Source organism: Xenorhabdus griffiniae (genome assembly GCF_037265215.1).
Taxonomy (GTDB): domain Bacteria; phylum Pseudomonadota; class Gammaproteobacteria; order Enterobacterales; family Enterobacteriaceae; genus Xenorhabdus; species Xenorhabdus griffiniae.
Genome location: NZ_CP147737.1, coordinates 1,750,686 through 1,981,371 on the forward strand (window position 1 = coordinate 1,750,686; position 230,686 = coordinate 1,981,371).

Consider the following 230,686-nt stretch of genomic DNA (forward strand, 5'->3'; position numbering starts at 1 on the left):
TATAATCTTGTTGCGTCGGCAACTGAAGGACCAATGCGTTTGATTTCGGTGGTATTGGGTGCGCCTAGTGATCGCGTACGTTTTTCTGACAGTGAAAAACTTTTGTCATGGGGATTTCGTTTTTATGAATCGGCAACACCGTTGAAGGCCAGTGATACCTTGGTGACGGAGAAAGTCTGGTATGGAACTCGTCCAGAAGTCGCATTGGGCGTGGAAAAAGATGCTTCCGTGGTAGTTCCTCGTGGACAAATAGGGAATTTGAAAGCGAGCTTTACTCTGGATAATGCTTCTCTTGAGGCGCCATTAGCACAGAACCAAGTAGTGGGTACGGTGAATTTCCTGCTGAATGATAAAATTATTGACCAGCGCCCTCTGGTCGTTAAAGAAGCCGTGGCAGAAAGTGGCTTCTTCGGACGTATGTGGGATCTCGTTGTAAAAACAGTTAGTGGCTGGTTTAACTCAATCTTTGGTTAACCTGTACCGATTAATATCTAAATGAAAAAATGCCAGTCGATCTTTTGATGACTGGCATTTTTTTAGGTGCTGCTGTTGAAAAAATCAGCGCATGGATTTTGATTACATGACGGAGTAAATCGCCGCTGAGATAGCAATTGAACCGGTCACAATAACAAAAATATTGCTTGGTTTACCTGCATATTTGCGCATAGCTGGAACTTTTTTGATTGCGTACATTGGCATGATAAACAGGATCATCGCAATAACTGGCCCACCCAGCGATTCAATAATGTTCAGGATACTTGGATTAAGTGTCGCGACGAGCCAGGCACTCACGAGCATAAAGAGGCTAGTGATTCGATTCAGCGTTTTATGCTGAACAGTCTTACCACGCGTGTTCATCATTGCTTTGTTCACAATACCGTTAAAGCCTTCACGAGCGCCCAGATAGTGGCCGAGGAAAGACTTGGTTATAGCAATAAAAGCGATAAATGGCGCAATATACTCAATAGTTGGTACACGGAAGTGGTTAGCCAGGTAGGACAGAATAGTAATGTTCTGTGCTTTTGCTTCTGCCAGATTTTCTGGTGACAAGCTCAGTACGCAACTGAAAACAAAGAACATGACTGTCAGTACCATCATGATGTGGGCATAGGCCAGAATGCGGGAACATTTTTTCTCTGCGTGCTCACCATATTCTTCACGTTTTGCCACTGCGAATGCTGAGATGATTGGGGAATGGTTAAAAGAGAAAACCATAACAGGGATTGCCAGCCACAGGGTAAACAGCAGACCATTATTGCTTGTCGCAGACAGGGTACTGTCTTGCAACAGGTTATCAAAAATGGCAGTGTTCCAGTGAGGAATTAAGTACAAGGCTAACAGCATCAAAACGGTGACGAATGGGAATACTAAGACACTCATGGCCTTAACGATGGCTTTTTCGCCGAAACGGATGATGCTCATCACTCCCAGGAGCAATACTAGTGCCAGCAATGCACGTGGCGGAGCATCTATCTGTAGCTGATGCACAAGAAAGCTCTCTACCGTATTGGTTAGTGCAACACTGTACACGAGCAGAATAGGATAAATAGCAAAAAAATAGAGGACAGTGATCAGAAAGCCTGCAACTTTACCAAAATGTTCTTCTACCACGCCGGTGATATCATCACCACTGCTTTTACCAGATAAAACAAAACGGCACATTCCACGATGCGCAAAAAATGTCATGGGAAGAGCAAGAATTGCCATGATAATGAGTGGAATTAAACCACCAATACCTGCATTGATGGGAAGAAATAAAACACCGGCACCGATCGCTGTGCCATATAATCCCAGCATCCATACTGTGTCTGATTTACGCCAGGTAGTGTGATTGCTTTTGCTGGAAGCAGAGGATGCTATCGAACCTGCTTGAGATGTGTCCATAAGTATCTCCGAAATAACGCGGTAAAGTAAAATTTAAAAACTACTAAACCCGTACATTAATTAAATGCACGAGTTGGATTTTTATATGAATAATAAGTTGCCTAAAATATGTTCATTTAAAACAAAGGATCTTCAACTCATCAGCTTTGTCTATACGCATTAAACTTCAAGCTGCAATTTATAACATGATATGAAACCTGATTTTTCCCCGCTTCGCGGGGAGAAATTACATGCATCTTGAAGTGAGATTGGTATAAATCTAAAAAAACTTAACCCCTGACTTTTGGTAGGGGAAATATAGTTATTTTCAGTGAAATGTACCGTGATCACTCTCGCAATTGCAAGATTTATATAAAAAAGGAAAATTGTTACAGATATTTATCTAAATGTTGAATAAATATTAAATAAAATAAAATGCGATTTTTGTTAAAGAATATATCATTATTTTTATTTTAAATTCTAATACCTATCTGACTTATTGCTTAATAATATTTACATATTAATGAAGTTTTCTTTTTTGGTGTTTGAATAGCCTGTAATTGAATTATAAATGCCAATATTTCTATCTTGATATACCTCTATTTATAGCCTAATTTACATTAACTTTTTGATAAATAATGTGAATTTTTGTGCATGAAATATGGCATTCATTTGTTGAATGAAAATGTGTTGAGTATTGATTATGCCTTAATAAGCGTTTTAAGGGTAATCAATTGTTGTGTGTGAAATGTGTTCTTTAACTCTGTGTTTATGAAGAAACAGTAATCATTTTATGGTTATATATTGTTAAATATAACGAAGGATTTTATCCTGATATTTAAAGCTACGATAAAGCGTAGAATAAATGTTAAAAAATTTCTTGAGCAAAATAATACCACGCTTTTTTTATGGATATCAGTTACACCAACTATCATATACGAATTAAACTTCTGGTTGCAATTTACAACATGATATGAAACCTGATTTCTCCCCGCTTTGCGGAGAGAAATCACACGCATCTTGAAGTTAGATTGGTATAGAGATATATGGCTGGTGCATATTTACATTGGATTAATTTTTTACCCAGCCTTTTTTGATAAAAAATGCGCAGCAAAATTGGTAGAGTCGGGTAAGTTTGTTTTGTAAATGAGCTCCGCATTGGTTCCAAAATATTTGGGAGAAAGCGCACCCCAACAGGCTGACCAAAAGTGCTCCAATCATATCGATTGGCCAGTGAACGCCCACATAGACACGAGACCAGGCAATGGCACAGGCGATGATCATCAGAGATAAACCTAACCAAATGCGGTGCCAAAATATAAATGCCAGAGCAAAAGTAAAGACTGCTGTGCCGTGGTTACTGGGAAAGGATTCTGTAGGAGCATGATAGAGAAAATTATAGCCAAAACCTTCAACAAATGGCCGGGCATGTGGAACGATTATTCCGATGATATAGGAGGTCGCCATGCCAAAAGCAAAAGCAATGCAAGATTTACTGACAACAATGCGTTGAGATGTGATGGCTCTTTCTTTTCCCCAAAGCCAGCAAATGGCCAATGTGATAGGGTAAATAAATACGCAATATTTCGCTATAAAGATGGCAAGCGAGATCATTGCTGGTGGTGAATCTGGGGTTGCATTGATAAAAGTAAACAAATTGTGGTTAAGTTGTTCTAGCAAAGTCAGCCTCACAAGCGAGATATTTACGTAAACAGGGTGATTTTATTTTATCAACTCATTGTTAACAATTATAATTTCACATAAAAAAGCGAATTACATTGATTCATAACTTTATTTAATGTTTGTTGATGTTGCATGAGTAAATAATATAGGGATTGCAATAATAATGAAAGATAACCACTATCTTGCAAGTCATTCGTGACTAACAAAAAACCCGATAGCCTTTAACCAAAGTGGGTGACTATCGGGCTCCTCAATATGGGGACATCAAAGAAAAGCAGTGGCAATAATTAAGACTGCATTATGATGTGAAAGTTCTCATCCTTGAGAAAAAAATCGCGAAATTTTTTCAAGAAGGTGGCATTTTTCGAAGGGCAAATATGGTTAAGGCTCCCGCTATCCAGGAGGGAGACAGTTTCTGGCTGGATAGCGGTTTTTTTGTCAACTGATTTTACAGCTAATTATTGGTACAGTTCCAGATTGTCTTTAGCATAAGCTTCAAAATCTGTATAGCCACCGATATGTTTCTCGTCAATGAAGATCTGGGGAACAGTCTCAACAGGTTTACCCACCGTTTTTGATAAGTCGTCTTTGGTGATGTTTTCAGCCCAGATATCGACATAGCGATAATCAAAGTCGTCGCGTACTTTTTTTAGTTTTTCAGCGAGTTCTTTGGCACGAACGCAATAAGGACAACCAGGGCGGCCAAAAATGACAGTGTACATACAAACTCCTTAGTGGTAATGATCATGAACTTCATAGAATGTCATCTGAAGTTACTATGCTTGTAAATGTTAACAAAAAAAAGCAGGAATTACCTTTTGTTGTAATTAGCCCTGCCGATAAACGGAATTTAGATATGATAGACTTACTCAGTAACAGAAATCTATTGAGTAACGGAAATTCTATTTTTAAGCTGGAACAGGTTAAAGAATGAAAATGAACCCATCAAAAGAGATGCGCTCATTGGCTGACATGCCTAAGTTAGTCATTTTATTGGAAATATTTGGCGTGGGGCTGTTGATTCTGGCTTACTTGTCAATAACTGATAGCATAATTCTATCGCCTTTACTAATGACGACAGAAGCACACATTGCTATGATTTTATTGGGTATCGGTTGCTTGATTCCAGCAGCTATCCATATTATCTGTCGTGCAGTCTATAATCTTTCCTTTTTGGGAATTGATCATAAGAAAGCAGATAAAAGCCATCAGATTGTCACTGATGATGAAAAAACAAAATAGATTAATTATTGTACATGCGGCTGCTTGCTGGGAAGTTCCCTTAGGTAGCATGTGTAACTTCTCGGTCATATGAGGTTAATTCGATGGATTCTATGGTTACTCCCGATTTGTCAATTTTGCGCACGTGGCTTGAACAGCTCAAGATCTCTTATTTTGAGAATGATTCAGGCACAGTCTTGCATTTGCCTCATATGCAGAATATTGATGGCTTGTTTGATGCCAAGATCGATCTGTTGGGTGATGTTGTATTGCTTTCTGCTTTGGCCGAAGTCAGGCCAACTGCGATAATTCCATTGGTTGCTAATTTGAGTCAGATTAATGCGTGTTCTCTGACTGTGAAGGCATTTATCGATGTTCAGGATGAAAATTTGCCTAAATTGATTGTTTGTCAGGCTTTCCCTATTGCTGCTGGCATGACATTCAGACAATTCTCCAATTTCATGCAGCAGGGTGAAGAGCAAATTGCGAATGTAATTTTTGAAATTCACAGCAATAATCTTCTCTATGTCAATAGTGATATGGAAAGTGAGGTGGAAGTTGAAGATGAAGAATCCTTAACTTCAACGAAAACATCAACATTTACTTTGCACTAATATTTTTTTTGATATGGTTTTTTACGATGCAATGTGCGCAGTATACCGCGGGGCATTGTCACTCTTGCCAGTGGCTCGATAAGTCCTATTCACAGCAATTATATGATAAACAACAACATTTAAAGCAACTTTTACAGGAAGGATCAGTATTACATTGGTTGCCACCAGTAAGTAGCAAAACAAGTGAGTTCCGTAATAAAGCCAAGATGGTGGTCAGTGGCAGTGTTGAACGTCCATTGCTTGGTATGTTGCATCGTGATGGCAGAACGGTGGATCTCTGTGACTGTCCGTTGTATCCAAAATACTTTCAGACGGTATTTGCAGTCATAAAAACATTTATCGCCAAAGCTGGTTTGGTTCCGTACAACGTTGAACGTCGGAAAGGGGAATTAAAATATATTCTTCTGACGGAAAGCCGCGCTAATGGCGAAATAATGCTGCGCTTTGTCTTGCGTTCGGAAACAAAGCTGGCTCAATTAGCGCAGGTTTTGCCTTGGCTGAAGGAACAATTGCCACAAGCAACAGTGATCTCCGCTAATATTCAGCCAACCCATATGGCAATTCTGGAAGGTGAGAAGGAAATCATTTTTACCGAACGTAAGATGCTACAGGAAACTTTTAACGGTATTCCGCTGTACATCCGCCCGCGTAGTTTTTTCCAGACAAATCCAGATATTGCTTCAGCGCTGTATGCCACAGCGGGGCGCTGGGTTAGGGAACTAAACATTAGCAGTATGTGGGATCTGTTTTGTGGTGCTGGCGGTTTTGGTTTGCATTGTGCAGACCAAAAAACCCGATTGACAGGGATTGAGATCAGTGCTGAAGCAATTAGTTGTGCTAGAAGTTCTGCCAAAAGCCTGGGGTTGGAGCAGGTGGATTTTCAGGCATTAGATTCCACTCATTTTGCCCTTGATAAATCACAATTACCTGAGTTAGTGCTGGTAAACCCTCCGAGAAGAGGAATTGGTAAAGAGCTATGTGAATACCTTAGCCGGATGGCACCTAAATTTGTTCTCTATTCGAGCTGTAATGCTCAGACGATGGCGAAAGATATCACGATGCTTAAACAATATCGAATAGAAAAAGTACAGTTATTCGATATGTTTCCTCATACTGAACATTATGAAGCACTGGCACTGTTAGTTCTTAATGTAAGCTAACAATCTGATATCTTGGTTACTCCGTGATAATGGTAAGTTATCACGGGTAAGAATGGTGAAATCAGATAATTAAGTGTGAATGCTGATTAATTGCGATGTTCAAATGATAAAGCACGCTGTTCAATTAAACGCATCAGCAGTGTCAAAAGACCATTTATGCAAAGGTAAATAATGCCTGCGGCAATAAATATTGTTGCATCGTAACTACGCCCAAATTGAAGCTGGCTGTATCCCATGATGTCTAATAAGGTGATTGTACTGGCTAGTGAAGTGCTCTTGAAAATCAACACGACTTCATTGGAATAGGAAGAGAGTGCTCGCTTAAGAGCATAAGGTAGCAAGATGCGCATAGAATGCATTTTGGACATACCAAGAGCCTGACAAGATTGCCATTGTCCGGCAGGAATTGCTTTAACAGCGCCGTAAAATAGCAGGGTTGAGTAGGCTGCACTGTTCAATGTAAGTGTGACCATTGCACAGAGCCACGGCTCTGATATAAGTTGCCAGAACCACGGATATTCCTTGAGTGATGGAAATTGCCCCGGCCCATAGTAAATTAAGAAGAACTGAACGAGGAGCGGGGTCCCGGTAAATAGTGTGATATAGCCTCTGACCAATTGAGAAAGTGCAGGCAGTTTCATTGTCAGAATCATGGTCAAGACAATGGATAGCATGAATGCGGCCAGCAATGCTGAGAAAGTCAAACTGAGGCTGGTTTGTAAGCCAGGTAAAATTTCTTTGATATATTCAAACATCATGAAGCACTCCGTTCAAAATGGGTGGCGCGTATTTCAAGCTGTTTGAGAATAAATTGGCTTACCAGGGTGATGATCAGATAGATAGCAGCAACAATCATATACCATGTGAACGGCTCCTGAGTTCGGGTAGCGATACTTTTGGTTTGTAACATTAGATCATTAACGCTGATTAACGAAACCAGGGCAGTATCTTTTAATAAAACCAGCCATTGATTACCAAGCCCTGGCAAGGCGTGGCGCCACATTTGAGGCATAATCAAGCGAAAAAAGATACGGCGTTGGCTTAATCCCAGAGCTTGACCCGCTTCCCATTGCCCTGTCGGAACAGCTTTTAATGCTCCCCGCAGCGTTTGTGAAGCATAAGCAGAATAGAGCAGAGACAGCGCAATAACACCGCACAGAAAAGGGCTGACATCAAAGTTGTCAATTTCCATCTGTATTCTAAAGTGCCAAACAATGAGATTGATATCAAAACCATCCGACAGCGTAATGAGGAGTTGGGAACTGCCAAAATAGATGAAGAGAACAACTAAAATTTCAGGCAATCCTCTGATCAAGGTAACCCAACAGGAGCCTAAAAAAGCAATCGGTTTCCAGCGAATGGATTCCCATGCAGCAAAAAACATTGCCAGAACCAAACCGACGACAAGCGAGGAAATAGCGAGGCCGACGGTGACTCCGGCGGCACTGATTAAAGAGAGAAGTTCATTCATTAGAATTGAGTTTATTGTTTAAACCATTTTTTGTAGATGGTATCGTAAGTACCGTCTTGTTTAACTTCCGTTAATGCTTTGTTCAGTTTATCCAGCAACTCAGTATTGCCTTTGCGAACCGCAATACCTAAACCGATACCAAAGTAGTTTTTGTCTGTCACTTTTTCGCCAACCGTACTTAATTCTTTATTCTTTTTCAGCCATTCATTGACGACAGCTGTATCACCGAACAACGCATCAATACGACCATTTTTTAAATCAAGGATTGCATTTTGGTAGCTATCATAAGGTACGGTTTTCAGCTCTTTATGTTGCTCCATCAAATACTTCTGGTGTGTAGTACCATTCTGAGTACCGACTTGTTTACCTTTGAGATCGGCAACTTGAGCAAACTTCCCTTTGATAGCAACGAAAATGGCAGAGTTATCATAATAAGTTTGGGTGAAATCAACTTGTTTTTTCCGATCCGGTGTGATGTCGATACCCGCCATCAAAACATCAACTCGACGGAATTTTAAGCTGGGAATGAGGCTATCAAAAGCCTGGTTGGTGAATGTACATTCTGCGTTGAGCTTTGCACATATGGCATTCGCCAAATCGACATCGAATCCTTGAATCTGATTATTTGCATCAATAAATTCAAATGGAGGGTAGGTTGCTTCCGTCGCAAAACGGAGCGTTACTTTCTCTGCTGCGGTTGCTGACAAGGTCACTACACTCAATAAAGCGGCAAACAATAATTTCTTCATAGCAATATCCTGTTGTTTATGAATGTCACGGTTGATAACTGCTTTAATGTTTTTTTGTAATCAACTATCGATATCTCTGCGTCATCTTTCAACCTGCTCCCTTATAGGGAAGTAGTAGATTGAAATTTATCGAATATATACCCATCTCACTTCAAGATGCTCATTGTTGTCTTATAATGAGCAACTTGAAAGGTAACGCGTATGTAGATCCAATATGGTATTTCAGTGTGATAAATAGTGAGCAAAGGCTTCTGTTTGAGGATGCATAAAATGAGTTGCATCACCTTTTTCGACAATGTGCCCTTGTTCCATATATACAACCTGACTTGCTGTTTTGCGAGCAAATTCTACTTCATGAGTCACGATAACCTGAGTGATACCGGTTTCTGCTAGCTCTTTAATAATGTCAATGACTTGGGAAGTGATTGCAGGATCGAGTGCAGCAGTGGGTTCATCAAACAATAGAACCTGAGGTTCCATCATTAATGCGCGTGCAATGGCAACACGCTGTTGTTGTCCACCAGAAAGGTGCAGTGGAAAACGGTTGGCGAATTCACCCAAATGAAGTCGGGAAAGGAGTTTGGCCGCTTTTTCCCGTGCTTGTTGCTTAGATTGCTTTAATACTCGGCAAGGTGCTTCAATCAAATTATCCATCACGGTCAAGTGTGTCCATAAATTATATTGCTGGAAAACCATGCCAACTTTTTGCCGCAATGCGAGAATTTCTTTGTGGTTAGGTTGCTGTTTGAAATCAAACTGGTGCGTTGCCACATTGAGTAATCCAGAACGAGGCAGTTCCAGTAAATTTAAGACACGCAGCAAAGAACTTTTTCCTGCTCCACTGGGACCTAGCAACACGACAGTTTCTCCCGATGTACATTCAAAATTGATATCGAATAGAGCCTGTTGTGAGCCATAGAAACAATTTATGTTTTTTAATTGAATGCTCATGCGAAAAATGTGAATAGTTAATTGACTGGTCGATATTAATCCCACAAGAATAACTATGCAATGATATTTGCATAAAATTGTTGTTTTAATCGAATTTGTTAGTTAACTAATCAATTTTTCGGCATTTTTTAGATCTTTTTTTGTTTTTTATATTAGTTTGGTAGATTGATTTTTATATCGAAAAATCTTTTTTATTCAGTTTATGCATTAAACCAGGATAGCTTTTATTGTATATACCAATCTAACTGTAAGATGCGTGTGATTTCTCCCCCGCTTTACGGGGAGAAATCACGTTTCATATCGTGTTGTAAATTGCAACTTGAAGTTTAATGCGTATAAATAATTTACCGGGTAAACAATGCGATGAATAAAGGGGTTAATAAACTCAATATAAAACCATGAACGATAGCTGCGGGTACGATACTGATACCACCACAGCGTTGTAAGATCGGTAAGGTAAAGTCAATTGAAGCCGCTCCGGTCAAACCCAATGCGGTTGAACGATAACGATTTATTAGCATGGGAATAAGCATGATGGATGCCAATTCACGAGCTAAGTCATTGAAAAAGGCGGTACTGCCAAGCACAGGTCCGTAAGCATCGGAAATTAAAATGCCGGAAAGGGAATACCAACCGTATCCTGATGCAATGGCAAGACCCGTTTTGGTCGGTAATTCCAACAAAAATGCAGCCAGTACGCCACCTAGCAGGGAACTGATGGCAACCACGATGGCAATAATCATACCACGGCGATTCAGCAGGGTTTGCTTTAGGCTCATGCCGTTATTGCGCAGTTGAATACCCACTAGAAATAGTAAAAAAATCAAGGCAATTTCGCTGGCTCGGCTAGAAAGATGAAACCCTGACCAGCCTATTAATCCAATAAGAAACCCCAATACTAATGCACCACATAATTTGACGGAATCCAGAGCCATATGTAATCGGGAAGGCGGTTTTTCCTGTTTGTGTGCACTAATAATCCACGGATTTCGCTTATCTAAAAGGAAAAGCGCTAGCATATTAATTATAAAGGTGCATAGGAAAAATGTTGTTGCATACAGCAAGATAGAAAGTAAGTGACTACCCAAGTTTTCCAGCATCGCAAGGCTTATCCCCATCAAAATGAGAATGATATAGACCATGACATTGAGTAGCTGATGCACGAAGGTTAGCATCGATTTATCACTCAGATGAATAAGGTAGCCCAAGGCCAAAGGCAGGAGAATAATGATTAATCCTGAATACATGATCCACATCCTTATCCAATAAAAAAACGTTTTTTTATCTTAATCTTAATAACGAAAACTATACCAATCTAACTTCAAGATACATGTGATTCCTCCCCCGCGAAGCGGGCAGAAATCGCGTTTCATAGAGTGCTGTAAATTGCAACTTGAAGTTTAATGGGTATAGACACAAAAACCAGCGAACATAAAGAAACAAAAAAGTTACATTGAAATAACAAGTAGGATAAAGGGAAACATACTGAAATTCAACGCATTTTTAAATCTCTGATAGGACGGATGTTATAAATAAAATTAAGTAAATTTGTATGGAAAAGAGAGGAAATGTATGTGATTACCATTCGTACTTGACGAAAATACGATTCTGATTGGTGAAAATGCGCAGGACAAATCCAGCCTCTTAGCCAGCTTTACTAATCCCCTGTCATTTTATAAGCTGAGTTTTTAATCGCTCGGTTTGTGCAATCCGTTTTGCGTATAACAAGGCGCTGCATATTAATCCCATATATACCAATCTCACTTCAAGATGCATGTAATTTCTCCCCGCGAAGCGGGGAGAAATCAGGTTTCATATCGTGTTGTAAATTGCAGCTTGAAGTTTAATGGGTATATACCGCAAGCATAATGTCACGTTAAATCTTAAAAAAGGAATTAAGGCTCTGCTTGCCTTACCTGTATTGGACATGGAAAGTTTTTTAAAAGAATACATATCAGAAATATCCCGTTGATAGGGTTTGTTTATGTTTTATACAGTAAAGTTCAAGTTAAGTCATTAGATTGCATATTTTAATGGTAGGTATTTGTTGATGAAACTTCTTTTTGCCAAGTATCGCTGGATTGGAGCAGGGCTTGTTCTCATAGCTATTGCTTCTGTGTGGTCCTATTTTTTCTATCTGCCGAAGCCTGTCTCGTATCAGACGAGTGCAGTGATAAAGGGCGATTTCCAAAGAAATGTCCTGGCGGTGGGTAAATTGGATGCGGTCAGTAAAGTTGACGTCGGGGCTCAGGTTAGCGGTCAGTTGAAAGAGCTTTATGTGAAACTGGGGGATAAGGTTAAGCAAGGCCAATTATTGGCTTTGATTGATCCACAGACAGCAAAAAACACAGTGGCTGAAATTCAGGAAACAGCAAAATCATTGGAGGCTAATCTCCGTGGAGCGCGGGCTGAACTAAAACTTGCACAGCTTAAAGTCAATCGTTTGAGGCATTTGTTTAAATTACATGTTATTTCTCAGCAAGAATTGGATTCAAGCGTAACAGATATGCAGTCTAAGGCCGCCAGAATTGACGACTTGGTGGCGCAAATTAAGCAAAATAAGGCTAAACTTGATACGGCAAAAACGAACTTACAATATACCAGAATTACTGCCCCAATTGAGGGCATAGTGACAGATATTAAAACATTCCAGGGACAAACCGTGATTGCTGCACAGCAAGCACCGACTATTTTGACACTCGCAAACCTTGATACCATGATTGTTAATGCAGAAGTATCGGAAGCCGATGTCATCAATTTAGCACCTGGACAGAAAGTTTCATTTACCATCTTAGGCGCACCAGGAAGGCAATTTCACAGCGTCCTGAAAGATACCCTGCCAACACCCCAAGCTGAGAATAACGCGATTTTCTACTATGCACGCTTTGAAGTACCTAATCCCGAACATATTTTGCGTTTGCAGATGACTGCGCAAGTAAAAATAGCACTTCAGACTTTGCATAATGTATTGATGATCCCCATTTCAGCTTTGGAAATAGCTTCTCGTCAATATACGTCTTCAACTCAGCATGTACTTTCTACGCAATATGAAGTGAGTGTTTTACATAATGGTAAAGCAGAAAAACGTAAAATCACAATCGGGGCCTTTGATAACGCGAATGTTCAGGTGCTCTCTGGATTGAAGGAAAACGAACGTGTGATCACCAGTCGCAGTGATAGTAGCGTAGAGGAGTAATAATGGGTACCTTACTGGAACTAAAAGGCGTTAGTCGTAATTATCCCGCTGGAGATGGACAAGTCACCGTTTTGGATGATATTTCGTTATCTATACAGGCAGGGGAAATGGTGGCTATTGTTGGCGCTTCCGGTTCAGGTAAATCTACTTTAATGAATATACTTGGCTGTTTGGATAAACCCAGCAGTGGAGAATATTGGGTTGCGGGAAGAAATATTGCTGATTTGGATAGTGACCAATTGGCTGAGTTACGCAGGGAATATTTTGGCTTCATTTTTCAGCGCTACCATTTATTGGCTCATTTAACCGCCGAGCAAAATGTTGAAATTCCGGCAATTTATTCCGGTGTTTCCAAAATACAACGTCGTGAGCGGGCTATTGAATTGCTAAAAAGCCTTGGATTGGGAAACCGGATTGATTATCGACCAACCCAGCTTTCAGGTGGACAGCAACAACGGGTTAGTATTGCCAGGGCTCTGATGAATGGTGGTCAGGTCATCCTGGCTGACGAACCCACCGGCGCATTGGATAGCACTTCCGGCCAGGAAATGATGGATATCTTGAAGAAACTCTGTCAACGAGGACATACGGTTGTTATTGTTACCCACGATCCTAACATTGCTGCACAGGCTCAACGGGTGATCGAAATCAAAGATGGACGTATCATGAGAGAGGTGCGTTCTTCTGAACATCAAAAATTACCTCATATCTCTTCGTCTGTAGATACAAAAACTGTCAATGTAAAAACCTCCTCAGTGCAAAAAATCTGGGGACGTTTTAATGAAGCTTTATTGATGGCATGGCGTGCCATGAATGTGAATAAGCTACGGACTCTGCTGACAATGCTTGGAATTATAATCGGCATTGCTTCTGTCGTCACGATCGTAGTGATTGGCGATGCGGCAAAATCGATGGTGTTATCACATATTAAATCGATTGCCACTAACTCTATATCAATCTATCCAGGAAAAGATTTTGGCAGTGATAATGCTTTGGATATGCAGGCACTGAAACTTACTGATATTACAGCAATAAAATCTCAGCCTTATGTTTTGGCTGCTTCTCCCGAATTTATAAATAGCGGGCGTTTGCGTCAGGGCAATATGGATGCTAAAGCACAAATATTGGGGGTAGGAAATGACTTTTTTCAGGTATATGCAATGAAGTTTTCCCAAGGCATTCCTTTTACTGCAGACATGATTGAACGTCAGTCGCAAGTGGTTATCATTGATGATAATACACGTAAGAAATTCTTTCCTTACCAGGACAATGTGGTAGGCAAAGAGTTACTGTTAGCAAATATGCCCTTGACGGTGATTGGTGTAATTGCTAGTGGGCAAACGCTTTATAGCAGTGATACGTTACAAGTTTGGGTGCCTTACAGTACGATGAATAGCCGTTTGATGAATCAAAATTACTTGAATTCGATTGTTATTAGGTTGAAAGATGGCTATGTATCCAACGAAGCAGAAGAAAAACTTAATCAATTGTTGATATTTCGTCACGGCAAAAAAGATTTTCACACTTATAACGTGAATAAGACCATTAAAATAATGGATAAAACAACCCGGACGATGCAAATATTTTTAACGTTAATTGCAGTAATATCCTTGGTTGTCGGGGGGATTGGTGTCATGAATATCATGTTGGTATCTGTCACCGAACGTACAAGGGAAATTGGTATTCGTATGGCAGTAGGGGCCAGAACCAGTGACATTATGCAGCAATTCCTTATTGAAGCTGTTTTGGTTTGTTTAATTGGGGGGATATTGGGGATTATTCTGTCATACAGCATTTCTTTTATGGTGCAATTGATGTTACCGAACTGGAATTTCGTTTATAGCTTCATTGCATTTATCATTGCATTTGGCTGTTCAACGGCAATAGGGATAATTTTCGGTTTCCTACCGGCAAGAAATGCAGCTCACCTCGATCCTATAGAAGCATTGGCAAGGGAATAAATAGCACGCCACAAATAAGCTTATTGTCTATTTGTGGCGTGGAAATTACGAATTTATCGGGCCACTATTTTTTTGATTTTGAACCATCTTCCAGAGGTACAATAAGACTGGCGTGGTTACCTTTGGGGCCTTGATGAACGTTAAAGTTCACTTTTTGCCCCGCTTTCAGCGTCCTATAACCATCCATCTGAATGGTTGAATAGTGAGCGAATATATCCTCGCCCCCGCTGGCTGGGCAAATAAATCCAAAGCCCTTTGCATTATTGAACCATTTAACAGTACCTGTTTCCATACTTCTCTATCCCTCGTATCACGATTTCGGGTTTAGGAGTCACTAAAAATTTCAAAATATGAACAAACGCCCAGACAGAAAGCGGTGTTCATAAAATATACTGTAGTGAAATTCATTACGTCGTCAAGCATATAAGCAACGTCAGGCTGTCTCAAATGACTAAAGTTTGATATAGATAACGGTATCCGATTTTTAGGCAAGATCCTGATCTGCTAATCAAGGAAGGGGTAAGCAGAGTGCTTTATGAAGTGATAAAATATATAGCAGTAGAATGAATTAGTTCATACTAAAATCCTGCGGACAGTGAATACCCAGCGGAAGAATAATGACTGAGTTTTATAACGATTTGAAAGTTGAAGAATTTATTGAGGATGATGTAAAACAAAAACTACAACCACCATCAATGTATAAGGTTATTCTTAACAATGACGATTATACCCCTATGGAGTTTGTGGTTGACGTATTGCAAAAGTTCTTTTCTTATGATGTTGAACGAGCAACGCAACTAATGCTGGATGTCCATTACAAAGGGAAAGCAGTTTGCGGAATTTATACGGCAGAGGTCGCAGAAACTAAAGCTGCGCAAGTGAACATGTATGCTAAGGAGCACGAGCATCCGTTACTTTGCACGCTGGAAAAAGTCTGATCTGGCTTACTGAAATTTAGGAGGAGGTGCTTATGCTCAATCAAGAACTGGAGCTTAGTCTCAATATTGCTTTTGCCAAAGCAAGGGATAACAGACATGAATTTATGACTGTGGAGCACCTGTTGCTGGCGTTGTTAAGTAACACATCAGCGCGAGAAGCACTGGAGGCTTGTAAAGTCGATTTGGCGATGTTACGCCAAGAATTAGAAAGTTTTATAGCACAAACCACCCCCTTGTTATCTGAAAATGATGACAGGGATACACAACCTACATTAAGTTTTCAGCGTGTTTTGCAACGTGCGGTATTTCATGTTCAATCTTCGGGGCGTTCGGAAGTCTCGGGAGCGAATGTCTTGGTTGCCATTTTTAGTGAACAGGAATCGCAGGCTGCTTATTTATTGCGTAAGTATGACGTCAGTCGTTTGGATGTTGTGAACTTCATCTCTCATGGAACGCGCAAAGATGAATCAGACCATGATGCTCACCACAGTATCAATCCAGTTCAGGAAGAACCGGTAATTAGTGAAGATCGATTGGAAAATTTCACGACCAATCTGAATCAATTGGCACAGAAAGGACAAATTGATCCGCTTGTCGGCCGTCAGAATGAATTGGAGAGAACGATTCAGGTACTCTGCCGTCGCCGTAAAAATAATCCTCTGTTTGTTGGCGAATCGGGTGTAGGTAAGACGGCCATTGCTGAGGGGCTTGCATGGTGTATCGTGCAAAAGAATGTCCCTGAAGTGATGAAGGATTGTACCATCTATTCTCTTGATATTGGCTCATTGTTAGCGGGAACAAAGTATCGCGGTGATTTTGAGAAGCGCTTCAAGTCTTTGTTAAAAACATTAGAGCAGGACAGTAAAAGCATTCTCTTCATTGACGAAATCCATACTATTATTGGTGCAGGCGCCGCATCAGGTGGCCAGGTGGACGCAGCTAATCTCATCAAACCGTTGTTGTCCAGTGGGCGTATACGGGTAATTGGCTCAACGACTTACCACGAGTTTAGCAATATTTTTGAAAAAGATCGGGCTTTGGCTCGTCGATTCCAAAAAATTGATATTCTTGAGCCTTCTTCTGAAGAAACGGTACAAATTATCAATGGACTACGTGCTAAATATGAAGCACACCATGATGTTCGTTATACAGCGAAGGCCATTCGAGCGGCGGTTGAGTTATCTGTGAAGTATATTACCGATCGTCATTTACCGGATAAAGCCATTGATGTTATTGATGAGGCTGGAGCAAGGACCAGATTAGTGCCTGCTAGCCGCCGTAAGAAGACGATCAATGTTGCCGATATTGAAACTGTTGTTGCTCGCATAGCCCGTATTCCAGAAAAAACGGTGTCAGCCAGCGATAAAGATGTATTGAAGTCACTGGATGAACGTTTGAAAATGTTGGTTTTTGGTCAGGAAAAAGCGATTGCTGCTTTGACGGAAGCCATCAGGATGAGCCGTGCTGGATTGGGACAAGATCATAAACCTGTGGGATCTTTCTTGTTTGCAGGGCCAACGGGAGTGGGGAAAACCGAAGTCACGGTCCAACTTGCTAAGGTCTTGAATGTCAAATTATTGCGATTTGATATGTCAGAGTATATGGAACGTCATACTGTCAGTCGTTTAATCGGTGCTCCTCCGGGGTATGTTGGATATGATCAGGGAGGATTATTGACCGATGCAATCATCAAACATCCTCATTCTGTACTGTTACTGGATGAGATTGAAAAAGCCCATCCTGATGTTTTTAACCTGCTGTTACAGGTTATGGATAATGGTACATTGACTGACAATAATGGCCGCAAGGCGGATTTCCGCAATGTTATTTTGGTGATGACAACCAATGCAGGAGTGCGTGAAATACAGCGTAAATCCATTGGATTCACTGAACAGGATAACAGCCCGGATGGTATGGAAGAGATAAAGCGGCTTTTCACACCTGAATTCCGCAATCGTCTTGATAGCATCATCTGGTTTGATGCACTCTCTCTTGAAGTTATTCAGCAAGTTGTTGATAAATTTATCGTTGAGTTACAAGCCCAACTAGATGAAAAAGGCGTTTCTTTGGAAGTCAGTGCAGCTGCACGTCAATGGTTATGTGACAAAGGTTATGATAAGGCGATGGGAGCACGACCTATGGCCCGTGTCATTCAGGACAACCTCAAAAAACCACTGGCGAATGAATTGTTATTTGGCTCTTTGGTGCATGGAGGCTCAGTCAAGATTGAACTTGATAAAGCTAAACAGATATTGGTATATGATTTCAAGAGTGCCCAAAAATCGAATAATAAGAAATCAGAAGATGCTGTATTGTAACCATTAACAGCTACACCACAGGTGACTTTTGAAAAATATGATCACCTGTGGTGCTAAGGTATCTTAATCAGCGGCTACGGAAAGTAATGCGTCCTTTTTCCGGATCATATGTAGTTAGCTCAACTGTAACCTTGTCTCCTGTCAGGATGCGGATATAGTTCTTGCGCATTTTTCCTGAGATATGAGCAGTGACAATGTGTCCGTTGTCTAATTCAACGCGAAACACAGTATTTGGCAGTGTTTCTAAAACAGTACCTTGCATTTCAAAATTAGTGTCTTCTTTGGCCATCTAATCCTCTAAATGTAACAACCATAGTTTTTAACCGGCAAGATAATGCCGAAAAACCATCACTATGTAAAGGAATGTCGTATTTTAAGCCATCATTTTACATACGGTAATATGATGGCTAATGACATTCCCACCATGAACAGCATTTATTTCTAAGAGACGATTATAAATCCAGCTTTTGTACAGACCAGCAGCCTGATTGCAATGACTGCTTTCTCAATTGATAAAGATGCTGGAGAAACTTTTCTCTCGGAATATTTTTAGCACCCAATGATTCTGTATGGTGATTTAATACCTGACAGTCAAATAGTTGGCCACCGTGACGTAAAAAATGGTGATAGAATGCGACAAAAGCACATTTGGAAGCATTCTCCATTTTGCTAAACATCGATTCACCACAAAATAGTGTACCGACACAAACGCCGTATAAACCACCTACAAGTTGATGGTCATGCCAGACTTCAATTGAATGAGCTAATCCTTCTTTATGTAAGGTTTGATAACCTTTTTGAACGTCTGGTCCAATCCAGGTACCTTCTTGTCGTTGAGCGCAATGATATATCACTTCATCAAAAGCATAGTTTACCGTAATTTGGTAAGCATGTTTGTGAATAAATCGACGTAGCGTTCGGCCAATATGCAATTCTCCTGGGATCAGCACGGCCCTTGGATCGGGAGACCACCATAAAGGCGGTTCATCAGGCGAATACCACGGAAAAATTCCCTCATGATACGCTACTCGCAAACGTTCTGCACTTAGATCTCCGCCAAATGCCAATAAACCATTGGGTTCAACCAGCGCATTAGTGGGATGGGGGAATTCATATGAGTTACCCAATTGAGCTATCGACATAAGTTGAATCACCTTTGCTCAGGATAGCTCTGTAGCTGATAAAATTGTTGCCGCTGGTAAAATTGATAGTAACGCCCTTGTTGAGCCAGTAGCGCATTATGCTGACCTTGCTCGATAATACGTCCTCCATCCATAACGCAGATTTGATCCATGAATTGCAAGCCAGTGAGGCGATGGGTAACGATAATCAAAGTCTTATGCTGACAACTATGGTGTAGCAGCGACAGAATTTGCTGTTCTGTATCTGCATCGAGTCCTTCAGTTGGCTCATCCAGCAGCATTAAAGGGGCATTGTGCAATAATGCTCTGGCAATACCCAAACGACGCTGTTCTCCACCGGAAAGCTGACGCCCGCCTTCACCCATCCAACAGTTTAGCTTTTTATCAGTGTCTAGCAAGTGCCCTAAACCTACTTGTTGCAGTACGGTTGTTATTTCATCGTCACCAGCATCTGGTTTTGCCAATAAGAGATTTTCACGCAAAGTATGGCTAAAGACATGTATCCGCTGGGGAACGATAGACATCATTGAACGTAATGTTGACTCATCATAATGGGAGATAGAGTGCTGATTAAGTTGAATTTCACCGCTATTGACATCCCAGGCACGCGTCAATAATTGCAAAAGCGTGGATTTACCACATCCTGTTTTTCCCAGTAAAGCAATATGTTCACCTGATGTCAGGGACAGAGAGATATTTTTCAATACTGGCTGTGGCTGGCCTGGATAGGTGAAATCAACATTTTTTATTTCAAGGCTTATCTCGCTATTTGCTTGCGGTCCATGAGAAGGGAAGGTGACTTCCGGTTTTTGGTGCATCAACTGAGAAACCCGAGTTGCAGATGCAATGACTTGCCCCATGTGCTGGAATGCCATGCTGACTGGTCCAAGTGCTTCAAACGCAGCAAGAGTGCAGAATGTAAACAGTGCGATCAATGCACCTGCCTGACTATTTTCTCCCACACCTGCCGCCGCTAGCCACAGTATCAGCGTCACTGTCATACCGGTGGAAAAAATCATGATAGCTTGTGAAAGGCCGGTCAAACTGGCTTGTTTTTGCTGGCTTTTCAACCAGTCATTTTCAATCTCTGCCATGGATTGACGAAAGCGTTTGAGTGCGCCAAACACGCTTAATTCAGCTTGCCCCTGTAAGGCGCTGGTAAGTAATGTACGATATTGGCCGCGTTGTTGAGTAATGTTTCTGCCATAAGGTTTTCCTGCGTGATAAAACACATAAGGTAATATCAGCAACATCCCTAACATAATACCGCCAATAGTATAGGCGAGGGGGGTATCAAGGAAGCTCAGGCCAAAGGTTAGAGTGAGAATGACGACGAATGCGGCGAGGACAGGGGAAATAACCCGCAGATACAAGTGATCCAATGTTTCGACATCCGCAACAAGCCTATTTAACAACTCACCTTGACGAAAACGAGCAATACCGCCAGGAGAAAGAGGGAGTATTTTTTGAAACGCAAAAACACGTAAATGTGCTAATACCCGGAATGTAGCATCATGGCTGACCAGCCGTTCACCATAACGACCAGCAGTACGAAAAATGGCCGCCCCGCGAACACCGGCGGCAGGCAGCATATAGTTGAATGTATATAACCCCGCGAACCCAGCCAGGGCTGTGCCAGCAAGGAACCAACCAGAGAGTGTTAGCAATCCAATACTGGCTAGCAGCGTCACAATCGCCAATACCATACCTAAGCTGATGAGAAACCAATGGCGGCGGTAGAGTGCGAGAAATGGGAGTAATACACGCATGATTAAAGCTCCACACTACGGTGAGATAACAGACGAGAAAATACACCTTGAGACTGGCTTAAAGTTTGATAATCACCTTGTTCGATAAGCAATCCATTTTCCATTACCCAAATCTGGTCATATGATAGTGTTTCTTCTAGCAAGTGAGTGACCAATAATGTGGTTTGTTGATGCGAGGCCTGATTTAAAGCCATCATCACACGCTGTTCGCTATGGGCATCAAGACTGGCGGCGGGTTCGTCTAAGAGCAATAATTGGCAAGGATTTAACAATGCTCGTGCTACCGCAATCCGCTGGGCTTGTCCGACAGACAGACGAGCAGCGTTGTCACCTATCACCGTATTGATGCCATCTGGAAGGTCGTTAATAAACTCACTGACATAAGCCCGTTCCATCACATCACGGAGTTGTGCTTGCGTTGCGTCATATTGGCCAAGACGAATATTGTCGAGCAGAGTCTGTTCTGGCAGGTATGGGTTTTGTCCAACCCAACTTAAGCGTTCACGCCATTTAGCGAGACTGAGTTCACGCAACTCAATGCCATTGATTTTCAAGGAGCCATGATAAGGCAAGAATCCCAGCAATACATTGATCAACGAACTTTTGCCCGCCCCACTTTTTCCAACCAGAGCAATCCGCTGACGCTTATCAATGGTAAAATGCAAAGGACCAGCAAGACGATGTCCATCGTGAGACATAATTTCCAGTTCTCTGGCCTCAATGGTAACGGGTTCATTATCTGATAATGTTTTCTCACCGCTACTTGCTGCCTGTTCTCCATCGCTGCTAAGTAAGGTGAAGAGCGATTCTGCCGCGCCGACTGCCTGGGCTTTGGCGTGATAAAACGTACCTAAATCGCGCAGTGGTTGAAAAAACTCAGGTGCCAGGATTAACGCAAGGAAACCGGCAAACAACGTAACCCCCACACCATAGCTACCAAAGTGCAATTCTCCCAAATAGGAAAAACCAAAATAAACAGCAACAACGGCAATGGAGATTGCGGCAAAAAATTCTAAAACCGCCGAAGATAAAAATGCCATGCGCAGAACTTCCATCGTTCTGCGGCGAAAACTTTCTGTTGACTCGGTGATTTGTTCAACTTCCGCTTCTCCTCGATGGAACAGGCGTAAAGTTTCCAAACCCCGTAAACGATCGAGAAAATTACCGCTTAAACGGCTGAGGGCAACAAAATTGCGCCGATTGGCATCTGCGGCGCCTAACCCCACCAATGCCATAAATAGCGGAATCAATGGCGCGGTTACAAATAAAATCAATCCTGCGGCCCAATTAATTGGAAATACAGTAACCAGGATTAAGATAGGGATCATGGTAGCAAGAGCAATTTGCGGTAGATAGCGAGAATAGAAATCCTGCATGTCTTCTATCTGCTCCAGGATAATGGTTGCCCAACTGCCGGCGGGTTTCCCCTTAACCCACATAGGGCCTAGTTGTTCAAGTTTATCCAATACCATATTGCGAATTTGTTGGCGTACAACTTTGCCACAAATAAATCCGACACGTTCCCGAACGGCATTGACAATCGCCCGTAATGTAAAAGTTGCAGCCAACATGAGAAATTGGTCAATAAGGTTTTCACGGGGAACATTGTCCATAATCAGGGCTTGCAGAATTGTCGCCAAGAGCCAGGCTTGGGAAATAATCAGCAATCCACTGATTAAGCCAAGCAGCATTGATAAACGAAGCCACCGACGGGCAGGTGCAGTTTGCTGTTTTAGCCATCGAACAAGTTCAGATTGTCTTGTTTTGTCCATAAGAAAAATTTCTGATTAGCGGGTGATGATACGGAATATCAAAACAAGCTGTATGTTACCTGTTAAAAAGCGCTACCGGAATAGCGCTTTAGGGAAAGATAGATTATTTGGTTGCCAGCCCGTCAAGGAAACGTTCGGCATCCAGTGCCGCCATACAGCCTGTACCTGCTGAGGTGATGGCCTGGCGATACACATGATCCATAACATCTCCAGCGGCAAAGATACCTGGAATAGAAGTCTGGGTGGCATTACCATGCAAGCCAGATTGGACTTTGATATAGCCGTTTTCCAGTTCCAGTTGACCGTCAAAGATACCCGTGTTTGGACTATGGCCGATGGCAATGAAAACGCCGGTAACATCCAGTTCTTCGGTATTATCACTTTTCGTATCACGAATGCGGATGCCTGTCACACCCATATCATCACCCAGAACTTCATCCAACGTACGATCAGTATGCAGAATAATGTTGCCGTTCTTCACTTTTTCCATCATACGGTCAATCAGGATTTTCTCTGAACGGAAAGTATCACGGCGGTGAATCAAATGTACTTCAGAGGCAATGTTTGCCAAATACAGTGCTTCTTCAACGGCAGTATTGCCTCCACCGACTACGGCAACCTTTTGTTTGCGATAGAAAAATCCATCACATGTTGCACAAGCTGATACACCACGGCCTTTGAAAGCTTCTTCCGAAGGCAATCCGAGATAACGGGCTGAAGCACCTGTCGCGATGATTAAAGCATCGCAGGTATATTCTTGATCATCACCAAATAAGCGGAATGGTCTATTTGAGAAATCAACTTTCTGAATATGATCAGAAATAATTTCTGTTTGAAATTTTTCGGCGTGTTGGAACATGCGCTCCATCAAGCCAGGGCCAGTCAGCCCTTCAGGATCGCCGGGCCAGTTTTCAACCTCAGTCGTGGTGGTCAATTGGCCGCCTTTTTCAACCCCAGTAATGAGGACGGGATTTAGGTTAGCGCGGGCTGCATACACAGCAGCGGTATAACCAGCAGGACCTGAGCCAAGAATGATAAGTTTACTGTGTTTGGCTGTGCTCATGAATACCTCATTTCCATTATCGCATATTGCAGATTTGGGGGATTGTAGGAGAAATAATAAGTTAAAAAAAGCGATTATCAGATAAAATATTCATGTTATTAACGATTTTACCGATAGATAGTAACTATGATGTAATCGTATTGTAAGAAATGATTGTTTAACTTTCTGAATTGAACGCCATTTATACATATGAGACATAAAACAAGCTATCGAAACGATTTACTGAAAATTTATTTGGTAGGTTGTTCTGATTTTTGTTCATTTACTTTGACAATCGGCTGTGCATTTGCGAAAACATCTGTGTAAGAGATAATTATCTCTCTTGCTAATCAATTGTTTCTATAAAATAGACAAACTAGTGTGGGTGATTTTCTCATAGAATATAAAAATTGCCGTTAAGCTGTTTCTGAAAAACCTAGTGTTTTAGGAGCTAGTATCTTGAGAGATAGTGTTCTGGGAAATGATGTTTCTGAGAGACAAAGTTCTGGTAATCGTGTCGTATTCCTAATGGATTTCAAGTTGTAGTGCGGCGGCAAGGGAACAAAACCTCAAGCGCATAGAAACTAATATAAGTGATGAGTGGCTGATATATGAGTAACTGAGTGATTGGGGTGAGTGAGCACAGCTAACATAGCAGCAACTTGGAAAGCAAAAGGGATAATTAATCGAATTCTGGGAGATAATGGTCTGGGAAATTGTATTCTGGAAGATTGTTTCTAGAGTTGTAGTAGTCCTTAAACCTTGGTTACAGATTAAGCGTTAACCTTTGAAGACATCTTTTCCAGCTCAACTGGTTGAAAGAGATAGGGAAAATGTTTTAGGTGTAGGAATATTAAAGAGAGAGCAATAAGATGATAGATAATAAAAAGCGTCCAGGAAAAGATCTTGATCGTATAGATCGTAATATCCTTAACGAGTTGCAAAAAGATGGCCGTATTTCTAACGTGGAATTATCCAAGAGAGTTGGTTTGTCACCAACCCCTTGCCTGGAGCGTGTGCGTCGTTTAGAGCGTCAGGGTTTTATCTCTGGCTATACGGCTTTGCTGAATCCTCATTATTTGGATGCATCATTGCTGGTATTTGTTGAAATTACGCTGAACCGCGGTGCAGCAGATGTATTTGAACAATTCAATACTGCTGTTCAGAAACTAGAAGAAATCCAAGAATGTCATTTAGTTTCTGGTGATTTTGACTACTTGCTGAAAACACGCGTGCCAGATATGTCTGCATATCGTAAATTGCTCGGAGAAACTCTGTTACGTCTTCCTGGTGTTAATGACACCCGTACTTATGTTGTAATGGAAGAAGTGAAGCAGAGTAATCGTTTAGTGATTAAGACTCGTTAAGCTTTCATCTAAAATGTACAGATGCAAAACAGGAAAAACTTAGGTACACTCCTGTTTATGCATACAGTTTCAACGCTGAGCTCCCCTCAGCGTTGTTCCGTTTAATCAACAGAAAAACCTGGAGAGCCTTTCTTGAACCAGGAATATACAGAAGACAAACGTGTTAAGTTAAAGAAGATAAGCAGTGGCCGCCGGCTTCTGGAAGCCGTTCTGTTGGTTATTGCTATCTGTGCTGTGTACTTGATGGTAGTGCTTATCAGCTTTAATCCATCTGATCCCAGTTGGTCACAGACATCATGGCATGAACCCGTCCACAATTGGGGTGGCAGTGTTGGTGCTTGGTTATCTGACACGCTATTCTCGGCATTTGGTATTCTTGCCTATGCAGTCCCGCCGTTTATGTTGTTAGGTTGTTGGAATGCTTTCCGTCAGAAAGATAGGCAAGAGTACATTGATTTCTTCACACTTGCATTACGTGTCATTGGTGCTTTGGCCCTGATACTGACATCATGTGGTTTGGCTGCTCTCAATATTGATGATTTAAATGATTTTGCTGCTGGTGGCGTCATTGGCAATTTGTTCGGCAATGCGATTCTGCCTTGGTTTAACATCCTGGGAGCAACTTTGGCTCTGCTTGGTATGTGGGGCGTTGGGTTCACATTGTTTACCGGATGGTCATGGCTTACGATTGCAGAAAAAATTGGTGCAGTGATTCTGGATTCGCTGAGTTTTGTCGTCAATCGTGGTCGCAATAATGCTGAATATGATGAAAATGATTTAGAAAATACGTTAGCTTCCGAACGCTCAGCCAGTGAACAAAAACATGCGGAGCAGGCAGATAAACATGAAATGGTTATATCTACTGAAACGCTAGATGAAGATGATGTATTACTGACAGCTCCAACGTTAGCCGAATTAGCTGATACAGATTCAGCGTTACAGCCTGCATCAACCTCGCCAGCATTGGATCAACTTCAGGAACAAGAACCTGTTCACTATTCTTTTGAATTGCCAGATGATGACCAATCAGATACAAATCCACAATCCGATGACTTTTCTCAGGCTATTTCAAATCTATCCACAAACAGTTCTGCTGGCACGAATACGCATTTACAAGATGATAATGTAACAGATACGTTTACTCTTCCTGCAAAGGATAATGTCAATTTAAAAGATGCGGCAACGGATATCGCGACCTCTGCGGTTGTGACGAAAAATCCACAGATTAAACAAGGTATTGGGCCTGAAATGCCACGCCCTAATCCTGTAAGGATCCCAACCCGTCGCGAATTGTATGGTATTAAAGTGCCTTCTCACCGTTTGGCAGAGCACATGCAACGGAAAGAAAAAGAGAGGCAGAATGAGCAGGTTGCAGAAGCTAATGAACAGCGAATGGATGCCCAACAGCAAGACATGTTGCGTCAGCAATTCCTCAAGCAGCAACGTGAGCGCTATGGTGCTGATTTTGAGGAAGGAAACAGAGAGTCAGAGTCTCGTGAAGCAAGTACGCTGATACATAAGCAACCAGTGGTAGCTGATGAGCCTACAAAAAATAGCGTAGATAAGCAGACCATAGACGAACAAATAGTAAACGAACAGCCCATAATCGATGAACAAAAAGCGCAGGAAGAAGCGTTGCGGATAGCATTTGAGCAACAGCAACGTGAACGTTACCAACTAAATCAACCTGAGCCTGCTGAATTTGTATTTATGCCAACAGAGCCACTGAATCAACAAGTTCAGGAAAAAAATATAGCGACTCCTCTTGATTCTCATGAATCGAGAGATCAGCATATTTTTGCGCAGCAACCGCAGCAACCGCAGCAACCGCAGCAACCGCAGCAACCGCAGCAACCGCAGCAACCGCAGCAACCGCAGCAACCGCAGCAACCGCAGCAACCGCAGCAACCGCAGCAACCGCAGCAACCGCAGCAACCGCAGCAACCGCAGCAACCGCAGCAACCGCAGCAACCGCAGCAACCGCAGCAACCGCAGCAACCGCAGCAACCGCAGCAACCGCAGCAACCGCAGCAACCGCAGCAACCGCAGCAAGATAGCTTGTTCCATCCATTTTTGATACGCAATGATCAGCCATTGCCAAAACCAACGACGCCGATGCCTTCTTTGGATCTTTTGGCCGAACCACCGGCGGAAGAAGAACCGGTTGATATGTTTGCGCTTGAGCAAACCTCGCGTCTAATTGAAGCGCGTTTGAATGATTATCGCGTTAAAGCGGATGTTGTTGGATTCTCTCCAGGGCCTGTCATTACACGATTTGAATTAGATTTAGCGCCTGGGGTCAAAGCTTCGCGTATTTCTAACTTAGCACGTGATCTTGCTCGTTCACTTTCAGCGGTAGCGGTTCGTATTGTGGAAGTTATTCCGGGCAGACCTTATGTTGGTTTGGAATTACCCAATAAAAAACGCCAAACAGTTTATCTGCGGGAAGTTTTGGACTGTGAGAAATTCCGTGATAACCCTTCACCGTTAACTATCGTCTTAGGAAAAGACATTGCAGGACAGCCAGTTGTGGCTGACTTGGGTAAGATGCCTCACTTACTGGTAGCAGGAACGACAGGTTCGGGTAAATCGGTAGGGGTCAATGCGATGATCCTCAGTATTCTGTATAAAGCGAAACCAGAGGATGTTCGCTTTATTATGATTGATCCGAAAATGCTTGAGTTATCGGTTTACGAGGGCATTCCACATTTATTGACCGAAGTTGTCACTGATATGAAAGATGCAGCCAATGCATTGCGTTGGTGCGTAAATGAAATGGAGCGACGTTATAAGCTGATGTCAGCTTTAGGAGTGCGCAACATTGCGGGCTATAACGACAAGATTAAGCAAGCCGAAAATATGGGGCGACCGATCCCTGATCCGTTCTGGAAACCAGGTGACAGTATGGATGTAACGCATCCTATGCTGAAAAAAGAGCCTTATATCGTTGTTATGGTTGATGAATTTGCTGATTTAATGATGACGGTTGGGAAAAAGGTGGAAGAATTAATTGCACGTTTGGCTCAGAAAGCACGGGCGGCAGGTATCCACTTAGTATTGGCAACTCAGCGTCCTTCTGTTGATATTATCACCGGACTGATTAAGGCCAATATTCCGACACGCATTGCATTTACAGTATCCAGTAAAATAGATTCCCGTACCATTCTTGATCAAGGTGGTGCAGAATCATTGCTTGGTATGGGGGACATGCTTTATTTGGCACCAAACTCTTCCATTCCTGTACGTGTTCATGGAGCATTTGTGCGCGATCAAGAAGTGCATGAAGTTGTGAATGACTGGAAAGCTCGTGGCCGCCCTCAATATATAGACAGCATTGTCAAAGGGGGAGAAGAGAATGAAGGCAGTATGGGCTTTGATAGCGATGAAGAGCTCGATCCCCTGTTTGATCAAGCGGTTGAATTTGTGGTCGAAAAGCGTCGTGTCTCTATTTCGGGCGTGCAACGTCAATTTCGGATTGGATATAACCGCGCAGCCCGGATTGTCGAACAAATGGAAGCACAACAGATAGTGAGTGCTCCTGGGCATAATGGCAATCGTGAAGTTTTGGCACCTCCGCCCCATGAACATTAATTATCGCTGTGAAATGTAAACCGTATCGGCAATTGATGGCTGATAATAAAACGAATTGAAGGTATCTCGCACATGAAAAAACTGATGTTGATTGGTTGTCTGATGATGGGTGTGAGCATAGGTTCTGCTTGGGCTGATGCGACGCAGGATCTGCAAGGGCGTTTGGGAAAAGTGAATAGTTTTCATGCCAGTTTTACTCAAACAGTGACTAGCAATGAGGGTTCAACGATCCAAAAAGGGGAAGGGGAGCTTTGGATCAAACGCCCTAATTTGTTTAACTGGCATATGACGTCACCTGATGAGAGTGTTTTGGTTTCTGACGGTAAGACACTGTGGTTTTATAATCCTTTTGTTGAACAGGTGACAGCGAACTGGTTAAAAGAAGCAACGGGAAATACGCCATTTATGCTGATTGCGCGTAATGATCCTGCTGACTGGAAACAGTACAAGGTTATGCAAAACGGTAATAGCTTTGAGCTGACGCCTCGTAATGCCAATGGCAATTTAAAACATTTTTCAATTACCGTGACACCGGATGGAACAATCCAAAAATTTACTGCTGTTGAACAGGATGGGCAAAAAAGTGCTTACCAATTGAAAGGGCAGCAAAATGTCAACGTGGGTGCGGAAAAATTCAAATTCACCGTACCGGAAGGTGTCACGCTGGATGATCAACGCCAGTGAGGTTTAAGTGAACACTCTTTCTCTCGATTTTTCACAAAATGAATTTCAGCCACTGGCCGCAAGAATGCGGCCAGTCACATTAGATCAGTATATCGGCCAGCAACACTTACTGGCAGAAGGAAAACCTTTGCCGCGCGCAATCCAGGCAGGTCATCTTCATTCTATGATTTTATGGGGACCGCCCGGAACAGGAAAAACAACACTGGCTGAAATTATTGGTTATTACGCACAAGCTGATATTGAACGTATTTCGGCAGTCACTTCTGGCATAAAAGAAATTCGTGAATCCATAGAAAGAGCACGACAAAATCGCAACGCAGGGCGCAGAACGATTTTATTTGTTGATGAAGTTCATCGATTTAATAAAAGTCAGCAGGATGCGTTTTTACCACATATTGAAGACGGTACTATCACATTTATTGGTGCAACCACTGAAAATCCTTCCTTCGAATTAAATTCAGCTTTGTTGTCACGGGCTCGTGTCTATTTATTGAAATCACTTTCGACGGCAGAAATTGAACAAGTGCTTATTCAGGCCATTAATGATACTGAGCGTGGCGTTGGCGGGCAACATATTGTATTACCAGATAATACTCGCCAAATGATAGCAGAGCTTGTGGCGGGAGACGCACGCCGTTCACTGAATTTGCTGGAAATGATGGCGGACATGGCAGAAACCAATGCGCAAGGGCAGCGGGTTTTGACGCCGGAATTACTGAAAGAAGTGAGCGGGGAAAGGAGTGCCAGGTTTGATAATAAAGGTGACCGATATTACGATTTAATTTCTGCTTTGCATAAATCAATCCGTGGTTCAGCACCTGATGCAGCGCTTTATTGGTACGCCCGAATTATTACCGCAGGCGGTGATCCCCTTTATGTTGCCCGTCGGTTATTGGCTATCGCTTCTGAAGATGTGGGTAATGCTGATCCACGTGCAATGCAGATCGCTATTGCTGCATGGGATTGTTTTACGCGTGTAGGAGCGGCTGAAGGCGAAAGAGCGATCGCACAGGCAATTGTTTATCTTGCTTGTGCACCGAAAAGTAATGCTGTTTATACCGCATTCAAGGCAGCTATGGCGGATGCGCAAAACAAACCAGATTATGATGTTCCTGCTCATTTGCGTAATGCCCCGACTAAGCTGATGAAGGAAATTGGGTTTGGTGACGAGTATCGCTATGCCCATGATGAAGCGAATGCATATGCCGCCGGTGAAGTCTATTTTCCACCAGAAATGCAACAAACACGTTATTATTACCCGAGTGCCAGAGGGCTGGAAGGTAAGATAGGTGAAAAGTTAAACTGGCTTCTGGAACAGGATCAAAATAGCCCAATAAAACGCTATCGTTAATTTTCCTGATACGGTAAGGTTTATACGCATTAAACTTCAAGTTGCAATTTACAACACGATATGAAATTTGATGCCTCCCTGCTTTGCAGGGAGGCATCACACGCATCTTGAAGTTAGATTGGTTTATATCCAACAATGCTAAATTACAGCGAAAAGCTGTAGTTTTTGACAATTTTTCAATAACCATTTTTCAATAACAACAAGCACAGGACTAGCATGCTCGATCCAAATATACTGCGTAATGAGCTAGACGCAGTCGCCGAAAAACTGGCTCGCAGGGGTTATACCCTTGATGTGGAGATGCTGCGCAAATTAGAAGAGCGCCGCAAAGTTTTACAAGTTGAAACTGAAACCCTGCAAGCAGAACGTAATTCCCGATCGAAGGCTATTGGTGCAGCGAAAGCGCGTGGTGAAGATATTGAACCACTGCGTCAGGAAGTGAATCAATTGGGAGAAAAATTGGATTCAGCAAAAGCTGAACTGGACACTTTACAAGCTGAGATCCGTAGTATCGCATTAAGTATGCCGAACATTCCTGATGATTCTTCTCCTGACGGAAAAGATGACAGTGATAACCTGGAAGTGAGTCGTTGGGGTGAACCACGCCAATATGACTTTGAAATCAAAGACCATGTATCGCTGGGTGAACTGACGGGTGGCCTTGATTTTGCGGCTGCAGTTAAATTGACTGGCTCACGTTTTGTTGTAATGAAAGGGCAGATTGCTCGTCTGCACCGTGCCATCACCCAGTTCATGCTAGATCTGCATACAGAGCAGCATGGCTATCTGGAAACTTACGTCCCTTATCTGGTTAACCATGATTCTTTATATGGTACAGGTCAGTTACCTAAGTTTGGTGAAGATCTGTTCCATACCAGACCATTGGAAGAAGAATCTGGCAGCCATTATGCTTTGATTCCAACCGCGGAAGTTCCGGTCACTAACTTAGTGCGTGATGAAATTTTGGATGAAAGCGTATTGCCATTGAAGATGACAGCGCATACACCTTGCTTCCGTTCTGAAGCAGGTTCTTATGGCCGTGATACCCGTGGCCTTATCCGTATGCACCAGTTTGATAAAGTTGAGTTGATTCAGGTTGTTCATCCAGAAAAATCCATGGAAGCCCTGGAAGAATTGACAGGACACGCTGAGAAAGTATTACAGTTACTGAATCTTCCTTACCGTAAGATGCTGCTGTGCACGGGTGATATGGGGGCAAGCGCAAGAAAAACTTACGATTTGGAAGTTTGGCTACCAGCGCAAAATACTTACCGTGAAATTTCCTCTTGTTCTAACACGTGGGATTTTCAGGCTCGTCGTATGCAAGCGCGTTTCCGTGGTAAAGATGACAAGAAAACTCAGTTGGTACATACACTGAATGGTTCTGGTCTTGCGGTGGGCCGTACTCTGGTTGCTGTGATGGAAAACTATCAGCAAGCGGATGGCCGTATTGAAATTCCAGAAGTATTGCGTCCTTACATGAATGGATTGGAATACATTGGCTAATACCATTTATTCTTAATAAAAAAGCGCCAAATGTGGCGCTTTTTGCATATATACCAATCTAACTTCAAGATGCGCGTGATTTCTTCCCGCAAAACGGGGGGAGAAATCACGTTTCATATCGTGTTGTAAATTGCAACTTGAAGTTTAATGCGTATATATTTAACTGATTAAGTGAGATTTTGTCTCTTGGGTTTCCGGTGCATAAAAAATACTGCGATAAGTGGTATAATAAGTTGCCATATACATAGGTAAAGTAACAAGCAAACCTAAACCAAGTGGAATTGCCGAAATAAACGTCAGAATGCTCATCAGTAAGAAGAACAGGAAACCACCAAGCAGGTTTTTCTTTACTGCATTCAAGCTCATTGATATTGCTTCGCCGAATTTTAAACCATTAATGATAATCAGGGCTGGAGCAAACCAACTAAATGCAAGAGAAACGATGCTAAAGAACAGAACCACCAAGAATGCCAGCATTAAACTAGAAAAACTACCCACGAATAGCATCGGATCTGGATCTTGTCCTGCCAAAAGTATTTGAAATAGGCTTGCTCCTCCAAGTATAAACGCAGCAATGATACCAAGTACATTTATGCCGAGGGCAAGCGCACCAACAGCAACTAATGAGCCAAGCTTATTTTTAAACCCATAGAAAAGTAATTCTATATCAGAATCACCCGTTGTTCGTTGTTTTTCACTGACAACAATAAATCCAGCAATAAATACTGGACCAAACAGCGCTGCGGCAATACTGATGATAGGCATGAATTGCAAGGCTAGTATTATAGCAAAATAGATTAAGGTTAGTAGTATCCATTTCATTGGCTTTGCTTTAAACATTTCCCAGGCATTACCAATCCATTCTGTTGCTGTCCCAGCTTTTACAGCACGCCCACTTGGAATGAATGTATCTTTTTCCTTGCTCAGAGAGACGCTATTCTCTCCTGAATTGAGATTCATATCTTGAGTATCCATATTTTTCCGATTTATTTTACTGAATAGCAATTACTGAATTGATTTTTCTCTATTTCTATTTCATTAACATAATTAGTCATAGAAAGCGGAAGGATTATCATATAAAAATTATTAATCAACAAGTATTGATTTTAAGTCTTATGGGTGGAGAAAGAGATGCTTCTATCGGTAATAATGAATATGTGCGGTTTGTTTTGTTAATTATACTGATGTGATTTTGGCTTAATTTCCTAATTTATCTTTACATAAAGTAAATGATTTTATTTTTGGTATCAGATATTGTGTGTTTTTAGAATAAAATATTTCACTCATTATGAGTATACCAATCTAACTTCAAGAGGCGTGTGATTTCTCCCCGTGTTGTAAATTACAACTTGAAGTTTAAATAGCGTTTCAAAATAATAGGAGTATTCCTTACCCCGCGCGGGGTAAGTAACTCCAACATCTGATACTCTCAGTATTATGAAAACCTATTTAATGCGTATAACTTGTTCTGATTTAAAGTTATGTTGATCATATCAGGTATATCCAGTCTGATATGATCAAAGTTTGCAATAATTAATAGAGGGAACAAGCAATGTAAGAGGGAATGAATCTAATAGATCACGTGGTGCCCATAACTTCTTAAAATATCTTTTATCCTCTCCATTGTTTCTTTTGGAGGAGGTTTAACACCTTCCAGTTTATAGTCCTCACCCATGGCAATCCATTTATGCTTACCCAGTTCGTGATAAGGTAATAACTCTATTTTTTCAATATTTTTCATATCCTTGGTGAATTCACCAAGTAAACGAACGGATTGATCGTCATCAGACCAACCGGGAACAACAACATAACGGATCCAGGTTTTTTGGTTACGTTTTGCCAGATAACGTGCAAATTCGAGAGTCCGATGATTGGACACACCAATTAATTTTTGGTGAATATCATCATTAAGCTGTTTTAAATCCAGCATAACCAAATCGGTAGCATCCAATAATTCATCGATCACCGGATCATAACGGCGAACAAAGCCATTAGTATCCAGGCAGGTATGGATGCCCTCTTCATGACAAGCCCTGAACCAGTCACGAACAAATTCAGCCTGAAGAATGGCTTCACCACCGGAAGCGGTGACTCCACCCCCTGAAGCATTCATAAAATGGCGATAGGTCGTTGCTTCTTTTATTAATTCTTCAACGGTTACGGTTTTTCCGCCATGGGTATCCCAAGTATCGCGGTTATGGCAATAGAGGCAGCGCATCAGGCAACCCTGGAAAAACGCGATAAAGCGAATACCGGGACCATCTACGGTTCCGCAAGATTCAAAAGAATGGATACGGCCAAGTACGGACATGAAAGGACTTCTCCAAAACTAGCAAGCTAATAAAGGCCCCAAGATTAAAGGAGCCTTTATTATCTGTCATTTTTAATAATTACATGGTTTGGGTAAATGTACGGGTGATAACGTCCCGTTGCTGTTCTTTAGTCAAAGAATTAAACCGCACAGCATAACCCGATACGCGAATAGTCAATTGCGGATATTTCTCAGGGTTCTCCATAGCATCCAACAGCATTTCGCGGTTCATCACGTTAATGTTCAGATGCTGACCACCTTCGATATCTGCTTCGTGATGGAAATAACCATCCATCAGGCCCGCCAGATTTGCTTTACGGACTTCATCATCTTTACCCAGCGCATTCGGTACGATAGAGAAAGTGTATGAAATACCATCTTTGGCATAGGCAAATGGTAGTTTCGCCACCGAAGTTAATGAAGCAACCGCCCCTTTTTGATCACGGCCGTGCATTGGATTAGCACCTGGTCCGAATGGCGCGCCAGCCCGACGTCCATCAGGAGTATTCCCCGTTTTTTTGCCATAAACCACGTTTGAGGTAATGGTCAATACAGACTGGGTTGGAACTGCATTGCGGTATGTTTGCAGCTTCTGAATTTTCTTCATAAAGCGTTCAACCAGATCACACGCGATATCATCGACCCGCGGATCGTTGTTACCGAATTGTGGGTATTCACCTTCAATGTTGAAATCAATCGCCAGGCCATCTTCATCGCGGATTGGGGAAACTTTCGCATATTTAATGGCAGATAATGAGTCAGCGGCAACGGACAGACCGGCGATACCACACGCCATGGTACGGTATACATCACGATCGTGCAGTGCCATTAATGAAGCTTCATAGCTGTATTTGTCATGCATGTAGTGGATAATATTCAGGGCAGTGACATACTGTTTTGCCAGCCAATCCATGAAGTGATCCATACGCGCCATAACCTTGTCATAATCCAGCACCGCGTCTTTCATTGGTTCTTCTTTCGGGCCAACTTGCATTTTCATTTTTTCATCTACACCGCCGTTGATGGCATATAGCATGGTTTTTGCAAGGTTTGCGCGGGCACCGAAGAACTGCATTTGTTTACCAACCACCATTGGGCTGACACAGCACGCGATAGCGTAATCATCGCTGTCGAAGTCAGGACGCATCAGATCGTCATTTTCATATTGCAGGGAAGAAGTATCGATCGAGACTTTTGCTGCGAACTTTTTAAAGTTAATAGGCAGTTTTTCAGACCACAGAATGGTCATGTTAGGCTCTGGGGATGGTCCCATGGTGTATAGCGTATGCAGGAAACGGAAACTGTTCTTGGTGACCAGAGTACGGCCATCCAAACCCATACCCGCCAGCGATTCAGTTGCCCAAATGGGGTCACCAGAGAACAGCTCATCATATTCTGGAGTACGCAGGAAACGCACCATACGCAGTTTCATGACCAAATGGTCTATCAGTTCTTGGGCTTGTTGTTCAGTCAACTTACCCGCTTGAATATCACGTTCAATGTAGATATCCAGGAAGGTAGAAACACGCCCAAAGGACATTGCAGCACCGTTTTGGGATTTCACGGCTGCCAGATAAGCAAAATAAGTCCATTGTACGGCTTCTTTGGCATTGGTAGCGGGGCTAGCAATATCATAGCCATATTTAGCCGCCATCTCTTTGATTTGACCAAGAGCACGATGCTGTTCGGCAAGTTCTTCGCGCAGGCGAATGGTTGCTTCCAAATCTTCGCCATTTTCCAGGTTTTCCTGTAGGGAAGTGAATTGAGCAAATTTCTCATCACGCAGGAAATCAATACCATACAAGGCAACGCGACGGTAATCGCCGATGATGCGTCCACGGCCATAGGCATCAGGCAAGCCAGTTAATACACCAGATTTACGGCATTTCAGGATATCGGGGGTGTAAACATCAAATACCCCTTGATTATGAGTCTTACGATACTCAGTGAAAATTTGTTTCAGTTTTGGGTCTAGTTCGCGGTTATAGGCTTTACAAGAACCTTCAACCATTTTAATGCCACCAAATGGAATAATGGCACGTTTCAGTGGCGCTTCGGTTTGTAGACCAACAATTTGTTCCAGATCTTTTTCAATATAACCTGCATCATGAGAGGTAATTGTAGACGCAATGTCAGTATCAAAATCTAGCGGTGCATGGGTGCGGTTTTCGATTTTGATACCTTCCATGACTTTTTCCCACAAAGCGTCTGTTGCTTTTGTGGCACCCGCAAGGAATGATTCATCTCCTTCATATGGGGTGTAGTTTTTTTGGATGAAATCACGGACGTTGACTTCATTCTGCCAGCTACCCTCGTTAAAGCCTTGCCATGCTACTGAGAATTTTTCGTTTAACTCGGACATGATACTTCTACCTTTTAACAGTGGAACTTTTAAGAAACTTGACTTGGCGGCGAATTAATGTTTTTTGCTGCCACGTAAATAAATCAACCAATAAGTCAACCCAACCAATATCGCACCACCAATAACGTTACCTATCGTGACAGGGATCAGGTTATCGGTAATAAAGCTTGAAACATTAAGTTGTGGAAATCGTTCAGGGGTTGTCCCTGTTTTCAGCCAAAATTCATCTGGTGCGAAGTTTTTGATAATGATCCCGAATGGAATTAAAAACATGTTAGCGATACTGTGTTCAAAACCGCTGGCGACAAACATGCCAATTGGCAGGATCAACGCGAATAACTTATCTATCAAACTGCGTCCGGCATAGCTCATCCAGACAGCAAGACATACCATCAGATTGGCTAAAATGCCCAGACATACCGCCTCAATAAAGGAGTGGTGCATTTTATGATCGGCTGTCTGCAATACATTTAGTCCCCAAGTACCATTGGCGACAGCATATTGGCCGGAATACCAAACCAAAGCGACGAAAAACAGAGCGCCAATCAGATTACCGATATAAACGTTAATCCAATTTTTGAACATTTGAGACCAGGTAATACGTCCTGTCGCTTTTGCAATGATCGTCAACACGGTGGAAGTAAAGAGATCGACGCCACAAATAACGACCAACATCAAACCAAGGGAAAAACAGATCCCACCCGTTAATTTAGCTAGCCCATAAGGAATGGAAGAGGTCCCTGTTGTTGCCGTAATATAAAAAACAAAAGCAATGGAAATAAATACACCTGCCATGATTGCCGATAAATAAGTCACTGCGGGATGTTTATTGACTTTATATACACCAATGTCATCAGCGATTTGTGCCATTACAGCAGGTGAAAATAAATTGAAAGGGTTGTCAGTTTTCATCCTAACACTCTCTTTATCCTTAATTAATCATAGCACGCATTGATAGTAACAAACGGGGATTGACCTGAATTTGATATGGATCATATTAGACCGAAAGTCTAATGAGATATAGCCGCTTAAATGAGGTGATACGGTATTAATGATATGATTTATAAAGAAAAATATTTTTTAAAATTTATAAGAATATTTTATATAAGCAGTTTTAGCCTTTTAGATCTTAAAAGTAAAATAACAGGCTAAATTGTCATTTATTTGTTATTTCAAAATAAATTATATTTAACCTGTATTTTACTTTTTACGGTTAATAAACAATATACCAACCTAACTTCAAGATGCGTATGATTTCTCCCCCGTGAAGCGGGGAGAAATCAGGTTTCGTATCGTGTTGTAAATTGCAACTTGAAGTTTAATGCATATACAACAGCTTATTTATTGCTCCAAAATTCACGCTTGGCTTTTTGCAATTTTTCATAAGCAGTTAATAATGCTTGATGGGCTGGTAATGCTTTTAATTCTGAATCAACAGACCATAGACCATAGAAGCCGTTTTCTCCGGCAATGGCTGCTGAAGCAGCATCGACAGTGTCTTGACCGTACATTTTTACAAACGCCTGATAATATTGCTCTGGTTGGCGATCTTCTTCTTGAGTTAACAGTAACAGCGTTTGCAGGCAGCGGTAATAGTTCGCTCGCTCAGTGGTGAAAACGGAAGCGTTGAAATCCTGTGTCCATTCCACCCAAATCAAGGCTTGTTCCAAATCTTTGCCTGCCAGTGCCAGCATCGATTTCAATTCACCGATCCGCAGATTGCTCCAACCGTTATCTTTACCCACAGCAATGCCCAATAACTCACGGACACGGGTAAAGTCATCCAAACCTTCATCATCTAACTGTTCGAGAAGAGCCAGATAATCTTCTGGCTGCCATTGACTCTCCGGCAATGCCAGAATGGTATCACGCAGATGAGTTCCCATTATGTTATTGGCAATGTGCAGATCTTCGACAGGATAAATATCTGACATACCAGGAACCAGAATGCGGCAGGCGTAAACACCAAGGTGCTCATAATCAGCGATATAAACTTCAGCATCCAGTTTATTGAAGATCCCCATCAAGGTGGAGAACTCTTCTTCTGTTGTTCCACTGAAATTCCAGTCAGCAAATGCATAGTCCGCATCCTGCTTGAAGAGATCCCAACTGATTACACCGCTCGAATCAATAAAGTGAGTTTCCAGATTGGTATGTTCAGAAACTTCTTCATTATCAAAGCTTGGTGGCGTGAAGACATCCAGATCTTTCAGGCTCCGGCCTTGCAACAGTTCTGTGACTGTGCGCTCCAATGCAACACCAAAATCAGGATGGGCACCAAAGGAGGCAAAACAGGTGCCATTATTAGGATTGAACAGTACAACGCAAATGACCGGGAACTGTCCACCCAGTGAGGCATCGTAACAATAGAGCGGGAAACCTTCCTCCTGCAACTTATTGACTGATTCAACGACGCTTGGGTAGCGATCCATAATATCTTGTGGAATTTCAGGCAGACTGATGCACTCTGCGATAATGCGGTTTTTCACATAGCGCTCAAATACTTCAGATAATCCCTGCACACGTGCTTCGTTCATGGTATTGCCGGCTGACATGCCGTTTGAAACATACAAATTTCCGACAATATTCATTGGAATATAAATCGTTTGATTATCTGACTGGCGAGTAAATGGCAGGGCGCAGATCCCCCGCGCTTCATTGCCAGATTGTAAATCCACTAACTGGCTAGCACAGAGCGCGTTATCTGGATTGTAAAAACGATGCAGACGTTCGTCTAAGATCCCTTCTGGCAGAGAGTCATCTTCTGGCAACGGGAACCATTTTTCATCTGGATAATGAACAAAGTCGCCATTGGCAACGGTATTACCCAGATAAAAATCAGCAAAGAAATAGTTTGTCGATAGACGCTCAAAATACTCACCCAAAGCAGAAGCCAATGCCGCTTTCTTGCTGGCCCCCTTGCCATTGGTAAAGCACAGTGGGCAGTCACGATCGCGAATATGTACTGACCAAACATTCGGAACAGGATTTAGCCATGAGGCTTCTTCAATATTAAAACCAAGAGACTTCAATTTGTGCTGAAAGCGATTAATGGAGTCCTCTAACGCGGCGTCTTTGCCTGGGATATAGGTTTGCGTCATCGTGATTCACTTCAATTTATGTTAAAGGCGCATATCATACGGCGTTTTTTTTATCCGCTCTATCAATTCCCAAAAATTATTGTTAATTAGAGTTTATTTATTCTTGGTTTACATAATAAAATGGCTTTTTTTACAAGAGGTTGAATAATGAAAAAGACTAAAATAACAGCAATAGCTGGTTTTCTGGCTTTAGTTAGCGGTTCTGCTTTCGCTTTGCCAAATGTTACTGTTTTGGCTACAGGGGGCACAATTGCTGGGGGTGGTGAATCTGCAACGCAATCTAGTTATACCGCGGGTAAAGTAGGTATCGATGCTCTGCTGAATGCTGTACCGGCAATTAAAAATATTGCTGATTTGAAAGGTGAGCAGGTCGTCAGCATCGGTTCTCAGGACATGAACGATCAGGTGTGGTTGGCTCTGGCGAAGAAAATCAATGCAGAATGTGACAAAACCGACGGGTTTGTGATCACCCACGGTACTGATACCATGGAAGAAACTGCTTATTTCCTCGATCTGACCACTCAATGCCAGAAGCCTATTGTGATGGTTGGCGCAATGCGTCCATCTACAGCGCTGGGTGCTGACGGTCCGTTGAACCTGTACAACGCCGTGGTTGTTGCTGCGGATAAAAACTCGGCAAACCGTGGTGTCCTGCTTGCCATGAATGATTCCGTTATTCATGGCCGTGATATCAGTAAACTGAGCACAACGGCAGTTCAGGCATTTCAGGCTGTGAATGCTGGTGCACAGGGCTTCGTTCACAATGGCAAAGTGCGTTACTATTCTGCGGCACCAGTAAAAGCGAATAAAGAAGTTTTTGATGTGAGCACACTGGATAAATTGCCAAAAGTTGGCATCGTTTATAACTACTCCAATGCGTCTGACTTGCCAGCAAAAGCTTTCGTTGAAAATGGCTATCAAGGCATTGTCAGCGCCGGTGTAGGTAACGGTAACATCTATAAGTCCATTTTTGACACATTAGCTAAAGCGGCCAAAGAAGGTGTTGTTGTTGTTCGTTCCAGCCGTATTCCTTTCGGCTACACTACCCAAAATGCAGAAGTTAACGACAGCAAATATGGCTTTGTGGCTTCAGAGCGTTTGAACCCGCAGAAAGCGCGCGTTCTTCTGCAATTAGCTCTGACGCAAACTTCTGATGTAGAAAAAATTCAGGAAATGTTTAGTAAGTATTAATTCCTGATTGAAATATAAAAAGGCGCATTAAATGCGCCTTTTTATATTCTTTTTTTATCCGTGATTTTTGGATAAATTATCTGTTAAGTGACTTTTTATTCTTTGGCTTTATATCGAAATTAATTTATTTTTAACTTTACGGGGTTTTGTAAGGTAATTATTTTCAGATGTATACTTTTTCCCCATTATTAACATCCTAATCGCCTTTCTTACCTTTGGTATTAAATAAAATTGATATTATCCAGGTTACCTTTCCTGACTTTTCGCTATTTTGATTATATGCATTAAACTTCAAGTTGCAATTTACAACACTATATGAAACGTGATTTTACCCCGCGGAACGGGGGAGAAATCACACGTATCTTGAAGTTAGATTGGTATATAATTCATTGCGTTATTTATAATAAGAAGGTCTATCAGAAAGTGATACTGTCGTTTGTAACAAATGTTTAATAATTATTGCAGTGGCAGGGCGAGAATGATAAAACCAATGCGTCCGATTTTATTGTATCCATTGATAGGGTGAAGTTAATGAGTCAGGTATATAATTTCAGCGCTGGCCCAGCTATGTTGCCAGCGGAAGTGTTACGACGTGCAGAGCAGGAACTTTGCAACTGGCACGGCTTGGGGACATCTGTGATGGAAATTAGTCACCGCAGCAAAGAATTTGTGGCTGTTGCGGCAGAAGCAGAAAAAGACCTCCGAGATTTATTAGCCATACCTGAGAATTACAAGGTGCTGTTTTGTCACGGCGGTGCTCGTGGGCAATTTTCGGCGTTACCACTGAACTTACTGGGTGATAAATCGACAGCAGATTATATCGTCAGTGGTTACTGGTCTGAATGTGCAGCGAAAGAAGCAGAAAAATATTGCACGCCAAACATCATTGATATCAGAACAGAAACAAACGACGTCAAAAGCGTGAAGCCGATGAGTGAATGGGCTTTGAGCAGTGATGCTGCCTATGTCCATTATTGTCCTAATGAAACGATTGAAGGCGTTGCCATTTTTGAAGAGCCTGATTTCGGCGATGATAAAATTGTCATTGCCGATTACTCTTCAACCATTCTCTCTGCACCCATTGATGTTAGCCGTTATGGTGTTATTTATGCTGGGGCACAAAAAAATATCGGGCCAGCAGGGATTACCGTCGTCATTATCCGTGAAGATCTGCTGGGTAAAGCACACCCACATACACCATCTATTTGGGATTATACTGTGCAGGTTCAATACGACTCTATGTATAACACGCCACCGACATTTGCATGGTATCTGTCTGGCATGGTATTCAAGTGGTTGAAAGAGCAGGGAGGGTTACAAGAGATCAGTAAACGTAATCATGCTAAAGCCAAACACCTTTATCATGCCGTTGATAACAGTAAGTTGTATATCAACCGTGTCGCTCCTCAAAACCGTTCTATCATGAATGTTCCTTTCCAACTGGCTAACCCCGCATTAGATGGTCAGTTTTTGGAAGAAGCCTATGCACACGGGCTACATGCATTGAAAGGGCACAAAGTTGCGGGTGGCGCTCGTGCTTCGATTTATAATGCTATGCCTTATGAAGGCGTAAACGCATTGGTTGAATTTATGGCTGATTTTGAACGCCGCAACGCATAATTTTTACCGTCGGGAGGGATAACGCCTCCCGATCTCAAAATCCTCGATCTATCCTAAAAACTAAAATCATATCTGGAGATTCCTCTCTTTATGCAATCCCTGACGTTACAACCTATTTCCCATATTAATGGGACAATTAATTTGCCTGGTTCTAAGAGCGTTTCTAACCGCGCTTTGTTACTCGCTGCACTTGCTAAGGGAACAACCCGATTAACCAATTTATTGGACAGCGATGATATCCGGTACATGCTTAACGCTCTGGCTGCATTGGGTATTTCCTATCGTCTCTCTGACAATCGGACTGTCTGTGAAGTAGATGGTATTGGAGGCCGTATCACGGGCAAAAGTGATATTGAACTGTTTTTGGGCAATGCCGGTACAGCAATGCGCCCATTGGCCGCGGCTCTATGTTTAGGGGACAGCAGTTTAGGAGACAGCGGCATAAATGTAGTGTTGACCGGCGAACCGCGGATGAAAGAACGTCCAATTGGTCATTTGGTCGATGCATTGCGTCAAGGTGGGGCAGAAATTGATTATCTTGAACAGGAAAATTACCCGCCTTTGCATATCAAAGGGGGATTTCTAGGCGGAAAAGTCACCGTTGATGGCACTGTTTCCAGCCAGTTTCTGACCGCTTTGTTGATGGCAGCACCATTGGCAAAAAATGATACGGAAATCCACATACAGGGTGATTTGGTCTCTAAACCTTATATTGATATTACATTGGCACTGATGAAAAGTTTTGGTGTAACAGTAGACAATGAACAATATCAGGTTTTTCACATTAAAGGTCAGCAACAATACTTGTCTCCGGGGCAGTATCTGGTAGAAGGCGATGCTTCATCGGCATCTTATTTTCTGGCAGCAGCGGCAATTAAAGGCGGAACCGTTCGTGTCACGGGCATTGGCAGAAATAGCCTGCAAGGGGATACCCAATTTGCCAATGTATTGGAACAGATGGGAGCAACGATTCGGTGGGGGGACGATTTTGTTGAATGCGAGCGTGGTACATTGACGGGCATTGATATGGATATGAATGCTATTCCTGACGCAGCAATGACAATTGCGACAACGGCGTTATTTGCACAGGGAGAAACCGTTATCCGCAATATCTACAATTGGCGGGTAAAAGAAACCGATCGACTAAATGCGATGGCAACCGAATTGAGAAAAATAGGCGCCGAAGTGGAAGAGGGACATGATTATATTCGAATTTCTCCGCCAGAAAAGCTCAATCATGCTGAAATTGCGACCTATAATGATCACCGCATTGCGATGTGTTTCTCGTTGGTAGCCCTGTCGGATACTCCAGTTACTATCCTTGATCCAGGCTGTACAGCAAAGACATTCCCAGACTATTTCAATCAGCTCGAAAAGCTCAGCCAATACGTAAAGTAGAGAGAGACGCAAAAGTCGGTAGGGATAGAAATAAAAATGGGCTTTGCCTGTTTCTCTCATCTGCTGAGCGCGTATAATAGGACCGGTTTTTATTGCTTGCTAATTAAGCAATTTTTTGCATTCGGTAAATGACCTGTCTGTTATACGAATGTTATGCGAAAAGGAGGATAATGATGGCGGCGATAGCCCCAGTAATAACCGTTGATGGGCCAAGTGGTGCTGGCAAGGGAACACTATGTCAGGCATTGGCTGAAGCGTTAGATTGGCAGTTGCTTGATTCAGGCGCCATTTATCGTGTATTGGCACTGGCTGCCATCCATCATCAGGTGGGTATCCAGTCTGAAGACGCACTGGTTCCTCTGGCTGCAAATCTGGATGTTCGTTTTTTGCCTGCAAATGGCAAACTCCGCGTCATTCTGGAAGGCGAAGATGTCAGCAATGAAATTCGTACCGAAACTGTTGGAAATACGGCTTCGCAAGCGGCAACATTCCCACGTGTCCGTGAAGCACTTTTACGTCGGCAGCGGGCTTTCCGCATTGCGCCTGGGCTGATAGCTGATGGCCGTGATATGGGAACAGTTGTCTTTCCTGACGCGCCAGTGAAAATATTTCTTGATGCAAGTGCGGAAGAACGCGCCCGCAGACGTATGTTGCAGTTGCAGGAGAGAGGTTTTAGTGTTAACTTTGAAAATCTTTTGTCCGAGATACAAGAACGGGACTTCCGCGATCGCAATCGGGCTGTTGCGCCCTTAGTGCCTGCACAAGATGCATTGATCCTGGATTCGACCAGTATGTCTATCGAAGAAGTGATTGATAAAGCACTGGTTTATGTGAAAAACGCGCTGGAAATACCCGCATAATCGTTAATTTTCGCAAATAGACTATTGCAGTCGCGTATCAAGAAGATGTATATAGAATTCTAGTGTATTGGTAGTGAAATATTCTGGTACACTAAAACACCTTGTAACAGGGAAAAGTTGCGAGGTATGTAAAACAACCCCATTCGGCTGGAAGCTTAATGGACGTTAATTAAAAATCTTGAAGATCATAAACATGACAGAATCCTTTGCTCAACTCTTTGAAGAATCCCTACAGGCTATCGAAACTCGTCCAGGCGCCATCGTTCGTGGTGTCGTGGTTGCTATCGATAAAGACGTTGTATTGGTTGACGCAGGCCTGAAATCAGAATCTGCAATTCCTGTAGAACAATTCAAAAATGCTCAAGGTGAGCTGGAAATCCAGGTTGGCGATGAAATCGACGTAGCTTTGGATGCGGTAGAAGATGGTTTCGGTGAAACTGTCTTGTCTCGTGAGAAAGCGAAACGTCACGAAGCATGGCTGATGCTGGAAAAAGCATACGAAGAAGCTGAAACTGTCACTGGTATTATCAATGGCAAAGTAAAAGGTGGCTTCACTGTAGAACTGAACGGCATCCGTGCGTTCCTGCCAGGTTCACTGGTTGACGTTCGTCCAGTTCGTGACACTGCTCACCTTGAAGGCAAAGAGCTTGAGTTCAAAGTCATCAAGCTGGATCAGAAACGCAACAACGTAGTTGTTTCTCGTCGTGCAGTTATCGAATCTGAAAACAGCGCAGAACGTGATCAGCTGCTGGAAAACCTGCAAGAAGGCATGGAAGTCAAAGGTATCGTTAAGAACCTGACTGACTACGGTGCATTCGTTGATCTGGGCGGCGTTGATGGCTTGCTGCACATTACTGATATGGCTTGGAAACGTGTTAAACACCCAAGCGAAATTGTCAATGTGGGCGATGAAATCACAGTTAAGGTACTGAAATTCGACCGTGAGCGTACTCGCGTATCTCTGGGTCTGAAACAACTGGGTGAAGATCCATGGGTAGCAATCGCTAAACGTTATCCAGAAAGTACTAAACTGACTGGTCGCGTAACTAACCTGACTGATTACGGCTGCTTCGTTGAAATCGAAGAAGGTGTTGAAGGTCTGGTACACGTTTCAGAAATGGATTGGACCAACAAGAACATCCACCCATCCAAAGTTGTTAACGTTGGTGACGTTGTGGAAGTTATGGTTCTGGATATCGATGAAGAACGTCGTCGTATCTCCCTGGGCCTGAAACAGTGCAAAGCTAACCCTTGGCAGCAATTTGCTGAGACTCACAACAAGAACGATCGCGTTGAAGGTAAAATCAAGTCTATCACTGACTTCGGTATCTTCATTGGTCTGGAAGGCGGCATCGACGGCCTGGTTCACCTGTCTGACATCTCCTGGAACGTTGCAGGTGAAGAAGCAGTTCGTGAATACAAAAAAGGCGACGAAATCGCTGCTGTAGTTCTGCAAGTAGATGCAGAGCGTGAGCGTATCTCTCTGGGCATCAAGCAACTGGCAGAAGATCCATTCAACAATTACCTGTCTGTAAACAAGAAAGGTGTCATTGTTACTGGTAAAGTCACTGCAGTTGACGCAAAAGGTGCTACAGTTGAATTAGCTGACGGTGTTGAAGGTTACCTGCGTGCATCAGAAGCTTCTCGTGACCGCGTTGAAGATGCAACTCAAGTTCTGAACGTTGGCGATGAAGTTGAAGCTAAATATGTTGGCGTTGATCGCAAAAACCGCGTAATCAACCTGTCTGTTCGTGCAAAAGACGAAGCTGATGAAAAAGACGCTATCGCTTCTGTGAACAAACAAGAAGACACAAACTTTGCTAACAACGCAATGGCTGAAGCTTTCAAAGCAGCTAAAGGCGAATAATCTAAGTCAATAACGGCGGGTAATGTTCTCTATAATGAGAATGTTACCCGAATACGGTAGTTTAGGGAGGTACCATGACCAAGTCTGAATTAATCGAAAGACTTGCAGAGCAGCAATCTCACATGCCGGCCAAAGCCGTTGAAGATGCAGTGAAAGAAATGCTTGATCATATGGCAGAAACACTAGCCGCAGGTGAACGTATTGAAGTTCGCGGATTCGGCAGCTTTTCTCTTCACTACCGGGCTCCGCGTGTGGGTCGTAACCCTAAAACGGGTGAAAAAGTGGAATTGGACGGTAAATATGTTCCCCACTTTAAACCCGGTAAAGAGTTACGTGACCGCGTGAATATCTATAGCGATAGCTAAGATATCAGTTATTACTTAATTAAACTAACGGCACCTTACGGTGCCGTTTTTTGTATATACTAATCGCCTTTCAAGATGCGTCTTATATCTCCCAGCGTAGCGGGGATAAACAATATGCATCTTGAAGTGAGATAGGTATATATCTAATTTAATGTATCTCTGGTTTTTGTGAGAATAGACGTATTTTTTTGAGATCGTTTCTTTTGTTTAAAAGTTAATTTGCGAAGCGATTCCACGAAAACATTTCTCTAACTGGCAGTAAGATTTACTATGTCATAAGCTCTCTTGCGTGAATGGAATGTCAGCACAGAGGCATAATGGATGCAGCCGATAATATTTTCTCTTTTTACCTGTTTATTTGCCATTTGGCGAAAACCAACGCCATTTATCAGTCTAAATTGGGCGGCATTAGCCATTATATTGGGAGTTTTTCCCTTATTATTCCTTGCAGAGCTTCCTCAACAAAAAGTCATTCAATACCTGGTTATCCTTGCGTTTTGCTTATTATTTTTTCCTTATAAGATTATACGACTAGTATCATTAGCATTATGGGCATTTATTTTCGGATGTTGGCATGGCCAGCATATATTGGCTCAAGTCACCTATTTCAGCGAAACATCCCGCACTGCAATCGTTATGATTGATAGTGTATCGTTGGAAAATAATACGAAGAAGGAAGATAAGAAGGCGCGTTATCGTATTAAGCTGATTGAGAGTGATGGGAAATATATTATTCCTGCCTTATATGCGTCAGTATCATGGAACTCTCAAGAGTTGCTATGTGCCGGTCAGAAGTGGCAGATGACAATGAAACTCAGACCTGTTCATGCTCAATTAAACCATGGTAGTTTCGATAGCCAGCGATATTCACTTTCTATTCGCCAGCCATTGAATGGAAAAATTATTGAGGCAAAACCTCTCGATAAAAATTGTAATCTCCGACAAAGTCTCATTAATAAGCTGTTACCAGAAATTCAACCATTAAAACAGGCGGGTATTGTCTTAGCACTCTCGTTTGGTGAAAGGACGTGGTTGGATAAATCCACTCGCTTGCTATTACAGCAGACAGGTATTGCGCATTTGATGGCAATTTCAGGGCTGCATATTGCAATGGCCAGCTTATTTGGCTGGAGTTTTGCAAGAATGACGCAGTTTTTCTTTCCTGCAAAATGGATTGGATTTCGCTTTCCATTGATCATGGGCTGGTTAACCGCAATGCTGTATGGGTGGTTGTCTGGTTGGGGAATTCCAGCCGTTCGGGCAATATTAGGGCTAACTTTATGGATTTATTTACGGTGCAAAAGCCGGCTGTGTTTTTCATGGCAATGGGCTTTATGGAGTGCCGCCTTGATTTTATTTTTCGATCCTTTGGCAATACTTTCTGACAGTTTCTGGCTCTCATTTACTGCGGTAATGGCACTGTTATTTTGGTTTTATTGGATGCCTTTGCCAGAAAAGATACGTCAGGGGTGGCAGTGGTCATGGCTGCGCGCACTGCATATGCAGTTGGGCATGTTGCTAATGTTGTTACCGTTACAGCTTTTGTTATTTCAGAGCGTTAATATTGCATCATTGGTGGCTAACCTGTGGGCTATTCCAATTATCTCTTTTTTATCTGTTCCGTTGGTTATGTTGGGGATGGTTTGTCTCTTTCTTCCGGTGATCCAACCCTTTTTATGGCAGCTTGTTGATTACAGTATTTTATTTGCTTTGGCACCTTTACCTATTTTGACATATTCATGGTTTGAAACAGGGTACTATCCGATAGTTATTACGTTAATCGGCTGGTTTTTTGTTGTGATTTGGCGCTTAGATTGGTGGCGATCCTATAAATGGTTGTTGGGCGTTTGCATTGGAATTATTGCGTGTTATTCCAAACGTTCTAATGATTATCAATGGCGTTTTTCCATGCTGGATGTGGGGCATGGATTAGCTGTGGTCATCGATAAGGGAGGGGAAGCGATTGTATTTGATACAGGAAATCGTTGGGAAACGGGCAGCATGGCAGAAAAAGTTATTGAACCTTATTTGCGTTGGCATCGGTTAACACCAGGGCAAATAATCCTGAGTCATGATCATCTGGATCATACGGGAGGAATAGAATATCTAACTGAAAAGTATCCCGATATCCAAATTAGAAGCCCTTCTCTAAATCAGGCCCATTTACCTTGTGTCCGTGGTGAAAAGTGGACATGGCAGGGATTAAATTTTGCCGTTCTTTGGCCTCCAGAAAAGTCAGTTATAGTTGGCAATGATCAATCTTGCGTGATCCGTATTGATGATGGTAAGTACAGTCTATTATTAACAGGAGATTTAGAAAAACCGGGCGAATACCGCTTATTGGAGCTTGAGAAGGATCATCTGCGTGCAACAATACTACAAGTACCTCATCATGGGAGTAACACCTCTTCTACTTCGGTATTTATGCGCAGAGTTATGCCTCGATATGCTTTGGCTTCAGTTGCACGCTATAGCCCGTGGCGATTGCCTTCAGTAAAGGTGAAACAACGCTACAAAAATGCTGGCATTGAATGGCATAGCACAGCGGTTTCTGGTCAGATAACCGGCTATGTTTATCGCGATGACATTAAATTAAAAGGTTATCGACAACAAATAGTGTCACGATGGTATCATCAGTGGTTTGGTATTCATGGCGATCATGAGTAGAATGATTCGCTATTTCTTTTGGTTTTGGTAACTCAATAATGAATGATAAAGACCTTTCTACCTGGCAGACCTTTCGCCGATTGTGGCCGATCATTACCCCTTTTAAAATCGGTCTGATCGTCTCGGCGGTTGCGCTAGTCATTAATGCTGCCGGTGATACATTGATGCTTTCCTTGTTGAAGCCTTTGCTTGATGAGGGTTTTGGTAAGGCAGACATTGGCGTATTGAAGTGGATGCCACTGGTTGTTATCGGATTGATGTTGTTGCGTGGCATATCTGGTTTTATATCGAGTTATTGTCTCTCTTGGGTATCAGGCAAAGTGGTCATGCAGATGCGTCGCCGCCTGTTCAATCATATGATGGGAATGCCTGTTTCCTTCTTTGACCAGCAATCCACGGGGACTTTGCTTTCCCGTATTACATACGATTCAGAACAGGTTGCCTCATCTTCCTCCGGTGCATTAGTGACGGTTGTCAGGGAAGGCGCATCAATTATTGGCCTGTTTATACTGATGTTTTATTACAGTTGGGAACTCTCGCTTATTTTGATCGTCATTGCGCCGATAGTTGCGGGAGTTATTCGTCTTGTTTCCGTGCGTTTTCGTAATATTAGTAAAAATATGCAAAGCAGCATGGGGATGGTAACAACCAGTGCTGAACAGATGCTGAAAGGGCACAAAGAAGTTTTAATTTTTGGTGGTCAAAAAGTTGAAACTGAACGCTTTAACAAAGTCAGCAACCATATGCGCCAGCAGGGTATGAAAATGGTCACTGCTGATTCCATTTCAGATCCGATTATCCAGCTTATTGCTTCTTTTGCACTGGCATTTATCCTGTATGCAGCCAGTTTTCCTGAAATTATGGGGGCTTTAACCGCAGGGAAAATCACTGTTGTATTTTCATCTATGATTGCCCTGATGCGCCCATTGAAGTCCTTAACTAACGTTAATGCTCAATTCCAACGTGGTATGGCTGCATGTCAGACCTTATTTACTATCCTGGATATGGAGCAGGAAAAAGACGAAGGTAAATTGGAAATCAAAAAGGCAAAAGGCAATCTTGAATTCCGACATGTTACTTTCTGTTATCCAACCAAGGATCATCCTGCATTGAAAAATATTTCAATGACGATCCCAGCGGGAAAGACGATTGCATTGGTGGGCCGTTCAGGATCAGGTAAATCGACAATTGCTAATCTCATGACGCGTTTTTATGACGTGAATGAAGGTGAAATAGTATTAGACGGTCATGACCTGCGTGAATATACCCTGGCTTCACTGCGTAACCAAATCGCGTTGGTATCGCAAAATGTCCACCTATTCAATGATACGGTTGCCAATAATATTGCTTACGCTAGCGAAGGATGCTTTAGTCGCGAAGAGATAGAGCGGGCGGCAGAAATGGCTTATGCAATGGACTTTATCAAAAAACTGGATAATGGCCTTGATACCATGATCGGTGAAAATGGTGTTTTGCTTTCTGGGGGCCAGCGTCAGCGTATTGCGATTGCCCGTGCTTTATTGCGTGATTCTCCGATTTTAATTTTGGATGAAGCCACTTCTGCATTGGATACAGAATCTGAACGGGCAATTCAGGCTGCATTAGATGAATTACAGAAAAACAGAACTTCATTGGTCATTGCTCACCGCCTTTCTACTATTGAAAATGCCGATGAAATTATCGTCATTGAAGATGGGAATATCATAGAAAGGGGCAATCATGCGACTTTGTTGCAACATGATGGGGCATATGCTCAGTTACATAGGATGCAATTTGGCCAATGATTGAACGCATATGGTCAGGTCGCTCGCGGCTTTACATCGTATTATTGCCATTATCAGCCCTTTATGGGCTGATAAGCGGCTTGCGGCGTTTAAGCTATAAACTAGGGTTGAGCCGCTCCTGGAAAGCACCAGTGCCTGTTGTGGTTGTCGGTAATTTGACGGCAGGAGGAAATGGCAAAACTCCGGTTGTTATTTGGCTGGTTGAACAATTGCAGCAAAAAGGTTATCGGGTTGGCGTTGTTTCGCGTGGTTATGGTGGGAAATCGGCACATTACCCGTTATTGGTTACCGATGAAGTAACAACGGCACAAGCAGGGGATGAACCTGTTTTAATTCGTCGTCGTACTGGTGTACCTGTTGCAGTGGCACCAAAGCGAGCAGAAGCCATTCAGGCATTATTATCACATGCTCCGGTTGATATCGTCATTACCGATGATGGTCTTCAGCATTATGCCTTGCAGCGTGATTATGAGATTGTCGTCATTGATGGCGTTCGTCGTTTTGGCAATGGTTGCTGGTTGCCTGCTGGCCCTATGCGAGAATTGGCGGGACGCTTGAATAGTGTCAATGCCATCATTGTTAATGGTGGAACACCCGAATCGGGTGAATTACCAATGACTCTAAAGGGCGATTTGGCGGTTAATTTGCTGACTGGGGAAACGCGAAAGGTGACTGATCTTTCCAATGGTGTTGCGATGGCAGGAATTGGTCATCCACCACGTTTTTTTGCAACATTGCAGCAATTAGGAGCGAAATTACAGAAAACATACGCTTTTGCTGATCATCAGGCGTACGAAAAATCTCAACTATTGGCCCTGGCAAATAGTGATCAAAATTTATTGATGACAGAAAAAGATGCGGTTAAATGTTTCCAATTTGCCCAACCTAACTGGTGGTATTTGCCTGTACACGCTGAATTACCTGAGGAAAAAGGGCAAAAGGTGTTGAATGATATCTGTGCCTTACTGCCAACATTAAATACTCGCTAATAATGCCAGGCTATTCTCACCTCACCATACTAAGCAAAATAAGGGAAATTAAACAAAGCAACAAAGTTAACGGTGATACATTGCTTATGGTATTCTGAGCCACATTAAATTTGATGGGGGATATATGGATCACCGTTTACTCGAAATCATTGCTTGTCCGCTATGTCATGGCAAGCTCAGTTATGATAAAGAAAACTTTGAACTGATTTGTAAGTTTGATCGTCTCGCTTTTCCCTTCCGTGATGGCATTCCTGTGTTACTAGAGAATGAAGCACGTGTCTTGCCTACAGAGGAAAATCAATAACCCATGTTTACCGTTATCATTCCGGCACGTTTTTCCTCAACCCGTTTACCTGGAAAACCATTGGCTGATATTCATGGTAAGCCAATGGTTGTGCGTGTGATGGAACGGGCTGTCCGTTCTGGTGCTGATCGGGTTATTGTGGCAACGGATCATCAAGAAGTGTTTGATGCAGTGATTGCCGCAGGCGGTGAGGCTTGCATGACACGTGAAAATCACCATTCAGGTACAGAGCGTTTGGCTGAGGTTATCGATAAATACCAATTTGCTGATGATGAAATTATTGTGAATGTTCAGGGTGATGAACCCCTTATCCCAGAACAGATCATCAAACAAGTGGCTGATAATTTAGCTGACAGTAATGCAGGAATGGCAACGCTTGCCGTGCAGATCCAGAATGCAGAAGAAGCATTTAATCCCAATGCTGTTAAAGTTGTGATGGATTCGCAAGGTTATGCCCTCTATTTTTCTCGTGCTACGATCCCATGGGAACGTGATCGCTTTATGCAATCAACAGAGTCTATTGGAGAGCATTTCCTGCGCCATATTGGAATTTATGCGTATCGGGCGGGGTTTATTCGACGTTATATCCAGTGGTCGCCAAGCCCCTTGGAAAGTATCGAAATGCTCGAACAATTAAGGGTGCTTTGGTACGGTGAAAAGATCCATGTAGCAAAAGCCCTGCAAGCGCCTGGTACAGGGGTTGATACACCGGAAGATCTACAAGCCGTCAGAAAAGTTTTTGCCACACTCTGATCTTCTTGTTTGAAATCGGGTGAAATTTAAAAGAGAATGCCGTAACGTTTATACAGCATTCTCTTTTTTCGTCACACTTCACTGCTCATTCTGATGTTATTTCTCACCCTCTTTTGGTTGAAGGTCTTTTGATTGTTCAATACGTATATCCTGACTTACCGGTTTAATAGCCTGCCAGATGCGGCCTAATGTCTCATACCAGGCACGCTCGGTGTGTGATAAATAGTAGGAAGAAGGAAGATATTTTTCCCACGAATATAGAGGCGTTGTGACGGCCAATTGATTGGCAGGACCCGCAATGGGATGCAGACCTCGTTGTACAAAAAACTTGAGGGCTCGTTCCATATGATTGGCCGAAGTGACAAGAATGAAAGGTTGTTGCCCAACGATTTTTTCAACTTCAGCAGCTTCTTCTTCTGTATCTAAGGGTTTTTTTAATGCTATCGTGTCTTCTACAGGAATTCCCAGAGATTGTGCTACCATAGCAGCAACTTCGGCACTGCTAATGGCATTAACGCCTTTACCGCCAGTAAAAATCATTTTGGCGCCAGGATTGAGACGATATAACCGAATCCCCTCCGTCACTCTGGGCAAGCTGTTACTGATAAGGTTGGCGCTGGGAGCCCATTGGGGGTTATAAGTAAAAGCGCCTCCAAGAACCACAATATATTTTATGGGAGTGATAGGAGTTGTGTCTGGTTCATAGCGTTGAACATATTTTCCCTCGACAGGGAGTAAGAGTTTATCCGCGACAGGCTGTAAACTAAATAAAAGTAATGCCAGCCAACTGAGTGATAAAATGGCTTTCCCTGTTTTTTGCCAACGGGTAACCCACAATAATAACAGGGCGGCAAAAGAGACGATAATAATCAACGGTAAAGGCATTAATAGTGAGCCGATATATTTTTTTAGCAGAAATAACATTGATTGGCCTTGGGTTGGTTAAATTATAATCGCGCAATGGCAAATTTAAGGCTAAAAGTAGTTAATTAAAAGATTACTGTGCCAAAATACATAGTAGTAAAAATAACGGTAGTAAAAATAGCAGTAGATAGCATCATTACTCAATAGATAAATTAAATTTAGCTTATAAGTGGGGCGGTTTTTCATGCGGGATCGCAATTTCGATGATATTGCAGACAAATTTTCGCGTAATATTTACGGCACAACCAAAGGTAAAATCAGGCAGGCCGTTGTCTGGCAGGATATTAACGAATTGCTGAATCATTTGCCTCAACGTCCTTTGCTCATTTTGGATGCGGGGGGCGGTGAAGGTAATATGGCCTGCCAGTTAGCTGAATTGGGACATCAGGTCATACTTTGTGATTTATCAAAAGAGATGATCCAGAGAGCGGAACATAACGCCGAAGAACGGGGTGTTCTCGCTCAGATGCAATTTATTCAAAGCCCGGTACAGGAAATTCACCAGCATATTGAACAGCCCGTTGATCTGATTTTATTTCATGCTGTCTTGGAATGGATCACCGACCAAAAAAATGTAATAGAAACATTGGAAGATATGATAACGCCCGGTGGTGCACTTTCATTAATGTTTTATAATGCGAATGGGCTGGTCATGCGTAATGCTATCTTGGGTAACTTTCATTTGGCGACGCCTAATATTCAGCGTCGTCGAAAACGCTCTCTATCGCCACAAAATCCATTAATACCAGAACAGGTATATCAATGGCTAACTGAACTTAAGATGGAAATAACAGGTAAAACAGGCGTGAGAGTTTTTCACGATTATTTGCAAAGTCGTCAATTACAAGACACAAATTTTCCGGCGTTGCTTGAACTTGAACAGCGTTATTGCAGACAGGAGCCCTATATCAGCCTGGGGCGTTACATTCATGTGATGGCACGCAAGCCTACCTTAAAGAGCGAATTATGAGTGAATATTCCCAGACGGTTCCTGAACTTGTGTCCTGGGCCAGAAAAAATGATTTTTCAATTTCGTTGCCACCAGAACGCTTGGCTTTTTTGCTGGCTATTGCCGTATTAAACAGTGAACGGCTTGATGGTGAAATGAGTGAAGGGGAGCTGGTGGATGCCTTTCGTGAAGTCTGTAAAGGTTTTGAGCAGACTTCGGAAGCGGTATCCGTCAGGGCAAATAATGCCATTAATGATATGGTGCGCCAGAAGTTACTTAACCGTTTTACCAGTGAATTGGCGGATGGCAATGCCATTTATCGCCTGACTCCACTGGGAATTGGCATCAGTGATTATTACATCCGCCAGCGTGAATTCTCCACGTTGCGTCTTTCTATGCAGTTATCTATCGTTGCTAACGAATTGCACAGGGCAGCGGAGGCAGCCGAAGAAGGGGGCGATGAATTGCATTGGCACCGCAATGTTTTTGCTCCTCTTAAATATTCTGTCGCTGAAATTTTTGACAGCATCGATATGTCCCAGCGCTTGATGGATGAACAGCAAAACAGTGTAAAAACTGATATCGCCGCACTACTCAATCAGGATTGGCAGGCGGCCATCGCTAATTGTGAACAACTGTTGTCTGAAACCTCCGGCACGTTGCGGGAACTTCAGGATACTTTGGAAGCGGCGGGCGATAAATTGCAGGCGAATCTATTACGTATCCAAGCCGCAAATATGGACAGCGGCGGTTCTGAGTTGGTCGATAAACTGGTTTTTGATTTGCAAAGCAAACTGGATCGCATTATCAGTTGGGGGCAACAAGCTATTGATTTGTGGATAGGTTATGATCGCCATGTTCACAAATTTATCCGAACTGCCATTGATATGGATAAAAACCGCATTTTTGCCCAGCGCCTTCGTCAATCTATTCAACACTATTTTGACAGTCCGTGGACCTTGACAGTCGCTAACGCAGAACGTTTTCTGGATATGCGTGATGAAGAGCTGACTCTGCGTAATGAAGAGGTAATGGGAGAGTTACCGCCAGAAATGGAATACGAAGAGTTTAGTGAAATCAATGAACAATTAGCTGAAATGATAGAGCAGGCGCTGGCGGTTTACCAGCAGGCAAAACTTCCTCTGGATTTGGGGGCTGTACTGCGCGACTACCTTGTCCAGTATCCACGTAAACGCCATTTTGATGTGGCACGTATCTTGGTGGATCAAGCGGTCAGGTTGGGGGTTGCAGAAGCGGATTTCTCTGGTTTACCGGCGGAATGGTTAGCGATTAATGATTACGGAGCCAAGGTACAGGCACATGTCATCGACACATATTGAACAACTTATGCCAGTGAAACTGGCTCAGGCATTATCCAATACACTTTTCCCTGAATTAGACAGTCAACTGCGTGCAGGGCGCCATATTAGTCTGGATGATCTTGATAATCATGCTTTTCTGATGGATTTTCAGGAAGAGTTGGAAATGTTTTATGCGCGTTATAACGTCGAGTTAATCCGTGCACCAGAAGGTTTTTTCTACCTGCGTCCCCGTTCGACGACGCTGATCCCGCGCTCTGTGTTGTCTGAATTGGATATGATGGTAGGTAAAATCCTGTGCTACCTTTACCTTAGCCCAGAGCGCCTGTCTAATCAGGGGATATTTACCTTTCAGGAACTGTACGAAGAATTATTGTCATTGGCAGACGAAAATAAGTTGGTGAAATTAGTGAACCAACGTTCGACTGGTTCAGATCTGGACAAACAGAAATTGCAGGAAAAATCGCGTACAGCTTTAAACCGCTTACGCCGTCTGGGTATGGTTTATTTCCTGCAAAACGACAGTAATAAATTTACGATTACTGAAGCGGTATTTCGCTTCGGTGCAGATGTACGCAGCGGTGATGACCCACGCGAGGCACAATTACGGATGATCCGTGATGGTGAAGCCATGCCAATAGAAAGGGAAACATCGCAGGAAGATAATGAACATGAAGAAGCATCAGGGCATTCAGCAGAAGGTACGGAGGATGAGCAGTCATGATTGAACGCGGTAAATTTCGCTCACTGACGTTAGTTAATTGGAATGGTTTTTTTGCCAGAACGTTTGATCTTGACGAACTTGTGACAACGTTATCCGGCGGTAATGGTGCTGGTAAATCAACCACAATGGCAGCCTTTGTCACTGCATTGATCCCTGATTTAACATTGCTCCATTTCCGCAATACGACAGAAGCGGGGGCAACTTCAGGTTCACGTGATAAAGGGTTGCACGGTAAGTTACGGGCAGGTGTTTGCTACTCCACGCTGGACGTGGTTAATTCACGCCATCAACGGATCATCACCGGAGTCCGTTTACAGCAAGTCGCAGGACGTGATCGAAAAGTTGATATTAAACCCTTTATGATTCAGGGCGTTCCTGCGTCGATTCAGCCAACGCAGTTATTGACTGACAATATCAACGAACGTCAGGCGCGGGTGCTGCCGTTAAATGAACTAAAGGAACGCCTTGATAAGATGGAAGGCGTTCAGTTCAAACAATTTAACTCGATTACCGATTACCACGCCCTGATGTTTGATTTGGGTGTGATCCCAAAACGTTTGCGTTCAGCGAGTGACCGCAGCAAGTTTTATCGTCTGATAGAAGCATCATTATATGGCGGAATTTCCAGTGCGATTACCCGCTCATTGCGTGATTACTTGTTACCGGAAAACAGCGGTGTCAGAAAAGCATTTCAGGATATGGAAGCCGCATTGCGTGAAAATCGCATTACGTTGGAAGCTATCCGTGTCACCCAATCCGACCGTGATCTTTTCAAGCACCTTATCACAGAAGCTACGGCTTATGTGTCTGCTGACTATATGCGTCATGCCAACGAACGCCGCGTTCATCTGGATGAGGCATTGGCTTTGCGCAGTGAATTATTTGGCAGCCGCCGCCAACTGGTCGCTGAACGATATCGCCATGTTGAAATGGCGCGGGAACTGGGGGAACAAAGCGGAGCCTCTTCTGATTTAGAAATGGATTATCAGGCGGCCAGTGATCACCTGAATCTGGTTCAAACGGCGATGCGTCAGCAGGAAAAAATCGATCGCTACCAATCTGATATTGAAGAGCTGATCTACCGACTGGAAGAGCAGAGCGAAGTTGTAGAAGAGGCGAGAGATCTTCAGGCGGAATATGAAGCCACATGTGAAGCGGCAGAACAAGAAGTTGATGAACTGAAAAGCCAGCTTGCTGACTACCAACAAGCGTTGGATGTACAGCAAACTCGCGCTATTCAATACCAGCAAGCATTGCAAGCATTAGAGCGTGCCCGTGAACTTTGCCAGCTTCCCGAACTGTCGATAGAAAATGCCGACGAATGGCAGGAAACCTATCAGGCCAAAGCGCAGCAAGCGACAGAGACGTTGCTGGCGTTGGAACAGAAATTGAGCGTTGCTGACGCAGCGCATAGTCAGTTTGAGCAGGCTTACCAACTGGTAAAAAGTATTATTGGTGAAGTGAGCCGTAGTGAAGCCTGGCAAGCTGCTCGTGAAGCATTGCGTGAATGGCCATCCCAGCGTCATCTGGCTGAGCGCGTCCAACCTTTGCGTATCCAATTGACCGAACTGGAACAACGCCTGAACAGTCAGCAAAATGCAGAACGTTTGTTGGAAGAGTTTTGTAAGCGTCATAATCAGCAACATCAGGCAGAAGACCTGGAGGCGTTACGGGGTGAACTGGAAGCTCAGTTGGAAGAATTGAGCCTGGGCGCCAATGAAAGTGGTGAACGTCGTATTCAAATACGTCAGGAATTTGAACAGCTCAAGCAAAAAATTCAAGGGCTGACCGCACGGGCACCGGTGTGGTTGGCGGCACAGGAAGCCTTGCAGCAGCTGAGTGAACAATGCAATGAAACATTCGAAAATAGTCACGATGTGACTGAATATATGCAGCAATTGCTTGAGCAAGAGCGTGAAATTACAGTCGAACGTGATGATATTGCGGCACAGAAACGCGAACTGGAAAAACAGATTGAACGTTTGAGCCAACCAAGTGGTGCCGAAGATAGCCGATTGCTCGCATTGGCAGAGCGTTTTGGTGGTGTTTTGTTGTCTGAAATTTATGACGACATTACCATTGATGACGCGCCTTATTTCTCCGCATTGTATGGTCCTGCACGTCACGCAATTGTCGTGCCTGATCTCTCACTACTTCGTCCACATCTGGAAACATTGGAAGATTGCCCGGAAGATCTCTATTTAATTGAGGGCGATCCACAGTCTTTTGATGACAGCGTCTTCCATTTTGAAGAGCAGGAAAACGCGGTTCTGGTGAAATCATCCGATCGCCAGTGGCGTTATTCCCGTTATCCTGAAGTTCCATTATTTGGGCGGGCAGCAAGAGAAAGTCGTCTGGAAGCACTTAGCCTTGAGCGTGATACGCTGGCAGAGCGCTACGCGACACTTTCGTTTGATGTGCAAAAAGTTCAGCGTGCGCATCAGGCTTTCAGTCGTTTTGTCGGTAAACACCTTTCTGTTGTGTTTGATGATGATCCAGAAGCAGAAATTCGTCGTCTGAGTCAGCGTCGTACTGAATTGGAGCGTGAGTTATCGCAATTTGAAACCCAGGCTCAGCAACATCAGCAGAAGCTGGTTCAGGTGAAAGAGAGCCTGTCACTATTAAATCGCCTGATTCCACAAATGACGATTTTGTTGGATGAAACCCTGTTTGAGCGCGTGGAAACCGTCCGTGAAGAAATGAGTGAGGCTCAGGAAGCCGCGCGTTTCCTGCAACAACACGGTAATGCGTTGGCTAAACTTGAACCGTTGGTTTCGGTCTTGCAAAGTGATCCACAGCAACATGAGCAGTTGCAGAAGGATTATGAGGCCGTGAAACAGAGCCAGAATCAGGCTAAACAACAAACCTTTGCCTTGACGGAAGTAGTGCAACGCCGTGCGCATTTCAGCTATAGCGACTCTGCCGGTATGCTTAACGAAAATGCCGACTTGAACGACAAATTGCGCCAACGCCTTGAACACGCAGAATCTGATCGTAGCCGTGCGCGTGAAAAATTGCGTCAGCAGCAAGCACAATGTGCGCAATTTAACCAAGTCTTGGCATCACTGAAAAGTTCTTATGACACCAAGCAAGACATGTTAAAAGAACTTGAGCAGGAGCTGAAAGATATTGGTGTCCAGGCAGATGCTAATGCCGAAAGCCGTGCCCGTGAACGCCGTGATCAGCTTCACGCCGCTGTGAATGCTAACCGTTCCCGCATTAACCAGCTTGAGAAACAGATCGCGTTCTGTGAAGCGGAAATGGAAAACCTCCAGAAAAAATTGCGTAAATCTGAACGTGATTATTACCAGAAATGTGAGCAGGTGGTTTCTTCCAAGGCGGGCTGGTGTGCCGTTATGCGTATGGTGAAAGACAATGGCGTTGAACGTCGCTTACATCGTCGCGAACTGGCTTATATGGATGGTGATGAGCTGCGTTCAATGTCGGATAAAGCGCTGGGGGCATTGCGTCTGGCTGTGGCCGATAATGAACATCTGCGCGATGCGTTGCGTTTATCCGAAGATCCAAAGCGTCCTGAGCGTAAGATCCAATTCTTTGTGGCGGTTTACCAGCATCTGCGTGAACGTATCCGGCAGGATATTATTCGAACGGATGATCCAGTCGATGCCATTGAACAGATGGAAATTGAATTGGCACGTTTGACGGAAGAATTAACCGCCCGTGAGCAGAAACTGGCAATCAGTTCCAAGAGCGTGGCAAATATCATTCGCAAAACCATTCAACGTGAACAGAATCGCATTCGTATGCTGAACCAAGGGTTACAGGCGGTTTCTTTTGGACAGGTTGGTGGTGTGCGCCTGAATGTGAATGTGCGTGAAAGTCATTCCCTGTTGTTGGATGTGCTTTCTGAACAGCAGGAACAGCATCAAGATCTGTTCAACAGCCAGCGTCTGACTTTCTCAGAAGCGATGGCAAAACTTTATCAGCGCCTGAACCCGCAAATCGATATAGGACAGCGTTTGCCTCAGACTATTGGTGAAGAATTACTGGATTACCGCAATTACCTTGAGCTGGAAGTTGAAGTCAACCGAGGTTCGGATGGCTGGCTAAAAGCGGAAAGTGGGGCACTTTCTACCGGAGAAGCGATTGGTACGGGGATGTCCATTCTGGTCATGGTTGTACAGAGCTGGGAAGAAGAATCACGTCGTCTGCGTGGTAAAGATATTTCTCCGTGCCGACTGCTGTTCCTTGATGAAGCTGCCCGATTAGATGCGAAATCCATTGCAACGCTGTTTGAGTTATGTGAACGTTTGCATATGCAGTTAATTATCGCTGCACCGGAAAATATCAGTCCAGAAAAAGGGACAACTTATAAACTGGTACGTAAGATTTTCAATAACCAGGAACATGTACATGTTGTTGGGTTGCGTGGTTTTGGGCAAGATATTCCGGTTACTGAGCAATCACAAATACAGGCACAACCTGTGTTACAAGAATAACTTTATCATTGAATGATATTTCTTCTAAGAAGGGGGGCGTATTATGCCCCTTTCTTAATTGGGATAGAACTTGTTTGAATATTTGTCTCCTTGTGCGGTATGTCTCGTTTTGATGTGGTGATAAAGTTTACTATTTCGCACCGTTACTACTAATGTGAAAAAGGAATAACGATGCGTAAAGTTACCCTGCTATTTAGTACAATTGTGCTTGCTTTTGGTTTGAACAGCATGGCACAAGCAAAAGTATTTATGCCTGAGCAAGTTGCTTCAGGTGTTTCTGTGGCAGATTTAGCTCAACGTCATGCGGTACATTGGGTATCTGTAGAGCAGATTAAGCGCAGCCTACAAAACCAGCCAGCAATGGCAGTAGGTTTTGATATCGACGATACCGTACTGTTTTCAAGTCCAGGTTTTTATCGTGGTAAATCGGAGTACTCACCTAATGACAATAGTTATCTGAAAAATCCGGCATTTTGGGAAAAAATGAATAATGAATGGGATAAATTCAGTATACCCAAGAAGATCGGCATTGAACTGGTTCAGATGCACTTAAAGCGGGGGGATGATATTTATTTCATTACAGCGCGTACAAAAACTAAGACAGAGGCAGTGACCAAATACTTACAGGAAGACTTACATATTCCAGCCGATAAAATGAATGCCGTTATTTTTACGGGTGATGAACCAGGTAAAAATAACAAAATTCGTTGGATGAAAGAGCATAATTTGAAGATTTATTATGGCGATGCAGATACTGATATTGCTGCCGCTCGTGCATTGAATATTCGTGGGATCCGTATTCTGAGAGCATCAAACTCGTCTTATCAGCCCCTGCCTAAAGCTGGCCGCTTTGGAGAAGAAGTCGTTATTAATTCTGAGTATTAATCTTAAAATTCAATGCAATATACTCTGATTAAAGGCACTAAAGGTGCCTTTTTCTTTTTTTATACGCGTTACCTTTCAAGTTACTCATTATAAGACAACAATATGTATCTTGAGGTGAGATGGGTATAAGCCATTATAATTTAAATTTTATTTTCTTATACGCATTAAACTTCAAGTTGTAATTTACAACACGATATGAAACCTGATTTTTTCCCGCTTCGCGGGGAGAAATTACACGCATCTTGAAGTTAGGTTGGTATAGATTTTATTTCAGCTGGTGAAATAAAATTTGATTAGCGAGTCATCCTATCTTAAGCAGTAATTAGGTATATAATTACCAGTATTCTTTCTGATAAAATGAGTCTGCGGATAATTATAATAAGTCATTGGATAGCTGCATATATAATAAGGTGAGGTGAGCTCTTATGGTGAAGAACACGGTCAGGTTACTGAAAGTTTCTTTTATCTGTAGCACATTGGCGGTATCAGAAGGTACTTTTGCAAATCAACAAAATGGACTGTCATCAGGTGGTATACAACCACTACCCACAGAGCCAAAAAAAGCAGGTTCTGTTATTTCGACGGATAAAGTAGTTCCTATTTCTCCGGTGAATTCTATTGATGAAAATCGAAAACAGTTACAGAATTGGTTGCCACAACAAGTAAAACCGATATTTCCTGAACGTTTGGCAAATTTATATGCTAACAATAAAATGCAACCATTATGGTCAGATAAAAAAGCCATTAAGCAATTTGAAGATCAATTAGTTGAAATGTCGCTAGCGGGTTTTCAACCTCAATTTGAAAAATGGCTGATACAACTTCATTCTCCTGAATTAAGTGAAATGGGGCGTGATGTTATCTTATCTGATGCTATGTTAGGTTATCTCCATTTTATTAGTAATGTTGATAAGAAAGGGAGTTCGTGGTTATATAGTCAAACGCCTTATAAGATTGAATTACCCCCGTCCCATTTAATTAATACATGGCAGCAGCATATCAATAACAATAATACTTTTTCTTATATTACGAGTTTATCACCGAATCATCCTTTGTATGAAAATATGCGTAATGAGATGTTGGCACAATTATCTGCTCAACAGCCATGGACTGATTTTTCATTTCAAGGAACTCTAAGGCCAGGACAAAGTAGTGAAAGTGTTATTGCATTAAGGAATATATTGTCTCGTTTAGGGGTATTGGATTTATCTGCTACCAAATCCGATAATAGAGTTTATGGAAAAGAATTAACAGCGGCTGTAAAATATTTTCAAGCCCAGCACGGATTGTCAGCCGATGGGGTTATTGGTAAATCCACTAAAACATGGTTAAATACGACACCACAAACCCGTGCTCGTATTATGGCATTGAATATCCAACGATTACGAATTATTCCTGGAGATGTTCCCACCGGTATTTTAGTGAATATTCCTAATTACTCACTTTTCTATTACTTAGACGGTAAAGAAGTATTGAGTTCTAAAGTTGTTGTTGGGCGTCCCAGCCGAAAAACACCTATCATGAGTAGTGAACTAAATAATGTGGTGATCAATCCTCCGTGGAATGTACCCACCAGCATGACTCGCAAAGATATTGCACCAAGGGCGATGCGTGACTCCAGTTATTTTCGTACACGTGGTTATACGGTATTTTCCAGCTGGAGTAATGATGCAAAAGTTATCGATCCTTCATCGATTAACTGGAGCGTAATAACACCAAATAATTTTCCTTATCGTATTAGGCAGGCACCAGGCCCAACTAATTCATTGGGACGTTTTAAATTTAACATGCCAAATTCAGAAGCCATTTATTTGCATGATACACCTAATCAAGCTTCTTTCAGCCGAGAAATGAGGGCCATTAGTTCTGGTTGCGTACGTGTCAATAAGGCACCTGAATTGGCGAATATGCTGTTGAGCGATGCAGGTTGGGATAAAACTAAAGTTAATAGTTCATTGAAAACCTGGTCAACAAAATATGTTAATATTCCCAAAAAAATTCCGGTGTTCCTCTATTATCAAACAGCGTGGGTTGATAAGGGAGGGAAAGCACAATATCGAGATGATATCTATGATTACGATATGAATGCAAGGCGATATTCAGAGTCACTTTCCAGGCTCTTGGTAGCCAGAAATGATTTATAATTTCTTCCGTTACTAATAAGACGCAAAGAAATCAAATTGGCATTAATATATATTGTATACCAATCTAACTTCAAGATGCGTGTGATTTCTCCCCGAGAAGCGGGGAGAAATCAGGTTTTATATCGTGTTGTAAATTGTAACTTGAAGTTTAATGCGTATACATAGAGAAGGAAATAATGTTTTATTCTCTGTTATCTTTTGTTACCCATTATTTTAAAAGTGTTTTTTCACTATGGTTTTTTTAATGAGCTGTTTTGTTATTGATTATAACTTTAATTATGTTAAGTAGATCACAATAATAAGCCGATAAATTTACAGTAAAATACAAAATCATTTGAAACTATTTTTTATTTTCTGATGTCTTATTAGTCGATTAAGTTGAGTTATAAAAGCATTTATACCAATATAACTTCAAGATGCGTGTGATTTCTCCCCGCGAAGCGGGGAAAAATCAGGTTTCATAGAATGCTGTAAATGGCAACTTGAAGTTTAATGTGTATAGGCAATATTAATACATTAAAGAATAGCAGGGCATATTATCCATGAATAACATTGACCACGATCGCCGAAAGTGGCTCGGTATAAGTGTGGCCGCATTGGGATTAGGTTTATTACCTCAATCGGTTTTAGCTGCATTGACAACGCCACGTCCTCGAATTTTACGTTTTGATAACTTGCATACCGGAGAAACACTCAAAGCCGAATTCTTTGATGGTCATCGGTATAATAAATCAGAACTAGCCCGCCTGAATTATTTATTCCGCGATTTTCGGCAAAATAAGGTTAAAACCATTGATCCGAAATTATTTGATCAAATTTATTTATTGCAAATGCTGATGGGAATAAATAAACATGTTCAATTAGTTTCGGGTTATCGTTCCTTGGCAACAAATAATATGTTGCGTCACACCAGTGGTGGCGTGGCAAAACACAGTTACCATACCCGTGGACAAGCCATGGATTTTCACATTGATGGTGTTCAGCTTACGCATATTCGTAAGGCTGCATTGAAAATGCGGGCAGGGGGAGTAGGGTTTTATCCAAAGAGTAATTTTATTCATATTGATACAGGCCCGGTCAGGACGTGGTAATCTTATTACCAACAATGAGTCTTGATTGTGGAGTGAAACAGTATAATGAAATACCACATTATCCCCGTTACGATGGCGATGCAAAATTGCACATTGATTTGGTGTGAAGCAACTCAGGAGGCGGCGATTGTTGATCCTGGTGGTAATGCTGAACAACTTATCGCTGAAATAGAGCGACGTGGGCTGAAAATCACCCAAATTTTGCTGACACATGGTCACTATGATCATGTTGGTGCTACTGTCGAAGTCGCGCAGCATTTTGGTGTGCCTGTTTACGGGCCACATAAGGGAGATGCTTTTTGGATAGAAAGTTTGGAAATTCAATGCCAAATGTTTGGCGTTGAACCATGCCCCTCTTTTACGCCTGATCGTTGGCTCGATGAAGGGGATACACTAAAAATTGGCAGTATTGAGTTATCCGTTTTGCACTGTCCGGGGCATACACCGGGGCATATTATCCTTGCTAACCACACCGATAAAGTCATCTCAATGGGAGATGTATTGTTTAAGGGCAGTATTGGCCGTACGGATTTTCCGGGCGGAAACTATGATGAGTTGATCCAATCTATTAAGGAAAAAGTATTGCCATTGGGGGACGAGTATCAATTCATTCCCGGTCACGGTCCAATGTCAACATTAGGGCATGAGCGGAAGACCAATCCATTTTTACAGGATTAATCGCAAACGTCTTTCTTGCCAGATAATGTAAGAAGATAAAAGCCGCTTTGTCAGCGGCTTTTGAGAAACTCAGAGTATTGCAACGATAGCTTCACACAGAGGAACCATATTCTCCAGTGTCAGACCCGCTACGTTGATACGGCCAGAGCTAACCGCGTAAATCCCATATTCTTCACGCAGGCGATCAACTTGATCTTTAGTTAATCCACTGAATGAGAACATACCATTTTGTGTGCTAATAAAGCTAAAGTCTTGCTTCGCGCCTTTTTCTTGCAAGGTATTCACAAACAGTTGGCGCATACGCTGAATGCGTTCACGCATGGTTGCCAATTCCTGAATCCATTCGGCTTTCAGGTCATCATTGGACAGAATGGTTGTCACAACAGAAGCACCGTGCGCCGGTGGGTTAGAGTAATTGGTACGCACAATGGATTTTGCCTGGCTGAATGCCTTTTCTGCGGTATCGCTGTCTGCTGCAACGATGGTGCAGGCACCAACACGCTCATTGTACAACCCAAAGTTTTTGGAATAAGAACTGGCAACGATTAGCTCATTGTGGTTTCTGGTAAAAATACGCAGACCTTCTGCATCTTCATCCAATCCTTTGGCAAAGCCTTGGTACGCAAAGTCGAATACGGGCAGCCAGCCATTTGCAGCAGATAAATCTGCCAGTTTCTGCCATTGTTCAGCGGTTGGATCAATACCCGTTGGGTTATGGCAGCAGCCATGCAGCAGAACAACATCACCTGCTTGTGCTTCAGACAAACTTGCCAACATGCCTTCGAAATCTAAGGCATGACTTTCTGCATCGTAATAGTTGTATTCGCGGATCTCCAAGCCAGCACTGGAGAAAACGCCTTTGTGGTTTGGCCAGGTTGGGTTGCTGATCCAGACACGTTTTGCATTGGTCTGTTTAGCAATAAAGTCAGCGGCAATACGTAGTGCGCCAGTTCCGCCTGGGCTTTGTACAGTACGGGCGCGTTTGTCAGTGACGATAGGGCTGTTTTTGCCGAAAAGCAGTTCTTGAGTGACGCGGCCAAATTCAGGTAATCCACTAATTGCCAGATAATTTTTAGTCGTTTCGTTTTCCAGCAGGAACTTCTCTGCTTTTTTAACAGTAGTCAGAACAGGGGTTTTACCCGTTTCGTCTTTGTAGACGCCGATACCTAAGTTAATTTTATTTTCACGGGGATCTGCTTTAAAGCTATCTGCTAAACCAAGAATCGGGTCGGCAGGCGCTGCTGTGATTTTTTCAAACATTTTTTTGATTCCAAGACTCGGAGAGTTAAGCCCAAAATAAGTGATACGCTGCTCAGGGTAACCTTAAGAAATCTATTTGCCAACTACTTGTAGCAAAAAGAATAAAATCTTGTGAAGTAGTTTACGGAGTGAAAAAAAGAGCCTGAAAAAACAGAGAGGTAAAATGTAAAAAGCAGCGCCGGAGCGCTGCTTTTTTGAGATAGACTGATTAGCTTTTCGCTAAACAGTGTATCAACAGTAATTAGAACTGATAAGTCAGACCAACACCGAATACGTTGCGAGCGTTTGCGTCTGTACCTTCATTTTTGTCCAACAGGTTGATTTTGTAATCAACATAGGTAGACAGGTTTTTGTTAAAGTAGTAGTAAGTACCTACAGAAACATATTTAACCAGATCAGCGCTGTGGCGTTTTTCGCCTTCACCCAAGTCTTTGCCTTTAGACTGAACGTAAGCCAGAGATGGTTTCAGACCGAAATCAGAGAACAGGTATTGTGCAACCAATTCGATATTCTGAGTTTTATTAGCGATACCTTTCGCTTTAACACCATCAATCACTGCTGAACCAGAAGTCATGTTACGGGTTTCGCCGTACATTGCTGCTAGGTATACGTTGTTAGCATCGTATTTAGCACCGATGTTCCATGCTTCAGCGCGTTCACCTTTAGCATAGATATCATTCCACTGACCATTTGCACGAGTAGAATTAGCGTAAGAACCACCAACAGTGATACCGTAACCTACGTTATAGGTGGTAGCCAAACCGTAGCCATCGCCATTTGCTGTATCGCCGCTACGACCATTTTTGGTGCGCTCGCTGTTTTGACCTTGGTATTGCAGGGCAAAGTTCAGACCGTCAACCAGACCGAAGAAATCAGTGTTACGGTAAGTTAACAGACCAGTAGCACGGCCAGTCATGTAGTTATCAGTGTGAGACATGGAGTCGCCACCGAAGATTGGCAGTACGTCAGTCCATGCGTTAACGTCATAGTTTACGCCGTAGTTGCGGCCGTAATCCAATGAACCGTAGTTAGCGAATTTCAAACCAGCGAAAGCTAAACGAGTAGCAGTTTCTGCACCATCAGCTTCTGCGCCCTTAGCCTTCAGATTGTATTCCCAACGACCAAAACCAGTCAGTTGGTCAGAGATCTGAGTTTCACCTTTGATGCCGATACGAGCATAAGAGTCGTCGCCATCTTGGCCGCTTCTTTTATCAGCGATTTGGTGACGAACGTCTACTTTACCGTACAGATCCAGTTTGTTGCCGTCTTTATTAAAAATTTCAGCTGCGTTTGCTGTACCAGCAACCAGCAGAGCTGGAATTACCACTGCAAGAATATTGAGTTTCATTATTATTACCCTCATTGGTGTTATCTAGACACCTGCCACTGCCAGAAATAGAACACTAAAAAATTTTGGAACTATTTGTGGGTATCGAGTGTCTTATTAGTCGGCGATCAGTGTTCCATTGGTAATGAATTTTATCTACCCTCAAAATGCTACAAAAGCACAGAATCAGTAACAAAATGAAAATAGATGTTTCGAAATGTAAATTTTAGGGAACTTTTTTAGTGTGCTTTTCGCCATAAAATAAAAAAAGCCAACTTTCGTTGGCTTTTCATCGGATTGATTGTTAGCTTATTTATTAAGCTTATTCATTAGAAACTTGCGTTTCTTGGTGTCCGCGGGAATGGAATAACATCACGAACGTTGGATACGCCCGTAACATAAGCTACCAGACGTTCGAAGCCCAAACCGAAACCAGCATGAGGAACGGTGCCGTAACGGCGCAGATCACGATACCACCAATAATCTTCTTTATTCAGCCCCATTTCTTCCATACGCTGATCCAACCTATCCAGACGCTCTTCACGCTGGGAACCACCAATGATTTCACCAATGCCTGGCGCTAACACATCCATTGCGGCAACGGTTTTACCATCGTCATTCATGCGCATATAGAAGGCTTTAATGTCTTTTGGATAGTTTTTCATGATCACTGGCGCGTTGAAATGTTTTTCTGCCAGATAACGCTCATGCTCTGATGCCAAATCCACACCCCAGAAAACAGGGTTTTCAAATTCCTGACCACAATTTTCCAGAATTTCTATCGCATCGGTGTAGTCCAATTGAACGAAATCTGAATCAACAAATTTTTCCAGACGAGTGATAACTTCGCTGTCAACTCGTTCTGCAAAGAAAGCCAGATCATCTGCACGCTCTTCTAATGCAGCCTTGAAAACATATTTCAGCATGTCTTCAGAGAGTCTGGCGATATCATTCAGATCGGCAAAAGCCACTTCTGGTTCAACCATCCAAAATTCTGCCAAATGACGGCTGGTATTGGAGTTTTCTGCACGGAAAGTGGGCCCGAAGGTATAGATTTTGCTCAATGCACAAGCATAAGCTTCGCCATTTAACTGACCGGATACAGTAAGGAAAGCTTCACGGCCGAAGAAATCCTGGCTGAAATCCACTTCGCCTTTATCTGTGCGTGGCAAGTTTTGCAAATCCAAAGTGGAAACGCGGAACATTTCGCCAGCACCTTCTGTATCTGATGCGGTGATAAGCGGCGAGGATACCCAGAAGAAGCCTTTTTCATGGAAGAAACGATGCAGGGCTTGGGCCAGTGTATGGCGAACACGGGCAACGGCGCCGATCAAATTGGTGCGTGGGCGAAGATGAGCTACTTCACGCAGGTATTCAATGCTGTGGCGTTTAGCTGCCATTGGGTAAGTATCTGGATCATCAACCATGCCAACAACAACAACTTTAGTGGCCTGCAATTCAAAATCCTGTCCTTTACCTTGCGATTCCACCACTGTACCGGTGACTTCAACAGAACAGCCCGTGGTTAAATGTAATATTTCATCCTGATAATTAGGTAAATTATTATTAACGACGGCCTGTAATGGATTAAAGCAGGAACCGTCATAGACGGCGAGGAACGAGATACCAGCTTTAGAATCTCTCCTTGTACGTATCCAACCGCGAACGGTGACTTCGTTGCCAACCGGAACCCGGCCTTGCAGTACATCGACTACAGGCGCTACGCTCATAAATTTCTCTCTTTTGTATATAGTGGATTAATAACTAGATAGATTTACCAAATACTCCCTTAATCAGGGAGCAGATCGTCTATCTTACTTGTCATCTCTCAGGAAACAAGAGGAAATTGCGCGTCTTAATGGAGAAACAGAGGGAAAAGTTGTTTTTTATTTGCGTAACCCGCATGAAGCCGGTTACGCAAAAGATAATCAGACGAGTTATGCCGTTTTTCTAGACCACTTTCTCTATATAGGGAATGTCGAAGGCCCGACGTAACCTGTTGACAAACTCATCATCTTCACAGATGGTTTTTCCGGGGCTATCCGAAAGTTTTGCCACGGGTTTACCATTGCATTCGACCAATTTGATAACGATATTCAGTGGCTTTATGCCTGGAATATTACAGGTCAGTCGTGTGCCAATGCCGAAAACAACATTAATTCTCTTGTGGAAATGGTGATACAGCGCCAGTGCTTTTTGCAGATCCAAGCTGTCAGAGAACACCAATGTTTTCGTCATTGGCTCGATACCCAGTGATTGGTAATGTGCTATGGCTTTTTCACCCCATTCAATAGGATCACCGGAGTCATGACGCAGACCTTGGTAGGCAGTTGCTAATGGTTTGTCAAAGTCTCGCAAAAAAGCATCCATAGTAATACAGTCAGTCAGGGCGATACCTAACTGGTTTGGATATTCATTCAGCCAGGTTTGCAGCGCTGCTCTCTGGCTATTGGCAAGTTCTGGACTAATTTGCTGGTGAGCCTGGAACCATTCATGGGCTTGTGTACCGAGAGGCGGAAGATCAAGCTGTTCTGCCAGTTGATAATTACTACTTCCAATCAAATAAGGGAAACTATTTTTCAGCTCATTGATAATGGCATATTGCACTGCGTATGAAAAACGACGGCGAGTACCAAAATCCATTAATTTAAAACCGGATAGATCGATATTTTTTTCCGCAGCCTCTTTGTAAAACAGTTCAATCAATTTTCTCAGCTGAATAACGGCATCTTCCGGCGTGATTTCAGGTGAGTGATGACGATGAACCAATTCGCTGATCAGAGCAAGCAAAGGCACTTCCCACAAGATAACTTCGTGCCATAAACCGGAAATGCGGATGGCTAATTGCCCTTCATAGGTAACAGAAACGTCGACTTGTTTAGGATTAAAGCGGAATGTTTTGCACCAGTTCAGGTAATCCTCTTTGAAGAACGGCAGGCGAGAAAGATAATCGACTTCGTGTTCTGTCAATGCTAAGTCTGCCATCATGTCGATTTGATGACGTAATGGCTCGGCGTATTCTCCGAGCAGTTCATCACCACGGCAACGAAATTCTGCAACAACAGGAATATTGTTGTAATGGTGGTACACTGCTTGCTGCATGTGAAACTTATAAGCATCAGTATCAAGCAGTGATTTGATAATCGGGGTAGCGTCTAAAGTCATGGCGCGTCAGGCATCCTCGCGGAGCATATTCGTGTCAGCTAAATCGATAAAGTCGGGAGAGTATACCGTGATTATTGGGTTATTGAAGCCATATAGCTACATATATTTTCCCGAATCTAAAGATTAAGGTTAATTTGTTTATAGATAATATCATGTTAAATGAGATATGAGATGACAATTAGCACGAAAGTACTAATATGCTGACTACATCATTTATACTTTTACTTAATAAGTTATTAACATCTAAAAAAAGAGACTTATTGATTGAAAGGAAGATTTCTCTATGGCAGCGTTTATGTTTTTAAAAATAATGGAAAAGGTTCCCTATGACACAACAGCGACTCGTTAAACACCGTCTGGATTATAAAGCGCCAGATTACACAATTACTAACATTGATCTTGATTTTGATCTGGATGCTGAAAAAACAACGGTGACGGCAATCAGTCAGGTAAAACGTCAGGTTAATGACATTACTCCACTGGTTTTGGATGGCGAAAATCTCACATTAAAAAGCATTTATATCGATGATAAAGCGTGGAAGCATTATCAGGAACAGGATGGAAAGTTGCTGATTGAACAACTTCCAGCCCAGTTTACTCTGAAAATTGTGAATGAAATTCACCCGGTAGCAAATACAGCCCTGGAAGGACTGTATGTGTCTGGCGATGCCTTGTGTACCCAGTGTGAGGCAGAGGGATTCCGTCACATCACATATTATTTGGATCGCCCAGATGTTCTGGCTTGTTTTACTACTCGCATTACTGCGGATAAAACCAAATACCCATTTCTGCTTTCCAATGGTAACCGTATTGAGCAAGGAGAGCTGGAGGATGGGCGTCATTGGGTAAAATGGCAGGACCCGTTCCCGAAACCGGCTTACTTGTTCGCATTGGTTGCGGGGGATTTTGATGTCCTGCGTGACACGTTTGTGACCCGCAGTGGCCGTGAGGTGGCACTGGAGCTGTTTGTTGATCGGGGTAACCTGGATCGTGCTGACTGGGCCATGACATCGTTGAAAAACTCAATGAAATGGGATGAAACCCGCTTTGGTCTGGAGTATGACCTTGATATCTATATGATTGTCGCCGTTGATTTTTTCAATATGGGGGCGATGGAAAACAAGGGATTAAACATCTTCAATTCCAAATATGTTCTGGCAAAAACGGAAACGGCGACTGACGAAGACTATCTTGCCATTGAAGCCGTGATTGGACATGAATATTTCCATAACTGGACCGGAAACCGTATTACATGTCGTGACTGGTTCCAGTTAAGCCTGAAAGAAGGGCTGACAGTATTCCGTGATCAGGAATTCAGTTCGGATCTGGGTTCACGTTCGGTTAACCGTATTAAGAATGTGCGTGTTATGCGTTCTGCACAATTTGCCGAAGATGCTGGCCCTATGGCTCACCCTATCCGTCCTGATCAGGTGATGGAAATGAATAACTTCTATACGTTGACCGTCTATGAAAAAGGCGCAGAAGTGATTCGGATGATCCACACCTTATTGGGGGAAGAACAATTTCAGGCGGGTATGCAGCTTTATATCCATCGCCATGATGGTAGCGCGGCTACCTGTGATGATTTTGTGCAGGCGATGGAAGACGCATCAAATGTCGATTTGACCCTCTTCCGCCGTTGGTATAGCCAATCCGGGACGCCTGTGCTGACTGTCCGCGACGAATACGATGCAGAAAAGCAACAATATATTTTGCATGTCAGTCAAATGACATCACCAACAGCAGATCAGAAAGAGAAACAACCGCTGCACATTCCTCTGGATATTGAACTTTATGATGAACAGGGAAGGGTTATCCCGCTGCGTCGTCATGGTCAGCCTGTACATCATGTTTTGAATGTTATTAATGCAGAGCAATCATTTGTTTTCGATAACGTTCCATCACGGCCTGTCCCTTCTTTACTGCGTGAGTTTTCTGCACCAGTGAAATTGGATTATCCATACAGTGATGAGCAACTTTCATTTTTAATGAAACATGCGCGTAATGAGTTCTCCCGTTGGGATGCAGCGCAAGCTCTGCTAACCAACTATGTGAAGCTGAATGTTGTCCGTCACCAAAAATCCCTGCCACTGGAATTGCCAATGCATGTCATTGATGCTTTCCGTGCTGTATTGTTGGATAAAGATATCGATCCGGCTCTGGCTGCATTGATCCTGACTCTGCCGTCTGAAAATGAAGTGGCAGAATTGTTTACGGTGGTAGATCCCAAAGCTATCCATGATGTCATTCGTGCTATGACAAAGGCACTGGCCAATGAAATGGTGGATGAATTCTCTGCGGTTTATCACAGCCTCCAGACAGGCGTATACCGTGTAGAGCATAAGGATATTGCAAAACGTGATTTGCGTAATACCTGCCTCTACTATCTGGCCTTTATTGATACCAAAGAGTTGGCAGATAAATTAGTGGCGGCACAATATTATCACGCTGATAACATGACTGACAGCATCGCTGCCTTATCTGCGGCTGTATTTGCTGAATTGCCTTGCAGTTATCAATTAATGGATGAATTTGATAAGCAATGGCATCAGAATGGTTTGGTCATGGATAAATGGTTCAGGCTGCAAGCCACCAATCCAGCCTTCGATGTACTAGAGAAAGTGCGTGGCTTGATGAAACATCGTTCTTTCAGCTTGAGCAACCCAAACCGTGTTTATTCACTGTTGAGAATATTCTTTAGCAGAAATGCCGTGGCCTTCCATGCTGAAGATGGTAGTGGTTATCAATTCCTGGTGGAAGTGCTAACCGAGCTGAATAACCTAAATCCGCAAGTAGCATCACATTTGATTGATCCATTGATTCGTTTGAAACGTTACGATGAAAAACGTCAGGCTTTGATGCGTGCGGCATTGGAACAATTGAAAGGAATAGAGAACTTATCTGGCGACCTGTTTGAAAAGATTACCAAGGCACTTGAAAGTTAATATGTAACATATTCTTTAGTGATTGTCGGAGAAAACCCCGTTGTTGTTTTAAACGGGGTTTGTTTTTACCTGCATATATATTAATCTAACTTTAAGATGCGTGTGATTTCATATCGTGTTGTCAATTGCAACTTGAAGTTTAGTACATATAGAGAGGACTTTTTTGTTTACTCATATAATGGTAAATTAACGCTCTCTTCCAGCTATCACAATGCAGCAATTATATATGTATGAGATTGCGTATAACTCAAAATGTATCACTGACAATTCTCACGTAAAAACAATCATAAAGAACAATAGGTTAATTTAAATGTATTATTCTCTAGTACGGAAGGCATTGTTCCAGCTTGATCCTGAACAGGCACATGAGCTAACTTTCCGCCAACTCAAACGTGTTGCCGGTACTCCTTTCGAATTTCTTATCCGCCAATCAGTTGCCACTAAGCCCGTGACTTGCATGGGACTGTCTTTCAAAAATCCACTGGGTTTAGCCGCAGGTCTTGATAAAAACGGTGATTGCATTGATGCATTTGGGGCAATGGGCTTTGGGTTTGTTGAAGTTGGTACAGTAACACCGCGCCCGCAAGCTGGAAATGATAAGCCAAGATTATTCCGGGTGGTTGAAGCGGAGGGGATCATCAACCGGATGGGATTTAATAACCTTGGGGTAGATAATCTGGTTGAGAATGTTAAGCGCGCAAAATATGACGGGATTATCGGGATCAATATCGGTAAAAATAAAGATACTCCGGTTGAAAATGGAAAAGATGATTATTTAATTTGCATGGATAAAGTTTATCCTCATGCGGGTTATATCACTATCAATATTTCTTCTCCTAATACGCCTGGCTTGAGGACATTACAGTATGGAGAAGCTTTGGATGATCTTTTGTCTGCGATTAAAAATAAGCAAAGTGAACTTCAGCAAAAGTTCCAAAAATATGTTCCTGTTGCTGTTAAAATCTCTCCCGATCTTTCAGAAGAAGAATTAATAAAAATTGCTGATAGTTTAATGCGTCATCATATTGATGGGGTTATTGCAACAAATACCACATTGGATAGAAAGATTATCGAAGGTTTGAATCACTGTCAGCAGGCAGGAGGGTTGAGTGGACGCCCTGTGCAATTGCGCAGTACAGAGATTATCCGCCGCCTTTCGCAAGAATTAAAAGGTGAAATACCGATTATTGGTGTCGGTGGAATTGATTCACTGGTGGCAGCCAGGGAAAAAATAGAAGCAGGTGCTTCATTAATTCAGATATATTCCGGCTTTATCTATAAAGGACCGAAAATCATCAAAGATATTGTTAATCATATCTGAATATTTGCGATAATTTGGGGGCAGGGGTTTATTTCTGTCCTCAACTCGTCTATATTTTGTTTTATAGATTAAATTTTATCATTTATTTTTAACTTCTTATTTCGCTGGCAAAGCTTATTTTAACTAAAAAAGCTATTTTGAGCATAAAAGGGTAAGCAATGAAAATTAGACCTGATGATCAGTGGCGCTGGTATTTTGATCCTGAGCATAACCGTGTCATGCTCGATCTCGCTAATGGCATGATTTTTCGTTCCCGTTTCCCTGTCAGGCTGTTGACTGATTACGCCGTTACAATGGAAGAAATGTCATTTTCAGTCGATGATGCCGCGCTTTTTTACACTTTTGAAGAACATTTACGTCGCATCAATATGGCTCCTGCGTTTAGCGCTGAATTAGCTTTGAACGGAGTGGTTGCGTTACGTTTTATGAAACCACAAATGCCTAAGAGTTGGTATTTTTCTCATTTTTCTTTGATAGAGAAACCAGAACACGGTGAAATTATTCAGCTTAAGTTACAGAATAGCGGTACTGAAGCACTGTTTATGGTTGCAGAAGTGGGTGACAATGCCAGCTTGTGTTTATTGGCGCAGCAAAAGCTAGAGATGCACGATCGTGTTATGAATTTTTGTGATCCTATTAAGGTCATGAATGATCGTATCATGCCTTATATTGAGCCAACTCAGTCATCGATATATCATAGGGCAATTTAGTGTCATCAGGTTGTTGTGTGCAGAGATATTTATAGTATCACTCCGTGGATTTTGTTTTCCTTCACTTCTCTGTAAAGTCACGGTTATCCGCATCTTATTTCACATAAGCTATTATCTTGATCTCAAAACAGTTTATCTTCAACATATTAGGTAATACTAAAAATCTATTTTCCCTTTAAAGGGATGCGTTGTTTCTATCCATGGAAATTTATGCCGGACTAGCCAAAAATGGGCTATAACCAGTGAAGAAAGAAGGCTGACTCGGAAGGGCAGAATAGTCACAAAATAATGGATATAAAGCTGCTCAAGATATTCTTATGCAGGTATTATCGAATGATTGATATGTTTTATATTTTATTCTCAGGAATGCTATGGTTTGATTTACTTGAAGTTTAATAAATATAGAAAATCAGGCATTATCAATGAAATATTTATTGATTACTGTTTTATTAATGTATTTATTGAAAGTAATACAGTGTCTTATTAGATCTTGTTTTAAACGAGGATATTATAATTTTATTGTAAAATACTTATACCAATCCAACTTCAAGATACATGTAATTTCTCCCCGCGAAGCGGGGAGAAATCAGGTTTCATATCGTGTAGTAAATTGCAACTTGAAGTTTAATGCGTATAGATAAAAACTCAAAAAAAAGCACATAAATTCTAACAATGACATCATTTAAAAATGAAAATACAGAAAAACGTTGAGTATTCATTTTTTATTATTCTATATTTATGTCCTTTAGTTATAAATAGGCTTTCATAATACTGAGAGTATCAGATGTTGGCGTTCCTTACCCCGCGCGGAGCGCGGGGTAAGGAATACTCCTATCATTTTGAAACACTATTTATACCTATCTCACTTCAAGATGCGTGTGATTTCTCCCCGCTTCGCGGTCAGGTTTCATATGATGCGTCTTATATCTCCCCACGTAGTGGAGAGATATAAACAATCACATTGATTTGCAAGCTGCAACTTGAGGTTGGATTGGTAATATATTATTAATGTTTATCTTAGTTCGATGACTAAATCATTTTGAGGAATACAGCTACATGCCAGAATTTTTCCATTATCCTTAATGGATGTCGATTTCAGTGGCAATACGTCCCCTTTAACCAAGGATATCTTACAGGAACCACAAATTCCGGCACGACATGAATAGGGAATTTGAATACCTTGATCTTCGAGTTGTTCTAAAATAATTTGCTGATTATTGCCAATAAAACGTTGTCCATTGAATTCAATAGCAACGGACTGTTGAGCATCTTCCTTTATAGGTAAATCGGTTGCTTGTTCACCACTACCATATTCACGTGGTGTTCTCTTTTCTAAAATGGTAACTCGATCCCCAACTCGAATAATGCCGCTGTTACGGGCAATGGCATTCTGTCCAAAATCAACCGCACCATTTTCTTTGGCTGTTCTGAAAGATTGCAGGGTAGCCAGTGGCTCACTTTGCGGATTTTTGCGGCCTTTTTCGGGGCTGACTGTGGTCAAAATACAGCGACTGCACGGTTTTGGCAGATCAAAAACAATATCGCCAATTTGGATAGTTTGCCAGCTATCTTCTTCAAAAGGAGCGGCACCTGTGACAATGATATTGGCACGGAATTGTTCTATTTTAATACTGGCAGGACAGCGTTGTTGCAAGGCATGAAAAGAGGCTTCATTGATAATTAAATAGGGAAAACCATCTGCGAATGATAAAGAAATATCGGGGAATTTCTTGACCCGTCGAGTTAGTTCTTCACTGAGCCAGCGTAGTTGTACCGGCTTATCAAAAAAGCCACTGAGCCAATTATTCACCCTCTCAGGAGCAACTAACGCGGTAAAATGATTTCCCCAAACTTCAGTGGGGAGGCGCTCTTCTTTAAAATCATTGTAAAGTACAGTAGCGCTTTCTCCGTTTGGTGCCTGCAAATACAGACCGTTATGCAGCATAGTTGGAGTAAATAGCAACATCTGCGGATATTGGCGGGCAGTAATAAACGTGCCGTTTGTTGTGGTGATCATAAAATTGCGATCAAACATCAGGCCACTTTCATTAACGAGAGAATGAGAAAGTTGTGATCCACGCATGGATTTGACGGGGTAGGTATAGAGGCGCGACAGCGTTAACATCCATTATCTCCCAAATATTTTTGTCTTTGCTAAAGCATTTTTATCTTTATTGTGTCAGCAACTTTAGGACATGTCGAAGGTATTGGCTATAATGTGCCACAATTTTTTTGGTGGTGAACTTTTGTGATGATTAATAAGATGAACTCTCTCTTTGCCAGCACAGCACGTGGACTGGAAGAACTATTAAAGAACGAACTGGAAATCCTGGGAGCGCAATCTTGCAAGATTGCCCAAGGTGGGGTTCATTTTCAAGGCGATGATCGGGTGATGTATAAAAGTTTGCTGTGGAGCAGACTGGCATCCCGTATCCTGATGCCGCTTAACGAATTTAACGTTTATAGTGATTTGGATCTGTATCTTGGTGTCCAGTCCATTGACTGGAGCGAGATTTTCTCAGTTGATAGTACGTTCTCTGTTCATTTCAGCGGCACGAATGAGGAGATCAGAAATACACAATATGGCGCATTGAAAGTGAAAGACGCTATTGTCGATAGTTTTATGCGCAAAATCAAACAACGTCCTGATGTTGCGAAACAACAGCCAGATGTCCGTATCCATGTTTTCCTAAATAAAGAGAAGGCCATCGTATCACTCGATTTGAGTGGAGATAGCCTGCATATCCGTGGTTACCGTGATCTGGCTGGACAGGCACCACTGAAAGAAAACCTTGCCGCAGCGATTATTTTACGTTCTGGCTGGCAGGCAGGAACACCAATGGTTGATCCCATGTGTGGCTCAGGAACGTTGCTAATCGAAGCGGCCATGATGGCAGCAGATTGCGCTCCTGGCTTGTATCGCCAGCATTGGGGCTTCACATCATGGTTACAATTCAATGAAACAATCTGGCGTGAAGTCACTACAGAGGCACAGGTCCGTTTCCGTAAGGGGTTACAGGAAACGACTTCCCGTTTTTTTGGAACGGATATTGATCGCCGAGTCATGGATATGGCACGTTCAAATGCACGTAGGGCAGGGGTATCCCAATTGATCCAGTTCCAACAAGGAGATGCCAGCAAACTGGAAAATCCCTTGCTGGAAGGACCAGAGGGAACGGTATTAAGCAACCCGCCTTATGGAGAGCGTCTTGAAAGTGAACCTGCACTGATCGCGTTGCATAGTGTATTTGGTCGCGTGATGAAAGCTCGCTTCCCTGGCTGGCGTTTATCACTGTTCAGTGCTTCGCCGGAATTGTTGGGTTGTTTACAATTACGCGCAGAGCGTGAATTTAAAGCTAAAAATGGTCCTCTGGATTGTATCCAAAAGAATTATGTCATCCAGAAAAGTGAACAGCTAGCGGATAAACCGCAGTCATTGGATACAGGTATCGCGGAGGATTATGCTAACCGTTTGCGTAAAAATGAGAAAAAAATCAGCAAATGGGCCAAGCAGCAAGGTATTGATTGTTACCGTTTATATGATGCAGATTTACCTGAATACAATGTTGCTGTTGATCGCTATGCCGATAAAATCGTTGTGCAAGAATATGCCCCGCCGAAATCTGTGGATGCCAATAAAGCCCGTCAGCGCCTGTTTGATGTGATCAGTGCAACAATGAATGTGCTCAACTTATCATCCAACCAACTGATTTTGAAAACTCGCCAACGTCAGAAAGGCAAAAGCCAGTATGAAAAAATGGCTGAGAAGCAAGAATTCCTTTTGGTTAACGAATATGGTGCAAAATTCTGGGTTAACCTGACCGATTATCTGGATACAGGATTATTCCTTGATCACCGTATTGCCCGCAAAAAATTGGGTGAAATGAGCCGAGGCAAGGATTTTCTTAACTTATTTGCCTATACCGGTTCAGCGACAGTTCATGCAGGATTGGGGGGGGCGCGTTCGACAACCACGGTAGATATGTCCCGCACTTATCTTGAATGGGCAGAGAAAAATTTACAGGCGAATGGCTTAACGGGACGTCAGCATCGTTTGATTCAGGCCGATTGTCTGGGATGGTTAGCGCAGACCCGTGAACAATTCGATGTTATCTTTATTGATCCGCCAACATTTTCTAACTCCAAGCGAATGGAAAATACTTTTGACGTTCAGCGTGATCACATCGAATTAATGAAACAATTAAAACGTCTGTTACGTCCGGGTGGAACCTTAATGTTCTCCAACAATAAACGGGGTTTTAAAATGGATTTTGCTGAATTAAATAAGTTAGGTCTGGTTGCAAACGAAATAACAGAAAAAACGTTATCTCAGGATTTTGCCCGTAACCGTCAGATCCATAACTGCTGGTTGCTGCATCACGCTGGCGAGGAAAAATAACATTATGTCATTGATTAGTTTATCCGGTGCTTGCTTATCATTCAGTGATGCACCGCTGTTGGATAATGCTGAACTGCATATCGAAGAAAACGAAAGAGTCTGTTTGGTTGGGCGCAATGGTGCGGGAAAATCCACATTGTTGCGTGTATTGGCAAAAGAACAACCACTGGATGATGGCTTGGTTATTTATGAACAAGATCTGATTGTTGCGCGCTTACAGCAAGATCCTCCCCGTGACGTAGAAGGTACGGTGTTTGATTTTGTTGCGGAAGGGGTAAAAGAGCAGGCTGAATATATCAAAGCGTTCCACCATGTTTCGCGTTTGGTAGAAACCGATCCTAGCGAGAAAAATCTCAACCATTTGGCAGAGCTACAGGAAGTGCTGGATATCCGTGGCTTATGGTCATTGGATAGCCGGATTAGTGATGTATTAAAACAACTCTCCTTGCCAGCAGAAGCGAAACTCTCTTCATTGTCTGGTGGTTGGCTGCGTAAGGCAGCACTGGGCAGGGCGCTGGTTTGTTCTCCAAAAGTGTTGTTTCTTGATGAACCAACTAACCATCTTGATATTGATACTATCGAATGGTTGGAGAATTTCCTGAAAGACTTCAACGGCAGTCTTGTGTTCATTTCTCATGACCGTTCATTCATTCGCAACATGGCGACACGTATTGTTGATCTGGATCGCGGAAAGCTGACCTCATGGCCGGGCAATTACGATAAGTATCTTGAGGGAAAAGAAGAAGCACTGCGGGTTGAAGAGCTGCAGAATGCCGAATTTGACAAAAAACTGGCGCAGGAAGAAGTTTGGATCCGCCAGGGAATTAAAGCACGGCGTACTCGTAATGAAGGTCGGGTAAGGGCATTGAAAGCATTACGTATGGAACGTGCTGAACGCCGCAATGTTATGGGAACAGCGAAAATGCAGGTCGAAGAAGCGACTCGTTCCGGTAAGATTGTATTTGAAATGGAAAATGTGAATTACCAGATTGGTGATAAAACATTGGTCAAAAATTTTTCGGCTCAAGTTCAACGTGGCGACAAAATTGCATTAGTGGGGCCAAATGGCTGTGGTAAGACAACATTATTAAAATTAATGCTGGGCGATCTGTCAGCAGACAGTGGTCGCATTCATTGTGGTACAAAACTTGAAGTGGCTTACTTTGATCAGCACCGTGCCGCACTGGATCCTGATAAGACGGTTATGGATAACCTCGCTGAAGGTAAGCAGGAAGTGATGGTCAATGGACGTTCCCGTCATGTATTGGGTTATTTGCAGGATTTCCTTTTCCATCCCAAACGGGCGATGACCCCTGTACGCGCGTTGTCTGGTGGTGAGCGCAATCGCCTGTTGCTAGCTCGTCTATTCTTGAAACCAAGCAACTTGCTTATTCTTGATGAACCGACCAATGACCTTGATGTTGAAACCTTGGAGTTACTTGAAGAACTCGTTGATAGCTATACCGGAACGGTGATTTTGGTCAGCCATGACCGTCAATTTGTTGATAATTCAGTCACTGAATGCTGGATTTTTGAAGGCAATGGTGAAATCAACCATTATACGGGAGGATATTACGATGCCCAGCAGCAACAGGCACAAACCGTTTCCTTGCGTCAAGCTTCAGAGAAAAAGGTGAGTGTTGAAAACAAGGCAGTGAAGCCGAAACAATCACCTAAACGAACAAACAATAAGATAAGTTACCATTTACTGCGTGAATTGGAACAACTACCATTATTGTTAGAGAAATTAGAAGAAGAGATCAATACATTGCAATCTCAGGTCAGTGACCCGGAATTCTTCAATCAATCACATGAAATTACGCAGCATGTTCTAAATGAACTGGCAAATAAAGAACAAGAATTGGAAAAAGCGTTTGATCGCTGGCAGGAATTGGAAATGATGAAAAATGGATAATAGCTGCCGCATAAAAGAAACTTGTGGGTTTTGCTAAAGGAGAAACACTTTGTGTTCCAATAACCACCAGCATGACAAGCTGGTTCTTTGTCCCCAGTGTGACATGCTGGTGGCTGTGCCTGATTTGGAACAAGGAAAAAAGGCGGTTTGTCCACGGTGTAATACGTTATTGACAGCAAGGTGGAGAGAGCCGCGTAATCAACCAACAGGCTATGCATTAAGCGCATTAATTATGCTTTTTCTCGCTTGCCTGTTTCCTTTTGTTAGCATGAGTGTGGCGGGGATGGTGAGTGAGATAAAGTTGACTCAGATCCCCAGCGTCATGTTCAACGAAGACTATTCCAGCATGGCTGCGATTTTTTTGATCTTCGTTCAGCTTGTGCCGACATTTTGCATGGTTGCCATCATCATCTTATGTCAGAACGTCAAAATGGCGCGTCGCTTAAAAATAGAGTTGGCGCACATTTTGTTTAAAATGAAAACATGGTGCATGGCAGAAATCTTCCTTGCGGGCGTGTTGGTCAGCTTTGTTAAGCTTATGGCACATGGTGAAATCAGCATTGGCCTGAGTTTTTTTCCTTACTGTCTGTTTTGTCTGTTTCAGGTCAGAGCATTTCAGTGTCTTGACCGGCATTGGTTTTGGAATGAAATTGCGCCGGCACCTAAAGTTTGCCATACCTTGCAGGCCGGAAAACCTGGCCTGGTGCAAGGTGTCCGGCTTTGCCAGAGTTGTACCGCTATCTTGCCCGCCCAACAATTTCGGTGCCCCCGATGCCATACCAAGGGGGACGCCCGCCGCCGCAATAGTCTTCAGTGCACAATGGCACTACTGATAACATCAGTCATACTTTATATTCCAGCGAATGTTTTACCTATCATGGTGACCCAGGCACTGGGACAGCAAATTAATTCCACCATTCTGGAAGGGATTATTTTGCTTTGGGGCGCTGGCTCATATCCGGTTGCAATGGTTATTTTTATTGCCAGTATCATGATACCGTTATTGAAAATGTTAGCTATTGGTTGGTTATGCTGGGATGCAAAAAGTCAAACGAGCCATGATTCCGAAAAGATGCATTTTATTTATGAAATGGTGGAGTTTGTTGGGCGTTGGTCAATGATTGATGTCTTCGTTATTGCCGTCCTGTCCGCGTTGGTTTGCATGGGACAACTGATGAGTATTTATCCTGCTCTGGGGGCAGTTCTGTTTGCTCTGGTTGTTATTTTGACGATGTTTGCATCAATCATGTTCGATCCGCGTTTAACTTGGGACAAAGCCAATCGTAAATTTGAGCGACATAAGAATGAGGAGTTGTAAGGTGACGGATAAAGAAGAAGATCTGACTCAGGCCAGAATTCGTAAACTGAAGAATTGGTCACCTGTATGGATCGTACCAATTATCACTGTGCTGATTGGGGCTTGGATACTGTTTTATCATTTCAGTCATCAGGGGCCAGAAGTCACATTGATTACTTCCAATGCTGAAGGTATTGAGGCCGGTAAAACTAAAATTAAAAGCCGCAGTGTTGACGTTGGTGTTGTCGAAAGTGTCTCTTTGAGCGAAAACTTGGGGCAAGTTATCATTAAAGCCCGCCTAAACGATGGGATGAGTCGCTTGCTACGCACAGATACAGCTTTCTGGGTTGTGAAACCCCAGATTGGGCGTGAAGGCGTTTCTGGTCTGAGTACATTGCTGTCTGGTGTTTTCATCGAACTACAGCCCGGCACACAAGGCGAAGAAGAAAACCGCTTTTCATTGCTTGATGCCCCACCGCTGGCTTCCCCTGATGCAAAAGGTATTCGTCTGATTCTGACCAGTGAAGCCGCCGGGCGATTAACTCCCGGAGATCCCGTGCTATTTAGGGGATACCGAGTGGGATCAGTTGAGGCCGGTACTTTTGATCCGACATCCCGATTGGTTCGTTACCAAATTTTCGTTAAATCACCTTATGACGCTTTACTGACTACAAATGTCAGATTCTGGAAAGACAGCGGCGTCACATTTGATATGTCATCACAAGGTATACGGGTTGAAATGGCTTCATTATCAACCTTGTTTGGGGGCGGTGTTAGTTTTGATGTACCCAAAGGTTGGGAGCTGGGCGATCCAGTAAAGGAAAAGGAGATCTTTAAACTCTACGATAGCGAGAAAAGTATCCAAAACGCACTGTATACAGAACATACAGACTTTTTGTTGTTTTTCTCTGATTCTGTGCGTGGTTTACAACCAGGAGCGCCTGTCGAATTCCGTGGTATCCGGGTAGGAACGGTAGCAAGAGTGCCTTTTTATAGTGAAGATATTAAGCAGCGCATCGACAATGACTTCCGTATTCCTGTATTAATCCATATCGAGCCTGGTCGATTTGTGAAAGAGTTAGGTAATGGATTCAACACAGATAAAGAATTGAAGGACACTATCGGCAGGGGATTGAGAGCGACCTTGAAACCGGGCAATTTACTCACAGGTGCGTTGTTTATTGATCTGGACTTTTTCACTAATGAGGAACCCTGGAAAGGCCCCTATGAAATCGCGGGTTATAAGACCTTGCCTACAGTAAGTAGTGGTTTGGCGCAAATTCAACAAAAAGTCATGGCGGTGCTGGATAAGATCAACAATATGCCGATTGAACCGACGCTTGTTCAGGCAACACAGACGCTTAAAGAAAGTCAAAAAGCAATCAAAACAGCGCAGAAAACAATGGATGAATTAAATCGTATTCTTGCGAGTAAGGAAGCACAGGGACTCCCTAAAGATATACAAAATACATTGCATGAGTTGAACCGCAGTATGCAGGAGCTTCAGCCAGGCTCACCCGCTTATAGTAAGCTGATGGATAATATGCAACAGTTGGAACTGGTATTACGTGAATTGCAACCTGTTTTGAAGACGCTCAATAACAAGAGTAATGCATTGGTATTTGAAGCCGAAGCGATAAAAGATCCTGAACCCAAAAAGGCGCCTAACTGATGAAAAAATTGATTTCAAAATTGGCATTTTTTATTTCCGCCAGTGTGATTATTGTTGGAAGTGGGCTTATTGCGGGATGCAGCGGTAGCCAGCCACTAAAAACATATTATCAGTTACCGGTTCTGGCTAACCAGGTATCGCAGGAAGGCAAATTGGGAGCCAAACATGAACGGCAGTTATGGATAAAAAAAGTTAGCCTTTCTGACTACCTTGCTGCTCCAGGCATTGTATATCAGACAGGAGAGGTGAGCTATATCAATGCATCGAACCATTTATGGGCCAGCCCGTTGCAGCAACAGTTACAACAAATATTAATTTCAGAACTGAGTGCCGCATTTCCACATCGTTTGGTTTCTCAGCAGGAATTAGAAAAAGACGCAGATGCTCTGGATATCACAATAACTGCTTTTCACGGGCGCTATGATGGTCAGGTATTAATTGAAGGCTATTGGCTATTATCTAACCCAGACCGAGTAATTAGGCGGCCATTCAGCCTTAAGTTGAAACAGGAAAAAGATGGCTATGCTGAATTAGTGCTTACATTAGCTAAGGGTTATAGCCAGTTAGTCAAATCCATAGCCAGGCAACTCTCTTTGCAACATTAACCGAATATGCATAGCTTTGTGTGATATACATTTATGAGGGGAAATCACTAAATAGGTTTTCATAATACTCCTATCATTTTGAAACGCTATTTGGAGAAAACCGGATAAAAACGATCATTGTTTTATCTTCATAGTAACAAGTGAGGAAGTAAGGCATGAAAAGACAGAAAAGAGACCGTTTAGCAAGAGCACTTTCCAGAGGCTATCATGCGGGCATTTTGGGACGGCCACGGGAACATTGTCCTTATCATTCATTGGATGCCCGTTCGTATTGGTTAGGGGGATGGCGTCAAGCGCAAGAAGATCGTGTGTGAGTTAAGCAAAAGAACAAAACACCTCCGCTACTGCGGAGGTGAAACTATAATAACCGTTGATTAAAAGGCACTAGTATCCTTAAACAAGCCGACTTTCAAATCAGTCGCCGTATAAATCAGTTTGCCATCTACCAGAACTTCACCGTCAGCCAGGCCCATAATTAATTTGCGATTAATGACCCGCTTAAGATTAATGCGATAGGTCACTTTTTTGGCTGTTGGTAATACCTGGCCCGTAAATTTGACTTCCCCAACACCAAGTGCACGGCCTTTGCCTTCTCCACCGATCCAGCCCAGGAAGAAACCGACAAGCTGCCACATGGCATCCAGGCCAAGACAGCCGGGCATGACAGGATCATTAACAAAATGACAATCGAAAAACCACAACTCAGGGTTGATATCGAGTTCAGCCTCGATATACCCCTTATCGTAAATACCGCCGGTCTCTGTCATTTTTGTGACACGATCCATCATCAGCATATTACCAGAAGGCAGCGGTGGCCCATTTTCACCAAACAATTTACCTTGCCCAGAGGCTTGAAGTTCTTCTTTCGTGTAGGACTCTTGTTTTTTAAACATATTCTCAGATAGCCTTATAATCATGTAGGGCTAGAGAATAGCGTACACTTGTACGCCCAACAACTCCGATCAGATAACAATGGAGTCAATCTAGCCAGCGGAGAAACCAAGGAAGCCGAGGTCGTTCTTGAATATTAGCTTGTGTAATGCGTTCACGTATTATAGCTAACAAGTGTTCTTTTTGTGGATCATAATACGGAATACCCGTCAACAATGATATCGTTTCAGAAACATGCTCGACTGCCCAAATATGAAATTGCTCATTCTTTACCGCATCAATAACATCTTGATTTAAGCACAAATGTTGAACATTTGCGGTTGGAATAATGACACCCTGATGACCGGTTAGCCCTCGGTAGTGACATATACGGAAGAAACCCTCAATTTTTTCATTGACGCCACCAATAGGTTGGACATAACCAAATTGATCGACAGCACCAGTAACGGCAATTTGTTGATCGATAGGTTGTTGTGACAACGCGCTGATGAGAGCACATAATTCGGCGAGTGAAGCACTGTCTCCGTCTACTTCACCATAGGATTGTTCAAATACAATCGAAGCGGAGAACGGTTGTGGTTGCTCTAATTTCAATTCAGAAATTAAATAAGCCTGCATGATCATCATACCCTTTGCATGAATATTGCCGCCTAATTCAACCTTGCGTTCTACATCGGTAAATTCTCCATCCCCTAAATGGGCAACACAACTGATACGGGAAGGTTCACCTATTGGATCAGGATGGCCAGGATACTCGAGTACGGATAACCCATTGATTTGGCCGATAACTGAACCTTGCGTGTGAATCAAGATCTGGCCTTTTAGCATTTCATCTATGCTGCGTTCAGCCAAATAACTATGACGCCAGATGCGATTATCTTCCGCTTGTTGCAGAGAATGTTTGGAGATCTGCTTTTCCTGCTGATAATTGGCTGCGGCTGCCAATTTTTGCTGTATCCATTGAAGATCCAGAGGTAACCGGAATTGATCTTCTGTGTAACGGGTAGCAAGTTTAATCAACTCAGGCCAGGCATCGCTACTTAATGGCGGCAAGTTTTGTTGCTGAATGATGCCATTAACGTACTGGCACCATCTTGTCAGGTCATCTTCTGCATGGAAGGGCATATCCAGTTCAAATTCGCCATACAATGCGCTGCTTGCGAGTTCAGGTTCAATGGCCTGTAACTCTTCAAGACTGAGCCTGTCACCAACTAAAATCAGACGCAGATCCAATTCCATGGACGGTATCGGCAATGGCAGGGAACGATTTTCATCATGTGACAGCCAGTCAAAACGGCGCTGAATAATCATCTGCTTGAGACGAACCCACATCAATGGCTGAGAAAGCAGGGTGCGCAGAGGCAAAATCAAAATACCACCATTGACTTGATGGATAAGGCCTGGTTGCAGTTGAAGTATTCCTTGGTGTGTATAGACATTGCCAAATAATTGCTCTGGTTCAATCCATTCGCGGTAAGCCACGCGTTCAGTTGGTGCAAAAATCCCTTCCCCGGAAGCGTGCCAAGTGATGGTTTGATGCTCTATCTGGTAATAACCACCGATATTGGCACGGCTTTCCGGCAGCAAAGAAGAAACAGTATTGGATAAAAGAGACAGATAAACATCACTCTCTTCTGCTTTCAGCAGCATAAAAGGTTGACGCAGGGAGGCTTGACAGAAAAGGGATAACCCACTATGCAACCTGGGTTGAACCACATCCACTGTGATGGGGATCAATTCAGCGATAGAATTAAAGAGTGCCTGATAAGGCGCATTGTTTGGCTGTAATGCCTGCCAGTCTAGTTTTATATTCGTCAAAGTGATAGCTACATCATATAGTGAAAAGGGAAACGTTTATTATACAAGATTAGACAATGAACCAACATGCCAGAATTTTGTAATAAACGACATTTGAGCCAGTGCTTTCATTGCTTGTAAACTATGTCAATATTCTCTGTTGTTATATACACATTAAACTTCAAGTTGCAATTTACAACACGCTATGAAACCCGATTTTTTCCCGCTTCGCGGGAAGAAATCACACGCATCTTGAAGTTAGATTGGTATAGGCAATTTAAAGAAATAGTTGCTATGCTTGATCTAAGTTACGCTGTCACTGAGAGATGAAATGAAATATCAACAATTGGAAAATCTGGAATGTGGCTGGAAATGGGCTTATTTAGCAAAAAAACACCGTGAAGGTGAGCCGATTACTAAATACATTGAAAAAAGTGCTGCGCAAGATGCGATCAATGAATTGATGAATTTAGAACGTGAGCCAGTCAAGGTACTGAAATGGATTGCTCTGCATATGAATCCGGATTTGTCCAACCGAATGAAACAAACGATTCGGGCACGGCGTAAACGTCATTTTAATGCTGAACACCAACACTCGCGTAAGAAATCTATTGATCTGGATTTTCGTGTTTGGCAGCGGCTTTCAGCACTATCCCGACGTCGTGGCAATACCCTGTCAGAAACAATCATACAGCTATTGGAAGATGCTGAATATCGGGAAAAGTATACTCACCAAATGTCGAGTTTAAAGCAAGATCTGGAAGCAATATTAGGGAAATAAGTCTACCGATAAAAAACCCCATTAAAAATGGGGTTTTTTAATAACTTGATTAGAATAGCATTATTGAGCCGCTTTTGGCTGAGTCACAACTTCAGTAGTGCCCTGAATGTTGATGACTACGCGACGATCTGGAGCCAGGCAGTCGATAAGTTTAGAACGAACTTTAATTTTGTCACAGGTAGAGCCAGTGACAGGGTTTTCTTTACCGCGGCCTTCTGCCTGGATACTATCTGCCGGGATACCTTTAGCAACCAGATAATTTACCACAGACTGAGCACGTTTCTGAGACAGTGGCAGGTTGTAATTTTGGCTGCCGATACGGTCAGTGTGACCGACTACCAGAACCTTGCCCTGGGTTGGATCGATTTTAGCCAGGTGGTTATAAAGGTTGTCCAGTTCGTGCTGACCTTCTGCTTTCAGTGTTGATTTGTTGAAATTGAACAGAACATCAGAGCGCAGGGTAAAGCTCTTGCTTTCAACGACAGGCGCTGGTGCTGGCACAACTGGAGGTGCGGCTGGGGTAACGACTGGCGCAGCTTCATCTTGTCCGAAACGGTAGGAAACACCCACACTCAGCAGGCCGTTATCTGGGCGGGCACCAACGGTAGTAGCATCACCGATGTTGTTAACCCACTGATAGTCCAGACGGGTTGCCAGATTTTTGGTCAATGCGTATTCGACACCAATCGCGGCCAGAGGAGAAACACCTTTGTCATCGTTTTTCAGTCTACGTTGATCTTTTGGACCGGTTCCAGCTAATGCATTGGAATTGTAGGTCGCTGAGGAATCTGCACGCCATAACATACCACCAAGGCGGGTATAAATATCCAGATTGTCCAGCACTGGGTAGCTCAGTTTAGTCGTCAGTTGAATGCCCTGGGCACGGAAAGCACCATTATCAGTGCTACCTTTATAAGCGATGCGCCCTAACCAATCGTAACCTAATTCAAAGCCCAAGTATGGGGTTGCTTGATAGCCGACATAAGCACCCGCACCTAACTGGTTTTTATGGGGAGAACCATTGCCAATTCGGTTATCATAACCATTACCGTAGAAATTTACGTCATGGTATTGAGACCAACCCAGCTTAGCGCCGGTATACCAAGTGTTGTCCTTTGGAGCTGCTTGAGCAACAGTTGCGAAAGCTGCTACTGCCACTGCGATAGCTGTCTTTTTCATTTTACGCCTCGTTATCATCCAAATAGGCAATTGGCTTTAAAAGCCTTATTGTTAGCCACTGGTTAAAATGTTCTGTTAGGTTACCATGCTTTAATCAGAAGATGTGTTCTGAAATATAAGAGCGGTAAGCACAATGCCCTAAACTGTGTAAAGTCTACAACGAAGTTAAAAAGTTACAAGTACACTGTGACTCATGACACAAAAAATTTAATTAACGACTGACAAAACATAAGTTTTTTTGACGAATATTTACAATGCTTACCGTATTAATATATTGATTTTCATTACAAACAATAATCATTGTCAATGAGTAGCTTATTTTTCGTAAAAAATATTGAGATTAATCCTAATTTAAGTCAATGATAATAGTATGAGTAAATTTGTAGCTTATTCGCTTGTGCCATAAACGGATGTGATAATTTTTGTGGTCGCATAATAAAACCGAGAGTAATACCCCTTTGTGCGGCTATTTGTAGCGTATTTAATTGATATTCTGATAATTCCGGTAACCAACCTAATACAATACTATAATTGCCGCTTGCCAACGCTTTTTCCATGGCACTAATTGAAGCAACAGGACGGATTTGGTTTAGCTGGACAACTTTATTTAAGGGAAGTCCGGTATCTATTAACCATTGGCGGCTTAACTTCTTATTAGGATTTAGCCAAAGTAACCAACGATTTTCCTTTCCTGACTGGTGCAATAAAGGAAGAAGAATGTGATTAATGACTGGCTGGTGTTCATTGTAAACCAGTTCACTGACTATGCCCTTTATCGTGTGTGAGGTGTATTGATGTGGTTGTGCAAAAGACACGCTTTTCATGGTCATCCCAACCATTTTTTTGTCTGTTTTATGTTCGTTCACTGTTGTGCTGGCTGCTGCTGTTTTTTTCTCAGTGAGAGATCTCCATGCTGATCGGGTGTTCATAATGTTCCTCGCCACAATAAACTGTATATTTATACAGTATAACGCTATTTGATTAAAAGCAAGCCTCTTTTTTTCAAAGCGCTTCGCAAAAATTTACAGAAATTAGGATTTTTCGGGCTTAACGATTGGCAGTTGAAAATAGATTGCGTATGGTTTTAATTAATTGTTCTGGTTATCTATTTTATTAATAGAAGGCATGATTAAACATTACTTTGGAATGTGATTCATGGAGTGATAAAAATGTTTTTATCTGGAGCTCGTTTTGTTCAATTGCAACATGGTGTATCTTCACTGGGAAAACTTAAGAAGAAATCTCAATTTGGCGGTATTGGGTTATTAATTGATGATGTTTTATTTGCCATCAGTTCTGATGGAGAGCTTTATTTACGAGGAAATAGTCACGCTGAGATATTATTTAAAGCCAAGGGAATGGAAAAATTTATTTATTCAAAAAGAGGAATACCTGTAACATTGCGGTATTACCGTGTTAATGAATCAATTTGGCAGGATCAAACAAAATTATTTGAATATGTAAATTTAGCCTACCAATACACAATGAAAGAAATGATTAATAGACAAAAAATACCGCTTAGACTTAAAGATCTCCCTAATTTAGGGATCGTTTTAGAGAGGCAGTTATGGAAAGTAGGTATTTCTAAAGTCGAAGAATTAAGAATATTAGGGGCAAAAGCGACTTACCTTAAACTCCAGCAGAACCGAAAAAAAACAAATATCAGTTTGTTGCTTGCATTAGCAGGTGCAATAGAAGGCTGCCATGTTGCGGTATTACCAGAAAAATTACGTGATGAATTAATTAGCTGGCACAGCGAGCTGCTTCACTATAATTCAGATAATCATCCATAATGAGTGGATAGGGGCGTTAGCCCCTCAAACTTCAAGTTGCAATTTACAACACGCTATGAAGCCCGATATCTCCCCGCTTCGCGGGGAGCTATCACACGCATTTTGAAGTGAGATTGGTATATATCTTGGTTTCATGCGACGGCTGAAGATTTTGGGGTAATTTCCTTTTCCAGAATAGATTGAATCGTATGGCTTAATATAGCCGGATCATATACAAAATCATTCAGGGAAATATGATGAACTTGAGCAATAGCAGACAAACCTTTTAATAGATGGCTGGCCGAATTATCAAAGGGTTTTTCGGTGACTAAGATGATTGGACGTCTTAAGGCGGAAGCCCAACCCAATTCAATATGGGTACCATCTGTTCTCATTAACTGTTTCTGTTGGGGGCAAACGGGTAAAATGGCAACAAAAATGTCACATTGTTCCATCCATTGGCGGTCCCGCTGGGAAACTTCCTCTGGCGTAAATAAGTGTGTTGTTCCGCCAAATTGTTCTGTACGATGGGCTGAAAAAACGTCTGCACCAAGTGACTCCAGATGGTGAATAGCAGATTTAATGTGAACTTGTAAGTTATTGTCTAGTACCCTGAATTTCAATGCGTGTTGGATAGGGCCACCAACAAATACTTTAATATCAGAAAATATTATGGACATAGGTACGCCTCTTATGGAAATAAGCTTTAATATAGTATGAATAAATGATAATAATTTATTTCTTTATGCAAACATAAAAATTATTATTGGGATAAATGATGTTTTCATTATTGTGTTATACCTAAAGCATGGTTCTCTATTACAATTTTTGATTGGATATTCTATTTTCAATGTAATCAGCGATGATATCATCTGAGTTGTTTGGAGAAATAGTATGACAAGAAATAGTGTTGTTTTCTTCTTTTTTAAGAAATTGACTTATCTTATTGATGGCACGTTTTCTTTCTATAGGATTATTAATAAATAATTCATTGCATTTTTTAATTAATGCTAACCCCTCTTTCTCTGGCAGATATGGGGGTATATCAGGATAACCATATTCCGGTTGCCATAAGAAACCGTATTCATGACTATAATAATTTTGGAGATATACATCTAATTGTAATTGTTGACTATAGTTTTGCGGTGGTAAGAAAAAAACGTCTTTATGAAGAGTGACACATTCATAAAATGTTGTCAGGCCCGGATTGGCTAATACCTTACGGGCACGGTGTAATTTTTGCAGAAAATCATGCCTTGAGAAACAGCCAATATGAATATGAGGATGTGTTTTGGCAAATATTTCTGCCAGATTTACGATAGTTTTGCCTCCACCTGCAATAGTAATGTTGTTTTCATTTTGTAGTTGGGGAATAGACAACAACTCGTTGAGGAAATGATAATAAAAATCGGTTGTATCGGCGTAGACTGTATCAATGCCACCAAGAGTAATTAATATACCTTCTGGAGGATGGTCATCCATCATGCATCGTTGCAGAGAATTGTGAAGAATAGGGGGGATAACTTGATAATTACCAAGCTTATCATGGAATCTTTCAATATTGCGTTCTATTCCATGAAAGTCTTGAATAAATGTCTTTTCAGTTTTGTGCAGATCAACATGAAGATTATTCCACATCCAAAATAGCGTATCAATATAGATAATTGGTGTATTAAACGTTGAAACGAAATCAATCGAGTTAAGGTTAGTATTAATGATATACAAACTGGCACCAGAAATAAGCTCAGAATAGCGTGAAAGTTCTGTCGCCGAAGTGGTATCACATTCATAAATTTCATCAAATAAGCCGGATTTTTGACCTAATTGAGAAGAAGTCAGTGTACCTAATAAAATAAATTTAGTATCCGGTGTTAATTTATTTCGGCGCTTTAATTTCTCCACCACATTTAACGTGGTGGATATTGGGCCAAAACAGAATGGCTCTGCGTCAAAAATAATATATGGAATATTTTTTAACATATTGCTCTCTCATAAAGGAATATATGCATTAAACTTCAAGTCGTAATTTACAACATGAAACCTGATTTCTCCCCGCTTCGCGGGGAGAAATCACACGCATCTTGAAGTTAGATTGGTATATTTACATTTTCTATATCAAATTGTTTAGTATAAGGACAATATAAAAACGTACTGCCATGGAGGTTATTAAGATGCAATCGTCCAGAAAGATTGAGATCATCTGTCATTAAATGAGCTAAGAAAATATTGTGCAAATTTTGATGGGAAATAATAATCCGCATAGAAGACATTGAAAGCTCATCGCCAATTTGCATCATAAAACGATGGATCCTATCAGCCGCGTTTGTTACCTGTTCTGAATCTTTGAAAGGGGAATCAAGGGGAGTATGCAGTAACCGATAAGCATAATCTTCACCATAGCGATGCGGAATATCTGCCAGTTTCATGCCAATAAGCTCTTCTGGAAAGAATTCACAAAGTGCATCAGTTACTTGTATTGAACAAGACTGATATGCCGAGCTGAGTGCTTTGGCAGTTTCAAGTGCCCGGCGTTGAGATGAGGTATAAATATTTTGCCACGGAAGTTTCCCTAATATTCGTCTACCAATTTCTCCAGCTTGTTTGATTGAAGAGGCATCAAGGGCAATCACATCATCTTCAGGGCAGTAATCTAACTGGTCAAGCGGGATAATTTTCCCATGTCTGATCCATAGTATCTTTAAGGGGGGGATGGGGCCATTGTAGTGTATGCGTCCATCTACTTGGTGGCTTGAAAGCTCATGAGATTGCCAAAAGAAGTTGGCATTTTTTCCCACATCTGTCTCCAAATGAACATATGTGGCACCGTGGCGACGTCCCCATTGCAACATAGCATGCCATAATCCATAACCCAGCTTCTGACGCTGGTATTCATCCCTGATATAAAATTCAGCAATATTCAGGGTTACTTTTTCTTCCCGTTCAAGATACACATTCGCTAATCCCGCTAATTGTCCGGCAGTTAGCAACAAAAACAGTCCCCTGTCACCTTGCAGGATGCGTTGTTCAAGGATAGTATGATTTTCCCGTGCAATAGCCTCTTCTGACTGATCGCCAAAGACTTCTGGCCAATGACGTTGAAAATATTCTCCATAAAGATGAAGAAATGAGTTCCACAAGGGAGATTGAGGGGTAACTTGTTTGAGTTCTAACATTTTATTGACTCCATTCAACTCTTGGTGAATTAAACATCAACATAACTTTCTCACACCATTGATGATAATTTAAGCTGGAATGCGCTTTTTTTTGTCGAGGTTTGGCAAGTAACGGCTGAACTAGTCCCTGATGTTTAAGTAATGTTTGCAGGGAGGGAGAACACTTCTCCCAATTTAATGCAGTACGATAGGGACTTGATTGGTAAGACGCATACAGTGAGACATTGTGAATGTCATCTTCAATAAAGTGAGATTGCAGATATTCTCTCAATGCCGCGAATTTTTTCTCGGCAGTGATATAAAAAGTAGTAAAAATATCTCTGACAGAAGAGGATATGTACTTTCTGTTTGTTAAGCGAAGGCGTAATGCTCCACCGGTATGGATAAGTTTATTGCCGTTGAAAGAATAATAAGCGGCATGAACATGCAGGAGTTCCTGTAAACAATCTTTCCTTCCATAACCCTGAGAAAGATCCAGAAATACATGAATATTGGGGCTGCTTTGAATTTCTCGCAAAAATTCTATACATCCTGGATCGATATATCCCAAAGGATGGGCAAGAAGTATGGCACAGGGTTGTGGCAGAGAGCTTAACATTGCCATCATAGCCTGGATATCTGCTTGCAAAATCATGCTGGCTTGCTCTGGTGGTAAAACAGGGTAGAAGAGTGGTTGCCAATTGGCAGCGTAAACAGAGTCAACCATGCTTTGACATATCCACTCTGGCATCAGGCAATAGCCCTGATTCGCCACGGCTTGTAGATCTGCGCGAAAAAAGCCTCGTACTGAACAGCCATAGTTCACTATAGTGTCCAAGGAAGAGCCCCCTTGCAAAGAAAGCAGATTGCGATGAGATATCATGGTGTGATCCTGAGATGAAGACGCTCAATGTATTCATTGGCTAACTGGTTATAGAATTCATTCTCTCTGCCCCATAAATCAAGTTGAAGGCCAGAATAGGGGCAATAGATCGTTTCCAGATGACTCATCAGGCAATTGATTCCCATCAATTTTTCTCTCCCCTGATAGCTACAACCCCATTTAGCGGCATACCATTGACCTGCACCGTTATTTATCATCAGTGACCAGGCACCAGGAGTACCATTATCGTCATAGGTGACTGCCAGATGATATTGGTTACTTTTGGCTAACAGACCAGGGAGATATTGGAGATCTTCACGATTCAGGCTGCGCATATCACTCTGTTGAAGGGGTTTCCAGCCTCTTGCATCCACATATAACGCATCTTGCCATAATTGCTCAATTTGACTCGAAGCACTGTAACGTGTGACGGTATGGTGGCTGCGAGCTTTCTTAAGACTGCGTTTTAATCGTGTTGAGTGCTGGATCAAAAAGTCAGCGACTATTGTTTTAGGCGGTATGTTGACAATCGGGGCTGACCATTTGCTCTCTTCATGACATTGCAAACCCTGCTGTTGCGCTAAATCATGTAGGCAGAAATAGGCGCGGGATTGTGCGTTCAGATATTTAAATAAGACCGGTTGCCGCTTTAAAAAAGAGAGTAATTCTTTTTCTTCTTGGGCCGTAAAAGTGAAATCGAAGAAAGTATTGCTTTGCCACTGCTGCTGGCTTTCTTGCCAAACCAGATCAACATGCTCAAAACGCCTGAATTCAGGATAACGCAATGCTGTACCTAAACGCCATAAATGAGAAGTGGTTGGATTGTTAAAAAGGGCTATTGGTGCAGATTGTTGCATAATTGCCTGGCTGATTAGTGCCACAATACTGTCTGGAGAATATTTTGTGCTATCAAGCAAAGTTTCATGAGGTACATTGTAATCCCACAAACTATCTTGGGCGACTTCTCTGATACGGGAAGCTGGCAAACGATCTTCTATCGCTCGCGCCTGATTACGGGTAATCAGCGTTGGTTCCTGCGCAACGAGCCGATAATGCAGAATCCGAACACCTTTTCGCGTCAATAGGGAATGAATAGCGTCAATTTCTTCAGGATAAATGAATACGCCATCCAAAATGACCAAATCACTACCCGTATCAAGGCAATCCTCAGCAACCTTTAGCAACCGCAAGGTATCTTCCATGATAATTTTTGGCGTAAGGCACGTTCTTGGTTCAACAAAATGATGAAAAGTATCCCAGGGTAAATAGGAGACGGTGAACCCCTGCGCCAGCATGACATCTTTCAGGCGGTTGCACGTTGTGGATTTACCACTTGCCGGTGTTCCTCTAATGACAACAACAGTTTTATGCTTCATTGCCTAATACCTTTAATTGCCAGCCTCGCATGATATCTACAATAGAATGCTGATTAAAGACGGTTTGATAATACTCGTCATGACCAATTTTAGCGGCACGGTGCATAATCTGTTTTTCGGTGAGGCGTAACTCGATCTTATGATTGCTATTACCCAAACACATTTCCTTTCCTTGCGTATTTGGTGGTGGAGGGTAGAGCAATACATTGCAATTCTGGCCAGTGGCATGATAGTAAATCTGGATTGCTTTTTGTTGCGTGGTATTTTCCACAAATAACGTTTGCTCTGGAGAAATCTCTAGCGCTGTGCTGAGAAATTCGGGGGTATAAAGAGTAATGTTGCGGTAATACACATCCAACATCATCTGTTCTTCATCTGTCCCCTGTGGATAAGTGGCATCCGGTTTTTTGGCGTAAAGACCATATAGCATTGAAGTTGGCAACACCGTCTTGATGTGGGGGATCCATTGATCAATATGCTGGCGGATCTTATCTTCGGAGGTATCTACCCAATAAATTGGAGGTAAAGGAATGTTAAGCTGCGCCAAAGTATAAACAATGCCGGCTTCTAACCATTCCCTCATTGTGTTGTGGTTAGCTTGTTGAGGATCAAAATGCAACAAGTCGGCCATCATGATTGCTTCGTAGGATTGAAAATAGAGATAAACAGGGGCATTGTGCTGTGAAGCGATAATTGCTGGCAACACAGAATCGATCAAATCTTGTAGTGAAAGTCGGGCTGGTACACCTTTTGCGTAACAGATACAAGAACCTCCTAACACATATTGGACAGGCTGATGATCCCCGTTGAGCTGAGTAAAAAAGTTATTGCCTAATATCATGATAAATTTCCTTCCCTGGCCCACTGTAAAACATTTTCGTAAGTCGCATTATCAATAGGCACAGGCAGGCAAATACGGTCACTCACAATTGTTTTATGTTTCTCTAATGCTGATACAGGGGGCGGACTTGCTTGTAGAACCCAAGGAAAATGGTCAGAGTAGGGAGAAAGCTGATTTTTTATAATCGGATGGTTAGCCAGATCCCAGGCTTGCCAATCATATAGCAGCGTTGAATTGAAGCGACCTTTGGGTAATTTGCCGCGTTTTAACCAGACAGAAACGGGTATCGTACCCTCCGGACGTGGGGTGATCCAATCTATGGGCAAATGTTGCAGGATCGCTTGATAACGTTCGGTTAATAAGGCACGAAACTGTTCAATATCTTCCAGTTGGTTAATCAATAATGCCGCTTGTATTTCATTGAATTTATTATTGTCACCAAAACCAATACTATTGCTCCAATCTGGATAACCTTCTGCTGTACGTTCAGCACCGTGGTCAGTCATCATGCAGGCATTGATGAACAGAGCATTATTTTTGGCAACCAGTAAACCCCCTTCACCACTACTGATTAATTTATTGGCCTGAAAACTGAAACAGCCATATTCGCCAAATGTACCTACAGGCTGGTGTTGATATTTCACTCCCATTGCTTGTGCGCAGTCTTCAATCAGGTACACATTATGTTGTTGGCAAATTTGGGCGATTTCAGCAATTGAAGCAGCAGTACCTTCCAAATGAACGGCAATGACTGCCAGAGGTTTGGTATCCATTTGATTTAACGTCTTGTTTAATGCCTCTGGACACATCATGCCATTGTCATCGACATCGACGAGAATCGGGATTAATCCGCAACTGAGCGCGGCATTGGCAGTAGCGATAAATGAAATGGAAGGAATGAGCACCCATTGCCCGATTTTGGGCCTAAGTCCAAGTAAAGCCGCTTTGAGCGCGACAGTGCCATTTGTCAGTAGGATGGCATATTGGGTATGCAAAATATTTTGTAACAGCCTTTCTGCCTGACGGCAATATTGGCTCTCTGTGGCATATCTAAACACCGCTTTATTATCAAGAACGGTTTGCAAGCGGTATTGTATATTATCAGCAATCTTGGTATTACCGAGATAAGGTCTAAGATATGACATAGTATAATCCTAATAATCAATATTTTTATTAATATTACCTGTGCCAATGGTGAACCGGAGCAGGTATTTTATTCATTTGAATGATTAAATAAACAGCTATTGCAATCAGTGACAGTATGGAGAAACCGGCCACCGGTAAAAAAGAGTGTGTAGAGCCAGGAGCAATGGATACGGTGATGGCAGCTATTGGGAATGAAAAATTCATTGTGATCTGAAATAAAGAAAACAGACGACCTTGTTGCATTTCCAATCCCTTTTGATAAATGGTCTTGGTAATTAAGACATTGAAATAAATTATTGCGATGTTATAGAGCAAATAGAAAAGGGATTTCGCATAAAAAATGTGTAGCTGAAAGAACAGAATGCCAAATATAAACAGGCCAATAAATATTGAAATGGGATAACGTTGGATACGATTATCAACGCGGGTTTTACTGAGTAATGTTGTACAGAAAACAGGTATCAAAGCACTGAGCAAATAGAACAGGGTGACCAATCCATAACTTTCATTCGCCAAACTTTCCATAACAACAACAGGGAGTGCCACCATCAAAAACGCATTGGCAAAAATTGCGAAAACAATAGCAATGGCAAATGTCTTATAATAATGCTGTTGAAATACAGAACGTAACCCAACGGATAACTGGGATTTTTGCCCTGTTGTACGTTTTATCTGCATTTTTATCATAAGATAACAGACATAAAAATAAGGCAACAGAGAGAATAATTTGATAGTTACAATCGTATCTATTCCTTGAGTAATACCCAGTAAAGCACCAAATCCAGGGCCAAGGGCTGAAATAAGCGATGTAGCAATAACAATATAGAGAGAGACATTCAACGTCTTACCACCTTGTTGCGCTGTCCAGTCATTAAGTTCATGCCAGGCAACACGTGACCATGGAATTTCATAGGCAAAAAGAAATTCTAATAATGAAATAAATAAAAGCAACACAATGGGAGAAAATGTGATTTTGCTCAGTAATAATATTAATAATGACAATGTGCTAAAGATTTCAATCAACAATATAACAATACGGAATCTCCAAATATCTGTTGAGTAATCAATTTTATAACCCCATAACAAAGCACCAATGGATGTGAATAAAAATATGATACCCATATTGGCATAATAATATGTCGTGGGTGTGTTCTCAGATAATAATATATAGGGATATCCGACGGCAAGAATACTTGAGCCAACACCATTAATCAATAAAGAAATCAGGAACAGATATCTTATCATCGTCTTAATCTTTTTTTATGGTTGTATAATGGAATTTATTATTGTAATTGTTTAAATATTTCAAAGTTTCATGTTCATTTTTGGCAGAGCAAATAATATATCCCATTTTTTCCGTGTAATGGGTATTGGAAAAATAACTGCCCGTTTCGGCATATTGCTGCCATTCAATCACATGCTCATCTATAATTTCTTTTATCGGTGTTATGGACTTTACTTCTCCAATCGGCGGATTAAAAATGATCATCCCAATGCAATTGAGATCAGCGTTCTCTATGGAGGAAGAAAGTTCTTTGCCACCCGAAGCTGGGGAAATTAATGCGTTGATAAAGACATCAAAGGCATGCTTACTATAGGCTTGCGCATGAAGGTCGAATAATCTGAGTCCTGGTGGACGTGATGCGGTTTCGCAAAGTATGAGATTGTCGGTATTTTCTTCAATGAAAATTTCAGTATGAGTAAAACCGTATTCGAGATCGAATGCCTGCAATACCCGCCGATTAAATTCAAACAGCCTGTAGCTATCAGGCGAGTCTGGCAGCATGGTATGCCACATAAAATGGCTGGGTTTGGGGTGATCGGAAGCGAGTAATGAACAGGCGTAAACGCCGATGCCTTGATAGATAATCTTATGCTGAAATACTGCTGTATCAACATGCAGTAACTTACCCTGGATTTTTTCTTCCACCAGATACTCTTCAGGTGCATCAAGTTGCTGTAAGGCATAAAACAAGGAAGTGCGGTCTGGATATTCGGCCACTCCCATTGATCCCCAAAATGAGCGTGGCTTTACAATAAAACCAACCTGGTTGCCTTTGTGTGTGGCAGAATTTTCAACGGACTCAGTAAAGACCTCAAAATGTTCAGGTGAGGTTAACATTTCTGAAGCCAGTGTGAATTTGGGACAACATAGCCCACGTTCATTGGCAGTCTTCCGCATTATCCATTTATCTCTAAATGATCGGGCTACATTAATGATGTGGGTATCTTGGTTAATATGGGCTGCGATGATTGCCATCAATTCAACATGAAGCTCGGAAAAAGCGATAAAGTAATCGATGTGAATTGGAGCAGTGGTAATTGATAGTGTCTCTTTGGCTTGTTTTAGTGCATCTATTATTTTTTCACAAGCGTGGTTAGCCAACGGCTCATCAACGATTAAATAGGCCAATGCCAAAGAACAATCCGTTGAGTCCAGCCATTTTTTCTTGATCAACAGAATAAGATTTAAATTATGTTGATAACAGAGTTGAACAAAACGTTCACTATCTTTGATATCTGGCATACAGAAGATAGTTGGCTTCCCGCGATGAAAACCAGCCTGATTGTTGATGTGTATTTCTAGAGACATCGTCTTACCTTAACCTATTAGCAGGATCACAGCCTTTAATGCAGTTACAAGTGATTACGGGATACATTTTTTTACGAAATAGTGAGAATCTATCACCATGCCAAATATCGTGTAGTGAGTTTTCCAAGACATTCCCCATAATATATTGCTCAGGATTTGGCCGATACATCGTGGTATCGCAAGGGTAGACATTTCCTGTTACGGCATCAATGAATAGTGTTGTCAATGGAATAGCACATGCTTTTTTGCCGGAAGCGTTATAATGTCCCATTTCAGCGCGGCAATAATCCTCTTCATTGCGGCCGAAAATTTCATAATTGGCATCCATAAATAAATGGCGTGAAATCTGTTTGCTTTCCAGTAAGGTATTTATTTTCTGCATAAATACTTTAATTTGAGCCATATTTAAAAATAGCAGGGGATAATCTTTAATTGGGATAAGGTTAACACCATCAACGCTCAGTTCGGCCATTTTAAGCAGGAACTTATCGATAGTGTCGTAATTTAATGAAGTCACAACATGATTGACAACAATAACAGAACCTGGTATTTCCTGCTTAATATATTTCATGGCATCATAAAGATTGTTTGTTAACCAACGAATGCCTCGTGATTCGCCATTTTTTTCGGGTTCTACATGATCAATGGAGATATAAAATTTTCTGACAAGGTGACTCTTGTTTTGTACACGATTGAAAATCTTTTTTGATAAAGCCGTTCCATTGGTTGTAATGGAAATAGGTGTGTTTTTATTACAATCCAGAATAGCCAGAAAGTCTTTTGATAAAAAAGCTTCTCCTCCATGAATATTCACTTCTTGTGGTGAGAGAGCTTCTAACTCTTGCCAAAGTCTAATCATGTCTATTTGTTTGTGTGCATCAATCTGAGCGGTTTGCCACACATCGCAAAATTCGCAACGTGCATTACAAATATTATTTATGCGTATAAATGCATAATTAAGTTTAGGCATGGCAAAAAGCCCTTCCGGATCCAGACCAATAGGGTATTTAGCAATGGCAATTGTCTCTTCCATATTATTTTCCATTTGTTTATAAATTCAAAGGTGATAATTATTGCTATTGATAAAAAGTAAAATGAATATAATTGATTGTTGTTTTTTATAGATTTGCGACTTTACAGAAGTTTCACATATAATCAATATCAAAAACGAATGATTATGATATTAATATTTGTAAATATCGATTTTATTAAAAATTGATGGGTGTTTATTTATATAACACTCCAACTTCAATATGCGTGTAATTTCTTCCCTCAAAGCGGGAAGAAATCAGGTTTCATAGAGTGTTGTAACTTGAAGTTTAATGCCTATAGTCAGGGGCAGTATCGCCCCTGGAGACAAATGATTAGTGTGGTTCTTGATCACTAATTTGCTTTTTTAAATAAACAAATTCCGGTAATAGCTCAATGAGTAATCTTATTTGTTGTAGTATAAGCTGGACTTTATTGTTACTTTCAGAAGGTATCAGATTAATTTTTTCTAACAAACTATTCACCGCAGCTTGCAATATCGCATCATTCATCTGGTCTTGCTCTAATGTGGATTCAACATAACAGATTGCATCATTAAGAATATTTAAGATTGCTGGATCGTTAAGTTTATCTCGATGAGCGCCTAATGCAGAAATATAACTTAGCATAGTGTGGTTGAGGCATAGTAGACGAAAAGCGGCCTCTTGGGAGATACGATAATTTTTGGGTTCCGAGGCCATATTTGAGATCACTGATGCCAGTTCAGCATCACAATTGTGCGCATCACGACGGGCGATCCGATAATTCAGGCTATTACTTTTGCCCTGGTGGTATTGGGTTAAAATTGCACTAAGATAGCGGCAATTCGCTCCCATTGTGCGGGTAATTACTTGAGGTAATTGACGGAACTGCCAATCTGGCCAGATGAAACTCACGGCAAGTAAAGCAATACCACAACCTACGAATGTATCAATGATTCTTGGCAGCGCTACTTCAAATCCTTCACCCAATAAATTGAAACTCAGTAATACCAGCAGCGTGATAAAGAGCGTTGCATGTGCATATTGACTATTACGGAAGGCAAAGAACAGCATACCAGAAATAACAATCAATACTAATTGGCCTTCAATGGAAGGGACAAAATAGAGAATGGGCAGGCCAATTAAAATTCCCGCCAGTGTACCCATCACACGTAAGGCCAGACGGCGGCGAGTGGCGCTATAGTTCGGTTGGCAGACAAATAAACTGGTGAGCAAGATCCAATACCCACGCTGTAAATCAAATAGCTGAATAATGGCATAGCCAGTACACAACAAAATGGACATACGAATAGCATGGCGGAATAGTGCAGATTGTGGTGTCAGGTGGCTTCTGATCCTAAACCCTATATCACGCCAGCCAGTTAAATCTTCTTCAGATAACTGCGTTTCTTCTTGTTTATCTTTTGGGGCGTCGGTTTGGGAAAGCAGATATTGATCTGAACCCAGCCCGGCTAATTGGGCGTCAATGGCACGTAAATTTTTCAACAAATTATCAAATGCCATAATCTTAGTGTCAGTGCCTTGCTGATTTCTTAAACGCTCAATCGAACTTTCAAGGTAGCTGAACGCACTTTCAAACCGCGGGTTATGTTGATATTGCTTACGCAGGATAATAGATTGTGCAACCTGTTCACATGCCCGCGCTTGCATGGAAAGCAATCTCTGGACGCGGAACATAACATCACTGTGGCGAAATACTTCTCTTATTTTTTGATATTGAACATGGGATGAACTGGCACGTTCATGGATATCCTGGGCTACAAAATAATAGTGCAATGTATGGCGAGTACCTCGTTGTCCCCGATCTCCCTTCAAACGACTAAGCAAAGAACTTTTAGCCTGATTGAGCGTTGCGACTAACGCACTGTTCGCCATGGCGACATCAAACACAGATTGTTTATATTCCCCAGCTTCAGAATCGGGATCAAACAGGCTGGTTTTAGCATAGAGATACACTGAAAGTTGCTGGTAACAGCGTGCTAAATTTTCTTGCAAAGGGCGAATAGGGAATAATAAATGGCCTGTTAACGTCAGCAAGTTATACCAGATAGCGCCAGTAAGCAGTAACAAAGGCTGTTGATACCAGACAGGGAAGATTGACGAACCGAGCATGGTATAAATGGCTATCAGTAAAGCACCAAAAGCGATGGTGGCGTAACGTTGTCCCAGAGCACCAAGCAGAATAAAGCCACAAGTGGATATTGCTAAACCAGGCATGAAAAGCCATGGATAGGGAAACAGCAGTGTAATAGCAGTTGAAGCAACAAAGAAAGAAATCAAGGTAATAGTGAGATTACGTAATCGTCCAACCAGGCGGTCATCCAGGTCGGTTAATGCCGCTGCAACGACACCTAACAGCAGTGGAATTGTTATTTTGAGTTCTTTCCCCAATAGCCAGGGGATGAGAGTGGTTCCTGTCAGAGCAATAAATATACGGATATAATAGAGAGTGTGACTGTTATACAGAAAATGGCGGGAGCGGGACAAGACCGTTAGCACAAAATACTCCTAACAACATTTACGTGATGAAATCGTTCAACAATTTTCAGATACGGTGCCACGACAATGGAACTAAAATCAACGCAAATCGGCCAACGCCTTGCTCAGCACCCTTATAATCGGGTACGTCTACTGAATGCTGGCATTGAAGTTAGCGGTGACAAGCACCAGTACCTTATTCCATTTAATCAATTAATTGGTATTCAGTGTAAGCGAGGGATTGTTTGGGGGGAATTGGAATTTGAACTGCCAGAAGGAAAAGTCGTTCGCTTGCATGGTACTGAATGGCAGCAAACACAACGTTTTTACCATTATCTATTAAAAGAATGGCAAAAATGGAGTCTCGATATGAGCGATGTCAGTGCTGATGTTTTGGCTGTTCAAGTAAATGAAATAGCTAAAATCAAACAACAAAATCGTTGGCTAAAAGCCGCTGATTTAGTTTCCATACAACAACAAATCAAGGAAACATTTCAGGCTTTACCTTTGCCATTACAACGAGTCACGCAATTTGAAAATTGTCGGGACAATTATGAGATTTGTCTGGATTGGTTAGAGTCTGGTGAAAAAATAATTCAAACGCTGAACCGACAATGGGTTGATCATATGCTGGTGGAATATGGACAATTTTTCCAGACAATAGAAACGTCACCACTTGATTACGCTCAATGTCAGGCGGTGATTAATGGTGAACAAAATATTCTGGTATTAGCAGGGGCGGGCAGTGGAAAAACCGCTGTTTTAATTGCGCGCGCAGGGTGGTTATTGTTACGTCAATCCGCACTTCCTGAGCAAATTTTGTTGTTGGCTTTCGATAGTCGGGCTGCTGATAAAATGAATGAACGTATTCAGGCTCGTTTGAGAACCCAGGAAATAAAAGCAAAAACATTTCATGCTCTGGCATTGCATATTATTCAGCAAGGCAGTAATAAGTCGCCAAAAATTAGCGAGCTGGAAATTAATCTGCAAAAGCGCCGTGATTTTCTCGTTCAAGAATGGCAAAAACAGTGCGGAGAAAAAAAAGCACAGGCTAAAGGTTGGCGAGAATGGTTGAATGAAGAATTGGGCTGGCAATTGCCGGAAGGTGAATATTGGCGTGATAAGTCATTGGCGATTCGTTTATCGGTCCGTTTAGAACGTTGGCTGGAATTAATGCGTATGCAAGGTGGCAGTCAAAAAGAGATGGTTGAACAAACACCTACTGCTTATATTGATGCATTTCAAAAACGTCTACGGCTGATGGCACCTTTACTGAAAGCCTGGAAATCGGCACTGAAATCTGAGGAGGCCGTCGACTTTCCAGGTTTGATCCATCAGGCGGTGAATATTTTACAGAAAGGTCGATTTATCAGCCCGTGGAAACATATTCTGGTGGACGAATTTCAAGATATTTCTCCCTTGGCGCTCAGATTACTAACGGCATTGAAGGCACAAAATAAGCAAAGTCATTTATTTGTGGCGGGAGATGATTGGCAGGCAATTTATCGCTTTAGTGGCGCTGAATTACCGTTAACGACAGCATTTTCAACCTATTTTGGTAAAGGCGTTGAGTGTACATTGGATACGACGTATCGTCTTAATGACCGTATTGGGGAAATTGCCAACCAATTTGTGCAACAAAATCCTTATCAATTTAAAAAGCCTCTTAATAGCCTGACGAAAGGCAGTAAAAAATCGGTTGTTATTTTACCGGAAGAGCAGTTAGAGGCATTACTTAATAAAATGAGTGGTTATGTGACCAGGCAGGAAACTATCTTATTATTGGCACGTTATCACTATCTCAAACCTGAATTATTGAAAAAAGCACCGACTCGTTGGCCAAATTTGAAGATTGAATTTATGACAATTCATGCAGCTAAAGGGCAGCAAGCGGATTATGTCATTATACTGGAATTGCAACAGGGCCAAGACGGTTTTCCGGCACCAGCACGAGAATCTGTGATAGAGCAAGTTTTATTACCACAACCTGAAAATTTCCCTGATGCAGAAGAGCGTCGTCTGTTATACGTTGCATTAACGCGAGCAAAAAAGCAGGTTTGGTTAATGCAGGAACCGAAAAAACCATCTATTTTCATTCATCAACTGGCACAATTGGGCGTACCGATTCAGCGTAAGCCCTAAATTTCTCCCTGATGAGTGTTGAAATCACCGCAATCTTTCATTGAGATAGCACTGATAATCTGGCACGCTAATATCAACACATTGAGAGAAAAGTGCTGAGTTGATAAGAAAATCGGCGGTTGAACAGTTGGTTGCAACAGGAATATTCCAAACCGTTGCCACGCGCAGCAGAGCTTTAACATCAGGATCATGAGGAACCGCGTTCAAAGGATCCCAAAAGAAGATTAAAACATCAATTTTGCCTGCCGAAATCAGCGCACCGATTTGTTGATCACCTCCCATTGGCCCACTTAACATACTCGTTACAGGCAATCCTGTTTTCTGCTGAATTAAATGCCCCGTCGTTCCTGTAGCATATAAAGTATGTTTTTCTAACAAAGCATGGTGGTTATTAACCCAGGCCAGCAAGGAGTTTTTACAATGATCGTGTGCGACAAGCGCAATTTTTTTCGATTCAGGTAAGGTGCGAACAGTTGATTCCATAGAGATGCCTTTATATAAATGAATTATTTATCATAAACACTGTAGCAGATAAACCAGATGAAAAATGCTGTGGAGAATATGGGAGGACAAAATGAATGATCAATATATAGTGGATATTTTGGGAAAAGTAAAAACCATCGCGTTAGTTGGAGCGAGTGAGAAAACAGATCGCCCCAGTTATAAGGTCATGGAATACTTACTAAAGCAGGGATATCAAGTTATTCCTGTCAGTCCTAAACTGGCAGGACGGACTTTATTGAACCAGCCAGTTGTGAGCCAATTATCTGATATTAAACAACCCGTCGATATGGTTGATGTATTTCGCAACGCAGAAGCTGTTTATGGTGTTGCGGAGGAAGCCATCGCCATTGGTGCAAAAGTCCTTTGGTTACAAAGTGGCATTATCAATGAAGAAGCAAAATTATTGGCAGAAAATGAAGGGTTAGATGTTGTGATGGATCGTTGTCCGAAAATTGAAATCCCGCGGTTGGGGATGGAAAAGTGAATAAGGTAGCGATTGGTTTATTATTCACCACCTTAGAGTTATTGGTTAACGGTAATAAAAGTATTTAATTTCGTAGCCGTGGCGCTTGTAATTGACTGCGGATAGATTCGGCTAACTCATCCAGAGAGGATTGTTCTGGATGTTCATCTGATGTTTCGTAAGTCAATTGGGCTTCTGCCAAATAAGTATGAATAGGTTGACCATTGTCATCTTCCATCACAACGTGATACCACGGCGCTGAACGTAAGGTAGCATTAGATGCAATATCATTTTCCTGCGGTTGTTCTAAAGAATATTCAGCATCAATATCTACAATAACACCCAAGTAACCCAGCAACCTATGTCGTACTTGCTGGCCGATACCGAATTTGCTGGCGATCATCATAGCCACCTCCAAAGAAACCTTGCAATGACTCTTATATAAGGGCGGTAAGGTAAATTTCAAGCGCGCACCCGGTGACGGTAGCCGGAATTTTGCATGATTTTTGAAATCAGGATGGCATGTGACCGCCATCTCATAATTTCAGATTAGCTGTTGCGTATATAAAATACAATAACAAAAGTGGGTTTAACGTTTCAAAGTTCTTACCATCTTATCTGGGAGGAATATAACGATGACTAAATGCAGCATGACTATTTATGTTTACGGTAGGGTACAGGGAGTTGGATTCCGTTATCACACTTACCGTTGGGCAAAGAAAAATAAGCTGGCGGGATATGTTCGTAATATGAATGATGGAAGTGTGAAGATTGTCGCTTGTGGCAATGATGCACAAATCAAAATGTTAACACATTGGCTGGAGCAGGGTGGGCCTCCGGGCGCCAAAATAGAACATTTTCAATCTCAGTTTTGTGAAGTAGAAGAGATGAGTGATTTTAGCATCCGTCATTAGTGACGGATGAATAAATCAAATACATTTGACTGGTTTGGGAAGGCCGGCAATTTTTGTTGCTTGTTTTGCCGGCCCTTTGGGAAACAGGCGATAGAGATAACGGCTATTTCCTTTCTCTTCACCATATTTTTGGGCGATCGCTTTGACTAGCATACGAATAGCGGGTGAAGTATTAAATTCTTCATAAAACTCACGGACAAAACGGATAACTTCCCAGTGCTGTTCGGTTAGAGCGATTGCATCCTGTTCGGCAATGACAGGAGCCATAGCTTCTTGCCAATCACGATAGTTTTTTAGATAACCTTGTGCATCAGTTTCGATCTCACGACCTTCAAATACCAACATAACTTTTTACCATCCAATAACGATGGCCGCAATTTAGCAAAAATCACCACTATCCCCAAGAAAGATTACTCAACATGCCGAATAAATAGACCAACAGACAGTATTGTGAGTAAATTAACCGCAGTTGAACAGATAAATACTTTACATTGGTAACTGTGATGTTTATAGTGCTCGACATCGCGGAGGGGTGGCCGAGCGGCTGAAGGCAGCGGTCTTGAAAACCGCCGATGGGAAACCATCCGAGAGTTCGAATCTCTCCTCCTCCGCCATCTACACTTCTAGCAGCATCTCTTAAAGTCTACTTTTCTCAGTAAAATCAAACAAAAAACCAATATCTCATTATATCAAGGTCTACTGTCGTCTTCCTAAATCTCTACAATTTGTTGTATAATTTTTTGTATAGAAATTCCCTATACATTTTTTCTATACAATATTGGGTGGTTTATGAGGCTAACAGACTTGGCAATCAAACGAGCCAAACCAAAGGAAAAAGCCTATACGCTGGCGGATGGTAATGGTCTATCTTTGTTAATCGATACCAAGGGTTCTAAAGGTTGGCGATACCGTTATCAATTTGCAGGTAAAACCAAAATGATCTCATTAGGTGTTTATCCAGTAGTAACACTCACCGAAGCCAGAAACAAACGCGATGAGGCAAGAAAGCTGGTTGCTAATGGAATTAATCCGAGTGAAGCCCGAAAAGCAGAAAAAACGGCAGCCATTAATCAAACGGAACACACATTTAAGAATATTGCGCTTGAATGGTACAACAGCCGCAAGGATAGGTGGTCGGTTGGTTACCGTGAAGATATGATGTCCGCATTTGAAAATGATGTATTTCCTTATATAGGCGATCGCCCGATTGCAGAAATAAAGCCACTCGAACTATTGGAAGTCCTTTCTATTATGGAAAAGAGAGGAGCGACAGAAAAGTTGAAGAAAGTTCGGCAACGCTGCGGTGAGGTGTGGAAATATGCAATCATTACTGGCAGGGCAGAATATAACCCAGCGCCAGATTTAGCGAGTGCTTTTATCCCTCATCAACGCGAACACTACGCTTACCTTTCAGTAGATGAATTACCTGAATTTCTGTGTTCTATTGATAAATATATGGGTAGTCAAATTGTCAGAACGGCTTTGCGTATTCTTATATTAACAGGCGCTCGCCCTGGTGAATTACGCAAAGCTGAATGGTCAGAGATTGATTTAGATAAGGCTGTTTGGGAAATATCGGCTGAAAAAATGAAAATGCACCGCCCTCATATAGTGCCATTGTCTGAACAGGTTATTGAGTTACTGAAGCAAATACACCCAATCAGCGGTAGTTATCAATATATTTTTCCTAGCCGTACTGATTATAGAAAGCATATATCTGATATGGCATTAAATACGATGATTAGGCGTATGGGTTATAGCGGTAGAGCCACAGGTCACGGCTTTAGGCACACCATGAGCACTATATTGCACGAACAAGGCTATAACTCTGCTTGGATTGAAACTCAGCTTGCCCATGTTGATAAGAACAGCATTCGAGGAACCTACAATCACGCTCAATATCTGGATGGGCGCAGGGAAATGCTTCAATGGTATGCCGACTATATGGAAGCATTAGAACAAGGCGGAAATGTGGTGCATGGCAAGTTTAGACGTGCTTGATAGTCATGGGATCTGACTGACTATTTCAATGTGAATAGAAATAATCAGTCAAGCCCTTTAATTCTGCGAATAATGAAAAATATACTCACTAGTTATCCACAAAACTACCCGATTTTGTACACTTGCACCTGCATGATTAAGTTGTAGAATTTACCCCAGTAGACACCAAAATAACAACATGGAAACCATGGAGGCGAGCAGTTGGATATACTGGGGAAAAGAAAATGGTTAAATCTGAATGAATGTGCAAAATATTTACGGAAAACACTTAATGATGATATCAGTGTTTCTGACGTAGCTCGCCTGATTGCTGACGGTGAGTTAAAACCATCAATCTTTTTTCACTCTTGCTGCTTTGTACGTGAAGTGCAAATCACGAGCAAGCCATTATCCCATGTGCTTAGTGAACCAGAGACAGCTATCACATCAAATATTCATCTTCTTAGCCAAGAAGCTCTATTGCCTGATACTCCTATAATTCACGCAACCCCAATTGGTGATAAAATAATCTTTACCGAGGGTATCTGGTCTGCTCTGCACATTGGAATCATTAAATACGAAGCAGAAAAAAAATACAGTGAAGAGCAGGGGCTACCAAAAACCAAGAGATCTTTATATGAGACGAAAGGGATAATATTGGCAGATGGTGAAAAAAGATTTCAAGTTGTTCAAAAAATAGACTTTGAACGTGAATTGATCGCATTAGTGAAATTATCTCAGTCTCAAAGAGAGGAAGAGAATGGATTTTTTAAGGCACATATAGAGCGATTTAAGCAAATAAAGAACGCTGAAATTACAGGTGATATCTATGACAGTTTTGTGCCATGTGTTGGATTGCCGGAAAATTCATACTTTGCAATTAAAAAAGAAGACATAGACGTATTTGTATCTATGTGTATGCCAGCTAGCAAAAAAACATCATCCAAGACGGCTAATAAGCAAGCAGAGTTTATATATGCACTAATAGCGGCTCATTATGGGCAAGATATAGCCAATAATCCACGCTCTCATATTGATAATGGTGATATAAGGATTGATCTTGAAAGTAAAGGTTTTGATGTGCCATCAGGAAACACAGTATCAGGCTGGTTAAAAAACATCAGCGTGTAATATTACATTTGAGTTTGTAATATTACAAAAAGCGCCAAATAAGTTTTGTATATTCCCCCTGTCATCAACAAACGTCCACTAAAGAAAATCAAGGACTCGATAACAGGAGGGCTACATGCCAGCAATCACAATATCTAAAGAAAACCTCATACGCTTACCCGAAGTTCAACGCAGAACTGGCTACGGTAAAGCGTGGATCTACAAACTCATTGCAGATAATAAATTTCCTAAGCAAGTCAAGATTGGTACTCGCTCAGTCGCTTTTGTTGAGTCAGAAATTGATGACTGGATATCACAACGTATAGCTGAATCTCGCAGCGAGGCAATGTAATGACAAAATTTATATTACCTACCGACGAACAGCGGAAATATATTCTTTCTGCCTATGGCGAAATTGAAAGGCGAATAAGAGAAAGGGAACGAGAAAGAATATCCGGTATATCTCGTAGTCATTGCCATAAATTAGAGGGATTAGGTCTATTTCCTCCTCGCTGCCATTTTGGGCGTAATTCTTGTGCATGGTTATTAAGTGATGTTTTATGGTGGGTGCGTAACCCGCCAACAGTAGAGAACGTAAATAACCCCTACAGCCGAAAATCAAATTAATTAAGGCAGGGTAAAACGATGACATCTAAAAATATGGCCTTAAATGGTCAGGGACCCGCTCACACTGAAAACAGCCAAGAACCTATTTTAGTTCAGCACAGAACTGAATCAAGAATTGATTCACGTATGTTTTCTAAGCGCATCGGAATTCAGCATAAAAGCCTTTATGAGTTAATTAAAAAGAATGCCAAAAGTTTACGGCAGTTTGGAATCCTTCCGTTTCAAACGGAGCGATTAAATACCGAGCAACTTGGTGAACGCAAACATAAGTATGCCCTGCTCAATGAAAACCAGTTCGATTTTATGTGCCGCCTTGTTCGAGGGCGCAATCATGATCTGATGGTTCAGTTCAAATTAGACGTAACAAAGGCATTTGCTAAGAAACGAGCCGCTGAACCTATTCGCCGTGAATATTTGCCGAACTACCATGAGTCACGTGATGCGTTAAGGGATTTAGGCGCAGAGCGTCACCACTATATCAACCTTGCCCGTACTGAGAATCGTTTTGCGGGTTTAATGGATGGTGAACGCCAGAACGCAGACGAGCAACAGTTGGGGTTACTTGTCTGTATTCAGAAAATTGAACAGGCTGCTTTTCAGGATGCAAGGAACGCGGGTCAATCACCAACACAAGCACTGAGGGAAGTAAGTCGCCGTATTGAGCTGTTCGCAACACTAATGAACCCTACAGGGCGCATTGGAGGATAATTTGATGAGCGGTCATAAAACATTCTCTGTTCCCCCGAAACGGGGGAATCAAAGACCAAATATGGAACAATTAACCTCAAGTCGGGGAAAAATTAACTATAGGAATTCCTTGAGGTTAAGGAGTCCTATTGCCGTAGTTCTCACTTTAGCTGGTCACTCAGAGAAACTTTTCGCTCAGTTCCAATCGGAGAAATATTTCGCTGATGGGTATGCGAATATTTTCGGACACCTCAGTAACTCATTGATTTCATCGCTGACCGTCAGATTGGCGTTTGGTCGTAATTTGGGAGGCTCCCCGATTATTTCGGGGTGGTTACTTAACTCATTGATATTTAATCACACTGCAAATATGCAGTCTGGTCATAATCTGCACGGAGCTTTTAGCGACGCACAAACTTTGCGACCGTCATTTAGTCAGTCACAAAAAGAAAAGGATAGCACGGCGAATGCTACCCTTTGGCGCAACTCAGATTTGAGTTACATGCTAAATCAATTAGTTAGTTATTACTCAGATGATGCTTTGGTTTTGCGCTTTTCTGATTTGAGTTTCCGTTCGCAGGCATCAATAACCCATGCAGAAAAATTAGCACTTGAGTTAGAAGGCTTACTCGCCTCCACACTATCGTTTATTTCCTCGATTAATTCATGGGGGAAACGAATTCCTTTGTATCCTGATTTGTTGTTCTTATGCCCTGTTGCCATACGCCTCATCTCAAAAAAGTGTTTTAACACTTATAAAGATACACCATTGAACAAAATTCCGAAAGTGTTTAAACAAATTCCTCTTGACGTGTTTAAACATTATGACGTAATGTATTTAAACACCTTCATCGATATGAGGGTAAAAATAGCAACGCCCCGAAGTGCGGCAAACACTATCGAGGCGTCTAACCAACAACCGTTAACTGGAGTAACGATTATGGCTATACAACAGCATAACCAAACTCGCCTTAAATTTACATTCCTAATTGCATCAGGCACTCAACGGCTGGTGGATCTTCACCCTGTACGCCTTATCACTGTGCTGGCGGATAGTGAAGGAGAAGCCCGTCTACTGGCTGGCATCTCTTCCCTGATATTCGTTTCCCGTAAAGCATGGGATATCGGTATCGATACCCCTTTTAACTGTAGCGATATGTCTACGGTTCAGGGGGCGAACCATGCGTAACCCCGAACCTCATGACTATTACACCCACAAGAACGGGGAAGCCGTACAAGTGCTATCAGTGGCCTTTAATCGCGTGACCTTTGTCCGTGATGGTTATCACACCCCGTGCATCATGCCATTAAGTCGATTCACTAAAGAATACACCTACGCAGGGAGAGCCTGATCATGTCTGATATCTATAACCACTTGGTACGCACCAGCTTTAACGATCTGAGCACCAAAGAACTCAAAGATCTGCGCAAAAACTCCGAAGGGGCATTGAGTAGCGTGATGGCGGCAATGTCTGCAATGGGGGAAATGGCTTTCTGGTCAGTTGATAACGAAAACTATGACAATCGTCAGGCAAGAGAGGATTTACGCCGTATCGGTGAAGCCCTGATGTACCTACCCCGAATTGCCGAAGCGCTGAACGACACGGAACAAAACGCTCAGTTTGAAATCCATCACCGCGAGGGATTCCCAAAATGGTAAGTCATATTGATATTCGGTCGGTGAAAGCGGCAGCGCAAAATCAGTGGCAAGGTTTATTGTCTGCCTGTGGGGTGGATGTTCCGGCAAAGGGTAAGCATGGCGCTTGCCCCATCTGTGGCGGGAATGACCGTTTTCACTTCATAGACGACCACGGTAACGGTGACTGGCATTGCCGCCAGTGTGAACACCCGAATCACGGCGATGGCTTTGATTTACTGGTAAGAAGCAAAGGGATAACGATCACTGAGGCCGCAAAGATGGTTTCTGAGGCGCTGTTGCTTCCTTTACCAGAACCCAAGCCCGCCAGAAAGGAGGCTCCAAAATCGGAGGCTCCTCCGATAGCCGAGAAAGTGAACAAGCTGGTGGCTCAGGCTACTACCGGACAATCCGACTATCTGACCAAAAAGGGGCTGCCATGCCCCGATCAGCGATTATTGAAAAATGGCTCTTTAGTGCTGGTCACTCAGGCACTGGACAGCACAATCACCGGTGCTCAAGTCATCAAGCCGAATGGTGAAAAGCGCTTTGTGCCCGGCTCGAAGAAAAAGGGGAGTTTTATCCCTTTATCGCCCATCACCGGAACGCCGGACACAATCATTATTGCTGAGGGTTATGCTACGGCCTTAACGGTCAATCAATTGCATGAAGGCTTGGTGCTGGCTGCGCTGGATGAGGGCAATTTATCGACGGTTGCCGGACTGGTGAGAGAGCGGTGGCCGACAGCAAAAATCATTCTGGCGGCTGACAATGATTGGCATGAATTGGGTGAATTAGACGACAAGGGCAAACCCAAGAAGAACGTGGGCAAGATTACAGCAGAGAAGACAGCCAAAGCTATCGACGGGTGGATCACATTACCGCCGACAGAACACAAGGCTGATTGGGATGATTATCGCCAGAGTCACGGCATTGAGGCAGCAAAGCAGGCATTCAGTGAAGGGTTGTATCAGGAGGGGGAGAAGAAAGTGGAAATAGCTAACGTTATTTCGATTAATCCAGAGAAGCAGAAGAAAAAACGTACCGGTAACAACCTTGCGCAACTGGCGGATAATGAAAAGGCTTTATTGCTAACAGAGCGGTATGAAGGGATTGCTATTCACTCAGAAAGCGAGGGATTCTATACCTATCAATCGGGGGTCTGGAAGAAAACATCATTTCTGGATTTAAGCCGGGAAATGGGGAAAGTGTATACCTTGCATGGCACTAATTTTAGTAAGCGCGCACTCAATAATGTGGTGGAAGCATTAAAGATTGTTGCGCCTGTTATGGGTGAGCCATGTCAGAGCATGATCCCCTTTGCGAATGGTGTCTTTGATATTGAAACAAAAGTCTTCTCACCTCACCGACCTGAAAATTGGTTATTAAATCACAATGGCATTGAGTATACCCCGGCAAAACCGGATGAGAATTTGCGGGATGGTGCGCCTAATTTCCATAAATGGATAAGCCACGCCGCTGACCGAGATCCGTACAAGATGAAGCGGATATTTGCAGCGTTATATATGGTGCTGGCTAACCGTTATGACTGGCAGCTATTTTTAGAAATTACGGGTGAAGGGGGTAGCGGTAAAAGCGTCTTCACCCAGATAGCAACGTTATTAGCAGGTCAGCACAATACAGCCAGCGGAAATATGGTGGCTTTGGACACGGCACGAGGCCGGGCGCAATTTGTGGGTAAGAGCATGATAACGCTACCCGATCAACCCAAATACACCGGGGAAGGTACGGGTATAAAAGCGATTACGGGCGGTGATGCCATAGAGATTGATCCCAAGCATGAACAGCAATACACAACAATCATACGGGCAGTGGTTGTCGCTACTAACAATACCCCGATGATATTTACTGAACGTGCGGGTGGCGTGGCTCGTCGGCGTGTCATTTATCAATTTAACAATAAAGTGAAAGAAGAAGATAAAGACCCGCACTTGTCAGAGAAAATAGCCCATGAAATTCCGGTTATTGTCAGGCGATTGCTGGCGACATTTGACGACCCAGAACAAGCCAAAGTGCTATTACTTGAGCAGCGTGATAGTGATGAAGCATTGGAGGTTAAACGGGCATCTAACCCTGTTTTAGATTTGTGTGCGGCACTGGCTTTTATGGGAGAACCGCGAGGGTTAGAAATGGGCGGTGGACGTAAAACAGAAGAAGAGCGCCAGCCAAAAAGATACCTTTATCACCTTTATCTTTCATTCATGGAATATCAAGGGCTAGGCCGTCCTCTGAGTGTAACCGAGTTCGGGAAAGCGGTTAAAGAAGCAGCTAAGGAATATAAGGCTGAATATCTGACACGAACCATCAAGGGCAGACGACAAACTAATGTGCAATTGACCGATAAAGCGGACGAGTTTATCTAAAAATAGCGTTTGGTTATCTACCTTGTCTACCTAATGGTTATTTATATATATTAATCATATGGTTAATTAGGTAGATAACTATTTGAAGATTATCTACCTATTATCTACCTTATCTACCCAAAGGAAAGAAAAAAGTAGGTAGATGAGGTCGAAATGGGTAGACAATGGGTAGATAGCGAAAAGTTAGTCATCTACCCACTCAACGCCTTGCGCCACATGGGATAGTGTGAGTGGGTAGATAAGGTAGATAACCCCGGCACATTTTTTTATAAACGTTAAAGCACAAAAGTAGTTACCCTCAATTTGGAGATTAAAATGAACCGAGTTCAAGAGTTAAAAGAAAAAGTCAGTGAATTGAATGAATTATTAGATTCAGGGTATCCAAGATACCGTTTTGATAAAGAAACCAGTGAAGAGATCAGCCAGAAAATTACAGCATTGAAAGATTCAGCTTCACAGCTTTCTAATCAATTAAGAAAACAGTACGCCAATGGAGAATTATCAAAATTTGAAATAGCTTTTATTGAACCCGCGATCACAGATGCCTATATGAAAGGAGTCGATAAGATACGCAGAGGCGCTAAACCTAGCCAAACTATTCATAATCACATAGTTGATACATTATCGACATTAGAATATTGGATAGGCAGTATCGAAGAATATCAGAGTAAAGATTTGTAAATATTCCGTCCTCATGTTTCCCCTTGTTGAGACCTCTTGTTTAGAGGTCTTTTTATTCTATTTTTCATGTATATAGTAACAAATGGCACTCAGACGTGAGCCGCCATCAGGCCGTTTAATCAAGCTGCGCGAAGCAGCCTGTGAGACGCAGAAAAAGGTTATTCGGCCTGTCCCTCAATGTTGGTTTCACGTCTTAACATTATTTGTTATGGAAACCATTTCATGAAAAAACTTCTCGAATTACGCCAACAGAAAGCCGATTTAACGACCCAAATGCGTTCACTGCTCACCAAAGCCGAAAACGAAAAACGCTCACTCAATGCGGATGAAGCCAAACAGTTCGACGAGCTGCGCACGCAGTCCGAGGCACTCAATACAGAAATCGCCCGTTATGAGGCGCTGTCTGATGAAGAACGCAATCAGGCCAAGAATCAGCCCGCCAATAAAACACTCAGCAATGACGAACTGCGTCACTATATTGTGACCGGGGAAACGCGCACCTTGTCTACGGGCGTACCCTCAGAAGGTGGCTATACCGTTATCCCGGAGCTGAACAGGCAGATCATGCAGCAACTGGCTGATGAGTCGGTTATGCGCCGAATTTGTACGATTAAGACCACACGCAGCAATGAGTATAAACAGCTTGTTTCGGTCGGGGGTGCAGAGGTCGCCCACGGGGAAGAAGGCAAGGCACGTAGTGAGACAGCCACACCGACGATGGAAGAAGTCAGCATCAAGCTGTTTCCGATTTATGCCTACCCGAAGACCACCCAAGAAATCATCGATTTTAGCGATGTCGATATTTTAGGCTGGTTAACCTCAGAAATTGCAGATACGTTTGTGGATACCGAAGAAACGGATCTCGTGAGTGGTGACGGCAGCAAGAGAGCGAAAGGTTTTCTGTCTTATCCCCGTGATACCCAAACTGACAAGGTACGTGCGTTCGGTACACTGCAAAAGCTGGAAGTTGCCAAACTGGAAGCCGATAGCCTGATTGACCTGAAATTCTTGCTCAGGAACAAATACCGTAAAAATGCGGTGTGGGTGATGAACTCCACGACCGCCGCCAAAGTGCAGAAGCTGAAAAACGGCAATGGCGATTACATCTGGCGCGAACGTCTGCAAGCGGGTGATCCTGATATGTTGCTGGGCTTGCCTGTCCATTATCTCGAATTTATGCCGGATGATGCTATCGGTCTGGGTGACTTCAAACGCGGTTACTTCATCGTTGACCATGATACCGGCACCCGCACCCGTCCTGACAATATCACCGAACCGGGGTACTACAAAGTACACACGGATAAATATTTGGGTGGTGGTCTGGTCGATTCCAACGCCATCAAAGTGCTGGAAATCAAAGGCACGAAAGCGGGTTAACGATAAGGGGCACTGCGCCCCTTTGTAGTCTGGAGTCTACCAATGAAAAATGAGTTTGAAATCCGCACCGCTTCCCTGTCTGCCAGTGATAAGAAACTGACCGGTTATGTCATTAAGTGGAACAGCCGATCACAAGTGTTGTGGGATGAGTTTGTCGAGCAATTCGCCCCGAATGCCTTTAGCGCCAGTTTAATGGCGGGTGCAGATGTCAGGGCTTTGTATGAACATGATCACATGAACCTGTTAGGCCGTACTGCGTCGGGTACATTGCAGCTTGCCGAAGATGCCACCGGATTACGCTTCGAGTTAACCCCGCCGGATACCCAATTAGGGCGTGATGTACTGGCACTGGTTGAACGGGGTGATATTTCCGGTGTGTCCTTTGGCTTTCGAGCGATAAAAGATCAGTGGGATATTGGTCAAGAACCTTATATCAGAACCGTCTTAGAGGCTGAATTACGGGAAATCACCATTACCAGTTTACCCGCCTACCCTGAAAGCGGTGTTGAGATTGCCAAACGCTCATTAAACGCAGCCAAGCCCTGCAATGTGGATTTGCGCCATTACTGGCTACAACTGTCTGAGGTGTGATGATGTGGCCTTTTAAGCGAAAAGCTGCTGAGACTCGCAGTATGAGTATTGATGAGTTTCTTTCTCTGGCGGGTATATCTAATACCAAATCCGGCGAGCATGTTTCACCGTCTACAGCGGAAGGTTTACCCGCAGTCATGAATGCTGTCACGGTGATCAGTGAAGCCGTAGCCACCATGCCCTGTTATCTCTATCGGGTTCAGCACCAGCACGGCAAAGAATCCCGCGAATGGTTGAGCGATCACCCGGTCGATTATCTGCTCAATGAATACCCGAACGACTGCCAGACGCCCTTTCAGTTTAAGCGAACCTTAATGCGCCATTGTTTACTGAATGGTAATGCGTATGCGGTCATCGTCTGGGGAAAAGACGGGCAGCCACAATCTTTGCACCCTTACCCGCCGTCAGCCGTGGTCGCGCAACGATTATCCGATCACCGATTTGCCTACACCATCACCGAACCTTATAGCGGTAAGGTGAAAACCTACTTACAGGAAGAAATCCTGCATTTACGCTATGCCACCGAAGATGGCTTTTTAGGCCGCTCACCTGTCACTATTTGCCGTGAAACATTGGGCTTAGGTCTGGCACAACAGCGCCACGGCGCTAGCATCATGAAAGAAGGCATGATGGCGGCAGGCGTGATTAAATCCGCTGAGTGGTTAGATGGTGTCAAAGGCAATAAGGCACTGGAAGCCCTCGAACGTTACAAAGGTGCTCGCAATGCAGGGAAAACGCCTATTCTTGAGGGAGGGATGGAATACCAGCAATTAGGCATGAGTAACCAAGATGCGGAATGGCTGGCCTCCCGCCGTTTCACCATTGACGATATCGCCCGGATGTTCAACGTCAGTCCTATCTTCCTGCAAGAATATTCAAACAGTACCTACAGCAACTTTAGCGAGGCATCACGCGCTTTTCTGACAATCACCATGCGCCCGTGGCTGGCTAACTTTGAGCAGCAAATCAAATCGGCTTTATTGCTGAATTCACCCACAAAAGGCATTCGCTACCAAGTTGAATTTGATACCGCTGACCTGCTGCGCGCCAATCCGAAAGAACGCTTCCAGAGCTACGAGACAGCGATTAAATCCGGTGTGATGTGCCCGAATGAAGCCCGTGAACGTGAGGGATTATCCCCCCGTGACGGTGGAGACGAGTTTAGCCAGGCATGGAAACAAGAGGTCAATATTAAAAAAACAGAGGTGAAAGATGAGTGACCCCCTCATGACATTGGATGAAATCAAGCAGCATTGCCGGATAGATGAAAGTGATACGTTAGAAGATACCTTGCTTCAAGGTTATACCGAGGCTGCATTGGAAGTCTGCCAGCAACATATCGGTAAGCGGTTTGATGAAGGCTTGGTATTCAGCCCGGCGATGAAAGTCGGCTGTTTGCTCTATATCGGCTTGCTGTATGAAACTCGTTCGATGGCGGTAGATGCAGAACTGAAAGAAGTGCCTTTTACCATCAAATCATTATGGTCTGTCTATCGTGATGTGGGAGTCTACTGATGCCATGGCAACCGTTAAAGCGTTGTACTTATCCGAGCTGTCGTGAGCGGGTAACGTCTGGTCGATGTGAGCAGCACAAACGGGAAGCCAGACGACAGCAGGACAGTAAGCGAGGAACCCGAACAGCACGCGGTTATAGCAATCAATGGGGTAAGTATCGGTTGATGTACCTTAAAGCGAACCCCTTATGTGTGATTTGCCTGAAAGCCAGTATCTACACTCCTGCTACCATTGTTGACCACATTATCCCGATAGACGGTGACAGTGATGTGTTGTTCTGGCCTGACTTCAATCACCAGTCAATATGTCATAGCTGCCATAACACCAAGACGTTTAAACAAGACCCGATAACCAAGCAGAAGCGCAAGCGCGGTGAGTATCGGGAACAGGAAGAAAGAGCGGCAAAGTATCGAGGCTGGTTAGTTGCAAATTGAAACAGTCACATCATGATTTGATATTAATTACAAGAAAAACAGTTTCAAATGAAATGATCGGGGTGGGGGAGTAAAAAATGACAAACGCCCCGCTCATAGGAACCGCCGCCCCCTCGAATTTTTACGCACGGCACTTTTTTCAATAGCAGTAATTTCATAGGAAACAATAGATTATGGCAAGAGCACCCAAACCCCCCGTGTATTTAAACGACATCGCCGCCGAGCAATGGAAATCCAAAGCCAAAATTCTCAATGAGCGGGAAGACCTCAGTCCGGCTGACTGGAACAACTTAGAACTGTATTGCGTCAACTATGCGATTTACCGCAAAGCCGTTGAAGACATTGAGGTACGTGGGTTCGCGGTGGAAGGTTCACGCGGTGCGGCGACCAGTAACCCCTCACTGAAAGCGAAAGCCGATGCGGAAAAAATCATGATAAAAATGTCGTCATTGCTGGGCTTTGATCCGGTTTCCCGCCGCCGGAATCCGATAGAAAGTGATGAACCCGATGATTTAGATGTGCTGATAGCCTGAGTAGTTCAATGATGAACGCATGGGAACAGTACGCTTTTGATGTCGAAAACGGCACAATTCCGGCCTGTAAACGGGTAAAACAGGCCGTAAAACGCTATTATAACGACCTGAACAACCCGCTTTATATGTTCGATACCGAAGTTGTAGAACGTTTTGTGGGCTTTTCCCGCCTCTGTCCGCACGTCAAAGGCCACTTGCGCGGTAAGCCCATCATGCTTGAGCCGTGGCAACAGTTCGCTTTTGCCAATCTGTTCGGCTTCAAAGTCAAAGCAACCGGACGGCGGAAATACCGCAGTGCTTATATTCAAGTGCCGCGCAAAAATGCCAAATCTACGGTAGCCGCGATACTGGCTAACTGGTTTTTGGTAATGGAGAACGGGCAGCAGGACATTTACACCGCCGCCGTGAGTCGGGATCAGGCGCGTATCGTGTTTGATGATGCCCGGCAGATGTGCCTGTTATCAAAACCGTTCAAGAAACGAGTGACTATCCAGCAACACAAAGTCACTTACACCAAGAGCAACAGCCTGTTAAAGCCACTGGCAGCCAAAGCCGCCACGATTGAGGGTACTAACCCCAGTCTTGCTATCGTCGATGAATACCATTTGCACCCGGATAACGCCGTCTACTCCGCGCTTGAGCTGGGCATGGGCGCACGTCCCGAAGGTATCCTGTTTGCCATTACCACGGCAGGCAGTAATGTGATCTCAGCCTGTAAGCAGCATTATGATTATTGCTGTCAGATATTGAACGGCGAAGAACAAAACGAATCACTGTTTGCCCTGATCTACGAGCTGGACGACGAGCACGAGATTGATGATGAAAGCCTTTGGATTAAGGCTAATCCGAATCTGGATGTCTCCGTAGACAGTAATGCTTTGCATGACACGATACAGAAAGCGCGGGGTATTCCGTCACAATGGACAGAGATGCTGACCAAACGCTTTAATATCTGGTGTCAGGGCGAAACGCCGTGGATGGGGGAAGGTGCTTGGAAAAACTGCCAACTCGACTATGACGAAAACGACCTCAAAGGCTTGGAGTGCTACGCTGGGCTGGATTTATCCTCCACAGGCGATATCACCAGTATCTGCTACACGTTCCCCGTGGATAACGAACTGTTATTGCTGACCCGCCATTACCTGCCCGAAGCCCAGCTACAGAATCCTGCCAATAAGAACCGGGCTGTTTATCGTCAATGGGTACAGGCGGGTTGGATACGTACCACGGTAGGCGATTGCATTGATTACGACCGTATCCGTGATGATATTCTCAAAGAGAGCCAGCACTTTGATATCAAACTGGTGGGTTTTGATACATGGAACGCGACCCACTTACGCACCCAACTACAGGGCGCTGGGCTGGATGTTGAGCCGTTCCCGCAAACCTACATGCGCTTTAGCCCGGTGTCCAAGTCGGCTGAGGTATTTGTGAATCGCAAGGTCATTCGTCACAACGGCGATCCGGTGCTTGCTTGGGCGATGTCCAATGTGGTGATGGAAACGGACGCGAACGCCAATATCAAGCCGAACAAGAAGAAATCCGCGAACAAAATCGACCCTGCGATTGCGTTCCTGATGAGCTTCGGCACATGGCAGGCGGAGCATGAAGATTTTGCGTTCAGCCTCAATGAGGAACAGAAGCAGAGATTGGCTAACTTTGATGGAATTTAGCTAACCCGTTGATTTAACTCATATCCCGCATGTAGCAGGAATTATTAATAATCAATGAGTTACGTAGAGTAATTTTGTAACCTATTGATTTTACTTATTTCCGGCATGGTGACAGAAATTAAGGAAATCAAGGAGTTAGCTAACTATAGAGCAAATCCCTATAGTTGCCGTAGATGGTCAAAATCGTGACCATCTCAAAGTGTGAGATTCCATTTAAGGTATTGGGGAAATCACCACACCTTTTAGCAGAGCTAAGCGTAGGGTATAGAGGAAATCTCAATACCTTTTGCTTTTGTACATGCGGAATTTCCCCGTATGTAACTGACCCAATTATTTTGGGTTACCTGTCTCATTGCCCGGAACAAGAACTGCACCTCTTTAAGAGGTTTAGTTATAGATCACCCAATAGGTTGAACTGACCCTCTTTAAGTGGGTTAGTTTGTGCCGACGAAATTCGTCGATGCAAAATCCAATATCCGATAATCGGACTTTGGGTGTCACTGACAGTTAGTCAGTCGCAAATGGTTTTGAGCGTAACCGATAGTTACTCACAAAATTTGAGCGTCAGTCTGGCTGACTCACAGAATTTGCTCAACTCATTAAGGGTTGCACAAACTTTGCACGTATCATTTAGCGACGCACAGACTTTGTACACCTTTTTAAGAGGTGTGCCCAAAAGAATTATGTAAAAACAGATGGTTAAGTCGTTTTGTCCAGCCCCTTGCGCTCAAGCAACATATTGAAATATAGTGAATTTATTGCGTTTGTCCAGCACATAAATCAACCATCACGGAAATCGTGATAGGGTGGTCAAACTGACCCCCTCGGAAAAATCAAAGGGTTAGCCAACTATGGTTACTACTTTTCCTCAAAGTGAGGATGAACGCGAATATCAATGAGTTACCTAACTATGGTGAAGATCACCACAGTTGCTACTGGTTACAACTTCCGTGAGCGGTGGTACAGATATGGACAGTTATTGACAGTTATTTTTCGTATCTGTACCACCTTAATTAATTGATATTTAATTGAAATATTGCAAGTGGTACAGATGGTACAGTTATTTCGCGTTTTTTTCGTTAAAGCGTGATTTTCGAATAAATTAGCTAAACCTCCATTGTGGTAATCACAACGCAGAGGCTTGAGTTTAAGTCGTCCAGCACAAGGTTACTGAATGTAACTCAGTACGTATTACGTTCGCAGTGATTTAACTTATTGATTATTATCATGGTTGAAAAACCAGTTCATCTATAGGCGGTGGAACATGGCACGAAGACAGAAGAAGAATGCACCCTCGATAGTCGCTACGATCACAGGCAAGATTACCGCTTCCCCCAAGCGTATCAAGTGCCAGACGGGGAAAGTGATGGCAGTCGCTACCCTACAGGCACAGAGCGATAAGCGCAGTGATTACCCGCTGCGAGTCGTGGGCTTTGATGAAATGGCGCTATCGGTGATGCTGTTACAGAAAGGCCAGGTGATCACAGTGACGGGAAAGGCTTCTTACTGGCAGGGCTATCAGTTGGCTGTTTTCTCTATCGCTTAATAGGTTCCGATGAAATTCGGCGCAACCTCTCCACAAGGTTGGTACTTTTAACGTACTGACCTTGTCTCTTGATTACTGAAAACACATAGGTAGCACAATAGAATTGGCGAGAGTTCTTAACAAAATGTAAGTTGTATAGAAATTTGTATAACTTTAAAAGATAAATTAATTTATTTGATATTTATCATTATATTAACCGTTGTGTATTGCTCCCTCCTCCACTTACACTTCTCGCAACGTCTCCTAAAGTCTATTTTCCCCAATAAAATCAACGAAAACTCCCAAATAAAGCGCTATTAACGTCTACTGGCATCTATTGCAATGTACCCCAGTCAGGGGGTATATATAGGGGTAACTTTCTGTACTCCCTAAAAAAATACCCCCGTTACTGTGAGGGGCAAGGATGCTAGAAATATGAAACTAACAGCCCGACAAGTTGAAACAGTAAAACCCCAAGATAAAGATTTTAAGCTATCGGATGGCGGCGGTTTATATCTATTGGTCAGGGCGGGATTCTACTTTGCGTAAAAATTATACATTTCGCAGATATTGATAATTTCTCACATTCAATACGATTTTATTGATAGGTTTTGATATCTGGCATGAACATTTATTGAGCTGGAAGAGGGTTGTTTTTATCCACAATAACCATATAGAAAATGTGAGATCCCGCCCTGTGCTTTTATCCCTCATTAATGCGAACATTACGCTCACCTTTCAGTAGATGAATTACCTGAATTTCTGGTCACGTATTCAATTTGTTGTTTCTCATGTATACCCTTCACTTTTTCAGGAAATAAGCTGGCAACGGTAGAAGTGAAATGTCGATTTTGTCAACAAACCGAATCGGATAAGAAAACATGGTACGGGTCAAGGTGAACGTCAGCGTTATCGTTGCCTGTCTTGCCGCCGTACTTTTCAGCTTGAATATGCTTATCGTGCTTGCCGGACGGGCATAAAAGAACAAGTTGTGCAATAACATTACCTATTTTCGTGGAAATTAATTTCGTGAAGTGTTTTCTCATTGCCAAGTCATAATCGCCATCATGAAATGCCTTATTGACCATAGATTTTTCTATAACAATGCAATGAAAAGCCAACCAAGGATTCTGGAAGAAAACATCAACTAGCTCTTTGTAAAAATCGGCGTATTTCTTGGAGTTAGCTTTTTTCCATTTGATTTCTTCATAGTACCTATGTTTGTCTCTTAGTTTTCTAATGATGCGGGAGAAATCACCTCTGCGTTGATATTTCATCCATAGGCTACCAAAGCCATAAAAGCGTTGTCCATCTATACCTGATTCATCACAAGCCACATGCCAGATTAGTTTCCCGGGGTCTCTCATGAAAGATCCTTTTGTATAAAAGATTCATAGTGATTAATTTGCTATTAAACTCGTGGCCGCAAATATCCGGTTTTGCTTTGGCGATAGCGATTTGTTATGGCCGACTAATTTACGACGGTGTGGAACGTAAGGACCGCTGGGTAGAGGCGCTGCTCTGCAGGGCCTTGTCATGGAGTGTATCCAGTGGTCTGGAGATGTTTGGCATTCCTATCAATTTTGCACCCGCTATCGGGGGCGCCGTTGGTTTTATTGGTGTTGAGAAAATACGTGAGTTTGCTATTCGTGCCATTAATAAACGTTTGGGGGGTAAACAGTGAGCAGAGGGATTAGGAATAACAATCCGGGCAACATTGACTATAACCCCGCTAATAAATGGCTGGGACAAATTGGAATTGAAACGGGTGCAAAAAATCCTCGGTTCTGTCGGTTCGAGTCACCAGAGTATGGCATTCGGGCACTGTTCAAATTGCTGAGGAACTATCAGGCTAACCCAAAATTACCATTGCACTCGATTAGAAAAATCATCAATCGTTATGCCCCCTCTGTTGAGAACAATACGGAACGTTATATCCGGTTTGTGGCAGAAAAACTGGGTGTTTCGGCTGATGTAACAATATCCACTCAGGATAAACATATTTTGTTTGCCCTGGCAGAGGGAATTATCCATATGGAAAACGGCCAGCAACCCTATTCACCGGAAACGTTCGAACGGACGTTTGAGCTGCTATGAGTATTAAATTGGTGTTCTATCTGGGGGCGCTGGCATTGTTTTTTGTATTGATTATCGCGCGCAATTTCAATTTGACAAGATAGCAGCGTTAGAGAGCGGTAAAATGCAGTTGGAGCAATCTTTATCAGAATAGGTCGCCATTAACACCACCCAGCAGGAGCGTATCCAGCAACTCCACGAGCTGGACACACGGTACATTCAGGAACTCGCCCATGCCAAGACTGAAATCGACACTTTTCGCGCTGATGTTGCAGCTGGTCGTCGCAAGCTGCGCATCAAAGCCACCTATCCCGTGTCTGAAACCGTTACCGCCGGCAGCGTGGGCAATGCAACCGCCGTCGAACTCACTGAAGAAACTGGATCAACTGTTCTTGATATCCGAGAAGGCATCATCAACGACCGGGCAAAACTGAGATATTTGCAGGATTATGTTAATACTGAATGCTACAAGGTGACGAAATGAATCAACAAACCCTGCAACCACATCAACAGCGCGTTATCGACGAATTAGCAGAACTCAATGAGAGAATTGAAAAACTGTCTGTTTTCATAGGCAGCAATACTTATAACGCACTAGAGGAGTCTGACTGCTACCTGTTAAAAATGCAGCGGTCAGCTATGTATAATTATGCTGAAATCCTGCATATGCGCGTTAAGAGGTTCTCCTCACCACCTCAGAGCAAATGATCTGGGGGGGGTAAATATATCAGCTTAGATATTTTTAATCTTAATTTATTGTTTACGTAGAATTAATACGGTGTAACTTGATTTCCTACTAATTGCAAGGGTGTAGCTGATGCAATATTGCGCTGAGGTAATTGAGTAAGGTACTCAAGACCGGTGTGGTCATTTATATACGGCAATATACACTTGAGATAGTATTCCAAATCTATATCAAATGAATGATACTTTAATATATACGAGAGTGGATTCTCTGCTCTAAAACCTAACATTCTTATTCTTCTGATAATGCCCGGTGAGACAGGATTCCGTAGGTGCTCTAAGATCGATAATATTTCTATATCCACTAATTCTTAATGACATAATTCCATTAACTTGTCTATATTCAGACAAATATCTCGGATTATTAAAACGTGCAGCTAAATATCGCGGATGAAAGCATTGCATATATCGAAAATCTACGTTTGCTAAATAGCAAAAATATTTGATCATTGCCATAGATGTCACAGATCTTGGCATAGCTAACTCCTACTTAAGAACATAGACTCAAACTTACAACAATACCTAACTTTATTCTCACCTAATATCAAGCGAATAATTCTTAACAATTAATTACTCACTGAAACTAAAGGCAACTAACCACGGGGCGGCGCTCTCGCGGGAAACGGCTCGTTTTCCGATTTTCATGCTGTCAGTAGCAGATCATTTAACCTATTGATATCAATAAAGAATAAAGATTTTGAGGTGACAAATTTCAGCAAGGTGTGTCAGCTTAGTGTCTTTTATCTATTTGATTATTATGTAAAAAATGTGTAATCACCTGACAATATGGGGTGACAATGTCTAATGTCAGCAATCTGGGGGACGCGTATATAACTTTTCAAAATGGTGGGAGTATCCACTGCATTGAATATTCATGTGTACAAATGGTTTATATTGTTAATTGCCATTCCAATGTTGATTTATGGCTCAATTGTGATTGGCCTGATACCGGCATTCAGAGAACTGCGTGATCTATGGCGGGAACCCGTAAAATTTGACACTCTACGTCAAATTCCCGATGGCCTTATTGAGATATAGCAAATAACACCTCACCACCTCAGAGCAAATGATACTGAGGTGGCGGGATTATTCCCAAGGACGCCAAATTCTGCCTGGTCGAGGTGGTTGAGGATCTTGGGATTCTTGACGTGGCTGTGTACTAAGGCGCCTATAGGGGTGAAAAGCATTACCAGTCCCACCAGTTTGTCGCGGCGGCTGAGTAACTTGTTGATATGGTAAATGTAGGCCAGATGGTCCGGGTTGAGGACTTCTTGATGGAGAAGGTGCAGGGCTTTGGTAATTTCTTAAAGCGTCTTGGATGTTATGATATTTTCGCTCAGTTATCCTCTCTTTAAAACGATTAATGTAATATACATCCTGTGGTGAAAAGCTTGGCAATATAATTGTCTTATAGGCATTAAGCGTTACATCATAGCCAGTATGGTTAGCAAGTCTATATACTGAACCATCTTGGCTATGACTGCGGATTGAGAGAGACAGTTGCATATCAAGCTCAAACCCCAATTGGTGGAGCCTGTTTGGTAAAGAATTACTTATACTAACATTAGTCGCCTGATTCAAATGTGCTCTGCGCCTCAGGTCATTGCGTACATTTTCATTTTCAAATATAGCAGTTAGCGTTCTGTTCTGATTGGTTGGCTCGTTGTATTCACATAGCACAGGAATGCCACTGGGATTACGAGTATTTTCTAATTCGCGAAAAACCCCTTCCAATACAGGATCAGGCATAATTACCTCCAATAAAAGTAAGTATATTGCAATCACACTTAACCCCATTTCTTCCCAATAACAAGCGAATAATGTTTAACAATTAGTTACTCACTGAAACTAAACCCAATATTTCTCTATCCATTCCCTGAGTGGCTACAGAAATAACTCATGCCGCCACCCGTTCCCATCGCACACGGCTGGTGGCATTTTTTATATCTGAATTTCACTGCGCATTCACAGCGCCATTCTTTCAACGTCGAATCCAATCACTTTGATATGAGCCTTCGAGGAAGTCAGTTATAGCTGGCGAGCTTCGACGGGCTGATTACCTAATGAAAATCAATCAGAGCCTAGTGTATCGACATCTGTTTGGAGACATACAGGTCAACCAGCATTTCATTGCTGGTCTGCTTGATGGCAGGCTCGGTGAGAAACTCTCTCCCAACAGCCAAACACTGTTTTACAGCAAGTTACTTGAATCCTTTAAAGGCGATTGATGAGCGTGTTGTGTTTGTCGGCGGCATAGAGCTTGACCACCTCGATCCACCAAAAAGTGGGGGATTTCAAACGGAAGTGAGAAGAGAGCCTTATCCAGGGAAATCTATTGGAACAGCTATTGGTGAATGCAGGAAGCATCGCGCTGAATGGCGCAACTAACTATGAAAGTTTATGACAACCATCTCCGGGTGGTTTTTTGCTATATGGAGAAATGAAAATGGCACTCACCGACAAACAGGAGATGTTTTGTCGCGAGTACCTCGTTGATTTGAACGCCACTCAAGCGGCTATTCGTGCGGGGTACAGCGAAAAAACAGCAAACCGCACTGCATCTGAGAACCTGTCAAAACCTGATATCCAGTCACGCATTGCTGAACTCAAAGCGGAGCGTAATGAAGAAGTTGGAATTAATGCCGCCTGCGTATTAAAGCGATTGGTCGAAATTGACCAAATGGATGTGCTCGACGTTCTCACTGATGGAGGCGAACTCAAGCCCGTAAAAAACTGGCCTAAAGTGTGGCGTACCACGCTATCAGGTCTGGAAGTGCTTGAGACAGGTTCACAAGATACCACGGCCTTACTTAAGAAGATCAAATGGCCGGACAAAGTTAAAAACCTCGGTTTGCTAGGTAAACACGTCTCTGTTCAGGCATTTAAAGAGCAAATTGATCAAAAGATTGAGGCAACGCATAACATTATGCCTGTGCCTACCTGCCGCCGGTGGAGCACTTGCTGGTTTATCTGTATCTCCGGTATGTGGGCCTGGTGCTCCCGTCTGTGCTGTTGTTATGGTATTAGTGGGTAGCTCCGGTGTGTTATACCAATGGTTTTACTCCTTTATCTCCTGTATGGGCTTTTTTTGAACGTGAGCAACTTTGGGCAGATATTCAAATTGTCAGGGAGAAAAAAATAATGGGAAATAAAACAGAAAAAATAAAAATGAATATTAGACAGTGTTTTTTACGCAGGTATCTTGCAAAAGATTGGCAATATTTAAAAAAAAGAATGATTGATTCGGATGACTAATTTATATCAGCTATATTGACGGTCATTGTTAGTGTAATATTACAGATAATAGGTATGTGATGATATATATCATATAATTATTAGTGTTTGCTAAAAATAGGGGCTTGTTATAATTTATCAACCACATAAAGGAAAAATAGTTTTTATTAAAAAAATAAAAATACACGGGTATAGAATTTATAAAAAGTTAGTGCCTACTCCAAATTCAAAATTAAACATTATTGTGGTGATAATGAAGCAGGTAAATCAACTTTATTAGAGGCCATTGCATTAGCTTTAACAGGACGAATTAACGGATGAAGTGCATCGGAAGAGTTTAATTCGCATTGGTTTGACAAGAGGACGGCGAGAATACTACCGTCCTGCTCGGTTTACTATAATTATAAACACACTGCAATAGTTGTTGGGCCTTTTTCGCTCATTGCTACGCACCACTCCATACAAGCTTTCCATCTGTCATAATCATTCTGATTCGAACAAATAGAAGCATAAGTCTGCATTGAAGCTAAAAGTGTAGTGCCTGTTAACAGGCAAAGAAGAATGAACTTTTTCATTTTACTCACCCCCATTTCACTGACAACAACAAAAACTAATTTACCCTTTAAACCTATTTTCACCCAATAACAAGCGAATAATGCTTAACAATTAGTTATCCTCTGAAATTAAAGTCAATATTTCTTTACCCATTTCTTGAGTGGCTACATAAATAACCCATGCTACTATCCCGTACCCAACGCTCATGGGCTGGTGGCATTTTTATTTTCAACTGCGCACTGCAGCGCACATCAATATAATTGGTTGATCTTAACGAGGCCGTTACTTTGACCTTGGGGAATATCGATATCGATACACCTTTGCATCGGGTTATCGCCATCTGTCGGTATTAGCTATGACATGCCTCCTTGCCAACAAGCGTACAGACAGAATCAAAAATAACCATGCCCTCGTAAGCTACCATGGTAAACATCTGCTGTAGGCAGACGAAGAGATGTACAGCCGGAGAGACGGCCTACATTGATTACGCCCGTGGACAACACTACCAGTAACAAAACCGTCATTTCGGTAACGTGACGATCAACTTACTGATAACGTATGTTTTGAAATGCTGACAGATTTTCAAAAATCGCCACTTTCTCATCGGTACTGCCCGCTGAATGGATAATTGTCATCACGACATTACTTGCCTGAACTGAACGAAAGAACGTGGCGGCGGTAATAGTGACGGGAAAGATTTAATGATTCTATCATAAAAATGGAACAGGCAACTAAATATGTGAATCTGACAAATACCAAGGTTGAGAAGATTCTTTACTCTTGGCATCGTAAGGAGTGAGTAAGTTTTTTACGATTTTGACATGCTATTTAATATGAAATGAATATTTTTTGTTATTTGGTTTTTTAAACGGAATAGTATGCTGCTCAGCAGGAGCATCATATTTATTTTATGGTTTGAAATTATAAATATGAGAAACGAATGGAGTGGTAATTTAATAATGAATAGATTTTATAATTAATTAGGGGTTCATTATGGGACTTAGAAGAGTAACTATTGCATTACAAGCAGATAATGGTCTTTATTTAAGTCGAATTGATAGGAATGGGATTCAATATATTGAAGCGGCAAAATCTGGTATAGATGAATATTGTCGTTTTACTGTTGTCTATCTTGATCCAGCTAATCCTAATAAAATAGCACTTTATGGAGATAACAAACTTTATCTCAGCCGAATAGCTGAATCAAATGGTAATTTTATCGAAGCTATTAAACCAACGGCGGATATTTACTCTGTTTTCACTGTCGTGGATGTCGGTTGTAATATAATTGCATTGAAAGCTGACACAGGTAACTATCTTAGCCGAATTACAATAAATAATGTTGATTATATCAAACCTGATAAAGTTGCTTTGGATGTCTATTGTCAATTTCGGGTAGTAACTTTGGTTGAATAGTGAAGATGATTATTATCTTTCTTGTTAACTGGAACGAATAAGTTTATATATTTAGTGGCCGCATAATGGGGCCACTTTTCTGTTTATCCAGCGAAGCAGACAAACTTGTCAGATGCTGTTCATTAGAAAAAAAGCGCAACAAAATATATACAGTAATATACGCATTAAACTTCAAGTTACAATTTATGACACGATATGAAACCTGATTTCTATCCAAGAAGTAAATATGTATTCAGAGAATGAATGTAAACAGCACACTGAAACATTAATAAGCTTGTTCGCAGCATTGTACCCTGACCAGATAACTCAGGGTTACACTGTGTTGAAAGAAAGTCAGCTAAATTAGTATTAGCAAGCCGTATAATCAGCTTGATAAAAGCGGGAAATTCAGTAACACTTGATTTCCCTGCTAATATACGCAGGTAACATAGGGGTTAAAAGGAATATCGTATTTAGTTAATGAAAAACTATCTATAAAGTACCCCAGTAATTTACGACTACAGGATAACCCATATATGAGTACCCTCAAAATGCACATAACAGATAGATAAGCCGCAGCAATCACAGTTTTTTCGGTTGTTGCGGCGTTCTCAAGAAGCATTTACTTCTATAAGTATGCCGCCAAATCCTTAACTTTAGGAGATGGATTCGTGCACTCAAAAGATTTTTTCTGGCAATATTCTCTTACCGTCACAATATTATTGTTATCCCCATTCAACTTATTGGCATCACTGGCTATGGATATGTATCTGCCCGTAATGCCTTTCATCGCTGATGAACTTGGAGCTGGAGCGGGAGCGATCCAGTTAACGCTGACTGTATATATGATCCTGCTAGGCGTCGGCCAGCTTCTATTTGGCCCGCTGTCAGATCGGTTAGGTCGCCGTCCTGTTTTGCTTAGCGGTGGAATTGCTTATACGGTTGCTTCATTCGGCCTTGCCATTACTTCATCACCAGAAGTTTTTTTGGGTTTTCGCATGATTCAAGCCTGTGGAGCTTCAGCATGTCTCGTAGCCATGTTCGCGGCTGTACGTGATATCTATTCGGGCCGTAAAGAAATCAACGTAATCTATGGCTTGCTCGGTTCTATGCTTGCTATGGTTCCGGCAGTAGCTCCTTTGCTCGGAACGATGATTGATATTTGGTTGGGGTGGCGCGCAATCTTTGCTCTATTAGGCTGTGCGATGGCGGTTACGGTTATTGTGGTCTGGAAATTCTGTCCAGACAGCAGACGGCAACCGACAACAGACTTACAGTGGTCGCAATTACTTCTTCCTGTAAGATGCCGAAATTTCTGGATGTATACACTCTGCTATAGTGCAGGGCTGGGAAGCTTCTTCGTCTTCTTTTCAACGGCCCCTTGGATAATGATGAATCGACAAGGATTATCACAAATTACTTTCAGTTTGCTATTTGCAACTGTGGCTATCGCAATGATGGTGACTGCGAAAAGTGTGGGTAGTTTGATTACCCGCTGGGGGCTTCTAAGTACGTTGCGGGTAGGAATGTTTTGCCTGATGGCAGGAGCGTTGCTGCTATCTGTTGGGGAAACGTTCATACCTGAGTCGGTGGTTGGCTTTATTGTTCCAATGTGGCTTGTTGGTGTTGGGATCTCTATGGCGATTTCAGTAGCACCTAATGGCGCACTACAAGGTTTTGATCATATGGCCGGAACAGCAACGGCACTCTATTCCTGTTTGGGTGGGGTATTGTTGGGAATAGGTGGAACGCTCACCATTACACTTTTATCCAATGCTACTACCTGGCCGATTATTGCTTATTGTCTGGTTCTGGCAATAGTCGTACTTTGCCTGTCCTGCTTTATTGACCATGGAAGGCAAAAACAGTCGGATCAAAGTTGTTAAGTGGATTGACTTGCGAATACCGTGACAGGATTATAAGCCTCGCGTTTGCGGGGCTTTTTAATTTTATTAAATTGATATCCCAGAGAATGACATAAATCCAAGTGACATAAGGCCGACAGTGATAAAAGTAATGCCTAATCCCTTTAACCCTTTGGGTATATTGGAATATTTCATTTTTTCTCGTAATCCGGCTAGGGCAATAATCGCGAGCATCCAGCCAATACCACAACCTGCGCCATAAGTAATAGATTCAGCAAAGTTATAGTTTCGTTCAACCATAAATATGGTGGCGCCAAAAATCGCGCAGTGAATAGTGAGCAATGGCAGGAAAATTCCTAGCGAGTGGTAAAGAGAGGGAATAAATTTATCGAGAAACATTTCCAAAATTTGGACAAGAGCAGCTAAAACACCGATAAAGGTTATAAAATTAAGAAATGATAAATCTATGCCTTCAATGAGAGTATTCTCTTTGAGTATATAATGATAAATTAAGTTATTGATTGGAGTGGCTAATGTAAGCAATGCTGTAACTGTTACACCTAGTTTAAATGCGGTTTTTACTTCTTTAGAAACAGCTAAAAAAGTACACATTCCAAGGAAGAAACTTAAGGCCATATTCTCAATAAAAGCTGCTTTAATGAGTATATTTAAGTGATTTTCAATCATAATTTCCTCCTATGTATGATAATCTGTTTATAGTCTAAATAAAACAGTGAATTAATTAAAGCTATCTTTTAAAAAAATGGGAGGTAGGTTGATGAGTATGAACTTGGAAGAAAGGGTGTTATCAGCACTTGATGAGCATTATCCTGAGTTACGTCATAAAATTGCTCATTATGATGTTGAGGTGACTCAAGAGAATTGCAGCATAAGAATGTGGATTAAAGGCGAAGTTTTGCCAAGATATATCATATTTGCTAGGGACATTGATACTGACAATTTGTACCTGACACATGGGATCAGTAATGAAATCTAGCAAACATGTTATGCTTGTTTTTACAACGAGTAGTAAACTCTGGTGTTGAAATAACACGCTATAGTTTGTTGAATTAACATATCATATTGATTTTAAATTAAAAATAATACCCTGTCATTACGGCCAATGCTGTTTTTATAACTGGTCATGTCATTTGATAACAGGTAAGTCTAGTTCATTATTTTCAGGTAACTTACTATTTTCAAGGCAATTTCCCAATCCTCGCTTCCACAACCACTCCAATAATATGCACTTGATTATTAAGGGGAATCATATTGTATTGAGGATTTAATGGCTTTAAAAACGTGTCATATCCTTCAGTAATCAGCTGCTTGAAAGTGAGTTCCTTTTCTCCATCGAGTTTTGCTACAACTAAATTGTTGGGAGTCGGTTTAGCATCTGGATCAACTAAAATGATCATGCCTTGCGGGATGCTTAGCCCATTCGGCGATACCATGGAATCACCTTTTACTTCCAGCCAAAAAGCACGTTGTGAACATTCAGCACAGGTTTCATATACCCGCGCAGTGCGGTTTGTCTGGTATTTTTGAGCGAGATCTTCGCACCAATTACCTGCATTTACCCAGTCGAGTAGTGGATATTGTTTATGCAGGAACATATGACTGGCAAATGCAGCGTTATCACCATACAAGACAGAGACAAGTTTTCTTGCTTGTTTATCCAGTGATGGACTGAAATCTGCAATTTTGACTTCCAGTTTTTGGGCAAAGTAGGCCGCCATCTCCAGGTTAAGGGCGTTTATCCCGTTGAGATAGTGTGAAATTGCACTTTGTGTCTTGCCAATTTCTTCTGCAAGCGTTTCCTGAGAGATGCCGAGTCGTTTTTTCTTAGACTCAAATAGCGCTTTTAAGCGTGCTGCATCTGCAAGTTGTTCTGCTGTAAGTTTCTTTTTCATGGGATCATTTTAATACCAACGCTATTAAAATGATAAATACTAAAAGTATTGAAATATTTAATACTTTAGATATTATTTTGAGAGAAGGAGAAATCGTATGGAAAAAATACCATTATCAGAGTATGTAAAGTTGTATGGTCAAGTTAAAGCGGCTCGTTTGGTCGGTGTTCATCAAACAGCGATCAGTAAGGCATTGCGTTCAGGCCGGAAAATATTTTTAATTCGTCAAGAAGATGGAACCTACAAAGCTGAAGAATGTCGCCCGTTCCCTAGCCAAAAGCAAGGTGTATTGTGAATAACAAAGGTAGCAGAAGTGCGATTAATTCATCTTTTTTATAGGTTGAACTTAATTATCTCACTGATTTTATTAAAGCGTTTTTTGTGTATATTGCTGGGGGAGAAAACGTGAACGTTAACATTGGTCATTACTTCAGAGCGATAGGGAGCATTCTTGACATTATGCCCGTAAATGATTACCGCAATGCTTTAGATACTGATTCGTCAGATGGAGATTTACTCGAAAATAAAGAGATATCTCATTGTCTTGACTCATTTCCATCCCCTGAAGTATTGAAGAGTTATGAAACAATTTTGCCGGGTTACGCTGAAAGAGTAATCACTCTTAGAGAAAAGGAGCAGGTTTTTCAACATGAAAAGCAGAATAAAGCGTTGAATGGAGTGATAAACAGGGATAGGCGAGGGCAATGGATGGGCTTTTTCATTACCATATTTATTTTAATCATTGCGACTGTTTTTGCTTTTAGAGGTGAAATATTATTTGCGGGTACTTTAATCACTGTAGATTTGGTGGGATTGGTTTCTGTATTTGCCATTGGCCGTAAATTGAATATTAAATAATTTCAGAATAATATGAAGATTTATTCAAAAAACAGGCCGTTATTCTTACTTTTTTTGTTCTACATAAGTGATTTATCATTTATCTTGGTCGTTTTTATGCAATGTCAATTAAATTAATGTGATATGCATCGACAAACATAAAATAATTTGTATGATAGGGAATGTTTATGCATTAAAGATAAATTAGCATGTTTAGAGAGTTAATATGGATATTAAAACCTTATGTGATTTGCACCAGACAGGAAAAAAACTGAAATATCTTTTTTTCTGGGGGCATAAAACCAATCATTCCAAGTACATAACTAAATCTTGTTTAAGTCAGTGGTATCCGGCTCCATTTACTATTGATGGTATCAAATATGTCAGTGCGGAACATTATATGATGGCAGGTAAAGCCCGTTTGTTTAATGATCATGAAGCGCTGAAAAAAATTATTAATGCTAAAAATCCAGGTGCGGCAAAAGCCTATGGGCGTGAAATACGTGGGTTTGATCAGTCGATTTGGGATGAAAATCGGTTAAATATAGTGATTGAAGGAAATTTAGCGAAGTTTTCTCAAAACAAGCCTTTGGCAGCGTTTTTATTGAATACTGGGGATCAAATATTAGTTGAGGCTAGTCCCGTTGACCGTATTTGGGGGATCGGGTTATCAGAAAACACTCCTAACATTAATAATCCTTTGATATGGGATGGACTCAACTTACTCGGATTTGCATTAATGGCTGTGCGCGATAAATTAAAGGTATAAACTTAAGTATAGAGCTTATGGATTAGGCTCTATACGTATTAAACTTCAAGTTGCAATTTATAACACGATATGAAATCACACGTATCTTGAAGTTAGGTTGGTATATACTTTTTATTATCATCATGTTATCTATGTCTTGGGCATTTACTGATTCTCTTTTTCTTTGCATATAATCGCACCAAATCACACATTGTGTGTTAATTAATAATTATAAGCTAATCAATTTTTTCTGTTATAGAAAAAGGAATAAATAGTTATTATTCTTTCCCTAATGAATATTTTTCAACGTTATTTATAATCAATCGATTCCAAGTTACAGTTGTATACCAACCATCTTTCAAGATGTGTCTTATATCTCCCGCTACGCGGGGAGATATAAACAATCACATTGATTTGCAAGTTACAACTTGAAGTTGGATTGGTATAAACAACAAAGCAATAGCTTGAAGAGTTTATAGAATATCTCTTATCTGTTAGAGGAACTTCATTTTGTCTGATTCAGTTTTATTTTCTGCGATTAAAAGGCCCGAGGCTGGAGCACAACTGTTATTTTTTCATCACGCCGGAGGCTCTTGTTTTTCCTACATTGAGTTGGCTCACAAGTTATCTGAATTTATTGAAGTTTATTGTTTGGAGCTTGCAGGCAGGGGAATGCGTGTTTCAGAACCTTTTCAGGTGGATGTTGAAATTGTTTTGTCTGATATCCTTGCTGCAATAAAGCGTTTAAGGTTAGGAGAGGATAAACCTTTATTACTATTTGGGCACAGTTTAGGCGCGGAACTAGCTTATCAGGTTGCTCGTAGGCTGGAGAGTGAATTACCAGAAAAGCAATTAGCACTTATTGTCTCTGCCCGTGGTTGTATTGATCCCGAAGGGTTTAAAAATAAACCATGTGAGGAATATTCTGACGCTTATGTTTTGAATATCCTTGAGCAATGTGAAGGAACACCGCCAGATGTTCTTGCTAACTCCGAATTACGTAATTATGTGATCAAAACGATGAAAAATGATCTCATTTTGTTGGATTCTTTGTCTTTATTACCGAAAGTAAAGTTGAATATCCCAACCTATGTGATAGGCGGCGATCGGGATAATAGAGTTCCTGTCTCTCGTTTGGCGGAATGGCGGCGAGTGTTACCTGAGCCAATAGAACAACAAATTTTCACCGGAGGGCATTTTTACTTGTTTAATAATTATGCAGTAATTTCTTGGATTGAAAAACAAGTCAGAGAACTCGCAAGGTAGGCTAAAAATCATAATCTAATAATAAAGCAGCGACTTATACCAATCTAACTTCAAGATGTGTGTGATTTCTCCCCGCTTCGTGGGGATAAATCAGGTTTCATAATCGTGTCGTAAATTGCAACTTGAAGTTTAATGCGTATAGAGAATTCAGGGATTCGAGTCTAAAAAATAGACAATGTGCTATAACGGAAAAGCTATGACCAGATATCAAGAAAAGAAGATCACTGTTAAGGATGCTCAATTTGTGTATCTCCATAACCATGAGAATACTAAAACTCCCTTATTGTTTCTGCACGGTGCCTTGGCTGATAGCTATATGTGGCAGCGCCATATGATCGAATTGGAAGATATTGTATCACCGATGGCTTTGAGCTTGCGTCACTTTGGCGGGTCTGTAAAAGAGGGTAACTTTGGTATTGAAACACATGCTAATGATGTTATTGAAATTATCCGTGAAACAGGCTGTTCTCCGCTACATCTGGTCGCATGGTCTTATGGTGCTGATGTAGCATTATTGGCAGTATTAAAAGCACCTGAATTGTTCCGTAGTCTTTTTCTTTATGAACCTGGATATCCCTCTTATTTAACCGAAGACGAATTAGCGCTATTTATGGCAGATGCTCAAGCTATGTTTGGCCCTTTATTTGCGCTAACAGGAACAAGAAAAATGTCTGAGATGGTGGAAATTCTGATTGATGGTTCAGGAAATCAAAAAGGTTATTTTGCATCACAACCTGAAGCTGTGCGTATGGCTCAATTAGCCCAAGCAGATACGGTAACTAAGCAATTGAATAAAAATGAGAAGCCAGATATAAGTGTAAACGCCTTGGCGACGATAAAATTGCCAGTGCATGTTGCTTATGGCGAATATTCTCGTCCATTGTTTCAACTTGTTAGTGCGTCAGCAGCAAGAAATATTCCCAATTGTCAGTCGGAAATTGTCACAGGGGTAACGCATATGTTTCCTATAGAACAGCCAGCCGTTTTTAGCGCAAAGATAAAAAATTTTATTCAGAATGTATGAGTTGAATGGTAACTAACTTATGATCATGTCGTTGATTATTGACTTACCTCAATCTCAAACTCTTAACCAATCACATTGATTTGCAAGCGGCAACTTGAGGTCAGATTGGTATAAATAGATAAATTATTAAATAGGAGAAAATGCGTGATATCAGAAAAAATAAGTGGTCAAGGGCTGTTTTCTGGCAAAAGAATAATTATTGTTCATGGATATACTGCTTCGCCTTCATCCCATTGGTTCCCTTGGTTAAAAGAGAAACTTACTGAACAGGGGGCAGAGGTTATCATACCTACAATGCCTGATACATCGTCTCCTAAACCTGAAGCTTGGGCTAAGATGTTGATGGAAGTCGTCTCTAAGGCAGACAAAGACTCGATTTTTGTTGGTCATAGTCTTGGTTGTATTATGCTATTGCGGCATTTAGAAACGATCCGTTCTCAGCATCTTCATATTGGTGGATATATTTTGGTTTCCGGATTTGACTCTCCTCAAATTACTTTACCAGAATTGGATTCTTTTGTTGTTGAACCGTTAGATTATGCTTTCTTACGTGAAATAACCGAACACCGTTTTTCACTTATTTCATCTAATGATGAAATTGTTTCTCCGCAATCCTCTCTGGCTTTGGCTCATTCGTTGCAAACAGAATTAATTAATATTGATAATGGTGGACATTTCCTTGATAGGGATGGATTCACGCATTTGTTACCTGTTTATGATATTTTGGAAAATATGCTATCAGAATGAATATATACGCATCTTGGAGTTAGATTGGTATACCATAAAATGCGTGAATAACTTTACATTAGGATAGATATTATGATTATTTCCGCTTCAACTGACTATCGGGATGCGGCACAAGCCAAGTTACCGCCTTTTTTGTTCCATTATATTGATGGTGGAGCCTATGCAGAGCATACCCTTAAACGTAATACTACAGACTTATCCAATATTGAGTTACGCCAGCGTGTATTGAAGGATATGTCCAAATTAAGTCTGGAAACCAGTTTATTCGGCGAGAAGATGTCAATGCCGGTGACACTGGGTCCCGTTGGACTGACAGGAATGTATGCGCGTCGTGGTGAAGTGCAAGCGGCACGTGCCGCAGCTAAGAAGGGGATTTCATTTACTTTGTCGACGGTGTCAGTATGCCCGATTGAAGAAGTCGCTCCTGCAATAGATCGCCCAATCTGGTTTCAGCTCTATGTGCTAAAGGATCGTGGTTTTATGCGCAATGTACTGGAAAGGGCACAGGCTGCGGGAGTCAAAAATCTGGTATTTACCGTTGATATGCCAGTCCCTGGGGCGCGTTACCGTGATGCACATTCCGGTATGAGTGGCCCGAATGCGGCCATGCGTCGTATTTTGCAGGCGATGACGCATCCTCAATGGGCATGGGATGTTGGGTTGTGGGGCAAACCACACGATCTGGGTAATATTTCTGTATATCGTGGTAAACCGACTAAATTGGAAGACTATATTGGCTGGTTGGGAAATAATTTTGATCCCTCAATCTCATGGAAAGATTTGGAATGGATCCGTGATTTCTGGAAAGGGCCAATGATTATCAAAGGCATTCTTGATCCAGAAGATGCCAAAGATGCTGTCCGTTTTGGGGCTGATGGCATTGTGGTCTCAAATCATGGCGGACGTCAGCTTGATGGTGTTCTGTCAACGGCACGGGCCTTACCTGCGATTGCGGATGCAGTCAAAAACGACATTACTATTCTTACTGATTCCGGTATTCGAACTGGATTGGATGTGGTGAGAATGATTGCCCTGGGTGCGGATAGTATTTTGCTAGGGCGTGCTTTTGTTTATGCATTGGCTGCGGCAGGTGAAGCGGGTGTTTCTAACTTGTTGGATCTGATTGACAAAGAAATGCGGGTAGCGATGACTTTAACCGGAGCGAAATCGATTTCGGAGATTAATTCAGATTTACTGGTGAGTAATGGTAGATGACGCTATGTTGGTCAGCAAAATTTATTTGCTGACCTTATCTACTAATACCAATAGGACGATATCCCTGCCATGCAGGTTTATCTGGCTCTCAGTTAAGTGGATATGATAGCTATTGACTTGTCTAAGGAGCAGGTAATCATCAACATCTTTCAGATTATCTTGATGTAATTAGCTATAGCCAGACAGTAAACCTCCTTTGGCTTTTTCCTTCGCTTCTTCTATTTTTTCTACTACAGCAAATTGTCGTGAGCTTCAATATTAGATTTTCCAGCATTTCCACCAAGATAAAACATGTATACGCATTAAACTTCAAGTTGCCATTTACAACACGATATGAAATCTGATGTCTCCCCGCTTCGCGGGGAGATGCCACACGCATTTTGAAATGAGATTGGTATATAATTGAGGCATTTTTTCCTGCTTATATATTTTCTAGCAATATCTCACCGTGTGAAAAGAGCCTCGCTTTACCTGTCAGATAAACACGATCCCCATTTATGCGACATGACATTTCACCGCCTCGTTCAGATAATTGACGGGCATAAAGCTCAGTTTTATTGAGCCGTTTTCCCCAAAAGGGAGCAAGAACACAATGGCTAGAGCCTGTAACAGGATCTTCATTGACACCTTTAGCTGGCGCAAAATAGCGAGAAACAAAATCAATGGATGAATCACCGAGAGCGGTAATGGTCAATCCTGGCAAGGGCAGGGCAGCAATTTTATCAAAATCGGGTTGGGTATTGAGGATTTGTTCTGCGGAATCCAAAACACAAATATAACGATCATGTGAAGCCAATACTGCGGAAACATTTTGTCCCAGGGCATCTTGTATGACAGGGATGAGGTCATTTTCTTCATGACAATCGGCGATAGGAAAATCCAATGTAAAAACACCATCTTGATGAGAAACTCGGAGTTCACCGGAGCGGCTTTTGAATGTAAGTAACGTTTCTTGAATGTTGCGATGGGTTATAAGGACAAACGCAGTCGCCAGCGTTGCATGTCCACATAAATCGACTTCGACTTTAGGTGTAAACCAACGTAGATGATTTTCTACCAAAAAAGCGGTCTCTGGCAGGCCAATTTCAGCAGCGATAGAAATCAGTATGTCATCTGTTGGCCATTTATCCAGCAAAACAACCGCAGCGGGATTGCCAGAAAACGATTTTTCCGTAAAGGCATCGACGTGATAAATAGGATATGGATGCATCAGAATCTCTCTTAATTTTTATAATGAAAAGCCAAATATATACGTATTAAACTTCAAGCTGCAATTTACAACACGATATGAAACCTGATTTCTCCCCACGAAGCGGGGAGAAATCAAACGCATCTTGAAGTTAGATTGGTATAGAATGTTGAAAACTTATTGATTTGTAAAGAGTTATTTTGTTTGATTGCAAAATACACAGAAATTGTAGTGTTGACCTTAGGTGATAATGGTTATTAAATAATAATTGGTTGTTATAGTTCCACTAAGGAAAAATATGAAAATCAAAGGATACTATTGCCTGTTTTTTTATTTTGCCAGCGTGGTTTTCTCAGGCTCTGGCTTTGGATTTAAGCTATCAGGGCGATATACCCGCAGCTAACAGACCTTCAGAAGAATACCCGAAAAAAACGTTCAGTCTGGACAGTTCGGACTACGAAAATTGGAACATGGAGAAACTGGCTAAAGGTAATACTTTAGCTGGGAAGCAGGAGAGGAAACTGCATAAGTATGATGATAAATTTGAGAGAAAGAGGCTGGGACTTCCTCATGATTGGTATGCGCAGGACTCTGATGATTATCCAGTATGCAACAGAAAAACCTTAGACCAGAGATGTCAGGCTTTAGTATGCAACAGAAACATCTTAGACCAGAGATGCAAAGATTTTGGTATGCAAGCTCAAGCTAAACGTCTCCAGGCTGAAAGCCAAACGTCATTATCATATCCCCATTAAGGAAAAGTATATGAAAATTAAAGGATCTTATTGCCTGTTTTTTATTTTGTCAGTGTGGTTTTCTCAGGCTCAGGCTTTGGATTTAAGCTATAAAAGCGATATACCCGCGGATAACAAACCCTCAAAAGCGTACCTGAACAAGAGGGACAAATTGCACGATGGAAATTGGGACAGAGAGAAATTGGCTAAAGATAATACCTTAGCAGAGAAGCAAGAAAATGAACAGAAAGAGTATAATAATCGATCTTCTGGTTGGTATAATTCAAACAGCTTTAGCATTAAGGATTATCCTCCCAATCCACAAGATCTAAAGCGAGATATAGAACGCTTCATGAAACAAAACTGATCGTATTCAGAGGGCAAACTAAACGTCATTGCTATAGGACAACAAATCAAAAAAGGCTTGATATTTTATTAATTGAGCCTGCGCCGTTAGCGAAGACTTAGACTTTCTCTGAAGCCGTGATGCACAATATGATAATAATTAATTGTTATATACCAATCGTCTTTCAAGATGCGTCTTATATCTTTCCCGCTACGCGGGAAGATATAAATAATCACTTTGATTTGCAAGCTGCAACTTGAAATTGGTTTGGTATAGGCCTAATAAGGAATGATATGAAAATAAAAGGATCCCATTACCTGTTTTTTATTTTGTCAGTTTGGTTTTCTCAGGTTCAGGCTTTGGATTTAAGCTATAAAAGCGATATACCCGCGGATAACAAACCCTCAAAAGAGTATCTGAAAAAGAGGGATACACTGGATAGTGGTAATTGGAACACTGAAAAACTGGCTCAAGATAATGCCTTAGCCGAGAAGCGGGAGAATGAACAGAAAGAATATCATGATAAATTTAATCAGCATCACAGTGGACTTGATAAAGAAAGCTGGAAACTTTCTTATGATTGGAATGATCAACAGCTTAAATTTTCCCATAAGCCACAAAATGACTTTATGCATCATTTCAGAGAGCAGGATAAACGTAGTTGCTATAGGGAAACAAAACAGAAATTAGAGAAAGAGCAGGGGAATGGCTATTCCTATGCTGATATTGCCGACGCCTGCTCCCCTTACTATTAAGTGAGTTAACACAGGCTTAAACTTGTGGCTTAAATGTAACAAAAACTAAAAATAGTGTGCAAGGATGCCAAAAATAGCGAAAGGATTCGTAAATTTAATAGCAAAAGGTATTAAACGATTGGCAGACGCTGATCAATACATAAGTTAATGGCTAATGCTATAAATATTAAACTGGTGATCCTATTAAGAATAGTTTGTACGGATGGTTTACTGGATATCATTTTATTTAGAAATCCGGACAAATAGGATATGAAAGTAAATACAATAAAAGCAATTACAACAAATATTAAACCTAGATATAATAATTGAAGCGATACTGGAATAGCGATTGTATTGTCAGTAGTAAACTGAGGCAGAAAAGCCAAAAAGAAAATAATTACTTTTGGATTTGATAGGTTCATAAACAAACCTTTCTTAATGAGTTTTTTTGTGTCATGAAAACTTTTGGTGTTGTTTTTGAGGTGAATAGGCTTTGCCTTGAAGGCTCCCCAAGCTAGATAGGTTAAATAAAATACACCAAATAGCCTGATAATTTCAAAGGCCAGTGTATTAGCTTGTATTATTGTTTTGAAGACTCAGTTAGGTTAAGTGTTTGCAATATTGATACTAAAGCTGGTAATAATTTGTAATTATTCAAGATGTACTTTCCATGGAATGAAATATCTAATGATTATAATAATCTTATGTAACTAATGGGGTTCCTGGATACAATACCACTAAATATTCCTGACTTAAATACGGGAAAGATATTGGCTGTTACTTAGGAAATAACAGCCAGATGGTGTTTATCAGTGAATATTATCGTTGTCACCATACAAAGATGGCATACCTTTAGGGCGAGTTTTGAAACGGCGATGTAACCACATATATTGATCGGGTGCCTGCATAATTTCCTTTTCGATCACCTTATTCATGAATGTTGCTGCTTCTGTTTCATCTTGCAGCGGAAAATTTTCTACCGCGGGCTGAATAATTAACTCATAACCCTTTCCATTGGGTAACCTTCGCGGCGTAAAAGGGATCAGCGCAGGTTTGGCTAAACGGACGAGAATTGAGGTTCCGGTCGTAGTTGCAGCGTGTTCCACAGCGAATAATGGGGCAAATACACTGTTACGTGGGCCATAATCGTGATCAGGGGCGTACCAGACAATTTCACCATTTTTTAGGCATCGGATCATGCCTTTAACATCTTTTCTGTCCAGCATGTATTTATTGGAACGGAGCCTCCCCCAAGTTTGTAGCCAATCCATGACAGGGTTGTCATTGGGACGATAAACACCAATACCAGGGTTTAGCATACCAAAAATACGCGCCCCCAATTCCAGCGTTAAAAAATGGATACCAATGACAATAATCCCCTGGCCTGTGGATTGCACTTGTTGGATATGCTCCCGTCCAGTAACTTTAAACCAACGCTTGACGCGCCAGTCAGGCCAAAACCAGGCCATTCCTGTCTCAAACAGGCCCATGCCAACAGATTCGAAATTTCTGACTAGCCATTCCTGCCGTTTCTCTGCTGGCATATCAGGGAAACAAAGTGCCAAATTGCGCTCTGCGACTTTGGCTCGTTTTTTTAAGAAACGTAGTGAAAGTCGCCCAAGTCGGGTTCCCATCCAATAAATCGCTGGATAAGGTAGTAAAACTAGTAAATAAAGTATGCCAATACCTAGCCAGGTCAGCCAGTAGCGGGGATGTAAAAGCGAACGACAAAAAGGAGGTGCTTGTATCATGTGTTTTCTGTGTGTTATTTGTTATCTTGAATCGGTTTCAATCTGTCTGAGTTATAGAGGCCCAAGATAGACTCTAAAAATCGTATTGGTGTATTGTGACACCTTTTAGTGAAATATCGAAATCTTGTGGCACTAAATCGTAAATCTGAGGGTAACTTATTTGCCAGATTCACTGTCTGGCAAGGTTTTGCTGTCTCTGCCCTCGTAGTCACCATCCCACGGTATTGGCGTAATGGAAAAGCATAAATCACTATCCGCTAACGGCCATTTTCGTTATGATATCCAGCCACCAATGGAACGACCATTGAAGTTTTTATTTTTTAATCGAAATTCAGGAAAGTACACCATGCCAGTGTTACATAACCGTATTTCTAACAAAGAGTTGAAAGAACGCATGTTGGCTGAAATTGAGCCGCGCACTACCATCTCTTTTTATAAATATTTCACCATTTCCGCACCACAGGATTTTCGCGATAGCCTGTATCAAAAGTTCACTGAGTTATCTGTCTTTGGGCGGGTTTATATCGCTAGAGAAGGTATCAATGCACAAATTAGTGTGCCTTCCAAAAATGTCGATGCGTTGAAAGCATTATTGAATGAGACCGATCCGGCATTATGTAATCTGCGCCTTAACATTGCGTTAGAAGATGATGGCAAATCATTCTGGGTACTGCGCATGAAAGTACGTGAGCGCATTGTTGCAGATGGTATTGAAGATGAAACTTTTGATCCATCTAAAACAGGTGAATACCTGAAAGCGGAGCAGGTTAACCAAATGTTGGATGATCCTGACACGGTCTTTGTCGATATGCGTAACCACTACGAATACGAAGTTGGGCATTTCGAAAATGCAATTGAGGTTCCATCAGATACGTTTCGTGAACAGCTGCCAATGGCTGTAGAAATGCTGAAGGACAATAAAGATAAAAATATTGTTATGTACTGTACTGGCGGAATTCGTTGCGAAAAAGCAAGTGCTTATATGTTGCATAACGGCTTTAACAAAGTTTACCACGTAGAAGGTGGTATTATTGAGTATGCCCGTAAAGCGAAAGAACAAGAATTGCCAGTTCGTTTTGTTGGCAAGAACTTTGTTTTTGATGAGCGTATGGGTGAGCGTATCACTGAAGATGTTATTGCTCACTGTCATCAATGCGGAGCGACGTGTGATAGCCATACTAACTGTAAGAACGATGGTTGCCATTTGTTATTTATCCAGTGTCCATCTTGTGCAGCACGTTTCGAAGGCTGTTGCAGCGATGCTTGCCGTGAAGAGATGCAACTGCCAGAAGAAGAACAGCGCTCCCGTCGTGCAGGAAGAGAGAATGGAGCTAAGATTTTTAATAAGTCCCGCTATCGATTGAGTGATGGTTTGAATATGACATCACTGCAATCTATTAAATAGTCATGCTTTGAGTCATATACGCATTAAACTTCAGGTTGCAATTTACAATTATATGAAACGCGATTTCTCCCTCGCGAAACGGGGGAGAAATCACATGCATCTTGAAGTTAGATTGGTATAGTCGTTTCCATTTTTCAAATTATAGTTTTATTCTGTGTGATTACTTATTCCATTCACATAACAAATTATGTGAATGGGAGTTTTATACTAAAATAGATTATTCGAAAGACTTAACAAAAATATTTAAAGATATTGTAAATAAAAAATAGCTCTATTTTGTTAGATACCCCTATTTTTTCGATAATATGTCTCTTATGTGAATAAACCGTACTATTGCTAATTTTTAGTGTTTTGGCAATCTTGTGGGTATCCATTTCTAACATCCAATAATAGATGATACGATTTTCCTGATGACTGAAAATAGAACTAGGCGCACTAAAATTAGAAAAATAACATTGAATATCATATGATGCCATTTCTTTTAGGCGTTTAAGTAATATCGTTAGATCTTTCTTTTTTAATATAAAATCCTTATTTGTCAGTTGGATAGGTGTTTCCTTGATAGGGTATGTTTTGTCTACATAAATATAGTTACGAGCGCCATAAACTGAAGAAACTAATAACGCCAGTTGTTCACAGTATTCACTGTAGTAACCATAACTAGTCAAATTCGCTAAAATAATATCTGGAGAGAAGACAGGCAAAATATTTATGGCATCACGTATTGATGTCGCTCCTAAAGAGAGGATATCTGTGTTTTCTTTTAGGGATTCAATAATTCCCTGGCGTGTATAATAGCACTCATCAATGATTAATAGTTTCATTACTTGAACATCCTTGTTCTGCTATGGTTATATTTAAATAATCAGCTTAATAGCTAAGAATTAGGCAGGTGAAAGCGGACGTATAATACAATATTATGAAAGATAATAAACCATATGGATAATTTTATTGGTTGATATGTGTTCGTTTGTTCATTTGGGACACTCAATATATTGAGTGTCCGAATGTGTTGAAGGGCGAAAGCTAAGTTATTGTTAATGTTTAATATGATCAAGTTGGCTGTATTCTGAGGATTCTATTTTTTCAATCCCGGCTTGTAAAATGAGGATAAGCTGTTTGGCTACGCCTGTTGTTAACCATAACGTTTTGTCAACATTGACATTTTCTGTTGTATGATCTTGGGTGGATGAGTAATGAAGGCGTATCATCATGGCGTCATAGGCATCGACAACGCTGATATCCCAGCCTACAACAGGATGTGTTTGAATTATTTCATTTTCTTTTCCCATATAACCTCCTAATCAGACTACAGAATCATTATTAATATAATTGACTAAGAGCAGAAGGTCTCGTCTAAGACAAGCCCTTAGCAGTATAAACCTTTTTGGCAATCTAAGAAGTGAAAAAAGCAGGATTTTTTGCATCAGAATGGAGAAAAGCCATTATGGGTTATTTCTGCTTCTTATCAGGTCGGGATTGTGCGGAAATATAGAACAATTTCCGCACGAAGGCATATGCTAAAGTTACTCACATACCCTGACATCCCATCCTGCATCTTCTCCTGCAAGGAATGGAATTAATTTTTCGTCACCACACTCGATGTATTCAACAACGGCAGTTGGTTTGCGAGTGAGTTCGATAAAGCCATCATTAACTGGCAAACCGTAAAATGCAGGGCCGTTCAAGGAGCAGAAGGACTCGAAATATTCTATTGCCCCCATTTCTTCAAAAACCGTCGCATAGGCCGCCAGGGCGGTTGGGGCATTGAAAACGCCTGCACAGCCACAAGAAGATTCTTTGCGGTGCAGTACATGAGGAGCAGAATCTGTACCTAAGAAAAAGCGGTTACAACCACTGGCAACTGCTGCTCGGAGGGCTTCTTGGTGAATATTGCGTTTTAGTACAGGCAAGCAGTAAAGATGGGGACGAATACCACCAACCAACATATGGTTGCGATTGAACATTAAGTGTTGTGGTGTCAACGTCGCGCCTAATTTATCGTTGCCTTCTAGGACATATTCTGCGGCTTCTTTGGTTGTAATATGTTCGAAAACAATTTTTAATTCAGGAAATTGCTGGCGCAATGGCTCCATTACCTGTTCGATAAAGCGCGCTTCACGATCAAATATATCAATATGAGAAGCGGTAACTTCCCCGTGGATCAGCAATGGCATACCTATTTTTTCCATGGTTTCCAATAATGGATAGATCTTTTTGATATCGGAAACACCGTGGCTGGAATTTGTTGTTGCATTGGCGGGGTAAAGTTTGCAAGCGGTAAAGATGCCTTCTTTATGGCCAATCTCAATTTGATTGCTGGTTGTTGAATCTGTCAGATAACAAGTCATAAGAGGTTGAAAATGATGATCTGACGGTGTCGCTGCAATTATCCTCTCTTTATAGGCTTTGGCGCTGGCAACATCTGTCACTGGAGGGACGAGGTTGGGCATGACGATAGCTCGGCCAAAAAAACGGCTGGTATGGGGGACAATGGTTTTTAACATATCACCATCACGAAAATGGACATGCCAGTCGTCAGGGCGGCGAATTTTAATTGTATATGATTCAGTGGTCATGGAACCGGCTCCAGAATATAAGTGAAAAATGATGGATGCTGATTCAGCAATCCTTAAGCCGGAGGAGAATGATAAAGTGAAAATAGCTAAATAGCTATTATTGAATGATAATATTCTCTAGATTTTGCAAAATTAGAATTTTAAGCTTATTTGGTATGAGGGTACGTAGAGGAAATTATCGTATCAAAAAAGGAAAAAATAGAAGTAACAACACGAGGGTGAATTGAATTTGGCTCCTCCAGCTGGACTCGAACCAGCGACATACGGATTAACAGTCCGCCGTTCTACCGACTGAACTATGGAGGAACTCCTTCAAGACGGGGCGAATATTAACGGCATTTTTGGCGTTTGTCAAAGCAGAAAATAGTAATAACTGTTCGATTGCTGACAATCTGTACGTTATGTGTGTTTTTTGACTAAATCTGGCTAAATTACGGTAAATAAAGAGGCAATAGTGGAACATAGGAGTAAGTAACCGAAGAGGAAAACAATAAGAACGCTCCCTAAAAAATGGAGGTACTAAAAAGAGGAAGGATAAAAAAAACAGGAAACCAGAAAGCAAAAAACCTGATTAGATAAACTAATCAGGTTCTTCAAAATATTTGGCTCCTCCAACTGGACTCGAACCAGTGACATACGGATTAACAGTCCGCCGTTCTACCGACTGAACTATGGAGGAACTCCGTTTAAGTGGCCCGAATAATAACGGCACTTTTTATGTTTGTCAAAGCAGAAAATAGCAATAAGTGTTTGATTGCTTGCAATATGTGCTTATTGAGTTGTTTTTGATCTTTTTATGTTTTCAGCATAGGTAATCATGTCGGCAAAGCTGTTTGAAATAGAGAATAAAGAGATGGAGATAACAGGGGATGGATAACTGCGGGTATCCAAAAGCAAAAATCCCGACTAGCAAAGCTAATCGGGATTTCCAAAAATCTGGCTCCTCCAGCTGGACTCGAACCAGCGACATACGGATTAACAGTCCGCCGTTCTACCGACTGAACTATGGAGGAATCGGGTTGTTCCTGAGAACGGTGCGGATAATACAGTGAATGGTTTTATGTTGTAAAGTAAAAAAATTAAAAATAAAACCAATTGATCTGTTTTTCACCGAAATGGCTTTTTTAGGCTATTTTTTGCTTAGAAAATAGCTAATAATTTGGGTTTTTGTTGATTTTATCATGTTTATTGTTTTTTGTTTTTCCTGGAAAAACTCAACTTATTTTATATTCGTTGTTTTTATCTCTGTTTTTGTCGAATTCTATACGCATTAAACTTCAAGTTGTAATTTACAACACTGTATGAAACGTGATTTGAAGTTAGATTGGTATCAGTAGAACATACCAGATGTTACAAAGTAGATATGTGCAGGATTGACTTTTAATAGATACTGGCAACAAGTACAAAGCACGTTGATCTTAATAATGGGGAAAAAATCAGAATGAAAAAAAACGGCTTCCCAATTGGGAAGCCGCTTAAAAAGGCTTAGGCTAAGTTACCTTTCTCAACCTTAATATCACGCTAACTTACTTCAGCGAGATATTTGAATTTGGCTCCTCCAGCTGGACTCGAACCAGCGACATACGGATTAACAGTCCGCCGTTCTACCGACTGAACTATGGAGGAATCGGGGTGTTCCTGAGAACGGGGCGAATATTAGCGATGAACTGGAATAGTGTCAACGCAAAAATTCTTTTTTCTTACTGTTTGCTCATTACATAAGCTTCTTGGTTTATCATTGTACTATTTTATTGAATCCATTACCTTTATGCGCTTTTATTAACCATGTTAATAGATTGAGCATAGGGTGATTGTTCCGAACAAGCGAGCATAAACACATCATAAAAACAAACCCTCTGTTTCTTCCGCATGATATGCTTGATGTCATCTTTGATTGTATTCGGCACTTGGGGATGAGTAAGTATCTTATTGAGCGCTTTTTCAGAAATTTGTTCGTTGACAAACCATTCACCGTTATAGCATACCCGTAAATCAAGTACGTCAATGTCTTCGAAATGATAGACGGGCTTGATATCAAATAGCAGAATGCCTGCCATAGCAATAAAGGCGAGGGTGAATGCAAAAAGAGACCAGGTGCCAAAATAGGGGGCGTACCACATGAGCATAGCAAGAAAAGCATAGGCAATGATCATCGCCAGACACAAATAGGGATGATGGCGAATAAAAATGCTGTTGAAATGTACTTTACCATCACGATGCTCTTTAAGATTGATCCGCTCAATATCTTGAATCAATATCTGTTTTATGATTTTCATAATACTAACCCACTCATTTGTAGAAATTGTGTCGTAAAAAATGCTGTAAAAATCGTGATCGAATTGAAAGTTATGGCATTTTCAAGGTTAGCATGTCCTGAACCTATATCTGTATAGCAATTGCTTTAATTTATTTGGCAAATTGTTATTGTTGGCAAGCAATATCTTGCATTTTTCTCGCTAAGAAAAAGTTGAATAAATCAAATAAAATTATAAAAAAACCTGTTTATTATGTTATTCTGTTCTAATATTGAGCGTCTGAGTTTTTTTTAAAACGATAATACATAAAAAGGTTGATATTCGTGTGCGGTCATGCGTTAATGCGTTTGGCCTGATTAACAGACCTACTTTATGTACGACATATTGAGTTAATGAGTTATGTGTAAGTGCTATCCCTCTGGTAGCCTTTGTTGACCGTTTCCTTCTTAGTGCCTCCATAAGTAATAGCTGATACTGGCCAACACATGCCCGAGGTGGCGAGTTTTTTTTGATATATAGGAAAGTCAAATGTCTGACAAAATGAAAGGTCAAGTGAAGTGGTTCAACGAATCTAAAGGCTTTGGTTTCATCACTCCAGCTGATGGTAGCAAAGACGTATTCGTACATTTCTCTGCCATTCAAGGTAATGGTTTCAAAACCTTAACAGAAGGCCAGAACGTAGAATTCACCATTGAAAATGGTGCTAAAGGCCCAGCAGCAGCAAACGTGACTGCTATCTAACTTCTGCCTTATGCCTTATTTAAGCTCGCCAGCGGAAATGCCGCGGCGGGCTTTTTGTTTTCCTGCACCGTGTTTTCTGCATCATAAAATTTATTTCACCAGTCTCATTTTAGATGTTCGATTCTAAAATTTCCGCAGGTTATTTATTGGGTTGACAAAAAATAACATAGAGAAAGTCAGCGAAGAAAACGGAAAGTCATTTCTGTTTTGTAGAACAATCTGCTTGTTTAAGGCCTTTACTTGTTAATTTTAACTGTTTATACTCCCCCGCAAATTCTATTGGAGAACGATTAATTGGACAGTCGAAGTTTTTGGTTAAATAAAAAAATAATCTGGTAAGCTGTTCATATCCTTCCGATTTGCTGCTTACCTGGAATGGTGGGCGGTGCTACTTTAACTTCATGAGTTGTACCCACCTGAAGAAAAATTATCTGATATTAAGGATCTACTGAGTTGGAATTCTGAATCAGGTATCAATTAAAGGTATATCGGGGTATACATGATGTGGTCATATATTCACTCCTTATTCCCTCCGGGGACATACGCATTAATCGATTAAAGACTCGTTGTCAGAATGTCCTATGTACGATGAAGAAATGATCTCTTCAGGCTATTTTTTGCGTATTAGTTTTATACTCGATAAACTTCAAGTTGTAATCCGCAAGACGAGGCGAGACCTTATATTTTCCCGCTACGCGGGGAAATATAACACGCATCTTGAAGTTGGATTGGTATATAACGAATTAAAAAACGCAATCAATAAAAAGCTCAGCAAATAAAATTAAATGAGCCAGCCTCTATGTACATGAATTTCTGCGCCTAACAGCTACTAATCAATCAAGTTCACAAGCAACAACTTGAAGGACTAAGAGTATCTTTATCCATTTGATGTTATGGAGAATGCCATGTTGTTAACATCTATTGCAATGCACTTACTATCTGCGCTGTGTTTTGGGGCTTTGATTGGAGCCGAACGCCAATGGCGTCAACGTATGGCGGGATTAAGAACCAATGCGTTGGTATCAACAGGTGCTGCACTTTTCATGATTACTGCAATGAGCGCTTCTGAGGGAAATCCTGATCGTATTGCTGCACAAATTATCTCTGGCGTTGGTTTTCTTGGCGCTGGCGTAATCATGCGTCAGGGAATGAGCATTCGCGGTTTAAATACCGCAGCGACATTGTGGTGTTCAGCGGGAATAGGGGAGTTATGTGGTATGGGGCAATACTGGGCAGCAGGGATTGCTACAGCGATTATTCTCTGTGCGAACATTTTATTGCGAGAGATCGCGCAACGAATTAATACTCAGCCTCACCAGCAAGCCTTGGATTTAGAACAGCGTTATAAAATCCATATTATTTGCGACATAAATGACGAAATCCTGGTAAGGACTTTGATTTTACAAGCACTCAATGGCTTAGGTGCTAGGTTGCAGTCATTGAGCAGTGCAGATGCTATTCAGCCTGGCAGACTTGAGGTTTGTGCGGAAATATTAGCAACGCCTGCGGAGCAAAAAGAAATCGAATCAATTGTTTGTCGGGTAAGTTTGGAGAAAAGTGTCACTTCAGTTAATTGGAAAATTGCGGCTGAACTACCAGCTTAGAATATTTTCTTATTTTTAATTCCATAATTTTATATCAATAAGGAGTCAATATGGACGATGTCCCTCCTCCTCCACTAAATGAGATGTTGCCTATGGAGTAAGTAATTTTATTTCTCAGATAGGCAACGCATAAAAGCTTTATATACACATTAAGCTTCAAGTTGCAATTTACAACACGCTATGAAGCCTGATTTACTCCCGCTTCGCGGGAATAAATCACACGCATCTTGAAGTTAGATTGGTATATAGAAATTTATCCCTTGCGGAAAGGGATGATAGCTATTGCAAATTGAATATAGAGAAAGCGTTATGACTGAGAAATACACCAATAAATCAGCTAATTTTTTCAAGGAAAAAGAATTTATCGTCGCGAAACGAGCTAATCAAAGCCTTGAACATATTCTTACTGATCTCAACGGCAGTACATTGGGTTTAACTGATGATGATGCCATAGAACGTTTAGGACAGTATGGTATTAATGAAGTTGCACATGAAAAAACACCTCATGCTCTGATGCAACTTATTGCCGCTTTCCACAACCCGTTTATCTACGTATTGCTCGTATTAGCTACTATCAGTTTTTGCACTGAATATTTGTTGCCATCACTCAACGGAGAAGAAACAGAACTTACGGGGGTTATTATTATTCTAATAATGGTTACATTAAGTGGATTACTTCGGTTCTGGCAGGAATATCGAACAAATAAGGCGTCGGAAGCCTTAAAATCAATGGTGAATACAACTGCAACCGTTTTGAGACGCCCTTCTGATAATACTCAATCACAGAAAAAAGAAATTCCAATCAAATACCTGGTTCCAGGAGATATTGTTTATTTATCTGCCGGAGACATGATCCCCGCAGATTTGTACTTAACCGAATCCAGAGATTTATTTATCAGCCAGGCCATTTTGACAGGGGAAGCGATCCCCGTCGAAAAATATGACACGATGGCTCATGTGAGTGCCAAGACAGCTCGTTCTGATAATGTATCTGAAACAGAGTTACTTGAATTTTCTAATGTTTGCTTAATGGGAACCAATGTGACCAGTGGCACTGCGACTGCGGTGGTTATAGCGACAGGAAAGCAAACTTACTTTGGTTCACTGGCAAAATCTATCGTAGGAACACGAGCACAAACCGCATTTGATCACGGTGTTAATAGTGTTAGCTGGCTATTGATCCGTTTTATGTTGGTTATGATACCAATTGTATTGTTAATCAATGGATTAACAAAAGGTGATTGGCTTGATGCAGCGTTGTTTGCGCTGGCGGTTGCTGTTGGTTTAACCCCTGAAATGCTGCCCATGATTGTCAGTTCTAATTTGGCAAAAGGGGCTATTGCTATGTCAAAGAAAAAGGTCATTGTCAAACGACTCAATGCAATCCAGAACTTCGGTGCAATGGATATATTATGTACGGACAAGACAGGAACACTAACGCAAGATAAAATTATTCTCCAGCACTACTTAGATACAGAAGGCAAGGAAGATGCTTCTGTACTCCACTGGGCTTGGTTAAACAGTTTTCATCAAAGTGGCACCAAAAACGTAATGGATCAAGCCATTGTTAGGTATGGATGCAATAATTCAGATTTCGATTTCCTCCGCGGATACAGAAAAATTGATGAGTTACCTTTTGATTTTGTTAGACGCAGATTGTCAATTTCTATACAGAATTTGTCTAATAACTATCAATTAGTTTGCAAAGGAGCCGCAGAGGAAATGCTATCAGTTTGCTCCTATATAAGGGTAAAAGAGAAAATTATTCCTCTAACTGAAGAAGGCCGCAACAATGTCATGGAATTAGTTAGCAGTTATAACGAACAAGGTTTCAGAGTGTTAATCTTAGCGACTCGGGAGTTAAGTCATGATGAAGTGAAACCTCCACTTTCTGTTGCTGATGAAAAGGAGATGGTGCTACAAGGTTTATTAACATTTTTAGATCCACCAAAAGAAAGTGCTGCAATGGCAATTGCGGCATTAAGGGAAAACGGTGTTTCGATTAAGGTGCTTACCGGAGATAATCCTGTTGTTACGGCTAAAATTTGCCGAGATGTGGATTTAGATTCTGGAAATATTCTTATTGGCCCTGATATTGAACTAATGAGTGATGAAAACCTTTCAAAAGAAGTGGAATTAAGGTCAGTCTTTTGTAAGTTAACCCCTCTGCAAAAATCCCGCATTTTAAAATCATTGCAAAATAATGGACATACTGTTGGTTTTCTTGGTGATGGAATAAATGATGCGCCAGCATTACGGGATGCCGATGTTGGAATTTCGGTTGATACCGGGACGGATATCGCAAAAGAATCAGCCGATATCATCCTGCTTGAGAAGAATTTGATGGTCTTAGAAGAGGGAGTAATTAAGGGAAGGGAAACGTTTGGGAATATCATCAAGTATTTAAATATGACGGCTAGTTCAAATTTTGGAAATGTATTTTCTGTATTAGTTGCCAGTGCATTTATTCCATTTTTACCGATGTTAGCCATTCATTTGCTTGTACAAAACCTAATGTACGATATTTCTCAACTGTCTTTACCGTGGGACAAAATGGATAAGGAGTTTCTGAAAAAACCCCGTAAATGGGATGCAAAGAATATAGGGCGTTTTATGCTCTGGATTGGTCCTACGTCATCTATCTTCGACATTACGACTTATGCTGTGATGTGGTATGTATTTGCAGCTAACAGTCTAGAATATCAAGCATTATTTCAGTCGGGGTGGTTTGTGGAAGGATTGCTATCACAGACCTTGGTTGTACATATGTTGCGCACACAAAAAATTCCTTTTGTGCAAAGTACGGCAGCACTTCCGGTTTTATTAACGACACTAATAATAATGGTACTTGGTGTTTACATTCCATTCTCTGCATTTGGTACCCTAATTAGGTTGCAACCACTACCGTGGGAATATTTTCCATGGTTAATTGGGACATTAATAAGCTACTGTATCATTGCTCAAATGATGAAGCAGTTTTATATTCATCGATTTGGTGGATGGTTGTAAATGATTCTCATTAAATAATAGCTTATTCTGTGTGGGTTAAGGGAATAATCCATACGAAATATATGGAATTATGACTCTTATCATAACGAACTTTTTGCAGGTATTTAGAATAGGTCTTGATGTTATCTCTAAACATGAACTTCTTATCACAATACAAATGAATTTAAGGAATAAATAGCGTTACATTTACCTGTTATTTTTTTTATTTAAAACGCCAAATTAATCTATCTATTGCTATTTATTTCCAAAGTTAAATGGGATGAATTGCTTTTTTATATCTGTTTTTTCATCTGGTTTTATTTGTTTTTATTCTCATCCTTTATTCGTCTTTTAATTAGGTTTTATGTGATAATATGCTGTTGCCAAATTTGCATTTGGGAGTTATTTTATATTTATATTTTTTGTTATTTAAGCAAATTAATTTTTGGTTAATAAGTTATCTTGTTTGAGAATTTTACTGCTGATTTTCCTGTGCGGAAAAGCTGCATAAAACATTTGTTATTCTTATTATTTTCACCATGGAAGTGAAAATAATTGATTAATTTTTCTTATTTATTTTGCGTGTGGGCTGACTAAAGAGGAGGAATAATCAACAAGAGGATCTTGGTTAAATTTATGTCACAAGCAAATGGTGTATGTATTTGTTTGGTTTAGATAAATTTATTGATTATGGTGGCAAAAAATATCCTTGATAGATTGTGGAGGGGATTGAATTTTGTTTAATTAGCAAAGCATTGTTAGTTGAGTTTACGGAGGTGGGAAGATATGGATGTTTTTTTATTTCAATATCATACTGTATTTTATCTTATTTTTGTGATCTGTGTGATGTTTGTACGCAAAGTAGGAATGTATGCATTTTTTCTTCTGTTTGAAAATACTGCGATCATAAACTAAAAATGATCATACTGATAGCTTTTCAATAACTAGTATTCACATTTAATTAATAAATTTGGCATGACTATGATCTAAATCAAGTGATAGTGGAAGATGAGTGCCTACCTACATTATTAAGACGCAAATTTTATTAGAATATTGATAATTTAACTAAGGGAAAGATTTTTTATCGTTATTTTGGATTTATAAGTTTAATAGATCGTATAAAACCAAAAACGCTGCCTAATATTTTTATTTAAATAATTTAACTTATTAATTGTAGACTATTTCTCGTTTTTTTTGCTTGAATAGTTAATGAGCTATAATCATAATAAAAAGTGTTAGTTTTGTGATGTAGATCACATAGTATTTAAAATGACATATGTTCTCCGTTGTATAAGTTGATGATTCAGGAGTAAAGTTAATTAGCATTAAGAATATTCTTAATCAATTGTGGCAAGTGCATTACCCAGATGACGCAATAATACTTTTACAACCCATTACCGAAATATTTTAGAAATTGGGCGATCCCAAGAGTAATACAAAGGACAGTTACTGCTCTGGCTAAAGATGTATATTTCAGTTATGTCGGAGATTATTGAATCTCATGCTACTGGTAATTTTGTCGTGAGTGATTCTTTGATCACTTAATTTGATTTTTTCATGTAATCGGACGGGATATATAGAAATGAGTACGGCTGAATTGCTCAAACATATTTATGACATAAATTTATCGTATTTGCTTTTGGCACAACGGCTAATTAACCATGAGAAAGCATCTGCGATGTTCCGTTTAGGTATTAGTGAATCGATGGCTGATACGTTGGCCGAGCTGACATTGCCTCAGTTAGTAAAATTAGCTGAAACAAACCAACTGGTTTGCCATTTTCGGTTTGAAGACCACGAAACCGTACAGCAGTTAACTAAAGAATCGCGGGTGGACGATCTGCAACAAATTCATACAGGTATCTTACTGTCTACTCATCTTTTTCGGCAGTTATCCGCCCAGGATGACACTTCAATCAAGAAAAGAGCGTAAAGATGGTTGAAAAAAGTATTGTTCAGGAAGCGAAAGATATTCAGCTGGCAATGGAACTCATCACTTTAGGTGCGCGATTGCAGATGCTTGAAAGTGAAACTCAGTTAAGTAGAGGTCGATTGATCCGGTTGTATAAAGAGTTACGGGGAAGCCCTCCGCCTAAAGGGATGCTCCCCTTTTCGACGGATTGGTTTATGACTTGGGAACAAAATATTCATTCGTCAATGTTCTACAATGCTTACCGTTTTCTATTGAAAAGTGGACATTGTGAAGGCGTAGAGGCTGTTGTCAAAGCCTATCGTTTATATCTTGAGCAATGCCCGCCGGCGAGTGAAGAAGGGCCTGTTCTGGCATTAACCAGAGCTTGGACGTTGGTTCGTTTTGTTGACAGTGGGATGTTACAGCCAACACAATGTCGCTGTTGTGGTGGGACTTTTATCACACATGCTCACCAGCCGGTAAATAGCTTTGTTTGTAGTCTTTGTCAGCCCCCTTCACGGGCAGTAAAAAAACGTAAACTTTCCTCTCAACCTGCCGATACTAATTCACAACTGCTGGATGGATTTGCTCAGCAAGCTATGTGAATTTAAATGGGAAAGTAAAATTCAGGTTACAGGTTTGATTATAAACTCTGTAACCTGTCGTCACACTCTTCTTCATTTATCGATTCTCCCTGTTCAGATCCCATCTGCTCACCAACTTAGCTAAAGGATATCGCGTGTTAGTACTTTTAGGATATATCGTGGTTTTTGGTGCGGTAATTGGTGGCTACCTGCTTGTCGGTGGTCACATGGGCGCACTTTATCAGCCAGCGGAATTTTTGATTATTGCAGGTGCGGGAATTGGCGCTTTTATCGTGGGCAATAATGGCAAGGCGATAAAGGCAACATTGCGTGTGTTACCAAAAGTATTACGTAGCTCAAAATACAATAAAGCGATGTATATGGATCTTATGGCGTTGCAGTTTCGCCTGTTGTCCAAATCTCGCCAACATGGGCTATTGGCTTTGGAGCGAGATATTGAAAATCCACACCAAAGCGACATTTTTACCCAGTATCCTCGTCTGTTAAAAGATCAGTATTTGATGGATTTTATTACTGATTATATGCGCCTGATCATCAGCGGTAACATGAATCCTCATGAAATTGAAGCCTTGATGGATGAAGAAATTGAGACTTATGAACAAGAAAGTGAAGTACCCGCGACGAGTTTGGCAATGGTAGGGGATTCACTGCCTGCATTCGGGATTGTTGCGGCTGTTATGGGCGTCGTTCACGCATTGGGATCTGCGGATCGTCCGGCAGGAGAATTGGGCGTGTTGATCGCACATGCGATGGTAGGCACATTCCTTGGGATCTTATTGTCTTATGGTTTCGTTTCCCCTCTGGCAACACTCCTTCGTCAACGCAGCAGTGAGCAGGTCAAAATGATGCAATGCATCAAAGTGACGCTGCTTTCCAGTTTGCATGGTTATGCACCACAAATTGCAGTTGAATTCGGTCGTAAAACGTTATTCCTCACAGATCGTCCTTCATTCACAGAACTGGAAGAACATGTTCGTCGGGTTAAATCCCCTGTACAACAAGAAGTTGAAGAATAATTATGAGAGCGAATAATGTTTCTGTCGTCAGAATAAAGAAGCGTAAAAAACATGATTCGAACCATGTCGGCGGATCATGGAAGATTGCTTATGCTGATTTTATGACTGCAATGATGGCATTCTTTCTGGTTATGTGGTTGATATCGATAGCCAGCCCGCAGGAATTGACCAGCATTGCTGAGTATTTCCGTACCCCTTTAAAGGTAGCAATTAATCAGGGACAGAAAAGCAGCGATAGCACCAACCCGATCCCTGGGGGAGGGGATGATATTTCCCAACAGGATGGAGAAGTCTTCCGTCAATCTAATACCGTTGAAGCTAAAGAAGAAACTCGCCGCTTAAATCGGTTACGCCAGCAACTTGATCAATTGATTATTACCGATCCTCGCCTTAAAGAGCTGCGTCCTCATTTATTGATTGACATGATGGATGAAGGTTTACGTATTCAGATTATCGATCGAGAAAATCGTCCGATGTTCATGATTGGCAGTTCGAAAGTCGAAAGTTACATGAGCGATATCTTGCGGGCAATTGCGCCGATCTTAAATGATATTCCCAATAAAATCAGTCTTTCTGGTCATACCGATAATTTACAGTATGCTAACGGCCAGCGGGGTTACAGTAACTGGGAACTTTCTTCCGATCGTGCCAATGCATCAAGGCGTGAATTGCTGATAGGTGGTCTGGATGAAGCCAAAGTCCTGCGAGTTGTGGGTATGGCATCCACGGTTAGTATGCAGAAAGATATCGATCCTAATGCGCCGGTTAACCGTCGTATCAGCATTATTGTACTCAATAAAGAGGCAGAAAAAAGGATTGAGCAGGAAAATAGTGGCGGTAACGCCATGACCGCTAACAATAGTATGGATATGCAAGAAGTCATCAGAATGGATTCCAATGAGGGAGCGGCGGCTCAGCAACCCACCGAACAATCCCATGTGATCATAAAACATGAAATCGCAAAATCGGAACAGCCATCGGCTGAACCGCCGAGTGATAATAAGATGACAGAGTAAGTAACGATGGATATTACCGCGTTTTATCAAACTTTTTTTGATGAAGCAGATGAACTGTTGGCTGATATGGAGCAGCACTTATTGCTACTCGATGCCGATGAGCCAGATCATGAGCAGTTAAATGCAATATTTCGCAGCGCCCACTCCATTAAAGGGGGCGCTGCGACTTTTGGTTTTACCAAACTGCAACAGACCACACATGTTTTGGAAAATCTGCTCGATAGCGCCAGACGTGATGAAATACGTTTGACCGTTGACATTATCAACTTGTTTTTAGAAGCGAAAGATATTATGCAGCAACAATTGGATGCCTATAAAAGTTCTCAGGAGCCGGATGAAGACACATTCAATTATATCTGCGAGACACTGCGTCAGCTGGCATTAGAACTACAGCAAGGGCAGCAGGAAAAAGAATTTTTTGCAGCAATCCCTGAGATTCAGGCTGAACATGTCACAGAAGATGTTGTAAGTGACGTTGAGGAAAAACAGGCAGTAGTATTGGCCCAGCCTGAAGAGAATCAGCCAAAAGAGCGGTATACTTCAACAGACAAATCCAATCATGGACAGATACGTGTTCATTTATCTGGTTTGAAAGAACGCGAAGTTAGTTTAATGAAGGATGAATTGGGGCATCTTGGTGAGATTTATGATGTAGAACAGACTACCAATAGCCTTGAAGCTTCATTAATCACATCTGCGACAGAAGATGATATTACGGCTGTATTGTGTTTTGTCATTGAGCCTGAGCAAATCACTTTTTTACCCCCCAATGAGTCTCCGTCAGAAGGCGCGGACACTGAAACAGAACAAGATGCCACCGTAGTAAGCGGTGATGCTGTAGATACAGCCGTAAAAACGGATACGGTAAAAACTACGGCAGAAAATAGTAGTAATACAGCAAAAGATACTATCACAGCAACAAAGACGACAATTACAAACAATCCACAGCCGACTGACGCCCCGAAAAAAACAGATGTACGTGAAGTTGGGCGTCCGGCACCACGCCCGGCAGCAGGATCGCCACGCCAACGTGCGGAATCATCCAGTATTCGTGTTGCTGTAGAAAAAGTTGATCAGCTTATCAATTTAGTGGGTGAATTGGTCATTACCCAATCTATGCTGGCTCAACATTGTAACGGTCTGGAACCGACCAAACACAGCGAATTGTTGAGCTGTATGGCTCAATTGCAGCGAAATTCCCGTGACTTGCAAGAATCTGTCATGTCAATTCGCATGATGCCGATGGAATACGTTTTTAGCCGTTACCCACGTTTGGTGCGGGATTTGGCTGGAAAACTCAATAAAAAAGTGGAATTGACACTCATTGGCAGTTCGACAGAACTGGATAAGAGTTTAATTGAACGGATTATCGATCCTCTAACTCACCTGGTACGTAACAGCCTTGATCATGGTATCGAAAGTCCGGAAAAACGCCTTGCGGCGGGTAAACCAGAGACGGGTAATTTGACGCTGGCAGCAGAGCATCAAGGTGGGAATATCTGTATTGAAGTTATTGATGATGGGGCAGGTCTAAACCGTGAAAAGATCTTAGCAAAAGCACAATCTCAGGGCTTAAGCGTCAGTGAAAATATGAGCAATGAAGAAGTGGCAATGCTGATTTTTGCTCCCGGTTTCTCTACCGCAGAAGTGGTAACTGATGTTTCTGGCCGTGGTGTTGGCATGGATGTGGTCAAACGCAATATTCAGGATATGGGCGGGCAAATTCAGATTAATTTCCAGGCAGGAAAGGGAACTGTTATTCGCATTTTGCTGCCGCTGACATTAGCGATACTGGATGGTATGTCAGTCAGAGTCAATGAGGAAGTTTTTATCCTGCCACTGAGTGCTGTCGTGAGTTCATTGCAACCACAAGAGGAAGATATTTATCCATTGGCGGGTGATGAAAAACTATTGCTGGTACGTGGGGAATATTTACCTCTGCTTGAACTGTATCGCATATTCGATATCCCTAATGGAATCACTGATCCAACGAAAGGCATCGCTGTTATTGTGCAGAGTGCCGGACGCCGTTATGCCTTGTTGGTAGATAAACTGGTGGGGCAACATCAAGTTGTTGTTAAAAATATTGAGAGCAATTATCGCAAAGTACCGGGGATTTCGGCGGCCACCATTATGGGGGATGGCAGCGTTGCACTCATTATTGATATTCCGGCTTTGCAAAAACTTAACCACGAACAGTTGGCTCAGCGCAAAACATTTCACACTAAAAGGTAACATCATGTCAGCCATAGAAGAATTTAATAAATTATCGGGGGAAACGACCGGAAAGGAATATCTGGTTTTCACCTTAGGTGATGAAGAGTATGGAATTGAAATATTAAAAGTGCAGGAAATTCGCGGTTATGACCAGGTTACCCGCATTGCAAACACGCCTGCTTTTATCAAGGGGATCACCAACCTGCGTGGGGTGATCGTTCCTATCATCGATTTGAGGATCAAATTCTCACAAGAAGATGTCACTTATAACGACAACACTGTTGTGATTGTCCTGAATTTGCTTAACCGTGTTGTTGGGATTGTGGTTGATGGTGTGTCTGACGTGCTGTCGCTGAAAGAAGATCAGATTTGTCCAGCACCAGAATTTGCGGTCACTTTATCTACAGAATATCTGACGGGGCTGGGTTCTATTGATGAACGGATGCTGATTCTGGTTGATATCGAGAAGCTTCTCAATAGTGAAGAAATGGCTTTGGTTGATTCAGTCGCCAAAAGTTGATGTAAAGATTGATGTTTTGGGGCTACTGCAATAAAAATCAGTAGTCCCTTTGTCTTAGATCAAAAAAATACCGTAAAAAATCAATTTTTAGAATTATACGTAAAGTTCCCTTTTAGTGTGCCGATAACTATCTGTAATTCTAAAAATCGGCATAGAAATTTAGTAAAAAAAGGGAAGTTATGTTTAACCGAATGAAAATAGTGACGGGATTAATCTCAGTCATCATATTGTTTGGTGCTTTGCAACTTATCTCCGGGGGATTATTCTTCAAAGGGTTGAAGAATGATATAAAAGCCTTTGACTTAATAGATAAAATGCGAGAGCAGCAAATCTATCTGGATGAGAGCTGGGTTAACCTGTTGCAAGCCCGTAATAACCTGAACCGTGTTGGCATCATGTACATGATGAAAAATCGCGGTGTTGAAGGTAGTTATAAAGTTGATGACGCTCTGGCGGAAGCCAAAGCTAATATTGCCCGTGCTGAACGGCTCTTCGAAAAATATGAACAGACTGAAAAATTGTCTTTCTATGATCCAGAACATCTGCAACGTCTAAAACAAACTCACAATGATTATCTTAATGCGCTTAAAGAGTTAGATAACATGCTAGCGCATGACAAGTTTGAAGAGTTTTTTCTCCATAAAACGACGGATTATCAGAACGCGTTTAATGTGGAATTTAACTTTTATCTTTCCCAAAGTTCAAAATTTTATGACCAGGTGGCAGAAGAAGCTGACCAAACTTACAGTAACATCATTGCTTCGTTGATTTTTGTGATGACTCTGCTGGTTGTCGTCATGGGAATAAGCTGGATTGGCTTACGCAAAGCGCTGATCAATCCATTGCATAAGTTGTTAGATAATATCAAAGCCTTCTCAAGAGGGGATTTGACTCAAGCGATCACGGTAACTGGCAATAATGAGATGGGCATGTTAGCCGTTGGCTTGAGACACATGCAGGAAGAATTGATCAATACAGTCAGAAGTGTTCATCAAAGTACCGAAACCATCTATACCGGCACTAGCGAAATTGCCGCGGGTAACAACGATCTTTCTTCCCGTACTGAACAACAAGTGGCTTCGTTGGAAGAAACAGCTGCCAGCATGGAACAGTTGACGGCGACAGTAAAACAGAATGCTGACAATGCTCGTCAAGCCAGTAACTTGGCTGACAACGCCTCTGAGATCGCCCGTCAGGGAGGTAAAGTGGTGGCTCATGTCGTTCAGACCATGCATGAAATTGCAGACAGTTCTCGTAAGATCTCTGATATCACGGGTGTCATTGATGCCATTGCTTTCCAAACCAATATTCTTGCCCTTAACGCTGCCGTGGAAGCTGCCCGTGCCGGTGAACATGGCCGTGGTTTTGCCGTAGTTGCTGGAGAAGTGCGCAATCTGGCACAGCGCAGTGCAGAAGCGGCGAAAGAGATCAAAGCGTTAATCGAAGACTCTGTAAATCGTACAGATACTGGCTCCATGCAGGTAGAAAGCGCTGGCGAAACCATGAACAAAATTGTCGATTCTGTTACCCGCGTGACTGACATTATGGGGGAAATAGCATCGGCTTCTGATGAACAAAGCAGAGGGATCACGCAAGTTGGTGTCGCGATTTCCGAAATGGATAGGGTTACACAACAAAATGCGTCATTGGTTGAGCAGTCTGCTGCTGCTGCGGCGGCATTAGAAGAGCAGGCCAAGATATTGACCAAGGCGGTTGCGATGTTCCAATTACCGGAGCAGGCAGAAAGGAAGCAGCCTGAGAAAAGAAAACATGAAGTTTTATCGGCGACAAAATCGTCGACTCCTCCAGCTAATAAAACAAATCCTCCCGTGTTGAAGAAAGACAGCAATGTGGAAGATCCCTCTAATTGGGAAACATTCTAAAAAAATAATAGCGATAACTACGGCTGCATAATGCAGCCGTTAAACGAGGTGATTACATGTTAGGCAAGCTTCGCATATCAACCAGTTTGTATCTGTTACTGATGATGTTTTGTGTTATGCAAATTATTTCGAGTGGTTTGTCTCTGGGAATAATTCATACAGATCAGGAATATATTGAAAGAATTGATCTGGGAACTCAACGGAGAGATACCCTTGGATTGAGTTGGTCGGCATTGTTGCAAACGCGTAATACTTTGAACAAAATCGCAATTGCCCAGAAAGTAGGACAGCCACAAGCGCAGATAGAGATAATGGAAGCGTTACTCAAAGGCTCAATGAATGACGCAGACCGGAATTTTGCCAAATTCAGTTCACTACCGCGGATGGAGCAAACCGATCAGGGTGCAGCTTTATTAACTGCGGTTGAACATTCTTATCAAGAATATATCAACGCATTAAAAGAGCTAAAAACTTATCTTTATGAAGGTAATTTTCAGGCTTTCCTTGATCAACCTACAGAAGATTACCAGCGTAAGATGGAAATTGCATTTAACAACTATATGCAGTTTCTCGGCGCGAACATTAACTCAGCAGTTTCTGAAGGGAAATTTTACTACAAAGTATCCATTGCCATGTTTTTTGGCGCCATCTTGATGGTATTTGTTGTTTCAATAGCCGCTAATTGGTGGATGAAACGTAACCTGCTCAGACCGTTTTCGAATATGAGAACGTGCTTCCAGGATGTAGCAGAAGGGCGTTTGGATAAGGAAATTTCCGTATTCACCGATGATGAGATTGGCGATATTTTCCGTAAGCTGCGTGACATGCAGGCATCATTAGCTAAATCCATTGCTGCTGTGCGTGAGAATACCAACCAGATGTATTCTGGCATTCAAGAGATCACTCAAGGTAATACGGACTTATCTTCACGTACAGAGCAACAGGCCGCATCATTGGAAGAAACGGCTGCCAGTATGGAAGAGTTGACTGTTACCGTTAAACAGAACGCAGAAAATGCGCGTCAAGCCAGCGAATTGGCGGTATCGGCTTCCCAGACTGCTTCAAAAGGTGGCGAATTAACCACAAGTGTTGTGGCAACTATGGATGAAATTGCCAAAAGTTCGAAGAAAATCAGCGCCATTATTAGTGTTATTGATGGTATTGCGTTCCAAACCAATATCCTGGCCCTGAACGCTGCTGTTGAAGCGGCACGTGCCGGCGAACAGGGGCGGGGGTTCTCTGTCGTCGCCGGTGAAGTACGTGACCTGGCACAACGTAGTGCCGAAGCGGCGAAAGAAATCAAAACCTTAATCGATGAATCTGTCCATCGTGTTAACCAGGGTTCGGAATTGGTGAATAATGCGGGGCAAACGATGGATGAGTTGGTTAGATCGGTAAACCAGGTGACTGATTTAATGGCTGAAATTGCGGCTGCTTCTGATGAACAGAGCCGTGGTATTCATCAAGTTGCTCAAGCCGTCAGCCAGATGGATCAAGTCACACAGCAAAATGCTGCATTGGTGGAACAATCTGCCGCTGCCGCTGCTGCGCTTGAAGATAAGGCGGACATGTTGGTAAAAACGGTTGCTCAATTTGAACTGCCTGACAGTTTGGAAGATGAGTACGATCATCAGGCAACCGCTACATCAAACATGACTGATGAGCATGTTGTAAATCAACTTCGCTGAGGTCAGATGAAAGCCAATTCAATAGCTTCAGAAACTGATGCTACTGTGTCGCTGAACTTTATGCTTCAGCGACATGCTTTGTCAGATGCGCAATTTGAGCGCATCTGCCAGTTTATCTATCAACGGGCTGGCATAGTACTGGCAAAAAATAAGCGTGAGATGGTATACAACCGTTTAGTCAGGCGGCTTCGTCTATTGGGGCTTAATGATTTCGGTCAATATCTGTCGATTCTGGAACAAGACAGTCACAGTAAAGAATGGGAATCATTCATTAATGCATTGACTACTAATCTTACCGCATTTTTCAGGGAAGCCCACCATTTTCCTATTTTGGCGGCCCATGCCAGCAGGAAAAATGGTGGAACATACCGCGTTTGGAGTGCTGCTGCTTCAACGGGGGAGGAGCCGTATTCTATTGCAATGACCTTGTGTGATGCACTGGGGCATCGGTCAAATCGGATAAAAATCATTGGCAGTGATATTGATACCAGTGTGCTGGAAAAAGCCAGGCGGGGTGTTTATCGGCTGGAAGAATTACAGTATCTGAGTGAAAGCCAAAAGAAAAAATATTTTTTCAAAGGGGTTGGTCGCTTTGAAGGATATGCACGGGTTCGTCCTTTACTTGCTGAATTGGTGAGTTTTCAGCATTTGAACCTGCTTGATTCTGATTGGGCACTCGAAGGTAAATTTGATGCAATATTCTGCCGTAATGTCATGATTTATTTTGATAAAAAGACGCAGGAAAGGATCTTGCGTCGTTTTGTCAATTTCTTAAAACCGGATGGTTTGCTCTTTGCAGGGCATTCCGAAAACGTCACTCAAATCAGCCGAGAGTTCTACTTGCAAGGACAGACCGTTTACGGTGTAGGTCGGGCAAGGAGGGGTCATGAATAAAATAACTGTTCTTTGTGTGGATGATTCGGCGTTAATGCGTCAAATCATGCGGGAAATTATCAATAGTCACCCTGATATGGAAGTTGTCGATTGTGCTCCAGATCCATTTGTTGCCCGTGATTTAATTAAAAAACACAATCCGCAGGTATTAACATTGGATGTTGAGATGCCGCGCATGGATGGTATTGATTTTCTGGAAAAATTGATGCGGTTGCGTCCTATGCCTGTTGTGATGGTGTCTTCTCTGACAGCAAAAGGTTCGGAAATTACATTGAAAGCATTGGAACTGGGAGCGGTGGACTTTGTGACTAAGCCACAATTGGGTATCCGTGAAGGTATGTTAGCTTATAGCGAACTGATTGCCGAAAAAATCCGTGCCGCAGCCCAGGCTAAAATCAGTCCGGTAGAGCCGATATCGGTAAGTACAGCACCATTGAATTTCAAGCCACTATTATCCAGTGAAAAACTCATCGCAGTAGGAGCATCGACAGGAGGAACTGAAGCAATCAAAAACCTGCTGCAACCCCTGCCGATCACCAGTCCGGCTTTATTAATTACTCAACATATGCCTCCGGGTTTCACCCGTTCTTTTGCACAAAGACTTAATAAACTGAGTCAGATAACGGTAAAAGAAGCTGAGGATGGGGAGCGTGTTCTGCCGGGACATGCTTACATTGCCCCTGGCGATCGTCATATGGAGCTTTGCCGCAGTGGGGCTAATTATCAAATCATGGTAACCCATGCTCAGCCAGTTAATCGCCATCGTCCTTCCGTTGATGTCCTCTTCCGTTCCGTTGCTAAATATGCCGGGCGCAATGCGGTAGGCGTTATTTTAACCGGTATGGGTAATGATGGTGCTGCCGGCTTGTTGGAAATGAAGCAGGCGGGTGCTTACACATTAGCCCAAAGCGAAAAAAGTTGTGTCGTTTTTGGTATGCCACGGGCTGCGATCCAGTTAGGGGCGGTGGATGAAGTCATGGATCTTCAAAAAATCAGTAAAACTATGCTGGCCAAAATCAGTGCGGGGCAATCGGTTCGTATTTAGTCGTTGTATTTGGTAGTTGTATTTGATGTTAATTTTTGCAGCGCTGTGCTGCTGGATAAGTGAAATTCCAAGGAGTTTTTATGGCAAGTAAGGATCTGAAATTTTTGGTCGTCGATGACTTTTCAACTATGCGTCGAATTGTACGTAATTTACTGAAAGAACTGGGATTCAACAATGTAGATGAAGCGCAGGATGGAGCAGAAGCGTTGACTAAACTCCGCACTGCCGAATTTGATTTTGTTATTTCTGACTGGAACATGCCAAATATTGATGGCCTTGAATTGTTGAAAACGATCCGCGGTGAAGAAAAACTGGCAGCTTTACCTGTCCTGATGGTAACGGCGGAGGCAAAAAAAGAGAACATTATTGCAGCAGCCCAAGCCGGAGCGAGCGGTTATGTTGTGAAACCGTTTACTGCGGCTATTTTGGAAGAGAAACTCAATAAAATATTTGAAAAATTGGGGCTCTAAGGAGACAAAATGAGTCAGAATCCAGTCATGCCGAGAAGTGAGGCGATCTCAACCAGTGAGATAATCAGCCGTATTGGGCAGTTAACCAGAATGCTGCGCGATAGTTTACGTGAACTGGGATTGGATCAAACCATCGCTCAGGCGGCTGAGGCGATCCCAGATGCAAGAGAGCGATTAAATTACGTTGTTCAAATGACGGCACAAGCGGCTGAAAGGGTGCTGAACTGCGTTGAAGTCGCACAGCCCCGTCAGAACGAATTGGAAGCATCAGCAAAAGTGTTAACCCAACGTTGGGATGAATGGTTTGCAAATCCGAAGAATTTGGATCTGACCGATGCTCGCTCACTGGTAACGGACACGAGAAATTATTTGAATCTCGTACCTGATCATACTTCATTTACCAACACTCAATTGCTTGAGATCATGATGGCGCAAGACTTTCAGGATCTTACTGGGCAGGTAATTAAGCGGATGATGGAAGTTATTCAGGAGTTGGAAAAACAGTTGGTCATGGTATTAATGGAAAATATGCCATCCGACCAGATGGCTAAAGCGAAAAAAGAGAACGACAGTCTTCTTAACGGCCCTCAAGTTAACCAGAATGGGGCTGGTGTGATTAGCAACCAGGCACAGGTTGATGATCTATTGGATAGTTTAGGTTTTTGATAACGAGTATAAGAGCTTTAACGAACGGAATCTTTATATTTTGGTTGCGCTTGGGTGAGCCGGATGGCTGGCTCAAGCGCCTGCTTCGATGACATTAATTCAGGTCATGCAGAGGAAACAACCACTTTCCCGACGGGTAAATACTTATAAATTGTTGATAACGATACATTGTAAATAATCGACAACTGCTTCCGGCTATGCCCTTTATTCAATAACCTGGCGGCCTGTTGTCGATTTTCCTCGGTAAACACCACTGGCCGTCCACCAATGCGCCCCTGTTCCCGTGCTGCGGCTAGTCCGGCATTGGTTCTTTCTACAATCAGCTCACGTTCCATTTCTGCCAGTGCACTCATTACATGGAAAAAAAACCTTCCCATTGCCGTACTGGTATCAATACTGTCAGTCAGGCTTTGAAAATGAATTCCGCGTTCATGCAGTTCTGAAATCAGGGTGACCAGATTCTTTACACTACGCCCCAGCCGATCCAATTTCCAAACCACCAGTGTATCGCCAGATTTAAGATGCTTTAAGGCACGTTTTAGCCCAGGACGATTAGCCGTCTTCCCGCTGATCTTGTCTTCAAAAATCAGCTCACAGTGAATACTGACTAACGCATTTCTTTGTAAATCACTATTTTGGTCATTTGTTGACACTCTGATGTAACCAACTCTTGCCACTCGATAATCCTGTAGTCATTCTAGAAACTATGTGAAAAGCAAATAATACCCATTTATTCACTATAAAAAACCTTTAATTTATTTAATGGCGAGATAAAAATTTGGATTTGGCAGTGAGATATCAGAATCAATGATGTAAGAAGAATGATTATCAATAAGATTGATAAAGCATAACCATAACGAGTGACTCAACTCACAGTATCAATTTTTTCTTGCCAAAGATACTCAAATAACCCTCGCTTATTTTCTCAAAATGCTCTTTATTTAATTGAAATAATTTTGTTACCAACTTGTTATGTTAAATGCCGAGGGTGTATATGGAATTAATTACACAATGGTTATCTGCACTAAACGGGGTAGTATGGGGTGTTCCCATGCTAATTGGGCTTTTGGGGATTGGTATCTTCATGCAAATCCGCTTGTCTTTCTTACCGATACGTAAATTAGGCACGGGGTTCAAATTACTCTTTCAAAAAAATGAACAACGAGGTGAAGGTCAAATTTCACCGTTTAACGCGCTAATGACTGCATTGTCAGCGACAATCGGGACTGGAAATATCGCGGGAGTGGCGACAGCCATTGTGATGGGCGGGCCCGGAGCTATGTTCTGGATGTGGATGACCGCATTGGTGGGCATGGCGACGAAATATTCAGAAGCAGTCTTGGCGGTACGTTTCCGTGAAACCGATAAAAACGGTAATTACGTTGGCGGTCCGATGTATTACATCAAAAACGGCTTGGGTAAAAAATGGGTGTGGCTGGGAACACTCTTTGCTTTCTTCGGCAGTATTGCGGGTTTTGGTATCGGCAATACCGTACAAGCCAACTCTGTCGCTGACGTATTGCAAAGTAACTTTGGTATTGAAAAAACCATCACGGCCGGTATCTTGGTCGTTTTGGTGGGTGCCGTGTTAATCGGCGGTATCAAACGCATTTCTGATGTCGCTGGTAAATTAGTGCCGATTATGACTGTCGGTTACTTTGGGGCAGGGATTATTGTTTTGGCACTTAATCTTACAGCTATTCCCGATGCATTTGCTTTAATCATCAAATCTGCTTTCACGCCTGTTGCGGCGCAGGGGGGATTTGCTGGTGCAGCAGTTTGGGCGGCGATCCGTTTTGGTATTGCCCGCGGCGTATTCTCTAACGAAGCAGGCATGGGAAGTGCGCCTATTGCTCACGCCGCGGCAAAAACCCAAAATCCCATTCGTCAGGGTTTGATTGCCATGCTGGGAACCTTTATTGATACGATCGTCGTCTGCTCCGTAACAGGCTTAACCATTGTTATTACCGGTGGCTGGCTGACAGGCCAAACGGGCGCAACTCTAACCGCTGCTTCTTTCTCAACCGTGATCCCGGGAGGCAACTATATCGTTGCTGTTGCTTTGGCTATTTTCGCCTTTACAACCATTTTGGGATGGAGTTTTTATGGTGAGAAATGTATCCAATATTTATTGGGGCCAAAAGCCATAGTACCTTTCCGTATCCTTTGGATTATTGCGTTGCCGATTGGCGCCACTCAGTCGTTAACATTTGTCTGGTTGCTGGCAGATACCCTTAATGCCATGATGGCGATCCCCAACCTGATAGCCATTGCCTTTCTTAGTCCGGTAGTCTATCGCCTGACGAAAGATCATATCCGCGATGTTAATGCTGATAGTATTGATATTAAGGCACCAGTTAAAATAGATTAAAAAACGCATTGAGATGGCTGTTACTGGCCATCTCAATGCAAAATAGTTGTCATAATGCCCCAAATATCCCCGCAAATTTTGCAGTGTTCCCGCCATTGAATTTCTGGGCTTTTGTCATGCTTAACACAATTTTATTTGCCCTTTCCTAAAGGCAAATTTTCTGCATGTAATCACGAACGCTCACCAAGGAAAGCTGTGGCTGAAGATAGCGATCTCGAAAAAACCGAAGAACCCACGCCCCATAAACGGGAAAAAGCTCGCAAAGAGGGGCAAATTGCGCGTTCTAAAGAACTCACCTCAATCCTGATGTTAGCGGGAGGGGTAAGTTTGCTCTGGATGAGCGGACAATCGATTACCCATGAACTTTCCCTGATGGTATTCGAAGGATTCAATTTCGACCATAACATGGTCAGTAACGACAAACAGATGGTGCAACAAGTTGGTCGGTTACTGAAACAAGCGGTTTGGGCGTTACTGCCGGTTTTTATTGGATTGGTCTTAATTGCTCTCAGTGCGCCAGCGTTGATGGGCGGGCTGCTATTCAGCTCAAAATCGATCAAATTTGACTTGACCAAGTTGAATCCCATCTCAGGCTTGAAGAAAATTTTTTCCATGAATGCATTGGCGGAATTATTCAAAGCCATTTTGAAGGCATCATTGGTAGGAGGGGGGGCAGCCCTGTTTATCTGGCTTAATTGGCCTACTATGCTCAATCTGTCTGCTCAACATCCGCTGATAGCCTTGAGCGATGCCATGATGATGCTGATTTTTGCCAGTTATATTGTCTTATTTATGTTGATACCCATGGTAGCGTTTGATGTGTTTTATCAGATCCGCAGCCACTTGAAAAAATTGAGAATGACCCGTCAGGAGATCAAGGATGAATTTAAGGAGCAAGAAGGGGACCCACATGTAAAGGCCAGAATTCGTCAACAACAGCGAGCGGCTGCGCGTAAGCGCATGATGGCAGATGTGCCGAAGGCGGATGTCATTGTCACCAACCCGACTCATTACGCTGTTGCCTTGCAGTATGACAGCAAAAAAATGAGTGCTCCCAAAGTATTGGCAAAAGGGACAGGACTCATTGCCTTGCGCATTAAAGAAATTGGTGCGGAAAATCGCATTCCATTACTGGAAGCTCCACCTTTGGCACGCGCGTTGTTTCGCCATGCTGAGGTTGGCGGCTTTATTCCTGCGGCATTATATGCTGCTGTCGCAGAAGTGCTTGCCTGGGTTTACCAATTGAAACGTTGGAAACAGGAAGGTGGCCTGAAACCGAAAAAACCTGAAAATCTGCCAGTGCCGCCAGCACTGGATTTTGCTGGAGAAAATAATCGTCATGGCTAATCTGGCCTCATTATTACGTTTATCAGGGAATATAAAAGGCTCCCAGTGGCAAATGCTTGCGGGGCCTGTTCTAATCCTCATGATCTTGTCAATGATGGTACTGCCGTTGCCACCATTCCTGCTTGATCTACTGTTCACTTTCAATATCGCGCTTTCTATCATGGTCCTGCTGGTGGCAATGTTTACCCGCCGGACGCTGGATTTTGCCGCATTCCCGACCATTTTGCTGTTTTCAACCTTACTGCGCCTGTCACTGAATGTGGCTTCCACACGAATTATCTTAATGGAAGGACACACGGGATCTGCGGCGGCAGGGCAAGTCGTGGAAGCTTTTGGTCACTTCCTGGTTGGTGGTAATTTTGCCATTGGTATCGTGGTTTTCGTTATCTTGATCCTGATTAACTTTATGGTCATTACCAAAGGTGCAGGGCGTATTGCAGAAGTCGGTGCGCGCTTTGTATTGGATGGAATGCCAGGTAAACAGATGGCGATTGATGCTGATTTAAACGCTGGTTTGATCGGCGAAGATGAAGCTAAAAAGCGTCGTGCCGAAGTGACACAGGAAGCGGATTTCTACGGTTCAATGGACGGTGCGAGCAAATTCGTACGTGGTGATGCGATTGCCGGATTGATGATATTGGTGATTAATATCATTGGTGGCTTGATTGTTGGTGTTGCTCAACACGGTTTGTCTTTGGGGGATGCCGCAGAAGCCTATACTTTGCTGACCATCGGTGATGGCTTGGTTGCTCAGTTACCTGCATTAATTATTTCCACAGCGGCAGGTGTTATCGTAACGCGCGTAGCGACAGATGAAGATGTTGGTCAGCAAATGGTGACCCAGCTTTTCAACAATCCAAAGGTAATGATGTTGAGTGCAGGTGTACTCGGCTTGCTTGGATTGGTGCCGGGAATGCCTAATTTCGTCTTTTTGTTATTTACGGCGGCTTTGGCGGGCGTGGGCTATTTCCTATTGCGTAAGGACAAAAATCCGCTTGTGGCACAACATGAAGAGATGAAAGCGGTGGAAGAACAACAACAAACCGCAGAAGCCTCATGGTCTGATGTGCAACTGGAAGATCCACTGGGAATGGAAGTGGGTTATCGTTTGATCCCAATGGTGGATTTCCGCCAAAACGGTGAATTGCTGGGCCGTATTAGTGGTATTCGTAAAAAATTCGCGCAAGAAGTGGGATATCTGCCACCCGTTGTGCATATTCGTGACAACCTTGAATTGGCGCCAGCCAGCTACCGTATCATGATGAAAGGCGTAGAAATTGGGCGTGGTGAAGCCCATCCGGGACGTTGGTTAGCGATTAATCCGGGCGGTGCGGTGGGCGAATTGCAAGGTGACTTGACGACAGATCCTGCTTTTGGTCTGGCTGCTGTCTGGATTGATGACAGTTTAAGAGAACAGGCGCAAGTGCAAGGTTATACTGTCGTAGCGGCCAGCACGGTTGTTGCAACTCACCTAAACCATTTGCTCTCCCAGCATTCCAGTGAACTGTTTGGCAGACAGGAAGCGCAGCAATTGTTTGAGCGCGTCAGTCAGGAAATGCCGAAACTGACGGAAGATTTCATTCCTGATGTCGTGAGCCTGACAACCTTGCATAAAGTTTTGCAAAACTTGCTGGCGGAACAAGTGCCGATCCGCGATATGCGTACCATTGTTGAAACACTGGCAGAACATGCGCCGGTACAGAAAGATCCTTATGAATTAACGGCCATGATTAGAATCGCGCTTGGCAGGGCGATTGCCCAGCGATGGTTCCCGAATGCGGATGAAATCAAAGTGATTGGCTTGGATGCGGGGTTGGAAAGATTGCTGCTACAGGCACTGCAAAATGGCGGCGGACTGGAGCCAGGTTTGGCAGAAAGTTTGGAACGTCAGGCGGCAGAGGCATTGGAGCGTCAGGAAATGTTGGGAGCACCACCGGTATTATTGGTCAACCATGCACTTCGTCCACTGTTGTCTCGTTTCTTACGTCGTGTATTGCCTAGATTGGTTGTACTGTCCAACCTTGAAATCACTGACAATCGTCAAATCAGAATGACGGCAACGATTGGGGGTGCGAGGTAGAAAAAATAATGGATATACGCATTAAACTTCAAGTTGCAATTTACAACATGCTATGAAACGTGCTTTCTCCCCGCGAAGTGGGGAGAAAGCACACATATATTGAAGTCGCTCCTGCTTTAACTGGTGAACCCAGGACTCCATCGCAGACTTACTCACATTCATTGCCTGAGCGGCTTCTCTCACGCTGTAATTTTGGTCAAGGATTAACTGGGCTGATTCCAGTTTGAATTCAGGACTGAGACGTCTTTGCATAATGTCACCTGTTTGATTGTTGAAGTGAGAATATCACCTCTATGATAGTGACCAAAATTATTGAATCACATCATATTGATGTGGGGTTCATGCAGGTTAGCATCCGCTGGAATGGGCACAGGGTTTCTTCACCTGCGGATTCTCCTTAAGTTTTGCAAAACTTGCTGGCGGAACAAGTGCCGATCCGCGATACCTTCTCAGTTGGAAGCGTTAGCGTCTGGTGTTCTTACGTCCTTCAAACTCGAAACTTCGGAGCGAAACATCATCTCTCGACTAACCGAAGACTATGACCCTGTTGTGTTCATCCGCGAACGGCTGCTTGATCGGATCGAGTAAACTTTGATGTAATTCGGCGGGTATGGTCGTATCATTGGTAATATCCCATACCTGAACAGGGTTATTGTTAATCGCCCATGCAAATTACATAATTTCGGTATGTTCGGCGTAAGCGTGAGTGCCATTTTTAATCGGCACTTCACTGTAGGTTTCGAGGTCGAGCCAGAGAATAGTATTATTCATAATAATTAGTTTTAAATTGTTGAGGGATACATGGGAAGTTTAAAAGATTTTGTCGATATTAAAAAATTAGTGATAACCGTTGTTATTATGGTTATCTTTTTTGTAGCGGGTTACGGTTATATAAAAGATAAATCAAGAGAATTTGATGGGCCAACACAGGAAGAAATATTAAAAACATGGCCAATCTTGAATGTCATTCGCTTCATTGAACCAGAGCGATATGATGAATTTTACTTTTCAATTAGAGATTCATACCTTATTAAAGGTAAGGATGCTAAAAATAGTGCTATTATGAAAAATGTATTATCACTGAGGAAATGGTCTGATAGTCACTTACCTGAAATACTAAATTATTCTTCTGATGATGCTGTCAATGTTTTTACCAAGTATCGCGTCAAGCTTTTTAGTGGCTTATTAACTATGGATCCCACCGGGATGGAATGTTTTAAGTCATTATACCCTGGTGTACTTGGAGAGCCTGATTTAGATAGAATAGGAAAGTCACTAGGAGATAAAATGGGTCAAAAATATTATATGGAGGGTTTTATAAACTCAATAAAACAGCCCGTTAAAGCTAATAGGCTGCCTGCCTCACAAGTGGAAAAAGCGCTTACTAATATTTACATTAAATTGATAGAAAGACATGGAGATCTTGTTACTTCTGAAGACATAAAGGAATTAGCCAAGAATCCTAAATTATCATGTGAAATTCAACGTGATTTTTATGAGTTAATTTCAAAAGAAGATTCGCATCTTTCTGCTGAAATTACGCGTTATCTAAGTGGTTCTAAATAAATTATAATTAATCTTGCCCCGTAATAATTAGCGGGGCATTCCTTACATTTAACCAACAATCTCGGATGGCAACCCGATCATCTCATTAAGTGCTTCACGGCGAACGGTGGGAACAGATGCAGCTTTCACCGCCGATGGCTTCGATTCTTACTTTTTCAGCCCAGATCGCACGGTCTTTATATAATTGCTCCTCTTTTTCAAATATTCCAGATTTATCCAGCACATTTTTAATAATTTGGTTTTTTATATCTTTATTTAACTTCATGGTTATTTATCCTAATTAAAACCCCACATAATTAGCGGGAAAATGTTATTAACTAAAAATATCGGCTTCTGCGTCAGCGCCCTCGCTGATATCGTTAAAATCATCCACCGATGCAACACCGCCACCCGCGAACGCATCGCCGTCGCGATAAAACTGACCCCCAGCGAGCGACGCGGATATTCCTTTGCCGTTATTGTCGTAGGCAAAAACATTGATAGTGGCATTCACGTAACAACCAGAATATGAGCGCTCATCCTGTGCAGTTAATAGTGTGCGTAATTTGTCAATAACCAACGGGCGCGACTTGTTGCTGGTGGAAATATACATACAACCAGGATAGCCGTCATCGTTGGGTTTATCGTCACCATCACGGAAATTAAAACGCATATTATTACCGCGAATAGATTTTAAAATAGAATCCGCTTTAGCCTCCCATTTTTCAGTCGCCACTTTCAGAATCGCGGCTTCAATTTCAGCAATTAAATCTGTTCGCTCTTTTGGAATTAAAAATATTGCACGGAATTTAAAATCACCCTGACCGTTAACCTGAGTCGTCTCAAATAAATCAGGAAATGCCAAACGTACATTTGGTAATTTAATTTTCATACTATTTTGTCCATTTATTGGTTGGATATAGTTATGCGAATATATCGTCTGATATAACCGATACCATCACTTACCAGAACACGCACATTGAAATACTGCATGAGTTAGACACCAAACATATTCAGGAATTCGTCAATGCCAAATCTGAAATCGATGCTCTTCGCGCTGATGTTGCCGCTGGTCATTGCAAGCTGCGGATCAAAGCCATCTGCCCCCGTGTCTAAAGCCACAGACACATCCAGCCTGGGCAATGCAGGAACCCCACAGCTTACCGAACCAGCTAAACAAGATTATTACGATCTCCTCCGTAATGATGGCGGAGAACAGGTAGCAGACTGTATATCTGCAGGACTATGACTATATCAAGACTGAATGTTATAAGGTAACAAAATGAATGCTTAACAAACAACCTTACAGCCATAGTAACAGGGAATGCCTCACCACCTCAGACCAAATGACCTGGAGTGGCGAAGATAACATCTAACGGCTCAGAAACTAAAAATCAATAAGGTGGATGAGCAGCCCACGCCCTTTTTATTGCCGGTAAAACATTTTCTTCATAATCGGCTAAGCTACGAACATTAGGGTAACGGGTCTGTACATATTTAACTCCGTTTAACGCCATTGTTGGGGTAAATCCAAGCAGATTCAAATATCTTTCTATATTCGATAAATTAATAGGTCCATAAGCTAAGTCAGCAAATGCAGCTCTGATAGTCAATCTTCCGAATCCATCAACACTTAGGAATCTACATTGGATTAAATATTCTAGATATACGTTAAGAATATCAGCGCCTAAAGAATGAGAGGCAGAATGCTCAATAGTGGCTCGAGTACGAAGAACTGGCCTGCGTCTGACTAAGGGAAAGCTGGTTTTAAATGGATCTCGCGGATTTATTGGCATAGCGACCTCCATAAAGTATGTTTACATATACTTAATCCCATTTCTGCCCAACAACAAGCGAATAAAACTTAACAATTAATTACCCTCTGAAACTAAACACAATATTTCTGTATCCATTCACTGAGTGGCTACAGAAATAACCCATGCTGCCACCTGTTCCTATCGTGTACCCAGCGCACACGGGCTGGCGGCATTTTTTATATTTACAGGAACCAAAAACATGACGACAAAACAGAAAACGTTTTGTCGTGAATACCTACCTGGTCGATTTAAATGCAACGCAGGCAGCGATCCGAGCAGGGTACAGCCCGAAACGCGCCAGTGAAATCAGCTATCAGTTGATGAAAAAACCATTGTTATCGCGTTAATCGATAAGTTGAAACAGGGGCACAATAAACAGTTGGGTATTGATGCTAATTATGTGCTAATGCGCCTCGTTGAAATCGACCAGATGGATGTGGCGGATATTTTGGAGGAGGACCTCAGTATCAAACCATTGCCCGAAGGACCGGAATCATGGCGCCGTTATCTCAGCGGGTTCAATCTGGCTGAGATGTTCGAGGGTTGAGGTGACGAGCGCGATACTGTCGGCATACTCAAAAAAATCAAATAGCCGGACAAAGTCAAAAACCTCGAATTGCTAGGTAAACACGTCTCTGTTCAGGCATTCCGCGAGAACGTCAAAAACGAACTGACAGGCGCTAATGACGGCTCAATCGAGGTAGCTAAACGACACCCGAACAGGCAGAGGCTGCCTATAAGAAAATGATGGGGTGACGCAATGCCTGTGCCGTTTCTGTTTGATTTTCGCACCCCGGATTATAACGCGGCATTCGAATATTTTCCGATGTTTTTTTGCTCAAGGCGGCGAAAAATACGGATATCTGGTTAGCGCCGATAATAGAAACTGTGCTCCAACGGGTATGGTCAGAAACCGGTTTTTTACTGGAAAAGGCAAGAGAATATTTATATCGGAACGCCTTTAAAACACCGTAAAGAAAGCCATGTAAAAATAAGACATTGAATGTATGTTTTGAAAGGTTTAATTCTTAAGATCCTGTGTATGAGATTGGTATATAAGGTGATCATTGAAATGATCACCTTATTATGGATTAATCTGAATTAATACAGGCTCATTACTTATAATCGATAGTGAAAGTGGCTGTAGCATTAACGCTACCGGCAATGACGATATTACTGGTTTGATAATACTTTGCCTTATATGACAATGTCTTCAAAGAATTTATCACGCCAAGAGCTTGCGGTTCACCAAACTTCACAGGATTGTCTTTGTCATCTAACATCTGGATGCCGATCCCTTTTGCTGATGAGGTCGAATCAGCATTTATCACTCCATTTGTATGGGGCTTTCCCGGTTCCCAGGTAATATTCGCGTTCGGGGAGCCTTTACATTGCACATTAACCTCGAAAGAACGTCCACCAGCCGTATCACCGATATTTTTAAAGTGACTTTTTAATACGGTTCCCATCGGAACATTAACAATCGGCGTGGTTATTTCACAAGATCTTGCCGTGATGTTAAAAGAAGGGATTTTATAAGTGAAAACCGTATGCTTATTTTTAGTATCAGCCATCGTTATTATTATTTCATTGACGGTTCCTGATTGAACAGTGCTATTGATCTCAATAAAAAATTTACTGTTCAATTTTCTGTTGCTGATGCCGATCCCTCTTGAACTACCTACATTCATAGTCTGACTCACTACACCATTAGGTTGGAGTTCCCATTTAAATCTGACACCAGGAAGACTGGTTTCATAAAAGTTATTTTTAGGGGTGCCTACATTGACTCCAGTCATGGATTTTACGTATATATGCTGATCGGGTATATTGCAGCTTACCCTCATCTCGTTATTGGAGGCGTTTTTTTTGTCTGGCAAATTTTTATAGTCAACATAAATATCATCAAATCTGATTATTTCCTGCATTCTATTTGCCTTACATACTGCGGCTATACCCGGTGTTGAATAGCTTCCCGCGACAATAACAATGATTAATGCCAATAAAAAGTTATTAGCTTTAATCTGAAAGTGATTATTACGTTCAAAATTAAACATGATAAATTCCTTTTAGGTGCGGCAATCAGCAGTCAGGCGTAATACGCCTGACTTTTCGGGCAGCACTGATACATCTGTTTTTGCACGACATTGTTGGTGCTTGTTTTTTCCCCATTGTACTTTTATTTCTGCCTGTTCGGGGACCGCATTCAAATACAACTCACCGTCATCACCAACAATCCCGCTACTGTCACCGTTTGTTAATGCTGCGCTGGCACCGAAAGGCACAGGTTTGCCGTTGTAACGTAATGTCACCAATATACGGTGCCCTTGACGGATACGAAAATTGGCAGCAACCACGGCCCCGCGAGTCGGTACAATGTGTTGCACTGAATTGTCAAGATCAACACCATCAGCCAGCATTTCGGTATCCAGGGCAATCCGGTTGTAGGTATAAGGTTCGATCGACGGGATCACGGCATAGCCACGTGAATCCGTTTTAATTCCACTGTGATTTAAAATTTTTGTTTCGGCTGCTCCGGCTGCTTTGACCAGTGCTACGGTTTCACCTAATGATTGAGAAAACGTAATGCCGTCTTGATGGGCGACAATACCGCCAGACAGCCCGTAGTTAAGTGATTGGCTATTATCACTGTAGCTGTAGCCCAAATTCACACGGCCAGAAGAATGGCTATATTCCAGCGAAACACCACCGCTCGTCCCTTCCATATTGTTGCTGTGCTCTCCGTGGATACTATATGACAAGGTATGATCGTCCAATGCGCTGCCACTAATTGTCAGTTGTTGGCTTCCTCGACTGTGGCCATTTCTATTCATGCTGTAAGTTACCCATCCATTAGGCAGCCACTGATCCAGGGGAATAGAAACAGTAAACGATGTCTGTATATCCTTACTCTTAATGGATTTATGATTGGCGTCGTAGGAAAGGTTCAACCCATAACTGATCCCTGCAAGGTTAATGTTGTAACCTGCAGATAATGACTGGTTGGTGCCTTGTTTTCCCCAGTAATCTTGCTGATAGGCAGACACATAAATATTGCCAAAATCCCCCATCCCTTGATTTAAGGTTAGCTGCAATTGGCTACGCTTATTCTGGCCGCGGCCGGCTTCTTTTCTTACTGAATATTCATTCGCTTCTGCAAATGAATAGTATTCTGGGGTGGAATAGCGATATCCAGCCAATGTCAGGGATGTTCCCGTTGCCTCGATACTTTTCGTATATTGGATTCGGTACGATTGCCCTTGTTTATGTTTATTCTCATGCAACCAGGCATCTGCTTGTGTCATATCCAGAGAAATCGCCCCAAAATTACCTAAACCAATTCCCAAACCCGCGTTAAACGCCCGGTAGTTTTCTGCTACCTGAACACCAGATAGCAAACTTAACCGATTAGAGAGTCCATAGATAAATGTCGCTTCACTAAAATAAGGTTTATCAGTGTTGGCGTTGGAATAACGGTAGCGCCCCAAGGTAACCTGATATTTTAATTGTCCTTCTCGTTGCATCACGGGTACTGATGAAAATGGTTGCACAAATTTACGCTGTTGCCCGTCTTTTTCGGTGATTGTGATATCCAAATCACCCGAGCCGGAGGTGGAATAAAGATCCGTAATAACGAAAGGCCCCGGTGGAACATAGCTTTCGTAAATAACGTAATTATTTTGGCGGATTGTTACGCGCGCATGGGTTTGAGCAATACCTCGGATAATTGGCGCAAATCCACGCTGGCTGCTGGGCAACATTAAGCTATCGGATGTCATAGAAGCCCCGATAAATGGCACGCTTTCAAATATATCTCCGTCAGTAAAGGTTTCGCCGAGAATTATTTGACTTTTTAGTTCTGGAATGTCCCGTTGGATGTAACTGTTAATAGATGAAAAACGACTCTCACCTTGGTTTTTTTCAGAATTATACTCATAAACCGATTGATTCCTTATACGCCAGGCTCCGATATTGATTCCGCTTTGTAAATTTAAAAAATAACTTTGATTTTTTGTGTTTTTATTATCATTCTCCGAACCACTAAAATTATAGCTCATTAAAAAGGCTGACTCTCCATGCTGCCATAAATGTGGTGCTACAGTATCTTTGGCTTGATTATCCAAAGCTGCTTGTGGAATGCTGATATCCAGACGTTGCCCATAGAAATCAAATGAAGTCGATGCCTGCAGAATATATTCGCTAATATCATCAATAACTTGTTCAGGAGAGAGTTTCATCAACGCAGGAAAAGCGGACATCTTCACACCAAACTGTTTTAAATTATCAACCGTTAGTTGTGGAGACAGTTTTCCATTTTCCAGTTTAATAAAATTAACCTGTTTTGTTTCTTTCTCTTCCCCGTTAAGAAATATGTTCACCTGATACTGACCTGGTAATTGACCACCGGGGAATGAAAATACGCTTAAATCAATCGCCGATTGAGTTTCATCTAACTCCAATGCTGATAAGCGAAAATAATCCTGTGCCGTGACGGGTAATGATAACAATACGGAAAAACATAAAATAAAGATTGAAAGCAAATATGTTGGCATAATTGTGCCGCTACTCTTTTTATATTTAAAAAATATGATTTTTCGTTCCCAATATTTAACTTTTATTTTCTTTTTAAGGCAGGTTTTTAATAACTTCTTTACTTATACCGCCATGACTGTTGATGCTATTCCAGCTAACTAAGCCTGATGATTCAGATGGCAGAACGAAATGTGCTACACCATGCGGAGGGATCATATCCGTACCCGTCAGGGGCTTACCGGCCACTTTGAGCTGCCCGATGGTTACGTAATAATTACTGGGGTTTCTGACCTCAAGTTGGTGACCAATGCGATGAAATGTCAGCATCTTATAAGCTTCTTCAGAATCACCTTCAATGCCTTCAGGCCGATAAAACAATTTAATTCGGGTTTTCACCGCAATTAATAAAGTATTTTGTTCGTTTTCTTGTATAGCAGGAATAGACTTTACATTAAGATAAAAAACCGATTCCCTATCTTCAGGTAAATTACCGCCGATACGGACAATACGAAGAATACTTTCTTTGTCAGCATCCAAACGAAATAGCGGAGGCGTTACAATAAAAGGCGCTTTTTCTCCTTTTGAGTCAGCACTGATAAACGACTGAATTAAATAAGGCCGGCTTTCGTCAGCGTTTTTCACCGAAATTGAAGTTTCTTTTTTATTTCCTTTATAAATAACACGGGTTCCACCAATAGTGACACCCGCCCAGGACGGAAATATAAAAAATAATAAAAATATGAGCGTTATTTTTTTTGTTAACATATACGATATAAATATTTTTTTTATTTTATCTTTCATTATTACATGACTGCTTATGATGTTAATAGCTCCTGGCCGCAGCCATAAAAATACCTCTGCGGCTAGGGAATAGATAATTAATTTTTATTTGTAATTTATATTAAAATTAAGTGTGGCATCGGCCTTGCCAGCTCTGACGCTTTGTCCATTAGATACATAAGCCACTTGTAAAGGTATTTCCATATCAGCCTTGTCGATTGTAACTCCTGGCAGCTTAGAAGAGGAAGAAAGATCTATCAGCACACCTGCGTTGTTATAAATACCAATGCCAATTCCGGCTGCAGCTGTTCCAGAAGATCCATCTAATGCTAATAGCCTGTTATCGGTGGAATCCGGTGTATTTCCAGAAAGTGTGACTTCCATGATAAGCGGTGTGGTAGTCACAGGACAGCCGGTTAATTTAATACTAAAAGGCTTTTTGCTCCCTGTAATTTCAGATCCTTTTTTTCCGATATCGCTCATGTGATATGTTCCCATATTTACAGTATTGCCAGAAACATCACTATCACACGTTGATTCTATAATATCCCCGTGGAATTTTACTGATCCCGTTGTTACCGGAAAAGCCGCATAAGAAACACTACTTACTGAAACCAATATTGCAGCAATAAAAGATGAAACTAAACTATTTTTCATTCACACATCCATAACAATCATAATATGAAACTACTTATTATGTATAACGCAATATAATAAAGTGCCATAACAAAAAGATTTTGAGCACAGATTTTTGTGCGCAGAAGAAAAATTTACCTTATGTATCAGAAAAGATCAACAAAACGATCGGTAATCACGATCAATTGCCAATATATTGATAGGATTTATCAATCAAAGGGAAATGAAGAATTTGCGGGAAGCTTTTTTACGTAAGCGATAATTTTTTCTTTTTCTATCAAAAGCATATCGAGGAAAATGGGGTTGCGTACCGGTTCGGTTTGGTCACAATATCAGCAAATGACTTTTATCGTAATAATGATAATCGCTTTTTAAAAAAACATAATCAATATCAAATTAACACTTTGGAGTCATATACGCATTAAACTTCAAGTTGCAGCTTGCAAATCAATGTGATTGCTTATATTTCCTCCGCGTAGCGGGGTGATATAAAACGCATCTTGCAGTTAGATTGGTATAACTAAAAAAGTGAATATATCGGAACTATCACCGAGGGACTATATTCCTTTAAAAGCGCGTTAGTATAATGAGAATTATTTTCTTTTTTATCAAGGGGGAAATACAGATACACAGAAACAGACCCCTTATCACTGTCAATAAACCAAGAGGTCTGTAGAGCTTACTGCTTAGGCAGTAACCGAATGATCAAACGCTGATCTTGTGGCCTGATAGCGCTGAATGACGACGGGCTTGGCCGTCTGCACCATAAAAAGAAGGGCTGTGGTGAGTTTTCAGAAAAGCGATCGCTTTACTATTTAACGCTATATGTTGTTCCAGTAAAAATCCGTTATGTGAATTTAAATCACGGATGTGTTCAACAGATTGACTAATTTGACTCCATAAGACGGCTAGCCTTTTATGGTTAGCATAAGGAGCATTTATTTTTAGCGTGTCATTTAACTGCTGGCGTTTTCGTTCAGCATGATCGAGCGCTGAAAGCAAAAATGTCTTTTGTTCCGTCACACGATGTAAATGATTCACTTCAATAAAGCCTTCGCTCAATATGCGCTGTTCTTCTGCCATAGTTTGCGAAAGCAAATTTAAGTGCGCGCTTTGCTGTTCAAGCAAGAGTTGAAGTTCTTCCATTTATGGCTCTTTAGATTGGGTGTTTATTTATCATATTCCATGTTTTCAAGGGCCTCCCTAAATAGAGCATCAGCAATTTTACCGCTGTCCATCGTTAGGGTTCCCTTTGCAATGGCTTCTTTCAGTTGTTGTACTTTCTGGATATTAATATCCTGACTGCTTGGCTGAACGAGCTTTTTCTGCGCTTCGCTCAGCTTAACTTGTGTATCTGCGCTTTTTTCTGCAACAGCCACAATTCTGCGAGTGCTCTGAGCACCTTCATTGGCATTGCGCTGTTGTAAAGCAGCAATAGCCAGTAGAGGTTGAGTGCGTTCAATACTCATAATCGTAATCCTTTAATCAGGCATTATTTATTTGTCTTAGGTAGCAGGCGATATACCGCTGGCATGCCTGTAAATCATGGTCTGTTGGTTATATCGGCGTGAAGAAGTAAAACTTTAGCCATTTATAACATCATTTTTACACTACCATTTTCTTGAGCTTCACCCGTAATGACCTGTCCAGAGTTCAGGCGGACACGGATATTATCAAAACTCGCGGCGTTGTTAATCGCTTTTCCTTCATAACGCACCTGAAAATGGTGCCCATCTACGGTGACAACCACATTTTGCCCGGCTTGAATTGCCCAGGGACGCCGGATCATATTGCGTGTGATGAATTGTCCGGCAGGTATGTTGCGCAGCGCAATACCATTTTGTATGGCTTTGCTGTTACGGATTATGTCGTTTGGCAGCTTATCTAAGGAACCTGTTTTTACTTGAAAATCTTTTATTGTCAGGGCTGTATTGCGGCTAATAGCCCGCTTAGAAACCAAATAAGGGCCGATGACATTGACATAAACCTGAATAAAACGGCGTTGCTGACCACAAGTCACAGGTACAGAAAGGTTACCCCAATTTTTGTTGCTAAGTAATGGTTGTATTTCAGGATGTTCACAAACCGGCCATTGTTGTTCGGGCGTTTTGATCTCCACTGAAACCTGATGATTTGATGGGCGATGGATCTGCCTGAAATAGCCATCTATTAATTGCGGTATGTTGTTTCCCCAAGCGGCAGAACTGCCGAAAACAAAAAATAGATTAAGGAAAAAGGCAAGGAACCCGATAAATTTTAGTGCAGGCATTTCACCACCTTAAATCCTGTTAGCGAGCCATGATTACAAAAAATATTCAGCACCTGTTGGATGTTATGTAGTGTAACTCGATTGATTATTCGTTAATGGGATAAATAGCAATTCAATTTGTTTCTATTCTTCGAATTACCTTTTTCTTCTCCGTTTATTCTGTTAGCTGCTTGGGGCTTATCCCCGACAGAACTAACCCGAGGGAGGAATATGCTCGATAAATTAGATGCCGCTTTTCAATTTCGACAAGAAGCGCTGGCGCTCCGCAACCAGCGGCAGGAAATTTTGTCTGCCAATATCGCCAATGCGGATACCCCTGGCTATCAGGCGCGTGATATCGATTTTGCTGCTCAACTGAAAAAAGTCATGGCACATGGTCGTGTAACGGGGAATGGAATTGGGCTATCTCTGACTTCCGATCGACATATTCCCGTTCAGCCTCAAAAACGTCTGGAGATGGATCTGCTGTATCGGGTGCCATACCAGACCGCCATGGATGGAAATACCGTTGACATGGATATAGAACGCAGCAATTTCGCAGATAACAGTTTGAAATATCAGGCTGAACTCACGATGACCAATGCACAAATCAAAAGCATGATGTCAGTTCTACAGTCACAAGGATAATGGGAATGTCTCTACTTAGTATTTTTGATATTGCCAGTTCGGCGCTTTCTGCTCAGTCTCAGCGACTGAACGTTAGCGCCAGTAATATGGCGAATGCCGACAGTGTTGCGGGGCCGGATGGTGAGCCATACCGTGCCAAGCAAGTGGTCTTCCGTGTCGCCGCTCCCGCAGGCCAAGAGGTTGGCGGTGTTCGCGTTAGTGAAGTTGTGGATGATCCTTCACCTTTCCGTCTTGAATATCAGCCTGGCCATCCACTGGCCGATGAAAAAGGTTATGTACGTATGCCGAATGTGGATGTTGTTGGAGAAATGGTCAATACCATCTCCGCTTCCCGCAGTTATCAGGCGAACGTCGAAGTGCTAAATACGACCAAATCCATTATGTTGAAAACGCTGACACTAGGCCAGTAACAGGAATATCGTTATGGGAATTACCGCTTCTGTTAATGAATCATTGGATAATTCAACCGTCGGTGAACTGGCTAAGTTGACCAACCGAGAATTGCAAAGCAGTGGTGATATTAAAGATAACTTCTTGAAGATCTTGGTTGCTCAGCTCCAAAACCAAGATCCAACCAACCCAATGCAAAACAGTGAAATGACTTCACAGATTGCGCAGATCAGCACGGTTGAAGGGATTGAGAAGCTCAATAAGACGCTGGGTTCCATTGTCGGGCAAATGGACAGCAACCACACGATGCAAACGGTCGCACTGATTGGCCGAGATGTCATGGTGCCCGGCAATGAGATTTTGCTGGGGGCTAGTGAAAACAGTGCAACCCCAATCGGCTTTGAACTAAATCGACCCGCCGATACTGTCAAAGTGACCATCAGAAATAAAAGTGGCGTAGTTGTTCGGGAGATGGAATTCAATAAATTGGATCCCAATTCATCTGAATTTTTGGGTGCCGGTGTACACAGCTTCGGATGGGATGGTAAAGACGCAGACGGCAATGTAGTGGAACAAGGCGCTTACAACTTCACCGTTTCCGCAAGCCAGCAGGATCAAGCGCTGATGGTCAATGCCCTGAGAGCTGCCAAGGTTGAAGGTGTTGTGCGGCAAGAGAATGGCACGAAATTGGATTTAGGGCTGGTGGGTACGGTAAACATGGACGAAGTTCGTCAGATTCTTTAATTAAACGGAGGACATATGGCTTTTTCACAAGCGGTCAGTGGCTTAAATGCTGCAGCAAGCAACTTAGACGTTATTGGTAATAATATTGCAAACTCGGCAACATACGGATTTAAATCCAGTTCTGTTGCTTTTTCCGATGTGTTCAGTGGCTCAGATGTTGGGTTGGGCGTGAAAGTTTCTGGCATGGTGCAGAACTTTAAGGATGGTTCAATCACCAAAACCAATGATCAATTAAATATGGCGATCACCCAGGGCGGTTTTTTCCGTATGCAGGATACCAACGGTAATATTTTTTATTCCCGTAATGGTCAATTTAAAATGGATGCTGATCGTAATGTGATCGATATGCAGGGCATGAAATTGACGGGTTATCAAGCCATTCAGGGTAAAGATGGTCCTGAAATTCAACAAGGTGCCGCACCAGGGCCAATTTCGATTCCCACAGACATGCTGGCTGCTAAGGCGACGACAGAAGTTAAGATGAAGGCTAACCTGAATTCGATGCATGACAAGATCGATACGGCAGCTAATCCATTTAAACCGGATGTGAAAGATACTTTTAACTACAGTTCCGGTATCTCGGTATACGATAGCCTCGGCAATGAACATAATGTCAATGTGTTCTTTGTCAAGACAGATGATAATCAGTGGGATATTTATGCCCTGGATACTTCTGTTAAGAATGCGGTAGCTGAAAAATTAAACAAAAAGGGCAGTGTGAGTTTTGATGGTAATGGTAAGCTTGCGGCACCTACAACGGCTGACAACGTATTTGCTTTCGCTATGCCAGCCTTGAATGGTTCTAATCCGGCCACAATCGAGTTTGACTTTAACGGTAGCAAGCAGCAGAGAGTCAAAGAAGATTCCATTTCTAATCAAAAGCAAGACGGTTATGCGGCAGGTCACTTCACCAACTACCAAGTTGAGGGGGATGGCAAAATTTACGGTATTTATTCTAACGAGCAGAAACAAGTATTGGGACAAGTCGTACTGGCGAACTTCTCCAATCCGGCAGGCTTAGCTTCTCAGGGTGATAACGTTTGGATCGAAACCGGTGCATCCGGTAGCCCAGTGGTCGGCACCGCAGGTTCAGGTAACTTCGGTAAGTTGATCAGTAGCTCATTGGAATCATCAAACGTTGATATGAGCCAGGAGCTGGTCAGTATGATTGTCGCCCAGCGTAACTACCAATCTAACGCCCAGACCATCAAAACGCAGGATCAAATTCTGCAAACGCTGGTCAGTATGCGTTAATAGGCTCAGGCGGATAGCTTTATGGATCACGTCATTTATACCGCTATGGGCGCTGCGCGCCAAACGCTGGAACATCAGGCTGTCACAGCCAACAATCTGGCTAATGCGTCAACACCAGGCTTCAAGGCCCAGCTTGCTGCCCTGCGTGCCGTACCTATTGAAGGTGAAACCTTGCCGACACGCTCGCTGGTCGTTGCCTCTACTCCTGGCATGGATAGCCGTCAAGGTCCTATGAATTACACTTCTCGTCCGTTAGATGTGGCAGTCGGACAAGGTGGCTATTTGGCTGTCCAGCTTGAAGACGGGACAGAAGCCTATACCCGCAACGGCAGCATCCAGATTTCACCCGAAGGGCAACTGATGGTACAGGGGCGTATGTTGATGGGCGAAAACGGGCCGATTGATGTCCCGCCGCAGGCTGAACTGACCATTGCGACAGACGGTGCCATCTCTGCCTTGATTGCCAGCGATCCTCCCACTTTGTTGGGCCAGATTGGCAAGCTGAAAATCGTTAAACCAGAAGCTAACCAAGTCGTGCGTGGTGATGATGGTTTGTTCCATTTAACGCCACTGGCGCGGGAACAGCAGGGCAATGAATTGGCGGCCAGCACTGAAGTGAAAGTTATGCCGGGTGTACTGGAAGGCAGTAATGTGAATCCAGTAGAAAGCATGGTGAACATGATCGCCAACGCGCGTCGCTTTGAAATGCAAATGAAAGTCATACACAGTTCCGATGAAAATGCACAGCGGGCTAACCAAATTCTCGCTATGAGCTAATCGGGAGGGATAAATTCATGATCCGATCTTTATGGATTGCCAAGACTGGGCTGGATGCTCAGCAAACCAATATGGATGTTATTTCTAACAACTTGGCAAACGTCAGCACCAACGGTTTCAAACGCCAGCGTGCGGTGTTTGAAGATTTGCTCTATCAAACCGAGCGTCAGCCGGGCGCGATGTCGTCTGAACAGACAACCCTGCCATCAGGTTTGCAGATTGGTACGGGCGCTCGACCGGTAGCCACCGAGCGGCTGCACAGCCAGGGTAACCTGGCGAAAACCAATAGCAGCCAGGATGTGGCAATTAAAGGGCAGGGCTTTTTCCAAGTCCAGATGCCTGATGGCACCATTGGCTATACCCGTGATGGTTCATTTCAGAAAGATCAGAATGGTCAGCTGGTTACTGTGGGTGGTTTTCAGATAGTCCCTGCCATCATCATTCCAGATAATGCCACGAAGCTTAACATTGCCAGTGATGGTACTGTCAGTGTAAACGTGCAAGGGCAAAATGCGCCTCAGCAGATTGGGCAACTGACATTGACCACGTTTATCAATGAAAGTGGGCTGGAAAGCATCGGTGAGAATTTGTATCTGGAAACCAACAGTTCTGGCGTGCCAGTAGAAAATGCACCGGGCATCAATGGCGCTGGTGTGCTCTATCAAGGCTTTGTCGAAACGTCTAACGTCAATGTGGCGGAAGAGTTGGTCACTATGATCCAGGTGCAGCGAGCCTATGAAATCAACAGCAAGGCAGTATCAACTTCTGATCAAATGCTGCAAAAGCTGACTCAGTTATAACCTAACCATTAATGGTGGGGGAACACGTTCCTCCACTATTTCTACGATAAACTTAAGAGCATAGAAGATGGATACAATGCCCGTTGCCGAAAGCCATGCTAAAAACCATGTAGCTTATGGCTCCACTGGTTTACGGAAAAACCAGAGAAATAAGTGGCGTATCAGCATATCTGTGGCGGCACTAGCACTGACATTAGGGGGTTGTGCTTATATGCCGCACAAGCCACTGGTAGAAGGGCAAACAACCGCAAAACCCGCCGAAACGCCTGCTCCAACGCCAAATGGTTCTATTTTTCAAACGGTTCAACCAGTCTATTACGGCTATCAGCCACTGTTTGAAGACCGCCGTCCACGCAATATCGGTGATACGCTGACGATTATCTTGCAAGAGAACGTCAGCGCAAGCAAAAACTCTTCAGCCAATGCCAGCCGCAATGGAAAAACCAGTTTCACAGCGGCTTTGACACCTCGTTTTTTACAGGGATTGATGGGCGGTGAAAAAACCGATCTGGGTATGGAAGGCAATAATGAATTTGGCGGCAAGGGGGGGGCGAATGCCAACAATACCTTCAGGGGCACCATTACTGTGACTGTGGATAAGCTGCTGGCCAATGGTAACCTGCATGTAGTGGGAGAAAAACAGATCGCCATTAATCAGGGGACGGAGTTTATTCGTTTCTCTGGTGTTGTTAACCCGCGCACGATCACGGGCAACAATTCGGTGAGTTCCAATCAAGTTGCTGATGCCCGTATTGAGTATGTTGGTGATGGTTATATCAACGAAGCGCAGCATATGGGTTGGTTGCAACGTTTCTTTATCAATATCTCACCGTTTTAAAAGAGGATGGTCAGGATGAAAAAATTAGTCGCCAGCCTTTTTACGTTTTTGTTGGTGCTGTCTGGTATGTTCACTTCTGCCAGTGTCTTTGCTGAACGTATTCGTGATTTGACGACGCTTGAAGGAGTCAGGGATAACGCGCTGATTGGTTATGGTTTGGTTGTTGGGCTGGATGGAACGGGTGACCAAACCATGCAGACGCCTTTTACTACCCAAAGCCTGAGCAATATGTTGTCACAGTTAGGGATCACTGTACCTGCTGGGACAAATATGCAGCTTAAAAACGTCGCTGCCGTGATGGTGACAGCAAAACTGCCACCTTTTGCACGTGCAGGGCAGAACATTGATGTTGTCGTTTCCTCGCTGGGTAATGCCAAGAGCTTGCGTGGCGGGACATTGCTGATGACACCATTAAAAGGGGTGGATAACCAGGTTTATGCCTTGGCTCAGGGTAATATTCTGGTGGGGGGAGCCGGTGTGAGTGCCGGCGGTAACAGTATCAAAGTCAACCAACTTGCGGGTGGCCGGATCTCCAATGGTGCGGTGATTGAACGTGAATTGCCAACCCAGTTCGGACAAAAAGGCACACTGAACCTGCAATTGAATGATGATGATTTTGGTCTGGCTCAGAAAATCAGTGATGCGATCAACCGATTGAAAGGCACAGGAACGGCGACGCCGTTGGATTCCCGCACGGTGCAGTTGCGCTTGCCGATTGAGAACAGCGAACAGGTGAGGTTTCTGGCTCAGGTGCAGAATTTGCCTATCCGCGTGGATGCCGGTGATGCCAAAGTGATTTTCAACTCCCGAACGGGTTCCGTGGTGATGAACCGCAATGTGACCTTGGACAGCTGTGCAATTGCTCATGGTAGTTTGTCCGTGACCGTTGAACGTCAGATCGTGGTTAACCAGCCCAATACGCCGTTGGCGGGAGGCAGCACTGTCGTAACCCGTAATACGGGGGTTGGTATTCAGGAGCAGGGTGGTGCATTGCAGCAGCTGAGTGCCAGTGCAAATCTGACACAAGTTGTGCGTGCGTTGAATGCGCTGGGGGCAACACCAACCGATTTAATGTCGATTTTGCAGGCAATGGACAGTGCAGGTTGTTTGCGGGCGAAATTGGAGATTATCTGATGAATGACTTTCTGACGATGTCCAATGCAGCTTACGATGTTAACTCATTGCATTCACTGAAAGCTAAATTGTCACAGGAACCACAACAAGGGCTACGGCAAGTAGCCCAACAATTAGAAGGCGTCTTCGTTCAGATGATGCTGAAAAGTATGCGTTCCTCGTTGCCGCAGGATGGCATTTTAAGCAGTGAGCAGACGCGCTTTTACACTTCGCTGTACGATCAGCAAATTGCTCAGGATCTCTCCCAAAAAGGCTTAGGATTTGCGGACATGATCGTTAAGCAATTCTCTCATGCAAATAATGTCGTAAATAATGTGCCAGATGAATTAGCCAGCACGGTGCCGATGCCGCTGGATAATGAAATCTTGCAAACATTACCGAAGCAGGCATTGGAACCATTTATGCGTCGGGCGATGCCGACGCCTGACTATGTGTCTAAAAACCCATCTTCGGCGAATGGCTCACCTCAATACAGTTCAGCCCCACCAAAATCATTGCCGATGCACGGCGCCAGCTTTGTTTCCATGCTTTCCTTGCCCGCTCAGTTGGCAAGCCAGCAAAGTGGCATTCCTCATTTGTTGATTATTGCTCAAGCAGCGCTGGAATCCGGTTGGGGGCAGCGAGAAATTCTGACTGCGGAAGGTAAGCCAAGCCATAATTTGTTTGGTATTAAAGCAGGAAAACACTGGAAAGGTCCCGTCACTAATATTATGACGACGGAATACATTGATGGTGAGCCGAAGAAAATGCAAGACAGCTTCCGCGTCTATAGCTCTTATGCGGAAGCGATAACGGATTACGTCAAGTTACTGACAGAAAATCCCCGTTACACCAAGGTTGCACAATCAACAACGGCGGAGCAGGGCGCGTATTCCTTACAAGAGGCTGGATATGCTACCGATCCAGGTTATGCCCAAAAATTAGTGTCATTGATCCAGCAGCTAAAAAGCACCGGCAAGCAAATGGCAAAAGCCTATACCTATGATATCGATAACCTGTTTTAAGGGAATCAATTCGCTCAAGAATCAAGGTATTTTGCCGATAACTGTAGCAGTGCATTACCTCCCACGATGGAGGCATAACGAAAACGTAAAAGGATCTACACATGTCCAATAGTCTTATCAATACTGCTATGAGTGGTATTAATGCTGCGCAAGTGGCAATGGGTGTCGTGGGTAATAACATTGCCAACTCTACTAAGGCCAAAGAATATCACCGACAGACAGCGGTAATGTTGCCGGATAGCGGTAGCATGTCGCCGGTTGGTTTTATTGGCAATGGTGTGAATGTTAATTCTATTAACCGCCAATACGATGAGTTTATTAGTCAGCAATATAACACTGCACAAACCAAGTATGACGAATTAGATACATACAATCAGCAAATCTCCCAGGTTGAAAATCTGCTGGCCGATAAGGCAACTAGCCTTTCCAGCTTTATGGAAGACCTTTTTAAGGGCCTGAGTACGCTTGAAAATAACGCGGAAGACCATGCGGCAAGAACGACAGTACGGGGAAAAGCTGAAGGTTTAGTTAACCGATTTAAAGAAGCTGATCAAACGCTCCGTAAGTTAGACGAAGGTATCAATCACCAAATTGATCAGCATGTTGCCGCAATCAATAAATATGCGGAAGAAATTGCCTTTCTGAACGATGAAGTTTCTCGTATGCGTGGCGCAGGAAACGCTGAACCGCTGGCTTTACTGGATAAACGTGATCATACGTTGTATCAGTTAAATCGGCTTGTTGGTGTAGAACTGACTAAGCAAGATGGTGGCGTTTACAACGTCTCATTTGGCGGTGGCATGTCACTGGTATCTGGCAGTAATGCCTATCGGTTGGAAGCGATCCCATCCAGTGCAGATAGCAACCGTGTCACGCTGGGCTACGATAATGGCACAGGGACCAGAGAGATTGATGAACGCTTTGTCTCGCAAGGAAAGTTGGGCGGTGCATTACGTGCACGTAGTGAAGTGATAGAGCCAACCCGCAATCAATTAAACCAATTGGGATTAGTGATGGTGGATCGATTCAATCAGGTCCAGAGCGGTGGCTTTGATCTGAATGGTAAACCCGGTATTAATTTCTTCAATTTTGCGCAGCCAGCAACCATTGCTAACAGCAATAACAAAGGTACAGCTGAAATTAAAGTGGAATATGCAGATACCACTAAAGTCAAAGACAGTGACTACACCATCAAATATGAAGGTGGAGATTGGAAAATACAGCGTGTCGCTGACAGGGAAATGATCTCTGTAACTAAAAATGGTGATACGCTGGAATTTGACGGTCTGAAAGTCGATATCAATGCGACGAATCCACAGGATAATGATCGGTACATACTGAAAACGGTCAGTAGTGTCATCTCTGCATTGGAAGTCAATATTAAGGATTCTTCTCAACTGGCAACGGCTGGCGCCAAAAATTCTGGGCCAAGTGATAATGAAAACGCGAAGAAATTCACCCTCCTACAAAAAGAAAAGCTTATTAATGGTAAAAATACCTTGACTGATGCTTATGCTTCGCTGGTCAGTACGGTGGGGAGCAAGGCCAATAGTTCTAAGCGCAGTCTGGAGGCTCAAAATATCAGCCTAGAGGCGAGTTTCAAAGCCCGTGAGCAGGTATCTGGTGTCAATATGGAAGAAGAATACGGCGAGCTGCAACGTTTGCAGCAATACTATTTGGCAAATGCTCGTGTTATCCAGACTGCATCAACATTGTTTAATGCCATTCTGGATATCCGTTAATCACTAGTGGCAAAAGAGAAGAAGGAACTGATATTGTGCGTGTAAGTACGAATCTTTTATACAGCCAGAAAATGAATGGGGTTTTTGGTTCCCAGGCGAAATGGATGCAATATGGTGAACAGTTATCCAGTGGGAAACGTGTTATCAAACCCTCTGATGATCCGTTGGCTGCTTCACAGAATATTATGGTTGCTCAATCTGAGGCGAAGAATCAGCAATTTGTGACGGCTCGTATCTTTGCCAAGAACACGATGTCAACCCAATTGAGCACTATCGATAGTGTTGTCTCGGTGACACATAATATTTTGGAAACATTAGTCGCGGCGGCGAGTGCACAGAGCGATCATGATCGTGAGTCTTATGCCCAGCAATTAGATGGGCTTAAACAGCAATTGCTGAACCTTGGGAATAAAACCGATGGCAATGGCCGCTATATTTTTGCCGGTTATAAGACGGATGTTCCACCTTTTGCAGCGGATGGCAGTGGAAAAGTTCACTACAAAGGTGGATATGAAGCGATAAGCCAAAGGGTGGATGACAATCGTTCCATGGTTATTGCTCATACTGGGGAAAAAGTCTTTTTATCGGCAACCTCCAACCCGATTAAAGAGCCTGATGGCAGTGCAAGTGAATCCGATATTTTTGCGTCTATTGATTTTGCTATCGAGGCGCTTAAAAGGCCATTTACGGATGCCAGCGAAACAGAAAAAGGGGAATCGCTGAAGCTAATTGACAAGGCTAACCGAGGTATACGTAATAGCTTGAATAACTTATCCTCGGCGCAAGCCGTGTTAGGGCTACAGCTTCAGGAAATGGAGCAACTGGATGCGTTAGCCAGTGAACGCAGCATAGCCAATAAAGTTCGTATGGGGGAATTAGTCGATGCGGATGTTCTCTCCACCATTTCCGGCTATCTTCAGGAACAGGTTGCATTACAGGCTTCCTATAAAGCTTTTTCTGATTTAAAAGGTATGTCTTTGTTTGAGATGTATCGTTAACTAAGATTGATATATTTCAATATATTACCTGAAAACTAAGAAGCCCTTTATATACCAATCTAACTTCAAGATGCGTGTGATTTCTCCCCGAGAAGAGGAGGAGAAATCACGTTTCATATCGTGTTGTAAATGGCAGCCTGAAATTTAATACGTATAGGGTTTTAATTATTTATTCTTAACATACTCTTGCATTGCTTTGGCATGATAAGCGATATGATCTTCAATAAAGCTGGCGATAAAGTAATAGCTATGATCATATCCTGGCCGAAGATTTATCGTCACGGGATAACCGGTTTTATCGCAAATATCTTGCAACAAATGGGGGCGTAACTGTTCATCCAAAAAGTCGTCATTGAGGCCTTGATCTACCAAGATAGGAAGCGGTTCTTTCGCATTTTTGATCAGTTTCACCGTATCATATTGTTCCCAATCTGATATATCTTCACCAAGATAGGCTGAAAATGCTTTTATTCCCCATGGAACCTGGCTAGGGGCCACAATGGGTGAAAATGCTGACACACTGCAATAACGTCCTGGATTTTTCAATGCAATGGTCATTGCGCCATGACCACCCATTGAGTGTCCACTGATTGCTCGTATATTCGTTACTTCGAAGTGGGTTTCAATCAGGTTGGGGAGTTCTGAAACAACATAATCATACATACGATAGTGGGAAGCCCAAGGATATTTCGATGCATTGAGATAAAAGCCAGCACCTTTGCCAAGATCATAGGCGGGATCGTCAGCAACCTCATCACCTCGTGGGCTGGTATCTGGAGCCACAATAACGATACCCTGTTCAGCAGCATAACGTTGCGCACCTGATTTTGTAATAAAATTTTGCTCGGTGCAGGTCAAACCAGAAAGCCAGTAAAGAACTGGTAATTTTCTTTCTTTAATCTGAGGGGGTAAGAAAATTGCAAAACGCATCTGGCAACCCAAAACGTTTGATTCATGTTGATAGACATCTTGCCATCCCCCAAAACAGGCGTGATGTTCGATTCTTTCCATGACCTCCTCTCTAAAATTATTTGTTACAGTGATTATTTTATTACTTGTCAGAGACCGTGTTGGCTGGCAACACGGTTTTCTGTCAACGATCCAAACTGAATCAGTAGTAAATGACGGTTCGGATTGATTTACCTTCATGCATCAGATCGAAAGCCTCATTAATGGATTCCAGAGGCATCGTATGGCTAACAAAAGGTGCCAGTTCGATTTCACCTTTCATTGCTTTTTCTACCATTCCCGGCAACTGGCTGCGTCCTTTTACGCCACCGAAAGCGGTACCTTTCCATGTACGTCCGGTAATAAGTTGGAATGGTCGGGTGGAAATTTCCTGTCCAGCACCCGCGACACCGATGATGACTGATTGTCCCCATCCTCGGTGTGCACATTCCAGAGCGGCACGCATGACATTGACATTACCGATACATTCGAAAGTATGATCAACACCCCATTGGGTCATTTCCAGAATGACCTGCTGGATAGGTTTATCGTAGTCATTGGGATTGAGGCAATCAGTGGCACCAAATTGTCTGGCCAGTTCAAATTTAGTTGGATTGGTATCAATGGCAATAATGCGTCCGGCCTTTGCCTGGCGAGCGCCCTGAACAACGGCCAGACCAATCCCACCCAGTCCGAAAACGGCAACAGAATCTCCCGGCTGCACTTTGGCTGTATTGTGTACGGCCCCGATACCCGTAGTGACACCACAACCCAACAGGCAAACTTGTTCATGGTTTGCCGTTGGATTTATTTTTGCCACGGAGACTTCAGCAACGACAGTGTATTCACTGAATGTAGAACACCCCATGTAGTGATAAACAGGTTGTCCATTGTAAGAAAAGCGTGTTGTGCCATCTGGCATGAGGCCCTTGCCTTGCGTTTCACGGACTGCGATGCAAAGGTTTGTTTTCCCAGACTGACAGAACTCACATTTACCACATTCTGCCGCATATAATGGAATGACATGGTCACCGGGTTTGACACTTGTGACACCTTCACCCACTTCGACTACGACACCGGCACCTTCATGCCCCAGGATAACGGGGAATATGCCTTCAGGATCGCTACCTGAAAGGGTAAAGGCATCTGTATGGCAGACACCTGTATGGCTGATTTTTATCATTACTTCACCGGCTTTTGGTGGAGCAACATCAATTTCGATAATTTCGAGTGGTTTGTTTGGCCCAAAGGCAACAGCAGCACGTGATTTCATATAATCCCTCTCTGATTTTCTGCACGGAATATTTTAATGCTTCTATTTGTCTGGATATTATCCGTATCGTTTTATTTTATTTTTGAGCTATGACTAATCAATCAATAAAAAATATTTATACGCATCAATATCACTATCATTATGTAATATCGCCGGTTCTTGGAACTAATTCAATCTTAATAAAATTAGAGAGTCTGTGTTTTTACAAATAAAATCGAAGTTACCATATGGATTTTTACTAAATATTTTTTGTTCTCGGTGTTTGATTGAGAGGATATGCTAAGTGAACAATTTTCATTTTTTACTCCCTTTAGTAAAAAGTGAACAGTAAGGATGTTTTTCATATTCATAGATATTTTCATAAACTCCTCTATACCAATCTCACTTCAAGATGCGTGTGATTTCTCCCCGCAAAGCGGGGGGAGAAATCAGGTTTCATAGCGTTGTCAATTGAACTTAAACAGAGGAATAATGTCTTTTGTAAATTATTTAAAATAAAATGATAACTTTTATTGAGACCTGCTAATAATAAGCCCATCGACTAACCCATTTTATATCGTTCTATAAAAATCATTGAAGATGATATATCAATCGCCTTGCAAGATGCGTTTTATAATTTGCAAGCTGCAACTTGACGTTGGATTGGTATAACCGCCCTTACCAAGTAGCTCTATATTCTGATTTCAAATCATGGAGGTTTAATGGCTGAATTCAATTCTCAACCCATTAAATTTGCTTATTGGGTACCAAATGTTTCAGGTGGATTGGTTATAAGTAAAATCCCGCAACGTACCAACTGGGATCATACTTATAATCGCAGTCTGGCTCAAATCGCCGAAAGTGTAGGTTTTGACTACGCATTGACCCAAATTAGATTTACTGCTGGATATGGTGCTGAAAACCAGCATGAATCGATGACTTTTTCGCAAGATCTGCTTTCGGTAACCAATAAATTGAAAATCATTGCTGCCCTTTTACCTGGGCCCTGGAAACCGGTGTTGGCCGCTAAACAGATAGCAACAATCAGTCAACTTTATGGTGCCCGTATTGCGGTTAATATTGTTAGCGGTTGGTTTCGCGGTGAATTTAAAGCGATTGGTGAACCGTGGTTGGATCATGAAGAACGCTATTTACGTTCTGAAGAATTTATCCGTTGCTTGAAAGGGATCTGGTCACAACCTGCGTTCAGTTTTTCTGGTGATTTTTATCGTTTTCATGATTATATTTTAAACCCCAAGCCACAGACACCCTTACCGGAAATTTTTCAAGGAGGGAGTTCCAGAGCTGCCAGAGACATGGCTGCGCGCGTTTCTGATTGGTATTTTACTAATGGCGGCAGTGTGGAATATATTCAAAAACAAATCGACGATATCAGAGCTAAGGCGTTATTGAATCATCATCAGGTAAAAATAGGCGTTAACGGTTTTGCTATTGCCCGTGATAATGAGAAAGAGGCTCGCGCAGTATTACAGGATATTTTAGATAATAGTGATTTTGACGCAGTGAAAAGTTTCCATCATGAAGTGCAAAATGCGGGAAATGCATCACCAGAAAAAGAAGGAAACTGGGCAAAATCAACTTTTGAAGATCTTGTGCAGTATAATGACGGCTTTAAAACCAACCTTATTGGCACGCCATTACAAATAGCCCAACGAATTATTGAATATAAAAAAGTTGGCGTAAACCTGATGTTGCTTGGATTTTTGCATATGCAGGAAGAGCTAGAGTATTTTGGCAAAAATGTCATTCCACTTGTTAGAGAATTGGAACAACAAGCCGATTGAATAACGATTTATTGATTTTAAACGACAGTTTGAAATCTATTGGCTATATATCAATTTAACTTCAGGATGCGTGTGATTTCTCCCCCGCTAAACGGGGGAGAAACAATATGTATCTTGAAGATTGAAGTGAGATCGAGATATCAGATCATCCATTCAACTGACTAAGCTTCTCAATATTCTGCCATAAGCGGGTTACCCATTGCTTGACATGGGGGGCAGACAATAGGGTCATATGATTGCCGGGCACAACGATCGTATCGAGTTCTGCCACCAGAAGGCGCCATTGAGTTTCACGAGTTCTCCTTTCATCCTTATCACCTTCCTCGGCGTTAACCAGATGGACACGTCCCTCATAACGATCACGAGGAATATAACTGGTGTTCAGATTAGCCTGCATAACGTGAACAATCCCTTGCAACAGCGATATTGGTGTTTTGGCCGGGAAAAGACCTGCTTTGATCAGGGCACTGTGCAGATATTGAATTTGTTCGTCCGCTGACAGGTTAGCAAAATCTTGCCTGCTGAGCGGAAGCGGCTGATTTAATATCATATTATAGATATCGATCAACTCCATGATTGTCTCAATACGGTTGACTGACTTGAGGGCACTCCCTTGCTGGTCAGGCTCATCGGTATCAATAAGAATCAGATCGGATACCTGTTCTCCTTCCGCTTGCAATTGCAAGGCGATTTCAAAGGCAATCCAGCCGCCAAAAGAGTGGCCTAGCAGGTGATAAGGGCCATGAGGTTGGATTTGCCGGATATTTTGGATATAGGCGCGGGCCGCGCCTTCAACACTGCGGTAAGGGGAATGATGTTCAATCATGAACCCACGTGCCTGTAAAGCGTATACCGGAAGTTGTGCTGGGAACGATAGGGCCAATTCGAGCAAACTGGACGGGCTGGCACCGGCACCAGGCAGGCAAAAGATCGGCGATACAGATGGCGTGCCTTGCTGGATCATAACCCGTGGATCGAAGGAAGGCATATCCGGTAAATTTTCAGTGATTGAATCCACGATTTGGTTGAGCAGGGGCGGGTGCATAATGGAAAAATGCGTCCCGCCGATAGGGTGGATCACTGAATCGTGACCGACAATGCCATGCCAGCCGTGCCAACTGTCGTTGTTAACTAACTCCTCCGCCGTATAGAGGTGGACAGGTAAGGCGGATTTTTGCGCGATGTACCCCTGACCAAGCTGTGAAATCATCTCGGCGGTATAGACACGCAGAAGAATATCTTCGCGTGTGATACCTGTCGGCAACCACTGGCGTTCGATACAGTGATTAAGTACCTGTTCCACGTTACTGAGATGGTGCAGCTCTGCCAACGCTTTCTCATCGTCAATCATCTTTTGGGTATACAGTGTGTGAATAATGAGTTCTATTCGTCTTGCTTCCTCGTTTACCGATGAGTCGACAGTTATTGAGGGTACACTATTCTCTTGGTGGAAATGATTATAGGAATCGATCATACCGAGAAACTCGACTGTTTCACCGTCACGGGTTAATTGTCGGGCTATTTCATAGGCAATCTCCCCGCCAATCGACCAGCCCATCAGACGATAAGGCCCTTGTGGTTGGAGGCGGTGAATGGCCTGAATATGGCAGGCGGCAAGTGCTTCAAGCGACTCTGGAGGATGTTCCAATGTATGAATACCAAGTGCTTGTAAGGCGTAGACCGGAAGTTCAGGGGGTAACAGGGTAGCCAAAGGAGAATATACCAAGGGATCGCCGGAAGTTTCGTGCACTAAGAATAAAGGCCGCAAAGTACCTGTCGGACTGAGTGGGACAGGATTTGCATCAAATGGGGATACGGGCACGACAAATGGTTCCTTAACAGTCAAGGCCAGATCACATAAGGTTGGATGGGCGAACAGGGTGGCCAATGAAACCTGCATATTTTGTTCGCGCATGTGATTCAACAACTGTATAGCGAGCAGAGAATGACCGCCAAGCTCAAAGAAATGGTCATGACGGCTAATCCTCTCCAGTCCTAGTAAATCTTGCCAGATTTTGGCCAAAGTGATTTCTGTCTTATCGATGGGAGACGCATAGCCCCGCACCGCGAAAGCGGACTGATCGGGAACAGGTAACGCCTGCCGGTCGAGTTTACCGTTAGGGGTGAGCGGGAACGTGTCTAACGTAACAAAGGCACTGGGCAGCATATAGTCGGCAAGATATTGGGCGAGTTGCTGGCGCAGTTCCACAGGCACTAATTCACTCCCTTCTTGCGGTAACAGGTAAGCGACCAGTCGTTTTTGGCCGGGTTCATCTTCGCGAGCAATCACCACTGCCTCACGTACACCGTCACATTGCGTGAGTCTGGCTTCGATTTCACCCAACTCAATGCGGAACCCACGTAGCTTGACCTGAAAATCATTGCGGCCAAGGTATTCAATATTGCCATCCGGTAGCCAGCGGCCGAGGTCACCGGTTTTGTACATGCGAGCATCAGGTGTCGTTGAGAATGGATCGGGAACAAAGCGTTCCCTTGTCAACTCAGGGCGGTTGAGATAGCCGCGAGCCACACCGGTGCCACCAATATAAATTTCACCGGCAACACCAAGAGGCAGCAACTGGCATTGTGTATCCAGAATATAGATCTGGGTGTTAGCCATTGGCCGACCAATGCTAGGCTGAGACAATGCTGAACTCACCGGACAGAAGGTGGCATCTACCGTACATTCTGTTGGCCCATAAACATTGATAAAGCGAGTCGTTTCTATTTCTTGCAGTCTGGACCACGTTGAAGGAGGAATACTGTCACCACCGATCAGCGCCAGCTTAGGTTGATAGCCGGCACGAGTTCCCAGTCCGGCCTCTAACAGCCATTGTAATTGAATGGGCGTACAGTCGAACATGTCCACAAGGTGGCGTGCAAAATAGCGCCAGAGTTGCTGGCTATCGGCACGGATCTCTTCAGGCACGATGATCAATGTATGACCTGAAAGTAACTGAAGCCAGATTTTCACCGAGGCATCGAACACAATACTGGCATTCATAGCGATGCGACATGGTGGGTTAAGGGCAAGCGCTGCATTCAAGCCGGTATGAAGATTGATGACATTCCGGTGTGCCACCATCACGCCTTTGGGCTGTCCTGTCGAACCGGAGGTGTAAATCACGTAGGCCAGATGGTGTGGCGTGAGTCCCAGTGTTTGAGCATCGGGATTGTTTTCAGATCCCTTATCAAAGAGAGCGGGGGACTGAATATCGAGTAAAATGTCAGGCAGGGCGCAGTCCAGCATGTCAATGAATGCAGACTGGGTAAGCAGGGCTACCGGTGCAGCATCATCGATCATGTAAGCCAGACGTTCAGCCGGATAGGTTGGGTCCAGTGGTACATAGGCTCCGCCAGCTTTGAGGATAGCCAGTAATCCCACCATCATCTCCAGTCCACGTTCAACACAGATAGCGACTCGATCATCAGGACGTACCCCCATGGTAATCAGATGATGCGCCAGACAATTGGCTCGGCGGTTCAGTTCATGGTAGCTGAAAGACAAATCACCGAAGACAACAGCGGTGGCGTCAGGTGTGCGGGCTGCTTGTTGCTCAAACAGTTCATGGATCAGGATACCTTGTGGGAAATCAGTCTTGGTGGTGTTGAATTCAGCCAGTAACTGCTGGCGTTCAGCGGCAGGCAAGATTGGCAGATCCAAAACAGGCTGCTGGGGTTCGTTCATTAGGGCTTCGACCAGATTGCCGATGGTAGTGACCAAATAATCCGCTATCCGGCCAGAGTCAATTGTGGTGACGGACTTGATTGATATGCTGAACGCTTCCCCAAGGTCATCCACAGAGAGGGTCAATGGGTAGTTAGTTCGTTCCTCAGAAAGCAACAGACGGATGCCATCCCAGACAGTATCATTCGTGTTTGGTTGGCTATGGCGATAATTCAGTAAGGTACTGAACAGCGGCATTGGTTGTGCTACACCACTGCACCGTTGTGCCAGCGCTAACGGGGCTTGCTCATGCTCCAATAAGGCGGTCAGATTATGGTAGGTATCTTGCACGATGTCTCGTACCGTGCGTCCGCCCAAAGTGATACGCAGGGGCAGGGTGTTGATAAACATTCCCAATATGTGGTCAGCTCCAGCACCACCTTGCAGACGACCTAAAAGTACGGAGCCAAATACGACATCATCGCGGCCACTGGTTTGTGCCAGCACTTGCCCCCAGGCCACATGGAACAACACACTGGGACTCACACCTATATAACGAGCCTGAGAGCGGATTGTCTTCGCCAACGTGGGATCAAGCAGAAGACGATGTTCGTCGATACCACTATTATCGTTGGGTACGTTGAGTATCCCAAAGGGTGCCGTAGGTTCATCAATATCAGCGAGTTGGCTACGGAAATAGGTTTCATGCTCTGCCGCTGGCACACGTAATGTTTGAGCAATAAAATTGCGGTAGGGCAGCATAGTGGGCAGTGTTTTTGCATTGCCCTGGAGTATCTGAGCAATTTCCGCAAAAATCAGCTCCAGTGTCATATGGTCACTGACCAGATGGTGGAAACGCAAAGCCAGCAGCCATTCATTTTGTACCGGATCATGGACGATATCGGTAGCAAAAAGGGGCGCTCGGTTCAAATCAATTTGATGCTGGCGCGGATCAGTGTAATCCTGTAACTGCGCTGGAATATCAACCGTTGTGGTGGGGATTAACTCATGGATAGTCAGCGGAGCCTGACGCCAGACCACTTGAACCGGCTGCTCCAGTCCTTGCCAATAAACGGCCGTACGCAGGATATCATGGCGGTTGATAACCTGTTGCAAGGCATCCAGAAAGTTATCGAGACGAGTACGGGTATCAAAAGCAAGTAAACTTCGCAGCAGATAACTATCCCCTTGTGCCTGCAACAGATGATGGAACAGTATCCCTTCCTGTAAGGGAGACAGTGGATAGATATCCTGCACATTCATTGCGCCGCCTGAGATCTGTTCAACGATAGCATCAATTTCGGTTTGGGAGAGAGAAACCAAAGGCAGCATATCGGGCGTAATGGCGGTACAATTTTCGGGGATACGATTGGGTGGCACGACAAAGGTGTGGCTACCATACTGGATTGCTTGCGCCATATCGGTGAGAACAGGTGAGGAGAATACACTACGAACCTCGAGCTGCCAGCCCAGATTACGTAGTTCTTCGACCAGGCTAACAATCATCAGCGAATGGCCGCCAAGTTTAAAGAAATGGTCATGGCGACTGATCTGCTCTAAGCCTAAGAGTTTTTGCCAAATCTGTGCCAGAGCGATTTCTCTCTCACCGACAGGGGCTTCGTAGTTACGGGTCACGACCGCCGATAAATCGGGAGCAGGCAGAGCCTGACGGTCGAGTTTACCGTTAGGGGTGAGCGGGAACGTGTCTAACGTAACAAAGGCACTCGGCAGCATATAGTCGGCAAGATATTGGGCGAGTTGCTGATACAGTTCCGCAGGCACTAATTCAACACCTTCCTGCGGTAACAGGTAAGCGACCAGTCGTTTTTGGCTGGGTTCATCTTCGCGAGCAATCACCACCGCTTCACGTACCCCGTCACATTGCGTCAGTTTGGCTTCAATTTCCCCCAACTCAATGCGGAAGCCACGTAATTTAACCTGAGCATCGTTGCGGCCGAGGTATTCGATATTGCCATCGGGTAGCCAGCGGCCGAGATCGCCGGTCTTGTACATACGGGCGTCTGGTTGCGAAACGAAGGGATCAGTCAGGAAGCGCTCGGCGGTGAGTTCAGGCCGGTTCAGATAACCGCGCGCCACACCGGCACCGGCAATATAAATTTCCCCCGTTACGCCGCGCGGAACAGGCTGACCGTGTGCATCCAGAATATAAATCCGGGTATTGGCGATCGGACGACCAATCGGTGGTGGATTATCCGCTGCGGTGGCAACACAGGGATAGAGTGTGGCACAGACCGTGGTTTCCGTTGGTCCATAGGCATTAAGCATTTGCCTCCCGAGTGACCAGCGTTTGATCAGGGTTGACGGACAGGCTTCGCCTCCCACCAGTAAAGTTTGCAGGGTATCGGGCAGGGAATCCATCGCGGCTAACGCAGTGGGTGACAAGAGAACATGGCTGATGGCCTGCTCGGTTAAGTAGCGAGACAGTATGGTTCCGGGCAAGAGATCAGCCCGTTTGGCCAAATAGAGACGCCCACCTGCCATTAAGGCCATGCAAGATTCCCAAATACAGGCATCGAAACTGTTTGAGGCAAACTGTAAAACGCGACTGTTGACGGTGAGTGCCAACGTATGTTGCTGGGTGGTGATTAAGTTGCACAGGCTTTGGTGTTCAATCATCACCCCTTTGGGTTGACCGGTCGAACCGGAAGTATAAATAACATAAGCCAGATGGTGTGATGCTAAATCCAATGCCTGCGCGTCTGGATTGCTGGTGGGTTGGGTTGACAGGCACGGTTCAGGGTTATCCAGCAAGACGGTGGGTAGGGTGTTAAACTGAACGAGCCACTCTGACTGGACCAACCCTGATTGGGTCAGTAAAGCCACCGGAGCGGCATCTTCCAGCATATAGGCCAGTCGTTCGGACGGGTAGGCCGGATCAAGTGGCACATAAGCTCCGCCCGCTTTGAGGATAGCCAGCAAGCCGACCACCATCTCCAGGCTGCGTTCGGCACAGAGGGCGACCCGATCATCCGGATGCACGCCCAACGCAATCAGATAATGGGCCAACTGATTGGCACGGTGGTTTAACTCACCATAGCTCAGTATCTGGTCTTCATAGACAACGGCAATCGCTTCGGGGTGCTGGATGGTTTGCATCTCAAACAATTGGTGGATCAACGCCTCTTGGGGGAAATCGGTTTGAGTCGTGTTGAAATCTGCCAGCACTTGTTGCCGCTCTGCCGCCGGTAAGATAGGGATATCCTGTATCGCTTGTTGTGGGTTGTGAATTAAGGCATCAACCAAACCGCTGATGGCAGTTGCCAGATAGGTGGTGATCCGTTCCGGTGCAATTTCACTGACAGTCAGCGCCGTGAGTTGGAAGCCGTTCCCCAAATCATCCACTGACAGGGTGATGGGATAGTTAGTGCGTTCCTTTGCGGTCAAAATACGTATGCCTGCCCAAGTAGTGTCAACTGCCTCGGTTTCACCCTCTGCCGTTTCATTCGAAGGGCCATGACGATAATTGAACAACGTGCTGAACAGCGGCATAGGTAACTCCACGCCACTGCACTGTTGTGCCAGCACCAATGGAGACTGCTCATGCTCCAACAAGGTGGTCAGGTTGTGATAGGTATCTTGCACGATGTCTTGTACCGTGCGTCCAGTCAGAGAGATACGCAGGGGCAAGGTATTGATAAACATTCCCAGTATTTGGTCAGATCCCGCGCCACCTTGCAAACGTCCCAGAAGTACGGAGCCAAATACCACATCATTGCGGCCGCTAGTATGGGCCAATACCTGCGCCCACGCGACATGAAACAACACACTGGGGCTGACACCGAAGCGACGCGCCTGAGTACGGATGGCTTTGGCCAGATCCGGTGCGATAGAGAGATGGGCCTCAGTAATAAGGTCGTTGTCAGTTTGTACCTTAAGTATCCCAAAGGGTGCGGTGGGTTCATTAATATCAGCTAGTTGGGCGCGGAAATAAGCCTCGTGGTCGGTGGTGGGTATGCTCAAAATTTGGGCGATAAAATTACGGTAAGGCAGTACCGTTGGCAGCTTCTCCGTCTTGCCTTGCAAGATAAGCGTAATTTCCGCCAAAATCAGCTCCAGTGTCATATGGTCACTGACCAGATGATGAAAGCGCAGCGCCAGCAACCATTCATCTTGGGCCGGATTCGGGGCGATATCAGCAGTAAAGAGAGGAGCCTGGTTCAAATTGATACGGTGCTGGCGTGGATCGGTGTGAGCCAGTAACTGCGCTGGAATGTCATCCGCCGAGGCAGGGATGAATTCACGGACAATCAGTGGTGCCTGACGCCAGACCACTTGCACCGGTTGTGCCAGATCTTGCCAGTAAGCGGCGGTGCGCAGGATATCATGCCGATCGATGACGTGTTGCAGCGCCGCTAAAAAGGCATTCAGGCGCTCACGGGTATCAAAAGCAAGTAAACTTTGCAGCAGATAATTATCCCCTTGTGCCTGTAACAAATGATGGAACAGGATACCTTCCTGCAAGGGAGCCAGTGGATAGATATCCTGTACATTGCCTGCGCCGCAGGGGATCTGCTCAACGAGGGTATCGATCTCAGCCTGAGAAAGAGAGACTAAAGGCAGCATATCGGGCGTGATAGCCGTACAATCTTCGGGGATACGGTTGGGTGGCACGACAAAGGTGCAGACCTCACGTTGGATAGTCTGAGCCATATCGGTAAGGACAGGTGAGGAGAATACGCTGCGAATATCGAGTTGCCAGCCCAGCTTACGTAGCTCTTCGGTTAGGCTGACAATCATCAGTGAATGGCCGCCGAGTTCGAAGAAATGGTCATGGCGGCTGACCTGTTTCAATCCCAAAAGTTTTTGCCAGATTTGAGCTAAGGCGATTTCTGTCTCACCGACAGGGGCTTCATAGCCGCGAGCAACAACCGCCGATAAATCGGGCGCTGGCAGAGCCTGGCGGTCGAGTTTACCGTTAGGGGTGAGTGGGAAAGTCTCTAAAGTGACAAAGGCACTGGGCAGCATATAATCCGCGAGGTGCTGAGTCAGTTGCTGACGCAGTTTAGCCGGAACCAGTTCAGCCCCCTCTAACGGCCGCAAATAGGCCACCAGCCGTTTCTGGTCTGGCTCATCTTCACGGGCCAGTACCACGGCCTCGCGCACACCGTCACATTGGTTGAGTTTGGCTTCGATTTCTCCCAGTTCAATGCGGAAGCCCCGTAGTTTGACCTGAAAATCATTGCGGCCAAGATATTCGATATTGCCATCGGACAGCCAGCGGCCGAGGTCGCCGGTTTTATACAGACGGGCATCAGGTTTTGAAGAGAACGGATCGGGTAGGAAGCGTTCAGCCGTGAGTTCAGGGCGATTCAGATAACCGCGGGCGACACCCACCCCGCCAATATAAATTTCCCCCGCCACGCCCATTGGAACGATTTCCCCATGGGTATCCAGAATATGGATTTGGATATTGGCAATAGGCTGTCCAATCGGCACGTGCCCGATATAGCAATCCGGCACACACTGCCAGGCCGTGACATCAATAGCCGCCTCGGTGGGGCCATATAAATTGTGCAGTGCACTGTGAGGCAAGTGGGACAGACAGTGTTGTTGTAAGGTATAAGGCAGTGCTTCCCCACTGCATAAAATTTGGCGCAGGGAAAGGCAGCGGCCGGCCGGAATGTAATGGAGGAAAATTTGCAACATGGACGGCACAAAATGGATCGTCGTGATGTGGCGGTTTTCTATCTCTTCCAATAAATAGTGTGGTTCTTGGTGGCCGCCGGGACGAGCCATCACTAATTGGGCACCAGACATCAGGGGAAGGAAGAATTCCCAAACAGAAACATCAAAACTAAACGGCGTTTTTTGTAAGACGCGATCGTGTGGGGTTAATTGGTAAGTCTCCTGTGCCCAGAGTAAACGGTTAACCACACCGCGGTGCTCATTCATCACGCCTTTGGGCTGCCCCGTGGAGCCAGAAGTGTAGATAACATAGGCCAGATGACGGGATGTCAGCCCCAGCGCCTGCGCGTCTGGATTATCAGCCGGTTGGGCGGCCAGAAACGATTCAGGGTTATTCAGGATCTTATCCAGCAAGATCACCGGCACGGTGCTGTCAAGTTTATCGCATAATGTGGCCTGCGTCAGTAAAACCACCGGTGCCGCATCGTCCAGCATATAGGTCAAACGCTCAGTGGGATAAGCGGGATCGAGCGGGACATAAGCGCCACCGGCCTTGAGTATGGCCAGTAGCCCCACTACCATCTCCAGACTGCGTTCGACACAAATGGCTATCCGGTCGTCATGGTGGACATCCAGCTCAATCAGGTGATGGGCCAGACGATTAGCATGACGGTTCAATGCTTCATAGCTGAGAGACTGATCGCCACAAACGACGGCGGTTGCATTGGGTGTTTTTGCCACTTGTGCTTCAATTAATTGATGGAGCAGTGTCTCTTGCGGGAAATCAACTTGGGTGGCGTTAAAACCGGTGAGCAGTTGTTGCCGCTCTGTCGCTGGTAAGATAGGAATATCCCGAATCTTCTGTTGCGGATTGTGAACCAGAGCATCGATCAAACCGCTGATGGCGGTCGCCAGATAGGTATTAATTCGTTCTGGTGCAATTTCGCTGACAGTCTGCGCCGTGAGCTGGAAGCCGTTCCCTAAATCATCCACTGACAGGGTGATGGGATAGTTAGTGCGCTCCTCTGCGGACAAAGTCCGTATGCCTGTCCAAATGGTATCAACCGCCTCTGTTTCGCCAGAGGGGCTATGACGATAATTGAGCAAGGAGCTGAACAGTGGCATGGGCTGTTCCACGCCACTGCAACGCTGTGCCAGCACTAACGGTGCCTGTTCATGTTCCAGCAAGGCAGTCAGATTGTGATAGGTATCCTGCACGATGTTTTGTACTGAGCGCCCGTCCAGCGAGATACGCAGGGGCAGGGTATTGATAAACATCCCCAGTATGCGATCAGCCCCAGCGCCGCCTTGCAGTCGACCTAAAAGTACGGAGCCAAATACCACATCATCACGGCCGCTGGTGTGGGCTAATACCTGCGCCCAGGCGACATGGAACAGCACACTGGGACTGATTCCCAGCCGACGCGCTTGAGAGCGAATTGCCTTCGCCAACGTAGGGTTAAGCGGGAGACGATGTGTGTTGATGACACTATTATCGCTGGGTACGTTGAGTATGCCGAAGGGGGTGGTGGGTTCATCAATATCCGCCAGTTGATCACGGAAATAGGCTTCATGCTCTGCTGCTGGCACACTTAATGTTTGGGCAATAAAGTTGCGGTAGGGCAGCATGGTGGGCAGTGTTTTTGCATTGCCCCGTAGGATCTGGGCAATTTCCGCTAAAATAAGCTCCAGGGTCATATGGTCACTGACCAAATGATGGAAACGCAAGGCCAACAGCCATTCATCCTGTAGCGGATCATGGGCGATATCGGCGGTAAACAGTGGGGCGTGATTCAGATTGATACGGTGCTGACGCGGATCGGTGTAAGCCTGCAACTGTGCTGAAATATCATCTTGCGCAGCAGTTGGGGTAAAAATCTTGATATCCAGTTGTGCCTGACGCCAAACCACTTGAACCGGTTGTTCCAATCCTTGCCAGAAGATAGCGGTGCGCAGGATATCATGGCGGTTGATAACCTGTTGCAAGGCCGTCAGAAAGCTATCGAGGCGATCACGGGTATCGAAAGCGAGTAAACTTCGCAGCAGATAATTATCTCCCTGTGTTTGTAACAGATGATGGAACAGGATCCCTTCCTGCAAGGGGGCTAGTGGATAAATATCCTGTACATTACGGGCTCCACCGGAAACGGTATCAACGATGGCATCGATCTCGGCTTGAGAAAGCGAAACCAGTGGCAACATATCGGGGGTAATGGCCGAACAGTTTTCCGGAATAAGGTTAGGAGGCACCACGAAAGCCTGAGTGTCATGCTGGATAGTTTGGGCCATATCGGTGAGGATCGGCGAGGCGAACACGCTGCGGACATCAAGCCGCCAGCCCAAATTGCGCAGCTCTTCAATCAGACTGACAATCATCAGCGAATGGCCGCCGAGTTCGAAGAAATGGTCATGGCGGCTGACTTGTTTCAAATCTAAGAGTTTTTGCCAAATCTGTGCCAGAGTGATTTCTATCTCACCTATCGGCGCGGCATAGCGGCGGGCGACGACGGCTGATAAATCCGGTGCCGGTAGCGCCTGACGATTAAGTTTGCCATTGGGGGTGAGCGGGAACGTTTCTAACATGACAAACGCACTGGGCAACATGTATTCAGCAAGATGCTGGGTCAGTTGCTGACGCAATTCAGCCGGCACCAGTTCAATCCCCTCTCGTGGCCGCAGATAGGCCACCAGCTTTTTCTGGCCGGGTTCATCTTCGCGCGCCAACACGACCGCTTCGCGTACGCCGTCACATTGGGTGAGTTTGGCTTCGATTTCCCCCAGTTCAATACGGAAGCCCCGTAACTTGACCTGAAAATCATTGCGGCCTAAGTATTCAATATTGCCATCGGGCAGCCAGCGGGCCAGGTCGCCGGTTTTGTACATGCGGGCATCTGGCTCTGAAGAAAACGGATCGGGCAGGAAGCGTTCGGCGGTGAGTTCAGGGCGATTGAGGTAACCGCGGGCCACGCCCGCTCCGCCAATATAAATTTCTCCCGCTACACCACGAGGAACGGGTTGACTGTGGGTATCCAGAATATAAATCTGGGTATTCGCGATCGGGCGGCCGACAGGAATAGAACGAGTAACATCAATGGGAGACGTAATCTCGTAGGTAGTAGCAAAGGTCGTGGTTTCTGTTGGACCATACCCATTTATCAGGTGGGCGGGTTGGGACTCAGACAATTGTACCTGTTGTATCTTCCTCGGCTCGAGCACATCGCCACCGGTAAGCAGGTAACGCAATTGTCCAAACAGGGGGCTGAGGCTATCGAGATATTCGTTGAACAAGCCCACCGTTAACCAAAGGGCGGTGACTTGTCCCTTGATCAGTGTAGCGCAGAAATATACAGGATCGAGCAGCACGGATTGCGGGACGATATGCAGGCGTGCCCCGTTGAGCAAGGCAGACCAGATTTCCCAGGTCGAGGCATCAAAAGCGATATTGGCACAATGGGCCACACAGTCGCGGGCACCGATATCTGCATACGCGTTGTTGATAACCAGTCGGTTGATACTGCGGTGCTCGACCATCACGCCTTTAGGTTGCCCTGTCGAGCCGGAGGTATAGATCACATAAGCCAGATGGCGTGATGTTAGCCCCAATGCATGGGCTTGCGGGTTGTGAGTCGGTTGTGCCTCGAATAACGTTTCCTGCGCATCAAGCACAATAACCGGCACCGTTGCAGGGACGCTGTCGCGCAGTCTGTCGCATTGTGCGGTCTGGGTGAGTAACACCACCGGGGCGGCATCGTCCAGCATATAAGCCAGCCGGTCGGTGGGATAAGCCGGATCGAGCGGCACATAGGCGCCACCGGCCTTAAGGATACCCAGCAAGCCCACGATGGCGTCCAGACTACGTTCAGCACAAATCGCTACCCGATCATCCGGCCGCACGCCGACAGTAATCAGGTAATGGGCCAACTGATTCGCCCGATGATTTAACTCACTGTAGCTCAGGGTCTGGTCTTCATAGATGACCGCAATACGGTCGGGATGCTGTGCCGCTTGTGCTTCAAACAGCGAGTGAATCAACGTGTTTTGCGGGAAATCGGCCTGAGTGGCATTAAAATCCACCAGCAGTTGTTGCCGTTCTGATGCGGGCAGCATCGGTAACGTGGCAATAAGTTGGGTGTCATCCGCCACTATTGCAGCCAGCACGTTGTTGAAATAACCCACTATCCGCTCAACGGTAGCGGCATCGAATAAATCGGTGGCATATTCCAGCTCACCGATTAAACCGGCTTCGGTTTCACTCAGTGATAAGGTTAAGTCAAAATGTGCACTATAATGCTTCTGGGTAATCGTCGTCAGTTGCAACCCCGGCAGAGTCAACTCTTGGGCTGGGGTGTTGTTTAAGGCCAGCATCACCTGAAAGAGCGGATTGTAGCTTAAACTGCGTTCAGGCTGGAGCGCTTCCACCACTTGCTCGAAGGGCAGATCCTGATGGCTATAGGCGGCCAGCGCCCGCTCCCGCACCTGGGCCAGCAAATCTGTCACACAGAGGTTATCATGGCAGGAGATACGCAAGGCCAGCGTATTAACAAAGAACCCCATCAGTCCTTCCAGTTCCTGGTGGGGGCGGTTAGCGACGGGGGTGCCAATAACAATATCATTCTGTCCACTGAGCCGAGCCAATACGAGACTCCAGGCACTGAGCACCGTCATAAACAAGGTAGTATGATGACGCTGTCCAAGTTCCTTCAGTGAAGCCAATAAGTCTGCATCAATGTGCACTGGCACTTGGTTGCCCGCATAGGTTTGTACTGCCGGACGTGGCCGGTCGGTTGGGAGGGTGAGTAAGGCCGGCGCGTCAGCAAGCTGGGTACACCAGAAATCACGTTGTTCTGTGAAGGTGGTGCCTTGTAACTGCTCCTGTTGCCAGACCGCATAATCAGCATATTGAATTGGCAGGGGAGGCAAAGGATCAGGCTGGCCGTCAAGGACTGCACGATAAAAGGTGACCAGTTCTTGCACCAGCACACTGATGGACCAGCCGTCAGTGATAATATGATGCAGGGTCAGCAACAGCACATGCTCGTCGTCGGCCAGTTGCAGCAGTTGACCACGGATCAGCGGGCCTTGGGCAAAATCGAAAGGCGCCTGTGCTTCGCTATCGGCGAGTTCGGCAACACGCTGAGTATGCAAAGCGGGATCGAGCAGGCGCAGGTCGTGGCAGGACAGGGCAAAACCAATGTCAGCCGGATCGATATGCTGGCAGGGCTGGCCTTCTACCAGGACAAAACGGGTACGCAGGCTTTCATGGCGGGCAATCAGGCGATCCAGTGCTGCTTTCAGCACCGAGTAGTTGAGCTGGCCAGTGAGGCGTAATGACACTGGCAGATGATAAGCCTGACTGGCTGCCGGATCGAGCTGGCTGATAAACCACAGCCGCTGCTGGGCAAAAGAAAGTGGCAGGGGCTGATGCCTGTTCGCGGGTTTAATGAATGCCGGTTGCTGTTGCCCCTCGCGGGCTTTCAGTTGTTCTTCAAGTTTTTTCTCCAGAACCGCACGTTTCAACTCATCGATATTCATATTGATCTTCGTCATTATTTACTGCCTCCGCGGGTCTCTTTTCCGCTTAAAATGGTCATCAATTCTTCTGCTGACAGTGAGTCAAGATCGTTTTGAATTGACTCAAGTTCGTCTCCCCCTACGACATTCATTTGCGCTGAGAGAATGACGTTGGCTTGCTCCACTAATGTGGTGGAAGTGAATAATGCCGTCAGAGGGATACTGACCAAGAATCTGTCTTGTATGCGGGTTATCAATCTGACGACCATCAGCGAATGGCCGCCAAGTTCGAAGAAATGGTCGTGGCGACTGACACTCTCCAGTCCTAGCAGGTCTTGCCAGATTTGGGCCAACGCGGTTTCTATCCTGCCATGTGGGGGTTCATAACCCTGGGTTGCCACGGCAGATGAATCCGGTGCAGGCAGGGCCTGACGGTCAAGTTTGCCATTGGGGGTCAGGGGGAAATCCGTGAGCGTGACAAAGGCACTGGGCAACATATAGTCAGCGAGATGTTGGGAGAGTTGCTGGCGCAGTTTAGCGGGCACCAACTCAACCCCTTCCTGCGGTAACAGGTAAGCGACCAGCCGTTTCTGGCCGGGTTCATCTTCGCGAGCAATCACCACCGCTTCGCGTACCCCGTCACATTGGCTGAGTCGGGTTTCAATTTCCCCCAGTTCGATACGGAAGCCCCGCAGTTTGACCTGAAAATCATTACGGCCAAGGTATTCAATATTGCCCTCGGGCAGCCAGCGGCCGAGATCGCCGGTTTTGTACATGCGGGCATCAGGTTGCGAAGAGAACGGATCGGGCAGGAAACGTTCAGCCGTGAGTTCAGGCCGGTTCAGATAACCGCGCGCCACACCGGCACCGGCAATATAAATTTCCCCTGCCACACCACGAGGAACGGGCTGGCCGTGTGCATCCAGAATATAAATTCGGGTATTGGCGATCGGGCGGCCAATCGGTGGTGGATTATCTGTTGTACTCTCATCGGAAGAGCTACAGGGGTAGAGTGTGGCACAGACCGTGGTTTCCGTTGGTCCATAGGCATTAAGCATTTGTCGCCCGGATGACCAGCGTTTGACTAAGATTGATGAACAGGCTTCTCCCCCCACCATCAAGGTTTGCAGAGTATCGGGCAGGAAATCCATCGCGGCCAATGCGGTCGGTGACAAGATAACATGGCTGATGGCCTGGTCTGTTAAGTAACTGGACAGTATGGCTCCCGGCAACAAACTGGTTCGTTTGGCGAGATAGAGACGCGCACCGGCCATTAAGGTCATACAATATTCCCAGATACTGGGATCGAAACTGTTTGCGGTAGACTGTAAGACGTGGCTGTCGGCGGTGAGAGCCAGGACATGTTGCTGGGTGGTGACCAAGTTGCACAGGCTATGATGTTCGATCATTACCCCTTTCGGTTGCCCGGTTGAACCGGAAGTATAAATAACATAGGCCAGATGATGAGGCATTAACCCCAAAGCTTGAGGATTTGGGTTATCAGTGGGTTGGGTTGACAGGCATGGTTCAGGGTTATCCAGCAAGACGGTGGGTAGGGTATTAAGCTGAACGAGCCATTCTGACTGGGCCAGCTCTGATTGAGTCAGTAAAGCCACCGGAGCGGCATCGTCCAGCATATAGGCTAGTCGTTCGGACGGGTAAGCCGGATCAAGCGGCACATAAGCCCCGCCCGCTTTGAGGATAGCCAGAAAACCGACTATCATCTCCAGACTGCGTTCGGCACAGATAGCGACACGATCATCCGGATGCACGCCCAACGCAATCAGATAATGGGCCAACTGATTGGCGCGATGGTTTAATTCACCATAGCTCAGTGTCTGGTCTTCGTAGATGACAGCAAGGGCATCAGGATGCTGTGCGGCCTGTGTCTCAATGAGTTGGTGAATCAACGTTGCTTGTGGGAAATTAACTTGGGTGGCGTTGAAATCGGTCAGCACTTGTTGCCGCTCTGCTGCCGGTAAGATGGAAATATCCCGGATCGCTTGTTGCGGATTGTTAATCAGGGCATCTATCAAGCCGCTGACAGCCGTCGCCAGATAAGCGTTGATTTGTTCTGGTACAATTTCAGTTATGGTCAGAGCCGTTAATTGGAAATCCTCCCCTAAATCATCGATTGATAAGGAGATAGGATAATTAGTCCGCTCTTCTGCCGACAAAACACGTATACCTACCCAAGTGTTCTCAGCCGCCTCGGTTTCCCCCTCTGCCGTTCCATTCGAAAAGCTGTGACGATAATTCAGTAAGGTGCTAAACAGCGGCATGGGTTGCTCCACGCCACTGCACTGTTGTGCCAGCACTAATGGGGCTTGCTCATGCTCCAGCAAGGCGGTCAGGTTGTGATAAGTTTCCTGCACAATGTCTTGTACCGTGCGCCCGTCCAGAGAAATACGCAAGGGCAGGGTATTGATAAACATCCCCAGTATTTGATCCGCTTCCGCACCGCCTTGCAACCGGCCCAGTAGCACGGAACCAAACACCACGTCATCGCGGCCGCTGGTCTGTGCCAGCACCTGCGCCCACGCAATATGGAACAACACACTGGGGCTGACACCGAAACGACGCGCCTGCGTGCGGATGGCTTTAGCCAGATCCGGTGCGATAGCGAGATGCGCTTTAGTGACAAGGTCGTTGCCAATTTTGACATTCAGTACCCCAAACGGCGCCGTGGGTTCGTCAATATCCGCCAGTTGGGTGCGGAAATAAGCTTCATGCTCGGCGGTTGGCGTATTCAAGGTTTGGGCGATAAAGTTGCGGTAAGGTGATATCGGTGGCAACTTCTCTGTTTTTGCCTGCAAGATAAGCGCAATTTCCGCAAAAATCAGCTCCAGTGTCAGATGGTCACTGACCAGATGATGGAAGCGCAGCGCCAGCAACCATTCATCTTGTGCCGGATCATGGGCGATATCGGTGGCAAAGAGAGGCGCCTGGTTCAAATTGATGCGGTGCTGGCGGGGATCGGTGTGAGCCAGTAATTGTGCTGGAATATCGTCCGTCGTCGCAGCGGGGAATTCACGGATAGTCAGTTGTGCCTGGCGCCAGACCACCTGCACCGGCTGTTCCAGTCCTTGCCAATAAATTGCCGTGCGCAGGATGTCATGGCGGTTGATAACCTGCTGCAAGGCTTTCAGGAAGCTGTCGAGACGATCACGGGTATCGAAAGCGAGTAAGCTTTGTTGCAGATAATTATCCCCCTGGGTTTGTAGCAGATGGTGGAACAGGATACCTTCCTGTAACGGCGCGAGTGGATAGATATCCTGTACATTGCCTGCACCCCCGGGGATCTGCTCAACGAGGGTATCAATCTCAACCTGAGAGAGCGCGATTAAAGGCAGCATATCGGGCATAATAGCCGTACAATTTTTAGGAATACGGTTAGGTGGTACGACAAATATGCTGGCCTCCCGCTGGATAGCCTGAGCCATATCAACGAGGATCGGAGCAACAAAAACGCTGCGAACATCAAGTTGCCAGCCCAGCTTGCGCAGTTCTTCGATCAGTCTGACAATCATCAGCGAATGGCCACCGAGCTCAAAGAAGTGGTCATGGCGGCTGACCTGTTTCAACCCTAGAAGTTTTTGCCAGATTTGGGCTAAGGCGATTTCTGTCTCACCGATGGGAGTTTCGTAGCTGCGAGTGGCAACCGCCGATAAATCAGGAGCAGGCAGGGCCTGACGGTCGAGTTTACCGTTAGGGGTGAGCGGGAAAGTCTCTAAAATGACAAAGGCGCTGGGTAGCATATAGTCAGCGAGGTATTGAGCGAGTTGCTGGCGCAGTTCAGTGGGGACTGGTTCAATCCCCTCCTGCGGCCGCAGATAAGCGACCAACCGTTTCTGGCCGGGCTCATCTTCGCGGGCCAACACTACCGCCTCACGCACACCGTGACACTGCATGAGCCGTGCCTCGATTTCCCCCAGTTCGATACGGAAGCCACGCAACTTGACCTGAAAATCATTGCGGCCGAGGTATTCGATATTGCCGTCGGGCAGCCAACGGCCGAGATCGCCGGTTTTGTACATGCGGGCATCAGGCTGCGAAGAGAACGGATCGGTCAGGAAGCGTTCAGTAGTGAGTTCAGGGCGATTCAGATAACCGCGGGCAATACCCAACCCGCCAATATAAATTTCGCCCGTCACACCAAGCGGAACGGGTTGACCTTGTGTATCCAGAATATAAATTTGCGTATTCGCGATAGGCCGGCCTATCGGTGGGACTCTTTCATCCTGGGGATCACATGGGGTGAGAGTTGCACAAACAGTGGATTCCGTCGGCCCATAAGCATTGATAATGATCCGCTGGTCTGTTGCCCAACGCTTGATCAACGACGATGAGCAAGCCTCACCGGCCAGCACCAGAGTGGTCAGATTGGGTAATCCAGCATCCGGCGTTAAGGCACTGGCTACCACGGGCGGTAGGGTGACATGCGTGATCGCTTGAGTTTTCAAGGTATTCATCAGCGCTTCACCGGGCAATAACGCTTCACGGGATGCCAAGACAAGACAGGCTCCTTGGCACAGTGTAGTAGCAATTTCAGAGATACAGGCATCAAAGCTGAAAGAAGCAAACTGCAATAAACGGCTATTAGCTGTGATATGGAATGCCTCAATTTGTGTCTGAGTGAGGTTGTATAGCCCACGATGCTCAACCATCACGCCTTTGGGCTGCCCCGTGGAGCCAGAGGTGTAGATAACATAGGCCAGATGGTGTGGAGTTAACCCCAGTGCACAGGCATCAGGATTACTTATTGCATAGGTATCGAGAGAGACGGTGTCAAGCAGCACGGTAGGCAGGTCACTGCTGAGTGTCTCAACTAATGACACTTGGGTAAGCAACGCCACTGGAGAAGCATCATCCAACATATAGGCCAGCCGTTCGACCGGATAGGCCGGATCGAGCGGCACATAAGCTGCCCCTGCCTTAAGAATACCTAGTAATCCTACCACCATCTCCAAACTGCGTTCGACACAGATGGCGATTCGATCATCCGGACATACTCCCAGCGCAATCAGGTAATGGGCTAACTGATTGGCACGGCGGTTTAACTCACCATAGCTGATCGTTTGTTCCCCAAAAACAACGGCGTTCGCTTGAGGACACCGTGCTGCCTGCGCTTCAAACCGTTGGTGGATCAACGCGTCTTGTGGGAAGTCCACCTGAGTGGCATTGAAGTCCACCAGCAGTTGTTGCCGTTCTGATGCAGACAGCATTGGCAACGTGGCAATCCGTTGTGTTTCATCTGCCACCATGGCGGTCAACACATTGTTGAAGTAACCGGCTATGCGTTCAACAGTTGCGGTGTCGAATAAATCGGTGACATATTCCAGCTCACCAGTCAGACCAGTTTCGGTTTCGGTCAATGACAAGGTCAAATCAAAGTGAGCGCTGGGATACATTTGTTCAATAGGTGCGCATTGGACATCAGGAAATGCCAGCGCTTGAGTAGGGGTATTATTTAAGGCCAGCATCACCTGGAAAATCGGGCTATAGCTAAGATTGCGTTCGGGTTGGAGCGCTTCCACTACCTGCTCAAAGGGTAAATCTTGGTGAGCATAAGCGGCCAGTGCCCGCTCCCGAACATGGGCCAGCAGATCGGCCACACTGAGATCATCATTGAAGGTGATGCGTAAAGCCAGTGTATTAACGAAGAAACCGATTAATCCTTCAAGTTTATGGTGTGGGCGATTAGCAACCGGTGTGCCGATCACGATATCATCTTGACCGCTGAGCCGAGCCAGTACGAGACTCCAGGCACTGAGTACCGTCATAAACAACGTCGAATGATGGCGTAATCCCAGTTTTTTCAGTGAGCCCAATAAATCGGCATCAACGTATACAGGAACTCGGCTGCCAACAAAGGATTGTACTGCCGGACGCGGCCGATCGGTCGGGAGCGTCAGCAAGGCAGGCGTTCCTGCCAGTTGGGTGCACCAGAAATCACGTTGTATTGTGAGTACGGCGTCTTGCAACCAGTGACGCTGCCAGACGGTATAATCAGCATACTGAATGGGTAGAGGGGGGAAAGGCGTATCTTGACCATCAAGGATGGCGCGATAAAGAACACTGAGTTCATGTACCAGCACACCGATGGACCAGCCATCAGAAATAATATGATGCTGCGTGAGCAACAAGACATGTTCTTCGTCTGCCAATTGCAGCAAGTGACCGCGGATCAGCTGTTCTTGGGTGAAGTCAAAAGGCGTCTGTGCTTCGAGTGCCGTTAATTCCGCAATGCGACTATCTTGTGCTTGCGGTGCCAATAGGCGCAGATCCTGATAAGGCAGGGTGAAGCCAATATCCGCCGGATCAATGTGCTGGCAAGGTTGGCCGTCAACCAGCACAAAGCGGGTACGCAAGCTTTCATGGCGGGCGATTAATTGGTTGAATGCACCGGTTAAGGCCGAACGATGAAGCGGCCCCGTCAGGCGCAATGCCACAGGGATATGATAAGCCAGGCTGGCCGCCGGATCGAGTTGGCCGAGGAACCAGAGCCTTTGCTGAGCAAAGGATAGGGGTAACGGCTGGCTGCGATCAGCAACGGGGATCACGATCTGCGCCATTGTTGAAGCACCAGTGAGTGTTTGTGCCAAATGCATCAAAACGGGTTGATCAAAAAGTTGCTGTAGTGACAAATCCCGGGCCAATTTTTGGTGTATATGTGTGACGAGTTGGATAGCTAGCAGGGAATGTCCGCCGAGTTCAAAGAAATGATCATGACGCCCCACGCGTTCTAAGCCTAACAATTCTTGCCAAATCTGGGCTAAGGTGATTTCTATTTCGCCCACCGGAGCGACATAATCTTGCACTACCACTGCCGATAAATCCGGTGCTGGTAGGGCCTTGCGATCCAGTTTGCCATTGGGAGTCAGGGGGAAAGACGCCAGCGTGACAAAGGCGCTGGGGAGCATGTATTCCATTAAACTGGCACTCAATTGTTCGCGCAGCTCAGTGGGGTTGAGTGTGACGTCCGGTTGTGGAATAAGGTAAGCTACCAGACGCTTATCGCCGTTTTCCTCTTCGCGGGCGATTACTACTGCTTCCTGAACGCCTTCACAGTCAACCAGCCGGTTTTCAATTTCGCCTAATTCAATGCGGAAACCGCGTATCTTGACCTGAAAATCATTGCGGCCCAGGTATTCAATATTGCCATCGGGCAGCCAACGACCGAGGTCACCGGTCTTGTACAGGCGAGCATTTGGCGCGGTTGAAAAAGGATCGGGAATAAAACGTTCTGCCGTCAGTTCCGGCTGGTTGAGGTAACCGCGGGACACACCCGCACCGCCAATGTAAATCTCACCGGCTACCCCAAGAGGCACCGGCTGTCCCTGAGCATCCAGGATATAAATCTGGGTATTGGCGATCGGTTTTCCGATGGGAATGTTGTCAACGATACTTGCCTGATGGCGGGTATCAAACGTGATGCAACCCACCACCGTTTCAGTGGGGCCATATTCGTTGATAATGCGTGATTCTGGTGACAGTTCACGCCAAAGTGCAACGACGGATTGGGGAAGTGCCTCCCCGCCGACGATGAAGCAACGGGCAGGACATGTCCGTTTTTCTGCCAGTAATCCCTTACCTATTGCCGCGAAATGGGTTGGGGTGATCTTAACCAGTGTGGTGGGTGCCATTGAGGGGGATAACAATGCGGGCACCAATTCAGTCAGCGTCTGTTCTTCACGGATAAGGTGCAGTTTGCCGCCACACAGCAGGGGTAAATAAAGGCTGGAGACGGTGGCATCAAACGCAAACGGGGATGACACGATACTGTCGGTCGGTCTGGTCGTAACATAATAACTCAGCCCCCATTGCAGGTAATTTCTGAATCCGGCGTGTTCAACCATGACGCCTTTGGGTTGACCTGTTGAGCCA

The 230,686-nt window shown here is 43.2% G+C and carries 187 protein-coding genes, 5 tRNA genes and 7 pseudogenes (2 of these 199 only partly in view); 124 read left to right on the top strand and 75 right to left on the bottom strand.

Translation table 11 applies throughout. The annotated features are described in order from the left end of the window. Window positions 1–474 carry the 3' end of a serine hydrolase gene (locus tag WDV75_RS07825; protein ID WP_273558335.1) on the top strand. It extends 735 nt beyond the left edge of the window, so the window shows 474 of its 1,209 coding nt (coding positions 736–1,209); its start codon lies off the left edge, out of view; its stop codon occupies window positions 472–474. Between the two features lie 102 nt (window positions 475–576). Here WDV75_RS07825 and WDV75_RS07830 read toward each other — a convergent pair whose 3' ends face one another. From WDV75_RS07830 to WDV75_RS07840, 3 genes are all read right to left on the bottom strand, one after another. Continuing rightward, entirely contained in the window at window positions 577–1,884 is a 1,308-nt protein-coding gene (locus WDV75_RS07830; RefSeq protein ID WP_273558334.1) for an HAAAP family serine/threonine permease, read from the bottom strand. 1,050 nt (window positions 1,885–2,934) lie between these two features. Next, a complete protein-coding gene (gene ybjG / locus WDV75_RS07835; RefSeq protein ID WP_273558333.1) occupies window positions 2,935–3,543 on the bottom strand; it encodes an undecaprenyl-diphosphate phosphatase in 609 nt (202 codons plus the stop codon). A 461-nt stretch (window positions 3,544–4,004) separates the two neighbouring features. After that, window positions 4,005–4,268, bottom strand: a complete 264-nt coding sequence (locus tag WDV75_RS07840) for a GrxA family glutaredoxin (protein WP_273558332.1) — start codon at window positions 4,266–4,268, stop codon at window positions 4,005–4,007. A gap of 38 nt (window positions 4,269–4,306) precedes the next feature. Here WDV75_RS07840 and WDV75_RS07845 point away from each other — a divergent pair, with 38 nt between their 5' ends. From WDV75_RS07845 to rlmC, 4 genes are all read left to right on the top strand, one after another. Next, a complete protein-coding gene (locus tag WDV75_RS07845; RefSeq protein ID WP_273558331.1) occupies window positions 4,307–4,480 on the top strand; it encodes a hypothetical protein in 174 nt (57 codons plus the stop codon). Beyond that, on the top strand, window positions 4,477–4,788 hold the full coding sequence (locus WDV75_RS07850) for a YbjC family protein (RefSeq protein ID WP_273558330.1): 312 nt from the start codon (window positions 4,477–4,479) through the stop codon (window positions 4,786–4,788). Before WDV75_RS07845 ends, WDV75_RS07850 begins: the two co-directional genes overlap by 4 nt. 83 nt (window positions 4,789–4,871) lie before the next feature. Further along, on the top strand, window positions 4,872–5,381 hold the full coding sequence (locus WDV75_RS07855; RefSeq protein WP_189758482.1) for a YbjN domain-containing protein: 510 nt from the start codon (window positions 4,872–4,874) through the stop codon (window positions 5,379–5,381). Between the two features lie 26 nt (window positions 5,382–5,407). Further along, window positions 5,408–6,541: a 23S rRNA (uracil(747)-C(5))-methyltransferase RlmC gene (rlmC, locus tag WDV75_RS07860; RefSeq protein WP_273558329.1), complete on the top strand. Its 1,134-nt coding sequence runs from the start codon at window positions 5,408–5,410 to the stop codon at window positions 6,539–6,541. A gap of 86 nt (window positions 6,542–6,627) precedes the next feature. On the opposite strand, the gene artM is transcribed toward rlmC, so the two are convergent. The 5 genes from artM to WDV75_RS07885 form a co-directional block, all read right to left on the bottom strand. After that, window positions 6,628–7,296, bottom strand: coding sequence for an arginine ABC transporter permease ArtM (gene artM, locus WDV75_RS07865; RefSeq protein WP_189758513.1), 669 nt, complete (start codon window positions 7,294–7,296; stop codon window positions 6,628–6,630). After that, window positions 7,296–8,012, bottom strand: a complete 717-nt coding sequence (gene artQ / locus WDV75_RS07870; protein ID WP_273558328.1) for an arginine ABC transporter permease ArtQ — start codon at window positions 8,010–8,012, stop codon at window positions 7,296–7,298. The genes artM and artQ overlap by 1 nt, the downstream gene beginning before the upstream one ends. A gap of 11 nt (window positions 8,013–8,023) precedes the next feature. Beyond that, a complete protein-coding gene (gene artJ / locus WDV75_RS07875) occupies window positions 8,024–8,761 on the bottom strand; it encodes an arginine ABC transporter substrate-binding protein (protein ID WP_273558327.1) in 738 nt (245 codons plus the stop codon). Window positions 8,762–8,983: 222 nt separating this feature from the next. Continuing rightward, window positions 8,984–9,712 (bottom strand): arginine ABC transporter ATP-binding protein ArtP, encoded by a 729-nt coding sequence (artP, locus tag WDV75_RS07880; RefSeq protein ID WP_273558326.1) that lies wholly within the window; start codon window positions 9,710–9,712, stop codon window positions 8,984–8,986. 344 nt (window positions 9,713–10,056) lie between these two features. Then, on the bottom strand, window positions 10,057–10,959 hold the full coding sequence (locus WDV75_RS07885; protein ID WP_273558325.1) for a lysine exporter LysO family protein: 903 nt from the start codon (window positions 10,957–10,959) through the stop codon (window positions 10,057–10,059). 803 nt (window positions 10,960–11,762) lie between these two features. Here WDV75_RS07885 and macA point away from each other — a divergent pair. Both macA and macB read left to right on the top strand, forming a co-directional pair. Further along, window positions 11,763–12,908: a macrolide transporter subunit MacA gene (gene macA, locus WDV75_RS07890; protein ID WP_273558324.1), complete on the top strand. Its 1,146-nt coding sequence runs from the start codon at window positions 11,763–11,765 to the stop codon at window positions 12,906–12,908. Window positions 12,909–12,910: 2 nt separating this feature from the next. Further along, a complete protein-coding gene (gene macB, locus WDV75_RS07895; RefSeq protein WP_273558323.1) occupies window positions 12,911–14,869 on the top strand; it encodes a macrolide ABC transporter ATP-binding protein/permease MacB in 1,959 nt (652 codons plus the stop codon). A gap of 64 nt (window positions 14,870–14,933) precedes the next feature. Here macB and cspD read toward each other — a convergent pair whose 3' ends face one another. Further along, complete coding sequence (gene cspD / locus WDV75_RS07900) at window positions 14,934–15,161, bottom strand: cold shock-like protein CspD (protein ID WP_189758491.1); 228 nt, start codon at window positions 15,159–15,161, stop codon at window positions 14,934–14,936. A 325-nt stretch (window positions 15,162–15,486) separates the two neighbouring features. Here cspD and clpS point away from each other — a divergent pair, with 325 nt between their 5' ends. Beyond that, entirely contained in the window at window positions 15,487–15,807 is a 321-nt protein-coding gene (clpS, locus tag WDV75_RS07905) for an ATP-dependent Clp protease adapter ClpS (protein ID WP_047767503.1), read from the top strand. A gap of 32 nt (window positions 15,808–15,839) precedes the next feature. Then, the gene (gene clpA / locus WDV75_RS07910) at window positions 15,840–18,125 is read left to right on the top strand and encodes an ATP-dependent Clp protease ATP-binding subunit ClpA (protein ID WP_273558322.1); all 2,286 of its coding nucleotides are present in this window, start codon (window positions 15,840–15,842) and stop codon (window positions 18,123–18,125) included. Between the two features lie 67 nt (window positions 18,126–18,192). On the opposite strand, the gene infA is transcribed toward clpA, so the two are convergent. From infA to trxB, 5 genes are all read right to left on the bottom strand, one after another. After that, window positions 18,193–18,414, bottom strand: coding sequence for a translation initiation factor IF-1 (gene infA, locus WDV75_RS07915; RefSeq protein ID WP_047767507.1), 222 nt, complete (start codon window positions 18,412–18,414; stop codon window positions 18,193–18,195). Between the two features lie 163 nt (window positions 18,415–18,577). Beyond that, the gene (gene aat, locus WDV75_RS07920; protein WP_189758493.1) at window positions 18,578–19,267 is read right to left on the bottom strand and encodes a leucyl/phenylalanyl-tRNA--protein transferase; all 690 of its coding nucleotides are present in this window, start codon (window positions 19,265–19,267) and stop codon (window positions 18,578–18,580) included. Between the two features lie 8 nt (window positions 19,268–19,275). Then, entirely contained in the window at window positions 19,276–21,036 is a 1,761-nt protein-coding gene (cydC, locus tag WDV75_RS07925) for a heme ABC transporter ATP-binding protein/permease CydC (protein ID WP_273558321.1), read from the bottom strand. A 2-nt stretch (window positions 21,037–21,038) separates the two neighbouring features. Then, window positions 21,039–22,808 (bottom strand): heme ABC transporter permease/ATP-binding protein CydD, encoded by a 1,770-nt coding sequence (gene cydD / locus WDV75_RS07930; RefSeq protein ID WP_273558320.1) that lies wholly within the window; start codon window positions 22,806–22,808, stop codon window positions 21,039–21,041. Window positions 22,809–22,911: 103 nt separating this feature from the next. Then, complete coding sequence (gene trxB, locus WDV75_RS07935; RefSeq protein WP_273558319.1) at window positions 22,912–23,871, bottom strand: thioredoxin-disulfide reductase; 960 nt, start codon at window positions 23,869–23,871, stop codon at window positions 22,912–22,914. Window positions 23,872–24,722: 851 nt separating this feature from the next. Between trxB and lrp the strand changes: the two genes are divergently transcribed. The 5 genes from lrp to serS all read left to right on the top strand — a co-directional run bounded on the left by lrp (window position 24,723) and on the right by serS (window position 32,349). Next, entirely contained in the window at window positions 24,723–25,217 is a 495-nt protein-coding gene (lrp, locus tag WDV75_RS07940) for a leucine-responsive transcriptional regulator Lrp (protein WP_004256338.1), read from the top strand. A 243-nt stretch (window positions 25,218–25,460) separates the two neighbouring features. Then, the gene (locus tag WDV75_RS07945) at window positions 25,461–28,808 is read left to right on the top strand and encodes a DNA translocase FtsK 4TM domain-containing protein (RefSeq protein WP_422399066.1); all 3,348 of its coding nucleotides are present in this window, start codon (window positions 25,461–25,463) and stop codon (window positions 28,806–28,808) included. 72 nt (window positions 28,809–28,880) lie between these two features. Then, complete coding sequence (gene lolA / locus WDV75_RS07950) at window positions 28,881–29,492, top strand: outer membrane lipoprotein chaperone LolA (protein ID WP_273557274.1); 612 nt, start codon at window positions 28,881–28,883, stop codon at window positions 29,490–29,492. A 7-nt stretch (window positions 29,493–29,499) separates the two neighbouring features. Continuing rightward, entirely contained in the window at window positions 29,500–30,843 is a 1,344-nt protein-coding gene (locus WDV75_RS07955; protein WP_273557275.1) for a replication-associated recombination protein A, read from the top strand. A gap of 216 nt (window positions 30,844–31,059) precedes the next feature. Then, entirely contained in the window at window positions 31,060–32,349 is a 1,290-nt protein-coding gene (serS, locus tag WDV75_RS07960) for a serine--tRNA ligase (RefSeq protein WP_273557276.1), read from the top strand. 159 nt (window positions 32,350–32,508) lie between these two features. Here the strand turns inward: serS and WDV75_RS07965 are convergent, their stop codons facing one another. The 5 genes from WDV75_RS07965 to ycaO form a co-directional block, all read right to left on the bottom strand. Continuing rightward, on the bottom strand, window positions 32,509–33,324 hold the full coding sequence (locus WDV75_RS07965) for a BPSS1780 family membrane protein (RefSeq protein WP_273557277.1): 816 nt from the start codon (window positions 33,322–33,324) through the stop codon (window positions 32,509–32,511). Between the two features lie 595 nt (window positions 33,325–33,919). After that, on the bottom strand, window positions 33,920–34,660 hold the full coding sequence (gene pflA / locus WDV75_RS07970) for a pyruvate formate lyase 1-activating protein (protein ID WP_189758502.1): 741 nt from the start codon (window positions 34,658–34,660) through the stop codon (window positions 33,920–33,922). A 79-nt stretch (window positions 34,661–34,739) separates the two neighbouring features. Continuing rightward, window positions 34,740–37,022, bottom strand: a complete 2,283-nt coding sequence (pflB, locus tag WDV75_RS07975; RefSeq protein ID WP_273557278.1) for a formate C-acetyltransferase — start codon at window positions 37,020–37,022, stop codon at window positions 34,740–34,742. Between the two features lie 54 nt (window positions 37,023–37,076). Beyond that, complete coding sequence (gene focA, locus WDV75_RS07980) at window positions 37,077–37,934, bottom strand: formate transporter FocA (protein ID WP_273557279.1); 858 nt, start codon at window positions 37,932–37,934, stop codon at window positions 37,077–37,079. A 425-nt stretch (window positions 37,935–38,359) separates the two neighbouring features. Continuing rightward, on the bottom strand, window positions 38,360–40,123 hold the full coding sequence (gene ycaO, locus WDV75_RS07985; RefSeq protein ID WP_273557280.1) for a 30S ribosomal protein S12 methylthiotransferase accessory factor YcaO: 1,764 nt from the start codon (window positions 40,121–40,123) through the stop codon (window positions 38,360–38,362). A gap of 147 nt (window positions 40,124–40,270) precedes the next feature. Here ycaO and ansB point away from each other — a divergent pair, with 147 nt between their 5' ends. The 11 genes from ansB (at window position 40,271) to kdsB (ending at window position 53,921) form a co-directional block, all read left to right on the top strand. Further along, window positions 40,271–41,314: an L-asparaginase 2 gene (ansB, locus tag WDV75_RS07990; RefSeq protein WP_273557281.1), complete on the top strand. Its 1,044-nt coding sequence runs from the start codon at window positions 40,271–40,273 to the stop codon at window positions 41,312–41,314. 531 nt (window positions 41,315–41,845) lie between these two features. Continuing rightward, on the top strand, window positions 41,846–42,934 hold the full coding sequence (gene serC / locus WDV75_RS07995) for a 3-phosphoserine/phosphohydroxythreonine transaminase (protein ID WP_273557283.1): 1,089 nt from the start codon (window positions 41,846–41,848) through the stop codon (window positions 42,932–42,934). Between the two features lie 90 nt (window positions 42,935–43,024). Continuing rightward, window positions 43,025–44,332: a 3-phosphoshikimate 1-carboxyvinyltransferase gene (gene aroA / locus WDV75_RS08000; RefSeq protein WP_273557285.1), complete on the top strand. Its 1,308-nt coding sequence runs from the start codon at window positions 43,025–43,027 to the stop codon at window positions 44,330–44,332. A gap of 173 nt (window positions 44,333–44,505) precedes the next feature. Beyond that, the gene (gene cmk / locus WDV75_RS08005; protein ID WP_273557286.1) at window positions 44,506–45,192 is read left to right on the top strand and encodes a (d)CMP kinase; all 687 of its coding nucleotides are present in this window, start codon (window positions 44,506–44,508) and stop codon (window positions 45,190–45,192) included. Between the two features lie 193 nt (window positions 45,193–45,385). After that, complete coding sequence (rpsA, locus tag WDV75_RS08010) at window positions 45,386–47,059, top strand: 30S ribosomal protein S1 (protein WP_099133860.1); 1,674 nt, start codon at window positions 45,386–45,388, stop codon at window positions 47,057–47,059. Between the two features lie 74 nt (window positions 47,060–47,133). Continuing rightward, complete coding sequence (gene ihfB, locus WDV75_RS08015; RefSeq protein ID WP_047767557.1) at window positions 47,134–47,424, top strand: integration host factor subunit beta; 291 nt, start codon at window positions 47,134–47,136, stop codon at window positions 47,422–47,424. A gap of 321 nt (window positions 47,425–47,745) precedes the next feature. After that, window positions 47,746–50,091: a ComEC family protein gene (locus tag WDV75_RS08020; protein ID WP_273557287.1), complete on the top strand. Its 2,346-nt coding sequence runs from the start codon at window positions 47,746–47,748 to the stop codon at window positions 50,089–50,091. 35 nt (window positions 50,092–50,126) lie between these two features. Next, complete coding sequence (gene msbA / locus WDV75_RS08025) at window positions 50,127–51,875, top strand: lipid A ABC transporter ATP-binding protein/permease MsbA (RefSeq protein WP_273557404.1); 1,749 nt, start codon at window positions 50,127–50,129, stop codon at window positions 51,873–51,875. Next, a complete protein-coding gene (lpxK, locus tag WDV75_RS08030; protein ID WP_273557288.1) occupies window positions 51,872–52,864 on the top strand; it encodes a tetraacyldisaccharide 4'-kinase in 993 nt (330 codons plus the stop codon). The genes msbA and lpxK overlap by 4 nt, the downstream gene beginning before the upstream one ends. A gap of 124 nt (window positions 52,865–52,988) precedes the next feature. Next, entirely contained in the window at window positions 52,989–53,168 is a 180-nt protein-coding gene (locus WDV75_RS08035; protein ID WP_099133267.1) for a Trm112 family protein, read from the top strand. Window positions 53,169–53,171: 3 nt separating this feature from the next. Beyond that, window positions 53,172–53,921 carry a 3-deoxy-manno-octulosonate cytidylyltransferase gene (kdsB, locus tag WDV75_RS08040; RefSeq protein ID WP_273557289.1) on the top strand — a complete coding sequence of 250 codons (750 nt, stop codon included), beginning with the start codon at window positions 53,172–53,174 and terminating at the stop codon, window positions 53,919–53,921. A 96-nt stretch (window positions 53,922–54,017) separates the two neighbouring features. Here the strand turns inward: kdsB and elyC are convergent, their stop codons facing one another. Continuing rightward, a complete protein-coding gene (elyC, locus tag WDV75_RS08045) occupies window positions 54,018–54,845 on the bottom strand; it encodes an envelope biogenesis factor ElyC (protein WP_273557290.1) in 828 nt (275 codons plus the stop codon). Between the two features lie 184 nt (window positions 54,846–55,029). Here elyC and cmoM point away from each other — a divergent pair, with 184 nt between their 5' ends. From cmoM to WDV75_RS08085, 8 genes are all read left to right on the top strand, one after another. Beyond that, window positions 55,030–55,815 (top strand): tRNA uridine 5-oxyacetic acid(34) methyltransferase CmoM, encoded by a 786-nt coding sequence (gene cmoM / locus WDV75_RS08050; RefSeq protein WP_273557291.1) that lies wholly within the window; start codon window positions 55,030–55,032, stop codon window positions 55,813–55,815. Then, a complete protein-coding gene (gene mukF, locus WDV75_RS08055; RefSeq protein ID WP_273557292.1) occupies window positions 55,812–57,134 on the top strand; it encodes a chromosome partition protein MukF in 1,323 nt (440 codons plus the stop codon). The genes cmoM and mukF overlap by 4 nt, the downstream gene beginning before the upstream one ends. Beyond that, entirely contained in the window at window positions 57,115–57,837 is a 723-nt protein-coding gene (mukE, locus tag WDV75_RS08060) for a chromosome partition protein MukE (RefSeq protein WP_273557293.1), read from the top strand. Before mukF ends, mukE begins: the two co-directional genes overlap by 20 nt. After that, window positions 57,834–62,297, top strand: coding sequence for a chromosome partition protein MukB (mukB, locus tag WDV75_RS08065; protein ID WP_273557294.1), 4,464 nt, complete (start codon window positions 57,834–57,836; stop codon window positions 62,295–62,297). Before mukE ends, mukB begins: the two co-directional genes overlap by 4 nt. A gap of 171 nt (window positions 62,298–62,468) precedes the next feature. Beyond that, window positions 62,469–63,182 carry an acid phosphatase AphA gene (gene aphA, locus WDV75_RS08070; protein ID WP_273557295.1) on the top strand — a complete coding sequence of 238 codons (714 nt, stop codon included), beginning with the start codon at window positions 62,469–62,471 and terminating at the stop codon, window positions 63,180–63,182. Between the two features lie 425 nt (window positions 63,183–63,607). Then, window positions 63,608–65,326, top strand: a complete 1,719-nt coding sequence (gene ldtD, locus WDV75_RS08075; RefSeq protein ID WP_273557296.1) for a L,D-transpeptidase — start codon at window positions 63,608–63,610, stop codon at window positions 65,324–65,326. A gap of 542 nt (window positions 65,327–65,868) precedes the next feature. Next, window positions 65,869–66,417, top strand: a complete 549-nt coding sequence (locus tag WDV75_RS08080) for a YcbK family protein (protein WP_273557297.1) — start codon at window positions 65,869–65,871, stop codon at window positions 66,415–66,417. 45 nt (window positions 66,418–66,462) lie between these two features. Continuing rightward, window positions 66,463–67,095, top strand: a complete 633-nt coding sequence (locus WDV75_RS08085; protein WP_273557298.1) for an MBL fold metallo-hydrolase — start codon at window positions 66,463–66,465, stop codon at window positions 67,093–67,095. Window positions 67,096–67,164: 69 nt separating this feature from the next. On the opposite strand, the gene WDV75_RS08090 is transcribed toward WDV75_RS08085, so the two are convergent. From WDV75_RS08090 to pncB, 4 genes are all read right to left on the bottom strand, one after another. Then, window positions 67,165–68,355 carry an amino acid aminotransferase gene (locus WDV75_RS08090; RefSeq protein WP_273557299.1) on the bottom strand — a complete coding sequence of 397 codons (1,191 nt, stop codon included), beginning with the start codon at window positions 68,353–68,355 and terminating at the stop codon, window positions 67,165–67,167. Window positions 68,356–68,596: 241 nt separating this feature from the next. Then, on the bottom strand, window positions 68,597–69,703 hold the full coding sequence (locus WDV75_RS08095; RefSeq protein WP_273557301.1) for a porin: 1,107 nt from the start codon (window positions 69,701–69,703) through the stop codon (window positions 68,597–68,599). A 308-nt stretch (window positions 69,704–70,011) separates the two neighbouring features. Further along, on the bottom strand, window positions 70,012–71,412 hold the full coding sequence (gene asnS / locus WDV75_RS08100) for an asparagine--tRNA ligase (RefSeq protein ID WP_189759282.1): 1,401 nt from the start codon (window positions 71,410–71,412) through the stop codon (window positions 70,012–70,014). A 220-nt stretch (window positions 71,413–71,632) separates the two neighbouring features. Beyond that, entirely contained in the window at window positions 71,633–72,847 is a 1,215-nt protein-coding gene (gene pncB, locus WDV75_RS08105; RefSeq protein ID WP_273557302.1) for a nicotinate phosphoribosyltransferase, read from the bottom strand. 326 nt (window positions 72,848–73,173) lie between these two features. Here pncB and pepN point away from each other — a divergent pair, with 326 nt between their 5' ends. From pepN to WDV75_RS08120, 3 genes are all read left to right on the top strand, one after another. Next, window positions 73,174–75,792, top strand: coding sequence for an aminopeptidase N (gene pepN / locus WDV75_RS08110; protein ID WP_273557303.1), 2,619 nt, complete (start codon window positions 73,174–73,176; stop codon window positions 75,790–75,792). Window positions 75,793–76,102: 310 nt separating this feature from the next. Continuing rightward, a complete protein-coding gene (gene pyrD, locus WDV75_RS08115; protein WP_273557304.1) occupies window positions 76,103–77,113 on the top strand; it encodes a quinone-dependent dihydroorotate dehydrogenase in 1,011 nt (336 codons plus the stop codon). Between the two features lie 158 nt (window positions 77,114–77,271). Further along, the gene (locus tag WDV75_RS08120; protein WP_273557306.1) at window positions 77,272–77,823 is read left to right on the top strand and encodes a cell division protein ZapC; all 552 of its coding nucleotides are present in this window, start codon (window positions 77,272–77,274) and stop codon (window positions 77,821–77,823) included. A 1,012-nt stretch (window positions 77,824–78,835) separates the two neighbouring features. Here WDV75_RS08120 and WDV75_RS08125 read toward each other — a convergent pair. Further along, window positions 78,836–79,948, bottom strand: coding sequence for a YcbX family protein (locus WDV75_RS08125; protein ID WP_273557307.1), 1,113 nt, complete (start codon window positions 79,946–79,948; stop codon window positions 78,836–78,838). 138 nt (window positions 79,949–80,086) lie between these two features. Between WDV75_RS08125 and rlmKL the strand changes: the two genes are divergently transcribed. From rlmKL to rmf, 6 genes are all read left to right on the top strand, one after another. Further along, entirely contained in the window at window positions 80,087–82,222 is a 2,136-nt protein-coding gene (rlmKL, locus tag WDV75_RS08130) for a bifunctional 23S rRNA (guanine(2069)-N(7))-methyltransferase RlmK/23S rRNA (guanine(2445)-N(2))-methyltransferase RlmL (RefSeq protein ID WP_273557405.1), read from the top strand. A gap of 4 nt (window positions 82,223–82,226) precedes the next feature. Further along, window positions 82,227–84,137, top strand: coding sequence for an ABC transporter ATP-binding protein (locus WDV75_RS08135; protein ID WP_273557308.1), 1,911 nt, complete (start codon window positions 82,227–82,229; stop codon window positions 84,135–84,137). A gap of 103 nt (window positions 84,138–84,240) precedes the next feature. Further along, window positions 84,241–85,455: a membrane integrity-associated transporter subunit PqiA gene (pqiA, locus tag WDV75_RS08140; protein ID WP_338861201.1), complete on the top strand. Its 1,215-nt coding sequence runs from the start codon at window positions 84,241–84,243 to the stop codon at window positions 85,453–85,455. A gap of 1 nt (window position 85,456) precedes the next feature. Then, the gene (pqiB, locus tag WDV75_RS08145) at window positions 85,457–87,106 is read left to right on the top strand and encodes an intermembrane transport protein PqiB (protein ID WP_420497477.1); all 1,650 of its coding nucleotides are present in this window, start codon (window positions 85,457–85,459) and stop codon (window positions 87,104–87,106) included. Continuing rightward, the gene (pqiC, locus tag WDV75_RS08150; RefSeq protein ID WP_273557311.1) at window positions 87,106–87,711 is read left to right on the top strand and encodes a membrane integrity-associated transporter subunit PqiC; all 606 of its coding nucleotides are present in this window, start codon (window positions 87,106–87,108) and stop codon (window positions 87,709–87,711) included. Before pqiB ends, pqiC begins: the two co-directional genes overlap by 1 nt. Window positions 87,712–87,866: 155 nt before the next feature. Then, the gene (gene rmf, locus WDV75_RS08155) at window positions 87,867–88,025 is read left to right on the top strand and encodes a ribosome modulation factor (protein WP_074018263.1); all 159 of its coding nucleotides are present in this window, start codon (window positions 87,867–87,869) and stop codon (window positions 88,023–88,025) included. A gap of 60 nt (window positions 88,026–88,085) precedes the next feature. On the opposite strand, the gene fabA is transcribed toward rmf, so the two are convergent. Next, entirely contained in the window at window positions 88,086–88,604 is a 519-nt protein-coding gene (gene fabA / locus WDV75_RS08160) for a bifunctional 3-hydroxydecanoyl-ACP dehydratase/trans-2-decenoyl-ACP isomerase (protein WP_193851357.1), read from the bottom strand. Window positions 88,605–88,689: 85 nt separating this feature from the next. Continuing rightward, entirely contained in the window at window positions 88,690–90,420 is a 1,731-nt protein-coding gene (locus WDV75_RS08165) for a Lon protease family protein (RefSeq protein WP_273557312.1), read from the bottom strand. A gap of 310 nt (window positions 90,421–90,730) precedes the next feature. On the opposite strand from WDV75_RS08165, the gene matP reads away from it, so the two are divergent. After that, entirely contained in the window at window positions 90,731–91,180 is a 450-nt protein-coding gene (gene matP / locus WDV75_RS08170) for a macrodomain Ter protein MatP (RefSeq protein WP_189759270.1), read from the top strand. Between the two features lie 60 nt (window positions 91,181–91,240). Here the strand turns inward: matP and ompA are convergent, their stop codons facing one another. Continuing rightward, window positions 91,241–92,359: a porin OmpA gene (gene ompA, locus WDV75_RS08175; protein WP_273557313.1), complete on the bottom strand. Its 1,119-nt coding sequence runs from the start codon at window positions 92,357–92,359 to the stop codon at window positions 91,241–91,243. A gap of 356 nt (window positions 92,360–92,715) precedes the next feature. Next, window positions 92,716–93,288, bottom strand: a complete 573-nt coding sequence (sulA, locus tag WDV75_RS08180) for an SOS-induced cell division inhibitor SulA (protein WP_273557314.1) — start codon at window positions 93,286–93,288, stop codon at window positions 92,716–92,718. Between the two features lie 240 nt (window positions 93,289–93,528). Between sulA and WDV75_RS08185 the strand changes: the two genes are divergently transcribed. Then, the gene (locus tag WDV75_RS08185) at window positions 93,529–94,152 is read left to right on the top strand and encodes a TfoX/Sxy family DNA transformation protein (RefSeq protein ID WP_273557315.1); all 624 of its coding nucleotides are present in this window, start codon (window positions 93,529–93,531) and stop codon (window positions 94,150–94,152) included. A 131-nt stretch (window positions 94,153–94,283) separates the two neighbouring features. Here WDV75_RS08185 and WDV75_RS08190 read toward each other — a convergent pair whose 3' ends face one another. The 11 genes from WDV75_RS08190 to yccS form a co-directional block, all read right to left on the bottom strand. Beyond that, on the bottom strand, window positions 94,284–94,811 hold the full coding sequence (locus tag WDV75_RS08190) for a nucleoside 2-deoxyribosyltransferase (protein ID WP_273557316.1): 528 nt from the start codon (window positions 94,809–94,811) through the stop codon (window positions 94,284–94,286). A 139-nt stretch (window positions 94,812–94,950) separates the two neighbouring features. Then, window positions 94,951–96,111 (bottom strand): hypothetical protein, encoded by a 1,161-nt coding sequence (locus WDV75_RS08195; protein WP_273557317.1) that lies wholly within the window; start codon window positions 96,109–96,111, stop codon window positions 94,951–94,953. 107 nt (window positions 96,112–96,218) lie between these two features. Then, window positions 96,219–97,304, bottom strand: a complete 1,086-nt coding sequence (locus WDV75_RS08200; RefSeq protein WP_273557318.1) for a GNAT family N-acetyltransferase — start codon at window positions 97,302–97,304, stop codon at window positions 96,219–96,221. A 1-nt stretch (window position 97,305) separates the two neighbouring features. Continuing rightward, a complete protein-coding gene (locus WDV75_RS08205) occupies window positions 97,306–98,166 on the bottom strand; it encodes a hypothetical protein (RefSeq protein ID WP_273557319.1) in 861 nt (286 codons plus the stop codon). Beyond that, window positions 98,163–99,542 (bottom strand): AAA family ATPase, encoded by a 1,380-nt coding sequence (locus WDV75_RS08210; RefSeq protein WP_273557320.1) that lies wholly within the window; start codon window positions 99,540–99,542, stop codon window positions 98,163–98,165. Before WDV75_RS08210 ends, WDV75_RS08205 begins: the two co-directional genes overlap by 4 nt. After that, window positions 99,532–100,383: a hypothetical protein gene (locus WDV75_RS08215; RefSeq protein ID WP_273557321.1), complete on the bottom strand. Its 852-nt coding sequence runs from the start codon at window positions 100,381–100,383 to the stop codon at window positions 99,532–99,534. Before WDV75_RS08215 ends, WDV75_RS08210 begins: the two co-directional genes overlap by 11 nt. Then, complete coding sequence (locus WDV75_RS08220; RefSeq protein ID WP_273557322.1) at window positions 100,380–101,528, bottom strand: DegT/DnrJ/EryC1/StrS family aminotransferase; 1,149 nt, start codon at window positions 101,526–101,528, stop codon at window positions 100,380–100,382. Before WDV75_RS08220 ends, WDV75_RS08215 begins: the two co-directional genes overlap by 4 nt. A gap of 34 nt (window positions 101,529–101,562) precedes the next feature. Next, window positions 101,563–102,774 (bottom strand): hypothetical protein, encoded by a 1,212-nt coding sequence (locus WDV75_RS08225; protein WP_273557323.1) that lies wholly within the window; start codon window positions 102,772–102,774, stop codon window positions 101,563–101,565. A 4-nt stretch (window positions 102,775–102,778) separates the two neighbouring features. Then, window positions 102,779–104,122, bottom strand: a complete 1,344-nt coding sequence (locus WDV75_RS08230) for an ATP-grasp domain-containing protein (protein ID WP_273557324.1) — start codon at window positions 104,120–104,122, stop codon at window positions 102,779–102,781. 4 nt (window positions 104,123–104,126) lie between these two features. Next, window positions 104,127–105,155 (bottom strand): radical SAM protein, encoded by a 1,029-nt coding sequence (locus WDV75_RS08235; protein WP_273557325.1) that lies wholly within the window; start codon window positions 105,153–105,155, stop codon window positions 104,127–104,129. Between the two features lie 331 nt (window positions 105,156–105,486). Next, entirely contained in the window at window positions 105,487–107,652 is a 2,166-nt protein-coding gene (gene yccS / locus WDV75_RS08240) for a YccS family putative transporter (protein ID WP_273557326.1), read from the bottom strand. Between the two features lie 66 nt (window positions 107,653–107,718). Between yccS and helD the strand changes: the two genes are divergently transcribed. Continuing rightward, a complete protein-coding gene (gene helD / locus WDV75_RS08245) occupies window positions 107,719–109,773 on the top strand; it encodes a DNA helicase IV (protein WP_273557327.1) in 2,055 nt (684 codons plus the stop codon). Between the two features lie 24 nt (window positions 109,774–109,797). Here helD and mgsA read toward each other — a convergent pair whose 3' ends face one another. Then, window positions 109,798–110,256: a methylglyoxal synthase gene (gene mgsA, locus WDV75_RS08250; RefSeq protein ID WP_273557328.1), complete on the bottom strand. Its 459-nt coding sequence runs from the start codon at window positions 110,254–110,256 to the stop codon at window positions 109,798–109,800. 91 nt (window positions 110,257–110,347) lie between these two features. Between mgsA and WDV75_RS08255 the strand changes: the two genes are divergently transcribed. Continuing rightward, window positions 110,348–110,761: a CoA-binding protein gene (locus tag WDV75_RS08255; protein WP_273557329.1), complete on the top strand. Its 414-nt coding sequence runs from the start codon at window positions 110,348–110,350 to the stop codon at window positions 110,759–110,761. Window positions 110,762–110,825: 64 nt separating this feature from the next. Here WDV75_RS08255 and hspQ read toward each other — a convergent pair whose 3' ends face one another. Further along, complete coding sequence (gene hspQ, locus WDV75_RS08260) at window positions 110,826–111,146, bottom strand: heat shock protein HspQ (protein ID WP_189760833.1); 321 nt, start codon at window positions 111,144–111,146, stop codon at window positions 110,826–110,828. 229 nt (window positions 111,147–111,375) lie between these two features. Here hspQ and yccX point away from each other — a divergent pair, with 229 nt between their 5' ends. Beyond that, window positions 111,376–111,654, top strand: a complete 279-nt coding sequence (yccX, locus tag WDV75_RS08265; RefSeq protein ID WP_189760832.1) for an acylphosphatase — start codon at window positions 111,376–111,378, stop codon at window positions 111,652–111,654. Window positions 111,655–111,669: 15 nt separating this feature from the next. Here the strand turns inward: yccX and tusE are convergent, their stop codons facing one another. Further along, entirely contained in the window at window positions 111,670–111,999 is a 330-nt protein-coding gene (tusE, locus tag WDV75_RS08270) for a sulfurtransferase TusE (RefSeq protein WP_273557330.1), read from the bottom strand. Between the two features lie 181 nt (window positions 112,000–112,180). Here tusE and WDV75_RS08275 point away from each other — a divergent pair. The 21 genes and pseudogenes from WDV75_RS08275 to WDV75_RS08380 all read left to right on the top strand — a co-directional run. After that, window positions 112,181–112,268, top strand: a tRNA-Ser gene (locus WDV75_RS08275). 175 nt (window positions 112,269–112,443) lie between these two features. Further along, on the top strand, window positions 112,444–113,655 hold the full coding sequence (locus tag WDV75_RS08280) for a tyrosine-type recombinase/integrase (protein WP_273557331.1): 1,212 nt from the start codon (window positions 112,444–112,446) through the stop codon (window positions 113,653–113,655). 201 nt (window positions 113,656–113,856) lie between these two features. Next, window positions 113,857–114,765, top strand: a complete 909-nt coding sequence (locus WDV75_RS08285) for a hypothetical protein (RefSeq protein ID WP_273557332.1) — start codon at window positions 113,857–113,859, stop codon at window positions 114,763–114,765. A 115-nt stretch (window positions 114,766–114,880) separates the two neighbouring features. Then, window positions 114,881–115,096, top strand: coding sequence for a helix-turn-helix transcriptional regulator (locus WDV75_RS08290; RefSeq protein ID WP_273557333.1), 216 nt, complete (start codon window positions 114,881–114,883; stop codon window positions 115,094–115,096). Then, complete coding sequence (locus tag WDV75_RS08295) at window positions 115,096–115,371, top strand: helix-turn-helix transcriptional regulator (protein ID WP_273557334.1); 276 nt, start codon at window positions 115,096–115,098, stop codon at window positions 115,369–115,371. The genes WDV75_RS08290 and WDV75_RS08295 overlap by 1 nt, the downstream gene beginning before the upstream one ends. Window positions 115,372–115,389: 18 nt before the next feature. Beyond that, complete coding sequence (locus tag WDV75_RS08300) at window positions 115,390–116,079, top strand: hypothetical protein (protein WP_273557335.1); 690 nt, start codon at window positions 115,390–115,392, stop codon at window positions 116,077–116,079. Between the two features lie 4 nt (window positions 116,080–116,083). Then, window positions 116,084–117,247 (top strand): hypothetical protein, encoded by a 1,164-nt coding sequence (locus WDV75_RS22095; RefSeq protein WP_422399058.1) that lies wholly within the window; start codon window positions 116,084–116,086, stop codon window positions 117,245–117,247. Further along, complete coding sequence (locus tag WDV75_RS08315; RefSeq protein ID WP_273557338.1) at window positions 117,240–117,410, top strand: DUF4222 domain-containing protein; 171 nt, start codon at window positions 117,240–117,242, stop codon at window positions 117,408–117,410. The genes WDV75_RS22095 and WDV75_RS08315 overlap by 8 nt, the downstream gene beginning before the upstream one ends. Window positions 117,411–117,412: 2 nt before the next feature. Then, a complete protein-coding gene (locus WDV75_RS08320; RefSeq protein ID WP_273557339.1) occupies window positions 117,413–117,718 on the top strand; it encodes a hypothetical protein in 306 nt (101 codons plus the stop codon). After that, entirely contained in the window at window positions 117,712–120,078 is a 2,367-nt protein-coding gene (locus WDV75_RS08325) for a toprim domain-containing protein (RefSeq protein WP_273557340.1), read from the top strand. Before WDV75_RS08320 ends, WDV75_RS08325 begins: the two co-directional genes overlap by 7 nt. A gap of 315 nt (window positions 120,079–120,393) precedes the next feature. Then, a complete protein-coding gene (locus WDV75_RS08330; protein ID WP_273557341.1) occupies window positions 120,394–120,759 on the top strand; it encodes a hypothetical protein in 366 nt (121 codons plus the stop codon). A gap of 222 nt (window positions 120,760–120,981) precedes the next feature. Then, on the top strand, window positions 120,982–122,136 hold the full coding sequence (locus WDV75_RS08335; RefSeq protein ID WP_273557342.1) for a phage major capsid protein: 1,155 nt from the start codon (window positions 120,982–120,984) through the stop codon (window positions 122,134–122,136). Window positions 122,137–122,178: 42 nt separating this feature from the next. Next, complete coding sequence (locus WDV75_RS08340) at window positions 122,179–122,727, top strand: HK97 family phage prohead protease (protein WP_273557343.1); 549 nt, start codon at window positions 122,179–122,181, stop codon at window positions 122,725–122,727. A 2-nt stretch (window positions 122,728–122,729) separates the two neighbouring features. Continuing rightward, entirely contained in the window at window positions 122,730–123,947 is a 1,218-nt protein-coding gene (locus tag WDV75_RS08345; RefSeq protein ID WP_420497478.1) for a phage portal protein, read from the top strand. Beyond that, window positions 123,940–124,242 carry a head-tail connector protein gene (locus tag WDV75_RS08350; RefSeq protein WP_273557345.1) on the top strand — a complete coding sequence of 101 codons (303 nt, stop codon included), beginning with the start codon at window positions 123,940–123,942 and terminating at the stop codon, window positions 124,240–124,242. Before WDV75_RS08345 ends, WDV75_RS08350 begins: the two co-directional genes overlap by 8 nt. Further along, a complete protein-coding gene (locus WDV75_RS08355) occupies window positions 124,242–124,676 on the top strand; it encodes an HNH endonuclease signature motif containing protein (RefSeq protein WP_273557346.1) in 435 nt (144 codons plus the stop codon). Before WDV75_RS08350 ends, WDV75_RS08355 begins: the two co-directional genes overlap by 1 nt. 173 nt (window positions 124,677–124,849) lie before the next feature. Beyond that, window positions 124,850–125,209 (top strand): phage terminase small subunit P27 family, encoded by a 360-nt coding sequence (locus tag WDV75_RS08360; RefSeq protein WP_045957969.1) that lies wholly within the window; start codon window positions 124,850–124,852, stop codon window positions 125,207–125,209. 11 nt (window positions 125,210–125,220) lie between these two features. Continuing rightward, complete coding sequence (locus WDV75_RS08365) at window positions 125,221–126,882, top strand: terminase large subunit (RefSeq protein WP_273557406.1); 1,662 nt, start codon at window positions 125,221–125,223, stop codon at window positions 126,880–126,882. Between the two features lie 1,264 nt (window positions 126,883–128,146). Beyond that, window positions 128,147–128,428 (top strand): hypothetical protein, encoded by a 282-nt coding sequence (locus WDV75_RS08370; RefSeq protein WP_273557347.1) that lies wholly within the window; start codon window positions 128,147–128,149, stop codon window positions 128,426–128,428. Between the two features lie 414 nt (window positions 128,429–128,842). Further along, window positions 128,843–128,932: pseudogene (locus WDV75_RS08375) on the top strand (DUF4102 domain-containing protein); the annotation flags it as partial. A gap of 297 nt (window positions 128,933–129,229) precedes the next feature. Then, window positions 129,230–129,401, top strand: a pseudogene (locus WDV75_RS08380) (IS1 family transposase); the annotation flags it as partial. Window position 129,402: 1 nt separating this feature from the next. Here the strand turns inward: WDV75_RS08380 and WDV75_RS08385 are convergent. Continuing rightward, window positions 129,403–129,774 (bottom strand): annotated as a pseudogene (locus WDV75_RS08385) (DUF3800 domain-containing protein); the annotation flags it as partial. A gap of 29 nt (window positions 129,775–129,803) precedes the next feature. On the opposite strand from WDV75_RS08385, the gene WDV75_RS08390 reads away from it, so the two are divergent. From WDV75_RS08390 to WDV75_RS08405, 4 genes are all read left to right on the top strand, one after another. Next, complete coding sequence (locus WDV75_RS08390) at window positions 129,804–130,091, top strand: phage holin, lambda family (protein ID WP_273557348.1); 288 nt, start codon at window positions 129,804–129,806, stop codon at window positions 130,089–130,091. After that, a complete protein-coding gene (locus tag WDV75_RS08395) occupies window positions 130,088–130,504 on the top strand; it encodes a structural protein (RefSeq protein WP_273557349.1) in 417 nt (138 codons plus the stop codon). The genes WDV75_RS08390 and WDV75_RS08395 overlap by 4 nt, the downstream gene beginning before the upstream one ends. Window positions 130,505–130,749: 245 nt before the next feature. After that, window positions 130,750–130,917 carry an Rz1 family lipoprotein gene (locus tag WDV75_RS08400; protein ID WP_420497484.1) on the top strand — a complete coding sequence of 56 codons (168 nt, stop codon included), beginning with the start codon at window positions 130,750–130,752 and terminating at the stop codon, window positions 130,915–130,917. A gap of 46 nt (window positions 130,918–130,963) precedes the next feature. Next, window positions 130,964–131,191, top strand: a complete 228-nt coding sequence (locus WDV75_RS08405) for a crAss001_48 related protein (protein WP_273557351.1) — start codon at window positions 130,964–130,966, stop codon at window positions 131,189–131,191. A 1,122-nt stretch (window positions 131,192–132,313) separates the two neighbouring features. Here WDV75_RS08405 and WDV75_RS08410 read toward each other — a convergent pair. Further along, window positions 132,314–132,976: a hypothetical protein gene (locus WDV75_RS08410; RefSeq protein WP_273557352.1), complete on the bottom strand. Its 663-nt coding sequence runs from the start codon at window positions 132,974–132,976 to the stop codon at window positions 132,314–132,316. A gap of 408 nt (window positions 132,977–133,384) precedes the next feature. On the opposite strand from WDV75_RS08410, the gene WDV75_RS08415 reads away from it, so the two are divergent. The 6 genes from WDV75_RS08415 (at window position 133,385) to cml (ending at window position 138,297) form a co-directional block, all read left to right on the top strand. Continuing rightward, the gene (locus WDV75_RS08415) at window positions 133,385–133,615 is read left to right on the top strand and encodes a hypothetical protein (RefSeq protein WP_273557353.1); all 231 of its coding nucleotides are present in this window, start codon (window positions 133,385–133,387) and stop codon (window positions 133,613–133,615) included. Window positions 133,616–133,673: 58 nt separating this feature from the next. Next, window positions 133,674–134,261 carry a terminase small subunit gene (locus WDV75_RS08420; RefSeq protein ID WP_273557354.1) on the top strand — a complete coding sequence of 196 codons (588 nt, stop codon included), beginning with the start codon at window positions 133,674–133,676 and terminating at the stop codon, window positions 134,259–134,261. 5 nt (window positions 134,262–134,266) lie between these two features. After that, on the top strand, window positions 134,267–134,482 hold the full coding sequence (locus WDV75_RS08425; RefSeq protein WP_273557355.1) for a DUF7079 family protein: 216 nt from the start codon (window positions 134,267–134,269) through the stop codon (window positions 134,480–134,482). 210 nt (window positions 134,483–134,692) lie between these two features. Then, the gene (locus WDV75_RS08430; protein ID WP_273557407.1) at window positions 134,693–134,782 is read left to right on the top strand and encodes an ATP-binding protein; all 90 of its coding nucleotides are present in this window, start codon (window positions 134,693–134,695) and stop codon (window positions 134,780–134,782) included. Window positions 134,783–136,009: 1,227 nt separating this feature from the next. Next, the gene (locus WDV75_RS08435) at window positions 136,010–136,432 is read left to right on the top strand and encodes a fascin domain-containing protein (protein WP_273557356.1); all 423 of its coding nucleotides are present in this window, start codon (window positions 136,010–136,012) and stop codon (window positions 136,430–136,432) included. Window positions 136,433–137,082: 650 nt separating this feature from the next. After that, window positions 137,083–138,297, top strand: a complete 1,215-nt coding sequence (gene cml, locus WDV75_RS08440) for a CmlA/FloR family chloramphenicol efflux MFS transporter (protein WP_420497479.1) — start codon at window positions 137,083–137,085, stop codon at window positions 138,295–138,297. Window positions 138,298–138,363: 66 nt separating this feature from the next. Here the strand turns inward: cml and nqrE are convergent, their stop codons facing one another. After that, on the bottom strand, window positions 138,364–138,963 hold the full coding sequence (nqrE, locus tag WDV75_RS08445) for an NADH:ubiquinone reductase (Na(+)-transporting) subunit E (protein ID WP_420497480.1): 600 nt from the start codon (window positions 138,961–138,963) through the stop codon (window positions 138,364–138,366). A gap of 91 nt (window positions 138,964–139,054) precedes the next feature. Between nqrE and WDV75_RS08450 the strand changes: the two genes are divergently transcribed. After that, window positions 139,055–139,273 carry a hypothetical protein gene (locus tag WDV75_RS08450; RefSeq protein ID WP_273557357.1) on the top strand — a complete coding sequence of 73 codons (219 nt, stop codon included), beginning with the start codon at window positions 139,055–139,057 and terminating at the stop codon, window positions 139,271–139,273. Window positions 139,274–139,475: 202 nt separating this feature from the next. On the opposite strand, the gene WDV75_RS08455 is transcribed toward WDV75_RS08450, so the two are convergent. Further along, complete coding sequence (locus WDV75_RS08455) at window positions 139,476–140,189, bottom strand: LexA family protein (RefSeq protein ID WP_273557358.1); 714 nt, start codon at window positions 140,187–140,189, stop codon at window positions 139,476–139,478. A 97-nt stretch (window positions 140,190–140,286) separates the two neighbouring features. Between WDV75_RS08455 and WDV75_RS08460 the strand changes: the two genes are divergently transcribed. From WDV75_RS08460 to lldD, 7 genes are all read left to right on the top strand, one after another. Beyond that, the gene (locus WDV75_RS08460) at window positions 140,287–140,484 is read left to right on the top strand and encodes a Cro/CI family transcriptional regulator (RefSeq protein WP_189761306.1); all 198 of its coding nucleotides are present in this window, start codon (window positions 140,287–140,289) and stop codon (window positions 140,482–140,484) included. 110 nt (window positions 140,485–140,594) lie between these two features. Continuing rightward, a complete protein-coding gene (locus tag WDV75_RS08465; protein ID WP_273557359.1) occupies window positions 140,595–141,047 on the top strand; it encodes a DUF2335 domain-containing protein in 453 nt (150 codons plus the stop codon). Window positions 141,048–141,252: 205 nt separating this feature from the next. Further along, window positions 141,253–141,795 carry an NADAR family protein gene (locus tag WDV75_RS08470; RefSeq protein ID WP_273557360.1) on the top strand — a complete coding sequence of 181 codons (543 nt, stop codon included), beginning with the start codon at window positions 141,253–141,255 and terminating at the stop codon, window positions 141,793–141,795. Between the two features lie 489 nt (window positions 141,796–142,284). Continuing rightward, the gene (locus WDV75_RS08475; protein ID WP_189761381.1) at window positions 142,285–143,040 is read left to right on the top strand and encodes a thioesterase II family protein; all 756 of its coding nucleotides are present in this window, start codon (window positions 142,285–142,287) and stop codon (window positions 143,038–143,040) included. 196 nt (window positions 143,041–143,236) lie between these two features. Beyond that, window positions 143,237–144,064 carry an alpha/beta fold hydrolase gene (locus tag WDV75_RS08480; RefSeq protein ID WP_273557361.1) on the top strand — a complete coding sequence of 276 codons (828 nt, stop codon included), beginning with the start codon at window positions 143,237–143,239 and terminating at the stop codon, window positions 144,062–144,064. Between the two features lie 144 nt (window positions 144,065–144,208). Continuing rightward, window positions 144,209–144,811 (top strand): RBBP9/YdeN family alpha/beta hydrolase, encoded by a 603-nt coding sequence (locus WDV75_RS08485; RefSeq protein ID WP_273557362.1) that lies wholly within the window; start codon window positions 144,209–144,211, stop codon window positions 144,809–144,811. A gap of 72 nt (window positions 144,812–144,883) precedes the next feature. Then, window positions 144,884–146,026 carry an FMN-dependent L-lactate dehydrogenase LldD gene (gene lldD, locus WDV75_RS08490; RefSeq protein WP_273557363.1) on the top strand — a complete coding sequence of 381 codons (1,143 nt, stop codon included), beginning with the start codon at window positions 144,884–144,886 and terminating at the stop codon, window positions 146,024–146,026. 421 nt (window positions 146,027–146,447) lie between these two features. Here the strand turns inward: lldD and WDV75_RS08500 are convergent, their stop codons facing one another. Further along, entirely contained in the window at window positions 146,448–147,236 is a 789-nt protein-coding gene (locus WDV75_RS08500) for a PhzF family phenazine biosynthesis protein (RefSeq protein WP_273557364.1), read from the bottom strand. 344 nt (window positions 147,237–147,580) lie between these two features. Between WDV75_RS08500 and WDV75_RS08505 the strand changes: the two genes are divergently transcribed. The 3 genes from WDV75_RS08505 to WDV75_RS08515 all read left to right on the top strand — a co-directional run bounded on the left by WDV75_RS08505 (window position 147,581) and on the right by WDV75_RS08515 (window position 149,050). Then, complete coding sequence (locus WDV75_RS08505) at window positions 147,581–147,970, top strand: hypothetical protein (RefSeq protein WP_273557365.1); 390 nt, start codon at window positions 147,581–147,583, stop codon at window positions 147,968–147,970. A 10-nt stretch (window positions 147,971–147,980) separates the two neighbouring features. Then, window positions 147,981–148,316 carry a hypothetical protein gene (locus tag WDV75_RS08510; protein WP_273557366.1) on the top strand — a complete coding sequence of 112 codons (336 nt, stop codon included), beginning with the start codon at window positions 147,981–147,983 and terminating at the stop codon, window positions 148,314–148,316. A 272-nt stretch (window positions 148,317–148,588) separates the two neighbouring features. After that, window positions 148,589–149,050 carry a hypothetical protein gene (locus WDV75_RS08515; protein WP_273557367.1) on the top strand — a complete coding sequence of 154 codons (462 nt, stop codon included), beginning with the start codon at window positions 148,589–148,591 and terminating at the stop codon, window positions 149,048–149,050. 110 nt (window positions 149,051–149,160) lie between these two features. Here the strand turns inward: WDV75_RS08515 and WDV75_RS22100 are convergent, their stop codons facing one another. Beyond that, the gene (locus WDV75_RS22100) at window positions 149,161–149,613 is read right to left on the bottom strand and encodes a LysE family translocator (RefSeq protein WP_420497485.1); all 453 of its coding nucleotides are present in this window, start codon (window positions 149,611–149,613) and stop codon (window positions 149,161–149,163) included. Window positions 149,614–149,838: 225 nt separating this feature from the next. Further along, window positions 149,839–150,780 (bottom strand): Kdo(2)-lipid IV(A) acyltransferase, encoded by a 942-nt coding sequence (locus WDV75_RS08520; protein ID WP_273557368.1) that lies wholly within the window; start codon window positions 150,778–150,780, stop codon window positions 149,839–149,841. A gap of 346 nt (window positions 150,781–151,126) precedes the next feature. Here WDV75_RS08520 and WDV75_RS08525 point away from each other — a divergent pair, with 346 nt between their 5' ends. Then, complete coding sequence (locus WDV75_RS08525; RefSeq protein ID WP_273557409.1) at window positions 151,127–152,185, top strand: rhodanese-related sulfurtransferase; 1,059 nt, start codon at window positions 151,127–151,129, stop codon at window positions 152,183–152,185. Between the two features lie 230 nt (window positions 152,186–152,415). Here WDV75_RS08525 and WDV75_RS08530 read toward each other — a convergent pair whose 3' ends face one another. The 8 genes from WDV75_RS08530 to WDV75_RS08565 all read right to left on the bottom strand — a co-directional run bounded on the left by WDV75_RS08530 (window position 152,416) and on the right by WDV75_RS08565 (window position 157,040). Next, on the bottom strand, window positions 152,416–153,009 hold the full coding sequence (locus WDV75_RS08530) for a response regulator transcription factor (RefSeq protein ID WP_273557369.1): 594 nt from the start codon (window positions 153,007–153,009) through the stop codon (window positions 152,416–152,418). A 213-nt stretch (window positions 153,010–153,222) separates the two neighbouring features. Beyond that, a complete protein-coding gene (gene bssS / locus WDV75_RS08535) occupies window positions 153,223–153,477 on the bottom strand; it encodes a biofilm formation regulator BssS (RefSeq protein WP_273557370.1) in 255 nt (84 codons plus the stop codon). 234 nt (window positions 153,478–153,711) lie between these two features. Continuing rightward, the gene (gene pyrC, locus WDV75_RS08540; protein ID WP_273557371.1) at window positions 153,712–154,764 is read right to left on the bottom strand and encodes a dihydroorotase; all 1,053 of its coding nucleotides are present in this window, start codon (window positions 154,762–154,764) and stop codon (window positions 153,712–153,714) included. A 230-nt stretch (window positions 154,765–154,994) separates the two neighbouring features. Next, window positions 154,995–155,070, bottom strand: a tRNA-Asn gene (locus tag WDV75_RS08545). Between the two features lie 297 nt (window positions 155,071–155,367). After that, a tRNA-Asn gene (locus WDV75_RS08550) sits at window positions 155,368–155,443 on the bottom strand. 258 nt (window positions 155,444–155,701) lie between these two features. Continuing rightward, window positions 155,702–155,777, bottom strand: a tRNA-Asn gene (locus tag WDV75_RS08555). A 537-nt stretch (window positions 155,778–156,314) separates the two neighbouring features. Further along, window positions 156,315–156,390, bottom strand: a tRNA-Asn gene (locus WDV75_RS08560). Between the two features lie 140 nt (window positions 156,391–156,530). Then, window positions 156,531–157,040, bottom strand: a complete 510-nt coding sequence (locus WDV75_RS08565; RefSeq protein WP_273557372.1) for a YlaC family protein — start codon at window positions 157,038–157,040, stop codon at window positions 156,531–156,533. A 507-nt stretch (window positions 157,041–157,547) separates the two neighbouring features. Between WDV75_RS08565 and cspE the strand changes: the two genes are divergently transcribed. The 15 genes from cspE (at window position 157,548) to cheZ (ending at window position 176,284) form a co-directional block, all read left to right on the top strand. After that, entirely contained in the window at window positions 157,548–157,760 is a 213-nt protein-coding gene (gene cspE, locus WDV75_RS08570; RefSeq protein ID WP_047766586.1) for a transcription antiterminator/RNA stability regulator CspE, read from the top strand. 905 nt (window positions 157,761–158,665) lie between these two features. Further along, complete coding sequence (locus WDV75_RS08575; protein ID WP_273557373.1) at window positions 158,666–159,364, top strand: MgtC family protein; 699 nt, start codon at window positions 158,666–158,668, stop codon at window positions 159,362–159,364. 309 nt (window positions 159,365–159,673) lie between these two features. After that, a complete protein-coding gene (mgtA, locus tag WDV75_RS08580) occupies window positions 159,674–162,373 on the top strand; it encodes a magnesium-translocating P-type ATPase (RefSeq protein WP_273557374.1) in 2,700 nt (899 codons plus the stop codon). 1,561 nt (window positions 162,374–163,934) lie between these two features. Then, window positions 163,935–164,285, top strand: coding sequence for a flagellar transcriptional regulator FlhD (gene flhD, locus WDV75_RS08585; RefSeq protein WP_189759655.1), 351 nt, complete (start codon window positions 163,935–163,937; stop codon window positions 164,283–164,285). A 2-nt stretch (window positions 164,286–164,287) separates the two neighbouring features. After that, on the top strand, window positions 164,288–164,869 hold the full coding sequence (gene flhC / locus WDV75_RS08590) for a flagellar transcriptional regulator FlhC (RefSeq protein WP_189759654.1): 582 nt from the start codon (window positions 164,288–164,290) through the stop codon (window positions 164,867–164,869). A gap of 134 nt (window positions 164,870–165,003) precedes the next feature. Beyond that, window positions 165,004–165,885 carry a flagellar motor stator protein MotA gene (gene motA, locus WDV75_RS08595; RefSeq protein WP_273557375.1) on the top strand — a complete coding sequence of 294 codons (882 nt, stop codon included), beginning with the start codon at window positions 165,004–165,006 and terminating at the stop codon, window positions 165,883–165,885. A gap of 2 nt (window positions 165,886–165,887) precedes the next feature. Beyond that, window positions 165,888–166,901 carry a flagellar motor protein MotB gene (gene motB, locus WDV75_RS08600; protein WP_273557376.1) on the top strand — a complete coding sequence of 338 codons (1,014 nt, stop codon included), beginning with the start codon at window positions 165,888–165,890 and terminating at the stop codon, window positions 166,899–166,901. 66 nt (window positions 166,902–166,967) lie between these two features. Continuing rightward, entirely contained in the window at window positions 166,968–169,136 is a 2,169-nt protein-coding gene (cheA, locus tag WDV75_RS08605) for a chemotaxis protein CheA (protein ID WP_422399067.1), read from the top strand. A 4-nt stretch (window positions 169,137–169,140) separates the two neighbouring features. After that, complete coding sequence (gene cheW, locus WDV75_RS08610) at window positions 169,141–169,638, top strand: chemotaxis protein CheW (protein WP_189759650.1); 498 nt, start codon at window positions 169,141–169,143, stop codon at window positions 169,636–169,638. 179 nt (window positions 169,639–169,817) lie between these two features. Further along, the gene (locus tag WDV75_RS08615; RefSeq protein ID WP_273557378.1) at window positions 169,818–171,521 is read left to right on the top strand and encodes a methyl-accepting chemotaxis protein; all 1,704 of its coding nucleotides are present in this window, start codon (window positions 169,818–169,820) and stop codon (window positions 171,519–171,521) included. A gap of 56 nt (window positions 171,522–171,577) precedes the next feature. Beyond that, a complete protein-coding gene (locus tag WDV75_RS08620) occupies window positions 171,578–173,209 on the top strand; it encodes a methyl-accepting chemotaxis protein (RefSeq protein WP_189759648.1) in 1,632 nt (543 codons plus the stop codon). 6 nt (window positions 173,210–173,215) lie between these two features. Next, a complete protein-coding gene (gene cheR / locus WDV75_RS08625) occupies window positions 173,216–174,103 on the top strand; it encodes a protein-glutamate O-methyltransferase CheR (protein WP_273557379.1) in 888 nt (295 codons plus the stop codon). Beyond that, entirely contained in the window at window positions 174,096–175,148 is a 1,053-nt protein-coding gene (locus WDV75_RS08630) for a protein-glutamate methylesterase/protein-glutamine glutaminase (protein WP_189759646.1), read from the top strand. The genes cheR and WDV75_RS08630 overlap by 8 nt, the downstream gene beginning before the upstream one ends. An 80-nt stretch (window positions 175,149–175,228) precedes the next feature. After that, window positions 175,229–175,618, top strand: coding sequence for a chemotaxis response regulator CheY (gene cheY, locus WDV75_RS08635; RefSeq protein WP_193848364.1), 390 nt, complete (start codon window positions 175,229–175,231; stop codon window positions 175,616–175,618). Window positions 175,619–175,627: 9 nt separating this feature from the next. Next, a complete protein-coding gene (cheZ, locus tag WDV75_RS08640) occupies window positions 175,628–176,284 on the top strand; it encodes a protein phosphatase CheZ (RefSeq protein ID WP_273557380.1) in 657 nt (218 codons plus the stop codon). A 104-nt stretch (window positions 176,285–176,388) separates the two neighbouring features. Here the strand turns inward: cheZ and WDV75_RS08645 are convergent, their stop codons facing one another. Next, window positions 176,389–176,961, bottom strand: coding sequence for a recombinase family protein (locus tag WDV75_RS08645; RefSeq protein ID WP_273557381.1), 573 nt, complete (start codon window positions 176,959–176,961; stop codon window positions 176,389–176,391). 317 nt (window positions 176,962–177,278) lie between these two features. On the opposite strand from WDV75_RS08645, the gene WDV75_RS08650 reads away from it, so the two are divergent. The 3 genes from WDV75_RS08650 to flhA all read left to right on the top strand — a co-directional run bounded on the left by WDV75_RS08650 (window position 177,279) and on the right by flhA (window position 182,082). Beyond that, window positions 177,279–178,655 carry an alanine/glycine:cation symporter family protein gene (locus WDV75_RS08650; RefSeq protein WP_273557382.1) on the top strand — a complete coding sequence of 459 codons (1,377 nt, stop codon included), beginning with the start codon at window positions 177,279–177,281 and terminating at the stop codon, window positions 178,653–178,655. A 195-nt stretch (window positions 178,656–178,850) separates the two neighbouring features. Beyond that, on the top strand, window positions 178,851–180,002 hold the full coding sequence (gene flhB, locus WDV75_RS08655; protein ID WP_273557383.1) for a flagellar biosynthesis protein FlhB: 1,152 nt from the start codon (window positions 178,851–178,853) through the stop codon (window positions 180,000–180,002). Continuing rightward, entirely contained in the window at window positions 179,995–182,082 is a 2,088-nt protein-coding gene (gene flhA / locus WDV75_RS08660) for a flagellar biosynthesis protein FlhA (protein ID WP_189759640.1), read from the top strand. Before flhB ends, flhA begins: the two co-directional genes overlap by 8 nt. 63 nt (window positions 182,083–182,145) lie before the next feature. Here the strand turns inward: flhA and WDV75_RS08665 are convergent. Both WDV75_RS08665 and WDV75_RS08680 read right to left on the bottom strand, forming a co-directional pair. After that, window positions 182,146–182,334 (bottom strand): annotated as a pseudogene (locus WDV75_RS08665) (transposase); the annotation flags it as partial. A gap of 324 nt (window positions 182,335–182,658) precedes the next feature. Beyond that, window positions 182,659–182,853 (bottom strand): annotated as a pseudogene (locus tag WDV75_RS08680) (hypothetical protein); the annotation flags it as partial. Between the two features lie 30 nt (window positions 182,854–182,883). On the opposite strand from WDV75_RS08680, the gene WDV75_RS08685 reads away from it, so the two are divergent. Beyond that, complete coding sequence (locus tag WDV75_RS08685) at window positions 182,884–183,648, top strand: hypothetical protein (protein ID WP_273557384.1); 765 nt, start codon at window positions 182,884–182,886, stop codon at window positions 183,646–183,648. Window positions 183,649–183,742: 94 nt separating this feature from the next. Here WDV75_RS08685 and WDV75_RS08690 read toward each other — a convergent pair whose 3' ends face one another. Both WDV75_RS08690 and WDV75_RS08695 read right to left on the bottom strand, forming a co-directional pair. Next, window positions 183,743–183,913 (bottom strand): Nmad5 family putative nucleotide modification protein, encoded by a 171-nt coding sequence (locus tag WDV75_RS08690; protein ID WP_273557385.1) that lies wholly within the window; start codon window positions 183,911–183,913, stop codon window positions 183,743–183,745. A gap of 48 nt (window positions 183,914–183,961) precedes the next feature. Continuing rightward, window positions 183,962–184,519, bottom strand: coding sequence for a DUF2815 family protein (locus WDV75_RS08695; RefSeq protein ID WP_273557386.1), 558 nt, complete (start codon window positions 184,517–184,519; stop codon window positions 183,962–183,964). A 17-nt stretch (window positions 184,520–184,536) separates the two neighbouring features. Between WDV75_RS08695 and WDV75_RS08700 the strand changes: the two genes are divergently transcribed. Both WDV75_RS08700 and WDV75_RS22105 read left to right on the top strand, forming a co-directional pair. Next, entirely contained in the window at window positions 184,537–184,743 is a 207-nt protein-coding gene (locus tag WDV75_RS08700) for a lysis system i-spanin subunit Rz (protein ID WP_420497481.1), read from the top strand. 26 nt (window positions 184,744–184,769) lie between these two features. Next, the gene (locus WDV75_RS22105) at window positions 184,770–184,850 is read left to right on the top strand and encodes a hypothetical protein (RefSeq protein ID WP_420497486.1); all 81 of its coding nucleotides are present in this window, start codon (window positions 184,770–184,772) and stop codon (window positions 184,848–184,850) included. Between the two features lie 171 nt (window positions 184,851–185,021). On the opposite strand, the gene WDV75_RS08710 is transcribed toward WDV75_RS22105, so the two are convergent. Continuing rightward, entirely contained in the window at window positions 185,022–185,423 is a 402-nt protein-coding gene (locus WDV75_RS08710; protein WP_273557387.1) for a hypothetical protein, read from the bottom strand. A 220-nt stretch (window positions 185,424–185,643) separates the two neighbouring features. Here WDV75_RS08710 and WDV75_RS08715 point away from each other — a divergent pair. Then, window positions 185,644–186,200, top strand: a pseudogene (locus WDV75_RS08715) (terminase small subunit). Between the two features lie 359 nt (window positions 186,201–186,559). Here the strand turns inward: WDV75_RS08715 and WDV75_RS08720 are convergent. The 7 genes from WDV75_RS08720 to flgA form a co-directional block, all read right to left on the bottom strand. After that, window positions 186,560–187,501: a fimbrial protein gene (locus WDV75_RS08720; protein ID WP_273557388.1), complete on the bottom strand. Its 942-nt coding sequence runs from the start codon at window positions 187,499–187,501 to the stop codon at window positions 186,560–186,562. 12 nt (window positions 187,502–187,513) lie between these two features. Beyond that, a complete protein-coding gene (locus WDV75_RS08725; protein ID WP_273557389.1) occupies window positions 187,514–189,997 on the bottom strand; it encodes a fimbria/pilus outer membrane usher protein in 2,484 nt (827 codons plus the stop codon). A gap of 73 nt (window positions 189,998–190,070) precedes the next feature. Then, window positions 190,071–190,778, bottom strand: coding sequence for a molecular chaperone (locus tag WDV75_RS08730; protein WP_420497482.1), 708 nt, complete (start codon window positions 190,776–190,778; stop codon window positions 190,071–190,073). A gap of 84 nt (window positions 190,779–190,862) precedes the next feature. Then, window positions 190,863–191,414 (bottom strand): fimbrial protein, encoded by a 552-nt coding sequence (locus tag WDV75_RS08735; protein WP_273557390.1) that lies wholly within the window; start codon window positions 191,412–191,414, stop codon window positions 190,863–190,865. A 684-nt stretch (window positions 191,415–192,098) separates the two neighbouring features. Then, complete coding sequence (locus tag WDV75_RS08740; protein WP_273557391.1) at window positions 192,099–192,539, bottom strand: flagella synthesis protein FlgN; 441 nt, start codon at window positions 192,537–192,539, stop codon at window positions 192,099–192,101. 23 nt (window positions 192,540–192,562) lie between these two features. Then, entirely contained in the window at window positions 192,563–192,862 is a 300-nt protein-coding gene (gene flgM, locus WDV75_RS08745) for a flagellar biosynthesis anti-sigma factor FlgM (RefSeq protein WP_047770686.1), read from the bottom strand. Window positions 192,863–192,984: 122 nt separating this feature from the next. Further along, window positions 192,985–193,662, bottom strand: coding sequence for a flagellar basal body P-ring formation chaperone FlgA (gene flgA, locus WDV75_RS08750; RefSeq protein ID WP_273557392.1), 678 nt, complete (start codon window positions 193,660–193,662; stop codon window positions 192,985–192,987). Window positions 193,663–193,872: 210 nt separating this feature from the next. Here flgA and flgB point away from each other — a divergent pair, with 210 nt between their 5' ends. The 11 genes from flgB (at window position 193,873) to flgL (ending at window position 203,970) form a co-directional block, all read left to right on the top strand. Beyond that, window positions 193,873–194,289 carry a flagellar basal body rod protein FlgB gene (gene flgB / locus WDV75_RS08755; protein ID WP_189759962.1) on the top strand — a complete coding sequence of 139 codons (417 nt, stop codon included), beginning with the start codon at window positions 193,873–193,875 and terminating at the stop codon, window positions 194,287–194,289. A 5-nt stretch (window positions 194,290–194,294) separates the two neighbouring features. Further along, complete coding sequence (flgC, locus tag WDV75_RS08760; RefSeq protein ID WP_047770689.1) at window positions 194,295–194,699, top strand: flagellar basal body rod protein FlgC; 405 nt, start codon at window positions 194,295–194,297, stop codon at window positions 194,697–194,699. Between the two features lie 13 nt (window positions 194,700–194,712). After that, complete coding sequence (locus WDV75_RS08765) at window positions 194,713–195,423, top strand: flagellar hook assembly protein FlgD (RefSeq protein ID WP_273557393.1); 711 nt, start codon at window positions 194,713–194,715, stop codon at window positions 195,421–195,423. Window positions 195,424–195,438: 15 nt separating this feature from the next. Continuing rightward, a complete protein-coding gene (flgE, locus tag WDV75_RS08770) occupies window positions 195,439–196,677 on the top strand; it encodes a flagellar hook protein FlgE (RefSeq protein ID WP_273557394.1) in 1,239 nt (412 codons plus the stop codon). 21 nt (window positions 196,678–196,698) lie between these two features. Then, the gene (locus tag WDV75_RS08775; RefSeq protein WP_273557395.1) at window positions 196,699–197,454 is read left to right on the top strand and encodes a flagellar basal body rod protein FlgF; all 756 of its coding nucleotides are present in this window, start codon (window positions 196,699–196,701) and stop codon (window positions 197,452–197,454) included. A 17-nt stretch (window positions 197,455–197,471) separates the two neighbouring features. Continuing rightward, complete coding sequence (gene flgG, locus WDV75_RS08780; protein WP_074024366.1) at window positions 197,472–198,254, top strand: flagellar basal-body rod protein FlgG; 783 nt, start codon at window positions 197,472–197,474, stop codon at window positions 198,252–198,254. 67 nt (window positions 198,255–198,321) lie between these two features. Beyond that, window positions 198,322–199,092, top strand: a complete 771-nt coding sequence (locus tag WDV75_RS08785) for a flagellar basal body L-ring protein FlgH (protein WP_223281725.1) — start codon at window positions 198,322–198,324, stop codon at window positions 199,090–199,092. A gap of 15 nt (window positions 199,093–199,107) precedes the next feature. Continuing rightward, window positions 199,108–200,226 (top strand): flagellar basal body P-ring protein FlgI, encoded by a 1,119-nt coding sequence (locus tag WDV75_RS08790; protein WP_273557396.1) that lies wholly within the window; start codon window positions 199,108–199,110, stop codon window positions 200,224–200,226. Then, entirely contained in the window at window positions 200,226–201,230 is a 1,005-nt protein-coding gene (gene flgJ / locus WDV75_RS08795; protein WP_273557397.1) for a flagellar assembly peptidoglycan hydrolase FlgJ, read from the top strand. Before WDV75_RS08790 ends, flgJ begins: the two co-directional genes overlap by 1 nt. Window positions 201,231–201,331: 101 nt before the next feature. Continuing rightward, window positions 201,332–202,972, top strand: coding sequence for a flagellar hook-associated protein FlgK (gene flgK / locus WDV75_RS08800; RefSeq protein WP_273557398.1), 1,641 nt, complete (start codon window positions 201,332–201,334; stop codon window positions 202,970–202,972). 35 nt (window positions 202,973–203,007) lie between these two features. Beyond that, window positions 203,008–203,970, top strand: a complete 963-nt coding sequence (gene flgL / locus WDV75_RS08805) for a flagellar hook-associated protein FlgL (protein WP_273557399.1) — start codon at window positions 203,008–203,010, stop codon at window positions 203,968–203,970. 165 nt (window positions 203,971–204,135) lie between these two features. Here flgL and fghA read toward each other — a convergent pair whose 3' ends face one another. Both fghA and WDV75_RS08815 read right to left on the bottom strand, forming a co-directional pair. Further along, window positions 204,136–204,981 (bottom strand): S-formylglutathione hydrolase, encoded by an 846-nt coding sequence (gene fghA, locus WDV75_RS08810; RefSeq protein WP_273557400.1) that lies wholly within the window; start codon window positions 204,979–204,981, stop codon window positions 204,136–204,138. Window positions 204,982–205,081: 100 nt separating this feature from the next. Beyond that, window positions 205,082–206,191, bottom strand: a complete 1,110-nt coding sequence (locus WDV75_RS08815; RefSeq protein WP_273557401.1) for an S-(hydroxymethyl)glutathione dehydrogenase/class III alcohol dehydrogenase — start codon at window positions 206,189–206,191, stop codon at window positions 205,082–205,084. Window positions 206,192–206,892: 701 nt separating this feature from the next. Between WDV75_RS08815 and sfnG the strand changes: the two genes are divergently transcribed. Further along, on the top strand, window positions 206,893–207,975 hold the full coding sequence (sfnG, locus tag WDV75_RS08820) for a dimethylsulfone monooxygenase SfnG (RefSeq protein WP_273557402.1): 1,083 nt from the start codon (window positions 206,893–206,895) through the stop codon (window positions 207,973–207,975). A gap of 145 nt (window positions 207,976–208,120) precedes the next feature. Here sfnG and WDV75_RS08825 read toward each other — a convergent pair whose 3' ends face one another. Both WDV75_RS08825 and WDV75_RS08830 read right to left on the bottom strand, forming a co-directional pair. Then, the gene (locus WDV75_RS08825; protein WP_273557403.1) at window positions 208,121–222,835 is read right to left on the bottom strand and encodes a non-ribosomal peptide synthetase; all 14,715 of its coding nucleotides are present in this window, start codon (window positions 222,833–222,835) and stop codon (window positions 208,121–208,123) included. 128 nt (window positions 222,836–222,963) lie between these two features. Continuing rightward, a pseudogene (locus tag WDV75_RS08830) lies at window positions 222,964–230,686 on the bottom strand (non-ribosomal peptide synthase/polyketide synthase); its annotated part runs 14,813 nt beyond the window's last position; the annotation flags it as partial.

Coding starts and splice junctions, on each gene's coding strand:
- WDV75_RS07840 (WP_273558332.1), bottom strand. CDS start 4,268: ATGTACACTGTCATTTTTGGCCGCCCTGGTTGTCCTTATTGCGTTCGT.
- WDV75_RS08740 (WP_273557391.1), bottom strand. CDS start 192,539: ATGGAAGAACTTCAACTCTTGCTTGAACAGCAAAGCGCGCACTTAAAT.
- WDV75_RS08035 (WP_099133267.1), top strand. CDS start 52,989: ATGGATCACCGTTTACTCGAAATCATTGCTTGTCCGCTATGTCATGGC.
- WDV75_RS08530 (WP_273557369.1), bottom strand. CDS start 153,009: ATGAAACTATTAATCATTGATGAGTGCTATTATACACGCCAGGGAATT.
- helD (WP_273557327.1), top strand. CDS start 107,719: ATGGAACTAAAATCAACGCAAATCGGCCAACGCCTTGCTCAGCACCCT.
- WDV75_RS07830 (WP_273558334.1), bottom strand. CDS start 1,884: ATGGACACATCTCAAGCAGGTTCGATAGCATCCTCTGCTTCCAGCAAA.
- WDV75_RS08575 (WP_273557373.1), top strand. CDS start 158,666: ATGTTGTTAACATCTATTGCAATGCACTTACTATCTGCGCTGTGTTTT.
- matP (WP_189759270.1), top strand. CDS start 90,731: ATGAAATATCAACAATTGGAAAATCTGGAATGTGGCTGGAAATGGGCT.
- macB (WP_273558323.1), top strand. CDS start 12,911: ATGGGTACCTTACTGGAACTAAAAGGCGTTAGTCGTAATTATCCCGCT.
- cheR (WP_273557379.1), top strand. CDS start 173,216: ATGAAAGCCAATTCAATAGCTTCAGAAACTGATGCTACTGTGTCGCTG.
- pncB (WP_273557302.1), bottom strand. CDS start 72,847: ATGACTTTAGACGCTACCCCGATTATCAAATCACTGCTTGATACTGAT.
- WDV75_RS08120 (WP_273557306.1), top strand. CDS start 77,272: ATGAAAATTAGACCTGATGATCAGTGGCGCTGGTATTTTGATCCTGAG.
- WDV75_RS08500 (WP_273557364.1), bottom strand. CDS start 147,236: ATGCATCCATATCCTATTTATCACGTCGATGCCTTTACGGAAAAATCG.
- pyrD (WP_273557304.1), top strand. CDS start 76,103: ATGTATTATTCTCTAGTACGGAAGGCATTGTTCCAGCTTGATCCTGAA.
- cydD (WP_273558320.1), bottom strand. CDS start 22,808: ATGGACAAAACAAGACAATCTGAACTTGTTCGATGGCTAAAACAGCAA.
- flgG (WP_074024366.1), top strand. CDS start 197,472: ATGATCCGATCTTTATGGATTGCCAAGACTGGGCTGGATGCTCAGCAA.
- WDV75_RS08565 (WP_273557372.1), bottom strand. CDS start 157,040: ATGAAAATCATAAAACAGATATTGATTCAAGATATTGAGCGGATCAAT.
- WDV75_RS08190 (WP_273557316.1), bottom strand. CDS start 94,811: ATGTCCATAATATTTTCTGATATTAAAGTATTTGTTGGTGGCCCTATC.
- WDV75_RS08325 (WP_273557340.1), top strand. CDS start 117,712: ATGGTAAGTCATATTGATATTCGGTCGGTGAAAGCGGCAGCGCAAAAT.
- sfnG (WP_273557402.1), top strand. CDS start 206,893: ATGGCTGAATTCAATTCTCAACCCATTAAATTTGCTTATTGGGTACCA.
- lldD (WP_273557363.1), top strand. CDS start 144,884: ATGATTATTTCCGCTTCAACTGACTATCGGGATGCGGCACAAGCCAAG.
- elyC (WP_273557290.1), bottom strand. CDS start 54,845: ATGTTATTTCTGCTAAAAAAATATATCGGCTCACTATTAATGCCTTTA.
- WDV75_RS07885 (WP_273558325.1), bottom strand. CDS start 10,959: ATGTATTCAGGATTAATCATTATTCTCCTGCCTTTGGCCTTGGGCTAC.
- macA (WP_273558324.1), top strand. CDS start 11,763: ATGAAACTTCTTTTTGCCAAGTATCGCTGGATTGGAGCAGGGCTTGTT.
- clpA (WP_273558322.1), top strand. CDS start 15,840: ATGCTCAATCAAGAACTGGAGCTTAGTCTCAATATTGCTTTTGCCAAA.
- mukE (WP_273557293.1), top strand. CDS start 57,115: ATGTCATCGACACATATTGAACAACTTATGCCAGTGAAACTGGCTCAG.
- flgK (WP_273557398.1), top strand. CDS start 201,332: ATGTCCAATAGTCTTATCAATACTGCTATGAGTGGTATTAATGCTGCG.
- cmoM (WP_273557291.1), top strand. CDS start 55,030: ATGCGGGATCGCAATTTCGATGATATTGCAGACAAATTTTCGCGTAAT.
- WDV75_RS22095 (WP_422399058.1), top strand. CDS start 116,084: ATGAGCGGTCATAAAACATTCTCTGTTCCCCCGAAACGGGGGAATCAA.
- WDV75_RS07850 (WP_273558330.1), top strand. CDS start 4,477: ATGAAAATGAACCCATCAAAAGAGATGCGCTCATTGGCTGACATGCCT.
- rlmC (WP_273558329.1), top strand. CDS start 5,408: ATGCAATGTGCGCAGTATACCGCGGGGCATTGTCACTCTTGCCAGTGG.
- WDV75_RS08405 (WP_273557351.1), top strand. CDS start 130,964: ATGAATCAACAAACCCTGCAACCACATCAACAGCGCGTTATCGACGAA.
- WDV75_RS08370 (WP_273557347.1), top strand. CDS start 128,147: ATGGCACGAAGACAGAAGAAGAATGCACCCTCGATAGTCGCTACGATC.
- tusE (WP_273557330.1), bottom strand. CDS start 111,999: ATGTTGGTATTTGAAGGTCGTGAGATCGAAACTGATGCACAAGGTTAT.
- WDV75_RS08710 (WP_273557387.1), bottom strand. CDS start 185,423: ATGCCAATAAATCCGCGAGATCCATTTAAAACCAGCTTTCCCTTAGTC.
- flgE (WP_273557394.1), top strand. CDS start 195,439: ATGGCTTTTTCACAAGCGGTCAGTGGCTTAAATGCTGCAGCAAGCAAC.
- WDV75_RS08615 (WP_273557378.1), top strand. CDS start 169,818: ATGTTTAACCGAATGAAAATAGTGACGGGATTAATCTCAGTCATCATA.
- artQ (WP_273558328.1), bottom strand. CDS start 8,012: ATGAATGAACTTCTCTCTTTAATCAGTGCCGCCGGAGTCACCGTCGGC.
- mgtA (WP_273557374.1), top strand. CDS start 159,674: ATGACTGAGAAATACACCAATAAATCAGCTAATTTTTTCAAGGAAAAA.
- WDV75_RS08400 (WP_420497484.1), top strand. CDS start 130,750: ATGTTGCAGCTGGTCGTCGCAAGCTGCGCATCAAAGCCACCTATCCCG.
- ihfB (WP_047767557.1), top strand. CDS start 47,134: ATGACCAAGTCTGAATTAATCGAAAGACTTGCAGAGCAGCAATCTCAC.
- WDV75_RS08720 (WP_273557388.1), bottom strand. CDS start 187,501: ATGTTTAATTTTGAACGTAATAATCACTTTCAGATTAAAGCTAATAAC.
- WDV75_RS08410 (WP_273557352.1), bottom strand. CDS start 132,976: ATGCCTGATCCTGTATTGGAAGGGGTTTTTCGCGAATTAGAAAATACT.
- infA (WP_047767507.1), bottom strand. CDS start 18,414: ATGGCCAAAGAAGACACTAATTTTGAAATGCAAGGTACTGTTTTAGAA.
- WDV75_RS08095 (WP_273557301.1), bottom strand. CDS start 69,703: ATGAAACTCAATATTCTTGCAGTGGTAATTCCAGCTCTGCTGGTTGCT.
- WDV75_RS08690 (WP_273557385.1), bottom strand. CDS start 183,913: ATGAAGTTAAATAAAGATATAAAAAACCAAATTATTAAAAATGTGCTG.
- WDV75_RS08470 (WP_273557360.1), top strand. CDS start 141,253: ATGGATATTAAAACCTTATGTGATTTGCACCAGACAGGAAAAAAACTG.
- pepN (WP_273557303.1), top strand. CDS start 73,174: ATGACACAACAGCGACTCGTTAAACACCGTCTGGATTATAAAGCGCCA.
- WDV75_RS08435 (WP_273557356.1), top strand. CDS start 136,010: ATGGGACTTAGAAGAGTAACTATTGCATTACAAGCAGATAATGGTCTT.
- WDV75_RS08510 (WP_273557366.1), top strand. CDS start 147,981: ATGAAAATTAAAGGATCTTATTGCCTGTTTTTTATTTTGTCAGTGTGG.
- sulA (WP_273557314.1), bottom strand. CDS start 93,288: ATGAACACCCGATCAGCATGGAGATCTCTCACTGAGAAAAAAACAGCA.
- trxB (WP_273558319.1), bottom strand. CDS start 23,871: ATGAGCACAGCCAAACACAGTAAACTTATCATTCTTGGCTCAGGTCCT.
- WDV75_RS08185 (WP_273557315.1), top strand. CDS start 93,529: ATGTTTTTATCTGGAGCTCGTTTTGTTCAATTGCAACATGGTGTATCT.
- WDV75_RS08135 (WP_273557308.1), top strand. CDS start 82,227: ATGTCATTGATTAGTTTATCCGGTGCTTGCTTATCATTCAGTGATGCA.
- fghA (WP_273557400.1), bottom strand. CDS start 204,981: ATGGAAAGAATCGAACATCACGCCTGTTTTGGGGGATGGCAAGATGTC.
- aphA (WP_273557295.1), top strand. CDS start 62,469: ATGCGTAAAGTTACCCTGCTATTTAGTACAATTGTGCTTGCTTTTGGT.
- mukB (WP_273557294.1), top strand. CDS start 57,834: ATGATTGAACGCGGTAAATTTCGCTCACTGACGTTAGTTAATTGGAAT.
- ldtD (WP_273557296.1), top strand. CDS start 63,608: ATGGTGAAGAACACGGTCAGGTTACTGAAAGTTTCTTTTATCTGTAGC.
- WDV75_RS08090 (WP_273557299.1), bottom strand. CDS start 68,355: ATGTTTGAAAAAATCACAGCAGCGCCTGCCGACCCGATTCTTGGTTTA.
- bssS (WP_273557370.1), bottom strand. CDS start 153,477: ATGGGAAAAGAAAATGAAATAATTCAAACACATCCTGTTGTAGGCTGG.
- WDV75_RS08195 (WP_273557317.1), bottom strand. CDS start 96,111: ATGTTAAAAAATATTCCATATATTATTTTTGACGCAGAGCCATTCTGT.
- WDV75_RS08785 (WP_223281725.1), top strand. CDS start 198,322: ATGGATACAATGCCCGTTGCCGAAAGCCATGCTAAAAACCATGTAGCT.
- WDV75_RS08315 (WP_273557338.1), top strand. CDS start 117,240: ATGCGTAACCCCGAACCTCATGACTATTACACCCACAAGAACGGGGAA.
- WDV75_RS08290 (WP_273557333.1), top strand. CDS start 114,881: ATGCCAGCAATCACAATATCTAAAGAAAACCTCATACGCTTACCCGAA.
- flhA (WP_189759640.1), top strand. CDS start 179,995: ATGGCTAATCTGGCCTCATTATTACGTTTATCAGGGAATATAAAAGGC.
- WDV75_RS08765 (WP_273557393.1), top strand. CDS start 194,713: ATGGGAATTACCGCTTCTGTTAATGAATCATTGGATAATTCAACCGTC.
- focA (WP_273557279.1), bottom strand. CDS start 37,934: ATGAAAACTGACAACCCTTTCAATTTATTTTCACCTGCTGTAATGGCA.
- WDV75_RS07855 (WP_189758482.1), top strand. CDS start 4,872: ATGGATTCTATGGTTACTCCCGATTTGTCAATTTTGCGCACGTGGCTT.
- WDV75_RS22105 (WP_420497486.1), top strand. CDS start 184,770: ATGCAGGAACCCCACAGCTTACCGAACCAGCTAAACAAGATTATTACG.
- WDV75_RS08360 (WP_045957969.1), top strand. CDS start 124,850: ATGGCAAGAGCACCCAAACCCCCCGTGTATTTAAACGACATCGCCGCC.
- rpsA (WP_099133860.1), top strand. CDS start 45,386: ATGACAGAATCCTTTGCTCAACTCTTTGAAGAATCCCTACAGGCTATC.
- fabA (WP_193851357.1), bottom strand. CDS start 88,604: ATGTTTAAAAAACAAGAGTCCTACACGAAAGAAGAACTTCAAGCCTCT.
- flgA (WP_273557392.1), bottom strand. CDS start 193,662: ATGCCTGCACTAAAATTTATCGGGTTCCTTGCCTTTTTCCTTAATCTA.
- WDV75_RS08345 (WP_420497478.1), top strand. CDS start 122,730: ATGTGGCCTTTTAAGCGAAAAGCTGCTGAGACTCGCAGTATGAGTATT.
- WDV75_RS08295 (WP_273557334.1), top strand. CDS start 115,096: ATGACAAAATTTATATTACCTACCGACGAACAGCGGAAATATATTCTT.
- yccX (WP_189760832.1), top strand. CDS start 111,376: ATGACTAAATGCAGCATGACTATTTATGTTTACGGTAGGGTACAGGGA.
- WDV75_RS08515 (WP_273557367.1), top strand. CDS start 148,589: ATGAAAATAAAAGGATCCCATTACCTGTTTTTTATTTTGTCAGTTTGG.
- WDV75_RS08300 (WP_273557335.1), top strand. CDS start 115,390: ATGACATCTAAAAATATGGCCTTAAATGGTCAGGGACCCGCTCACACT.
- WDV75_RS08220 (WP_273557322.1), bottom strand. CDS start 101,528: ATGTCATATCTTAGACCTTATCTCGGTAATACCAAGATTGCTGATAAT.
- WDV75_RS08355 (WP_273557346.1), top strand. CDS start 124,242: ATGCCATGGCAACCGTTAAAGCGTTGTACTTATCCGAGCTGTCGTGAG.
- WDV75_RS08085 (WP_273557298.1), top strand. CDS start 66,463: ATGAAATACCACATTATCCCCGTTACGATGGCGATGCAAAATTGCACA.
- WDV75_RS08650 (WP_273557382.1), top strand. CDS start 177,279: ATGGAATTAATTACACAATGGTTATCTGCACTAAACGGGGTAGTATGG.
- artP (WP_273558326.1), bottom strand. CDS start 9,712: ATGAGCATTCAATTAAAAAACATAAATTGTTTCTATGGCTCACAACAG.
- WDV75_RS08205 (WP_273557319.1), bottom strand. CDS start 98,166: ATGATATCTCATCGCAATCTGCTTTCTTTGCAAGGGGGCTCTTCCTTG.
- hspQ (WP_189760833.1), bottom strand. CDS start 111,146: ATGATGATCGCCAGCAAATTCGGTATCGGCCAGCAAGTACGACATAGG.
- cheW (WP_189759650.1), top strand. CDS start 169,141: ATGTCAGCCATAGAAGAATTTAATAAATTATCGGGGGAAACGACCGGA.
- WDV75_RS08335 (WP_273557342.1), top strand. CDS start 120,982: ATGAAAAAACTTCTCGAATTACGCCAACAGAAAGCCGATTTAACGACC.
- WDV75_RS08525 (WP_273557409.1), top strand. CDS start 151,127: ATGCCAGTGTTACATAACCGTATTTCTAACAAAGAGTTGAAAGAACGC.
- WDV75_RS07965 (WP_273557277.1), bottom strand. CDS start 33,324: ATGGATACTCAAGATATGAATCTCAATTCAGGAGAGAATAGCGTCTCT.
- nqrE (WP_420497480.1), bottom strand. CDS start 138,963: ATGATTGAAAATCACTTAAATATACTCATTAAAGCAGCTTTTATTGAG.
- flgJ (WP_273557397.1), top strand. CDS start 200,226: ATGAATGACTTTCTGACGATGTCCAATGCAGCTTACGATGTTAACTCA.
- kdsB (WP_273557289.1), top strand. CDS start 53,172: ATGTTTACCGTTATCATTCCGGCACGTTTTTCCTCAACCCGTTTACCT.
- WDV75_RS08350 (WP_273557345.1), top strand. CDS start 123,940: ATGAGTGACCCCCTCATGACATTGGATGAAATCAAGCAGCATTGCCGG.
- WDV75_RS08280 (WP_273557331.1), top strand. CDS start 112,444: ATGAGGCTAACAGACTTGGCAATCAAACGAGCCAAACCAAAGGAAAAA.
- aat (WP_189758493.1), bottom strand. CDS start 19,267: ATGTCGATAGCTCAATTGGGTAACTCATATGAATTCCCCCATCCCACT.
- cheZ (WP_273557380.1), top strand. CDS start 175,628: ATGAGTCAGAATCCAGTCATGCCGAGAAGTGAGGCGATCTCAACCAGT.
- pqiA (WP_338861201.1), top strand. CDS start 84,241: ATGCTGGTGGCTGTGCCTGATTTGGAACAAGGAAAAAAGGCGGTTTGT.
- WDV75_RS08825 (WP_273557403.1), bottom strand. CDS start 222,835: ATGACGAAGATCAATATGAATATCGATGAGTTGAAACGTGCGGTTCTG.
- mukF (WP_273557292.1), top strand. CDS start 55,812: ATGAGTGAATATTCCCAGACGGTTCCTGAACTTGTGTCCTGGGCCAGA.
- WDV75_RS08460 (WP_189761306.1), top strand. CDS start 140,287: ATGGAAAAAATACCATTATCAGAGTATGTAAAGTTGTATGGTCAAGTT.
- flgM (WP_047770686.1), bottom strand. CDS start 192,862: ATGAGTATTGAACGCACTCAACCTCTACTGGCTATTGCTGCTTTACAA.
- WDV75_RS08450 (WP_273557357.1), top strand. CDS start 139,055: ATGAGTATGAACTTGGAAGAAAGGGTGTTATCAGCACTTGATGAGCAT.
- cmk (WP_273557286.1), top strand. CDS start 44,506: ATGGCGGCGATAGCCCCAGTAATAACCGTTGATGGGCCAAGTGGTGCT.
- serS (WP_273557276.1), top strand. CDS start 31,060: ATGCTCGATCCAAATATACTGCGTAATGAGCTAGACGCAGTCGCCGAA.
- artM (WP_189758513.1), bottom strand. CDS start 7,296: ATGTTTGAATATATCAAAGAAATTTTACCTGGCTTACAAACCAGCCTC.
- rlmKL (WP_273557405.1), top strand. CDS start 80,087: ATGAACTCTCTCTTTGCCAGCACAGCACGTGGACTGGAAGAACTATTA.
- WDV75_RS07945 (WP_422399066.1), top strand. CDS start 25,461: ATGGTAGTGCTTATCAGCTTTAATCCATCTGATCCCAGTTGGTCACAG.
- WDV75_RS08480 (WP_273557361.1), top strand. CDS start 143,237: ATGACCAGATATCAAGAAAAGAAGATCACTGTTAAGGATGCTCAATTT.
- cydC (WP_273558321.1), bottom strand. CDS start 21,036: ATGCGTGTATTACTCCCATTTCTCGCACTCTACCGCCGCCATTGGTTT.
- WDV75_RS08420 (WP_273557354.1), top strand. CDS start 133,674: ATGGCACTCACCGACAAACAGGAGATGTTTTGTCGCGAGTACCTCGTT.
- motB (WP_273557376.1), top strand. CDS start 165,888: ATGAGAGCGAATAATGTTTCTGTCGTCAGAATAAAGAAGCGTAAAAAA.
- lrp (WP_004256338.1), top strand. CDS start 24,723: ATGATAGATAATAAAAAGCGTCCAGGAAAAGATCTTGATCGTATAGAT.
- lpxK (WP_273557288.1), top strand. CDS start 51,872: ATGATTGAACGCATATGGTCAGGTCGCTCGCGGCTTTACATCGTATTA.
- WDV75_RS08520 (WP_273557368.1), bottom strand. CDS start 150,780: ATGATACAAGCACCTCCTTTTTGTCGTTCGCTTTTACATCCCCGCTAC.
- WDV75_RS08455 (WP_273557358.1), bottom strand. CDS start 140,189: ATGAAAAAGAAACTTACAGCAGAACAACTTGCAGATGCAGCACGCTTA.
- WDV75_RS08330 (WP_273557341.1), top strand. CDS start 120,394: ATGAACCGAGTTCAAGAGTTAAAAGAAAAAGTCAGTGAATTGAATGAA.
- flhD (WP_189759655.1), top strand. CDS start 163,935: ATGAGTACGGCTGAATTGCTCAAACATATTTATGACATAAATTTATCG.
- cheY (WP_193848364.1), top strand. CDS start 175,229: ATGGCAAGTAAGGATCTGAAATTTTTGGTCGTCGATGACTTTTCAACT.
- WDV75_RS08630 (WP_189759646.1), top strand. CDS start 174,096: ATGAATAAAATAACTGTTCTTTGTGTGGATGATTCGGCGTTAATGCGT.
- cheA (WP_422399067.1), top strand. CDS start 166,968: ATGGAGCAGCACTTATTGCTACTCGATGCCGATGAGCCAGATCATGAG.
- WDV75_RS08200 (WP_273557318.1), bottom strand. CDS start 97,304: ATGTTAGAACTCAAACAAGTTACCCCTCAATCTCCCTTGTGGAACTCA.
- WDV75_RS08725 (WP_273557389.1), bottom strand. CDS start 189,997: ATGCCAACATATTTGCTTTCAATCTTTATTTTATGTTTTTCCGTATTG.
- ompA (WP_273557313.1), bottom strand. CDS start 92,359: ATGAAAAAGACAGCTATCGCAGTGGCAGTAGCAGCTTTCGCAACTGTT.
- WDV75_RS08125 (WP_273557307.1), bottom strand. CDS start 79,948: ATGTTAACGCTGTCGCGCCTCTATACCTACCCCGTCAAATCCATGCGT.
- WDV75_RS08790 (WP_273557396.1), top strand. CDS start 199,108: ATGAAAAAATTAGTCGCCAGCCTTTTTACGTTTTTGTTGGTGCTGTCT.
- WDV75_RS08775 (WP_273557395.1), top strand. CDS start 196,699: ATGGATCACGTCATTTATACCGCTATGGGCGCTGCGCGCCAAACGCTG.
- WDV75_RS08020 (WP_273557287.1), top strand. CDS start 47,746: ATGCAGCCGATAATATTTTCTCTTTTTACCTGTTTATTTGCCATTTGG.
- WDV75_RS08730 (WP_420497482.1), bottom strand. CDS start 190,778: ATGAAAGATAAAATAAAAAAAATATTTATATCGTATATGTTAACAAAA.
- WDV75_RS08365 (WP_273557406.1), top strand. CDS start 125,221: ATGAACGCATGGGAACAGTACGCTTTTGATGTCGAAAACGGCACAATT.
- ycaO (WP_273557280.1), bottom strand. CDS start 40,123: ATGACGCAAACCTATATCCCAGGCAAAGACGCCGCGTTAGAGGACTCC.
- pflB (WP_273557278.1), bottom strand. CDS start 37,022: ATGTCCGAGTTAAACGAAAAATTCTCAGTAGCATGGCAAGGCTTTAAC.
- clpS (WP_047767503.1), top strand. CDS start 15,487: ATGACTGAGTTTTATAACGATTTGAAAGTTGAAGAATTTATTGAGGAT.
- ansB (WP_273557281.1), top strand. CDS start 40,271: ATGAAAAAGACTAAAATAACAGCAATAGCTGGTTTTCTGGCTTTAGTT.
- cspD (WP_189758491.1), bottom strand. CDS start 15,161: ATGGAAACAGGTACTGTTAAATGGTTCAATAATGCAAAGGGCTTTGGA.
- serC (WP_273557283.1), top strand. CDS start 41,846: ATGAGTCAGGTATATAATTTCAGCGCTGGCCCAGCTATGTTGCCAGCG.
- mgsA (WP_273557328.1), bottom strand. CDS start 110,256: ATGGAATCAACTGTTCGCACCTTACCTGAATCGAAAAAAATTGCGCTT.
- pqiC (WP_273557311.1), top strand. CDS start 87,106: ATGAAAAAATTGATTTCAAAATTGGCATTTTTTATTTCCGCCAGTGTG.
- aroA (WP_273557285.1), top strand. CDS start 43,025: ATGCAATCCCTGACGTTACAACCTATTTCCCATATTAATGGGACAATT.
- WDV75_RS08235 (WP_273557325.1), bottom strand. CDS start 105,155: ATGGAAGAGACAATTGCCATTGCTAAATACCCTATTGGTCTGGATCCG.
- flgC (WP_047770689.1), top strand. CDS start 194,295: ATGTCTCTACTTAGTATTTTTGATATTGCCAGTTCGGCGCTTTCTGCT.
- rmf (WP_074018263.1), top strand. CDS start 87,867: ATGAAAAGACAGAAAAGAGACCGTTTAGCAAGAGCACTTTCCAGAGGC.
- WDV75_RS08255 (WP_273557329.1), top strand. CDS start 110,348: ATGAATGATCAATATATAGTGGATATTTTGGGAAAAGTAAAAACCATC.
- asnS (WP_189759282.1), bottom strand. CDS start 71,412: ATGAGCGTAGCGCCTGTAGTCGATGTACTGCAAGGCCGGGTTCCGGTT.
- WDV75_RS08225 (WP_273557323.1), bottom strand. CDS start 102,774: ATGATAAGATATCTGTTCCTGATTTCTTTATTGATTAATGGTGTTGGC.
- pyrC (WP_273557371.1), bottom strand. CDS start 154,764: ATGACCACTGAATCATATACAATTAAAATTCGCCGCCCTGACGACTGG.
- WDV75_RS08210 (WP_273557320.1), bottom strand. CDS start 99,542: ATGAAGCATAAAACTGTTGTTGTCATTAGAGGAACACCGGCAAGTGGT.
- WDV75_RS08695 (WP_273557386.1), bottom strand. CDS start 184,519: ATGAAAATTAAATTACCAAATGTACGTTTGGCATTTCCTGATTTATTT.
- WDV75_RS08340 (WP_273557343.1), top strand. CDS start 122,179: ATGAAAAATGAGTTTGAAATCCGCACCGCTTCCCTGTCTGCCAGTGAT.
- artJ (WP_273558327.1), bottom strand. CDS start 8,761: ATGAAGAAATTATTGTTTGCCGCTTTATTGAGTGTAGTGACCTTGTCA.
- WDV75_RS08320 (WP_273557339.1), top strand. CDS start 117,413: ATGTCTGATATCTATAACCACTTGGTACGCACCAGCTTTAACGATCTG.
- WDV75_RS08230 (WP_273557324.1), bottom strand. CDS start 104,122: ATGTCTCTAGAAATACACATCAACAATCAGGCTGGTTTTCATCGCGGG.
- WDV75_RS08080 (WP_273557297.1), top strand. CDS start 65,869: ATGAATAACATTGACCACGATCGCCGAAAGTGGCTCGGTATAAGTGTG.
- flgB (WP_189759962.1), top strand. CDS start 193,873: ATGCTCGATAAATTAGATGCCGCTTTTCAATTTCGACAAGAAGCGCTG.
- WDV75_RS07845 (WP_273558331.1), top strand. CDS start 4,307: ATGTCATCTGAAGTTACTATGCTTGTAAATGTTAACAAAAAAAAGCAG.
- WDV75_RS08215 (WP_273557321.1), bottom strand. CDS start 100,383: ATGATATTAGGCAATAACTTTTTTACTCAGCTCAACGGGGATCATCAG.
- WDV75_RS08815 (WP_273557401.1), bottom strand. CDS start 206,191: ATGAAATCACGTGCTGCTGTTGCCTTTGGGCCAAACAAACCACTCGAA.
- cspE (WP_047766586.1), top strand. CDS start 157,548: ATGTCTGACAAAATGAAAGGTCAAGTGAAGTGGTTCAACGAATCTAAA.
- lolA (WP_273557274.1), top strand. CDS start 28,881: ATGAAAAAACTGATGTTGATTGGTTGTCTGATGATGGGTGTGAGCATA.
- WDV75_RS08685 (WP_273557384.1), top strand. CDS start 182,884: ATGGGAAGTTTAAAAGATTTTGTCGATATTAAAAAATTAGTGATAACC.
- WDV75_RS08620 (WP_189759648.1), top strand. CDS start 171,578: ATGTTAGGCAAGCTTCGCATATCAACCAGTTTGTATCTGTTACTGATG.
- pflA (WP_189758502.1), bottom strand. CDS start 34,660: ATGTCCGTACTTGGCCGTATCCATTCTTTTGAATCTTGCGGAACCGTA.
- WDV75_RS08735 (WP_273557390.1), bottom strand. CDS start 191,414: ATGAAAAATAGTTTAGTTTCATCTTTTATTGCTGCAATATTGGTTTCA.
- flhC (WP_189759654.1), top strand. CDS start 164,288: ATGGTTGAAAAAAGTATTGTTCAGGAAGCGAAAGATATTCAGCTGGCA.